Below are 223,235 nucleotides of genomic sequence, written 5' to 3'. Positions count from 1 at the left end.
GGCCAGCAAGCGCGCATCGACGAAGCGGGCCGGGCTGAGCACGGCGGCCTCGGCCGGCAGCAGGCCTTCGCGCACCGCCCAGCGCGCCTGCGCGCTCATCGTCGGCAGCAGCGTGGCGTCCAGGCGCAGCCGGTAATCGTGGTCGTTGACGAAGCGGGCCGCATCGGCCGGCTGCATGCCCAGCCGCGTCGCCAGGATCTGGGCGGCCTTGGCCGGCTCGTCGGCGACGTACTGCTGCGCGCGCAGCAGCGCCCGCATCAGCCGCTGCAGCGCCTCCTCCTTGTCGCGCAGCACACGCTGCGCCCCGGCGAGCACGAAATGCTGGGTGTAGACGCCGGCGCCCGGCAGCTCGACCGCGTCGCCGCGCAGCTCGCGCTGCGCCAGCGTGGCGATCGGCTCCCAGATCGCGATGGCATCGACGACGCCGGCATGCAGCGCGGCAGACAGCTGCTCCGGCGCCATGAACTGCAGGCGTGCGCCGGCGATGCCGTGGTGCTGCAGCCAGGACACCAGGAAGTACTGCGCCGACGTGCCACCGACCGTGCCGATGCGCTTGTCCGCCAGGTCCGCCGCCTGCGTGATGCCGGCGCTGCGCCGCGCGATCAGCTTCAGCTGGTTCGGCGAGGTGCTGATCGAGCCGACGATCGCCAGGTCGGGACGCGCCCCTGCGACACCGCCGCCGGCCAGCACGACGGCCAGCTCGGCCGCGGTGCCGAGGTCGGCCAGACCATCGCCGACCAGGCCCAGGCAGGCGCGGCCGCTGGTGCAATTGACGGTGCGCAAGTCGACGCCCTCGTCGGCGAAGTAGCGCCGCGCCTCCGCCACGTAGACCAGCATCGACACCGAGCCGCGCGAGACGGCCAGCGTCAGCGGGGGGACGTCGGCGGCTGCGGCGCGGCCGGTCAAGCCGGCCAGCAGCAGCAGCAGGACGGGCAGCGAACGAAGGAACGACGGCATCGAGGCTGGCCGGGCAGCGGCGCGGACGAAGGACGGCATCAAGCCGTCATTCTGGACCCGCCGCGGGTGTCAGAGGTCCGGCGTGTAGCGCCGGACCATCTCCGCCCGGGTCTCGGGCGCCGTCGTCATGCCGCTCTGGTCGGCGATCATCTGGCCGATGGTCGGCATGCTCTCGCGGTCGACCAGCGAAGCCGGGTCCCACAGCTTCGAGCGCATGAAGGCCTTCGCGCAATGCAGGTAGGCGGCCTCGACGCGCACCTGCACCACCAGCTTCGGCGCCCGGCGTTCGCTGGTGCAGGCGGCGACGTGCGCCGGGTCGCACGACAGCCGCGCCCGGCCGTTGACGCGCAGCGTCTCGTCGAAGCCGGGGATGAAGAACAGCAGGCCGACGCTGCCGGTGGCCAGGATGTTGTCGAACGAATCGAGCCGGTTGTTGCCCGGCGCGTCGGGGATCAGCAGCTCGCGCTCGCCGCTGACCTTCACGAAACCGGGATCGCCGCCGCGCGGCGACGCGTCGAGGCGGTGTTCGCTGTCGCTGGTGGCCAGCACCAGGAACGGCGACAGCGCGATGAAGCGGCGGCAGTGCGGATCGAGGTGGTCGATCTGCTTGCGCACCGCGCGTTCGCCGGGCGCGGCGTAGAGCGCTCGAAGCGCGGCCGGGGTGTCGATGATCATCGGCGGCCCGTCAGATCGTCGCCAGCGCCTGCGCGAGGTCCTCGCGCAGGTCCTCGACGTCCTCGATGCCGACCGACAGCCGCACCAGCGCGTCGCCGATGCCCAGCGTCGCGCGCGTTTCGGGCGGGATGGTCGCGTGGGTCATGATCGCCGGGTGCTCGATCAGGCTCTCGACGCCGCCCAGGCTCTCGGCGAGCGTGAAGATTTGCACCGTCTCGAGGAAGCGCTTCGCGCCGGCGAGATCGGTCTTCAGGTCCATCGAGATCATGCCGCCATAACCGCCACCGACAGCGGCCATCTGCGCCTTCGCCAGCGCATGCTGCGGATGCGATTCGAGCCCCGGGTAATGCACGCGCGAAACCTTCGGCTGGCGCTCGAGCCATTGCGCGAGGTCGAGCGCATTGCGGTTGTGGCGCTCGATGCGGATCGCCAGCGTCTTCAGGCCGCGCAGCGCGAGGAAGCTGTCGAAGGGCGAGGCGATCGCGCCGACGGCGTTCTGCAGGAAGCCCAGGCGCTCGCGGATCGGCGTCAGGCGATCGGCCGCGCCGACGATCGCGACGCCGCCGATGACGTCCGAATGGCCGTTGAGGTACTTGGTCGCCGAGTGCACGACGATGTCGAAACCGAGCTCCAGCGGCCGCTGGTTGAAGGGGCTCGCGAAGGTGTTGTCGGCCACCGCGATCAGGTCGTGCGCGCGGGCGATCTCGGCCAGTGCGCGCAGGTCGGCCAGCTTCAGCAGCGGATTGGTCGGCGTCTCGACCCACAGCAGCTTCGTCTGCGGCGTGATCGCCGCGGTGAGGTTCTCCGGCCGCGCGAGGTCGACGAAGCTGAAGCGGTGGCCGGCGCTGTGGCGGCGCACCTTGTCGAACAGGCGGAAGCTGCCGCCGTAGAGGTCGTCGCCGCAGACGATGTGCGAGCCGGCGGGCAGCAGCTCCAGCACCGTCGCGCTGGCCGCCAGGCCGGAGGCGAAGGCGAAGGCCGCGGCGCCGCCTTCGAGGTCGGCGACGTTGCGCTCCCAGGCCCAGCGCGTCGGGTTGTGGCTGCGGCCGTAGTCCAGGCCCTGGTGCACGCCGGGGCTGGACTGGCGGTAGGTCGAGGTGGCGTAGATCGGCGGCATCACCGCGCCGGTCGACGGGTCGGGCGACTGGCCGGCGTGGATCGCGCGGGTCGCGAAACGCTGATGCTTGTCGGTGTTCATGGCGGATCAATCCTAACGTTGAAAGTCAGCGCAACGAGCGCCGCAGGTGGTTCAGCAGGTCGAAGCGGGTGATCAGGCCGTGGAAGCCGCGCTCGTCGGCGACGATGGCCACGAGCCCGCGGTCGAGCACGGCTTCGAGATCGCGCAGCGAGGCCGAAGGCTTCAGGGTCTGCAGGTCGGTGGACATCGCGCTCTTCACCGCGTCGCGAAAATGCGCCGCGCCGTCGTGCAGGTTCATCAGCAGGTCGCTCTCGTCGAGCACGCCGGCGAGCCGGCCGCCCTCGAGCACCGGCAGCTGCGAGATGTCCGCCTGCCGCATGCGTTGGAAGGCTGTCAGCAGCGTGTCGTCGGGCCCGACGCTGACGACGCTGCCATCCTCGGCGCGTCGCGCGATGATGTCGCGCAGGTCGCCGTAGGCCTTGCGCGCGAGCAGGCCCTGGTCGACCATCCAGCCGTCGTTGTAGACCTTGCTCAGGTAGCGCGTGCCGGTGTCGACGACAAAGCTGACGACCCGCTTCGGCGTGGTCTGCTCGCGGCAGTAGCGCAGCGCCGCGGCCAGCAGCGTGCCGGTGGAGGAACCGCCGAGCAGGCCCTCGCGCTTGAGCAGCTGGCGTGCGGTGTCGAAGCTCTCGGCATCGTCGATCGAGTACGCCTGCCTGACGCCGCCGAGGTCGGCGATCGAGGGCACGAAGTCCTCGCCGATGCCTTCGACGGCCCACGAGCCGGCCTCGCCGTGGCGGCCGGTCTTGACGAGGTCGCAGAGGATCGAGCCGGCCGGGTCGGCCAGCACGAACTCCAGCTTCGGCTGCACCTGGCGGAAGAAGCGCGTCAGCCCGGTCAGCGTGCCGCCGGAGCCGACGCCGACCGCGATCGCGTCGACGTCGTGGCCCATCTGCGCCCACAGCTCGGGCGCGGTGCCGGTCTCGTGCGCCAGCGGGTTCGCGGGATTGTTGAACTGGTCGGCGAAGAAGGCCCCGGGGATCTCGCGCGTCAGGCGGGCGGCCAGGTCCTGGTAGTACTCGGGGTGGCCCTTGCCGACGTCGCTGCGCGTGGTGTGCACCTCGGCCCCCAGCGCCTTCAGGTGCAGCACCTTCTCGGCCGACATCTTGTCCGGCACCACCAGCACCACGCGGTAGCCCTTCGCGCGCGCCACCAGCGCCAGCCCCAGGCCGGTATTGCCGGCGGTCGCCTCGACGACGGTGCCGCCTTCCTGCAGGCGGCCGTCGCGCTCGGCAGCCTCGATCATCGCGACGCCGATACGGTCCTTGATCGAGCCGCCGGGGTTCTGCGATTCGAGCTTCAGGTACAGCTCGCAGCAGCCGGTGTCGTAGCGCGTGATGCGGACCAGCGGCGTATTGCCGATCAGGTCGAGCACGGCCGGTCGGTTGGTGGCCATGGCGTCCCCTTGACGTTCCTTGTCGAACGATCCGGCGCCGGCGGGATCGCCGCGGGCACCGGAGCTTGCGCACGACGGTATCACGCGGCCTGCTGACGACGCCGTGCGCGGACCGCGCCCGCCTTCGGCGGCAGGCCGCGGACCGCGGAACGCGCATGGAACGCGCGGGCCTGCACAGTCCCGCCGCTCGCGCCGCGGCCGCCGGTCCCGCGGCGAGGGCGTCTGCCCCCGTCACCGCCGGGCGCGGGCCGCGCGCCCCGCCCCTTCCCAGAAGATGCTCAAACACGATCCCCTGGTCCGTTTTCCGCCGGCACACGTGCTGCTCGTCGTCGATGAAAGTGCGCTGGTGCGCGAAGGGGTGCGGCGCATCGTCGAAGGCCTCGTCGGCCCGGTCTGCTGCCTCGAAGCCGGCGACGGCGATGCGCTGGCGCAGGCACTGCAGCGCACGCCGGCGGTCAGTCTCGTCGTGCTCGACCCGCGCGTGCCGGGCATGGCCGGCGGCGCCCGGCTGGTACAGCTGGCCGAGCAGCACCCGTCGTTGCGATTCGTCGTGATCTGCGACCTGACGCCGCACGAGGCCGGTGTCCTGATGGCGCGGGTGCCGGCCGTGATGGCCTGCCTGCCGCGCCTGGCGCCGTTGTCGCGCCTGCGGGCCGGCATCGAGGCGGCGTTTGCCGGCCGCACGCTCGACCCGGCCCATGCGCGCGGCGTGCGCCCGCGTGGCGCCGAGGTGCTGACGGCGCGGCAGGCCGAGGTGCTCGCGCTGCTGCGCGAAGGCCTCAGCAACAAGGTGATCGCCGTGCGCCTCGGCATCGGCGAAGGCACGGTGAAGAACCACGTGTCGGCGCTGCTGCGGGTGCTGAAGGTGAAGAACCGCACGCAGGCCGCGCGGCAGCGCGATGGCCGCTGAGGCCGCGGCTGCCGACGGCTCGTGCGCACCACGCACGCCGGCACCGGTGCGTTGCCGTCGTCGCGCTGTCCTCGGCGCGTTGCATCCGGAAACGGTCGTTACCGCGACGCCCCATCTGCGCGGGCTGCCCATGACCATCTGCACCCGGAGCCGTCGAGCGCGCCCCCCTAACGTGCGCGGGCCACAACCCAACGAGTGAGGGACCATGACAAGGCCGAACCAGCGACGCGCTTCGCTGTTCCTGTTCACCGTGCTCGCCGGTGCATGCCAGACCGCGCTGGGCGCCGTGGCGGCGACCGCCGCCGGCGACGAGGTGCTGCTGCGGCACGGGCTCAACGGCTACACCGCGGCCGTCGATGCCAGCGTCAGCACGCAATACCTGCAATACAACGGGGGCCAGGGCGTGGTCACCCGCACGGGTCGCCACGGCGCCTACCGCATCGACGGCAACGGCGGCTACGAGATGCGCTCGTACCTGCGCTTCGGCTCGCTCGAAGCGCTGCGCGGGCGCCACGTGCTGAAGGCCCAGCTGCTGCTGAACTTCGACTTCGGTGCCACCGGCCACCGGCTCGAGGGGCGCTACCTCGCACGGGCCTGGAACGACGCGTCGAGCCGCTTCGGCTGGAAGCAGCGCAACGATGCGCAGCTGTGGGCGTCGCCCGGCAGCGGCGGCACCGACTGGGTCGGCGGCAAGGCGTTCGTCGTCAGCGGGTTCACCGGTGCGCAGTACGACGCGCGCACGATCGACCTCGACGTGCCGGTCGTGCAGGGCTGGATCGACAACCCGGCGAGCAACCACGGGGTCGTGCTGCTGCCGACGACCAGCGGCCGCGTGTCGTGGTTCCGGGGCAGCGACGACCCAGGGCCGCAATGGCGGCCGACGCTGAAGCTGGTGCTGGAGCCGGCGGATGGAACACCGCCGCCTCCTCCTCCGCCGCCGCCGCCGCCACCGCCGCCGCCGCCGCCGCCTCCTCCTCCTCCGCCGCCGCCGCCTCCGCCTCCGCCTCCGCCTCCGCCTCCGCCTCCGCCTCCACCTCCGCCTCCGCCGCCTCCGCCGCCGCCGCCACCCGGCGCCGCGATGCCGAACCCGATCCTGTTCGTCACGCAGGTCCCGGCGCTCGGCGACTTCACCGGTCGCGCGTCGACCTTCGGCAACCACCTGACCGGCGTCGGCCAGGTGCCGCGTGGGGGCGACCTGATGATTCGCTACCCCGACGGCTCGCTGCGCAACCTGACGCGCGAGGCCGGCTTCGGCAGCGACGGCTTCCAGGGCGCGAACGCGATTGCCGTGCGCGAGCCGAGCGTGCACTGGAGCGGCACGAAGGCGCTGTTCAGCATGCTGGTGGGCAGTCCGACCGCGCAGACCTCGCAGGCCCCGTTCTTCTGGCAGCTCTATGAGGTCTCGGGCCTCGGCATCGGCCAGGCGGTGTCGATCAGCAAGGTGCCGCACCAGCCGGCGAACTACAACAACGTCTCGCCGCTGTACACCACGGACGATCACATCCTGTTCACCAGCGACCGCCCGCGCAGCGGCCTGGCGCATCTGTACCCGACGCTCGACGAGTACGAGAGCGCGCCGACCGTCACCGGCATCTGGCGCCTGAATCCGGCAACCGGGGCGCTGAACATCCTCAACCACTCGCCGAGCGGCGCGTTCTCGCCCACCATCGACAGCTTCGGCCGCGTCGTCTTCACCCGCTGGGATCACCTGCAGCGGGACCAGCAGAACGATGCCGGCGACAAGGGGGCGTTCAACTACACCGGCGAGGACACCGGCGCCGGCTCGGCCGGCAGCAATGCCGAGGTGTTTCCCGAGCCGCGCGACGTCGGCCCGAACCGCGGCATCGTGCAGACGCCGTACGGGCCGGTGGTTGGCCATCGCTACAACGTCTTCTCGCCGTGGCAGATGAACCAGGACGGCACCGAGGAGGAGACGCTGAACCACGTCGGCCGCCACGAGTTGAACTTCGGCTACCTGCAGCGCAGCTTCCTCGACGACCCGTCGCTGAACGACCTGACCGACGACAGCCAGCACGCCAACCGCAAGCAGGTCAATACCGACGGCGGGCTGTTCCACCTGCGCGAGGACCCGACGCGGCCCGGCACCTACCTGGCCATCCTGTCGCGGGAGTTCGGCTCGCTGAGCACGAACCAGATCGTGCAGCTGACCGGCGCACCGACGGTCAACGGCGACCAGATGGTCGTCACCGACGTCACCGCGCCGCTGGGCGGCACATCACCGGGCGGGCGCTACCGCAACCCGCTGCCGCTGGTCTCCGGCGCCGTGGTGGCCACGCACACGACGGCGACCTCGGCGACGCCGAGCCTGATGAAGGACTTCCGGCTGCGGCTGCTGAGCAAGAACGCGGCCACCGGGCTCTACGAGGCGGGCACCCAGTCGCTGCCGCTGACCCCCGGCATCGTCAAGTCGGTGAGCTGGTTCAACCCCGGCAACTTCAGCGACACGCCGTCGTTCAGCGGGCCGCTGTGGGAGATGGAGGCCGTCGAGGTCGTCGCGCGCGCCCGGCCGGCGCGGCCGGCGCCGCAGCTCGAGGCGCCGGAGGCCGGTGTCTTCGCCCAGCAGGGCATCGACGTCGCCGCCTTCAGGCAGTGGATGGCGCAGAACAACCTCGCGCTGATCGTGTCGCGCAACGTCACGAGCCGCGACGACGCCGACATCCAGCAGCCCTTCAACCTGCAGGTGCCCGGCGGCGTGAAGACGCTGTCGAGCCAACGGCCCGGGCCGGTCTACCCGATATCGAACCTGCAGATCTTCCAGGCCGACCAGATCCGCGCGTACAGCGCCGGCGCGCGTGGCCGGCGCCACATCGCGCAGGTGCTGCACGAAGCGGTGCCGAACCCGCCGAACCCGGGCGGGCCGGCCGGCAGCGTGAAGATCGGCGCCGACGGCTCGACCGCCGCCTTCGTGCCTACGCGCCGTGCCCTCGGCTGGCAGACCACCGATGCCGGCGGCGTGCCGATCGTGCGCGAGCGGGTGTGGGTCACGTTCCAGCCCGGCGAGGTGCGCGTCTGCGCGAGCTGCCACGGTGCCAACCACAAGGACCAGGCCGGGCGCGGCACGCCGCAGAACGAGCCCGAAGCGCTGCGGCAGCTGCTGCACCACTGGAAGACCACGGTGGGGCCGGCGGCCGCGCTGGGCCCGAAGAACGCCACCGGCAAGCGCTGACGAGCAGGCCGCTCAGGCCGCCAGCGCCGACCGCAGCGGCTGGCGCGCGCGGAAGGCCCACTTCGGCCCGAGGCGCAGCGCCTCCAGCGTCATCGCGGTCGCTTCGGCGAAGAACATGCTGTCGTCGAGGCCCAGGCGCTCGAAGGCGCGGCGCTGGCGTGCCGAACGGCGGCGCAGGTCGCCCTCGGCGCTGCGCGCATCGCCGCGCGCCTGCCCGAAGAAGGACGCGGCCTGGCGCGCGGCCTCCATCGCGGCGGCCGACAGCGCGGGGATCGCGCGCGGTGCGGCGAGCCGGCTCTGCGAGACGAACGGGTTGCGGCCGACGACCAGGCCCCAGGGGCGCAGGCCCTCGGCCGGATCGACCGACAGCGCCTCCAGCTTCGTGAGCCCGAACACACGCGCCAGCTGCAGCCGGATCGCCAGCCACGGGTCGCTGCGGCGCAGTTCTTCGATCGCCTGCTGCGCATCGTCGTCATCGTCATCGGCCACCGGCAGCACCAGCGAATCGAGCAGCTCGCGCGCCGGCGCATCGCCCTGGCCCGCGGCCTGGTGCAGCCAGTGGATCGCCTGCTCGGATTCGGCCAGCGCGGTGGCCTCGCGCAGCAGCAGCGCGCCGAGCTTGCGCTGCGCTTCGGCCAGGCCGCGCGTGGCCGCCTTCTCGAGGAAGAAGCGCGCCATCTGCGGGTTGGCCACCGACAGCCGGTGGTCCGCATGCAGGCGGTACAGGTGCAGCCACGCGTCGTCCTGTCCCGCATCGGCCGCGCGCAGCAGGAAGGCGGCGCCGCGGCGCATGTTCTGGTGCTCGGCGAAGAGCTCGGGCGCGAAGGCCGGATTGGTGATGCCGCACAGCGCCCGGCCGAGCGCGTAGGCGGCGATGCGGTCGCCCTGCATCGCGCGCTGGTCGAGGATCGTCGCCAGCGCGTCGGCCGACAGGCCCTGCAGCGGCGTCTGCTCGGTCTCGGCGCGCTGCACCGCGTCGACGACCAGAGCGGCCAGGTCGGCCGTCGCGCCGTCGCCGCTGCCGCGGTCGGCGAGCGCCAGCGCGTGGCGCAGGCAGCGCGACAGCTGCGGCAGCGGCGCGCCGGCCAGCGCCTGTTGCGCCGCGACCCGCGCGACCGCGGGCAGCTGCAGGTCCGCGTCGTCGCGCGGCAGCGCGGCGATGTCGCCGCCGTCGCGCAGCACGCGCCACGCCGCGAGCTTGCGCTGCGCGGCGGCGCTGCCGGCCTGCGCGGCGCGCTCCAGCGCGGGCAACTGGTCCAGCGCCAGCAGCTCGGCCAGCGGCAGCGCCTCGGCGACGATGCGCGCGGCCGCCGGGTCGTCGTCGCGCGCGAGGTAGTCGAGCCCGCTCGCGACGTGGTGCGGGAAGCCGTCGCTGCCCAGCAGGTAGCGGCGGCCCACTTCGCGCCGCGCGGCGGCATCGCCCTGGCGGGCCAGTGCAAGCAGTTGGATGTCCTGACGGCGCATGCTGTCGAATTCCTCGGAACGTTCGTGTGGTGGCTGCGGCACGCGGGCGGTGCGCTTCGGCGCTGTCGCGCTGGCACCGGGTCCCCGAAAGACCGCCTGGGACGAACGATAGAAACCGAGGGTTTTCACGAGCATGGCCGCCGGATGACGTGCCTGTCATGCGCCCGTCAGCCGGCCGCAAGACCACCTGCACGCGGGGCCTCGCGCACGCTCTCCTCCAAATGAAGGAATCCCGCGCGACACGACGCGCATACCCTTCGGCGGCCCGACCGAACCGGGCATCGACGATGACGCCACGGCTTTCCGACATGAGCCTTGCCCGCCGGCTGTGGCATGCGCTGCGCTTGCTGGCGCTCGCCGGCGTGGCTGCCTGCTCGGGCGAGGCGCCGCCCGGCGGCGCTGCGGCGGCGCAAGCGTCCGCCGGCCAGGTGGCACCGGCCGCGCCGGCGCCGAAGGTCAGCCGCTATGCCGCGGCCCGCTTCCTCGAGCAGGCGAGCTTCGGGCCGACCGAGCAGGACATCGATCGCGTCCGCACGCTCGGCTTCGCAGCATGGATCGACGAGCAGCTGGCGCTGCCGCCGAGCCTGCTGGATGGCCGCGATGCGCGCCACTACGACGACTTCACCAACCCGAAGCTGCGGCAGACGCATTTCTGGGACCTCGTCGACCGCTGGCACGTCGCCGCGCTGACCGGCCCCGACCAGTTGCGCCAGCGCGTGAGCTGGTCGCTGTCGCAGTTCATCGTCGTCTCGCTGGTCAACAACCAGCCCAATGGCTTGTTCGAGTACCACAACATGCTCCAGCGGCATGGCCTGGGACGCTACGAGACCCTGCTGAAGCAGGTGTCGCTGCACGCGGCGATGGGCGAGTTCCTCGACAACGTCGGCAACCGGCCGCCGAGCTTCTGCGCCGGCTGCGCCGCGAACGAGAACTACGCGCGCGAACTGATGCAGCTGTTCAGCATCGGCCTGGTTCAGCTGCGGCCCGACGGCAGCGTGGTGCGCGATGCCCATGGCCGCCCGGTCGAGAGCTACTCGCAGCAGGACGTCGCCGACATGGCGCGCGCGCTCACGGGCTGGTCCTTCGACCAGCGCAGCCCGAACGAGAAGTACGCCTATTACGGTTATCCGCTGGTCGCCGCCGATCCGCTGGCGCACGACGGCGGCTCGAAGACGGTGCTTGGCACCGTGTTCCCGGCCGGCCAGAGCGCGGCCCAGGACCTCGACCAGGCGATGCGCGTGCTGGTCGACCATGCCAATACGCCGCCGTTCGTCAGCCTGCGCCTGATCCAGCACCTCGTGGCCAGCCAGCCCACGCCGGCCTACGTCAGCCGCGTGGCGGCGGTCTTCCGCGACAACGGCCACGGGCAGCGCGGCGACCTGGCGGCGGTGGTCAAGGCCGTGCTGCTCGACCCCGAAGCTCGGCGCGGCGACGGCGGCACCGACCTGCGCGGCTCCGGCAAGCTGCGCGAGCCGTTGCTGTTCCACACCGCGCTGCTGCGCGGCGTCGGCTGCCGGACGGTGCCCCGGCTGGCGGCCACCGGCCAGCCGATGGTGCCGGGCCAGCACCCGTACGTCGCGCCGTCCGTGTTCGGCTTCTATGCGCCGACCGACACCGCGCCGGGCAGCAACCTGCTCGCGCCGGAGCAGCGGCTGCTGATCGGCGAGGAGTTCGTCGGACGCCTGGGCAACCTGCGCAACGTGCACGTGAACTGGACTGGCTCGACGACGAAGGCCGGCTGCGACTTCGCGCCGCTGCGCCAGGCGGCCGCGCAGTCGACCGCGGCGCTGGTCGAGCTGATCAGCCAGCGCTGGTTCCGCGGCGCGATGCCGGCCGCGCTGCGCCGCTCGGCCGAGTCGTACTGGGCGCTGGTGCGCTACTTTCCGCGGGACGAGGCGATCCTCGCGCTGCTGCTGTTCGCGCTGGCCAGCCCGCACTACGGAGCCATCACATGACGCTGCGCCGGCGCACGCTGCTGTCGCGGCTGGGCCTCGGCGCCGCCGCCGCTGCGGGCCTGATCGGCAGCCGGCAGGCGCAGGCCGGCGACTACCGCGCGCTGGTGGTCGTGTTCCTCAACGGCGGCAACGACGGCCACAACTGCCTGGTGCCGATGGACGCGGCCTATGGCGACTATCAGAAGGCGCGCACGAACCTGGCGCTGGCCCAGTCCAGCCTGGCGAAGCTGCGCGGCAGCAGCGCCGGCCACAGCTTCGGACTGCATCCGGCGCTGGCGCCGCTGGCGCCGCTGTACGACGCCGGGCGCCTGGCGTGGATCGCCAACGTCGGCCCGCTCGTCGTGCCGACGACCGCCGCGCAGGCGATGGACCATGCGGTGCCGCTGCCGCCGTTCCTGCTGTCGCACTACGAGCAGGTGGCGATCCAGCAGGGCTGGGGCGCGGATGCGGACGGCAGCGGCTGGGGCGGGCGCGGGCTCGAGGCGCTGCCGGCGTCGCTGCGCCATCCGATGGCCGCGGCTTCCTTCGACACGCAGCGCACGCTGGTGCAGGGTCGCCACGCGCCCGTGTCCTGGATCGGCACCGAACCGGCGGTCCAGCGCTACTGGGGCTTCGCCGACCTGGCCCGGCCCGACAGCGACAGCTCGCGGCCGCTGTCGCTGCTGGCCGCGGGCGGCTTCGCCAACGCCTACCAGCAGGTCTACGCGCGTTCGCTCGAGGCGGGCATGGCCGACGCAACGGCCGTCGTCGAGGCCATGGCCCGCGGCGTGCCGCCGACCGCGGACTTCGGCAGCGGCCGGCTGGCCGATACGCTGCGCACGCTGGCCCAGCTGCTGCCGGTCTTCCAGCAGACCGGGCGGCGGCGTCAGATCTTCCTGCTGAACTGGGGCAACTTCGACACCCACGGCGTGCAGCGCGGCACGCTGGAGCGCACGCAGGACTACCAGCTCGCGCAACTCGGCCGCGCGCTCGCCGGCTTCGACGCCGCCAACCGCGCGTCGGGCGTCGACCCCGGCGTCGTCACGCTGGTGATGAGCGACTTCGGCCGCACGCTGCGGCCGGCGTCAGGCGGCGGCTCCGACCATGCCTGGGGCAACCACTGGTGGCTGTTCGGCGGACCCGTCGCCGGCGGCCAGGTCTACGGCACGTTCCCGAGCCTGGTCCTGAAGGGCCCCGAGGACTTCGATCGCGACGGCGGCGGCCGCTTCGTGCCGACCACGGCGACCGACCAGGTCGCCGCGACGCTGCTCGCCTGGCTGGGCGTCGAGCCCGCCGCGCTGCACGAGGTGCTGCCCAAGCTCTCGAACTTCACGCGCACCGACCTCGGCTTCCTGCACCGCTGAACGATGGCCGACCCCACCTACCGCGGCAGCTCCGGTGACGACCGCATCGACCAGGACCAGCTGGGCCCGCTGACCTACACCGACTTCGACCTCGGCGCCGGCAACGACGTGCTGCGCCTGCGGCTCGGTTCGGTGCTGGGCGGCGCCGGCGACGACCGGATCGAACTGCTCGGCGGCCTGTCGTGCGCGCTGTTCTACTACTCGTCGCCCTCGGGCATCACGGTCGACCTGCAGCAGGGCTTCGCGCTCGATGGCTTCGGCACGCGCGACACCCTGGTCGGCGACTTCTTCCAGGTCAACGGCAGCGGGTACGCGGACCGGATCACCGGCAACGCGCTCGACAACCTGATCGCGCCCGACCACGGCAAGCTGGAGAACGATGTCGTCGACGGCCGCGGCGGCTACGACACCGTCGTGCTCAACCAGTCGTCGGCCCACCTGCGCATCACCGTGTCGGTCGACGGCCGCCGCGCCGTGATCACCGACCCCGACCAGCCGGACCGCCGCGTCGAGCTGGTCGACGTCGAGGCGCTGCGCTTCGACCCGTCCGATGGCACGCCCGGACACAGCGTGCAGCTGGCCGACCTGATCGACCCGTTCGACTACGGCCGCGTCGGCCTCGTCGGGCGCGACACGCAGCGCTGGAACGCCGGGGCGCCGCTCGGCACGACGATCGAGCTGACCTACAGCTTCGTGACGACCGCGCCGGCGAGCGGTCCCGGCAGCAGCGGCTTCCGCGCGTTCGACCCCGCCGAACGCGCCGTCGTCCAGGCGCTGCTGGCCCAGACCGCCGCCTTCAGCGGCATCCGTTTCCGCGAAGTGCCCGACGGCAGCGGCGTGCAGCTGCGCCTGGGCGTCAGCGAGCAGGCCGCGACCCGCGGCGTCGCGTATGCGCCCGACCAGCCCGGCGACAGCGCCGGCGACGTCTGGATGGACCGCGACACGATGCGCGACCTGTCCGCCGGCAGCGAGGGCCGCGCCGCGCTGCTGCACGAGCTCGGCCATGCGCTGGGACTGCGCCATCCGCGCAACGTCGATGCCGGCGATGCCTATGCCGAGCAGTGGCGCGGCATCGACGACGTGGTGACCTTCAGTGCGATGGCTGCGGGCGCCAACCCGTCCGGGCTGTTCCGCGCCGACTGGGGCCCGCACGACGTGATCGCGCTGCGCACCCTGTACGGCAGCGTGCCGATGCACGCCGGCGACGATGTCTATCGCCTGGATGACGCGGCCGGCCGCACGCTGAGCACGCTGGTCGACGACGGCGGCCGCGACGTGCTGGACGCCTCGGCGGTCACGATCGGCGCGAGCATCGACCTGCGCGCCGGCCGGGCCAGCTCGATCGGCCGCCATGCCGAGGGCGGCGCCGCGCTCGACAACGTCGCGCTGGTGCCGGGCAGCGAGATCGAGTCGGCCATCGGCAGCGCGTTCGACGACGCGCTGACCGGCAATGCGCTGGACAACCGGCTCGACGGCGGCGCCGGCAACGACCTGATCGACGGACAGGGCGGGCGGGACGTCGCGGTCTACGCCGGCCGGCGCGCGGACCATGCCGTGCAGCGGGTCGGCACCGAGTGGCGCGTGCAGCAGCCGGATGCGGGCGGCACCGACATGCTGCAGGGCATCGAGCGCCTGGCCTTCGACGACCAGTGGCTCGCGCTCGACATCGCCGGCGCCCCCACCGAGACGGTGCGCCTGGTCGGCGCGCTGTTCGGCCGGTCGCTGATCGGCGACGCGACGATCGTCGGCATCGGCATCCGGCTGTTCGAGTCCGGGCTGTCGATGCAGCAGGTGGCCGAGCTCGCTCTGGCGACCGATCTGTTCGTGCAGCTGGCCGGCTCGCGCGGTCATGCCGACCTCGTGCGCCAGCTCTACCGCAACGTGATCGGCGTCGCGCCGACGGCGGCCGAGCAGGCGCCCTTCGTCGCGCTGCTCGACAGCGGGGCGATGAGCCCCGCCGCGCTCGCGGCGCTGGCCGCAAGCCATGCGCTGAACGACGTGGCGATCGACCTGGTCGGGCTCGCCGACCAGGGCATCGCCTACGTGCCGTCCTGACACGCTTTCGGGGCGGCCGCGCAGCGGGCCCCGGTTCGTCCGATCAGAAGCTGTGGCGCAGCCCGAAATCGACGCCGGTCGAGTCCTTGCCGGTGTTCGGCGAGGGCAGCGCGACGCCGCCGGGGATCACGAAGCTCGCGGCGCCCTTGTTGTTGACGCGCGCGACCGTCGTGTACAGCGCGGTGCGCTTCGACAGGTTGTAGACGTAGCCGACGGCGAACTGGTTCGCATCGTTCTTCTCGACGCTGGCGCCGGCGTTGTTGCGGCCCGAGGCATCGGCGCGCACGTAGGACGCGCGCAGGATGCCCTGGCCCAGCGGCACCTGCACGCCGATGTTGGCGAGGTCCAGTTCCTGGTTCGCGAACTCGTTGCGCTGCAGGTAGCCGGTGAGCTTGACGACGCCGAAGTCGTACGAAGCGCCGAGCACCACGGACTTCAGCTTGTCCTCGCCGAGCGCCGGCGTGACGGTGGTCTGGCCGTAGGCCAGCGACACGTCGAGCGGGCCCGCGCCGTAGGCCACGCGGCCACCGATGTACTTCTTGCCGGCGACGTTCTCGCTCGGCGCGAACGACACCTGGCCGCGGAAGCCGCCGAGGTTGCCGGGCAGGAAGTAGGTCACTTCGTTGTCCGAGCGCGTCGCGGTGTCGGCATTGGTGCCGAGCATCGAGTTGAACTTGCTCGCGTCGCCGACGCCGTTGGTGCCGAAGACGTCGTAGTCGGCGAAGCCGCTGAAGGTGGGCGTGAAGTCGCGGCCAAGGCGGATCTCGCCGAAGTTGCCCGACAGGCTGACGGTCGACCGGCGGTTCCAGAAACGGGCGGCGTCGGATTGCGTGCCGCTGTCGGCGTTGAAGCCGTGCTCGAGCCAGAAGCCGGCCTTCAGGCCGCCGCCGAGGTCTTCGACGCCGCGGAAGCCCAGGCGGCTGCTGTTGAGGCCGTTGCCGGTGAGCGAGCGCAGGCTGTCGTCGCCGTTCTTGACGTGACGCGCGGCGACGTCGACCACGCCGAACAGCGTGACGTTGGACTGGGCGCTGGCCGAAGCCGCGGCGACGGCGAGCAGAGCGAATGCTGCGATGTGCTTCATGTGGTTCCTGTGTGGAGTTGATGCTGTCCATCTCCGGACAGGACGCAGCGTAGAAACCCTGAATCGCGCTGTCGCCGGGTTCGACGCAAGCGCCGAGGCGGTGCTCGCATCCCTCCCCCGGTTCAGGCACACGGCGTGTCGCCGATGCACCAGCGTCTGCGGTCAAAGACCGAGTGACTGCTCCACTTCGCGGCTGCGCGGCACCGCCTCGCCCACCGGCGAATCGGCGCCGCGCGGCCCGGGGAACCACAGCCCGAACACCGTGCGCTGGCCGGTGCCGCTGGTCACCGTCGCCCGGCCGCCGTGCAGGTCCATGATCGACTTGACGATCGCCAGGCCCAGGCCCGAGCCGGTGGCCGAGCCTTCGCGCGAGGGGTCGATGCGGTACAGGCGCTCGAAGATGCGCGCCTGCTCGTCCGCTTCGATCGCCGGCCCTTCGTTCGACACCTCGATCAGGCACGCGCCATCGTCGTAGGGCGTGGCCGCCAGCCGCACGTCGCTGCCCGGCGTCGCATGCCGCAGCGCGTTGGTCACCAGGTTGCCGATCGCGCGCACCAGCAGCGTCTTGTCGGCCCACACGCGGGTGGCCGCCTGCGGCTTGCAGTGCAGCTCGCAGGCCAGCGTGATGCCGCGCTCGTCGGCCAGCGGCTCGAAGTAGTCGCGCACGCGCTCGGCGGCCTGGCGCATCTCGATCCATTCGCATTGCAGCGACGCGCGCGCATCCTCGGCGCGGGCGATGAACAGCATCGCCTCGATCAGCCGCGAGATGCGCTCATAGTCCTCGACCGCCGACTCGAGCACCGCGCGGTATTCCTCGGCCGTGCGCGGCTTCGACAGCGTGACCTGCGCCTCGCCGAGCAGGTTGTTGATCGGCGTGCGCAGGTCGTGCGCGAGGTCCGACGAAAATTCCGACAGGCGCTTGAACGCGCTCTCCAGCCGGTCCAGCATTCGGTTGAACGCGAGCCCCGATTCCTGCAGCTCGCGCGGCGCATCGGCGAGCGCCAGGCGCTCGTGCAGCGCACGTGCGCTGATGCGGCTGGCCGCGGTGCCCAGGCGCCGCGCGGCGATCACGATGCGCCGCGCGATCAGCATGCCCAGCACGCTGGCCGCGACCACGCTGGCCACCAGCGCGCCGAAGAACACCTTCCAGCCGTGCAGCACTGCGTCGCGCGTCTGCGTGACCTCCAGCGCCAGCGCCACCGCCAGCGGCCCGCGCGCCGCGCGCGGCTGGCCCTCGGGCACCGGGATCTCGGCCACCAGCAGGCGGTACATGCGGCCGTCGGGCGTCGTCCACACCTCCGTCAGCGGACCGTACAGCTGCTGCAGCCAGCGCAGCTTGCGGTGCGTGATGCCGGGCGGGATCTCGTTGGTCGACAGCGCGCTCTTCGGCAGCACCTCCAGCGGCACGTCGAACCAGTCGGACGCGGCAAGCAGCCGGCGCTGGTCGTCCAGCAGCGCCACATGCAGGCTGCCCAGCTGCGTCTCGATGCGGTTGACCAGGCGCTGGCCGATGCGCTCGACGTCGTACTGCGCGACCGCGAGGTCCTCGTGCAGGAACGCGAGGTTCGCCAGCATCAGCACCTCACCGCCCTCGCGCAGCTGCTCGCGCGTCATGCGCATCACCGCGTAGCCGCAGCCGGCGACCAGCATCACCGAGATCAGCGTGATCGAGACGCCGATCTGCGCGGTCATCGAGCTGCGCAGCGCGGCGGCGGCGCGGCGCATCCAGGCGATCAGCATCATTGGCTTGTCAGTCGCGCTTTGTGGACGTCCTTGCCACTGCCACGGTGCCGGGTCTCGGCCCGGCGGCCGACTTCTTTCTTTGCTGGTGCAAAGAAAGAAGCAAAGAAAGCACCTAAAACCAAACGTTCATCAGGTCGTCCAGATGAGCAGTTGGGCAGGACGCTGTCACTCACTGCCCTGGCATTCTTAATACCCCGAACCGAGGTCGAATTGCCCATACGCCTGTGGCATTCGTCGCGACTCGGCGCACTCGCAGCGGTCCGGGTCGCGACGGAGGGCGCTGATGTATGGGCAAGAGAGCCCGGTTCGGGGTATTGAGGACGCCGGAGCGGTGAGTGACAGCGTCCTGCCCAACTGCTCATCTGGACGACCTGATGAACGTTAGGCCCTCTTCTTTGGTTACCTTCTTCTGGGCCAACAGAAGCTCGCGAAGCGGGGGGCCGCTCACTTCGCGAAGCGAAGTTATGCGGACACCAAAGTGACTCGCCTGCCGGGGCGAGACCCGGCCGGATGGCAGGACGGAAACCTCCCGCTAGAGCGTCGCAGCGACACGCATCGCCCAACGAAGGCACTGGGCCGCATCCGGACATGCGCGACGCGCTCACGCGCCATCCCCATCGGCGCCCGACGCCTCGAAGCGATACCCCACGCCGCGCACGGTGTGGATCAGCTTCTGCTCGAACGGATCGTCCAGCTTCGCACGCAGCCGCCGCACCGCGACGTCGACGACATTGGTATCGCTGTCGAAGTGCATGTCCCACACATGCTCGGCGATCAGCGTGCGCGAGACCACCTCGCCCGCATGCCGCACGAAGTAGTCGAGCAGCGCGTATTCCTTGGCCGTCAGCTCGATGCGCTGGCCGCCGCGGGTGACGCGCCGGCGCACGACGTCGATGCGCAGGTCGGCGACCTGCACCGTCGGGTCGACCTTGGCCGCGCCGCGGCGCAGGATGGTGCGCACGCGCGCCAGCAGCTCGGAGAACGCGAAGGGCTTGACGAGGTAGTCGTCGGCACCGAGCTCCAGGCCCTTGACGCGGTCGGCCACCTCGTCGCGCGCGCTGATGAAGAACACCGGCGTGTCCTTCTGCCGCCGCAGCGCCTGCAGCACCGTCCAGCCGTCGGCGCCGGGCAGCATCACGTCGAGCAGCACCAGGTCGTAGTGCCCGGTGGTCGCCAGGTGCAGCCCGTCGAGCCCGTTGCCGGCGACGTCGACGACGAAGGCATGCTCCATCAGCCCCTTGCGGATGTAGGCGGCGGTCTTCGGTTCGTCCTCGACGATCAGTACGCGCATCAGTGCCCGCCCGGCCGCCCGAAGGGCACTGAGCGCCCCTCGGGGGCCGCGAACGAAGTGAGCTGGGGGCTGACCATTTCCTGGAATGGTAAGTGTCCGGGAAATCCCGGATGACGAACTTGTAATCCGGCCGACAGCCTGGTGCACGCACGCGGCTTTCATCATTCGCCCCATCACACGAAAGGAGCGACAGATGAAGACGTTCACCACCCCCACCCGCACTGTGCTGGCCGTGCTGGCCCTCGCCGCCGCCGCGACCGTGCAGGCCCAGGATGCCAACGGCGAAAAGACGCGTCAGCAGGTGCTGGCCGAGCTGGCGCAGGCCCAGCGCAACGGCGAGCTGATCGCCGCCGGCGAACGCGGCCAGCCGACGAAGGACTTGCTGGGCAGCGCGGTCTCGCGCGGCCAGGTGCAGGCCGACGTCGCCCGCGCGCAGCGCAGCGGCACGCTGGTGGCCGCCGGCGAGCGCGGCCAGCTGCTCGACGAGACGGTCGCGCCGGCCGTGTCCACCGCCGTCGCCAAGACGCGCGCGCAGGTCAAGGCCGAGTTCGCCGACGCGGCGAAGTCGGGTGACCTGCTGGTCGCCGGCGAAGCGGGCGTGACGCGCCGCGAAGCCGCGCCGCTGGCCTACCGCGGCGTGGTCGAGCCGTCGACGACGCTCGCCAAGCGCGCGAACTGACCCTGGGCGCCCTGTGCGCGCTCGGCCGGCACGGTGAAGACCGTGCCGGCCGTTCGTCCATTCGGCGGGTCGGCCCTCGCGCACCGGCAGCTCCGTGATACTGCGGGGCCTGTCATCCCGGAGCACCGCACGATGTCCCGCTGGACCTTCTACACCTGCCCCGCCACCTGCGCGCTGGCCACGCACATCGCGCTGCACGAGGCCGGCGCCGACTTCACGCTGGTGAAGCTGGACTTCGCCGCGCAGCAGCAGCAAAGCGCCGAGTACCTGAAGGTCAATCCGAAAGGCCGCGTGCCCGCGCTGGTGACCAAACACGGCGTGCTGACCGAGACACCGGCGCTGCTGGCCTTCATCGCGCAGCGCTTCCCGCAGATGAATCTGGCGCCGCTGGACGACCCGTTCCGCTTCGCCCAGATGCAGGAATTCAACAGCTACCTGGCGTCGACGATGCATGTCGCCCATGCGCACAAGCGCCGCGGCGCGCGCTGGGCCGACGATCCGGCCGCGCAGGAGGCGATGAAGCGCAAGGTGCCGCAGACGATGCGGGCCTGCGCCGAGCTGATCGAGCAGCGTCTGGACGGCCCGTGGGTGATGGGCGAGCAGTACACGGTGGCCGACGGCTACCTCTACACGATCGCCGGCTGGCTCGAGGGCGACGACGTCGACACCTCGACGCTGCCGCGGCTGCTGGCGCACCGCGCGCGCATGAACCAGCGCCCGGCGGTGCAGAAGGCGGTGGCCGAAGCCGGCTAGGTGGGCATGAAGGCGGCCGGCGATCCGCACCCGGTGCGGCCAGGTCGGCCCCATCGACCGCGGTGGCCGCTGTGGCCGCTGCCGCTGCTGGCCGGGCTGCTGCCGCTTCTCGGCACGCTGGTCGCGTGGCGGCTGTCGATCGCCCAGGGCCTGGCGCCCGACTGCAATCCCTTCATCGACGGCTGCACCTCGATCAGCCGCGCCGCCCGCCACGGCCTGCCGAACATCCTGTTCCGTGCATTGCTGCTGCCGGCGGCGGTGCTGCAGGCGCTGGCATGGCTGCTGTGCCCGGCGTGGCTGCGCGGCTTGGGCGACGGGCCGGAGCGCGCGCTGCGCCTGCTGCCGACGCTGGGCGTGCTGGCCGCCGCGTTCCTCGTGCTCTACGGCAGCTTCCTCGGCACCGAAGGCGACGGCTACCGCTGGATGCGGCGCTACGGCATCGTGTTGTACTTCGGCTTCACCTGCATCGGCATGCTGGTGGTCGCCGACCAGGCGCACCGCCGCCTGCAGCAGCATCCCGAAGCCGCCGGCCGCGCGCGCCACCTGAGCGGCGCGCTGCTCGCGCTGTGCGCGGCGCTGCCGCTGCTGGGCCTGGCCCACGTGCTGCTGCCGCTGGCGCTGGGCCCCGGCGATGCGGCCAAGGACATGCTGGAGAACATCACCGAGTGGTGGGCCGGCGCCATCTTCACCACCTTCTTCCTGGTGCTCGCGTGGGCGTGGCGCGGCACCGGCTTCGGCGCGCGCTTCAGCGGGCGGCGATGATCGCCTTGCGCATGAACACGCTGTTCGGATCGTCGACGTAGTCGCCGAACGGACCGCAGCGCTCGTAGCCCGCGCGTTCGTACAGCCCCAGCGCCTCGGGCTGCAGGAAGCCGGTCTCCAGCGTGAACAGGCGGCAGCCGCGTGCGGCCGCCTGCGCCTCGAGGAACTGAAGCAGCGACTTCGCCAGGCCCTGCCCGCGCCGCGCCGGGTCGACGTACATGCGCTTGAGTTCGCCGAAGTCCGCGCCGATCACGATCGCGCCGCAGCCGACCGCACGTTGCGCGTCATCGCGCACGACGGCGAACAGCACGTTCGGCTCGCTCAGCGCGGCGAGGTCGATGCCGTGGTGCGACTCGGCCGGGTACAGCGGCTTCTGGTAGGCGTCGAGCGCGTCGATCAGCGCCAGCACGTCGGGCTGGGCGGGGGATTCGAGCTGGATGGGCATGGGGCGCGATTGTCGCCGCGACGTAAGCTCGCGGGCTTCCGAACGCCCCGGGGACCCGCCTTGCGCCGCACGACACTCGCCCTGCTCGCCACCCCGCTCGCCGCTCTGCTCGCCCCTCTGCTCGTCGCCCTGCTCGCCGCGCCGTTGGCCGCTCCCGCGCTCGCGCAGACGAGCGCAGCACCGTCCGCCGCGCTCGCCCGCAGCCCGGCCTCGCAGACGCTGCATGCCTTCTTCGCCGAAGAATGGGAGCGCAGCCTGCGCGAGAGCCCGGAGAACGCCACCTTCCAGGGCGATGCCCGCTACAACGACCGCTGGACCGACCTGCGCCCCGAGGCCATCGCCTCGCGCGAGGCCGCCGACCGCGCCGCGCTCGCGCGCCTGCGCGCGATCGACCGCAATGCATTGAGCCCCGCCGACCAGCTGCACTACGACAGCTTCGACTGGCTGCTGCGCCATGCGGTCGAGCGCCAGGCCTTCCGCGAACACCTGCAGCCGATCAGCCACCGCCGCAGCGTGCAGACCGCCGACACCCTCGCCGAGCTGATGCCCTTCAGCCAGGCCACGCACTACCGCCAGTGGCTCGCGCGCATGGCGGCGATCCCCGCGGCGGTCGATCAGACCCTCGTGCTGATGCGCGCCGGGCTGGCCGCCGGCCAGACACCGCCGCGCGTGCTGATGAACCGCGTGCCGGCGCAGATCGCCGCGCAGATCGTCGACGACCCGGCGAAGAGCCCGTTCTACCGGCCCTTCCTGCGCATGCCGGCATCGATCGATGCGGCCGAGCGCAGCGCGCTGCAGGCCGAGGCGCAGGCGGTGGTGCGAGAGAAGCTGGTGCCCGCCTACCGCCGCCTCGCGCAGGTGTTCAACGACGAATACCTGCCGCGCACGCGCACGACCGTCGCCGCCTCGGCGCTGCCCGGCGGCCGCGCCTACTACGACTTCCTGGCGCGCTACTACACCAGCACCGCGATGGGCGCCGACGACATCCACGCAATCGGCCTGCGCGAGGTCGCGCGGCTGCGCGTCGCACTGGAAGCGCTGAAGACCGAGACCGGCTTCCAGGGCACGCTGGCCGAGTTCTTCACCTTCCTGCGCACCGACCCCCGCTTCTTCCACCGCACGCCGCAGGCGCTGCTCGACGGCTACCGCGCGGTCGCCAAGCGCATCGACCCCGAGCTGCCGAAGATCTCGCGCCTGCTGCCGCGCCTGCCCTACGGCGTGCGCGCGATACCCGCGAACCTGGCGCCGGACACGACGACCGCCTACTACATGCCCGGCGCGATCGACGGCTCGCGCCCCGGCTGGTACGCGGTGAACCTGTACAAGCCGGAGACGCGGCCGACCTGGGAGATGCTGCCGCTGTCGCTGCACGAAGCGGTGCCCGGCCACCACTTCCAGTTCGCGCGCGGGCTCGAGCTGCCCGATGCGCCGGCCTTCCGCCGCACCGCGTACTTCGTCGCCTATGGCGAGGGCTGGGGGCTGTACGCCGAACAGCTCGGCCACGAGATGGGCCTGTACGACGACCCCTACGACCGCTTCGGCGCGCTGACCTACGAGATGTGGCGCGCGGTGCGGCTGGTCGTCGACACCGGCCTGCATGCGCGCGGCTGGACGCGCGAGCAGGCGCTGGCCTACTTCCGCGACAACGTCGCGAAGACCGAGCAGGACATCGTCAACGAGGTCGACCGCTACATCGACAACCCCGGCCAGGCGCTGGCCTACAAGATCGGCGAGCTGAAGATCCTGGAGCTGCGCCGGCGCGCGCAGGCGGCGCTCGGCAGCCGCTACGACCTGCGCGACTTCAACGACGCGGTGCTGGCCACCGGCTCGGTGCCGCTGCCGGCGCTGGAAGCCCACATCGAGCGCTGGATCGCGGCGCAGCAGCGACACTGAAGGCGCACGGAACCCGCGGCGGCGGCCGCGGTCCATCAGGACATCGTTGGACATGCGCACAACACCACCATGACCCTGCCCGACTACGCCGACAAGGAACCCGCCCGCGACGAGGTGAATGCGCTGCCCGGCGCGACGCTGCTCGAGTTCGGCGCGCCATGGTGCGGCATCTGCCGCGGCATGCAACCGGCGCTGGCCACCGCGCTGAAGGCCTTTCCGGGCCTGCGCCACCTGAAGGTCGAGGACGGCCCGGGCCACCCGCTCGGCCGCTCGTTCGGCATCAAGCTGTGGCCGACGCTGGTGCTGCTGAAGGATGGCCAGGAGCAGGAACGCCTGGTGCGCCCGCGCGACCTGGCGTCGATCGCGCAGGCGCTCGAGCGGCTGCAGACCGCGACCGCCTGACGGGAACGGCGCTTGCCGCCGGCGCGGGATACTCATCACCGTGAGCGGTCGAGGGAGCGGGCAATGGATGGTCCGGAACTTCAGCGCAGGTTCGATGACGCCGGCAAGCTGCTGCTGCGGGTATCGGTGGGCGCGATGGTGCTGCTGCACGGCATCGCCAAGGTCCGTTACGGCCTCGGCAGCCTGCCCGGCATGCTCGAGCAGCACGGCCTGCCCGGGGCGCTGGCCTACGGTGCCTACGTCGGCGAGGTGCTGGGGCCGCTGCTGATGATCGCCGGCGCATGGACGCGCGTCGGCGCGCTGCTGGTGGTGGTGAACATGCTGTTCGCGATCGGGCTCGTGCATGCGCACGAGGTCTTCGCGCTCGGCAAGCAGGGCGGCTGGGCGATCGAGCTGCAGGGCCTGATGCTGTTCGGCGCCGCGGCGGTGGCGCTGCTCGGCGCCGGGCGCTTCAGCGTCGGCCGTGTGCTGCGCGGCAGCGGGCCGCCCGCGGCCTGAGTCGCCGCCGGGCCGCCCCAAGGCGGCTCGCGCCCCCTCGGGGGGCAGGCGCGAAGCGACGCGGGGCCTCATGACGCTCAGGCCAGCCAGCGTGGCAGGCCCTGCACCCAGCCGATGATCACGACGCCCTGCGCGGCCGTGTAGAGCCACAGCAGCGCGACGCTGTCGCGCGTGCCGACCGGCACCGGCGACGAGGCGCCCCGCCACCACCGCGCCAGCAGGTACGCGGCGAGCAGCCCCAGCAGCACGAGGTGCAGGGCCTGCCAGCCGAGCAAGGCCGCGGCGGTCGCGCTCCAGGCATTCAGGCGCGGCTCGAGGCCGGCCGCGCGGTGCCCCAGCATGTCGACGGCGAACGCGGCCGCGGCGCTGGCCAGCGCCGCGAGCAGCCACCCGCTCGGTGCGAGCAGGCTGCGCCGGCGCGCGGCGTCGATCGGCCCTCGCCAGGCCAGCACCATCGCGGCGGCCGAGACCAGCCACAGCGCGACCGCCAGCAGCGCCCGGTCGCCGTCCGGCAGCCGCGCGCCCGGCGGTGGACAGACCTCGGCGCGCATCGCGACGTGCAGGTGCGAGAAGGCGAACGAGGCCAGGATCGTCGCATCGACGAGCAGCAGCAGGCCCAACGCCCACCAGACGTGGGAGTCGCGGCGCCGGCGCGCGCCGACCGGCAGCATCACGTCGCGCGCGACGCGCACCATCGCGCCGGCCGGCGCGCGGTCGGTCTGCCACAACCAGCGCCAGATCGCCACGACGGCGACGACGCCGCACAGCCCGGCGGGCACGCTCCATTTGACCGTCAGCAGCAGGAAGAAGCCGGCCGTGCCCGCGGCCGCGATCAGCGGCCACCAGGTGTCGCCGCCCAGCACCAGCAGGTGCCGCGGCTCGGCGCGGCGCCAGTGGGTGACGAGGGTCTCGCGCGCCCCGGTCGCGCTGCCCGGCAGCCAGTGCCAGCCCGCCGCCACCTCCTGCGCCAGCGCCGGGCGTTGCCACAGCGGCTCGCGCGCCGCCACCTGCGGGATGCTGCGCATGCCGTGGTCTTCGGTCGCCAGCCATTCCAGCGTGCCGGCGCGCCACGGATCGCCATGCGGCTGCGCCGGCCGGCGCCAGGTGCGCCAGGCCTCGAGCCCGAACAGCGCGACCCCCGCGGCGAAGACGAAGGCCCCGACCGTCGACAGCGCGTTCCACAGCGTCCAGCCCAGGCCCGCGTCGTAGGTGTAGATGCGCCGCGGCATGCCGTTCAGGCCGGCGATGTGCAGCGGGAAGAAGGCGGCATGGAAGCCGAAGAACATCAGCCCGCAGCTCCACCGCAGCACCGCCTCGCGCAGGCGGTGCCCGTTGACCAGCGGCCCCCAGTGCACCAGCGCCGCGAACACCGGGAACAGCATGCCGCCGATCAGCACGTAGTGCAGGTGCGCGACGACAAAATGGGTGTCGTGCGCCTGGCCGTCGAAGGGCAGCACCGCGAGCATCACGCCGGTCAGCCCGCCCGGCACGAAGATCAGCAGGAAGCCGGCGAGGTAGAGCATCGTGCCGTCGATGGGCGGCCGACCGCGGCGCAGCGTCGCGAGCCACGCGAAGACCTGCACGCCGGTGGGCACCGCGATGGCCAGGCTCGCTGCCGACACCCAGCGCAGCGCGTTCGCGCTGAGGCCCGCGGTGAACATGTGGTGCGCCCACAGCGCGAAGCTCAGCACGGCCACCGCGGCCAGCGCCCACACCACCGCGCGGTGGCCGACCAGCGGCACCTGCGCCTTGGCCGGGATCATCATCGACACCAGTCCCGCGGCCGGCAGGAAGATGATGTAGACCTCCGGGTGGCCGAAGAACCAGAACAGGTGCTGCCACAGCAGCGGGTCGCCGCCGCGGTCCGCCGTGAAGATCGGCCAGCCGAAGGCGCGCTCCAGCTCCAGCAGCATCGTGCCGGCGATCACCGCCGGGAAGGCCAGCAGCACCATCACCGAGACCACCGCCATCGCCCAGGCGAACACCGGGATGCGCGCCGGCGTCATGCCCGGCGCGCGTGTCAAGGCGATGCCGACGATCAGCTCGATCGCGCCGGCGATCGCCGAGATCTCGATGAAGCCGATACCCAGCAGCCAGAAGTCGGCGCCGAGGCCGGGGGACTGCTCGCCGTTGCTCAGCGGCGGGTACAGGAACCAGCCGCCGTCGGGCGCGACGCCGAAGAACAGCGTGGCGAAGAAGCCGAGCCCGCCGATCGCGTAGGCCCAGAAGGCATACGCCGACAGGCGCGGAAACGGCAGGTCGCGCGCGCCCAGCATGCCCGGCAGCAGGTAGACCGCGATCGCCTCGACCACCGGCACGGCGAACAGGAACATCATCACCGTGCCGTGCATCGTGAACAGCTGGTTGTACAGCTGCGGGCTCACCAGCCGCTGCCCCGGCCACGCGAGCTGCGTGCGCATCAGGAGCGCCAGCACGCCGGCGAGCACGAAGAACAGCAGCGCGGTGGCGATGTAGTACAGCCCGATCTGCGTGTTGTTCACAGCGGCCAGGCGGCGCCAGCCGCGCGGGCGCTGCCAGGCGCGTTCGAGCGCCGGCAGCTCGTCGGGCGGGCGCGGCAGGTCGTTCGGCAGCGAGGTCCCGGTCGTGTCGTCCTGACGCCGCGGATCCACGTCCAGGCCCGGCGGCCGCTGGGGCGCGTTCACCGCAGCTGCTCCAGGAACGCAGCCAGCGCATCGAGCTCGTCGCGCGTCAGCCGGTCCTGGTACGAGGGCATGCGCACGCCCGGCTTCCAGGCCTGCGGGTCGGCGATCCACGCGGCCAGGGCCGCGCGGTTCAGGGGTCGCGCGCCGGCGCCGATCGCCGGCCGGGAGCCGACGTGCGTCAGGTCCGGCGCCGTGATCGCTGCCGGCGCCGTGAGTCCACGCACCGCGTGGCAGGCGCTGCAGCGCTGCTGCGTGAAGAGCCGCCAGCCGCGCTGCGCCAGCGGATCCTGCGGCAGCAGCGCGGGCGCGGCCTGCGCCGCGAGCCAACGCGCATAGTCCTCGGGGGCATGGGCCACCAGCACCAACCCCATGCGCGCATGCTGCTCGCCGCAGAACTCGGCGCAGCGGCCGGCGTAGCGGCCGGGCCGGTCGGCCTGCAGCCGCAGCTGCTGCACGCGGCCGGGGATCGCGTCGAGCTTGCCGGCGAGCGCCGGGAACCACAGTGCATGGATCACGTCCGCGCTCGCCAGGCCGATGGTCACCGGCCGCCCGGCCGGCACGTGCAGCTCGTTGGCCAGCGTCGCGTGCAGCCCGCGCGCAGGGTCGCTCACCTGCACCTGCCACCACCAGGCATGCGCGGTGACGGTGATCACCGGCTCGCCGGCCGTGCGGCGCGGCGCCCAGAAGTCCTCGCGGGCGCTGGCGTAGGCAAACAGCGCCAGCATCGTCAGCGCCGGGAAGACGAAGCCGCCGCCGAGAACCCAGCGGTGCATCAGCCGGCGTTCGTCGAGCGGCGCGGCCCCGGGCCGGCGCCACAGCGCCCAGCCCAGCAGCGACGCCACGAGCACCAGCACCGCCACGGCGCCGGCGATCATCACCCAGCCGGTGTCGGCGCCGGCCGCGGCGGCCGGTCCCGCGGGCCACAGCACGGACTCGGGGTTCATCGCAGCGTCGCGAGGTAGGCCACGATGTCGCGTGCATCGCCGGCGGACACGCCGAGGTCGGGCATCGGCGTGTCCGCGGCCAGCGCCTGCGGCTCGGCGATCCACAGCGCCAGCCGCACCGGATCGTTGGGCCAGCGGCCGGCGATATAGCTGCGGCGCCCATAGGCGTCGAGCGCGGGGCCGAGGCGGCCGCCCGCCGCCGGCACGCCGGGCACCGCATGGCACTGCCCGCAGTGGTAGCGCGCGACGAGCACGCGGCCGCGCTCGGCATCGCCGCGCGCACCGTCGAGCGTGCCGCGTTCGCCGCAGGCGCCCAGCAGCAGCGCGGCGGACAGCAGCCCGAGTGGCCCGAGCGCGCGGATGAGCGCGAGTCGACGCATCGCGAGGCCCTTCACCGGTTGTCGCGCCGCAGCACCGGCAAGCGGCGGGCCGGCGGTTTGCTTCGCAGCCGGCGAACCCGCTTTCCGTCGCCCCTCGCATGCCACTCGGACGCCCTGCCGTCGTGCTGATCACCGTCGCCGCGCTGCTGGCGACCGGTGCGGTCGCCGCTGCGCTGGTGGTCTGGCTCGGGCTCTACGACATCGCGGCGAACGTGCCGCACACGCAGCCGGTGCACACACTGCTCGAAACCACGATGCACCGCAGCGTCAAGCGCCGCGCGGCCGCCATCGACGTGCCGCCGCTCGCCGGGCCGGCGCGCGTGCTGCGCGGGGCCGCGTGCTTCCGCGACCATTGCGTGCAGTGCCACGGCGCGCCGGGCCGGGCGCAGTCGGCGATCGGCCGCAGCATGCAGCCGCTGCCGGGTCCGCTGGTCGATGCGCCGCTGCGCTGGAACGCGGCCGAGCTGTACTGGATCACCCGCAACGGCATCCGCATGAGCGGCATGCCGGCCTGGCAGTACCGGCTCGATGAGGCCGAGTTGTGGGCGGTGGTGGCCTTCCTGCAGCGTTTGCCGGGCCTGTCGGCGGCCGAGTTCACGGCGCTGGCCGGCAGCGCCGACGCCAGCTGCCCGGCGCCGCGCCGCGACGGCCTGCCCCCCGGCTTCGTCGCCAGCACCGAACGCGGCCGCATCGCGCTGACGCAGTACGCCTGTTCGTCCTGCCACCGCATTCCCGGGGTCACCGGCTCGGACGTGCACGTCGGCCCGCCGCTGGCGGGGCTGGCGCGCCGGCAGACCATCGCCGGCCGGCTGCCGAACACGCCCGGGTCGATGCGGCGCTGGATCGCCGATCCCCGGCATGCCGATGCGCAGACGACCATGCCGGCGCTGGAGCCGCGCGAAACCGACCTGCACGACATGATCGCCTACCTGTCGACACTGCAGTGAGCCCGCACCGCGCGGGCACGCGACGTGCCGCGACGTTCATCGACCCCCGTCGATGATTCCGGAGTCCGCGATGAACCTGCGTCCCACCCTGCTTGCCACCGCCGCGGTGGCCACGGTCTTCGCCGCCTGTGGCGGCATCGCGAAGCTGCCCGACAGTGCCGGCGTCGGCCCGGACCCGACCCTGCCGGCGCCGGAGAAATCGCTGATCCCGACCGTCAAGATCGCCGAGGCCACCGGCTGGCCGGCCGGCGCCGCGCCCACCGCCGCCGGCGGCACGCAGGTCAAGGCCTTTGCCAGCGGCCTGTCGCATCCGCGCTGGGTGCACGTGCTGCCCAACGGCGACGTGCTGGTGGCCGAATCGGCCGCGCCGCCGAAGGGCGAAGGTGCGCCCAAGGGCGGCATCAAGGGCTGGTTCATGAAGCAGGCGATGAAGAAGGCCGGCTCGTCGGTGCCGAGCGCGAACCGCATCACGCTGCTGCGCGATGCCGACGGCGACGGCGTCGCCGAGACCCGCTCGGTGCTGATCGCCAACCTGTTCTCGCCGATCGGCATGGCCCTGGTGGGCGACCAGCTCTACGTCGCGAATGCCGACGGCATCGTGCGCTTCCCCTACACGCCGGGCGCGACGACCATCGCCGCGGCCGGCACGAAGCTCACCGAGCTGCCCGGCGGCCCGCACAACCACCACTGGACCAAGAACATCCTCGCCAGCCGCGACGGCAGCAAGCTCTATGCGACCGTCGGCTCGAACAGCAACGTCGCCGAGCACGGCATGGCGATCGAGGAAGGCCGCGCGGCGATCTGGGAGGTCGACGCGAAGACCGGCCAGAAGCGCCTGTATGCCACCGGCCTGCGCAACCCCAACGGCCTGGCCTGGGACCCGACCACCGGCGCGCTGTGGACCGTCGTCAACGAGCGCGACGAGCTCGGCAACGACCTCGTGCCCGACTACCTCACCTCGGTGAAGGACGGCGGCTTCTACGGCTGGCCGTACAGCTACTTCGGCGCGATCGTCGATCAACGTGCGAAGCCGCCGCGGCCGGACATGGTGGCCAAGGCGATCAAGCCCGACTACGCGCTCGGCTCGCACGTCGCGCCGCTCGGCCTCGTCGCCGGCACCGACGCGGCCGCTCTGCCCGCGCCATGGCGCAACGGCATGTTCGTCGGCCTGCACGGCTCGTGGAACCGCAAGCCGCCGTCGGGCTACAAGGTGATCTTCGTGCCCTTCGAGGCCGGCAAGCCGAGCGGCCCGCCGCAGGACGTGCTGACCGGCTTCCTCGGCGCGGACGGCGAGGCGCGCGGCCGGCCGGTCGGCGTGGCCATCGACAAGCGCGGTGCGCTGCTGGTGGTCGACGACGTCGGCAATACGATCTGGCGGGTCAGCGCGACGGGGTGACGGCAACGCGGGCGGCCTGGGCATGGGCCTTGCCGCCGGATCGCATCACCGATCGAATGGGGAGCATCCCATGCGTGAATCGAACCGCCCCTCCGGGCCGGCCAAGCCGACCAGCGAACGCCGCGCCGCGGCCACCGAACAGGAAGGCAAGGACCAAGCCGGCCGCCGCTACGACGCCGAGACCGCCGAAGACCCCACGGCCGACGCCATCGCCGCGGACGAAGCCGACCGGCGCCGCGCGCGCCAGGCCGAACGCGACGCGACCGAGCGCACACGGGGCCCGGGTCAGTCGCCCGGCCGCGAACCCGGCCGCGGAGGGTCGTGAGATGGGCGTGCCGCAGAAAGCCAAGCCCGACTTCCGCAGCGCCGACGACCGCGCGCGCGACCCGATCGCCGAGCCGCCCGCGCCCGGCAAGCTCTGGGTGCTGACCGCCGACGAGGCCTTCGCGCGCGTGCTGGCGCTGCCCGGCCGCGGCCAGGACCTGGTCGAGGTCGAGATGCTGACCGACGCCGCGGCGCGCGCCGACGACGCCGACCTGCGGCGCGATGCCTATGGCCGTCGCGCAGGCGGCGGCATGCTGCCCGGCGGCAACGTCACCGCGTCGGCCGGCGAGACCGAGCTGCACCAGGAGGCGCAGCTGTTCGCGCACCGCGTCGCGCAATGGCTGGCCGAACAGCACCAGAAAGGCCGCTTCACCACGCTGCGCATCGCCGCCGCGCCGCGTTTCCTCGGCCTGCTGCGCAAGGCCTTGAGCACGCCGGTGGCGCAGGCGGTGATCGACGACTGCCCGCTGGACCTGGTGAAGCTGAACCGCCGCGACCTGACGCTGAAGCTCTTCCCGCCGCAGCCGGCGGTGGAGCTGCCGGTGCGGCGCAGCGCCTGACCGAGCGCGCCGAGCGCCGGCCGCTCGACGACCCGTCGGGCGAGCGGCCGGCATCTGAGAGACTGCGCGTCGTCACCACCGGCGCGCGAGTCTCCAGCCATGCCAACAGCCGAAGTCACCGGCATCGACCACCTGTACCTGACGGTCTCGGCGCTCGCCCGCTCCGAGGCCTTCTACGACCGCGTGCTGCAGGACACGCTGGGGTTCCGCAAGAACCGCTTCGCGCTCGGCGGCGATCCGCACGTGCAGTACTTCAACCGCCACTTCGGCATCGTGCTGCGCCCCGCGCGTGAAGCCACGCCTCACCAGCCTTACGCGCCCGGCCTGCACCACCTGTGCCTGCGCGTCGACTCGATCGGCGACGTGCAGGCGGTGGCCACCGCGCTGCAGGCGGCCGGCATCGCCGCGAGCGATGCGGCGACCTATCCCGACTACGCGAGCGACTACACCGCCACCTTCTTCGAGGACCCCGACGGCATCCGGCTGGAGGTGACGAACTACCGGCAGGAGCGGCGCGAGCGGCACGACCACTGGGACAAACACTCGCACGGCTAGATCCGGCGTGTCCGGGCACTCATCCAAATCCGCCCAGCGTCCGTCGCCACTGCCGTCTTCAACCCGGCCCCGTCGCCGTGCAAGGCTTGACGTATCCGATGTCCTGCGAGACCAGTTGCGACCACTCCTCGGCACTGAGATCGGGGTCGACCTTGCTGCAGAGCAGGCCCAACCACCGCGGGAAGACGGGCCAGAGGCGCACCGTGCGATCCCGTCCGGCTGATGCAATGACGCCGTCCTTGCCGAAGGCGAGCGACAAGCTGACGTGACCCTTCAGCGGTATGCCGACGCTTTCACCGCTCCTGGAATTCCACAGCCGCACAGTGGAATCCTCGCCACCCGAAGCCAGCATCAGGCCGTCGGGGCTGAAGGCCAGCGCATTGACCCGGCCGACATGTCCGGCGAGCGGCAAGCTCGGCTGTGTCGGGCCACGCACTGTCCGGATCAGCACGTTGCCGCGCGAGTCGGCCGAGGCCAGCCGCTCTTCATGAAATGCCAGTGCCGATACCGCGGCTGAATGACCGCTGAGCGGCCGGCCGATGCGCGCCGCCGTCCTGCTGTCGTAAAGAAGCAGGTCACCATCCTGGAGCCCGACCGCGATGCGGTAGCCCGTCGCGCTGAACGCGAGACGCGTCGCTTGCGCGGGCAACTGGACCGACTGCGCCAGCAACTCGCCCGAGCGGCCATCCCATACCTTCAGCACGTTGTCGCTGCCGATCGAAGCGATGCGGTCACCGTCCGGCGAGTAGGCGACGGACCTGGCACGCGCAGCGTGGGCCGGGATTGACAATGCGGGCGCGCGCTTCTCGAAGTCCCAAACGATCAGCGATCCTCGACTGTCCGAACCGACCACGCGCTTGCCAGGCCCAAAGGCCACTGGAGTCCACGGGCCGCCGTCCATGCGCGTCGTGGGCCTGTTCATGCGCGATCCCGTGATGTCCCACGTCAGGCTGGTGAGATCGTCCTGCACCACGCTCACCGCGATGCCATCCTCATCGAAACGGACCAGCGAGACTGGTCTGAACGCACGGAACAAGGACTCCCCCGGGATCCACGTCCTTGCCAGCCAGACGCGACCCGTTCCATCGTCGCCCGTCGACAGCAGCCGTGCTCCGTCGGGGCTGAACGCGACGTGACGCACCGCGCTGTCATGGCCTCTCAGTTCGGCGACTCGCCGCTCCCCCTGCCACACCCGGACCAGCTTGTCGTCACTTGCGGAAGCGACACGGCCATCCGAGTTGAAAGCCACGCTGGTGATGGCGTCCTCGTGGGCCGTGACGGAATGCAGGCGCTTGCCGCTCGCGACATCCCAGATGCGCAGCGCCTTGTCGTCGCCGCCGGATGCGAGCCGTTGGCCGTCGAAGCTGAACGCCAACGCGCGCACCGCCCCTTCGCCGTGAACCAGCGCGCCGAGGCCGGGCGCAGCGCGCCCCGGTGCGTCATAGAACCTGATCTGACCCTCGTCGGCACCCGATGCCAGCAGCTTGCCGTCTGGACTGAAAGCCACTGAATAGATACTCGTCGCCTTCGGATCCGACCAAGTACCAGTCTCGCGACCATCTTCGGTCCGCCACCAGCGCAGAGTGCCATCTTCGTCGCCCGAGACGAGCAAAGCGCCATCCGGGCTGAATGCCAGGGCGTGCACCGTGTTCTCATGGCCCTCCATGCGAGCGATCAGCTTTCCCGACTGCGCATCCCAAAGGCCGACGACGTTGAAGTCATCGCTCACCGCGACACGACGTCCATCGCGACTGATGGCGATCACCTGCGACGTAGCGGATGACCCGTCGCCGGCCGCCGCAGCGGGTGCCGCATCGAGCGCACCGGCGTACAACCCGCGCCACGCACCCTTGGCAAGATCCAACATGCCGATCCGCCCTGCCGAATCCACGCGCACCATTCCTCTTCCGTCTGGCGTGAAGATGGCCGTGCGACTGCCGGTCTCGATCAAGCGCTCCATCCGGGCGGTGCTCTTGATGGTTTCCAACAGTTGGCCCTTCACCGCAGGCAACTCGGGTGCTATCCGATGCGCCGCGACCAGCATGAGCAAGGCCTGACGATCGCTGCCGGGCCGCACACCTGCCAACGTGGCCTGCCCCTCCGTGGCAACCCTGAGTGCAACAGCCTGCCGCATGACCGCAGCAGACTTTCTTTCCGCGGCCTCCGCGCGATCTCGCTGCTCATCGGCCGTCGCGCGCAGGCGACGCTCGTTCTCCTGCTGCTCGACGGCCTTCTGCGCCAGCGCTTGCGCAAGTGCGGTCTGCTGGTGCGCGATATTCCGTTGCACCTGCGCCTCCGCGGCAGCCGCCTGCGCCTGGGACGCGGCCCGCGTTGCTGTCGCTGCCGCGGCGTCCGCCTCTTCGGTTCTGCCTTGCAGGCGAACGCTCTGCACAACGGCGAACAGGGCAAATGCCGATGTCAGCCCGAGCGCAACGATCAGCCGGTTTCGATCTTTCTTGAGGCGAAGCGCTTCGGCCCTTCGGCGCACGCCTTCTGCGGCCGCTTCCGCCACTTCACGGTCGCGCTGCCGCTGTGCCTCTGCCGCCTCTGCCGCCGCCTCGCTCATCCGGAGGTCGCGCGCCGCGACCACCACGCCAACCAGCCGGTCGTGGATCAACTCGACACGGTCGACGCCCGATTGCGGGTCCACGCGCAGCAACCGGCGCTTGTCAGTCAGCAGCGCGAGTTCGTCTCGGTGCAGGTGTCCGTCCTGCACCGCCAGATCGACCGGGTAGCTCGCGCGGTAGCGCTTGCCCTGGACCAAGTGGCCCTCGATGAAGCGCGGCACCCTGTCCGGCATGCCCGCCAGGGCGCATCGGTAGAAGTCCTGCAGGATGTCGGCGCCAGACGACATGAGCAGATCGGCGTCGATCAGCCTGCCCGCCGCACGGCGCGTATTGAGCTGCGTGCAGCACAGGCTCAGCAGTACCGGCTCGATGGCGACCTCCGCGTCGACGGCCTGCGTGTCGTTGTCGAGGTTGCCGACGAACTCGACGATGTCATGCTCGATGCCGGGCGCCAGTACGCGCTCGCCAGGCTCTTTGACCGCCTCGGTGGCTTGGCTGCGCGACATCGGCCGCAGGGCGAGGAAGTTTCGCAGCAGACTCGGAATGCCGCGTTCCCAATTCTTCAGGATCGGAAGGTAGTCCTCGCGGAACGAGATCAGCGTCCGATAGCGCTGGGTCTGAAGGTCCAAGGCGGACAGCCGGCTGCGCTCGACCGTGACCCCCGAAAGCTCCTCGGGCAGACGCGACTCGATCAGGTCGCCGAGAGCGTTCATGACGCTCGCCGCATCGAAGAATCCGCCCTGCCGTGGAGCGAAAAGCTCTTCGAACTGGTCGAATACCAGCACCGGAGTCAACGGATAGTTGTCGACGCTCCAAAGTTCGAGGTCTCGACGATGCAAGTAGTGCCAGATCGACTCGCCCTTTGCGGGCTCGGTGAATTCGGCGCCGCTCGAGCACAGCGCGTCCTGGAGTGCCTGCATCGCCTGCGCCATCGGCGGCAGTGGCGAGTCGGCATGGAGGTTCAGCCGCACGTAGACCGGCAAGTACGTCTTCTTCTCGCGCAGCAACGGAAAGAGCCCGGCTTGCAGCAAGGAGCTCTTGCCCAAGCCTGACTTGCCATAGAGCGCGACGTGAGGAAATTGGGTCACCAACCGCAGGAGTTCGAGCTTCTCTGAACGACGCCCCTTGAAGTAGCTACTCGAGTCCTCGTCGTAAGCAGCCAGTCCCGGCCAAGGGTTGTCGCTCGTCAGTCGCACGCCACTCGGTGCCGCGGGCAGGACGGCTGCGGCGGCGACGGCGCTCATTGCCCTGTCTCGCGAAAGGCACGCACCAGCTTCTTCAGATGCGCAGCGGTATCCGTGGTCGGCACGCCGCCAGGGCAATGGCCGAAGTGAAGACCGTTGATCCACTCCGGTGGGACGTTGCGATAGCCGTTCGGAACGAAGTCCGCGTCGACGATTTGCGGCACGATGAAGGTCTTGCCCATGATCGCCTGTTCACGATCGATCGCGGCCTTCCACTCCCGCCGGAAGTAGGTTTCCGTCAGAGCATCCGATTCACGGGAGATGAGCGGGATGAAGTATTCGCAACTGGCGATGCCGGCCTGAATGCTTCGTGCGAAGCGGTCGCCAGGCTCGATGGCGTTCCTGTCATACCAGACTTCCTGCGCGGACAGCCGCAGGTCGTTGCGCAAATAGGAGACAAGGGCCTCGGCCGCCACCTTGTCCCTGGTCCGGCTGTAGCTGATGAAGAACAGGGCCTGCTGCGCCGCTGCCTCCGACTCGCTGGCTCGCGCGAGGGCACGTTGCTCTTCGCGGACGGCATGGGCGGCGGTCCAGCGCCTGTGCAGTTCGGCGACAAACGCACGTGGCGACTGATTGGTGAGTACTTCCGTGTCGTGACTGAAGCTGCGCAGAAAGAGCGTGAGCCCGCCATCCCCCTGCGGCTCGTCGACCAGCCAGTCGCGCTTGTTGTTGTCCGCCAGCAGCCGCTGTTTGTTGGTGGCCCGCAGAAAGAACCGGCCGAGCCAGTCCGGAAAGTTCGAACCCAGCAGTAGAAGGTTGCGATCGCGAAGTTCGCCGAAGAACCGCTCGCGAGAATGACTACCTCTCGCTATGACGTTGTGCGCGTACTCGAGAACGTCCTCGTCGTGAATGGCGAACTGCGGCGCTTGGCTGGCCTTGCCGAACAGGTACAGCAAGTGGACCTCGGCCTGGCGCTCCCGCCAATCGGCAGGCAGGTCCGCATCCTTCATGCTGGTGGGCAGGTACGGTGAATGAACGATCTCCCGGACCGCAATCCGGCGCCGCAACGCACGCGCAAGCAGGTCGTCGGGCGTCAGGGTGACGAGCAGATCGAAGTCGGCGATCTCGGCGATCTGCCGAACCGGTTCGGGGATGACGAGGCCGGGGTTCGAAAGGATCTCCTGAATCAGATCACAGACATCACCGTACACGTCCTGCAGTTTCGTGTGCGGATTCTTCTGCCGAATCTCGCTGACGACGGCATTGAGCTCGCGGTATCGAGGCAGGGGTTCAGCGGTGTCCAGGTCATGCAGCACGCGAAGGCGTTGCGCGAGATCGTGCTGGAGGTTCCGCTCGCTGTCATCGCTCACCATCAGCTGCGGGCCGATGACAGGAACGACGAGGCGTTCGCTGATCTGGCTCAGCAGCCTGCGCCAGCCACTTTCGCTCATCACTCGCACGTTCCCCATGGCACCACGGCGAGTAGCGTACGCGCCAAGAACGCGAGCGGCCTCCACACAATCAATGAAGACGAGCACCCGGTAAAGGACGAGACCCGATACCCCTAGCTTGAAGTGCACTCTGTCATTTGATTCACGCAATAGGACGTCGTGGCAACACGCCGCTCACATGACGTCGCTCGAATGAACCCCATTCGAACGAGGGGAGCGTGGACATGGGGCATCCGATCCGGGGCGGCAGCCTGGTGCTGCTGGCCGCCCTGCTCGCCGCCTGCGGCGGCAGCGGCAGCAGCGAAGACAGCGAAGCCACCCGCACCGCCGAGCGCATCGCCCACGGCGGCGCGCTGGCCGCGCGCGTCGCGCAGACCCATCCGGCCTGCCAGGCGATCCGCCCGTTCTACTGGGAAGTGGGCGACACCCGCGGCGTGCTGGCCGGCGGCAGCGTCGGCAGCGGCGCGCCGGGCGCGACCACCGCGATGCCGATCGCCTCGGCGTCGAAGTGGGTGTGGAGCGCCTACGTCGTGCAGCGGCGTGGCGGCGTGTTGAGCGATGCCGACGTCAAGTTCCTGACCTTCCGCAGCGGCTACCACAGCATGGGCGCGCTGTCGTGCGACGACGCGCAGACGGTCGACGCCTGCCTGGACACCGGCTCGAACGGCCGCTACACCCGCCTGCACGACGGCAAGTTCTTCTACAACGGCGGCCACATGCAGCGCCAGGCCCACGAGCTGGGCCTGGGCGCCTACGGCCCGGCGGCGCTGACGGCCGAAGTGAGCGGCAAGATCGGCCAGTTCGGCTTCATCTACACGGCGCCGCAGCCGCCCGGCGGGCTGATCGCCAGCGCGACGCAGTACGGCGCCTTCCTGCGCCGCCTGCTCGACGGCAGCCTGCTGCTCGGCCGGCGCCTGGGCGACGAAGCGGTCTGCACCAACCCGCTGACCTGCGCCGACGCCGTCGACACGCCGGTGCCGCCGTCGTTGAGCTGGCACTACGCGCTCGGGCACTGGGTCGAGGACGACCCGCAGGCCGGCGACGGTGCGTTCAGCAGCCCCGGCGCATTCGGCTTCTACCCGTGGATCGATCCGTGGACGCGCAGCTACGGCGTCATCGCGCGGCAGCGCTTGAGCGGCGAGCAGGAAGGCTTCGCGTCGGCGCAGTGCGGCTACCAGATTCGCCGGGCCTGGCGCAGCGGCGGGGCGCTGAGCTGAGGCCGGGCGCCCGGCTCACTTCGCGATCCGGGCTTCCTGCATCGCCTCCTGCATCGCCGCCTGCATCTTCGGCATCAGCGTCTGCATCAGCGTCTGGGTCATCGCCATCGACTTCTGCACCACCACCGGCATCTTGTTGATGAAGGCCTGGCCTGCGGGGCTGCGGTAGAAGGCGATCAGGCCGTCGATCTCGGCCTGGTCGAAGGTCTCGGCGTAGAGCTTCACGAAGTGCGGCTTCAGCTTCGCCCAGCTCATCTCCTCGCGCATCACCGCGGTGAACTTCGCGGGGGCGGCGTCGAGCACGCGCTGCTGCTCGGCCGTAAGCGGCTTGCCCTGCGTGATGCCGCTCATCGACGTGCGCATCAGCTGCTCGACACCGGCGTAGGACGCCTCCATCGAGGCCTCGGCCCGCGACAGCTGCAGCAGGGTCTCGACCGACTCGACGCTCGCGGGTGCGGCATGCAGGCAGGCGCTGGCCAGCAGCGCGATGGCGAAGGTGGAGAGGCGGCGCATGACGTGGATCCGGTGGTGGTGATGGAGGCGATTGTCATGCGACACCCGGCCGGCACCCTCAACCCTCGTGCACCGCGTGAAGAACCGCCCCGATCACCAGCAGCGCCAGCGCCAGCACGTCGACCCACGCCACCCGCTGCAACGCCGCGTTGGCGCCCCCGACCGACCAGGCGAGCCAGACGAACGACCCGACGCTGACGACGCCCGCCGCGAGGGCCGCGGTGCGCAGGTCCGGACGGAAGGCGGCCCACAGCAGCCCTGCGGCGAGCAGGCCGAACAGCACCGCCCGGTGGCGCATCAGGATCTCGAGGTTGGACTCGGCGACCGGGATGCCGTACAGGTCCTGCAGCTGCGAGGCGCCGAGCACGCCGGCCAGCGGCAGCAGGTGGACGAGGGCGACGAGGACCAGGATCAGCGGGATGACGTAGCGCATGGACCGCGTTTCTAGCGGCTCCACGCGCCGCGCGCGATGACCTGCGAGGTAATGACCGGCCGGGACCATCGTCTACGATTCGTCCCGTGAGCCCGCACGGCCGCCCGAAGGGCGAACACCGGAGGGCGCAGCCCGAAGGTACTTCCGATGACCGCTTCGACCCTCCGCGACCAGACCCTCGGCGAGGAGATCGCCAACGCCATCAGCCACGGCATCGGCTGCCTGCTGGCAATCGCGTCGCTGCCGATCCTGGTGCACCACGCGGCCGTGCGCGGCAGCGCCGCCAACGTGATCGCCGCCAGCCTCTTCGCCGGCACCGCCATCGTGCTGTACCTGGTGTCCACGCTGTACCACGCGTTGCCGGCCGGCGCGGCGAAGCGCTGGTTCAACCGGCTCGACCACGCGTCGATCTACCTGTTCATCGCCGGCAGCTACATGCCCTTCGTGCTCGGCGTGCTGCGGGGCGCCTGGGGCTGGACGCTGTTCGGCATCGTCTGGGCCGCGGCGGGGCTGGGCATCGCGGCCAAGCTGTTCGACCGGCTGAAGCATCCGCTGTGGTCGACCGGGCTCTACGTCGCGATGGGCTGGGTGGCGCTGATCGCCGCGCAGCCGCTGGTGGAGCGCATGGCGCCCGCGGGCATCGCCTGGCTGGTGGCCGGCGGCCTGTCGTACACCGTCGGCGCGGTGCTGTTCCTGCTGGACTCGAAGCTGCGCTACGCGCACTTCGCCTGGCACCTGTTCGTCATCGGCGGCAGCACCTGCCACTTCTTCGCGGCGCTCTGGCATGCGTGACGCGGCCCGCGCGAGGCGGCAGGCCTGATGCCGCAGTTCACCCAACAATCCGAGCTGCCGATTCCGCCCGAAGCCTTCTGGGCCGGCATGTCGATGCGCGCGGTCAATGCCGAGCTGAACCCGCTGGTGCACATGACCGCGCCGCCCGGCTGGCGCGATGGCCCGCTCGACGCATGGCAGACGGGCCGCGTGCTGTTCCGCAGCTGGATCCTGCTGTTCGGGTTGCTGCCGGTCGACCGCCATGCGCTGCAGCTGCAGTCGGTGAACCCGGCTGGAGGCTTCGTCGAGGAATCCACCTCGTGGACCAACCGCCGCTGGCGGCATGAACGCAGCACCCGCGCCAGTCCGCGCGGCTGCGTGCTGACCGACCGGGTCACCGTCGAGAGCCGGCTGCCGGGGCTGGCCTGGCTGCTGCTGCCGGTGTATCGCGCGGTGTTCGCGCACCGCCACCGGCGGCTGCGCCGCCGTTACGGATGATCCGCGGCTGCGCCGCCGTTACGGATGATCTGCGGCTGCGCCGCCGTTACGGATGATCCGCGGCTGCGCCGCCGTTACGGATGACCCGCAGCTGCGCCGCCTGATGCGGCAGGCGTTCAGCCCGGCGCCGCCTGCCAGCGCGCATCGGCGGCGGCGCGCAGCACTTCCAGCAACTGCTCGGCGCCCACCGGCTTGGTCAGGTGCGCCTGGAAGCCGGCCTCGCCGGTGTTGCGGCGATCGCCGGCCTGGCCATATCCGGTCATCGCGGCGATGTACACCGCGGCGCCGCCCCTCTCGCGCAGCCTGCGAAGCACGGCGAACCCGTCGCTGCCGGGCATGTTCAGGTCCAGCAGCACCAGCTCCGGCGCGAACGTCTCGGCCGCGGCGAGGGCCTCGTCGCCGTCGTAGGCGCCGCGCGCCGGGTGGCCCAGCAATTGAAGGAAGCGCAGCATCGTGTCGGTGGCATCGCGGTTGTCGTCCACCACCAGCACGCGGCGGGTCGCCGTGGCAGGCGCCGGTGCGGCGGTGTCCACGGCGTCCACGGCGGTCGCCGGCAGGTCGGCCGCGGGCTCGCGCAGCGGCAGCACCATCGTGAAGCTGCTGCCCCGGCCGAGGCCCTCGCTGTGCGCGCTGAGCATGCCGCCGTGCTGCTCGACCAGCGACCGCGCCAGGCTCAGTCCGATGCCCAGGCCGCTCTGCGAGGGCTGACGCTCGGCGCCAGGCTCCTGGTGAAAGAGGTCGAAGATGCGTTCCAGCGCGGGTGCGGCGATGCCGACGCCGTTGTCGGTGACCGTGGTGACGCAACTGGCGCCCTCGACGCGCACGATCACGCGGACCTCGCCGCCTTCGGGCGTGTAGCGCACCGCGTTGTGCAGCAGGTTCTGCAGCGCCTGCGCCAGCCGTGTCGGATCGCCCCGCATCGGCAGCGCCGGCGGCAGCGCGCCCAGCAGCAGCAACTGGCGGCGTTCGTCGGCCAGCGGCCGGATCACGTCGACCGACGCCAGCACGACGTCGCGGTAGTCCAGCGGCACTTGCTCGACGGCGATCTTGCCGTTGACGATGCGTCCGACGTCGAGCAGGTCGTCGACCAGCCGCGTCAGGTGACCCACCTGGCGCTCGATGATGCGGCACATCGGCAGCGCCGCGGCCGGCAGCGCCGGCTGCAGCTGCAGCACGTTGGCCGCATTGCGGATCGGCGCCAGCGGGTTGCGCAGCTCGTGCGCCAGCATCGCGATGAACTCGTTGGTGCGCTGGCTGGCGTGTTCCAGCTCCAGCAGCCGGCGCTGTGCCGTCAGGTCGCGCGTGACCTTGGCGAAGCCGCGCAGCCGGCCGTCCTCGGAGCGCACCGGCGTGATCATCACGCTGGCCCAGAACAGCGTGCCGTCGCGCCGCACCCGCCAGCCCTGGGTTTCCGCGCGGCCGTCGCGCAGCGCGGTCCGCAGCTCCTGCTGCGGCTTGCCAGCGGCGATGTCGGCGGCAGTGAAGAACATCGAGAAGTCGCGCAGCAGCACCTCGTCGGCGGCATAGCCCTTGATTGCCGCGGCGCCGGCGTTCCAGGTCAGCACATGGCCGTCGGGGTCGAGCATGAAGATCGCGTAGTCGCGCACCGACTCGACCATCAGCCGCAGCTGTTCCTCGCTCTGCTGCAGCGCCTGCTCGTGCAGGCGGCGCTCGGTCAGGTCGCGCGTGACCTTGGAGAAGCCCTGCAGCGCGCCTTGCGCATCGCGCAGCGCGGTGATCACCACGCTGGCCCAGAAACGCGTGCCGTCCTTGCGCACGCGCCAGCCTTCGTCCTCGAAGCGGCCCTCGGCGCTGGCGCGTCGCAACTCTTCCCGGGGCCAGCCGCTGGCGGCCACGTCGGGCGGGTAGAAGGTCTCGAAGCTGCGGCCGATGATCTCGTCGGCGCGCCAGCCCTTGATGCGCTCGGCGCCCAGGTTCCAGGTCGCCACGCGGCCGTCGGTGTCCAGCAGGAAGATGGCGTAGTCGACCACGCTCTCCACCAACTGCCGGTAGCGCTCGTCGGTGGCCTGCAGCGCGACGCCCGCGCGGCCGCCCGCGCCCTGGCCGTCATCGATCGACGACTGCAGCGCGAGGGGATCGGTACCGGACGTGGGCATTCAGCGCAGCATAGGGCAATTGCCGCGCCGGCCAGGTCAGTGGCGGCTCACCAGCGCAGCACGTCGCCCAGTTCCAGCCGTTGCGCGGCCAGCGTTTCCAGCCAGGCGGTGGTGCGGTTGCGCATGCTGGCGTACAGCGCCTCGGCGCCGCGCACGTGCACGGCCCCGGGCCGCGTCAGCACCGCGACGATCGAGATGCCGCCATGCCGGTCGACCACCGACGCGAAACTCGCGCGCGCCCAGCAGTGGCCGCCATCCTTGCAGGCGAGCTTGAACGGCGCGACCCAGGCCGCGCCGTGCTCCAGCGACGTCCACAGCTCGCGCATCACCCGCATCGGCATGTCGGCGTGACGCAGGCGCAGCCACGATTCGCCGACCAGTTCGTGCGGGGCGAAGCCGGTGGCCCGGGTGATCGCCGGGCTGCAGTAGCGGATGCGCTGCCGCAGGTCCAGCGTCAGGACGAGGATGGAGCCACGCTCGATGTGGTGGGCCGCGGGGGCCAGCGAGACAGGAGGGATCACGGGGCGCGGCGGGTCGGGTTGTTCGGGTCCATGACTTCTGCTTTCGGCAGCAGCCGCCCGGACTGAACCCACCGTGCGTGGGGAGTTCTCGTTTTCCCGCGTCGGGAGCGTTCAGAGGGGTCCGCGCCGGAGCGCGGCCTGCGCCGCTTGCCGCAAGACTTGCCGCCGGCCGCTAGGGCGCCGGGGCGTCACCGCTGGGCTCGGCGCGCGCCGCGGCGCCGCGCGGTCGCTCGCCCGCCGCCTTGGCGTCGATGAGCTCGCGGCAACGCGCCTCGTTCGAGCGCAGCCCGGCCTCGAGGATCACCGGCACGCCCTCGGGCCAGCGCCATCCGCCGGCGGCGTCGTGCGCGATCGCCCGCTGGTAGGCCTCGGCGGCCTGCCGGTCCTCGGCGATGCAGGCGTCGAGCAGCGCATCGATGCCGTGGTCGCCGGCGGGGAAGCCCGGGCCGGCCGGATCGGAGGCCAGGGTGTCCGTCAGGCCCGACGGTGGCGTGCCGCACAGCAGCACCACCGCATCGCTGAGGCGCTGCGCGTTGCCGCGGTGCGCGGCAGAGTGCAGCAGCAGCAGCGCGTTCATCGGCCCCGAGTCGATCCGTGCCGCGCTGGCATCGCAGCGCCGCTGCGCCGCGGTCTCGAGCGCGAACAGGTGGTCCAGCATCGCCTGCGCGGCGGGATGCGGATCGCTCATGGCGTCGCTCCTTCGGCCGATCGAAGGATGCGCCGGGCGACCGGTCGGCCGCCGCGGCGCATCGGCTGCGTCAATGACGCGTTAGCAAGGCCTCATCGGCCCGCCGCTTCACTCGCGGCCGCGCTGCCCCTGGCCGCTGCGGTCGCCTTGCTTGCCGGACTGGTTGCCCGACTGGCTGTCGGACTGGTTGCCAGCCTGGTTGCCCGACTGGTTTCCGGACTTGCGGCCGGCCTGGTCGCCCTGCTGGCTGTTGCGGCCCTGGTCCTCGTCACGCGCCATGCCGCGGTCCTCGTCGTCGCGCTGCTGCTGGCGCCCGCCCTGGTTCTGGCCGGCCTCGTTCTGGCCGCCCTGGCCCGCCTGGTTGCCCTGGCGCTGGTTCTGGTCCTGCTGTTGATCTCGCTTCTGGTCAGGCATCTCTATCTCCTGGAGTGATGTGGATAGCCGGCTCCACTGCCGACGCCAACGGCGAGGCAAGTGCGGTGCCCGCCGCCGCCGCGCCCACCGTGCCACCCTGCGCCGGGGGAAGCGGGCACCGGGCTTGCTGCGACGCGGGATGGAGTCGCTGCTGCAAAGGGCCGAATGCGAGCACTTGCGCATCGGCGACACGCCGGTCACCGCCGGCGCGCTGATCCAGGTCGGCGTGTCGGCATGCTCATCGACCCCAGGAGGTGATGCGATGAAGCCCACTTCTCCCACGACGCCCACTGCTCCCTCTTCGCCGTCTTCGTCCGAACGTCCTGCGGGCGCCCCCGCGCCATCGCCCAAGCCCCCGCCGCCGCTCACCGGGGAGGTGGTGCATGACATGCCGGATGAGCGGCCACGGGACGACTACGAGCGGGATGACCCGGACGAGCGCGCGGGGCTGCGGCGGCCGCGCGGAGGCACCCCGAACGTGCCTCGCGGCTGATTCAGGCCGCCGCCGCCGCGCGCTGCAAACGGGCGAAGTACTCGGACTTGCCGGTCTTGTGCAGCTGGGTCCAGGCCTGCAGCACCTCGTCCTCGTACAACCCGAGCTGCAGAAAGATCTCCCGCGCGAAGTCGACGGACGCCGTGCCAGCCGCGGTGATCAGACCGCGGTCGTTGACCACCGCCTCGTCGCGGTAGGCGTCGGCCCCCGCATAGCCGGTGCCGGCGAGGTACGACGCCGCATTGCTCGTGTGCGGGCGGCGGTCCAGCCAGCCGCGCCGCGCGAGGCCGGCCGTGGCACCGCAGATCGCCGCGACCGGGATGCCGCGCTCGATGAACTCGCCGGCGCGATCCAGCGCCTCGACATGGCCGTCGGCGTCTTCCCAGTTCGGGCCGCCCGGCAGGATCAGCAGCGCGCTGTCCGCGTCCTTCAGCTGCGACAGCGCGAGGTCCGGCAGCACCGACACCCCGCCCATCGATTGCACCAGGCCACCGCCGGCGGCGACGGTGCGCACCTGGTAGCGGCCGGGCTCGCGTTGCCAGTCCGGCGAATGGATGCCGGCGATCGCGTGGGCGGGTTCCCAGTCCGCATAGCCGGGAAAGACGTAGAGGTGCACGAAACGCAGCATGGCGGCCAGCCTTCGTCGAGCGGTGTAAGCGATGCGCGGCGGCGGCAAGCGACGTTCCCGCGCCGCGTGCCGCGGCCGGCCCTTCGGCGCGGCGGGCACGCCCCTTGCCAGACGCCGTGGAACATCGCCTCACCGCAGGACATCACCACCATGGACAAGCAGTCCCCTCCGACCAGTTTCGGCGTCTTCAAACCGGTTGGACATGTGCTGATCCAGTTCGCCAATCTGCGCGATCTCGAGGCCGCCGCCGAATCGATCGAGCGGCTGGGCGTGGCGCTGGCCGACATGGCGATGTACACGCCGCGACAGATGATCGAGCAGATCGACAAGGAGATGCAGGCCGCGAGCGGCGTCTCGGCGATCGGCCAGGAGATCAACCTGAGCAAGGCGCACCGCGCCGCCGCCGAGAAGGGGCGCCACTTCCTGGTGGTTGCGGCACCGACGGACGAGCAGGCGCAGCGCATCGCCGACGCCGCGCGGCCCTGGCGGGCCGAGCGCGCCCAGCACTACGGCCGCTTCATCATCGAGGAACTGATCGAGCCGGCGCAGCCGCAGCCGCAGGTGGCCGAGTCGCCCGACCGCGGGCTCGACGCGCAGAGCCCCTCCGGCACCGAGGAGGAGCGCATGGTCCGCGACGAAGCCGCGCACGCCCGGCGCTGAACCACGGTGTCCGCCTACCCGACTTCCCAGACCTCGCTGAGCGAACAGGGCGCCGGCGCCCTCGCCAAAGGCGATCCGCTGCCGCGCATCGTGCCGCAGCCTCTGCCGCCGCAGAGCTCCGACGACGACGAGCTCGAGGCCCTGCGCCAGGCGCGCCGTCGCCGCGACGGCCCCCGCCTGCCCGAGCGGCTGGCGCCGCAGCTCGCGCTGGCGAGCACGCGGCTGCCGGTCGGCGGCGACTGGCGCGCGGAAATCAAGTTCGACGGCTACCGGCTGCTCGCCCGCGTCGAGGCGAGCGGCGCGGTGCGCCTGTTCACCCGCAACGGCCAGGACTGGACGGCGCGCCTGGGGCGACTGGCGCAGGCGGTCGGCGCGATCGCCCCGCCGAACAGCTGGCTCGACGGCGAGATCGTCGTGCCCGGTGACGATGGCCGCGCCGACTTCAACCGGCTGCAGAACGCGCTCGACGGCGCGACCGGCGAGGTGCCGGGCTTGACCGGCGATCGCACAGGCGACCACGCCGCAGGCCAGCGCAGCGATGCGGTGGTCTTCTGGCTCTTCGACGCCCCCTTCCTCGACGGGCGGGACCTGCGCGAGCTGCCGCTGCGCGAGCGCCGCGCGCGCCTGCAACGGCTGTTCGGCGATCGGGCCGAGGGCGACGGCCCCGCCGCCCGCGTGCGCTTCAGCGCCGACCTGGGCGGCGACCTCGCGTCGGCCTTGCGCCGCGCCTGCGCCGACCGGCTCGAAGGCGTGGTCGCCAAGCGCCAGGACGCGCCCTACGTCAGCCGGCGCAGCGACAGCTGGCTGAAGCTGAAGTGCCAGCTGCGGCAGGAATTCGTCATCGGCGGCTTCACCGACCGCGCCGATTCCGCGCAGGCGGTCGGCAGCCTGCTGCTGGGCCACTACGACCACAACGGCCGGCTGCTCAGCGCCGGCCGTGTCGGCACCGGCTTCGACGTGACAACCGCGATCGAGCTGCGGCGCCGCCTGGCGGCCCTGCAGACCGGCCACTCGCCGTTCGAAGGCGACGAGGCCCGCCACCACTCCCGCGGCGCGGCCAGCGGCCGGCCGCACTGGGTGCGACCCCGCGTGGTGGCCGAGGTCAGCTTCAGCGAATGGACACCCGAAGGCCAGGTGCGCCACGCGGTGTTCCAGGGCCTGCGGCGCGACAAGCCGCCGCGCCAGGTGCACCGCGAGGCGACGCTCGGGGAACCTGGGCCGGCGCTCGCCGCGGCCGCCGGCGAAGGCCCCAGGGCGGTGGCGGCCGCGCACGAGACCCTGCTGCCGCCGCCGGCGTCGGCCGGCGCGCCACCCTCGGGCGGCGGCAACCGCGGCGGCGACCGCAGCGACGACGGCACGCCGGTGGTCGCCGGCATCGTCGTCAGCCATCCCGAGCGGGTGATCGATGCCCGCAGCGGCGCCCGCAAGCTCGACCTGGTGCGCTACTACGAGGCGATCGCCGAGCACCTGCTGCCGCACCTGCGCGGCCGGCCCGTCGCGCTGCTGCGCGCGCCCGGCGGCGTCGACGGCGAAACCTTCTTCCAGCGCCATGCCGGCCAGCTGCGCATCCCGGGGCTGCGTGTGCTGGACCCGGTGCTGTGGCCCGGCCACGAGCCGCTGATCGAGATCACCAGCGTCGAGGCGCTGGTCGGCGCGGCGCAGATGAACGTGGTCGAGTTCCACGGCTGGAATGCCGCGAGCCGGCGTGTCGACCTGCCCAACCGCATGGTGCTGGACCTCGATCCCGGCGAAGGCGTGGCGTGGGAAACGGTGCGCGAGTCCGCCGCGCTGGTGCGCGACGCGCTGGACGAGCTGGGCCTGCGCTCCTGGCTGAAGACCAGCGGCGGCAAGGGCCTGCACGTGGTGGTGCCGATCGCCGCGCGCTGGCCGGCCGACGTGGTGCGCGGCTTCTCGCGCCTGCTGGTGCGCCACCTGGCGCGCGGCTTCCCGGAGCGCTTCGTCGCCACCAGCGGCGCCTCGAACCGGATCGGCCGCATCTTCGTCGACTACCTGCGCAACGGGCTCGGCGCGACCACCGCGGTGGCCTTCTCGGCCCGCGCGCGGCCCGGGCTGGGCGTGTCGATGCCGGTGCCCTGGGAGCGGCTGGACATGGTGGAGTCGGGCGCGCACTGGACCATCGCCGACGCCGCGCAGCATGTGCGGCGCTGGTCCCGCGATCCGTGGACCGGCTTCTTCGCCAGCCGCCAGGGACTGACCGCGGCGATGAAGCGGCTGGGCTTCGACGCGGCGGCCTCGGCGAACGAGGAAGTGGCGTGAACCGCACCGCTGCCCCTGGTGGCCTGGGCGGCGCCGGCATACAGTCGTCGTTCCCCCATCAGGAGGTCACGCCATGCCGATTCGTACTTCCTCGCTGACCAAGCGCATCTCGCAGAACGGACAGCAACTGCACCGGGCGCGCGAGAAGCGCCTCGAGGCCCAGGGCGCGGGCGACGCCCCCTCGGCCGAGGAGGACGCGCTGCTGGCCGAACGCGCACAGCTGAAGCAGGAGCGCGCGCAACGCGAGGCCCGCGCGGCCGGGCCGCGGCCCACCGCCGTCGAGCGCCTCGCGCGCACGCACCATCCCGAAGCCAAGGGCGGGCCGAAGGCGACGAAGGCCGCCAAGGACGGCAACGGCGCCGGCAAGTCCGCCAAGCCGCATCGCACGCGCGCCGAGAAGGCCGCCGCGAAGGCGGCCGCGCTCGACGAGGCGCGCCGCCGGCCGAAGGCCGCGGCGAAGCACTGAGTCGGCGCGGTCAGGCGCGGCGCGGCGCCCGGGCGCGGCGGGCGGCCTTCGCAGCCGCCTTCTCGCCGCGCGGCTCGGCCGGCGAATGTGCCTTCTCGGCGCGCCTGGCCGAGGCCTTTGCCGGCCGCTCGCCGGCCGCTGACGACGACTTCGCCGGCGCCTTGCGCTCGCCCAGGCTGCGCTTGAGCAGGTCCGCCAGGTCGATGACCGTCGCGCTGGTCTCCGGCGCCGGCTCGCGCGCCTCGATGCGATGCGTCTTGCCCGCCTCGCTGCGTTCCTTCACCAGGGCACGGATCTGCTCGGCGAAGCGGTCGTGGTAGCGGTCGACCTGGAACGGCGAGACCATCTCGCGCACCAGCTTCGAGGCCATCTCCAGCTCCGCTGCCTTGAGCTTCGCGCTGCCGCGTCCTTCGGGCGGCAGCGACAGTTCCTCCCAGGTGCGGATCTCCTCCGACCAGCGCAGGGTGTTCAACATCAGCGCAGGCCCCGCCGGCACCAGCGCGGCGAGGTGTTCCTTCAGATGCATCACGACCCGCGCGATGCCGATCACCTGCTCCTGCTGCATCGCCTCGCGCAGCAGCGCATAGACCTTGTCGGCGCCCCGGCCCGACGGCTCCAGGTAGCACGGCTTCTCCAGGTGCACGAACGGCACCTCGCCCGCCTGCACGAAATGCTCGATGGCGATGGTCTGCATCGTCTTCGGGTAGGCCTCGGCAATCTCCTCGTCGGATAGCAGCACGTAGTCGTCGCTGCCCGCGAGCTTCACGCCGCGCACGATCTGTTCCTTGTCGATCTCGCGGCCGGTGCGCTTGTTGACGCGCTTGTAGCCCACCGGGTCGAGGTTGCGCTTGTCGAGCCAGTCGAAGTCGATGCCCGATTCGCTCGAGGCCGGATACATCGCCACCGGCACGTGCACCAGGCCGAAGCTGATCGCGCCTTTCCAGATCGCACGCGGCATGCCGTTCTCCCGTCTCGACAAGGATCGATGCCGCCGATCGGCAAGCGCCATGCCGCGTGACCGGCACGCGGTTTGCCACGGCGTGCCATGGCGCGGGTCCATGAAATCCGCGCGAGGAGACCTGAAGATGATGGGATCGCACTACCGCACGCTGCGTCGCAGCCGCCGGCCCGGCCTGGCCGGCCTGGCCCTCGCCGGGCTGCTGGCCTTCATGTGGCTGGACCTGCGCACCTGCCACCAGCGCCGGCTCCGGGAGAAGACCCGCGCGAAGCCGGAACCCCTGCAGACCTGGGAAGGCGAAGGCGGGGGCATCCCCGCGGTGCGCGGGCAGAACACGCCGCGGCCGGTCGCCAGCACGTCCTGAGGCGCCGCACGCCGCGAGCGCCCGCGCGCGCTCAGGGCCGCGCGGCCGACCCGCAGCACCTGGCGCTCACAACTTGCAAAGTACGCGGCCATTGCGGGTCGCGACGAGGCATGACGATTGCCGAGGTGCTGGCTCGAGTGCCAGCGGCCTCCCCGAACAAGGTATCGGCCGCGCACCGCCGGCAGTCCGATCCGTCACCGCAGCGACGCCGGTGTCGGATCGGCTGCCGGCGGGCGCGCGGATCGTTCGGCGCGGCGGTCGGCGGCGCCTTGGCACCCTCCGCCGCCGCCCGGCCGCGCGGGTGCTCAGGCAGGCATCTGCCAGGGGGCGGTGCCGAAGCCCACCCGCAGCAGCGCATGCAGCGGGTCGGCGTCGCCGGGGCGGATGACCAGCGACACCGGTCCCTGCTGCGCGGCACCGGGCATCGAGTGGCGCACGTTGGCGCGCAGCCCGTTGTGCCCGTCGATGCGCAGCTGCACCTGCAGCAGCATCTGGTGGCCCTCGCCATCCGGGTCGCTCTGCAGCGACATCGTGGCGCTGGTCCAGTCCGGCTCGCCGATGATGCGCGGCAGCAGGCCCGTCGGGCCGAAGTACAGCGCCGCCAACCCGCGCAGGGCGGTGACCGTCGGCGAACGCTTGCCGTCGTGCGTCAGCGGCAGCAGGCGGGTCTCGCAGTCCAGCTCGCTCGGCCCGCGGCTGTGCGCCATCAGCTGCTGCTGATCGCCCCAGAACCGCAGCTCGACCATCCGCTGTTCCTCGGGCGCGCCCGCGTACTGCACCGTGATGTCGGCCCGCACGGCCGGTGGCGGCCGCACGATCGACGGCCGCGGCGACACCCTCGCGACGGTTCGTGAGGGCGGCTTCTTCGGCGGCGCGATGATGCCGGGCACCGCCGGGTCCAGCACGCTCAGCGGGTGGGCGGTGACCGCAGGGGCGACGGTCACGGGTTGTGCAGCGGACAGGGTCATGGGCGCTCCTTTGTCGAAGCCTCGCCATGGCAATCCGCATGCCTGCGAAACGTAAACGGCGCATCCGGGCATGTCGGTTCCGTTCGTGCGGGACGGCGGCCCAGCCGGTCCCCGCGATGGCACATCGATTGCCGAAGACGCAGGCCACCGAACGAGGACACCATGACACCGTTGGTCGTGTATTCGCACCTGCGCTGGTCGTTCGTGCGCCAGCGTCCGCAGCACCTGATGACGCGCCTGGCCGCGCACTACGACATCCACTTCATCGAGCAACCCCAAGAGTGCACCGGCAGCCCGCGGCTGGCGGTGCGCCATGTCGCGCCCGGGGTCACCGTGCTGACGCCGCAGATGGCCGGAGCGGCCGGCTTCGCGGAGCCCGACGACGGCGGCAAACCGCGGCTGCCGGCGCTGCTGGCTGGTGCCGCGCGCGAGCACGGCCTGCGCGACGCGCTAGCCTGGCTGACGACGCCGCTGGCGCTGCCGCTGGCCGAGTCGCTGGCCCCGCGCTTCGTGATCTACGACTGCATGGACGAGCTCGCTGCCTTCGACGGCGCGCCCCCCGGGCTGTCCGAGCTGGAGTCGCGCCTGCTGCAGCGCGCCGACCTCGTCTTCACCGGCGGTCCGGCGCTCTTCGAAGCGCGCCGCCGCCGCCACCCGCAGGTGCACTGCCTGCCGGACGCGGTCGACGCCGCGCACTTCGCGCCGTCGAGCCTCGACGCTTCCGACCCGCCGTGGGCCCAGGCCGAGGCGCTGCAGCGCGACCTGCCGCGGCCGCGGCTGGGCTTCTTCGGCGTCATCGACGAACGCCTGGATCTCGCGCTGATCGCCGCCGTGGCCGACGCCCGGCCGCACTGGCAGATCGTGATGGCCGGCCCGGTGCTGGGCATCGAGGCGTCGCTGCTGCCGCAGCGGCCCAACATCCACTGGCTGGGGCTGCAGCCCTACGCACGGCTGCCCTACCTGATGGCCGGCTGGGACATCTGCCTCTTGCCCTACGCGCTGAACGACGCGACGCGCTTCACCAGCCCGACCAAGACGCTGGAGTACCTGGCCGGCGAGAAGCCGGTGGTCAGCACGCCGCTGCCCGACGTGGTGCTGCTCTACGGCAGCGTCGTGCGGCTGGCGCAGGGCTGCATCGACTTCGTCGCTGCCTGCGAGGCGACGCTGGCCGAATCACGGCGCGAGCGCAGCCGCCGCGTGATGGACATGCTGCAGACCGTCTCCATGCATTCGTGGGACCGGACCGCGCAGACGGTGCACGAACTGATCGCCGAGGCGTTGCAGCGCCAGGACGCCGGCGGCGGCCGGCCGGCGCTGCCGCCGCCGCACCTGCACGCTACGCCGGCTCGTTCCGGTGGTGATGCCGCAAGGACTCGTTGACCAGCTCGTCCTCGTCCTCGGGCATCGCCGGCGCCGGCCCATGCTCGAGCCGCTCGCCCGGATCGGGCACCGGCGGCGGCTGCGGACCGGGGTCCGGATCGACCGGCCCCGGGCGGTGCGGCAGCTTGCTCATCATGCTCTCCAGGGTCGCTAGCGATCGTCGCGCGACGGCGCGCTGATCCGGCCGAGCAGCAGCCCGACCGCCAGCGCCGCGCCGAGGCAGGCCAGCGGGTTCTCGCGCACCCGGGTGCGCAGCGTGTCGGCCCACTCCTGCTCCAGCGAGCTGAGCTGCTTCACGCTGTTGCGCAGCTTGTCGGCCGCCTGTTCGACCGAACCGGCCGCACGATCGACGGCCTCGTGCGTGGCCTTGACCGCGCGGTCCAGGGTGCGCTCGGCGGCCTGCGCGGCGGCATCGGTGGTCGTGGTCGTGACGTCCGCACCGATCGGCCGGCCCGTCGTGGACGAGCCCGGCAGCGTGCTGCCCGCCGAGCCGCTGGGCGACGACGTCGACGATGGCGCGCTGCCGAAGGCGCCGGTGCTGCGGCTGGCGCCGCTGCCGGCGTTGCCGACCGCGCTGCCGACCGCGCTGCCGACCGGGCTGGTGCCGGCCGCCGTGCTGGTGCCGGTGGGGGACCCGGTGGTGGTGCCCCCGGTGGTCGGGTTGGAGGTCTGGGTCGGGAATTCGTTGGCCATGGTGTCGTTCTCCCATGCGGGTGGAGGGATCACGGGACGTGGCAATCGTCGTGCCCTCGATCGTGCGCCGCCGGTCCGGCGCCGTCAACGGCGGTTCGGCGTCAACGCGCGTCGAGCCGCGGCTCGGCCGCAACCGGCAGGCGGCGCGCGGCCGGCGCCTGTTGCAGCAGCAGCAGTTCGAGCGCGGCCGCCGAGGCCTGCTCCGGCGCCACGCCGAGCAGGCACAGGTGGTGCATCAGCGGGCAGCGGCTGCGCAGGCAGTTGCGGCACGGCACGTCCTGGAACAGCACGCGCGAGGGCACCTGCCACGGCGTGCGCTGCGGATGGGTCAGCGCGTACAGCACGACCACCGGCCGCTGCAGCGCCGCGGCGATGTGCGCCGGCCCGCTGTTGTTGCAGACGACGAGCGCCGCGCCCTCGATCAGCGCCAGCAGTTCGCCCAGCGGCAGCTCGTCGCCGATCAAGGCCAGCGGCGGCGGCGCGCCGCTGCCGCGCTGCGCTGCACGCGCGGCCAGCAGCACCTCGCGCACCAGCGGCGCCTCGGAGGCCGCGCCGACGACCACCGGCACCAGCCCGCTGGCCGCGGCGATCTGCGCCGCCGAGGTGCCGAAGCGTTCGGCCGGCCATCGCCGCGACGCCGCGCCGGCGCCCGGATGCACGACGAAATAACCCGCGAAGACCTCGTTGACGATCGACAGCCCGACAGCGAAGCGCGCCCGGCGCAGCCGCCGCTGCAGCGCCTGGCGGTGCACGTCGAACACCACGACCTGCAGCTTCGGCGGCGCAGGCGCCGCCTGATCGGCCAGCCCGACCTGCGCCAGCAGCGCCAGCTGGCGCTGCACCTCGTGCCGCGCGTTCGCCGGATCGAGGTCGGGATCGGCGACCCGGTCGCTGATCAGCCGGTACGGGTTCTCGCGGCTGTAGGCCAGCACACGCGGGATCGCCGCCAGCCGGCACAACATCGCCGCGGGCAGCGCACTCTGCGTGCAGGCGGTGAAGACGATCGCGGCGTCGAACTGGCGCTTGACCAGCCGCGACGCCAGCTCCGCCATCGCGGCGGCCTCGCCGCCGATGCCGCCCGCCGGCGCGGCGGACTGCACCCACGGCGCGTCGAAGCTGATCACGTCGTCGACCATCGGCAGGTGCGGCGCCAGCGCGGCGCCGGCCGGCGAGCACAGCAGCGTCAGCTCGGCATCGGGCAGCGCGCGGCGCAGCGCGGCCAGCGCCGGCGTCGTCATCAGCAGGTCGCCCAGGTTCTCCAGCCGCACCAGCAGCAGCCGCCGCAGCTCGCCCCAGCCGGTGCCTGGACGCACATCATCTAAGTTATCAGCCATCACCGCTCCAGGCCGGCAGGATCAGGCGCGGGGGGCGAGGCCTGGGGCGAGGCCTGCGATTCCGCGGGCCGAGGCGCGCGATCGGCCTGCGCGCCGTAGTGCGCGATCCGCTTCAGCGCGTAACGCGCCGCCTCCGCGCGGATGCGCGAGCGGTCGCCCTCGAAGCGCCGGGTCTCGCTGTAGACCGCGTCCTGCCCGACCCCGCCCAAGCGGAACACCCACGCGAAGCATTGCGTGCCGGCGGGGATGCGTGGATCGACGTCGTCGGTGACGCCGGTGTTGGCGATCGCGAGGTTCACCCCGCCGATGCGCAGCGCGCCCAGGGCCATCTCGCGCGCCACCGGCTCGCTCGTCAGGTTGAAGCTGTCGATCGTGCGGCGCTGCACGCCCAGCACCGTCTGCTTGGCCTGCGGCGAATAGACGACGAAGGCACTGTCCAGGATCTCGCCGGCACCGGGCAGGTCGGCGAGCATCGCGGCCATCAGGCCGCCGGTGCAGGACTCGGCCGTCGCCAGGCGCAGCGAGCGCTCGCGCAGGAAGCGGGCGACCCCGCGGATCTCTTCGTCGTGGTCGGCATCGGCATCGTGTTCGGTGGCAGTGGCGCGCATCGCGGTTCTCCGTGGAGCCCGCGCAGTGCAGGCGGCGTGCCCGCGCCGCGGGCCCCTGCCCCGGCGCAAGCCCGGCATGGGCACGGGGCTTGCCCGGAGCGCATGTGCCGGCTTCCCGGCCTCGACCACCATCCTCCGACGGACCGCACACCGACGCCGCCCGACAGCCTAGCCCGGTCGACTCGTGGCCTCGCTGCTGTGCTTGCAATGTCCGAACGAGCGCATGGATCCCGCGTCGAGGCACCGCGAAGCCGGCACCCTTTCGTGCCGCGGCATCGCGGCCGCTCAGAGCGCGCGCGCCGCGGCATCGCCGGCGTTCGTCGTCAGCGGCGCGCTGGCGTCGCGCTCGTGCAGGTACAGCAGCACCAGGATCGCGAGGATCGGCAGATTCTTCAGCAAGGGGCCGAAGGGATGCAGCCAGAACTCCGGCAGCCGCCAGGCGATGACCAGCGTGTAGACGGCGATCAGCGCGATCTGCGCCAGCCACAGCCGCGCGCGCCAGCGGGCGCTGGCCGGGGGCAGCAGCGTCGCGACGCCGAGGCCGAGGTCCAGCGCCGCCCCGCCGTAGAGCATCAGCGGCTGCAGCGCCGGCGTGATGCCGGTGACGGCCAGCAGCGCATAACTGTCGTCGCGCGGGAACAGGCCGAAGGACAGCAGGCCGGTGACGATCCACACCAGCGCCAGCGCGAAGCGCAGCAGCGGCAGCAGCCAGCCCAGCCGCGCCTGCAGCCGCAGCGCGGCCAGGGGCTCGCCGAGCAGGAAGTCGCCGACCTCGCGCGGCGGCTGCCCGAGCAGCCAGCTGATCGCCACCGCCGGACCCACGCTGCCCTGCTGCAGCATGGTCCACGCGCCGCGGTCGAGCAGCGCCTGGCCGCGGACCTCGCCCCAGCTGGCGGCCAGCGCCACCAGCGCGGCCGGCACGCGCAGCGCGAGCGTCGGCTTCAGCCCCAGCGCGCCGCGCAGCATCATCAGGTATCGCCGCAGGCTCAGCGGCCTCGGGCCCACCAGCGGCACCGTGCGCCCGGCGCCCGGCACCGGCGGCGCATCGACCAGCGCGCACAAGGCCTCGACCACGTCGTCCACATGCACCGGCTGCACCTGGCCACCGCCGGACGGCAGCGGCAGCAGCGGCATCGCCGCCAGGATCAGGAAGCGCGCCGCGCTCCGGCCGTCGGCCCCGAAGACCAGCGAGGGCTGCACGACGATGCCGTCCAGCGGCAGCGCCAGCAGGTAGGCGTCGGCGGTGTGCTTGCTGCGCTGGTACTCGGTGCGCCGCCGCTCGACGCCGAGCGCCGACAACTGCACCACGCGCATCACGCCGGCATCGACGCAGGCGTCGAACAGCGCACGCGGCGCCTGCTCGTGCAGGCGTTCGAAAGTCTGCGTGCCGTGCTCGCGGAAGATGCCGACGGTATTGACCACGCAGTCGATGTCGTCGAGCAGCGGCAGCCAGTCCTCTTTCGTCAGCGCGTGGGCGAAGTCGATCGGAAGCCAGCCGATCGCGTGCGGCGGCGGCCGCCGGCCGGCGCACCACACCTCGTGCCCGCGCAGTTGCAACGCGGCCAGCAGCCGGCTGCCGATGAAGCCGGTGGCCCCCGTCAGCAGGATCCTCACGATGAGCGGCCGCGCAGCGCGCGCGGCGAATGTTCCGGACGTCGATTCATCACTGCCCTCCCGCAGCCGGCGGAGTTCGTGGCAATCGGCGTGCCCGCGGCACAGGTCGATCCCCGCGCGCAGCCCCGCCCGCATCCCACGCACATCCCGCGCGGCATCCGCGTGCGGCATCGGCCGAAGCACGGCGCCGGTGTCGTCCTACACCGCACGCGCGCCCCGCCGGCCAGCATCGGCGCTTCGACGCTGTCGTCGTCCATCCCCTTTGGAGAATAGTCATGCCGCAGTCCCATGCCACCCCCTCGACCACGACACGCCGCGCCCCGGCGCGCGCCCGCAGCACGTCGACGAAGACGCGTGCGAAGCCCGCCGACGCGATCGCGCTGCTGAAGGCCGACCATGCCGAAGTGAAGAAGCTGTTCGAGGCCTACGACCGCCTGCACAAGGACGAGGCGTCCGCCGGCCAGCGCCAGGAGCTCGCACAGCAGATCTGCCGCATGCTCGAAGTGCACGCGACGATCGAGGAAGAGCTGCTCTATCCGGCCGCGCGCGAGGCGCTCGGGGAGCCCGACCTGATCGACGAGGCCGAGGTCGAGCACGCCAGCGCGAAGGCGCTGATCGCCGAGCTGAAGTCGATGCAGCCGGACGAGCCGATGTACGACGCGAAGGTGAAGGTGCTCGGCGAGTACGTCACCCACCACGTCAAGGAAGAAGAGAAGGAAATGTTCCCGAAGCTGCGCAAGCAGAAGATGGACCTGAAGGCCGTCGGCCTGATGCTGGCGCAGCGCAAGGACGAGCTCGAGTCCCCGATGGAGTGATCCACCGGCGCGGTTCCCGCGTCACGCGGCGCGGCCGCCGGGCCCCACGGGGTCCGGCGGCCGCCCCGCCTTTCGGGAGGCCTCCCGAGGCCCTCTCGCAGGGGCTTCAGCGCCGCCGGCGCCGCAGTCCGCCCAGCATCAGCCCGAGTCCGAAGCTGGCGTAGACCATCACCACGCCCGGCATCGACAGCCGTTTCTGGAAGCCCGGTGACAGCCGCTTGGGCACGAGGGCCAGGTCGACCACCGCGGCGACCGCGGTGACCGCCGCGGCGTCGATCAGCGCATCGCCCGGCGTCGAGCGCCACCGGCGCGCCTGCAGCCATTCGTAGATCCCGGCCCACAGCAGCGAGGACGCTCCGTGGACCAGGCCGCCGAGCGCGGTGTGGCGCAGGCTGGCGCCGTCGCGGTGCAGCGCGGCCGGGCCGTGCACCCACTGGCTCGGCGCGTTGATCGGTGCGGCCGCGCTGCCGAGCTCGGCGCGCCCGCGCCAGGCCAGCGTCGCCGCGGACAGCACGGCCGACAGCAACCCGTCGACCAGTACCGCGTCCTGCCTCGTCATTGCCATCGTTCGCTCCTGGAAAGTGCGCGCCCCACGCGGGCAAGGTCGCTTGCCGGCCGGCGCAGGCCGACGACGGCAAGAAGCAATCCCGCGCAGGGGACTGCCTGCACTCGAACGTGAACCCAGGCCCGCCGAATGCTCCTGCATCGCTCGAGGCGCAGGACCGCCCCAGGAGCTCCCATGATGCGCGTCGACATCCGCGAGACGCTGAACGGCCTGATCGGCCTGTGCAAGGACAGCGAAGCGACGTTCGCGTACTGCGCGCGGCGCTCGCGCAGTTTCGCGTTGCACGTGATGCTGCAGCGCCGGGCACTGGACTGCCGCCGTGCCGGCATGCACCTGCAGCAGCTGATGGCCCAGCACGGCGGCATGCCGCGCGAATCCGGCACCGCGGCCGGCGACCTGCGGCTGAGCTGGGTCGCGGTGCGCGGCGCGCTGTCGGCGCAGCCCGACCTCGTGCTGATCGACGCCTGCGAGCGCACCGACACCCTCGCCGAGCTGCACTACGACCACCTGCTGCGCGCGACGCTGCCGGACAGCGTGCGCCAGCTGGTCGAGGGCCAGCGCGACACCATCCGCCACGACCGCGCCCGGCTGCAGGACCTGCGCGAGCGCCTGCGCACCACAGTCTGATACCCCCCGCAGCGACTTCGGCGATGCCCCTCGGGCTTCGCCGCTGCCCGGCCGCGCTCAGGGGTGCGTCAGGTCGCCTTCGGCGACTTGCCGCCCGGCGCGCGGCCAGTGCCACCGGGGCTGCCGGTGCCGCCGGGGCTGGCGGCGCGGGCGGCCTCGCCGCCACCGCCCGCGCCGCCGCTGCCGCTGGCGCCCATGCCGCTCATGCCGCCGGCGGTCGTGCCGCCGGCCGTGCTGGTCGTGCCGCCGGTCGGGCTGCCGCCACTCGGCCCGGTGGCGCCCTGCGTGGTGCCGGTGCCGCCGGCACCCAGGCCGCTGTTCGGGCTGCCGCGGCCGCCGCCGGCGCGGCCTTCGTGCCACGTCTGACCCTGGTCGCCGGCGTCCGGGCCTTGCGCATGGTCCTGGCCCGGGTCCTGGCCGCCCTGCCCGTGGCCGCCGTGGCGCGCCGGCTGGCCATAACCGTAGGTGCTGCCGCCCTGCTCGCCCCAGCCGCCGCCATCGTCGCCGCGATCGCCGGCATGACGTCCATGGTCCCCGGAGCCGCCTGGTGGGCGACCGTCGTTGTCCCGCTGTTGCATGGTCTGCTCCTGTGAACTCGATGCGGACATCCGCGGCGGCCGGCGGCAATCCCCATACCCGGGTCGGGCGGCGGACGGGCACGCGGACTGCCCATCGCCGGCGTGCCGGCACCCTGCGCCGGCGCACCTCCCGCACTGCCGCGAAAGGCGAAAGGAACACCATGGACAACGACGACGTGGTCGACGTTCTGAACGACCTGATCGAGACCAGCAAGGACGGCGAATACGGCTTCCGGACCTCGGCCGAACACGCCCGCACCGATGCGCTGCGCACGCTGCTGCTGCGCCGCGCCGATGAATGCAAGCAGGCGATCGACGAACTGCAGGCGCAGGTCGCGCGCTACGGCGGCAAGCCGCAGCAGTCCGGCAGCGTCGGCGGCGCACTGCACCGCGGCTGGGTGGCGATGCGCACCAAGCTGACCGACTACGACAACGTGGCCATCCTCGAGGAATGCGAGCGCGGCGAAGACCTGGCCGTCAACCGCTACCGCAAGGCGCTGCAGGAAGACCTGCCGGAAGACCTGCGTGCGCTGGTCACGCGCCAGGCCGAGGGCGTGCAGCGCAACCACGAGCAGATCAAGCGGCTGCGCGAGGAAGCGCGCGCGGCGCACTGAGCGTCAGCGGGCATCGCGCGCGACGGCGGCATCGCGCGCCGCGGCCATGCGCACAGCCGCACAGCATTTCCGGGCACGCGGTTTGCCAGCGAGACCAGCTGAAAATTCCCGAGCCCCCATGCAAGCCGATGACGCCCCCTCCGCCATGCGGCCGCGCATCCTGGTGGTCGACGACCAGCTCGACGCCGCCGACTCGCTGGCCGGCCTGCTGGAGCTTTGCGGCGCCAAGGCCGCGGTCGCCTACGGCGCCGAGACCGGGCTGCGGCTGATGCAGCTGTTCCGGCCGGCTGCCGCGGTGATCGACCTGCGCATGCCCGGCAAGGACGGCTGCGAGGCGCTGATCGAGGCCCGCCGCGCCGAGATGGTCCATCCGGCGACGCTGCTGGTGTGCTGCACCGGTTCGCACGACCCCGACGACGAGGCGCGCTGCCGCGCAGCGGGCTTCGACCTCTTCCTGCACAAGCCGATCGAGCCCGCGGAGCTGGCCACCGTGGTGGCGTGGGCCACCGAGCGCATGCACGCGATCGACTTCATGGAGACCCCGCCCGAGACCGGCTTCGAGGTGCATCAGCGGACCCTGTGACGGTGACGGAGGTCGCCCGCCGCAGCGACACCATGCGCGTGAATTCCGCGCCCAGCAGGAAGATCTGCGCCGAGTAGTACACCCACAGCAGCAGCACGACCAGCGAGCCGGCCGCGCCGAAGCCCGAGGCGATGCCGCTGCGGCCGATGTACAGCCCGATCAGCGCCTTGCCGATCACGAACAGCGCCGCAGTGAACGCCGCGCCCACCCAGACGTCGCGCCAGCGCACACGCACCCGCGGCATGATCTTGTAGATCATCGCGAACATCAGCGTCACCATGCCGTAGCCGATGCCGAAGTTCAGCGCCTCGGCCACCACCAGCCAGCCGCCGAGGTGCGCGCCCCAGAAGCGGCCGAGCGCCGCGACCACGGCCGACAGCACCAGCGAGACGGTGAGCAGGAAGCCGAAGCCCATCACCATGCCGAAGGACAGCAGGCGCGAGCGCAGCAGGCTCAGCAGGCCCTCGCCGCGGCGCACCGGCGCGCGCCAGATGCGGTCGAGCGCACTCTGCAGCTCGACGAACACCGTCGTCGCGCCCACCAGCAGCAGCAGCGCGGCGAGCACCGTCGCGGCCAGGCCCTCGGCCGGCTTCGCCGCGCTCTTGACCAGCGCCTCGATCGCCTGCGCGCCTTCGGTGCCGAGCAGTCCGCTCAGCTGCGCGACGATCTCGCCACGCGCCGCATCGACGCCGAAGACGATGCCGGCGACGCCGATGACGATCAGCAGCATCGGCGCGACCGAGAACACGGTGTAGTAGGCCAGCGCCGCGCCCATGCTCGGCACATGGTCCTCGATCCACGCATGCACCGCGTCGCGCAGCAGGTCGGTGAACTCCGCGACACGCATCGGGCAGAAGCGCCGCGTCGGGCCGGCGCCTGCGGGCGTCAGCGCGCGTAGCGCGGGTAGCGCACCGGGATCAGCGGCGCGGGGTCCGGCTCGCGCTCGAAGCGCCGCGGCAGCGACAGCGCCTCGAGGAAGGCGCTGATCTGGCGCCGCAGCGCGATGGTCGCGGCGGCCTCGGCGGCGTCGCCGCGAGGCCGCGTCACCAGCGCCGGATCGACGCGGCCATCCGGCAGCGCCCGCGAGATGCCCAGCCGCGCCAGCAGGTTGTTGTCCGGCCCGAGCTGCAGGATCGGCTTGCCGTGCCGGTACTGCGCGAGGATGAATCGCCGCGCCTCGTCGGAATGCGCGAGCGCGGATTGCGCCCGCGCGCCCTCGGGCAGCACGACGGCATCCCACAGCGCCGAGGGCGCGAGCTCGATGCTGAGCTCGACCGCGGTGAAGTCGCCGGCGGCGGACCACAGCGCGCCGGCGCGCGTGCCGACGCAGTGCACCTGGGCACCGGCCGCGCTGAGGGCACGCTGCACCGCGCGCAGGCTGCGGCTCTCGAAGCCGTCGGCCAGCAGCAGCGCGATGCGGCGCATGCGCACGCTGCGTTCGCCCGGCCGCGCCAGCAACGACAGGCTCGACGACGGCTCGACGCTGGCCGGATGGCCCGCGGCGCCGGGCTCGCCGCGCAGCTGCGCGCCGGAACGCCGCGTCGCGCCGGCGCTGATCGTCGCCGCCAGCGCCGGGTCGACGTCGGCCAGCCGCGCCAGCAGCCGGGCGCGCGGCGGTGCCGGCGGCAGCGGCCCGATCGACGCGCGGCAGGCGGCGATCAGGTGGTTCTGCTCGACGCGGCTCTGGCTGCGCCAGAACATGCGCGCCTGCTGCAGGTCCTGGCGCGCCCGCTCGGCCGGGCTGGCGGCGCGGCCGTGGCACGGCACGATGCCGTTGGCCGCCGACAGATCCTCCGGCGCGGCCGCGTCGCGGCCCTCGTGCGCCGCCGCGAGCCCGGCGTCCTCATCAAGCTCGGCATCCGCCTCATGGCGATCGGCCATCCGGTTCAGCACCAGCCAGCCGATCGAGCGCAGCGGCACACGATCCTCGGGCAGCAGCCGGTGCGGATCGAAGGGGTCGAAGTCGAAGCTGCTGGCCTGGCGGTCGCCGAACACCTGCAGCGCGAGCTGCCAGCGCGGAAAGGCGCCGGCGCCGATCGCCTCGGCGAGGTCATGGCGCAGGAACAGCGGATCGACGCGGGCGAGCTGCTCGGCCTCGTCGGCCGCCAGCGCATGCGTGCCGGCGGCCGGCAGCCAGTGGAAGCGCGCGTAGACCGCCTCGCCGCTGGCGTGCATGAGCCCGCCGGGCCGCCCCAAGGGCGAATCCCGGAGGGCGAAGCCCGGAGGCCTCTCGAGCAGGCGGAAGGTCTGCGTGCCGAAGCCCTGCATCATGCGGTAGCTGCGCGGCAGCGCGCGGTCGCTCATCAGCCACAGCCAGGGCGCGAGCGGCGCGTCGTCGACCGGCGGTGTCAGCGACACTGCGCTGTCCGGCGGCACCGGCAGGCTGCAGCCGGCCAGCGGCCAGCCCGGCATGCCCGCGGCATCGGCGCCGAAGCGCACGACGAAGCGCCGCGCACCGCGCGCGGTGTCGGCCGCCGCGGGTTCGCCGCAGCGGGCGAATCGCACCTGCACCGGCGTGCGCTGCCCGGCATGGCGAAACGGTGCCGCCAGCGTCAGCGCCTGCAGCGAGGCACGGCATTCGAAATGACCGTAGGCGGTCACGCCCTCGGGCACCTGCATCCCGAACCAGGACGGCGACGCGGGCCCGTCGGCCAGCGGGCCCGGACCGCTGTCGAGCGCGTCCCACGCGCTGTCCGGCGCCAGCGGCGCACCGTCGGCGCCCATCCTAAGCGCCGGCGGCGCCGGCAACGTCAGGCCCGTGGGCAGGCGCGGCAGGCCCGCGCGGGGCAGCGGAGGGTAGGACATGAGGGCTCGCCTCCCGGGAATTCGTTGATCCGCACTCCACGGCAAGCGAGGTGCCCGGCGATCACGACCGTTGCGAAACCATTCCTGGGTTTACAAACTGCAAAGTACGCGGCCGGCCGGGCCGCGGCGCAGGCTTTGCAGCAGGCTTTGCAAACCCCGTTGCGCGAACCGGGCACATGGCCTGCCGCGACCGCCGACCGCCCCACCAGGAGCCGCCATGGGCACCGCGTTCGTCGCTCGCCGGCGTTGCATCACGCTGGCGCTGTTGTGGCTCGCCGCCTGCGAGCGCCCCGCCGGCCTGCCGCCGGCCCCGTCGCCAGCCCCGGAGAACGCGCCGCTGGGCATCCGGCCGCCGGCGCTGCCGAGCTCGGCGGCGTCGCGACCGGTTTGACGACGCGGCGAACGCGCCGGGATCAGTTGGCGCGCGGCGGGCCCTGGCGCAGTTCCCACAGCCGCGCGCACACCCGCTGCGCATGGCAGCCGACCTCGTCGACCACCCGGCGCAGCTCCTGCTCGTCGCTGTCGAGCACCCGAAGCCAGTACGCCAGCCGCGCCGGAGGCTCGAACTGCACCTGGGGACGGTAGGGATTGGCCGACGACGGGCCGTGCTGCGGAGTGCTCATCGGGGTCCTTCCGGGACGGGTGGTTGGCGAATCGCCCGACGCTGCGGGCACTTGGCGGCGGGCACTTGGCGGCGGCATGGGCAAGCGGCGTACCCGGCCGCGGGCATGCGCCTTGCCTCATCGCTGCCTAAAGCACATTCCCGATTCGAAGGAGGACATCCGTGGATCCCCGAGTACTGCAAGCGGCCGAGCGCGTGCTGGCCTTTGCCCGCGCCCAGGTCATCGCCGCCGTCAACGCGCGCCTGGTCGAGGACAGCGCGCTGCCATCGATCGAAGGCGACGACGACCTGGCCGGCGACGACAACGACGCGTCCAGCACGGACGCGTCTTTCGAACACTAGGGAATCAGCCGCGCAGGCGCTCCCGCGCGAGACGCTTGGCATTGGCCACCGCACGCCGATGCACCGGCTTCAGGCCGTGCTCGGCGATCCGCGCGGGCCACCACCACCAGCCCATCAGCGACATCCCGAACTGCATCGGCGCGCGCCAGGCCTGCAGCCACATTGCGGTCCAGGACTCGTGGAAGGCCGCGACCTTCTCGCTGCCCATGCGATGAAATTCGCGCCGGTCCCGGGCGCCGGGCCACGGACCCGCGGTGGCCAGGCGCGTCAGCCGATGGGCGACCACCTGGGGGACGGCGATCGCGAGCTCGGTGGCCCGCACACCAGGCAGCGGGCGGCGACGGATGGACGGCATGGCGAGGCTCGGGCAGTGGCTGAGCTTGACGTCTGGCAAGACGCGTGCCGCCCAGGCCGGCCCTGCCCCGATAGCCGACGCAACAATTGTTGCAGCGACAGGGGCATCGCCGCCGACGGCGTGGCAAGCGCGTAGGCTCGGCACCTTCCGATCGCCTCGCTTCCGATCGCCTCTTCGCCTCTTCGCCTCTTCGCCTTTTGCGCTTCTGCGCTTCTGCGCTTCATCGCCCTTCGAAACCGCCCGATCGCCTTGACCTCCACTACCTCCTCCCGATCGCCTGCCAAGGCGGCACCGCCGGCCGCCGCGACCCGCCACGCGCTGATCGTCGACGACGATGCCGACGCCGCCGCGATGCTGGCCGCGCTGGTCGCCGGCCGCAACTTCAGCGTCGCGACGGCGCGCAGCCTGAACGAGGCGCGGCGCCAGATCCTGATGCATCCGCCGGACATCGTGCTGCTCGACCTGAAGCTGCCCGACGGCAGCGGCATGGAGCTGCTGTCGGATACGCAGCTCACCGCACGCTCGGAGATCGTGCTGGTCACCGGCCACGCCAGCCTCGAGACGTCGATCCAGGCGCTGCGCATGGGCGCGGCCGACTACCTGGTCAAGCCCGTGCACCTGAAGCAGCTCGAAGGCGTGCTGTCGCGGGTGACGCCGCCGTCGGCGCTGCTGGCCGAGGTCGAGGGCCTGAACGCCGAGGTCGGCCAGCGCGGCCATTTCGGCGCGCTGTGGGGGCGTTCGGCGCCGATGCGCCGCGTCTACCAGCAGATCTCGCGCGTGGCCGGTACCGGGGTGACGGTGTTCATCACCGGGGAAAGCGGCACCGGCAAGGAAGTGGTCGCGCAGACCGTGCACGAGCTCAGCCGCCGCCGCAAGCGCCCGTTCCTGGCGGTCAACTGCGGCGCGATCTCGCCGAATCTCATCGAGAGCGAGATCTTCGGCCACGAGAAGGGCAGCTTCACCGGCGCGGAGCGCCAGCACCAGGGCTTCTTCGAGCGTGCGCACGGCGGCACGCTGTTCCTCGACGAGATCACCGAGATGCCGCTGGAGCTGCAGGTCAAGCTGCTGCGCGTGCTGGAAACCGGCACCTACCTGCGCGTGGGCTCCACGGTGACGCAGGAGGCGGACGTGCGCATCATCGCCGCGAGCAACCGGCCGCCGCAGCAGGCGGTGGCCTCGGGCAAGCTGCGCGAGGACCTGTTCTACCGGCTCAACGTGTTCCCGATCGAGCTGCCGCCGCTGATGCAGCGGTCCGAGGACGTGCCGCTGCTGGCCGAGCATTTCCTGCAGCAGGTGATCGAGCGCGAGGGCGAGGCCAAGCGCTTCACGCCGGCGGCGCTGACCAAGCTGCAGGCCTACCGCTGGCCGGGCAACGTGCGCGAGCTGCGCAACGTGGTGCAGCGCGCCTACGTGATGGCCGAGGGCGGCGCCATCGACGACGACTGGCTGCCGACGAATCCGCCCGGCGTCGAGCCGGTGCGGGTCGTGCCCGCGGCGCCCGACGATGCCGCGCTGCCGGCGGCCGAGCCGGACCCGGCAGCGCCGGGGGCCGCCGCCGCGGCCTTCGCCGACGACGCCACGCCGTCGCCGGCGGTCGCGCGGGTGACGGCCGATGCATCGGCGGTCATCGTGCCGATCGGCACCTCGCTGGCCGAGACCGAGCGGCTGCTGATCACCGCGACGCTGCAGCACTTCCGCCAGCACAAGGAGCGCACGGCCGCGGCGCTGGGCATCAGCCTGAAGACGCTCTACAACCGGTTGAAGGAATACGCCGCGCTCGACGGCGAGGACACCCAACGGCCCTGAGGCGTGCGCGGCGGCCCGCCGCGCCACGCGCTTGCCCGCGCCTAACGCCCTTCGGGCATGTCCATTGCCGGCTCTACGGGACCGGCACGCGGCCCTTGCCACGTGCGGGATTGTCCGTTACCTCACTCACCGGAGTTCACACATGAGCAAGCGTTTCACCTGGATCAGCGTCGCTGCCGCCGCCGCCTGCCTGACCGGCGCCGCCGCCGTCTACTCGCAGTCCTCGACCTCGTCGTCGTCCACCTCGACGACCGGCCAGGGCACCACCGCCACCGCGCCCGGCAGTTCGTCGAGCACGACGACGGCGCCGGGCAATGCGTCGACGACGACGCCGAGCGGCTCGACCTCGGGCAGCACGATGGGCAGCACCGGCTCGACCACGAGCACGGACTCGTCGGCGACCGGTTCGTCGACCACGACCGCGCCGGGCTCGTCGTCCACGACCAGCACGACCGGCTCGCCCAGCACCAGCTCGGACATGAGCACCGGTTCGAGTTCGTCGTCGACGATGGAGCCGCGCGCCGACCGGAACTGACGTCCGCGATGACGCGTTGTTGCGGGGCGCCCCTCGGTCACGGGGCGCCCCGCAGCATTTGGGCGTCAGGATCGCCGGGCGAGCTGCAGCCGCGCCGCGCTGCGTGCATCGATCGCGGCAGCGCCACTCCCGGCCCGCGGCGTCTCGAAGAGCGCGGCGAACTGCGCCTGCAGCGGCCGCGTCTCCGGCAGCACATAGACCACGCCGCCCGGCTGCCCACCGCGGGTGAACAGCGGCCTCAGCACGTGGTCGAAAAAGGCCGGCGGCAGGTTGATGCAGCCGAACGAGATCCGGTTGTCGGCCGGCGATGGCGTGGCCAGGCGCTGCGGTCGGTGTTCGGTCGGGTCGATCGCGCGCATGCGGTGCATCGACACCGCCGCGTCGTAGTCGACCCAGACCACATCCTCGCCGTTGGCATTGCGGCCCGGCTTGGCGTCGAAGCGTCCCGCCGGCGTCGTGCGTTCGAACGGCCGCACCTTCGCGATCGGGCGCTCGCCGATGCCGGGCACCGAGTCGTCGCCGCGCGCCAGGCCCAGCAGCACCGGCGCGGCACCCTGCAGCCGGCCGTTCGGGTCATAGACGTACAGCCGCGCCTGCGCCTTGTCGAGGATGGCGAAGGGGCGGCCGCCGTTGTCGCTGCGCTCGCGCACGCGCGCATCCAGCGCGCGCACCGCGGGCGACGCCTTGGCGAGCACGCGTTGCGCCTCGCTGTCGTGCGGCGGCAGCGGCGCCGCGAGTGCGGCGAGCGGCACCCCCAGGCCGACGGCCAGGGCCAGGGCCACGACGGAACGACTGCGGCGAAGCTTCATCTGACGGCTGAAGTGAACGGGCGATGCACGCAGGCGGCAAGCGCCATGCCCAGGTGACGGCAGCGGTTACAAGCCGGCGCCGGCGGCCCCCACGGGGCGGGCACCCGCCGTGCCACGATGACGCACCGATGAAATCCCCCACGCTGCGCGCCCAGTTCTCGCGCGTCTCGATGCTGACGACGACCGTCGCGCTGCTGCTCAGCGCGGCGGTGCTGCTGCTGTACGAGATGACGACCTACCGCCGCGCCTTCATCGAGGACCTGCAGACCCAGGCCGACCTCGTGGCCAACGCCACGGCCACCGCGCTGGAGTTCGACGATGCGCGCGTGGCGCAGCAGAACCTCGAGCGGCTGAAGCAGCAGCCGCGCATCCGCGCCGCCGCCGTCTTCACCGCCGACGGCCGCCCCTTCGCGACCTGGACCGTGGCGCCCGGCGAGCCGCCGCCGCTGCCGCCCGGGCAGGCGCCGCGGATGACCGAGCTGCGCCGCCTGCTCGGTCCGACGATCGAGGTGGTCCATCCGATCGAGCACGAGCGCGAGCGGGTGGGCAGCGTCTACCTGCGCGCGACCCACGATGTCTGGACCAAGGCGCTGAACCTGGGCGCGCTGCTGGCCGGCGTGATGGCCGTCAGCCTGCTGGTCGCCCAGGGGGTCTTCCGCCGGCTGCAGCGCGGCGTCACCGAGCCGCTCAAGCGCGTGGCCGAAGTCGCGCAGCAGGTGATCGAGCGCCGCGACTGGACGCTGCGTGCCCCCGATGCGCCGGTGCGCGATGTCGCGCAGCTGGTGCAGGCCTTCAACGCGATGCTCGACGAAGTGGCCGCGCGCACCGGCGAGCTCGAGCGCGAGATGGGCGAGCGCCAGGCCGCCGAGGCCGGGCTGCGGCTGGCCGACCGCCGCAAGGACGAGTTCCTCGCGACGCTGGCGCACGAGCTGCGCAACCCGCTGGCGCCGATCGCCAATGCCGCGACGCTGCTGCGCAGCCCGGCCGCCGACCCCGCCACGCGCGAGCTCGCCCATTCGATCCTCGAACGCCAGCTGCGCCAGATGGTGCGCCTGATCGACGACCTGCTCGACGTCTCGCGCGTGACCACCGGCAAGCTCTCGCTGCATGCCGAGCGCATCGACCTCGTCGCCGTGCTGCGCCATGCGATCGAGCTGGCCGAGCCGGTCGCGCGGCAGCAGCGGCTCACGCTGACGGCCACGCTGCCGCCGCATCCCTGCACGATGCAGGGCGACGCCGCCCGGCTGCTGCAGGTGTTCTCGAACCTGCTGAACAACGCCTGCCGCTACACCCCGGCCGGCGGCGCGATCGAGGTCGCGCTGCACGAACGCGGCGACGAGGTGGCGGTGACGGTGCGCGACAACGGCATCGGCATCGAGCCGGCGATGCAGCAGCGCATCTTCGATCTGTTCGAGCAGGCCGACAAGCGGCTCGAGCGCGGCAATGCGGGCCTGGGCATCGGGCTGACGCTGGCGCGGCAGTTGGCGCAGCTGCATGGCGGCGACATCACGGTCGAGAGCGCAGGCCTGGGCGCGGGGGCCACCTTCCGCGTGCGCCTGCCGCTGCAGCGCGCCAATGCCGCGGCGCGGTCCGTGCCGCCGCCCGCGTCGCCGCCCGAGGTCCGCACGGGCCGGCCGCTGCGGCTGCTGCTGGCCGACGACAACGTCGACTTCGCCGACAGCCTGCAGCACTGGCTGCAGGGCCTCGGACACCAGGTGAAGGTGGTGCACGACGGCAAAGCCGCGCTCGACACCGCGCTGGCCACGCGGCCCGACGTCGCGATCCTCGACATCGGCATGCCGGGCCTCAACGGCTACGAGCTCGCGCGCCGGCTGCGCGCCGATGCCGCGACCGCCGGCATGCTGCTGGTCGCGGCCACCGGCTGGGGCCAGCGCGCCGACAAGGAGACCGCGCTGCAGGCCGGCTTCGACCACCACCTCGTCAAGCCGATCGACACCGACGCGCTGCAGCGCATCCTGGCGCGGCGGTCTCAGGCCGCGTCGACCAGCGTGTAGTGAAAGACCTTGGCGACGATCTGCCAGCGGCCGTCCAGCTTCACCAGCGTCAGGAAATCCGTGAAGGCCTTCGGCGCGATCGTGCACTCGGCCTCGACGAAGGCGGTGACCGGGCCGGCGAACTTGATGGCCCGGATGCGGTCGCGGCGCGCCTCGCCGCGGCTGGCGGGCGACGGGCGGGCCTGGACCACCGGAAAGTAAGCGGCCATGTCCAGGTGCAGCAGCGTGCCGTCGGTGGCGCAGAAGTAATGCGCCTGCGGGTGGAAGACGCGTCGCAGGCGTTCGCTGTCGCTGTGGTGCAGGCCGTCGAAGTAGTCCTGCAGCAGCGCCGATACCGCTGCGAAGTCGGCGGCGTCGCTCACGCCAGGGCCTCGGCCGGCTGGGGCGCCAGGCCGCGCACCACCTCGGCGATGCGCTCGCCGAAGCGGCGCGCCGTCGCCAGGTCGCCGGCCACCATCTCGTCCACCGAGGCATCGGCGGGCGTCGCGGTCATCAGGCCCGAGAACGCGGCCAGGTAGTTCAGGTCGTCGCGCTGCGCGGCCTTCGCATTGCTCGGCAACATCCCGGTGCCGACCCAGAGCATGCCCTGCTGCTGCGACAGCGTGAACAGGGTGTAGAGCGTCGACAGCTTGTCGCCGTTGAGGCCGGCGCTGTTGGTGAAGCCGGCGGCGAGCTTGTCCTTCCAGCCCTGCTTCATCCATACCGCCGACGTCGCGTCGATGAACTTCTTGAACTGCCAGCTGACGTTGCCCATGTAGGTCGGCGAGCCAAAGACGATGGCCCGGGACGCCGCCAGCCGCTGCCAGCCGCCGTCGGGCAGGCTGCCGTCGTCGGCGACCGCCAGCAGCGCGCCGCCGCTGCCGGCGGCGATGGCCTCGGCCACCTTGCGGGTGTGGCCGTGGCCGCTGTGGAAGACGATGGTGATGTCGGTGCTCATCGCGGGGTTCCTGCGCTGTTGATCGATGGTCGGCAGCTTATTTGTGACGGACGCATCGATAAACTCCCACGATCGATCGACAGTCATTACACGACATCAACCATGACCCGCCAGTTCAGCGACGTGATGCTCGGCAGCATCGAGCTCTTCTGCCTCGCGGCCGAGGCGCAGAGCTTCACCGTCGCGGCCCAGCGCGCGGGGCTGACACCGGCCGCGGTGAGCCGCGCGATGGCCCGTCTGGAAGAGCGGCTGCAGGCCCGGCTCTTCGTGCGCAGCACGCGCCAGGTGCGGCTGACCGACGGCGGCGCGGCCTACTTCGCGCACTGCCGCCAGGCGCTGGCGCAGCTGCAGGAGGCCGAGCGCGAGCTGAGCGGCAACCAGGTCGAACCCGCCGGCCGCCTGCGCATCAGCCTGCCGACGAGCTTCGGCCACCACTGCGTGCTGCCGCTGCTGCCGGCCTTCCGCCAGCGCCACCCGAAGGTCGAGATCGAGGTGCAGCTGAGCAACCGCAACGTCGACTTCACCGCCGAAGGCCTGGACCTCGCGATCCGCGCGCGGCCGCAGCCGGACTCGGGCCTGGTCGCCCGCAAGCTGGTCGACGCCGAGCTGGTGGTCGCCGCGAGCCCCGGCTACCTGCGCCGGCACGGCCGGCCCAAGGCGCCCGAAGACCTGCTGCAGCACGAGTGCCTGCAGTTCCTGCTGCCGAGTTCCGGGCAGCCGGTGCCCTGGGTCTTCCACCGCGACGGCGCCGAGCTCGAGCTGGCGACCCGCGGCGGGATCACCTGCACCGATGACATCCTCGGCCCGGCCACGCTCGCGCGTGCCGGCGCCGGCATCGTGCAGACCTACCGCTACATGGTCGACGACGACCTGAAGCAGGGCCGCCTGATCGAGCTGCTGACCCGCTTCGGCGGCCGCAGCCGGCCGTTCTCGATCATCCTGCCGGGCGCGCGCCACATGCCGCTGCGGCTGCGGGTGTTCGTCGACTTCCTCGTCGACCGTCTCGGTCGCGCACCGGCCATCGCGCGGGGGTGATGGACGCCGTCGGCGGCGGCGGCAGGCAGGCCACCGCGGCAAGCGCCATGCCGCGGCGCCGCGCCGGGCCCGGTGCTTGCCTGCGAAGCGCCGGTGGACCTGCTCGACACCATCGGCGCGACGCTCGCGGCCGAGTTCTCCGACCTGCCCGATGCCGCGCTGGCGACGCAGCTGCTGGTGCGGCTGCTGCTGGCCGCGCTGCTGGGCGGCGCGCTCGGCTACGAGCGCGAGCGCCAGGGCAAGGCGGCCGGCGTGCGCACGCACATGCTGGTGGCCGTCGGTTCGGCGCTGCTGGTGCTGGTGCCCGTGCAGGCCGGCATGCCCGTGGCCGACATGAGCCGGGTGATCCAGGGCATCGTCACCGGCATCGGCTTCATCGGTGCCGGCGCGATCATCAAGCACGAGCGACCGTCCCTGCCCGCACCCCCGCCCGCGCGAGCCGATGATGCCGATGCGGAACAGGAGCCCGTGCATGGCCTGACCACCGCGGCCGGCGTGTGGATGACCGGCGCCATCGGCATCGCCTGCGGCCTCGGCCGCGACCTCACCGCGATCGTCGCGACGCTGATCGCGCTCGCGGTGCTCGCCTTGATCCCGCGCCTCGTCGATCCGCGCAGCAAGCGCTGAGCAGCACCCCCGGACTGCGCTACGCTGGCCGCCTCGATGTCGAGGACGAGGAGAACCGGCCATGGCTGCAGCAGACCCTTCGGCAACGCGCCGCGACACGGTGCTGGTGACCGGCGCCTCCGCCGGCATCGGCGAAGCGCTGGCCCATTGCGCGGCGGCCGACGGCTGCGCGCTGGTGCTGGTGGCGCGCAGCGCCGACAAGCTCGAGGCGCTGGCCGCGGCGCTGAAGGCCCGGCACGGCGTGCCGGTGCGGGTGCTGCCGGCCGACCTCGGCCGGCCCGGCGCCGCCGCCGCGCTGGCCGCCGAGCTCAAGCGCCGTCGCATCACGGTCGACGTGCTGGTCAACAACGCCGGCATCCTGGAGAACGCGGCCTTCGTCGACACCGCGCCGGCGCGACACCAGGCGCTGATCGACCTCAACATCGGCGCGCTGACCGGGCTGCTGGCCGAGTTGCTGCCGGGCATGGTCAGGCGCGGCCACGGCCGCGTGCTGAACGTCGCGTCGATCGCCGCGTTCCAGCCGGTGCCGACGCTCGCCACCTACGCGGCGACCAAGGCCTTCGTGCTGTCGCTCACCGAGTCGCTGGCCGAGGAGCTGTCGGGATCGGGCGTCACCGTCACGGCCCTGTGCCCGGGCATCACGGCGACCGGCATGCTCAGCGGTGCAGTGGCGTCCAACCCGGCGCTGGCGCGACTGCCGTCGTTCGTCGTCGGCGACGTGGAACAGGTCGCCCGCGACGGCTGGCGGGCTTGCCAGCGCGGGCAGGTGATCAAGGTGCCGGGCGCGGCGAACCTGGTGGCGACCATCGGCGGGCGGGTGACGCCGAAGTGGCTGCTGCGGCGGGTCGCCGGTGCCGTGACGCGGCGCGCCGGCTGACGCGTCCTTCGTGCGTCAGCCTTCCTGCGGCGAACGTGCCAGCCGCTGGAAGTAGCCGATCGTGCGCATGAGCCCTTCGCGCAAGGCGATCTGCGGCCGCCATCCCAGCTCGGCGCCGGCCCGCGTGATGTCCGGACAGCGCTGGTGCGGGTCGTCCACCGCGGCTTCTCGACGCTCGATCGTGGAACGGGAACCGGTCAGCTCGATGACCAGCTCGGCCAGGTCGATCACCCGCAGCTCGTTCGGGCTGCCGATGTTCACCGGCCCGGGCGGGTCGCGCTCGAGGAACATCAGCCGCAGCAAGGCCTCGACGGTGTCGTCGACGTAGCACAGCGAGCGCGTCTGCAGGCCGTCGCCGAACACGGTCAGCGGCCGGTTCTCGAGGGCCTGCACGATGAAGGTCGAGACCACGCGGCCGTCGTCCGGGTGCATGCGCGGACCGTAGGTGTTGAAGATACGCGCGATGCGGGCATCGACGCCGTGCTGGCGCCGGTAGTCGGCGAACAGCGACTCGGCGCAGCGCTGGCCCTCGTCGTAGCAGGCGCGCGGGCCGATCGGGTTGACGTGGCCCCAGTAGCCCTCCGGCTGCGGATGCTGCGCCGGATCGCCGTAGACCTCGCTGGTCGAGGCCTGCACGATGCGGGCCTGCAGCCTGTGCGCGAGCTCCAGCAGGTGCAGCGCGCCCAGCACGCTGGCGCGGGTGGTGCGCACCGGGTCGGCCTGGTAGTGCACCGGCGAGGCCGGACAGGCCAGGTTGAAGACCATGTCGCACTCGACCTGCAGCGGTTGCGTCACGTCGTGGCGCAGCAGCTCGAAGCGCGGGTGCCGCTGCAGATGGGCGATATTGCGCCGCGACCCGGTGTGGAAGTTGTCGAGGCACAGCACCTCGTAGCCGCGGTGAAGCAGCTGCGTGCACAGGTGCGAGCCGATGAAGCCGGCACCGCCGGTCACGAGCACCCGATGATCGTAGAGCTTGGCCATGATTCGCCGCAGGTCGAAGGCCACAGCGGGCGGCAAGCCCCGTGCCGCTCGGGCGGCAAAGCATTGCCAGATGAAGCGGGCCGGCGGGTCGTGCAGCCGACGCTGCGCGGCCCGCCGGCCCGTGCCGGGCTCGCCCCGGCCTTCAACGCGGGTGCGCGCTCTCCCGCACCGCGCGCCGCAGCGGGCCTTGCGGATGGCGCTCGCCCGGTCCCTTGTCGGGGTGGCGCTTGGGCGGATCGGGCCGGTGGCCCGGGTCGGTCGGCGGCTGCGGGTGCGGGTCGTGACCCGGCTCGACGTGATGCGGGTGGCGGACGATGGTGTTGACTTCAAGCATGCTTGCGGCGCCGCTCCACGGCATCGATGCGCAGGAGCTGGCGGTATTTGGTGACGGTTCGGCGCGCGACCTTCAGGCCCTGGCGGGCGAGCTGGCGCGCGATCTCGGCATCGGACAGCGGGTCGAGCGGCGACTCGTCGGCGATCATGTCCTTGATCAAGCCGCGGATCGCGGTGCCCGAGCAGGCGTGGCCGCTCGGACAGACCAGCGCCCGCGAGAAGAAGTACTTCAGCTCGAACACGCCCATCGGCGTGGTCATGAACTTGTTGTTGGTGACGCGCGAGACGGTGGATTCGTGCAGGCCCACCTCGTCGGCGATCTCGCGCAGGCCCAGCGGCTTCATCGCCATCGCGCCGAACTCGAGGAAGTGCTGCTGCCGGCGCACGATGGCCTGCGCGACGAGCACGATGGTGGCGAAGCGCTGCTCGACGTTGCGCAGCGTCCAGCGCGCTTCCTGCAGATGCGCGGCGAGCTCGCCGTGGTCCGAGCAGCGGTGGCGCTGGAACAGCTCGGCATAAGCCTCGTTCAGGCGCACCTTCGGCACGATGGCCGGGTTCAGCTGCACGGTCCATTCGCCGCGCACCTTCTTGACGATGACGTCGGGCACCACGTACTGCACCTGCGACGCGCCGCAGCGCCAGCCGGGCCGCGGGTCGAGGCGGCGGATGCGCTCGCACACCGCCTCCACCTCGGCCACCGGCCGGTTCAGCGCACGTGCCAGGCCGTTGACATCGCGCGAAGCGAGCTGGTTCAGATGCTCGGTGACGATGGCCTCGGCGAGCTGCCGCGTGTCCTCGCACTCGATCAGCGGCAGTTGCAGCCTCAGGCACTCGCCGACATCGCGCGCGGCGACACCCGCCGGCTCCAGCGCCTGCACGTGGCGCAGCGCGATCTGCATCTCGGCGACGGTGGCCGGCGGATCGAGCTCGACGAGCCGGGCCAGCTCGTCCAGCGGCGTGCGCAGGTAGCCGTCGTCGTCGAGCGACTCGATCAGCGTCTTGACCAGGGTCCTGTCGCGCGAAGTGAGCGGCAGCAGGTCGACCTGCCCATGCAGCGCCTCCTGAAGCGACGGTTCGGACGCCAGCATCTCCATCGCACTCATCTCGCCGTCGTCGGCGCGGCGCAGGCGGCTGGTGCCGTCGCCCTGCCAGGATTCGCGCTCATCTTCGCCGGCGGCGCCCACGGGCATCTCGAGCGCGGCGTCGGCGGCGCTCACCGGCATCGGCTCGTCGTTCGCGGCCACCCCGTCGGCGACCCCGTCGGCCGGCGTACCGGCCGGAGCGAGCTCGTCGGAGCCGAGGGCTTCGTCTTCGAGGAAGGGGTTGCGGCCGAGCACTTCATGCACGACCTGCGCGAAATCGAGCGACGACATCTGCAACAGCCGCACCGCATGCTGCAGGCGCGGCGACAGCGTCTGCTGCTGCCGGTGTTCGACGCGAAAGTCCAGGGCGGCCATGGGTTCTCCGATCTGCGGTCCGGCAGCGCCCGAGGGACCGCCGGTCGACTTGATGAAGCGCCGAATGCAATGCCCGTGCCGCGCACGGGAAGCGATTCAGCGCGTAACCTTTGCAATCGCTCGCGGCGTTCGACGCAACCTGCGGACACATCGGCCCGTCGATTGCTCCTCGCCGGAGGTCGAATCTCAGCGAAAGCGCGACCGTCCCGCAGGGAGACCGTCGCGCCGGTGGTGCGATGCCCGGCCCGGGACGGCAGTTCTTGCCGCAAGCCGTGCCAGGGCAGCGCGGCAGCCGTCAGCGACGGTAATCGCGCGGAATGCTGGGGTCTTCCTCGCGGGCGTGCGAGCGGCCCTCGCGTTCGGCATCGGCCATCGAGCGTTCTTCGTCGGTATTGCGCGGCGCGGCCTGGCGCGCGGCGTCCTCGACGCGGCCCTCGGCCACGAACTCGCGCTGGTCCTCGTTGTAGTTCCGGGCGGCGGTGATGTTGCCCTCGCCCTGGTTGCGGTCCGGCTTCGCATCCGGCTTGGAGCCCGACTTCGCGTCCGGCTTCGTGTCCGGCTTCGAGCCCGGCTTCACGTCCGACTTCGCATCGGGCTTCGCGCGTTCGCCGGCGGCGCGCTTCGAGGCCTGGTTGGACGACGCGCCCGGGCGCTTGTGCGGGTTGGTGCGGTGACTCATTCGGAGCCCTCCTTGCATGTGCTGTGGTCTCTGGACGTGAACCTTAGGGCGCTGCCCGCGCCGCCCGCGCCGGAGCCGTCGCCTTTCGCGTGTCAGCGCTGTCCGACATCCCCGTAGGGAGGGGGTCGCGCCGGGCATACCGCTTGCCGGCGCCGGGTTCCCACCGGCCGATCCGGCCCCGCATCCGAGGACGCAAGTCATGCCGCAGAACTCGTGGAGCGCCAAGCGCGAGCGCCAGTACGAACACATCAAGTCGGGCCTGAAGAAGGAAGGTCGCAGCGAGAAGCTGGCCGAGGAAATCGCCGCCCGCACCGTCAACAAGGAACGCGCCCGCCACGGCGAGGCCAAGGAAGTCAGCCGCTCGTCGATCGACGACATCTCGTCGTCGCGCCGCGGCGGCCTGCACTCGCACAGCGGCCCCGCCGGCCGCACGCGCGACCAGCTCTACAACGAAGCGAAGGACAAGGGCATCAAGGGCCGCTCGAAGATGAGCAAGGCCGAGCTCGAAAAGGCCGTCGGGCGCTGACGCTGGACTTCACGATGCCCGTCCCGTCCACGCCGAATCCCGAGCTCCCGCCGCCGCCGCCGGCACCGCCGCCGATCGTCGATCCGCTGCATGCGCCGGTCGACGATCCGTCGGAGGTCCAACCGCCGTCGCCGGTGAAGGAGCCGCCCTTCACGCCGCCGATGCTGCAGATCATCTACATCGCCTGATCAGTTGCACCGCATCGGGTTTCGATGGGGCGCCAACGAGGTTGTCCGGACTGCGGGTGCTCCCGCAACGACTGCTTTCAAGTCACGTATGACTTTGGCCAACCTCTTCGCTTCATGGGCACCGGTAGAACGGTACTGGAGTCGCTGTTGGCCTGCGATGTCAAAGGGCACGTCCGACGTATCCATCGACTTGTGACGATTCAGCAGGATGACCGGCTTCTCCCAGGCATGCGCGATGCCGAGTTCATACAGCACGTTCGGCTTCATCAGATCCACCACCGCTACAGCGTAATCGCAGTGCCGCAAACCACTGCGGATCTGGTCTAACACGTCGCCAGCCCTGGCCAGGAGATCGGTTCGCACCGGCACGTCGCCACACGCCTTCACGGCGACCTCGATCACGCCTTTGTAGAGACTGTCGAAGTCCTCGTCGAAGGGCATGATCACGAAGCACTGCTTCGGCAAGCTCGCCATGAAGGTCTCGACCATCTCGCCCGCGAGCTCGCGCGCATCTTCAGCCTTGGTGCACAGTCTTTCCCATTCGCGCGCTCTCGTATCGGTCAGGCGGAGTTGAGGCAGTAGGTCCTTGCGATAGGCGTTCCAGTGCTCAGCCGACGCGTCGCCGAATGAAGGCACGGGCAGGATCGGTATGCCAAGTTCGCTGGCCAGCGACAGTTCCTCGCTGGTACCACGTCGTCCGGCGATGGCGATCAACGCGTCGAGGGCACGAACGAACGAGAACCGGCGCGCTTGGCCCGTGCGACCGCGGGATTCGCACGAACGCCCCCACGGGAACGAAGCATCCCTTTCGGCACCGGGGCTGTGGAACGTCAGTATGCGAGCTTCGTGCTCTTCACTCGGAATGACGGCCTGCGCTGCATTGACGATGTGCCACTCTGCGGTATGCGCGCTGCCGCTCAACATGGGCAACACGCTGCGGCGCTTGGTAGCACCGCTGGCGATGACAACGTTGGGCTGGACCGCCAACGACCGTCCCAGGGACACGCAGAATGCAACGGCTGGCGCACTCAATCCCATCGAACTGCCGCAAACACCCACTCGACGCGGTTGGAGCAGGGAGGAATGGTCGGGCATGGGTAGTCTCCGCAGAGGATGTGCCGCCTCGCGATCTTCCGTTGATGCCGGGAACTGTCAATCGACCCATCAACCGAACCCCGGCCCCTCCACCAGCAGGCGCCGAAGCCGCTCGGCATCCAGCGGCTTCACCAGGTGCGCGTCGAAGCCCGCCTTCAGCGCGCGCTTGATGTCGCTGCCGGCACCGTAGCCGGTCAGCGCGACCAGCAGTCCCGCATAACCCGCGCCGCGGCTTTCGCGCGCCAAGTCGAAGCCGTTGAGGCCCGGCAGGCCGATGTCGACCACCGCGGCATCGGGCCGCTGGGCGAGCAGCGCCTGCAGGCCGCCAGGCCCGTCGGCGGCCACCTCGACTTGGTGGCCGTCCAGCTCCAGCAGCGCCCGCAGCGAGCTCGCGGCGTCGGCGTTGTCCTCGATGATCAGCACGCGGCGGCGCTGCGGCGCTGGCAGCGCCCCACCGGCCGCGGGCTGCTCGGCATGCGCCGGCACGGCGTCGAGCCAGACGCTGAAGGTGCTGCCCTGCGGCGACGATTCGGCCGTCACGCGGCCACCGTGCTGCTCGACGAGGCGGCGCACCAGCGTCAGCCCGATCCCCAGGCCGCCGGCACGGCGGTCGAGCGTGCGCTCGCCCTGCACGAAGAGGTCGAAGATGTGCGGCAGCAGTTCCGGCGCGATGCCGTCGCCCTCGTCGCGCACCTGCAGCAGCGCCTGCCCCGGGCCGCCGTCCGCGCCCGGCAGCGCCTTCACGCGGACCTCGATGCCGCGTCCGGGCGGCGTGTACTTCAGCGCGTTGGTCAGCAGGTTGCTCGCGACCTGCGCGATGCGCGTCGAGTCGGCCTTGACCCACACCGGTTCCAGCGTGGTCGTCAGCGCATGGCCCGCCGCCTCGCCGGTGACCTTCAGCCCGTCCACCAGGCGCTGCACCAGCGCCGACAGCTCGAAGGGCTTGCGCGTCAGCAGCACCTTGCCGGAAACGACGCGGCCGACGTCGAGCAGGTCGTCCATCAGGTGCGTCAGGTGGCGCGTCTGCCGCGCGATCACCTCGCGCGCGCTGGCTGCCAGCGGCGAGCCGGCCGGCGCCTGGTTCAGCACCTCGATCGCCGACGCGATGCCGGACAGCGGGTTGCGCAGCTCGTGGCCGAACATCGCGAGGAACTCGTCCTTCGCGCGGCTGGCGGCCTCGGCCGCCTGGCGGGCGCGCTGCTCGCGTTCGTTGATCGCGGCGGCCGCCTGCTCGGCGGCCTTCTGTTCGCTGATGTCGACCGAGACGCCGACGATCTGCAGCGGCCGGCCCTCGGCGTCGTAGGTGGCCTGCAGGCGCGCCGACAGCCAGCGCGGCGGCCCGGCGTCGAAGGCGACGCGGAACTCGATCGTCTGCTGCGCCTGCGCCTCGTCGAGCATGCGGCGCAGCGTGTGCTCGAGCGCGACGCGGTCGTCCGGGTGCACACGCGCGAGCCAGTCGTCCAGCGTCGTATCGGGCGCGCCGCCGGTGGCGCCGTCGAGCGCGAACAGGCGCGCATGCCCCGGCGTCCAGGAGGCCTGCCCGGAGTCGAAGCGGTAGACGAAGAAGCCCACGTTGCCGGCCTCCTGCGCCAGTTCCATCAGCCGCAGGCTCTCGCGCAGGCGGCGGTCGGCATCGGCGATCAGCGCCTCGCTGGCCTTGCGCTCGGTGATGTCGGTGAAGGCGGCGATGGCACCGCGCGGCTGGCCGGCGGCATCGAACAGCGGCACCGCCTGCGCCAGCACGTGGCGCGACGGCGCGCCGTCCTCGGCCAGCAGTTCCAGCTCCATCGGCGCCACCGGCTCGCCGCCGGCCGCCGCGCGCTGCAGCGGCCCGTCGGCGCGCGACAGCCGCGTGCCCTGGTGCAGCACGCGCACGGCGCCGATGCTGCTGTCGTGCGGCGGACCGATCAGCCGCGTCATTTCGGCGTTATGCAGCACCGCGTCGCAGCGCGGGTCCTGCGCCAGCGCCAGGCCGATCGGGCTGCTGGCGAAAAGCGTCTGGAACTCGTCGGCCTGCCGCTGCAGCCGTTCGCGCGACTGGCGCTGCGCTGCTTCAGCGCGCTGCATCGCCTCGGTCAGCAGCGCGATCTCGCGCACCGGCATGCGCTGCGGCGTGCCGTCGATCGCGTCCTGCGCCTCGTCCGGCGGCAGCGCGCCGCGGTGCGCCAGGCGCTCCAGCGGCCGCGTGATGTGCCGCGCGACGCCCAACGCCAGCGCGACGCCCAGCAGCAGGCAGCCGGCGGCCGTGGCCAGCGACGCGAGGATCGCGTTGCGCTGGGCGGCTTCGGCCGCCGCGGTGCCCTGGCCCACCGCGATGCCCCAGTCGGCCAGCGGCAGGCGCTGCCAGGCCGCCAGCGCCGGGCCGTCGGGCTGCTCGTTGCGCTGCACGCCCGACGCCTGCTCCGCCCAGCCGACCAGCGGCGCGCGGGCCGCCTCGGCCTTTCCGCTGCCGGCGATCAGCTGCTGGCGGCCGTCGTAGAGCGCGCTGTAGCCGTCCGGCGGCGCGCCGGCGCGCTGCAGCAGCTGTTGCCACTGCCGCACGTCGATCCACGCGATCAGCACCTGGCGCACCTCGCCGTCGACCAGCACCGGCACCAGCACCTGTGTCGACGGCCGGCCGGAACGCGGCTCGGTGAGCAGCGACGAGACCCGCGGCGTGCGCAGCGTACGCACCTCGGCGAAGCCCGTCGGGTCGGCCGGCAGGCTGCCGTTCGGGCCGGCACTGTCGTAGATCGTGTGGCCGTCGGGCGTGCGCACGACCAGCCGGCTCCACGACGAACGCACCCGCGCCCAGCCGGCGCCATCGGCCGGCAGCGGCTGCGCTTCGGCGTGGCGCAGCGCCTCGGCCTGGGCCAATGCCTGCAGCGCCTCGATCGACGATTCGAGCTCGCGTTCGATGGCCAGCGCCAGGGCGCCGGCATGGCGTTCCAGGTCCTGCTGCAGGCGGCGCTCGGCGGCGCGCACGTCGTCGAGGATCAGCATCGACATCAGCGTGGCGATCGGCACCGTCGCCAGCAGCATCAGCCCGACGAGGTAGCTGCGCAGCGAGACCGAGGGCCCATGCCAGCTGCGCGCGGGATCGCGGGAGGAGAAGAGGCGGGCGAGCAGTCCTTGCACGGGCGCAAGGCTGGCGGGGGCTCCGCGGCGTGTCAAGCCGGGGCGGCGTTCAGGCATCGGGTGGTGGGTCGGTGGGTGCGGCCGCCGGCGGCGGCACGGGGTGGACCATCGGCTGCTGGTCGTCGGCGGCGCCGGGGTCCTCTTCGCCGGCGACCGAGGCGTCGTCCTCGTCCGGCGCCATCGGCGCCGGCGGCGGCACACGGCTTGCCGCCGCCGCGCCATGGACATGCTGATCGACCTGTTTCGCATCGAGATCAACCCGCTGGAGCTGATCGTGCGCGGCACGGCGATCTACTGGTTCCTGTTCCTGCTGTTCCGCATCGTGCTGCGCCGCGACGTCGGCTCGATCGCCATCGCCGACGTGCTGCTGCTGGTGCTGATCGCCGACGCGGCGCAGAACGCGATGGCCGGCAGCTACCAGACGATCAGCGAGGGCATCGTGCTCGTCGCGACGATCGCCGCGTGGAACTACGCGCTCGACTGGGCCAGCTACCACTCGGCCTTCCTGCGCCGGCTGGTCGAGCCGCGGCCGGTGCCGCTGGTGCGCGACGGCAAGCTGCTGCGCCACAACCTGCGCCGCGAGCTGATCACCCGCGACGAGCTCGACGCGAAGCTGCGCGCGCACGACATCGAGCGGCTCGAGGACGTCAAGCTCGCGCAGCTGGAGAGCGATGGCGAGATCACGGTGCTCCCGCGCGATGCCGCCGACGCCGCGCACGCATCGGGCAAGCAGCGGCGCCAGCCGCAGGGCGGTGGTGGCTGAGCGGGCCGGGCGGGCCATCAGATCGCGCCCACGCTGCCGGTGATCGGCAGCACGATGCCGGTGATGTAGGCGGCGCAGCTCGGCGCGGCGAGGAACACGTAGGCCGGCGAGATCTCGTCGGGCTGCGCGGCGCGCTTGAAGTCGGTGTTGCTGCCGAACTGGTCGATCTTGTCGGCCGGCTTGTCCGCCGGGTTCAGCGGTGTCCACACCGGGCCCGGCGCCACCGCGTTGACGCGGATGCCCTGCTCGATCAGGTTGCTCGCCAGGCTCTTGGTCAGCGCATGGATCGCGCCCTTGGTGGCCGCGTAGTCGAGCAGGTGCTTGCTGCCCTGCAGCCCGACCACCGAACCGGTGTTGATGATGGCCGCGCCGCGCTTCAGGTGCGGCAGCGCCGCCTGCGCCATGTGGAAGTAGCCGTAGACGTTGGTGCGCATCGTCTCGTCGAGCCGGTCGTCGTCGAGCTGGTCGATCGACTCGGCGTGCTCCTGGAAGGCGGCGTTGTTGACGAGGATGTCGAGCCGGCCGAAGGCCTTCACCGTCTGCGCCACCGCCTGCTCGCAGAAGCGCCGGTCCTTCACGTCGCCCGGCAGCAGCAGGCAGCGCCGGCCCTCGGCCTCGACGCAGCGCTTGGTCTCCTCGGCATCCACGTGCTCCTCGAGGTAGACGATGGCCACGTCCGCGCCCTCGCGCGCATAGAGCACGGCCACCGCGCGGCCGATGCCGGAATCGCCGCCGGTGATCAGCGCGACGCGGTCCTGCAGCTTGCGGCTGCCTTCGTAGCCGGGCGCATCGAAGCGCGGCTTGCGCGCCATGTCGGCCTCCAGGCCCGGCTTGTCGAGCGCGGCCTCCTGGCCGTCGGCGCGCTCCTGGCGCTGCTGGATCGCGCGCTGGCGGTCGGCGGTGCGTTCGGCGGTGCGGTCGGCGGTGCGGTCGGCGTCGGCGGCGGCGCCGGGCGTGCCGGCGGTTCGGGTGGTCATGACGGGCGATCCTGGCGTGGCTGCCCGCCATGAAGGCAAGCGCTATGCCCGCGCGGAAGGATCGTCGACGTCGGCCGCCGCGTACTCCTTGAGCCGGTTGTACAGGGTCTTCAGGCTGACCCCCAGCGCGGCCGCGGTGCGCTCCTTGTGGTTGTGGTGGCGCTGAAGGGTGGCCAGGATCAGCCGGCGCTCGGCCTCGGCCAGCGTCGTGCCGATCGGCAGCACCAGCGCATCCGCCGGCAGCGCGGGCTCGGCCGGCGCGAGGGGGGGCGGCTCTTCGGCAGCGAGGGCCGCCGGCACCGGCAGCGGCTCGACGCCGGGCGGATTCGTCGGCAGCCAGTCGTCGTCGATGGCGCCCCCCTCGGCCATCACGTAGGCGCGCTGCACCACGTTGCGCAGCTCGCGCACGTTGCCCGGCCAGCGGTAGGCCTGCAGCTTGGCCAGCGCCGCCGGCGTGAAGCGCTTGGCCTCGCCCTCGCGCTCGATCACCTGCTGCAGGAAATGCTCGGCCAGCAGCGGCACGTCCTCGGCCCGCTGCATCAGCGGCGGCAGCTCGATCGGGAACACGTTGAGCCGGTAGAACAGGTCCTCGCGCAGCTTGCCCGAGGCCACCGCCTGCTGCGGCGGCCGGTTGCTCGCGGCGATGATGCGCACGTCCGCCTCCTGCGTCACCGTGGAGCCCACGCGCAGGTAGGTGCCCGTCTCCAGCACGCGCAGCAGCTTGACCTGCAGCTCCAGCGGCATCTCGGTGATCTCGTCGAGGAACAGCGTGCCCCCGTGCGCCCGCTCGAAGAAGCCCTGGTGCTGGCGCTCCGCGCCGGTGAAGCTGCCCTTCTCGTGGCCGAAGATCTCGCTCTCGATCAGGTTGGGCGAGATGGCCCCGCAGTTGACGGCCAGGAACGGCCGCTTGCGGCGGCGGCTGAGCTCGTGCACCGTCTGCGCCACCACTTCCTTGCCGGTGCCGCTCTCGCCCGTGATGAACACCGTCACCCCGGTGCCGGCCACGCGCGAGATCTGCTGGTAGACGCGGCGCATCGGCGCCGAGCGCCCCCACAGCCCGCCGAAATGGCCGCTTTCGGCGAGCCCGGCGGTGAGGTCGTCGACCTCCGCGCGCAGCTTCTGCGGCGAGGTCACCCGCGACAGCACGCCGCGCAGGTGCTTCAGCGTGATCGGCTTGATCAGGTAGTCGGCCGCGCCGAGCCGCAGCGCCTGGATCGACGACTCCAGGCTCGCGTGGCCGGTGATCAGCACGATTTCCGAGCGCGCGATGAGCTGCGCGTCGTCGAACAGCGCCATGCCGCTGCCGTCGGGCAGCTGCAGGTCGAGCAGCACGATGTCCGGCGGGTGCAGCAGCACCTGCTTGCGCGCTTCGGCCAGCGAGTGGGCGATGGCCACCGTGAAGCGTTCGCCCTCCACCAGTGCCGCGAGCATGTCCGCGGCGTCCACATCGTCATCGACGATCAGCGCGTGCTGGGCCATGGTCCCTGTGGCGAGTGCCGGAATTGCAGACTCTGCAACAGCCGCTGACAAATGACCACTCCGTGGCGATCCGGATGGCGTCGGGTCGCGCAGGCGTTCTCGTCGGGCACGGACCTTGCCGACCAGTGAGGCCATGGCGAACGATCTGCCCGGCGGCCTGGTGTGGGTGACCGATCAGATGCCGGGCATCCGACGCCGGCGCCGCGGCCAGGGTTTCGTCTACATCGATCCGCAGGGTTCGCCGGTGCGCGACAGCGCCACGCTGCAGCGCATCCGGCGGCTTGCGGTGCCGCCGGCCTATGCCGCCGTGTGGATCTGCCCGCTGCCCGAGGGCCACCTGCAGGCCACCGGCCGCGATGCACGCGGCCGCAAGCAGTACCGCTATCACCCGCTGTGGCAGGCCGAGCGGGGCGCGACGAAGTTCGACCAGCTGCGCCGCTTCGGGCCGGCGCTGTCGCGCATCCGGCGGCGCGTGCAGCAGGACCTGCGCGCGCCGGCGCCGTTGTCGCCCGGAGGAGGACCCCACCGACCAGGAGACCCGCCGCGGCTGGCCACGCCGACGCGTGACGTCGTGATGGCCACGCTGGTGCGCCTGCTCGACACCACCTGGATGCGCATCGGCAACGAGGCATACGCGCGCCACAACCGCTCGTACGGTCTGACGACGCTGCGCTGCAACCACGCCGGCATCGACGGCAGCGCGCTGATCCTTCGCTTCCGCGGCAAGGGCGGCGTGCTGCACGAGCTGCAGCTCGACGACGCCCGCGTCGCGCGCGTCGTGCGCCGCTGCCGCGAGCTGCCCGGGCAGGAGCTGTTCCAGTACGTCGACGAGCACGGCCAGCTGCACCGCGCCGGCTCGGCCGAGGTCAACGCCTGGCTCGCCGAAGCCGCCGGCGAGCGCGTGACCGCCAAGGACTTCCGCACCTGGCATGCCAGCGTGCTGGCGCTGCAGCTGCTGCTGGAGGCCTGCGCGGCCGAACCGGGAACGCCGGGCGTGCCCCGGAGCGCGGTGGACATCGTCGCCGCGGTGGCGCGGCGGCTGGGCAACACCCCCGCGGTGTGCCGCAAGGCCTACATCCACCCGCGGGTGCTGGAGCTCGCCGCCGCGGTGCTCGGCGGCGCGCCCGAGCGGCGGGCAGCGCTGCTCGCCGAACCCTGGGTCCGCGCGCCGGGCCGTGCGCCGCCGCGCCTGCGGCGGGCCGAGGCCCAGCTGCTCGCGCTGCTGCGCCGCCGGGCGGGCATGCCGCTTGCCGCATCGCAGCATCGAGCGGCCGCACGAACGCAGCTGACAGGACACCCGGCGGCCTGAAGGACTTGCCATGGACAAGGAAGAGCTGGTCGACGTGCTGAACACGTTGATCGAGACGAGCAAGGACGGCGAGCTGGGTTTTCGGACGTGCGCCGAACAATCGCATTCGCCGGCATTGCGGCTGCTGCTGCAGCGACGGGCCACCGAATGCCAGCAGGCCGCCACCGAGCTGCAGATGCTGGTGCGGCAGCATGGCGGCGAGCCGGAGACGCAGGGCACGATCAGCGGTGCGGTGCACCGCGGCTGGGTGGCCGCGCGCGCGCGCATGGCCGCCGTTGAGGACGAGGCGATCCTGGAGGAGGCCGAGCGCGGCGAGGACCTCGCGCTGCGCCGCTACGCCGACGCCATCGCCGAGCCGTTGCCGCCGGACGTGCACGGGGCGGTGCGCCGCCACCTCGAAGGGGTCACGCGCAACCATGACCAGATCCGCCGCCTGCGCGAACAGCTGATCGCCGGGGCCTGAACGCGCGGGCGGCGAGCCCGGACGGACCTCGCCCGTCAGCGGCTCCGGCCGCGTCCTACAGCGCCGCGCGCCGGATGCCGATGGCGGGCGACGGCGCTCGGACGTGCAATCGACGGCGAACGTCCTCCACCGCACGATGTCCGCCCTGCCCCCTCCGCTGACCCCGGTGCCGACGGCCACCCCGCTGCCGCGCGTCGTCACGACCGCCCTGACGCTGCTGGCGCTGGCGCTGGTGATCGCCGGCCTCTACTTCGGCGCGACGATCCTGGTGCCGCTGGCACTGGCGGTGCTGCTGGGCTTCCTGCTCGACCCGCTGGTCACGCGGCTGCGCCGCTGGCGCTGGCCGCGCGTGCTGGCGGTCACGGCGGTGATGTTGTGCACGGTGGGCGTGCTCGGCGCCGCCTCGGTCTTCGTCGGCTCGCAGCTGCTGCAGATCGGCAAGGACCTGCCGACCTACCAGACGACCATCCAGTCCAAGCTGCGCACGCTGCGCCAGAAGGTCACCGGGCGCGACCTGCTCGACGTGTCGCGGGTGATCGCCGTGGTCGAGAACGAGCTCGACGCGACGCGACGCGCGCTGGAACAACCGGCCGCGCGCGGCCGCGAGAAGCCGATGCGGGTGCAGGTGGAGCCGGCGCCGCCGTCGCCGGTGCGCACGATCGGCACGCTGATCGGGCCGGTGCTGGAGCCGGCGGCCAATGCCGGCATCGTGCTGGTGCTGACGATCTTCATCCTGCTCGGGCGGCACGACCTGCGCGACCGCGTGCTGCGCCTGGTCGGCGGCGAGCTGCCGCGCATGACCGACGCGATGGGCGAGGCCGCCGAGCGCGTCAGCCGCTACCTGGCGATGCAGCTGCTGGTCAACGTCGGTTATGGCATCCCGCTGGCGGTCGGGCTGGCGCTGATCGGAGTGCCGGGCGCGGCGCTGTGGGGCCTGCTGGCCGCGGCGCTGCGCTTCGTGCCCTACATCGGCCCGGTGATCGCGGCCGTGTTCCCGCTGACGATGGCCTTCGCCGTCGATCCCGGCTGGAGCATGCTGCTGATGACGCTGGGCCTGGTAATAACGCTCGAACTGATCGTCAACAACCTGGCCGAGCCCTGGCTCTACGGCGCCAGCACCGGGCTGGCGCCGGTGGCGGTGCTGGTCTCGGCGGTGTTCTGGACCGTGCTGTGGGGCCCGATCGGCCTGCTGCTGGCGACGCCCCTGACGGTGTGCCTGGTGGTGATGGGCCGCCACCTGCCGCACCTGCAGTTCCTGGACGTGCTGTTCGGCGCGCAGCCGGTGTTCGACCCGCCGACGCGGCTCTACCAGCGCCTGCTCGCCGGCGAGCACGACGAGGCGATCGAGCTGGCGCTGCGCGCGCTGAAGCGCTGCACGCTGGCCGAGTTCTACGAGCAGACCGCGTTGCCGGCGCTGCGCCTGGCCGCGACCGACCGGTCGCTGGTCAGCGTGGAGCACCGCCAGCGCGTGACCACCGGCATGACCGCGGTGCTCGAAGCGCTGCGCGATGCCGTGCCGCCGCCGGTGGCCCGCGGCGGCCCGACCATCTGGTGCGTCGGCGCCCGCTGGCAGACCGACCTGCTGGCCGCCGAGATGATGGCCCACCTGCTCGCCTGCGAGGGCACCGCCGCGCGGGCGCTGCCGGCGTCGATGCTGACGCCGGAGCGGCTGTCGCCGCAGGCCCTCGCCGGGCTGCAGGTCGTCTGCCTGTCGAGCTTCAGCGCGCGGCCGCTGGCGCCGGCGCGGGCGCTGTGCCGGCGCCTGCAGATGCTGGCGCCCGACGCGCGCATCGTGCTGGCCTGGTGGAACGCCCCGGGCGACCTGCTGAAGCCGGGCATCGCCGAGCCGCTCGGGGCCGACGCGGTGGCGCATTCGCTGCCGGAGGCGCTGCTGCTGCTGGGCGAAGCGCAGGCCGCGACGGAGGGGCCGGCCGACCGCGCGGGCCAGCCCGCCTGACAGCCGCCGAAAAAGGAACGCCGCGGCCCGAAGGCCGCGGCGTCACGGTGGGGTGACGGATCGAAGGATGGCCGCTTCAGCGCACCGTCGTCGTTGCCGGCTGCGGCTCGACCGTGCGCGTGACCAGTTGCTTGATCACGCCGCCGCCTTCCACGCTGCCGTCCTGCGTGCCTTCGCCGAGCGCGAGGCGTTCGCAGGCCTCACGCTCGGAAGCCGGCTGGCGCTCGCAGCGCGCGGTGGTATTGCGGCGCAGCGTCGCCTCGTCGACCGGATTGGACAGCCTGCCGGCGCGCGCCTCGGCCAGCGCGGCGTGCGCCTCGCGCAGGCAGGTCGCGCGGTCCTGGTGCGAGCGACCGGACAGGCACTTGTCGCGTTCGGCGCGGAAGGTCTGTTCGATCTGCGAGCCGGCGGCTCTCTTCATCGGGCCGGCGGCCATCGTCGGCGCGGCGGCGAGGGCGCCGAGCAGCGCCAGCATCAGCGGGGTGGTGGGGATCTTCATCAGGACTCCTTTGCGGGGTTGGATGCGGGCCTCGAGCTCGGTGTGGATGGGCCCGGACGGGCCCGCTCCCGGGCCAAGCCCGGGCGTGAGCGCGGCTGTGCTCCACCTTAGGCCGCCGTCGTGCGAACGGCCTGTGGCCCTCCGCCGCGATGGCCCGTCGGCTGCCGTGCCGCGGCGGTGTCGGCGCGCTCCGACAGCGTGCCCGTGCGCGCGCCGCGCCGCAGCGGACTCGGATTGGTCCTACACCGGGAAGTGCGTCAGGCCGATGCAGCGCGCGCGCGTCGCCTTCTAGAGTGGCCGCGAAGGCGCGTGGAGCCGCGCCCATCGGCGCCGCACGCGCCACGGCACGCGCCAGGAAAGGACCCACGATGCTGACGAAGACCCAACCCTCGAATGACGCGGCCGCCGCGGTGCGGCTGGCGCTCGACGAAGCGGCCATCGACCGCGCCCGCGGACAGCTCGACGACTAGGCGCGGCGACTCCATGGATGGACGCTTCGTCCGCTTCAAGCGTCGGCCGCGGCCGCCGCACATCGTGCATGCGCACCCGCCCTATGCGGGCATCGCCGCGGGCGCCCTGGCCGCCAGCCTCGGCGCCTGCGCCATCGCGCCGCCGCTGCCGCGGGCCGACGTGCCGGTGCTGCTCGATGACCGGCCGCAGGGCATCCACGCGATTTCCCACGACGTCTCGGTGATCGGCCATCGCGGCCGGCTGGCGCCGCAGGAGCGCGAGCAGCTGCTGCGCCGCGTCACCGAACAGGGCAGCGGCTCGCTGGTCAAGCGCCATCTGGCCGCGATGTCGACCTTCGGCGAGGTCGACCTCTTCGCCGGCAACGACGTCAAGCTGCTGATCGACGGCCCCGAGACCTTCGAGGCGATGTTCGCGGCGATCGAGGCGGCGAAGCAGACCATCCTGCTCGAGAGCTACATCATCGAGGACGCGGCCATCGCGCAGCGCCTGGCCGCGCTGCTCGGGCGCAAGGCCGCCGAGGGCGTCAAGGTGGCGCTGATCTACGACGCGGTCGGCTCGATCCGCACCGACGCGCGCTACTTCGACAACCTGCGCCAGGCCGGCGTCGCGGTGTGCGAGTTCAACCCGGTGAACCCGGCGAAGCGCCGCATGGGCTACTGGGACATCACGCACCGCGACCACCGCAAGATCCTGGTGGTCGACCGCGAGGTGGCCTTCACCGGCGGCATCAACATCAGCGCCGTCTATTCGTCGGGCTCCTTCGGCCGCCAGCGCACACGCGACAAGGTGCACGAGGACGGCTGGCGCGACACCACGGTGCAGGTGCGCGGTCCGGCGGCGCTGGCCTTCGACGACCTGGTGCGCGAGACCTGGGCGCACCAGCGCTGCCGGGACACGCTGCCAAGCTCGATGAATGAGGCGCTGCAGCCGCTGCCGCCGAAGGCGAAGCCGCCGCAGCAGGCGGCCGGCGGCCAGGTCATCCGCGTGGTGCCCGCGAGCCCCACCGACGAGTTCAACCGCATCTACGCGCTGCTGTTGACGGCGATCGACGCGTCGCAGAAGAGCGTGTACCTGACGATGGCGTACTTCGCGCCCGGCCGCGACATGATCGACGCGCTGTGCGAGGCGGCCGAACGCGGCGTCGACGTGCAGCTGGTGCTGCCATCGGTCAGCGACTTCACGCCGGTGCTGCATGCCGGCCGCAGCTACTACGACCGCCTGCTGCGCTCGGGCGTCAAGCTCTACGAACTGCAGGACGCGGTGCTGCACGCGAAGACCGCGGTGATCGACGGCGTCGTGTCGACGGTCGGCTCCAGCAACATGGACTGGCGCAGCTTCGTCGGCAACAGCGAGGTCAACGCGGTCATCATCGGCGAGGACTTCGGCGACGCGATGACCCGCATGTTCCGGCGCGACCTCGAGGCCTCGCAGAGGATCACCAAGGAGCAGTGGGCGCAGCGATCGCCGCTGCAGCGCGCCAAGGAGAGCCTGGCGCGGCTGTTCGAGAACTGGTGGTAAATGTCTGCCCCTCGTCCGATGAGTACATCGACCGATCCCCCAAGGCCCCCAAAGGGATCGCGTGCCGGCTTGGGGCGGCCCGGCGCTCGGCCCGCGGCGGTCTTGCGATGCGCTGCAGTCCTACAAGAAGCCGCTCGCTTCTCCGATGCCCCCGGGATGACCCTGCTTCCTAGACTGATTCCATCGGCAGCGAGCGCCGAAGTGAATGAAAGCGCCCGCCGCCGAGCTATCAACCCAAAGGAGCCGACCATGTTTGCACGTACCCTGCTTGTCGCCGCCGCGACCTCGCTCGCCGCCGTTCTCGTCCTGCCGGGTTGCGCGGTGACGCGCGGCCAGGAAACCGTTGGTGAATACATCGACGACGCCTCGATCACCACGCAGGTGAAGGCCAAGTTCGTCGAAGCGAAGACCGTCGACGCGGCGTCGATCAAGGTCGAGACGCTCAACGGCGAGGTGATGCTGTCCGGCTTCGCGAAGAACGCCACCGAGAAGGCCGATGCCGAGCGCATTGCACGCGATGTACGCGGCGTCAAGCGCGTGAAGAACGAGATCGCGGTGCGTCCGTGATGCGCTGACCGCTGACGCGCCAAGAGAGCCGACGCCATGAACCGGGCGCGCATCGAGGGCCACTGGAAGCAGCTCAAGGGCCGCCTGCGCGAGCGCTGGGGCCGGTGGACCGACGACGAGCTCGCGATGATCGAAGGCCGGCGCGAACAGCTGAGCGGACGCATCCAGGAGCGTTACGGCATCGCGCGCGACGAGGCCGAACGCCAGTTGGCGCGTTGGCGCCACGGCGCGCAACCCGGCACGCACGACCTGCACGGCTGAACGCCCGCCGCGTCCGCCCGCACCCGACCCGCCGTGCGGTCCCGCCGTGGACCGCACGGCGGTGTCGCTGCGGCCCGCAGCAATGCGCTGGGGCCTGCCGCTCGAACGACGCGGCGCACGAACGATGACGCACTGCAGCGTAGGAACCGGCCCACAGTCGCCAACGTCCCCCGCCGATGGTCCGGCGTCGCGATCGACGGCAGCATGACCCCATGCACCGCCTGCACCTCCAACACCCGCTGCGCTGGCTGCTGATCGGCTTGCCGATCCTGCTGCTCGCGGTGCTGGCCGTGTGCGAATGGCTGGGCTGGCCGTTCCTGCAGAAGCCGGCGGAACGCTGGCTGTCGCGGCGACTGGATCGCCCGGTGAGCTTCGCCGCGGGCACCGACGGCGCCGCCACGACGCAGACCGATCCCTTCCGCCTGCACCTGCTGGGCGGCGTGCGCTTCGATGCGAAGCGCCTGCAGATCGACAACCCGCCCTGGAGCCGCCGCCAGCCGATGATGGTGGCCCACGACACGAGGTTGCGCCTGCGCTGGCGCGACCTGCTGGACAGGCGCGACGGCGCGCCGCTGCAGGTGTCCTCGTTGACCGCTGAGCGCCTGCGACTGCAACTGGAACGGCGCGCCGACGGGGCCGCGAGCTGGCAGTTCGGTGACGCGGCCCGGCGCGCGCAGGGTGGCGCGGCCAAGTTCGAAGGCGTGCAATTCGGGCGCCTGACCGTTCGCCAGGGCGACCTGCACGTCGAGGACGCGCCGCTGCAATTGCTGCTGGACGGCCAGGCCTCGCTCGACGAAGGCACCCAGGCGTCCGAGCCGGCCTTCGTCGGCCGGGCCGAGGGTCGCTACCACGGGCACCCGCTGAAGGCCAGCCTGCGCGCCGGCTCGGCCCTGGCCGGCTTGTCCGGCGCGCCCGACGCGCCGCCCGTGCCGGTGCAGCTGAAGCTGCAGGCCGGGCCGAGCCGCCTGAATTTCGACGGCCATACCAGCCATCTGCTCGGCGACCTGCGGCTGTCGGGCAGCTACGAGGTGGCCGGCCCCTCGCTGGCCGAAGTGGGCCGGCCGCTGGGCTTGACCCTGCCGACCACCGGGGCCTTCTCGATGCAGGGCGACGTGCGGCACCAGGGCACCCAGTGGCACACCGTGGTTCACCGCGCGCAGATCGGGCGCAGCCTGCTCGCCGGCGAGTTCGATTTCGAGCGAGCGCCGAACGCGGTTCCCCGGCTCGTCGGCCGCCTGCGGGGCCCGCTGCTGTGGCTGAGCGACCTGGGGCCCGCCGTCGGCGTCCAGCCCGGCGGCAAGGCCGCGGTCAAGGCCAAGGGTCGCGTGCTGCCCGATCGCAGTTTCGACCTGCCCTCGCTGAAGGCGATGAATGCGGACGTGCGCATCGACCTGGAGCGGCTGGAGACCGGCACCGACAAGCTGGCCGCGTTGCGTCCGCTGCGCGGCCATTTGCGGCTGAATGACGGCGTGCTGCGCATCGAGGACCTCGACGCCCAATGGGCCGCCGGCCGCGTGCGCGGGCTGCTGCAGGTCGACGGCCGCCAGCCCCGCGCCGACTGGCAGGCCCGGCTGACCGGCAGCGGCCTGGTGATGGAACGCTGGCTGCGGCTGGCGCGCAAGCCGGGCCAGCCACCCTACGTCACCGGCTTGCTCGGCGGTCAGGTCGAGCTGCGCGGCCAGGGGCGGTCGACGGCCGAGTTCCTGGCCACCGCCGACGGCAGCGCACGGCTGCACTGGACCCGCGGCACGATCTCGCACCTGGTGGTCGAAGCCGCCGGCATCGACATCGCGCAGGCGCTGGGGCTGCTGATCCGCGGCGACAAGCCGCTGCCGGTGCAATGCGGCGCGGCGGACCTGAAGATCGCCGACGGCATCGTGCGGCCGCAGGTGCTGCTGGTCGACACCTCCGACTCGACGATCTATGCCGAAGGCGCGATGTCGCTGGCCACCGAGCGCCTGGCGCTGGTGGCCAAGGTCGAACCGAAGGACTTCAGCCCGCTGGCGCTGCGCACGCCGCTGCACATCGACGGCACGTTCTCCGACCCGGACGTGAACCTCGAGAAGGGGCCGCTGGCGCGGCGCCTCGTGCCGTCGGCGCTGCTGGCGATGCTCAATCCGCTGGCCGCGCTGCTGCCGCTGATCGACGCCGGCGACGACGACGCGCAGAAGGCGCTGGCCGGTTGCCATGCGCTGAACGAGCGCCTTGCGGCGCAGCCACGTCCGGCACCGCGCAGCAGCGGTGCCGGCCCGAACGCCAGGAGGGGCTGACCATGCACGACATGCACCAACCGATGGGCTCGACAATGAGCGGCCTGCAGCATCCCGTCGAGCCGCCTGGCACGCCTGGCACGCCGGGCACGGCGCGCGCGGGGCCCGCATCCGACAGCGACGCGCCGCTGCGCTGCTTCCTCGTCGAGGACAACCCGGTGATTCGCCAGAACCTCATCGCCACGCTCGAGGAGATGCTGGCGGTCGAAGTGATCGGCACCGCCGAGGACGAACCGGCCGCGGTGCAGTGGATGCGCACGCCCGGCGAGACCGCCGACCTGATGATCGTCGACATCTTCCTCAAGTCCGGCACCGGCCTGGGCGTGCTGGCCCGTGCCCGCGAGCTCTGCCCCGATACCCGGCTGGTCGTGCTGAGCAACTACGCCACTCCCGACATGCGCCGCCGCTGCCTGGCCATGGGCGCCGAGCGGGTGTTCGACAAGTCGGAAGAGCTGGAAGAGATGCTGGATTACTGCGCGGAGCTGGCGGAGCACTGAAGCGCGCGGCGCCGGGGATCAACGCGGCGCTTCACCTTCCCAGTACCAGACGACGGCGCCGTAGCCGGTCCGTTCGAGCGTGGGCAGGCGCTCACCCACTGCGAGAGTCACCCGTCCGGCTTCCCCCGCGATGGCGGGTGTCCACCACACACCTTCTCGTGAGACGGCTTCGCCCGGCAGGGCCTTCAGTCGTTCATCCGGGGCAGATTCGTCGCCACTTCCGCCCGCCGGCGGCCGGCGCTGCGCGTCCGGCCAATCGCTGTCGTCATCAAAGCGCCGCATCCAGCGCAGCGAACTGTCGTGATCGAAGCGGGGGTTGGGGTCGTCGTCCCAAGGATCGAGCGTCAGCAACTGCAGGTGGTCGCAGCGGATCGGGCGAATCAGGCGGTTGGCCTTGACCAGCAGCTCGGGCAGGCCCTTGTCCACCGGATGCAGGTCCAGCTCGCCCAGCCGGATCCAGAGGCCGTTGCCGCCTTGCGGATAGATCGCATTGGGCTCGTAGGGGATCGACGTGATCTCGATGCGGGGATCGTCCAGCTCGGCACGAATCTGCGCTTCGGTCTTGCCCAGCCTGGCCTGCCAGTAGGGGGACAGCATGAAGCACCAGGTCGGTGTGCGAATGCCGGCGCCCAGTGCGACGTGGTTCACATAGTCGCTGGTGCGATTGAAATTGTGGAACCGCATCCTTGCCGGATGATCGATATCCATGCCGTAGAAGTGATCGGCACAAATTCGTTCAAGCACATCGCATTCGTAGGCGCCGAGAATGTTGAAGCCGCCATTGCCGACCTCGAAACCACTGTAGCAATGGTCGGGTTGCAGGCGTTGTAGGCATCGAATGACGAATGCGTGCCACGTCGACGGATTGCGGCGGTACCAACGCTCCCTGAACGTGATCTTGAGGCGGGTGTAGTCGGCCCCTATTCCGTCATTGACGATCCCGGCAAAAGACCATCGCGCCGTCGCGGCATCGCTGTCTCTGTCCGTCGCCATGATCCAGAAGTCCTGTGCGTTGCGTTGCGCCGCGAGAATCGATGGACGGAGGTCAGTCGGCAACCGGCGATCGCCAGCAGGAAGCCAATCCTGAGTGTCGTCGCGCCAGATGAGCCGAAAGGGTTCGTCGATGATCCGATCTTCCAACTCTCGAAATAGCGCAACCACTTGATCGGCAATCGACAGAAACTGGCCAGACGTGTTGTAGATGTAGAAGGATATGAACGGACATATGCCGATCTCCCGGCCTTCGTCACCCACGCGATACAACATGTCGTCAGCGAGGGTTTCCTTGACGAAGTCTTTGATCTCGTCAGGTTCCAGGAACAGCTCTGCAGTGCTCATTCGTACTCCGGTCAATCCTTGCCGCCCGGCTTCTTGGAAGTCTTCTTCTGCCCGTGCTTGCCAGCCGGTTCGGCCGCCTTGTCCTCCGGATACCGGAACAAGGACAGGCGTCCACCATAGGCCACCGGCTTGTTGTCGAACCGAATCCGCGCCATCGCGGTCTTCACTTCTGCTGCCCGCTCCAGCAGTCGGTGATAGCTATCGAACTGCTTTGTCTCGATCCGATCCCCCGCGAACTTCACCTCCACGATCGCGAAGATGTTGCCCTTGTCGCAGCGCTTCTTGCGGTAGTCCGGTATCACCAGGTCCGCCGCGATGCTGCCGGTCTTTCGATGCGGCGCCGGATAGAACGGATTGATGTCGCCCAGGCGCACGAGCTTCGTTCCACCCTCGACCGGATGATCGGCAAAGTCAGGCCGCGGCCCGAAGCTCACCTCGCACTTCAGCGGCGACTTCCAGTCGATGCAGTGATCGATGAACTCGAACATCAGGTTCGCCGCCAGTTGTTTCAGACGGACGACGATGAGCCCTTGCAGGTCCGCGTCGGTCATCGCCTCGATGCCCCTCTCCAGGATCTTCTCGAGCACGATGCGCTTCGTCTTCGGCAGGTCCTTGATCGTCACGCCCTTCTTGCGCCGAAGGTTCAGAACCGGCAGCGCATCGGCCTTCTCGCAGACGAGCGACACCACCTGTCGGAACGGGATGTTCTGCTTGATCGCCGCGTCGATGGCAGCCACGCCGCTCCCACGTCCTTCGGCCTTGCGCGTCACCGGGTTCTGGGGGTCGGCACCCGTGGCCGCCAGCAGCACGGCCATCTCCTCCTTCTCGTCGATCTTGCGGTCGATCTCGTCCTTGAGCTTGTCGATGGCTTCCTTGAGCTCTTCCTTGGCCTTGTCGATGGCCTTCTTGTACTGGTCCAGCCCTTCGTAGACGTCCTTCATCACGTCGACGGCTTCGTAGACAGCGATGGCCGCGACGACGAACTCGAATATCGCCCAGGCAACGGCTGGCAATGGCATGGGTGACGGACCTCCCGGCGTTCAGCTCTGGCCTGTCGCGCGCGCGGCGGCGGCATCCAGCTTCGACTGCCAGTCCTCGGTGATGCGTTCGGACTCGCGCATGATCGACTTGTAGGCCCGCACGGCTGTCGGACGCTCGGTCTGCACCCACTCGCAGAAGCCCGCTTCGTCGGTCAGGCCCTGGGCCAGCACGCGCCGGCCGAGATCTCGGACTTCGTACGCATAACCCTCGAAGGGGCGGTTGTCGAGCTTGAAGAGCTCGTGACGTCCGACATACGGTCCTGCCGGCGGCAACACCACCTTCGGCAGCCTCGGCAACGTGTACGCCACCCGGCTCGCCCCGAGGAAGCTCTTGTGTCCCGCCAGCACCGTGATCGTGCCCGGGCACTGCACGACGATGTTGCCGCCTTCGATCGTGATGTTCGCGCCGCCGGCCACCGACAGGCTGATCTTCTTCGCCGCGGCGACATCGACGTGCGCGCGCTCGGACTCGACCAGCACGTCCTTCTGCGCCGCGAGCTGCATGCGGTCGCTCTGCGCCTGGACCTCGAGATCCTTCTTCGCGGCGATCAGCGTCAGTCCCTTGCCCGCCGCTTCGTCCCCGGGGCCGACCGCGCCGGCCAACACGCCGATCGCCTGGCCGGTGTGCAGGCGCGCGTCGCCGCCGACGGCGAACTGCGTGTCCTGCCCGCTCATCGTCGTGATCGTCTCGCCGGCGCTCCACTGCAGGTCCTGGCCGGCGGTGACCGCGAGGCCGGCCTTCGCCGCGAGCGCGATCACCGGGTCGGTGAGCTGCGGCACCTTCGTTGCGCCGGCGGCGTTGCACTTGGCCGCGGCGTCGGCAGCGGCGCGCTCGGGGGCCGTCTCGTCGACCATGCCGGACACCACGGTGCGCAGCGCCTTCAGCGGCGCGGCCTGCGCATCGATCAGGCTCTGGTTCGCCTGATGACTGCCGATGTGAGCGGCCAGCGGCACGGTCTGGTGCAGCGTCGCGGCGCGGCTCATCGCCTGGCCGCACTGTTCCAGCTGCTTCGCCAGCGCGATCGCCGCGGCCAGGTCACCGGCGGCCTGCGGCAGCGCCTCGCCGTAGCTGCTCAGCACCAGGCCGGCGCCGGCGCGCAAGGAGCCGTAGGCGTCGCTGCGCAGCTCGAAGCCCAGGCCCCGGAAGCTGCCGCGGTGGTTGTCGGCCTGGTGGATCAGGTGGCCGAGGTTCAGCTGCGTGCCGTGCTGGGTGCTCATCAGCTGCAGCCGCAGCTGGTTGTTGCTGTCGTCGAAGACCAGCTGGTTGTAGCCCGGACCCGAGAACTCCTGTGTCTTCCAGCCGCTCAACGCGGCGGCGTTGCGCTGGCCACCGCCGGGCGTGGCATCGCCGGCGCTCGCGCCGTGCCAGGCCGGGCTGTGACCGCCGCCGGCCAGGTTGCCTTGCGCGCTCGGCCGATGGTCGCTGGATTGCGCGAAGACGCTGGTGTCGGATTCGCCGGGCTGGCCGCCCGGCGTCGTCGCGATGCCACCCTCTCCCCGCCCGTCGTACAGCGCGCCGACCACCAGCGGCCGGTCGATGTCGCCGTCGACGAAGTCGACCAGCACCTGCTGGCCGATGCGCGGGATGAACTGCAGGCCCATGCCCGCGCCGGCGTGGCGCTGCAGCACGCGCACCCAGGTGCTCGAATCGCTGGTGTCGGGGCCGGCACCCGGCTGCGTCTGGAAGTCGTGGCGGATGCGGATGCGGCCCAGCGCATCCATGTGGATCTCCTGGCCGGCGGGGCCGACGACGGTGGCCACCTGCGGCCCGTCGACCGTCGGCTTGGGGTTCAGGCGCCGGCCGTGCTCGTCGACCAGTACCGGGCGCCACGGCACGCTGGCGCGGATGGCTTCGAAGGCATTGCCGTAGCCGGAGGCCGCGGCCTGGCGCTTCACCTCGTCGGGCACCCAGGCGGGCAGCAGGTCGGCACCGCCCTCGCCGAGCGCCCGCACGATGGTCTGGTTGTCATGCTTCGGCAGGTTGTTGATGCCGGCGTGGACCACGCTGGTCAGCAGGAAGCGCCGCTCACCCCCGCCGGAGGCGCCCTGCAGCGCCGCGCCCAGCGCCGCCAGCACGTCCAGCGTCGACTCCGTCAGCGTGAACTGCGTGCCGGCGCTGAACGAACGCACGGTGCCGCGGCCCAGCCAGGTCTTGTGGCGCGCTTCGTGGGCCTGCTGGGCCAGCACCAGCGCACGCTCGGCCTGCGCCGGCGACGGGAAGGCATAGGCGCCGGCCGCGTCGTACGCCTCGAGCCGCGGAGTGTTGTCGCCGCCCACGCTGCCAAGCGTCGCCACGTCGGCCGCGATGGCCCGCTTGCCCTTGTAGTCCCAGGCCAGTGCGCTCGCGCGGGCGATCGGCAAGTGGCGCAGCGCGCCGAGCGCCAGCACCACGTCCTGCTCCTCGACCTGCGCATCGCGGTGGAAGCGGATGCCGGCGCCGCCCGGCGCACTGCTGCTGCAGCGGTCTTCGGGACACGAGGCCGGGTCGACCGTGTCGGCCAGGATCACCAGCGTCTGGCCGTCCGGCGCGCCGTCGTCGGGCTCGAAGCGCAGTACCAGGCCTTCCTCGGCCAGCAGGCGCTGCACGAAGCGCAGGTCGGTCTCGCGGTACTGCACCGTGTAGCTGCGCTGGCCGCCGCTGCCGCTGAAGGCGCTTTGCAGCAGGTGCTCGTCGACACCCTCGGCCCAGCGCCAGGACGCCCGCGCGGCGTAACGCGCGAAGACGCTGTCGACGATCTCGACCAGCGTCTTCTCCTGCCACACCTGGCTGCGCCGCGTATGCGCCAGCAGCGCGAGCCAGGGTTCGACCACCAGCCGGTAGCGCGCGAAGCCGCCGTCGGATTCTTCCGCCGCCGCCTCGGTGACGAGGCCCGAACGCAGCCAGTCGCTGCCGTCGGACAGGATCGTGCGCAGGTCGAGCCGCCGTCCCAGCAGGGCGTCGAGGTCCAGATCGGGCCGCAGCGACAGGGCGCTGAGTTCCAGCCGCCACGGTTCGTTCAGCGCCTCGCGCTGGCACCAGGTCTCGACGAGCAACCCGCCGCGCGCGGCGTCGCCGCCGAGGTGGTAGAGCCGAGCGGCCGACGTGAGACCACCGGACAGCAGGTCCATCACGGCTGCGGTGGCCTGGCTCATGCGAACGGACGCTCCCTCGTGGTGTGATGCGCCGGACTTCGACCGGCCCGTGGCGCGCGGAAGGCGGATTCTAGAAACACGCGAAGCACGCGGCCGGCCACGACGGGCTTACAGCTTGGGGGTTGCGCCGCGCCGTCTGCGCGCTCGCGGGAGCGGCACTCGTGACAACTTGTTCGGCCCCGGTCGAGACGCACCGCAGCAAACGTCGAGAACTCCGCACGCGCCGCATCGACGGCGCCGCCGGACCCGCTGTGCGGCGTCCTCGATGGGCCGGTGCATTTTCAGCGCCGAAGCAACGCGACCTGCAACCTGCGGTATCCGCGTCGACGAATGGTTAGCGCGTCCTCAGCCCGCCGGCCTAGCTGCCGAAATCAGCGTCACACGCCGAACTGGCGTTGATCTTCAACAGGGAGGTGCGACATGCACCGCAGGCAATTCGGGCTCGCCACGCTGGCCGGCCTCTCGACCGGCCTCACCGGTCTCACCGCCCTCGGCATCGCCGGCGTCGCCGCCGCGGCGCCGGACGCCAGGACCCTGAAGTTCGGCCAGTCGGCGTCGCTGTCCGGCGGCCAGGCCAGCTACGGCAAGGACGTGCGCGACGGCATCGCCGCCGCCTTCGCCGCCGCGAACGCCCAGGCCGCCAGCAGCGGCGTGCGCTTCGAGCTGCAGACGCTGGACGACGGCGGCGTGCGCAGCCGCTGCCTTCAGAACGTGCTGAACCTCACCGAGTCGGGCGTCGCCGCGATCGTCGGCCTGACCAGTGGCGCCGGCGCCGAGGCCTGCCTGCCGGTGATCGAGGACGCGCAGATCGCGCTGCTGGGCACCGCCAGCGGCAACATGGGCATCCGCTCGGCGGCCGCCGGCGGCGCGTACCACGTGCGCGCCGGCTACGACGCCGAGTACCTGCGCATGGTCGGCTACGCGAAGGACTTCGGGCTGACGAAGGTGGCGGTGGTCACGCTGGCCGACACGTCGCCCGCCAACCTGCAGGCGATGACCCGGGCGCTGGGCACGCTGAACGTCGAGCCGAAGCTGTCGCTGACGATCGATCGCAATGCCACGTCGTTCGAGGCACCGGCCAACGAACTGCTCGCCGCACGTCCCGACTGCGTGCTGTTCACCGCCAATGCCGCGCCGATCGCGAAGATCATCGACCATCTGCATCGCGCGAAATTCCCGGGCCTGTTCTATGCCACGTCTTTTGCGGGTCAGGACCTCGTCGACACGCTGACCGCGCGGCGCCAGAGCTGCGTGATGAGCATGGTCGTGCCGCGGCCGACGGCGATGGGCGTCAGCGTCGTCTCGCAATGCCAGCGCGACCTCTCGCTGGTGCCGGGCGCGCGCATGGGCATGACCACGCTCGAGGGCTACATCGCCGGCCGCACCGCGGTGCAGGCGGCGCTGGCGGCGCAGAAGAGCGGCAGCACCAGCCGCGCCCGCATCCGCGAAGCGCTGGCCGGCCTGCGGGCCGACCTGGGCGGCTACCGCGTCGAGTTCGCCGGCACGCCGCACGGCTCGCGCTACGTCGACCTGATCGCGGTCGACCGCTACGGCCGGCTGGTGGGCTGAAGGGGATCACGATGACGCTCCATCGACGCACGCTGCTCGGCGGCCTGGCCACCCTCGGCGCCGCCGGCCCGCTGTTCGCCGCACCAGCGCCTGCACCCGCGGCCGGCGCCAACCTCGTGCGCTTCGGCCAGACCGCCTCGCTCAGCGGCGGCCAGCAGCGCTACGGCAACGACGTGCGCGCCGGCATCGTCGCCGCGCTGCAGGCAGCCAACCGCATCGAGCTGCAGCGCGACGGCGCACGGGCGCTGCAGTTCGAGCTGCAGACGCTGGACGACGGCGGCGTGAAGGACCGCGGCCTCGGCAACGTCAGGCAGCTGATCGAGGGCGGCGCCACCGCGCTCGTCGGCCTGACCAGCGGCGCGATCGCCGAAGCCTCGCTGCCGCTGGTGGCCAGCGCGCAGATCGCGCTGCTCGGCACCGCCAGCGGCAACATGGGCATCCGCGGCGGCGGTACCGCCGGCGCGGCGGGCATCGCGGGCATCGCGCATGTGCGCGCCGGCTACGACGCCGAATACCGCCGCATGGTCGGCTACGTGCGCGACTTCGGCATGAAGCGCCTGGGGTACGTGCACCTGCAGGACACCTCGGCCGCCAACCTCGAGGCCATGCAGCTGGCGCTGCAGGCCGCGCGCGTGCAGCCGGCGGCCACGATCGCGGTCGACCGCAACGCGAAGAGCTTCGCGCCGCAGGTGAAGCAGCTGCTCGCCGCGAAGCTCGACGGCGTGATGTTCACCACCAACGCCGGCCCGATCCTGCGCATGGTCGAGGAAATGGCCACCGGCGGCTACAGCGGCATGGTCTTCGCGTCGTCCTTCGCCGGCCAGGAACTGGTCGACGGCATCGCGCTGGCCGGCCGCAGCGTCGTGATGAGCCTGGTGGTGCCGCGGCCGACGGCGCTGGGCCTGGCCGTCGTCAACCAGTGCCGGCAGGACCTCGCGGCCTTCGGCGACGGCGCGAAGCTCGGCCTGACGACGCTGGAGGGCTACATCGCCGGCCGCGTCGCGGTGGAGGCCGCGCGCGCGGCCGCGCAGCGCGGCACCAAGCCCAGCCGGGCCTCGATGCGCGAGGCGCTGGCGCGGCTGCAGACCGATCTCGGCGGCTACCGCGTCAACTTCGGCGCCGAACACGGCATGCACGGTTCGCAGTACGTCGACATGGTGGTGATCAACCGCCACGGTCACATCGTCGGTTAGACCCACAGCGCCCGAACCACGGGAGGGAGGACCATTTCATGAACGCATGTCACCTGCGTGGCGCGGCCACGCTGCCCGCGAAGCTTCGCACCACCGCCGCGCTGGCGCTGGCCGCCGCCGCCTTCAGCCCGGCGCCCGCACCGGCCAGCCCGCCTGTCGCAACGGCCACGACCGCCACCGCCGCGACGCCCGCGCCCCCCGAGGCCGCGACGACGCAGCGCGTGCAGGCCATCGCGCAGCGCCTGGCCGACGAGTTCGCCGCGCGCTGCCCGCTGGCCGAGCCCGGCGACGAAGCGGCGCTGAACCAGTGCCGGCAGGCGCTGTACGCCGACGATTCGGCGCTGCGCGCGCAGCTCACCGGCGCCAGCCCCGAGGCCCGGGTGCTGTGGGGCCGCCAGCGCGACCCGCAGGCGCGGCTGAAGGAGACCTCGCTGACGCAGTTCGCGCCCGACGTGCTGACCAACATGTACCTGCCGCTGTTCATGTTCAACGGCGAGCACCGCGTCGAGTGGGTGGCCGACGAGAAGATGTACCGCATCCGCCTGCGCACCGCGTTCCGCAACCGGCTGCAACCCGGCCTGTTCCCCTACCCGTTCTGGCACGACGCCGAGAAGTGGGCCATGTACCAGGGCGCGAACGAGGTGCTGCTGTGGTGGCAGCCGGAGAAGTCGCGCATCACCGCCGCGCAGTTCACCGTGCACGGCACGATGCCGGCCCTGGCGAAGAACCCGGTGCTGCCGGCGCCGACGAACTTCGACGGCCGCTGGATGTGGGCCGACGCGCAGGGCCGCACGCAGCCGAAGATGACCTTGTTCGACGGCCTCTTCGCCGCCGACAACCCGCACCTGGCCAAGCTCGACGGCGCCTATCGCCAGTTCGCGCTGCGGCTGCGCGAAGGCCAGTGCGACAGCTGCCACGTGCCGGACAACCCGCACAAGAGCAAGCGCCTCGTGCTGCTGCAGACGCCGGCGCATGCCGCGGCGGAGATCGAGCGCGTGATCAAGTCGCTGCGCATCGACCGCATGCCGCTGGACGAGACCGGCATCGAGGCGCCGCTGGACAAGCACTTGAAGCAGGCGCTGCTCGACGATGGCGCGGCCTTCGCGAAGCTGGTGGAGGCGGCGAAGGCCTGGGAGGCGCGCAGCCGCAGCGCCGCGGCGAAGCCGGCGGCCGGCGGGCAGCGACCGGGCGGAATCCGCTGACGCGTCTTTCGGACGCTACTGGATCAGCCCGTTCTTCAGCGCGTAGTAGGTCAGGTCGCTGTTCGAGGAGAGCTTGAGCTTTTCCATCACCCGCGTGCGGTAGGTGCTCACGGTCTTGATCGACAGCGACATGCTGTCGGCCATGTGGCCGATGGTCTCGCCCTTCGCGAGGCGCAGGAAGACCTGCAGCTCGCGCTCGGACAGCAGCTCGTGCGGCAGCTTGTCCTTGTCACCGGCCAGGCTGTCCGCCAGCAGCTCGGCGACCGCCGGCGTGATGTAGCGCCGGCCGCGGTACACGGTGCGGATCGCGGTGACGATCTCCTCCGGATCGCACTCCTTGTTCAGGTAGCCGCTCGCGCCCTGCTTCAGCAGCGTCGTCGCGTAGTGCGCCTCGGGGAAGCCCGACAGGATCAGCACCGGCAGATCGGGCTCGCGCGCCTTGATCGCCGCCAGCGCATCGACGCCGCCGTGGTCCGGCATCGAGAGGTCCATCACGATCACGTCGACCTCGCCCTGGCGCACCAGGTCCAGCGCTTCGCGGCCGTTCGAAGCTTCGCCGGTGACGCGAAGGTCGACCTGCTCGGACAGGTACTGGCGCAGGCCGGCGCGAACGATCGCGTGGTCGTCGACGATGGCGATCCGGATCATCGATGGTTCTCCTCGGTTCGAAGCTGGCGAAAAGTCTAGGCCAGCGCCCGCGCGCCGAGCGTAGGCTGCTTCCTACAACGGCCCCCTTTTTGCGCTGCTGGCGCGCTTGTAGGCGATTTCCTACAGCGCCGCGCCGATGCCGCCGACATCATCAAGCGGTGCCTGCCGGCCGGGTGATCAACGGCGGGCTGCCTACAGTCGGTTCCATCGCGGCAGCCCCCGCTGCCCGCAACCCAGGAGACCGTGATGCTGCACTACGCCATCGTCTTTTTCGTCATCGCGCTGATCGCGGCGCTGTTCGGCTTCGGTGGCATCGCCGCCGGCGCCGCCGGCATCGCCAAGATCCTGTTCTTCGTCTTCGTGATCATGGCCGTCGCGGCATTCGTGATGGGCCTGGTGCGCAAGACCTGACGTGGCTGGTTGAAGGCGGCGGTCCTGCCAGGCCGGGGGACCCGCCGGCCGATACCGGCCTTCCCGACCTCCACCCTTCAAGGACACAACCGTCATGAGCAAGACCCTCGCCACCACCGGCACGATGGACGACCTGGGCTCGAGCGCCGAGCAGGCGATCGGCAGCACCCGCCGCGTCGCCAATGAGGCGCTCGACACGCTGCAGTCCAGTGTCGACCGCATGCGCGAAGCGGTGCCCTCGGCCTTCCACCGCGCCGCCTCGCAGGTCGAGGAGCTGACCCGCCGCGGCATGGAACGCGCGAAGGAAGCGACCACCGACGTGCGCGACCAGGTCCACAAGGCCAGCGACCGCACCGTCGGCTACATCAAGGACGAGCCGGTCAAGTCGGTGCTGATCGCCGCCGCCACCGGCGCCGCCGTCGCGCTGCTGGTCGGCTGGGCGATGCGCCACCGCAGCCAGCGCTGAGCGTCTGTCGGTCCCGCGGTCGTGCACCGTCGCGGGACCCTGGTTTGCCCAGGTGCACTTGCACGAACGCGCGGCCGGCCACGGTCGCGCGTTCTGCACGTCCAACTTCCCGACAAGGGGACAGCATGGTCCACCCGATGTTGAAGTTGCTGGCGACGCAGCCGGAGCTGCTGGCCGAGCATGTGGCTGCTTATGCCGCGCTGGCATCGGCCGAGGCGGCGCAGGCGAGCGAGGCGCTGAAGCGCCGGGCGCTGCTCGGCGCCGCCGCCGCGCTGCTGGGGCTGCTGGGGCTGGTCTTCACCGGCACCGCGCTGCTGCTGCTGGCGGTGGTGCCGCTGGCCAGCATGCCGCTTCCCTGGCTGCTGCTGGTGGTGCCGCTCGTGCCGCTCGCCGCGGCCGCCGCCTGCGCCTGGTCGCTGCGCAGCGGGCCGTCCACGAAGTCGTTCGTGCACCTGCGCGAGCAGGTCGCCGCCGACACGGCGCTGCTGCGCGAAGCGCTTCAATCGTGACGCGCACGCCTGCCTGGACTGCCTAGGGGCCACCATGGACGAGCTCAACGATCCCCAGACCCAGGCCTCGTCGGCACTGCTGCGGCTGAGCGCCTCGCGCGCACGGCTGCGCCAGGCCCTGCTGCCGCCCGAGGACGACAGCCCTGGCGTGTTCGACCACGAGGCCTGGCTGCCGCGACGGCTGCGCGCGCTGTGGCGCGCGCTGCGTCGCAAGCTGCACGGCGCACCGCTGGCCGGCATGACGATGAGCGCCGTCGAATCGTGGTGGCAGAGGCAACCCTGGCGCGAGCCGACGGTGCTGGTGGCCGACGAGCTGCGCCATGCCGCGCTGCCGCTGGTGCGCCGCCATCCGATCACCAGCGTGCTGGTGGCCGCCGGCATCGGCGCCGCGCTGGCCGCCTTCCCGCCGTGGCGCTGGCACTTCCTGCGCCGCCGCGTCAGGGCGCTGCCGGGCTGGGCCGGCCGCTCGCTGCTGGCGCAGCTGATGCAGCCGTCGGTGCAGGCGATGATCGCCGGCCTGGTAATGGCCGGGCTCGGCCGCGCGAGCGCCCGCGCCGGGCAGGAGGAGGCCGCCGCACCGGCGCCTCGCGCGGCACCTGCCGACGAGCGGGGTGGCGCCGCGGCTTCCACGCCGGAGGCGACGTCTGCAGCGCCGCAGGCGACCCCCGCACCGCCACAGCCGACCCCCGCACCGCCGCCGCGCGAGGCGGCGCAGCCCGAGGCCGTCGACCCGGCGCTGTCGGCCTCGTCCGACACCCGAACCCGTCCGGCACCGATACGGGCCGCCGATCACGCCACCTAGGCTGTGCTTGGGTGCGGTGCGCGCGTCGCGCCGCCTCCCCCTTCCCGTGCCAAGAGGCGCACCACACGACTTCAAGAGAGCACTGACGATGACACACCTTCTCCCCATCCACGCCAAACTGCTGGCGGTTGCGGCCGCCTCCCTCGCCCTGATGGCCTGCGGCCGTCAGGAAGACCGCACGGTCGGCCAGCAGATCGACACCACCATCGCCAAGGCCGAGCAGAAGGCCGACCAGGCCAAGGCCGAGGTGAAGCAGGAAAGCGCCGAAGCCAAGGCCAACATCGAAGCCGCCGCCGACAAGGCCGCGCAGAAGGTCGAGAACGCCGGCGCGGCGATTTCCGACAAGGTGGCCGACGCCAGCATCACCGCGAGCGTCAACGCCGCGCTGGCGCGCGACCCCTCGCTGAGCGCGCTGCGCATCGACGTCGACACCGCCAACGGCGCCGTCTCGCTCAAGGGCACCGCGCCGACCGCCGAGGCCCGTGAACGCGCGACGCAGCTGGCCTCGGCCGTCAAGGGCGTGACCAGCGTCGACAACCGCCTCGAAGTGCGCGGCTGATCGGGGCCACCGCCTTGCCGCCAGCGCCGGCCGGACTGCTGTACCGGACTGGCGTCTGGTTCTCGTCGCATTTCGCCGGCGCACTGCAGAGCACGCAGTTCGTCGGCGAACTGGTGCAGGCCGCCGGCCGATGGTTTGCCGGCAGCGCGCCGCGCCACCTGCGCTGGCGCGACCTCGTCTGGCAGCTCGACCAGTCCGGCCCGCGCAGCGTGCCCATCGTCTCGCTGGTCAGCGGGCTGATCGGCGTGATCCTCGCGTACATGGGCGCGGTGCAGCTGCAGCGCTTCGGCGCCCAGGCCTTCATCGCCGACCTCGTCACGATCGGCGCCGTGCGCGAAGTCGCCGCGCTGATGACCGGCGTGATCCTGTCCGGACGCATCGGCGCGGCATTTGCTGCGCAGCTGGGCAGCATGCAGGCCAATGAAGAGATCGATGCGTTGCGCGCCCTCGGCGTCGACCCGATGCAGCACTTGGTGCTGCCGCGGGTGCTGGCGCTGGCGCTGGTCGCGCCCCTGCTGACGGCGTATGCCGCGGTGGTGGCGATGGTGGCCGGCTGGGCGGTGGCCGTCGGCATCTTCGATGTCTCGCCGGCCGACTACCTGCATCGCAGCCTGCGTGCGCTGGAGCTGCGGCATGTCGCGGTGGGCCTGGGCAAGGGCACGGTCTACGCGGTGCTGGTCGCGCTGGCCGGCTGCCGCCAGGGGCTCCACGCCGGGCGCAGCGCGCAGGCGGTCGGCCAGGCGGTGACCGCCTCGGTGGTGCAGGCCATCGTGTGGATCGTGGTCGCGGCCTCGCTGCTGACGGTCGCCCTGCAGCGGGTGGGCTGGTGATGCACGCCGCGGACCATCCGTCGCCGGTGCCGCCGCTGGTCCGCGTCGAGGGCCTGGCGATGGCCTACGGCGACAAGCTGGTGCAGCGCGACCTGACGTTCGACGTGCGGCGCGGCGAGGTGCTGGCCATCGTCGGCGGCAGCGGCTGCGGCAAGAGCACGCTGCTGCGCCACCTGATCGGCCTGCTGGAGCCGGCCGCTGGTGTCGTGCGTTATGTCGATGCCGACGGCAGCGCCCACGAGCTGGTCGACGCGTCGCCGTCGATGGAGGCGTTGCTGCGGCGGCGCTTCGGCGTGATGTTCCAGGCCGGCGCGCTGTGGAGCTCGATGACGGTCGGCGAGAACGTGATGCTGCCGCTGGAGCTGTTCGGCCCGAAGCGCTCGACCGCCGCGCAGCGCGCCGAACGCGCCCGCGCGTGCCTGGCGATGGTCGGGCTGGAGCCGCAGTTCGACGCCGAGCCGTCGTCGCTGTCGGGCGGCCAGCGCAAGCGCGCATCGATCGCGCGTGCGCTGGCGCTCGATCCGCCGCTGCTGTACCTGGACGAGCCGTCCGCCGGCCTCGACCCGATCACCTCGGCCCAGCTCGACGAGTTGATCATCACGCTGCGCGACGCGAACCAGCGCAGCGTCGTGCTCGTCAGCCACGAGCTCGAGAGCATCTTCGCGGTCGCCGACCGCGTGCTGTTCCTCGACGCCGAGCGCAAGACGATGACCGCGCTCGATGCGCCGCTGGTGCTGCTCGAATCCGGGCCGCCGGAGGTGCGTCGTTTCCTGAAGCGCACGCTGCCGGCCGCGCATCGCGACGAGGTGCCGGCATGAAGCGCGGCAGCCCGGTCCTGATCGGCGCCTTCGTGATCGGCGGCCTGCTGCTGGTCATCGCGGCGATCATCGCCGTCGGTGGCGGCGGCTTCTTCACGCGCAAGGAACGCGCGGTGATGCACTTCAGCGGCTCGATCTACGGGCTGCAGGTCGGCGCGCCGGTGGTCTTCCGCGGCGTGCGGCTGGGCCAGGTGACGGCGATCGGCCTCGACTACGACGCGCAGGCCGACAACTTCTGGATCCCTGTGGTCGCCGAGATCGAGCCGGCGCTGATCCGCGGCCTCGGCGACGGCAGCACGCCGGCCGCCGCCAGCGTCCCGGCGCCGGCGCCCCTGCCGCGCGGCGGCCAGACCGTCGGCGTGCTGGTCGCGCGCGGCTTGAAGGCGCAGCTGGCGATGCAGAGCCTCCTGACCGGCCAGCTCTACGTCGACCTCGACCTCAAGCCGCAACGGGTCGGCAGCCTGCGCGGCGGCCTGCGCCACGTCGTCGAGATCCCGACCGTGCCCACCGCGATCCAGGCGCTGAAGGGCCAGATCGAAGGGCTGGACCTGCGCCAGCTGCTCGACGACGTGTCGGCGATCGCCGCCTCGGCGCGCTCGGTGGTCGCCGGGCCGCAGCTGAAGGAAGCGCTGGACAACGTCGTCGACATCACGGCCAGCGTCAAGCGCATCGCCGGCCGGCTCGACAAGCGCATCGGGCCGATGGCCGAATCGGCCGAAGCCGCGCTCGCCGACGCGCGGCGCGCGATCGGCCAGGTCGGCAGCGCAGCGGACCGTGTCGGCACCACCGCCGACCGCATCCGCGGCACCTCGGACCGCGTCGGCGCGCTGGTCGCGCCCGAGGCCCCGCTGGTGCGCGACCTGCAGCGCGCCGCCGCCGAACTGGCGCGCACTGCCGCCGCGCTGCGCCAGCATGCCGGCGAAGACGGCACGCTGGTGCAGGACGCGGGCCGCGCGCTGCACGACCTGTCGCGGGCGATGCGTGCGGTGCGCGAACTGGCCGAGATGCTCGAACGCAATCCGCAATCGATATTGCGCGGCCGTCGCAGCGAGACCGGCCAGGCGGCCGGCCGGGCCGCAGCGGCCATCGACGACGTCCGGCAGCGTCGAAGCGAACGCCCCGAAGCAGCAGGCATCGCGGAGGGCAGTCCAGCGCAAGCGCCCGGCACATCGCCGCCGGCGCGGGAAGAGGTGTCCAGCCGATGAAGAACGTCCGCCCGCTCCTGCTGTCTGCCGCGGCCGCGGCCACCGTCGCCGCCCTGCTCGGCTGCGCCAGCCCGCCGGCCCCGCCGAGCATGATGTACCGGCTGCCGATCTCGCCGCCGGTGAACACCGGACCGGTGCACGTGCCGTCGGGCTGGACCTGGCAGCTGCAGGGCCCGGTGCGCCTGCCCGACTACCTCGACCGCGACGCGCTGCTGCTGCCGCAGGGCAACGCCGGCCTGCGCCCGCTGCCCGGCCACCGCTGGGCCGAACCGCTGCACGAGGCGGTGCCGCGCATCCTGCGCCAGGACCTGTCGACGCTGCTCGGTGCCGACCGCGTCTGGATGCAGCCGATCCCGGCCGGCGTCACGATCACGCGCCAGGTGCGGGTCGAGCTGCTGGCGCTGGAGGCTGCGCCGGACCGGCGCAGCGTGCGGCTGCGCGCGCGCTGGACCATCGTCGATCCGCGCGGCCAGGCGGCGCCGGCCGTCGAGCAGGCCGACATCGCGGTGGCCAGCGCCGGACCCGAACCGGAACAGCTGGTCGAGGCGCACCGCCTCGCGCTGTGGCGCCTGGCCGAGCGGGTGGCCGGCGTGCCGGCCAGCTGAAGACACCCCTTGCAAACCTGCAGCACCCTTGCGGGCGCGCCGTTTGCCGCAGGGTGTAGGAAAGCGCTGACCGGGCCTCGCGCCAGCGTCCGAACGACGTGCCCGGCCCCGCTCCGTAGAGTGGTTGCAGACCACCACAGCGCACCGGAACACGACCATGAAACGACTGCCTCTCGTGCTGTACGCAGTGATCGCCACAGCCTCGATGGCCTTCGCCGGCCTGCAGCCGCCGCAGCATGCGGCCGCCCTGGAGACCAGCAGCGTCGCGCTGGCCGCCGATGCGGCCGGGGCGCTGGATGCCGTGACCCGCTGACCGCGTCCTGCGCTTTCCTCGCCGGCGGCGCACCTTCGGGCGCGCCGCCCCTGCCTGTCCTGCCGTCCCCATCCGCCCCACACCGTGAACAACAATCTTTTTTCCCGCCCGCTCGCCTCGCCGAACCGCATGCTGCGCGAGCAGGCCACCGACTTGCGCCGGCACCTTCAGCATTGCCACGCGGCGCAGGGCCGCTGGTTTCCCGCCGCGGTGATGGCCGAGCGCCTGCACAGCCTGGTCGCCCCGCGCTTCGTGACCACCGTGGCTGCTGCCGTGCTCCTGCTGTACGCGGCCTGCGGCTGGATCTGATGCCGGCAAAGTGAGCGGCTCCCCAGCGCCGCCGGCCCTGCCCGCGGGTTTCGACGATCTCGGCCTGCTGTCGCCCCAGGCCGGACGGCTCGAAGCGCCGATCCGCTCGGTGCTGTTCGGCCCGGCGCGCTTCGAACAGCACGGCCGCAGCCTCGCCCGCACGCACGAGGTCGTGCAGGGCGCCGCCGCCGGCTTCTTCCCGCGGCTGCAGGACAACGTCGCGATGCTGCGGCGCGCGCGCGCGCTGCTCGAGCGCCACGCGCGCGAAGGCCACCACCTCGGGCCGGCCGCGCTCTGGCTGCTGGACAACGCCGCGCTGATCGACGAGCAGCTGCACCAGGTGCGGCGCGGCCTGCCGCGCAACTTCTTCCGCCTGCTGCCGCGGCTGCGCGACCAGCCGCTGGCGGGCCTGCCGCGCATCTACGGCGTCGCCTGGGCCTGGGTCGCGCACACCGACGCCGGTTTCGATCCGGTGCTGCTCGAGGCCTACCTGCGCGCCTACCAGGCCGAACGCGCGCTGACGCTGGCCGAGCTGTGGGCGCTGCCCACCACGCTGCGCGTCGTGCTGATCGAGAACCTGCGCCGGCTGGCCGAGCGCAGCGCGACGGTGCAGGCCGCGCGGGATGCCGCGCACCAGTGGTTCGACCAACCCGAGGCCCAGCGCAACAACACCCAGCTGGAGCGGCTGGAGCGCCAGGCGTCGGCCCGCGGCGTCCCCCACGCCTTCCTGCTGGTGATCGAGCAGCGGCGCGACGAGCTGCCCGCGGCGCGCTGCCGCGAGCTGGGGGCATGGCTCGCGCTGCGGCTGCAGGACCCGGCGGGCGCACTGTCGCGCCAGCAGAACGAGGCCACCGAGGACCAGCAGAGCATCCGCAACGCGATCACCACCTTGCGCCAGATCGATCGGCTCGACTGGCGCGGGCTGTTCGGCCGCACCAGCACGGTGATGCAGCTGCTCGCGCAATCGCCGGTGCATGCGGCCGAGCGCGAGGACACGCAGGACGAGACGCTGCATGCGATCGAACGCCTGGCGCGCGAGTCGGCGCGGCCGGAAATCGAGGTCGCGCAGGCGCTGCTCGCGCTGACCCAGCGGGCGACCCACGCCGACGAGCGCGGCGCCGCGCCGATGCACTGGTGGGGCGGCGACGGCGAGACGGCGCTGCGCGAGTCGCTCGGCTTGGCCGCGCGACGCTGGCCGCGCCGCGGCAGCCGGGCCTTCGGCCGCGCCGCGACCGCCGTCTACCTGCCGGGCCTGGCGCTGCTGGCGATCGCCACGACCATCGGCCTGCTGGTGCAGCTGGCACCGGCCGGCACCCCGGCGCTGCTGCTGGTGCTGACCGGGCTGCTGCTGCTGGGCCCGGTCGGCGAGGCCGTGGTCGCGCTGACGAACCGGCTGATCAGCGAATCGGTGCGCCCGCGGCCGCTGCCGCGCCTGGCCTTCGCCGGCGGCATTCCGCCGGAAGAGCGGGTGCTGGTGGTGATGCCGGCGATGCTGACGAGCGAAGCCGCGGCGCGTGCGCTGGCGGCGCAGCTGGAGCAGCATTTCCTCGCCAACCAGGAGCGCGAGGCGCAGTTCGCGCTGCTGACGGACTGGGCCGATGCCGATGCAGCGTCGCTGCCGACCGACGCGGCGCAGCTGGAAGCCGCGCGCCAGGCCGTGGCCGCGCTGAATGAACGTTATCCGTCCGCCGACGGCGCGCCGACCCGCTTCCTGCTGCTGCACCGCGAGCGCCGCTGGAGCGATTGCGAGCAGCGCTACATCGGCTGGGAACGCAAGCGCGGCAAGCTCGAGCAGCTGGTGGGAGTGCTCGCCGGGGCGGGCGACGAGGCGACCGCGCCTTTCATGGATCTCGGCCCGCTGTCGGCGATCGCGCCGCACGTGCAGCACGTGCTGACGCTGGACAGCGACACCGTGCTGCCGCCGGGCCGGCTGCGTGCGCTGGTCGGCGTCGCCGCCCATCCGCTGAACCGCCCACGCATCGACGGCGCGACCGGGCGCATCAGCGCCGGCTACGGCATCCTGCAGCCGCGCATCGTCACGCCGCTGCCGGCGCCGGGCAGCGTGACCCCGTACCACACGATCTTCGCGGGGCAGTGCGGCATCGATCCCTACAGCGCGGCGAGCTCCGAGGTCTACCAGGACGCCTTCGGCGAAGGCAGCTTCACCGGCAAGGGGCTGCTCAACGTGCAGGCGCTGCGCCGCACGCTGCTGGGCCGGCTGCCCGAGGGCCAGGTGCTGAGCCACGACCTGCTCGAAGGCAACGTCGCGCGCTGCGCGTCCCTCAGCGACGTCACCGTCGTCGAGGACGCGCCGGGGCATGCCGACGTCGCCGCCGCGCGCCTGCACCGCTGGACCCGCGGCGACTGGCAGCTGCTGCCCTTCCTGAAGGCCTTCGGCGAGCTGCCGATGCCGCTGATCAACCGGTGGAAGATGCTCGACAACCTGCGCCGCTCGCTGGTCGCGCCGCAGTCGCTGGCGCTGGTGCTGCTGGTGCTGGCCACCGGCGTGCTGCCGCTGGGCTGGACGCTGGGCATCGTCGGCGCGGCCTTCGGCGCCGGGCCGCTGCTGGGTGCGCTGGCCGGGCTGGCGCCGAGCCGCGACGACATCGCGCTGAAGCTGTTCTACCGGCGCGCCGGCGGCGAGCTCGCGCGCGTGGCCGGCACCATCGCCTGGCACCTCGGGCAACTGCTGCAACTGGCGCTGCTGTACGGCGACGCGATCGCGCGCGCACTGTGGCGGCAGTTGATCAGCCGGCGCCACCTGCTGCAGTGGACGACCGCCGCCGACGCACAGGCCAGCGCCCGCACCCGCCTGGCCGCGCTGCTGCAGGCGCATGCGCGCGAACCGCTGGCCGCGGCGCTGCTGCTGCTGGGCTTCGGCCTGCTGGCACTGGCCGGTGCGCCGGTGCAGTGGCCCGCCGCCTGCACGCTGCTGGCGCTGTGGGCCGCTTCGCCGCTGTGGACCTGGCTCGCCAGCCGGCCGAAGCCGCGGCACGAGGCGCTGGCTTCCGCCGACCGCCACTGGCTGCACGCGCTGGCCCGCGACACCTGGCGCTTCTACGAGCGCCATGTCGGTCCGCAGGACCACCACCTGCCGCCCGACAACGTGCAGATGGTGCCGGCCGAGATGGTCGCCCACCGCACCTCGCCGACCAACATCGGCCTGTACCTGCTGAGCACCGCCTGCGCGCGCGCGCTCGGCTTCATCGGAACCGTCGAGATGGCCGAGCGCCTCGACGCGACCCTGGGCACGCTCGAAGGGCTGCCGCGCCACCGCGGCCATTTCTTCAACTGGATCGATACCCGCAGTCTCGTGGTGCTGCCGCCGGCCTACGTGTCGGCGGTCGACAGCGGCAACTGCTCGGCGCACCTGCTGGCGGTGGCGCGGGCCTGCGAGGAAGCGGCCGCCGAGCCCGACAGCAGCACGGCGCTGCGGCAGGCGCTGCGGCAATCGGCACATCGCTGCAGCGCGCTGCAGCCGGTGCTGTCGGGCACGCCGATGCTGCGCGCCGTCGCCGCGCTGGGCGGCGATGCCCGCGACTGGCCGACCGACGCCGCCGGCGCCGCCGCGCTCCATGCGCAGGTGCGCCAGGCGCGCACCGAGCTCGACGCGCTGCGGCTGGGCCAGCCCGACGGCGAGGCCAACGATTCGGTGTGGCGCCTGCACGACCACGTCGTGACGCTGGAGTCCGCGCTGCGCGACCTGCTGCTGACCGCGCACGACGCTCTGCACGACAAGCTGCTGGAGCTCGCCGCGCGGGCGCGCCGGCTCGCGTTGGCGCCGGACTTCGCGATGCTCTTCGATGCGCAGCGCCGCATGCTGCACATCGGCTACCGCGCGGACGCCGGGCAGCTCGACGACAACCACTACGACCTGCTGGCCAGCGAGGCACGCCTGACCAGCCTGGTGGCGATCGCCAAGGGCGACCTGCCGGCCGACCACTGGGCCGCGCTCGGCCGGCCGTTCTTCGCGCATGGCACCGAAGTCGGGCTGAAGTCGTGGTCGGGCTCGATGTTCGAGTACCTGATGCCCTCGCTGGTGCTCGACGAACCGGTGGGCAGCGTGCTGCACCAGGTCACGCGCAGCGCGGTCGCCGAGCAGCAGGCCGAGGCGCGGCAGCGCGGCACCCCCTGGGGCATCTCCGAATCGGCCTACGCCGGGCAGGACCACACGCTGGCCTACCAGTACGGCCCGCAGGGCGTGCCGCGGCTCGCGCTGCGCCGCACGCCGCACGACGAGCGCGTGATCGCGCCCTACGCGGCCGCGCTTGCCCTGCTGGTCGCGCCGCAGGCGGCCATCGCCAACCTGCAGGCGCTGCAGCAGCTGGGCGCGCGACGCACCTTCGGCTTCATCGAGGCGCTGGACTACACGTCGCAGCGGCAGTCGGCGGGCAGTGCCTTCGTCGAGGTCGATACCTTCATGGCCCACCACCAGGCGATGAGCCTGATCGCCATCGCCGACGTGCTGACGCGCGGCATCGCGCGCCGCTGGGCGATGAGCGAGCCGCACCTGCGTGCGGTGGCGCCGCTGCTGCACGAGCGCGCGCCGCGCGAGGTGGCGGTGCTGGCCGATCCGCCGCCGGTGCCGCCGCCGCGGCGCCCGCGCAGCGCGCACCTGGTGCAGGACAGCCAGCCGCTGGACGATGCGCTGCCGGCGACGCAGCTGCTGACCAACGGCCGCCACGCGGTGGTGCTGCGCAGCCATGGCGGCGGCTGGAGCAGCTGGCGCGGCATCGGCCTGACGCGCTGGCGCGACGACCTGCTGCGGCCCTCGCACGGCAGCTTCTTCTACCTGCAGCGCCGCGGCGGGCCGCTGCACTCGCTCACCGCCCACCCGGCCCCCGATCGCGACGCGCGTTATCACTGCCGCATGCAGCCCGACCGCGTGGTCTTCGACGCGCTGTGGCCGGACCTCGCCTCACGCTGCACCGCGTGGGTCAGCCCCGAGGACGACTGCGAGATGCGGCAGGTGGAGCTCACCAACACCGGCGAGCAGCCGATCACGCTGACGCTGGCATGGGCCTCGGAGCCGACGCTCGCGCCGTTGCGCGCCGACGAGGCGCACCCGGCGTTCTCCAACCTGTTCCTGCAGGCGCGCTGGGACGCGAGCGAACACGCGCTGTACCTGCGCCGGCGACCCCGCCTGCCGGACGAGCCGGTGGTGCAGGCGGTGTTCTTCCTCGCCGCCGTCGAAGGCCGGGTGACGGCCGTCGAGGCGGCGGCCGACCGCGCCGGCTGGCTCGGCCGCTACGGGCAGGTCGCCGCGCCGAAAGCGGCCGCGCCGGGGCGCGTGCTCGACGAACCGCCGGCGCCCGCGGCGCCAGCCGCATCCGGCGACCAGGCGCCAGCCGCATCCGGCGACCAGGCGCCCGCCGCGTCCGGCGACGAGACCGCCGCCGATCCCGCGCCGCCGCTGCCCGGCGTGCCGCTGGACACCGGGCTCGATCCGCTGGCGCTGATCTCGGTGCGGCTGACCCTGCAGCCCGGCATGGCCACACGCCTGACCTTCTGCGCCGCCGCGTCGCACGACCTCGATCAGCTCGGCGCGCTGGTCGACAAGTACCGCCAGGCCAGCCACCTGCAGCGCGCATCGAGCATGTCGCACACGATGGCCGGCATCCGGCTGCGCGAGCTGCAGTTCGATGCCGACACGTGGATCGCCGTGCTGCGGCTGAACACGCTGCTGACGGCCCAGGCCACCCGCGACCTGCCGGCGGCCCACCGCGTCGCCACCTCCGCCGCCCCGCGCTGCGATCGCCGCGTACTTTGGCGCCTGGGCATCTCGGGCGACCGGCCGATCCTGCTGGTGACGATCATCGGCGAAGCGGGCGTGGGCCTGGTGCAGCGCCTGAAGAAGGCGACGCGCGTGTGGACCGCGGCCGGCCTCGGCGTCGACCTCGTCGTCATCAACGCCGAGCCGCCGTCCTACCTGTCCCCGGTGCAGCAGCAGCTGCAGCAGCTGCGCGAGCGCCATCTCGCACTGCAGGACGAAGCGATCCCCGCGGAGCGCCGCGCGACGATGCACGTGCTGAAGGACCAGGAGCTCAGCGCCGACGAGCGCCACACGCTGGTGACGCTGGCACGGCTGCGGCTGCAGGCCGACGGCCGAACGCTGGCGCAGCAGCTCGAGCGGGTGCAGGACGAGCACCGGCGCGACCGCCAGCAGCGCGCGACGATCCCGCGCTGGCCGGTGCAGCCGCTGCTGCCGGCGCCGCGCACGGACAGCGCGCCGGCCGCTGCGGCCGGTCCGACCGCACCCGAAGGCCGCTTCGACGCCGAGCATGGCGACTTCGCCTTCACCGTCGACACCGCGCGCCACCCGGCGCGGCCCTGGGTGAACGTGCTGGCGAATCCGCAGTTCGGCTGCCAGGTCACCGAAGCCGGCGGCGGCTATACCTGGGCCGGCAACAGCCGCATGCACCAGGTGACCGCCTGGAGCAACGATCCGCTGTGCGACCCGGCCGGCGAATGGCTGCTGCTGCACGACCTGGAACGCGGCCAGGTCTGGCCGCTGGGCCGCACGCTGGCGGCCGGCAGTGCGCGCCAGGTCACGCACGGCATCGGCTTCACGCGCATGCAGCAGACCATCGACGGCCTGGAGATCACGCTGACCTGGTGCGTCGACGTCGAGCAGCCGCTGAAGCAGCTGCAGGTGCAGGTGCGCGCCAGCGCCGGCAAGCCGCGCCGCCTGCGGCTGGTGGCGATGACCGAATGGCAGCTCGGCGGCGCGCGCGCCGAGCGCCTGTCGGTGGTCACGCGCAGCGATGCGATGCCGCTGGGCCCGCAGGGCGCCGGCCTGCCCGAACCCGAGCCGATGACCACGCTGCAGGCGACGCAGCTCGATCACCTGGGCGGCTTCGGCAATGCCACCGCGTTCCTCGCCTGGCGCCCGACCCAGCCCGAGGATGCAGACCATGCGCGCAGCGCCGGCGGCCCGCCGGTGCGCGCGCTGCCCGAGGACTGGACCTGCGACCGGCGCGAGTTCTTCGACGCCGCCGGCCGCCTGCAGCTGCCCGCGCGCCTGGGCCGCCGCGCCGGCACCGGGCTCGACCCCTGTGCGGCGCTCGGCGTGCTGCTGACGCCGCCCGGCGGCGGCGAGGCGCGCCTGACGCTGCTGACGGGCCATGCCGCGCATCCGATGGCCGCGCGCACGCTGCTCGAGGAAGCCATCGCGGTCGATCCGGCCGAGCGCCTCGCGCGCCAGCGCGCGTCGTGGCCGCAGCTGCTGGGCGGCATCCGCGTGCGCACGCCGGACCATCGCTTCGATGCGCTGGTCAACCACTGGCTCGGCTACCAGACGCTGGCCTGCCGCCTCTGGGCACGCGCCGGTTACTACCAGGCCAGCGGCGCCTTCGGCTTCCGCGACCAGTTGCAGGACGCGATGGCGCTGGTCACGCGCGCGCCGTCGCTGCTGGCGCAGCAGATCCGCGCCGGCGCGGCGCGGCAGTTTGCCGCCGGCGACGTGCAGCACTGGTGGCACGAACCCGGCGGCGCCGGCGTGCGCACGCACTTTTCGGACGACAGGCTGTGGTTGCCGTGGGCGCTGGCGCTGTACCTCGAGCGCACCGGCGACGCCTCGCTGCTGGAGGCGCGCGCGCCCTTCCTGGTCGGCGGCCAAGTGCCCGAAGGCGCCGAGGACCTCTACGAGACGCCGCAGGTCAGCGCGGAGACCGCGACGCTGTACGAGCACGCCGCCCGCGCGATCGACCGCAGCCTGCAGAGCGGCGCCCACGGCCTGCCGCTGTTCGGCACCGGCGACTGGAACGACGGCATGAACCGCGTCGGCCACCACGGCCGCGGCGAGTCGGTGTGGATGGGCTGGTTCCTGTGCGTGGTGATCGAGGCCTTCATGCCGCTGGCCGCCGCCCGCGGCGACGAAACGCGCGTGCAGGCGTGGCGCAGCGCGCGCGAGGGCTGGCAGCGTGCACTCGACGACGCCGGCTGGGACGGCCGCTGGTACCGCCGCGGCTTCTTCGACGACGGCAGCCCGCTCGGCTCGGCCGCCAACGAGGAATGCCGCATCGACCTGATCGCGCAGGCCTGGGCCGTGCTGAGCGAAGCCGGCGATCCGGCCCGCGCGCGGCAGGCGATGGCCTCCGCGCAGGCGCTGCTGTTCGACGAACACGCCGGCCTCGCGCGGCTGCTCGACCCGCCGCTGCAGCATGCGGTGCCGGTGGCCGGCTACATCCAGTCCTACCCGCCGGGCGTGCGCGAGAACGGCGGCCAGTACAACCACGGCGCGGTCTGGTACCTGATGGCGCTGGCCAAGCTGGGGCAGGCCGATGCGGCCTGGCAGGCCTTCCAGGGCCTGAGCCCCGCGCACCGCAGCGCCGACCCCGGCCGCGCCGCGGCCTATGCGATCGAGCCCTACGTGATGGCCGGCGACATCTACAGCCAGCCGCCCTATCGCGGCCGCGGCGGCTGGAGCTGGTACACCGGTTCGGCCGGCTGGCTGCTGCGCGCGGCGGTGGAATCGATCTGCGGCGTCATCGTCGCCAACGGCCGCGTGCGTCTGGCGCCATGCCTTCCGCCGCACTGGCCTGAGGCCGCGGTCGCGGTGCGCGACGAGGCCGGGCGCTGGCACCAGTTCATCGTCTGCAACGGCGACGCGGCACTGGCGGCCGCGCTGGCGCGCGAGCCGCAGGCACGCCGCATCGCCGTCGGCGACACGGTCGAGCTGGCCGCGCTGCCCGCAGCCAGCGTGCACGTGCTGCTGGCGCCGCCCGCCGTAGGTGCGGGCCTACAGCCGGAAGCGGCCGCTGCCGCTTCTGCGCGCTGACGAACGGGCCGAACACTGGAGCCGTTGTTCTCGCAAAGGAGTGGCGCGATGAACCGATGGCATTCCCTGTCCGGCCTCGCCGCGTCCGCGCTGATCGGCCTCGCCGCTGCCGCGGTGAGCAGCCCCGCCGTCGCCGCCCAAGCGACCAATTTCTCCCGCGGCGCCTACGATGGCGCGAAGGCCGACATCCGCGCCGGCTACAAGGCCGAGCGCGAGAAGTGCGACGCGCAATCGGGCAATGCGCGCGACATCTGCCGCGAGCAGGCCAAGGGCCGCGAGCAGATCGCGCTGGCCCAGCTGGACTACAACTACACCGGCAGCGCCCGCGACGAGGCCAAGCTGCTCGAGGCGCAGTACAAGGCGCGCTACGCGCTGGCGAAGGAACGCTGCGACGACCTGTCCGGCGACTCGAAGGCCCTGTGCCTGCGCGAAGCCAAGACCGCGCGCGACAAGGCGCAGGCCGACGTCAAGCTGGCCCGGCGCGTGACCATCGCGACCGAGGACGCCGAGATCGCGCGCGCCAAGGCCGACTACAAGCTCGAGATGGAAAAGTGCAGCCAGATGTCGGGCGACGCGAAAGACGGTTGCGTCGCGTCGGCCAAGGCGCGCTACGGCGAGAAGTGGTGATCGGGGCGTCGCCCGACCTCGTGATGACGCACCCGGTGAGCGGCCACGGCACGGCGTGCGCAGACAATGCGCGGCTGAGCATTCCCTGATTCTCCCCATGCAAGACACCCCGCCGCCCGCCGCCGGGCGGCCGGACCGCCTCGACGAGGTCGACGCGCTGCGCGGCTTCGCGCTGGCCGGCATCCTCGCCGTCAACGTCTGGGCCTTCGCCGACCCCTACCTCGGCACGCTGACGCCGAACCCGTCGTACGGTGCGCTCGACCACGCGCTGCGCTTCGTCATCGCGCTGTTCTTCGAGGGCAAGTTCTACCTGCTGTTCTCCTTCCTCTTCGGCCTCAGCGTGCAGCTGCAGGCCGAAGCCGCCGAACGCGCCGGCGCCGACGACCGCCAGCGCATGAAGCGGCGCCATCGTGCGCTGCTGGCCCTGGGGCTGCTGCATGCGCTGCTGCTCTTCGAGGGCGACATCCTGATGCTCTATGCGTTGCTCGGCGGCGCGCTGATGCGGCGGCATCACTGGACCGTGCGCCGCAGCGTGCGCGTCGCGGTGGGGCTGGTCGTGGTCAGCGGCCTGGCGTGGCTGCTGGCCGGGCTGCTGGTGCCGGCCACGCCCGCCAACGCCGCGGCGGCGACCAGCCCCGAGGCGCTGCGGCTGCGCGCGGCCTACGGCGGCTCGGCGCTCGAGACGCTGCGGATGCGCTGCTCGCAGCTGCCGATGGTGCTGACCGGCGAGCTGCTGTTGCAGGGTCCCAGCGCGTTCGCGATGTTCCTGCTCGGCCGCAGCGCGGGCCGGCGCGGGCTCTTCGCCGACCTCGCGTTGCTGCGCACGCGCCTGCGCCGCGCCCTGCCGTTCGCGCTGCCGCTGGGTCTCGGCGGCGCCGTCTTCTACGCCGTCACCACGGCGCCCGGCCATGGCTTCGGCGTCGAGCTGGTGTCGCTGGGCACGATGATCCTCGCCGGTCCCCTGCTGAGCGCGTGTTACCTCGCCGGCATGCTCGCGCTGTTTGCGCGGCCGGGCGGCGAGCGCCTCGTCGCGGCGCTGGCGCCGCTGGGCCGCATGGCGTTGACGAACTATCTCTCGCAGTCGCTGCTGCTGGGGCTGATCTTCACCGGCTACGGCCTGGCGCTGATCGACCGGCTGCCGGTGGCGGGCGTGATCGCGCTGCTGCCGCCCATCATCGGCGGCCAGATGGTCTTCAGCCGCTGGTGGCTCGCGCGGCATCCGTACGGGCCGGTGGAATGGATGCTGCGCGCCGCGACGATCGGCCGCCGCCCGCCCTGGCGGCACGCGCCTCAGAACCGCAGGTCGGCCTTGACGTAGGCCTCGCGCTCGATCACCGAGCGCGTGGCCGCGGCGCCGTACTCGACGTGGCCGCCGGAGGCGAGTTCGCGCACGCCGACCGACAGCTCGACTGCCGGCGTCAGCTGCCAGCCCACGCGCACGCCGAGCGCGTGGTAGGCCGGCACCGGGCCGGTGCGCATCGCGCCGACGGCACGCCAGCCGATGTCCAGCTCGAGCCGCTCCGACAGGTCGTGCGACGAACGCAGCATCCACGCATGGCGCGGGTTGCCGCCGACGAGGCTGTCGACACCGCGCGGATCGTTGAAGCCTGCGATCAGCGCGGCACGCTGGCGCAGCAGCATGCCGCCGGCATGCAGGCGCCAGCCCGGCCGCACCTGCAGGCTGCCCCAGGCCTCGAGGCCGTGGCTGCGCGCGTCGATGCCGTTGCCGATCACGCCGGCGGTGCGGCTGGCGTCGAGCAGCAGCGCGCGCAGGCCGCGGTACTCGGTGCGGAAGGCGGTGGCCGACGCGGATGCCCGCTCGCCGAACTGGCCGCGCCAGCCGATCGACAGCTCGTTCGCGATCTCGGACTGGAAGCCCGGGCCACCGCGCAGCTGGTACGGGGGCAGGCCGGGAATGTAGAAGTCGCGGTCCAGCCGAGCGGGGGCCCGTGCGGCGCGCGACGCGGCGGCCCACAGCAGGTGCTGCGGCGCCGGCTTCCAGGCCAGCCGCAGCGTCGGCAGCGTGTCGGTACCGCTGTAGTCGTTGCGCTCGACGCGCAGGCCGGCGGTGAGCTGCAGGTCCGGCGCCAGCGCGACCTCGTCCTGCAGGTGCAGCGCGGTCCAGGTCTGCGCCAGCAGAGGCGGCAGGAACGCCAGCGTCGGGCCGTTGGCGCTGTGGTCGCGGCCGCGCCGGACCTCGGCGCCCCAGCTCAGCACATGGTCGCCGAGCGCGAGGCCGCTGTGCTGCAGCTGCAGGTCGACGAGGTCCTGCGTGTCGTCGTAGACCGGCACCGAGGTGCGCCGCGTGTGCTCGGCATAGGCCTGCAGCAGCAGCGTGCCGCCGATCGCCAGCGGTCGCTGCCAGCGTGCCAGCAGGTCGGCACCGGACTTCTCGGTGCCCTGCACGCCGATCAGCCCGGGCGGCTGGTCGAAGCGGCCGCGCGAGAGGTTGCCGATCAGCGTGAAGCTGCCGGCGGCCAGCGGCAGATCGATGCGCAGCCCGGCCTGGCTGTGGCGGGTCTCGTCGCGCGCCGGCGCGCCGGTGGCGAGCCGGTTGCCGCGGCGCTCGACCTGCAGGCCGTACACGGTGTAGTGGCCGTCGTTGCCGACCGCGCCGCCGGTGCGCGCCGATGCGCGCCGCAGGTCCTCGCCGAGGCTCACCACGCCCAGCGCGCCGGCGCGCTGCTCGGCGCTGCGGGTGACGATGTTGATGACGCCGTTGACCGCGTTGACCCCCCACAGGGTGCCGCCCGCGCCGCTGACGACCTCGATGCGCTCGATGTCCTCCAGCATCACCGCCTGCGCGTCCCAGAACACGCCCGAGTACAACGGCGTGTAGATCGAGCGCCCGTCGATCAGCACCAGCAGCTTGTTCGACAGCGCGCTGTCGAGGCCGCGCGCGCTGATCGAGTAGCCGGCATTGCCCGAACGCGCGACCTGCAGGTTCGGTGCCAGGCGCAGCGCCTCGGCCAGCGTGCCGGCGCCGCTGCGGCGGATGTCTTCGGCCGTGATGACGAAGACCGATGCAGGCGCCTCCGACAGCAGCTGCCCGCGCGGTGACGCCGAGGTGACGCGGATGCTGCCCAGCTGCTCCAGCGACAGCTCGCCGAGCGAAGCGCTGGCGACCAGGTGGGAGGTGGCGCCCGCGTTCCCGGGCAGCACGGCCCCTGCGGCGAGCGCGGCCAGCGCCATGGTGACTGCATACGAGCGCCTTGCGCCGAAGGTCAATGCTCCCCCTGCCGCGTGCCGCGACGGCGCACGCACCGATTCGATGTTAAGCCCGGGCCGGCGGCAGCGTCCAGCCGCGCGCGCCCTGTGGGGACTACCAGCGGCTGGTCAGCGTGAAGCCGACGCGGCCCTGGCGCGGCTTCAGCGACACGGTGGTGTCGCGGCTCAGCTCGAACTTCATCAGCGCGCCGCGCCGCAGGTCCGCATAGGGATCGCGCTTGCGGAACTCGAGGCCGAAGCGCATCTCGCGCTCGGGCGCGCGGTCGAGGCCGGTCCAGGCCAGGCCCTCCGGTTGGCGCGAGGACCCCAGCGGCGCGGCCCAGGTGAGCTGCGACGACTCGCCGGTGGCCCAGGACACGCCGACCAGCAGCCCGGCCTCCCGCGCGGCGGGCGTGGCCGCACCGGCGCCGGTCGTGGCCACCGGCACGCCGCGCTGCTCGACGCCGAGGCCGAGCCCCAGGCGCTCACGGCGCGCCCACAGCATGGTCTGCATCACGGTGGCCGACGGCTGCCAGCTCGGTGCGGCTGCTGCGCTGGTGGGGGGCCGCCAGGCCGGCGCCAGCGCCAGGGTCTGCGAGCGTTCGACGGTCCAGCCCGCGGGGGCGGCGCCGTCGCTCGCCAGCTCGGGCAAGCTCATCACGTCGCGACCGAGCAGGTCGACCTGCAGCTGCGCCGACGCGGCCGCCGGCAGCAGCATCGCCGCCAGGGTCAGCAGACTCGCGGCCCGGCGGCCGGGGGCCACGACGGAAGACGCAAGCGCTGGCATGAGGGACCTCGTGATGCTGCGGTGTTGGACGTTGCAGCCATCGTAGGCAGATGCGTTGTGGCCGTGTGTCGGTGCGCGGCGGGCTTGTGTGTCGGAATTCACCCACGCGCCGGGCGCGTCGCAACCGCTGGTGACAAGCGGGCCGCGATCTGGCAGGGGCGCGCGGGAAAAGCGCGTGAGGGAGTGCGGATCAGGAGGGGCGTCAGCTTGCGCGTGACGTGCGTGCGCCGCGGCGTCGGCGCCGCCGGTGGCACGCCGCCTGCCCCGCGCCGCCGATGATCCGCTTCGCCTGCGGCCGCTGCGGCCAGACCGTCTTCTTCGACAACACGCACTGCGGCGCCTGCGGTGCGCTGCTGGGCTACCTGCCGGCCGAGCGCCGCATGGGCGCCTTCGAGCCGGCGGACGCGGCGGCGCCCCGCTGGACGCGGCTGGGCCGCAAGCGCCTGCGCGGCCACCGCCCCTGCCCGAACCGCGCGCAGGGCGTCTGCAACTGGATGCTCGATCCCGGGGACAGCGCGACGCTGTGCCGCAGCTGCCGGCTGACGACGGTGATTCCGGATCTGACGGTCGACGGCAACCTCACGCGCTGGGCCGCGATCGAGGCGGCCAAGCGCCGGCTGCTGTTCACGCTGATGGACCTGCGGCTGGCGCCCGAGCCGAAGGCCGACGCCGACGATGCGCAGGGGCTGGTGGTCCACCTGCTGGCCGCCACGCCGGACGGTCCGCCGGTGATGACCGGCCACCGCAACGGGGTGGTGACCATCGACATCGCCGAGGCCGACGACGTGCACCGCGAGGCCACCCGCGTGGCCTTCGGCGAACCGGTGCGCACGCTGCTGGGGCACCTGCGCCACGAAGCCGCCCACTACCTGCAGTACCGCTGGATCGCCGGCCGCCCCGACGCCGAGGCCCGCTGCCGCGAGGTCTTCGGCGACGAGCGCATCGACTACGCCGAGGCGCTCGCGCGTTACCACGCCGAGGGCCCGCCGGCCGACTGGAGCAGCCGCTTCGTCAGCGCCTACGCCAGCGCGCACCCGTGGGAGGACTGGGCCGAGACCTGCGCGCACGTGCTGCTGGTGATCGATGCGGTGGAGACCGCGACGGCCTGGGGACTGCGGCTGCCGTCCGTCGGCGCGGACGGACTGCGGAGGGCCGCTGCGGACGGACTGCAGCTGGCCGGTGCCGCGGCGAAAGCGCGGGCGCCGACGCCGATGCGTGCGCCGATCGATCGCCTCGTGCTGGAGCACTGGCTGCCGGTGGCGCAGCTGGTCAATGCGATGAACCGCAGCCTGGGGCTGGCGGATGCCTATCCGTTCCTGATGCCCGATGCCGTGCTGCGCAAGATGGCGGCGGTGCAGGCGCTGCTGGCGGATGCCGCGGCCGGCGCCCCGGCCGGGGCTCTTGCAGCCGGGGCCGCGCCCGTCGGGGCGCCGGCCCCGCCCGACGACATTCAGTGCAGCGGCGTGGTCTCGACCGTCGGCGACGCGTAGGCGCGGCCGACGGCGATGCGGGCGAAGAAGTAGTCGTTGCGCGCGCGGTCGCTGAGGCGATCGAAGGCGATGTGGCCTTCGGCATCGCACGGGAAGCGAAGGCCGCGTCCTTCGCTCGATAGCGATCGGAAGCAGAGCTGGTAGCGTTCGGGTTCCGGGGTTCTGGGCGTGGACATGGTCGGCTCCGTTGTGCTTGTGGAGGGTTCCTGTCTGCCGTGGTCAACGGCTCCTCCGATGGCTTCACTGTGCGCCGAGCCGCGTGTGCGCCCTGTCGGTTGCGGCTGCGAGCCCGTGTCGGCAGCGGCATCCGGCCCCTGTAGGACAAGCGCCTTGGCAAGTCGCGTTGCCCGCCGACAGGGCCGGCGCCCGCCGCCGCCCAGAATGGCGCCACCCCGAGCCGCCGGCCCCTCCCCACCCCCACCACCCGGATGACGACGCTGTACGTCCTGATGCTGATCGGCGGCTGCCTGGTGGCGCTGGGCGTGATCGCGGGGCTCTATTCGACGCGGCTGGGCTTCTCGCACCTGCTGGTGTTCCTCTGCGTCGGCATGTTCGCCGGCGTCGACGGCCCGCTGGGTCTGCCCTTCGACGACTACCGCATCGCCTTCGGCGTCGGCAACGTCGCGCTGGCGATGATCCTGCTCGACGGTGGGCTGCGCACCTCGGGCGCGACGCTGCGCGCGGGGCTGCTGCCGGCCTCGCTGCTGGCGACGGTGGGCGTCGCGGTGACCAGCGCGTTCGCCGGCGCCGCGGCGATGTGGGCACTGGACCTCGACTGGCGCCACGGCCTGCTGCTCGGCGCGGTGATCTCGTCGACCGACGCGGCCGCGGTGTTCTCGCAGCTCGGCCGCGCGAGAGACGCGCTGCCGCAGCGGCTGGCGGCGACCATCGAGGTCGAGTCCGGCCTCAACGACCCGATGGCGGTCTTCCTGGTGCTGTCGCTGATCGCGCTGATCAAGGCGCCGGCCGGCGACGACGCCGGACTGCTCGCGCTGTTCGCCCACCACGCCGGCTGGGGCACCGCGATCGGTCTGGGCAGCGGGCTGATCGCCGCCGAGGCGCTGAAGCGGCTGCCGCTGGACGAGCGCAAGCAGGGGCTGACGGCGCTGCTGCTGACCGCGGCCGGGCTGGTGGTGTTCGCGCTGGCCGGGCTGGCCGACGGCTCGGCCTTCGTCGCCGTGTACCTGTTCGGCCTGGTGCTGGCCCAGCGAGCCCGCCGCACCGTGCGCAGCGCGCTCGCGGCGCTGGACGGCTACACCTGGCTCGCGCAGGCCGGCCTCTTCCTGCTGCTGGGGCTGCTGGTGACGCCGCACGACCTGCTGCTCGCCGCCGGCCCGGCGCTGGCAGTGGCGGCGGCGCTGATGCTCATCGCCCGGCCGCTGGCGGTGGTGCTGTGCCTGGCGCCGCTGCGCTTCGGCTGGCGCGAACAGGCGCTGGTCGCCGCCGTCGGCCTGCGTGGCGCCGTGCCGATCGTGCTGGCCGTCTACCCGGTCATGGCGGGCATCGAAGGCGCCTACCGGTTCTTCGACGTCGCCTTCGTCGTCGTGCTCAGCTCGCTGCTGCTGCAGGGGCCGGCGCTCGGCTGGCTGGCGCGGCGGCTGGGGCTGGTGCAGGCCACGCCGGCAGCGGCTGAAGCCGCAGCAGCGCGTGCAGCGACGGGACCTGCGTGAGCCCCGGCGCGTCGACGCCGTCGACCGCCCTGCCGACCAGCCAGGTCTCGTCGAATCCCGCGGCGCGCGCGGCGCCCGCCAGCTGCGGCAGCGGCAACCCCGCCGGCAGCACGGCATCGGCAAAGGCGCGGCGCCGCAGCACTTCGGCGGCGGCCGGCGCCGCGTCGCTGCACAGCGCCAGCATGAAACCCGCCCGCCGCCAGCGGTGCAGCATGGCCAGCGCGCCGCTGCGCAGCTCGACCGTGCGCACCGTGGCTTCCAGCGGCTCGCGGTGCAGGAAGCGGAACAGCCCCCCGGCCGCCCCGCCCGGCAGCAGCTCGTCGGCATCGACCACCAGCAGGCGCCGCCGCCCGCGCCGCCGCGCGGCCAGCGGGTCGAGCCACGCGGTGGCCGTCGGCGGTCGCTGCGCCGCCGGCAGCCATCCCGCGGCCAGCCGGCCGGCGCCAGCGGCGCGGGCATGGATCACGCGCGCCACCTCGTCGGCCATGCCGGCCAGTTCGGCCAGCGGCTGGCTGTCGTGTTCCAGCGTGCCGATGTCGACCTCGGCGATGCGCGCGCCGGCGCGCTGCGCGTCGATCAGCAGGCCGATGTCGACGCCGTAGCCGTCCTCGAAATCCAGCCCCTGCAGCAGGCTGCGCCGCGCGGCGACCAGGCCGCCCAGCGGCTGCGCCAGGTGCGCGAGCTCGGGGAAGTACAGCTTCAGCAGCGGCCGCGCGGTCAGCTCGGTGACGCGGCCGCCGCTGCGGCCGAAGCGGGCCTTCACGAAGTCGGCCTCGTCGTGCAGCAGCGGCCGCACGAGGTCGCCGACCAGGCGCGGGCGCAGGCCGCTCAGGTCGCCGTCCAGGAACACCAGCCACTCGTCCTGCGCGGCCCGCACGCCGTCGCGCAGCGCCGCGCCCTTGCCGAGCATACCGGCGGGCACCACCCGCGCGCCGGCCCGCCGGGCGCGGCCGGCGGTGTCGTCGATCGAACCGTCGTCGACTACGATCACCTCGGCGGTCGCGGGATCGGCCAGGGCGTGGCGAACCACGCCGGCAATGCGCGCTTCTTCGTCCAGTGCCGGGATCACGACGCTCGCGCAGGCCAGGGGATGTCGGATCAGGGGGGTCGGGGCAGCCATGCGGCCGATTCTTCGGGCGAACCGCGCGCTTGCCAGCCGGGCCGGCGCGTAAGGCTGTTCCCGCCGTGGCGGGCCGCTAGGGTCGGCCCGTACGGCCGCACGCCGTTGGCAAGCCGCGGGCCCGGCCCTATGCTGGCCGCGTCCCTGCGCGGCGCTTCCTCGCCGCCTGCATCCATCCCCAGCATGAGCCCGCCGGGCCGCCCCCAGGGCGGACCGGAGGGCATAGCCCGAAGGTATCCCAGTGAGCCGACTGCCCCTCACCCTCGCGGCCCTCGCCGCTTGCGCTCTCTTTGCCGCCTGCAGCAGCACGCCGGTGGCGCCGGTGGCCGAGGCCGGCAAGCCCACCACGCCCGCGGCCACGCCGTCGGCACCGGCCCGTCCCGGCGCCGGCCAGCCCGTGCCGGAGTCCAGGGTCGCCGCGGTGGCGCTGCCGGCGCACCGGGACCCCGCGAACGCGCTGTCGAAGGACCGCAGCGTCTTCTTCGAGTTCGACGAGATCGCGCTGCGCTCCGAATTCCTGCCGCTGGTCGAGCGCCACGGCCAGTACCTGCGCCAGCATCCGGAGTTCACGATCCGCGTCGAAGGGCATGCCGACGAGCGCGGCAGCGCCGAGTACAACCTCGCGCTCGGCCAGCGCCGCGCCGAGTCGGTGCTGCGGGTGCTGCGCCTGCAGGGCGCGCGCGACGCCCAGATGGAGGCGGTGAGCTACGGCGAGGAGAAGCCGCGTGCCACCGGCCACGATGACGGTGCCTGGGCGCAGAACCGGCGCGCCGACATCGCCTACCGCTGATCCCCCGCTCTGATCCTGCGGCGTGCGGCCGGCAACGGTTGCACTCCGCCGACTGCCCATGACGAGACCGCTGGCCGCAGCGCTGCGACGTCTGGTCCAGACGCGCATTCCGTCGGTCCCCTTCCTCGAGGCGCTGCTGCTGCTGCAGCAGCGTTCCCCGCAGCGGCTGGCCGCGGCCGATGTCGCGCGCCAGCTCTACCTCGACGACCACGAGGCGGTGACGCTGCTCGACCAGATCAGCGCGGCCGGGCTGTGCCGTGCCGACGGCGACGGCCTCGCGCGCAACTGGCGCTTCGACCGCGACGATCCCGAGCTCGGTCCGCTGGTCGACGAGCTCGCGCGCTGCTACGCGACGCAACTGGTCGAGCTGACGAAACTCATCCACGCGGGCAAGGTCCCACCGGCGCCATGATCGCGCCGCGCCGCTCCCGCAGGCCACGCCCGGGGACCTTCCCGTGACGAGCGATCGCCTTCGTGCCCCTCTGCTGCCCGGCGTGCCCGCCGCGATGGCCATCGGCTACATCGTGCTGTACGTGCTGCTCGACTGGGTGAGCTACGTGCATCCGATGCGCGGCACCAACATCACGCCGTGGAATCCGCAGGCGGCGCTGGCGGTCGCGCTGCTGACCTGGAGCCCGCGCGCCTGGTGGCTGGTCGGCGGCACGATGGCCGGGGCGGCGCTGGTGCGCGCCGCACCGGGGCTGGGCATCGCGGAAGCCGCCGCGGCGGTGATGCTGTCCGTGGGCTACCTCGCGGTCGCGCTCGCGCTGCGTCGCTGGCTCGGGCCGCTGCCCCGGGTCACGACCCGCCTCACGTGCCTCATCTTCCTGCTGATCGTGGGCATCGGCGCGGCCCTCAACGTGTGCCTCTACGTCGGCACGCTGGGCCTCTTCGACGCGCCCCCGTCGGACCGCTTCCTGATCGCCTTCCCGCGCGCCTGGATCGGCGACGTCGTCAGCCTGGTCGTGATGCTGCCGGTGGTGCATGCGCTGGCCGATCCGCCGCGCCGGCCGGAGACGCTGGCGATGCTGCGCACCGCCGAATGGTGGCTGGTGGCCGCCGCGGCGATGCTGGCCGCGTGGATGGTCTTCGCGCTGCCGACCGAGGACCAGTTCAAGTTCTTCTACCTGCTGTTCCTGCCGGTGGCCTGGGGCGCGGCGCGCTTCGGCGGCGTCGGCGCCACCTGGTCGGCCGCGCTGGTGCAACTGCTGCTGATCCTCGCGGTGCAGTCGTCGGCCTATGTGCCGCTGACGGTGTTCCAGCTGCACATGCTGATGGCCGCGCTCGGCGCCACCGGGCTGCTGCTGGGCACGACGGTGGAGGAGCGCGAGCAGGCCGAGCAGGCGCTGCGCGCCTCGCTGCACGTGGCCGCCGCCGGCGACATGGCCGCCGCGCTGGCGCACGAGCTGAACCAGCCGCTGACGGCGCTGCGCACCTATGCGCGTGCCTCGCAGCTGCTGGCCGGCCGGCTCGAAGGCGCGGTGCGCGAGCAGGCCGACGAGCTGGTCGACGTGACGAACAAGCTGGCGATCGAGGCCAACCGGGCCGGCGACGTGGTGCGGCGGCTGCGCGACTTCTTCCGCCGCCGCGGCACCGAGCTGCAGCGCACCGACATCGGCCCGCTGATCGACGCGGTGCTCGGCGCGCAGGCGCTGCGCGCCGCGGCCAGCCATGTCGCGCTGCAGTGCGCGCGCGACCCGGCGCTGCCGCCGGTGTGGCTGGACGCGGTGCAGATCGAGGTGGTGCTGCGCAACCTGGTCTCGAACGCGCTCGACGCCGCCGCTGAAGCCACGGGGCACGGCGCCGCGCAGGTGACCATCGGCGCGAACGCGCGCGGCGGCCAGCTGGTGGTCGAGGTGATCGACAGCGGTCACGGCATCGCCGCCGAGGAGCTGCCGCACCTGTTCGACACCCGCCGCCCGAGCAGAAAGCCCGGCGGCATGGGCCTGGGCCTGGCGATCAGCCGCGCGATCGTCGAGGCCCATGAAGGCCGGCTGTGGGCCGAGCCCGGACCGGGCGGACGCTTCTTCTTCAGCCTGCCGCTGGCGACGGCCGAAAGCCACGACTGATCCACCGGAGGACCATGCACCGCCGCACCGTATTCATCGTCGACGACGACGCGTCGGTGCGCGACGCGCTGTCGCTGCTGCTGAGCCTGCGCGGCTACCCCACCGCGGTGTTCGGCCGCGCCGAGGACTTCCTGCGCGTGCTGGAGTCGCACTGGCGCGGCGTGGTGGTCGCCGACATCCGCATGCCTGGCCTGAGCGGCCTGGACCTGCAGCGCGCGTTGGCCGAGCATCCGTCGCGCCTGCCGGTGATCATCATCACCGGCCATGGCGACATCGATGCCGCGCGGCAGGCCTTCAAGCTGTCGGCGGTCGACTTCCTCGAGAAACCCTTCGACGACGAGCTGCTGGTCGCCGCGATCGAACGTGCGCTCGCGCACCTGGACGACGAGCCGCGACCGCCCGCCGCCGGCACGCTGTCGCAGCGCGAGCGCGAGGTGATGGCGCTGGTGGTCGACGGCCTGGACAACCGCAGCGTCGGCGAACGCCTGGGCATCAGCCCGCGGACCGTCGAGGTGCACAAGTCGCGGCTGATGGCCAAGCTCGGCGCGCGCAGCTTCGTCGACCTGGTGCGGCTGGTGCAGAAACGGCGCTGACGCGGCGCCGGGCGCTCGCCGGGCCTAACTGCCCAAAAGCGCGGCCAGGTTGTCGTACGCCACCAGCGCGCGCGCCGGCGGCGCAATCTGCGCCAGCAGCCGCTGCACGCTGCGCGCCTTCATCTCCTCGCCGGCCCACGAGCGGTGGCTGGCGTCGGTGCCGACCACGAAGCGCTGCGGCTGGCGCTCGATCAGCGCCTTCCACGGCGGCCACAGCGTCTGGGCGTCGCGGAAGATCGTGTAGTCGGGCGAGCGCGGATGCATCGGCCAGCTGCGCGCGCTGAGCTCGTAGGTGAGCTGCGGATGGCGCGCCAGCATCCGTTCGGCGAGGAACAGCGGCGTGTAGCCGCCGTGCGCCCAGAGCACGCGCACGCCGGGATACGCGTCCATCAGCGCCGACAGCTCGCGCAGCCGGGTGATCTCCACGTGCAGCAGCACCGGCAGCGCGTGGCGCCTGGCGATCTCGAAGATCCCGCGCATCGTCGAGCCGAGCGGGTCGTAGTCGGTCTCCGCGAAGCCGGCGGCCGGAAAGTGCACCGCGGAGATCTCGCCGATGCCGCGCACCCCCTTGCCGCCCTCGCGCAGGGCGTCTTCCAGCAGCTGCAGGACGGCCGGATCCTCGCGATCCCACAGCGGCCGGTAGGCGCTGCGTTCCGGCGACACCGACGCGAAGGCCACGAAGCGCGCCGGGTGCGCGCGGGCGGCCGCCAGCACCGACGCGTTGTCGCTCTGGCGGCCCCAGAAGATCACGGCGCGCCGTGCGCCGAAGCGGTCCATCAGCTTCAGCTGCATCTCGACGTCGTTGAGGTGCACGTGCGCGTCGAAGAACGGGATCGGCGGCGGGGCGTCGCCGTCCGAGTCCGCATCGCGCGGTTGCGCCCGCAGCAGGCCGGCCAGGCCGGCGGCCAACCCCGCCGCGGTGCGCAGGCAGCCGCGCCGGCCCGCCTGCCAGCCGCTCACCGCAGCGGCGCCTTGCGCAGCAGCGCCATCACGTCCGACGGCGGCGTGGCTTTCGGGTCGAAGGGATGCGAGCGCTGGCCGCCCAGCGACGCCAGGATGCGCCGCACATAGTGCCGCGTCTCGGCATACGGCGGCACGCCGCGATAGCGCTCGACCGCGCCTTCGCCGGCGTTGTAGGCCGCCAGCGTCAGCGCGAGGTCGCCCTCGAAGTAGGCCAGCAGCCAGCGCAGGTAGGCCATGCCGCCGCGGATGTTCTGCGTCGGGTCGGTCAGCTTGCGCACCTGGAAGCGCGATGCGGTGCCCGGCATCAGCTGCATCAGGCCCTGCGCGTTCTTCGGCGACACCGCCAGCGGATCGAAGCCCGATTCGGTGGCCATCACCGCCAGCACCAGTTGCGGCGTCAGGTGGTACTCGGGCGCCACCAGCGTCACGAAGCGCACGATGGGCTCCGGCGCGTTCGGCGGCGGCGGCAGGTAGGCGATCGGGCTCAGCACCGGGCCGCCCGGCAGGGGCCGGCCGGTCTTCGCACGTGCCGCCGCGGCCGCCGCCGCCGCGACCGGGGTGCCGGCCTGCGGCAGCGGATCGCTTTCCGGCGGCCGCAGGCAGGCCGGCGGCTCGCCCAGCGGCGTGCCCATCGACGCCAGCATGTTCTTCGCCTGCTCGATGCCCTGCTCCGCCGCCGCGGCGAACAGGTGCGCGGCCTGCGCATCGTCGCGCTCGATGCCGCGTGCATTGGTGAGCATCCAGCCCAGGCTGTATTGCGCCTCGGCATCGCCGTAGCGCGCGGCGCGGCAGTACAGCTGCGCGGCGCGCACCGGATCGCGCGGCAGGCCGTTGTCGCCGTGCTCCAGCGCCTTGGCCTCCTCGCGCCAGCGCAGCACCTGCGAGGGCACGACCGGCCCGCGCTCGGCCGGCGGCACCGCCGGGCGCGGCAGCGATTCGAGCGTCAGCGACGGCAGGCCCGGCACCGAAGACTGGGCCTGGGCACCGGCTGCGGCCAGCGCAGCGATCAGCAGGAGGGGAACGACGAGCAGATGCATGACGGCGGGCATCATGAACCGGTCGGGCCGCACTTGCACGCGAAGGGCCGTGAAACAGTTCCGCGGTGCGCTGCGCGCGCCGGCCCTCCCCCCTGGGCGGGGGCTACCACCACAGCCGCATCACGCCGCCGAACTCGGCTGCCCCCGGCCGCTTCGTCACACCCGCCTCGTGGCCGGCGAAAAGCCGGGCCAGGATCTCGCGGGGCCGCAGGTCCTCAACGCGCCCGAAGCCCAGCGCGCGCAGCTCGCGGGCCAGGGCCCGTTCGTCGGCGAGAAAGCGCCACGGCTCACCCAGGCGCGCGAAACGCCGCCGCAGCAGCGCCAGCGCGGCGCGGCGCAGCCATTGCCCGGTGGCGGGCGCGCTGACGTAGTCGAAGACCAGCACGCTGCCCGGTGCGCCGGCCGCGTGCACCGTGCGCAGCGTCTGCATCACCGCGTCTTTCGGAAGGTAGACCGTGACACCGAGCCAGGTGAAGGCCGTCGGCCGCGTGGTATCGAAGCCGGCAGCGCGCAGGCCGGCGATCAGGTGGTCGGTCTCGAAGTCCACCGGCACGAACCGCAGCTCCTCGGGCACCGGGATGCCGGCGTCGGCCAGCAGCGTGCGCTTCCAGGCCTGCGTGGCCGGGTGGTCGACCTCGAAGACGCGCAGCGTACCGGCCGCGTAAGGATGGCGATAGGCGAAGGTGTCCAGCCCAGCGCCCAGCACCACCAGCTGCGACGCGCCGCGCGCGACCGCCTCGTGCACGGTGTCCTCGGCGATGCGGCTGCGCGCCGCCAGCGGCGCGCGGAAGGCCCGTGCGATGCGGCTCTCGCGCTCGGCGAGCGCGCGCTCGGCGGTCTCGCGGCCGAGGATGCGCAACGCCAGCGGATCGGGAAAGACTCGCCCCTGGTCGAGCACCTGATGGCGTGCGCGCGCGATGCCTGCGCGCAAGGCGGTGATGCTGGGGGCACCGGTCTTCATCGGGGTCTCCTCGTCTGCCGCGGATGCGTTACGGCATGCACGGTAGAGCGCGAGACGCGCCGATGAAATGCGTAGGACTACGACAACGCGCGCGACGGCACTGCCGTCTCTGCCAGCGGCGCGCGCACGCGCTGCGCCGGCAGCAGGATGCGAAAGGTCGAGCCCTTGCCGGGCACGCTGTCGACCTGCAGCGTGCCGCCGTGGCGCTGCACGACGTGCTTGACGATCGCCAGCCCGAGTCCGGTGCCGCCGGTCTCGCGCGAGCGGCTGGAGTCGATGCGGTAGAAACGTTCGGTCAGCCGCGGGATGTGCTCCTTCGCGATGCCGACGCCCGAATCGGCGACGCTGAACTCCGCGCTGCCGTCCTCGCGCCGCACGAAGGCCACGCGCACCTGGCCGCCTTGCGGCGTGTAGCGCAGCGCGTTGCTCACCAGGTTCCACACCGCGCTGAAGAGCTCGGTCTCGTCGCCGTTGACCGCGCCGCCGCCGCCGAAGTCGACCTCCAGCGCGTGGCGGCCGCCGTCGCTGGCCATCGCATCGCTCTCGACGTGCTTCAGAAGCGCCGCCACGTCGACCCAGGCGTCGGCCGGCGGGCGCGGCGCGGCTTCCAGCCGCGCCAGCGCGAGCAGGTCGGTCACCAGGTTCTGCATGCGCTGGGTCTGCTGCTGCATCAGCACCAGCACGCGGCTGCGTTCGGCCTCGGTCAGCGGCAGCGTGGCCAGCGTCTCGACGAAGCCGGCCAGCACCGTCAGCGGGCTGCGGATCTCGTGCGAAACGTTGGCGACGAAGTCGCGCCGCATCGTGTCGCTGCGCTCGCGTTCGGTGATGTCCTGCGACAGCACCAGCTTGGAGTCCTCGCCGTAGCGCCGCACCAGCACGTGCAGCAGCGCGTCGCCCTGCGGGCTGGGGAAGGTGATGCTGTCGTCGAAGCGGCCGGACTGCAGGTGGGCGACGAAGTCGGGCGAGCGCACGAGGTTGGTGATGCGCTGCTCGCGGTCGCGCAGACCGTCGAGCCCGAAGTGCTGCGCGGCCACGCCGTTGAGCCACTGGATGTGGTCCTGCGCGTCGAGCAGCAGCACGCCGTTCGGCGACGCCTCGATCGCCGACAGGAACTGCGCCAGCCGGCGCTGCTCGGCCAGCGTGCGGCCCGCCAGCGCGCGCATCGCCCGCTCGATGCGGTAGCCGAGCTCGCCGACCGGGCCCGAGCCGCGTGGCGCCTCGCGGTCGTCGCCGGCGGCGACCCAGCGCGCCAGCTTGCGCAGCGACCACCAGTCGAGCAGCAGCCAGGCCAGCAGCGTCAGCGCGGCGCTGACGCTCAAGGTGAGCAGCCAGGCGAGCGCGCCGCTGGCGAAGACCGGGCCGACGGTCACGCCGATCAGCAGCGCGGCGCACGCGCCGAGCGTGCGCAACGGAAGACGGTCCATCGGCACCTAGGCGGCAGAGGCCGCGGGAGCCTGCGGCCGGCTCAGCCGGTAGCCTGCGCCGCGCACGGTCTCGATCAGCTCCGCGCATCCCACCGGCGCCAGCGCGCCGCGCAGGCGCTTGATGTGCACGTCGACCGTGCGCTCCTCGATGAACACATGGTCGCCCCAGACGCGGTCGAGCAGCTGAGAACGGCTGTGCACGCGCTCGGGGTAGGTCATCAGGAAGCGCAGCAGGCGGAACTCGGTCGGCCCCAGCGTGACCTCGTCGCGGCGGTAGTGCACGCGGCGCGTCGCGGGGTCGAGCGACAGCTCGCCCACCGTCACCGGCGCGTCGAGCGCCTCCGGCAGCTTGCGCCGCAGCACCGCGCGGATGCGGGCCATCAGCTCGCTGGGCTTGAAGGGTTTGGTCAGGTAGTCGTCGGCGCCGGCATCGAGGCCCTGCACCAGGTCGCGTTCCTCGGAGCGCGCCGTCAGCATGATGATCGGCAGCTCCTTGGTGCGCGCCTCGCCGCGCCAGCGCCGCGCCAGCGCGACGCCGGATTCGCCCGGCAGCATCCAGTCCAGGATCACCAAGTCCGGCAGCGCCTCGCGCACGCGTTCGATGGCTTCGTCGGCATCGGCGGCCAGGCGGGCCTCGTGCCCTTCATGGCGCAGGTGCAGCGCGATCAGCTCGGCGATCGCCGGCTCGTCTTCGACGATCAGGATGCGTCCCATCGTGTTCTCTTCGTCCTTCAGCGCACCACGGAGTCGAGCCCGTCCAGCGGCGTGTGCCGCACGTCGGCGCCCTTGACGACGTAGATCACCTGCTCGGCCAGGTTCTTCGCGTGGTCGCCGACCCGCTCGATCGCCTTGGCGACGAAGACCATGTCGATGCTGGCGGAGATCGTGCGCGGGTCTTCCATCATGTAGGTCACCAGCTTGCGCAGCAGGCCGTCGAACTCCTGGTCGATCTCGTTGTCGCTCTTGATCACCGCCAACGCGGCCGTGGCGTCCAGGCGCGCGAAGGCGTCGAGCGCGCGGCGCAGCGAGTTGGTGGCGAGGTTGGCCTCGACCGACACCTCGTTGACCGGCAGCCGCGTCGAGACGCCGTTGGCGACCAGCCGCTGCACGGTGCGCGCGATGCGCGCGGCCTCGTCGCCGACACGCTCGAGGTTGCCGATGGTCTTGCTGACGGCGATCAGGAGGCGCAGGTCGCGCGCGGTCGGCTGGCGCCGCGCGATGATCGACGACAGGTCGCGATCGATGTCGACCTCCATCTGGTTCACGCGCTGTTCGCGCTCGATCACCTGGGCCGCCGTCTCGTTGCTGAAGTTGGTCAGCGCGTAGACCGACTGCGCGACCTGCGACTCGACGAGGCCGCCCATCTCGAGCACGCGCGTGGAGATCGCGCTGAGCTCGGCGTCGAACTGCGTGGAAAGGTGCTTGTCCATCCTGCGGTCTCCTGCCGGGTCAGCCGAAGCGGCCGGTGATGTAGTCCTCGGTTTCCTTGCGCTTGGGCTTCATGAAGATCTCGCGCGTCTCGCCGAACTCGATCAGCTCGCCCAGGTACATGTAGGCGGTGTAGTCCGAGACGCGCGCGGCCTGCTGCATGTTGTGGGTGACGATCAGCACCGTGACCTTCTGCTTGATCTCGCCGATCAACTCCTCGATCGAGCCGGTGGCGATGGGGTCCAGCGCCGACGTGGGCTCGTCGAACAGGATGATTTCAGGATCGGTCGCCAAGGCCCGCGCGATGCACAGCCGCTGCTGCTGGCCGCCGGACATCGCCACCGCCAGGTCGTCGAGCCGGTCCTTCGCCTCGTTCCACAGCGCGGCGCCCTTCAGAGCCGCCTCGACCTTGTCGTCGATGTAGCTGCGCGACCGCTCGCCGCGCACGCGCAGCCCGTAGGCCACGTTCTCGTAGATCGACTTCGGGAACGGATTCGGCTTCTGGAAGACCATCGAGATGCGCATGCGCACCTCGATCGGGTCGACATGCCGGTCGAGCACGTCGACCTGGTCCGGATGCAGGTGGATCTGGCCGTCGTACCTGTGGCCCGGGTAGAGGTCGTGCATGCGGTTGAAGCAGCGCAGGTAGGTCGACTTGCCGCAGCCCGAGGGCCCGATCAGCGCGGTGACCTTGTGTTCGAACACCGGCATCGAGATGCCCTTGAGCGCCTTGAACTCGCCGTAGTAGAAGTCCAGGTTCTTCGATTCGGCCTTCAGCGCGGGCGGCTTGCTCGGCAGGGTGATGGTGGAAGGCATCGGTCAGTCCAATAGACGGGTTTGGCCAAGCGGACGCCGCGGATCCGGCTCTGCCGGTCCGCTGGGGTCGCCCCCTCGAGGGGGAAGCGCCGAAGGCGCTCCGGGGGTGGGCTGGGTCACCACTTGATGTTCTTGCGGAGGCGGTAGCGCAGCCAGATGGCAAGCGCGTTCATCCCGAGCGTCATGAAGACGAGCACGAAGCTCGCCGCGGCGGCGTTCTGGTGGAAGGCCGGATCGGGCCGCGAGGTCCAGTTGAAGATCTGGATCGGCATCACGGTGAACGGCGAGAACAGCCAGTCGAAGAGGCCCGCCGGCGGTTCGCCCTGGAAGGGCACCGGCGGCAGGAAGGCGATGAAGGTCAGCGCGCCGATGGTGATGATGGGCGCGGTCTCGCCGATGGCGCGCGACAGGCCGATGATCACGCCGGTCAGGATGCCCGGCGTGCCGTAGGGCAGCAGGTGGTGGCTGATGACCTGCCACTGCGACGCGCCGCAGGCATAGGCCGCCTCGCGCACATGCTGCGGGATCGAGCGCAGCGCTTCGCGCGTCGTCGTGATGACGATCGGCAGGATCAGCAGCGCCAGGGTCAGCCCCGCGGTCAGGATGCTCTGGCCGAGGCCGAAGGTGTAGACGAAGAGACCGAGCGCCAGCAGCCCGTAGATGATCGAGGGCACGCCGGCGAGGTTCGTGATGTTGATCTCGATGACGTCGGTGAACCAGTTCTTGCGCGCGTATTCCTCGAGGTACACCGCGCCGGCGATGCCCAGCGGCACCGCGACCAGCGCGGTCACCGCCATCACCAGCGCCGAACCCACCCAGGCCGACAGGATGCCGGCCTGCGACGCGCGCCGCGACGGGAACTCGGTGAAGAAGTCGGCCGTCAGGCGCGGGATGCCGGCGACCGCCATGTCGACGAACAGCGCCGCCAGCGTCAGGATGCCGACCGACAGCGCGAGCAGCCCGACCAGCCCGAACAGGATGTCCCAGCGCTTGTGGCGGCGGATCAGCGCGCGCAGCTCGATCGTCTGCTGTTCACGCGTCTTTGAAGTGTTATCAGCCATGGCCGGTCCTCAATACGCTTCGCGGAAGCGGCGCCGCAGCCAATGGCCGCCGAGGTTGAAGCACAGCGTCAGCAGCATCAGCGACAGGCCGGCGGCGAAGATCGTCTGGTAGCCGATGCTGCCGTGCGGCAGGTCGCCCAGCGCCACCTGGACGATGTACGAGGTGATCGTCGCCGCGGGCTCGAGCGGGTTGAAGCTCAGGTTCGGCTGCATGCCGGCCGCGACCGCCAGGATCATCGTCTCGCCGACGGCGCGCGAGATGCCGAGGATGTAGGCCGACGCGATGCCCGACATCGCCGCCGGCACCACCACCTTCACAGCCGTCTGATAGCGCGTCGCGCCCATCGCGTAGGAGCCTTCCCGCAGGCTCATCGGCACCGCGCGCATCGCGTCCTCGGACAGCGACGAGACGTACGGGATGATCATGATGCCCATGACAATGCCCGCCGACAGCACGTTGAATCCAGGTAGATCGGGGTAGATCTTCTGGATCAGCGGCGTGACGAACAGCAGCGCGAAGTAGCCGTAGATGATGGTCGGCACGCCCGACAGCATCTCGAGGAGGGGCTTGAGCGTCTCCCGCGTCCTGTGGCCGGCGAACTCCGACAGGTAGATCGCGATCGCGGTGCCGAGCGGAATGGCGATCGACAGCGCGACGGCCGAGCTGGTCAGCGTGCCCGACATCAGCACGACGATGCCGAAGTGCGCGTCGGAGAACAGCGGCGTCCACTGCCGGTCGGTCAGGAAGGTCCACAGCGGCACGTGGCTGAAGAAGACCAGCGATTCCTTGACCAGGATGTAGACGATGCCCAGCGTCGTGAACACCGAGACGCAGGCCGCCGCCAGCAGCACCGCTTCGATCAGCCGCTCGCGGCGGTGGCGGCGCGCCTTCGCCCGCGCGTATTCGGCGAGCTTGGCGGCGCCGGTGGCACCGGTCGAGGCGGTGGCCGGCGGCAGCATGGCGCCGGCCTCGCCGGAGGTGGAGCTCAGGGCCATGCGCTGCCGTCCTTTGCCTCTCAGAAGGTCATGTGATCAGAGCTTGGCTTCGCGCGCGAGCAGCGCGTCGATCGTCACGCCGACTTCGGCTTCGCCGCCGAAGACCGTGCCCTTCTTGCCCTTGGCCAGGTGCTCGAGGTTGATCGTATAGGCCTTGGCCGGCAGCGGCACGTACTTCACTTCCTTCGCGATGCGCGGCGTTTCCTTCAGGTAGTACTCGACGAACTCGCGCACCTCGGGCTTGGCCAGCGCCTTCGCGCTGACGTAGATGAAGATCGGGCGCGACAGCGGCTGGTAGCTGCCGTCGAGCACGGTCTTCTCGCTCGGCAGCACGGCGGCCTTGCCGCCCTTGTCGGCCACGGCCACGGCCTTCAGGCGGGCCTGGTTCTCGGCGTAGTAGGCGTAGCCGAAGTAGCCGATGGCGTTGACGTCCTGCGAGACGCCCTGCACCAGCACGTTGTCGTCCTCGCTGGCGGTGTAGTCGCCGCGGCTGGCCTTGCTCTTGCCGTTGATGGCCTCGGTGAAGTAGTCGAAGGTGCCCGAGTCGGAACCGGCGCCGAACAGCTTGATCGGCGCATCCGGCCAGGCCGGGTTGACCTGGTTCCAGCGCGTGATCTTGCCCTGCGCGGCCGGCTCCCACACCTTCTTCAGCTCCTCGACGGTCATCTGCTTGAGGAAGCTGTTCTTCGGGTTGGTGACGACGGTCAGCGCGTCGAAGGCGACCGGCAGCTCGAAGTACTCGATGCCGGCGGCCTTGCAGTCGTCCATCTCCTTCTTCAGGATCGGGCGCGAGGCGTTCGAGATGTCGGTCTCGCCGCGGCAGAACTTCTTGAAGCCGCCGCCCGTGCCGGAGATGCCGACCGTGACCTTGATGGCGTTCTTCTTCGCCTTCTGGAAGTCCTCGGCGATGCCTTCGGTGATCGGGAAGACGGTGGACGAGCCGTCGATCTTGACGACCTGCGCGTTGGCGGCGGCTTGCGGCAGCGCCCAGGCCAGCGCGGTCAGCGAGAGGACGGCGGCGGCGGACTTGATTCGGGTGTTCATCGGCTCAGCTCCTTGCGAGGACATTGCCGCGCACTGTAGGCAGCGCTGATGAAGCTTTCGTGACAGTTCGAACGGGCGACCATGACAGCCGGGCCGTGAAACGGGTCATGCCGGCATTGTCACGGCGCTGTCATGACGTCGTCATCGAATCGCCAAGCTTCCGGACCACCCGCACGGGCCGCTCGGCCGTGCTGCCATCGAGCGTGCGTGCCCGCAGCTGGCCGCAGCCGCCATCGACGTCCTGCCCGGCCGATTGCCGCAACTTGGTCAGCACGCCGCGGCGGTGCAGGCGGCGGGCGATCTCGGCGGCGCGCTCCCACGAGGGGCGGCGGAAGTCCAGCCCGTCGACCTGGTTGTACGGAATCATGTTCAGCACGCCGTACTTGCCGGCGAGCAGGCGCACGATGCCGTCGAGCTCGTCGTCGCCGTCGTTGACGCCGTCGATCAGCGTCCACTGGTATTGGATCGGATAACCGGTGGTGCGGGCATACCGTTCGCCGGCCTCGACCAGCTCGGCCGGGTCGAAACGCGGCGCGCGCGGCAGCAACTGCGCCCGCAGGTCGGCTTTCGTCGTGTGCAGCGACAGCGCCAGCGCCGGCTTGACCGTGCCCTGCGGCAGCTGCTCGAAGACGCGCGGATCGCCGACGGTCGAGAACACCAGCTGCTTGTGGCCGATGCCGCCCTCGTGGCCGAGCAGCTCGATCGCTTCCAGCACGTTGTCGAGGTTGTGCGCCGGCTCGCCCATGCCCATGAAGACGACCTTGTGCACGCGGCGGCGGCGCCGTGCGAGCACCACCTGCGCGACGATCTCGGCCGAACCGAGCTGGCGGATCAGGCCGCTGCGGCCGGTCATGCAGAACAGGCAGCCGACCGCGCAGCCCAGCTGCGTCGATACGCACAGCCCGTCGCGCGGCAGCAGCACGCTTTCCACCGTCTGCCCGTCGGCCAGCGTGACCAGCAGCCGCGCCGAGCCGTCCTCGGCCGGGTGCTCGCTCTGCACGCGGGCCAGCGCGTCGAGCTCGGCCTGCAGCGCCGGCAGGCCTTCGCGCAGCGCCTGCGGCAGGAAGTCCTCGGGGCGGCGCTTGCCGCTGTCCTGCGGCAGCGCGTTGCTCCACAGGCGCAGCACGCGGCGCTCATGGGCGGGTTTCGCGCCGAGGGCGCGCAATGATTGGCGGAGCTCGTCGATGCGCACGGGGCCACTCGGAACACGGTCTTGCAGAGCCGCAAGTGTAGGCAAGCCGCTACCATCGGCTGCTCCATCCCTTTCGCGCGCACCGTGTTCGAAATCCTGCTCGCCGCCCTGGTGCTGATCGCCTGCCTGGTGCTGCTGGTGCGGCTGATGCTGCCGCCGGCGCGCCGTGCGCAGCTCGACGCCTTCGGCCGGCGGCGCTGGGCGGGCCTGCGCGCGGGCAGCCTCTCGGCCTGGCAGGGCTTGAGCTCGCTGCGGCACCGCAGCTCGCCGAAGGCGCGCCAGGATGCCGCGCGCACCGCCGAGGAAGTGATCCGCCGCGCCCGCGAGGGCCGGCGCCCGCCCGGCAAGGGCAATGGCGCCGCCAAGCCCGACGGCGAATGGGACGGCAACGTCTACCGCCCGAAGTCCTTCAAGCCGCCGCGCAAGCCGCACTGAACTGAGTGGACCCCCACGTCGCTTCGCTCCTGCCCCCCGAGGGGGCGTCAGCCGCCTTGGGGCGGCCCGGCGGCGGCTGAACCCTCGGGCGCGGCGCGCATGGAGTTGGGAACCTTGGCTCTGATCGTTGCCGGCGCCGCGGTGGCCGGCTTCGTGCAGGGGCTGTCCGGCTTCGGCTTCGCGATGGTCGCGATGAGCTTCTGGGCCTGGGGCCTGGCGCCGAAGACGGCCGCGGTGCTGGCGGTGTTCGGCGGGCTGTCGGGCCAGGTCTTCGCGGCACTCACCGTGCGCCGCGGCTTCGACTGGAAACTGCTGTTGCCCTTTCTCGTCGGCGGGTTGCTCGGCATCCCGCTCGGGCTGTGGCTGCTGCCGCGCTTCGAGCCGGCGGTGTTCCGCGCCTTCGTCGGCGCGCTGCTGGTGATCTGGTGCCCGGCGATGCTGCTGGCGGGCCGGCTGCCGCGCATCCGCTTTCGCCATCCGGCGCTGCAGCGCGGGGCCGACGGGCTGGCCGGTGTCGCCGGCGGCATGATGGGACCGCTGGGCGGCTTCACCGGCGCACTGCCGACGCTGTGGTGCACGCTGCGCAGCCTGCCCAAGGAACAGCAGCGCGCGGTGATCCAGAACTTCAACCTCGCGACGCTGGCCGTCACGTTCGCCAGCTACCTCGCCGCCGGGGCGGTCGACCGCGCGATGTGGCCGCAGCTGGCCGCCGTGCTGCCGGCCCTGCTGCTGCCGGCGTGGCTCGGCACGCGGGTCTACGTCGGCATCAGCGATGCCACGTTCCGCACCATCGTGCTGGGGCTGCTGACGGCGTCGGGCCTCGCGTTGCTCGCCGCGGCGCTGCCGCGGCTGCTGGGAACATGAACCAGACCGCGCAGGCCTGGAAGGGACTCGCCATGACGCTGACGTTGAAGCCTCGCATCCAGGACCTCGCCGGCGGCCTGCAGGTGCGCCGGCTGCTGCCCGCGGCGGCGCAGCGTTCGGTCGGCCCCTTCGTATTCTTCGACCACTTCGGCCCGGTCGAGCTGCCGGCCGAGGTGGACAGCGACGTCGGCCCGCATCCGCACATCGGCCTGGCGACGGTGACCTACCTGTTCGAGGGCCGCATGCTGCACCGGGACAGCCTGGGCACGGTGCAGGAGATCGCGCCCGGCGCCGTGAACTGGATGACCGCCGGCCGCGGCATCGTGCATTCGGAACGCACGCCGGCGGACCAGCGCGGCCAGGCGCGGCGACTGCACGGGCTGCAGCTGTGGGTGGCGCTGCCCGAGGCCGACGAGCAGTGCGCGCCGTCGTTCCAGCACGTTGCCGCGCGCGACATCCCCGAGACCACGCCGCAGCCGGGCGTGCGGGTGCGCGTGCTGGTCGGCGAGGCCTTCCGCCTGCGCTCGCCCGTTCGCGCCGCGTCGCCGACGCTGTACCTCGACCTCGCGCTGGACGCCGGCACCCACGTGTTGCTGCCGCCGCTGGCCGAGCAGCGCGCGCTCTACCTGCCGACGGCCGGCGCGCGTCTGGACGGGCAGCCGCTGGCGGCCGAGCAGATGCATGTGCTCGAAGCCGGCCACGAGGCCCGGCTGGAAACCGACGTGCCGCTGCGTGGCGTGCTGATCGGCGGCGCCGCGCTGCCCAGGCCGCCGGCGATGTGGTGGAACTTCGTCGCCAGCGAGCGCGCGCTGATCGAGGCGGCCGCCGAACGCTGGGCGGCCGGCGGCTTCGACGACGTGCCGGGCGAGCACGATCGCATCGCGATGCCACCCTTTCGTCGCTGAACGCCGCGGAAATCGGCAATAAACACTCCGAAACCGCCGTCACGCGAACTGGCGGGTGAAGCCGCCGCTGCTGTCGGGTTTGTCCTGAGTCAAGCCGCTCTAGAGTTCCCCTCACGGCTATCCGGCAGTTCCTTCCGGCAGTTCCACCCTCCCGCAGTACCCGCGTCGTTCACGGCGCGCCCTCTTGTAGATTCACTCATGAAGACTTTCTCGAACCTGCGCATCGGCGCACGGCTCGCGCTCGTGCTCGGCGGCGTGCTGCTGATGACCATCGCGGTCGCCTTGTCCGGCCTCTGGGGCCTGAACACCTTGTACGGCACCAGCGAGCGCGTGCTGACGAGCGACGTCGCGCTGGCGCAGCATGCCTCGGAGATCCAGAACCTCGTGCTGCAGTCGCGGCGCTTCGAGAAGGACGCGCTGATCAACCTGACCGAGATGGACAAGCTCGAGGGTTACCTGAAGAAGTGGGCCGACGTGCGGCGCAAGCTCGACGCCACGATCACCAAGGCGCGCACGCTGGCGGTGGCGGCCGACGACACCAAGGCCCTCGACGAGATGGCCCAGGGCCTGAAGTCGTACGCCGCCGGCTTCGAGGCCACGGCCGCGCAGATGAAGGCCGGCCAGCTGACGACGCCGCAGATGGCCAATGCCGAGCTCGGCAAGGTCAAGCCGTTCACCCACGCGATGGAAACCGCCAGCGACGCGATGGCCACCCGCGCGATGGACCGCGCCAGCCATGCGATGGAGGCGATCGGCGCCGTGCGCATGCAGGCCAACGCGCTGCAGATCGGCCTGGCCGCGGCCGGCCTGCTGTTCGCCACGCTGTGCTGCTGGGCCGTGACGCGCTCGATCACCCGCCCGATCCAGGCGGCCGTGTCGATCTCCGAGCGCGTTGCCTCCGGCGACCTGCGCGCGCAGATCGAGGTCGACCGCCACGACGAGACCGGCCAGCTGCTCGCCGCGCTCAAGCGCATGAACGACAGCCTGCAGCAGATCGTCGGCCAGGTGCGCCAGTCGTCCGACTCGATCGCCACCGGCGCGTCGCAGATCGCCACGGGCAATGCCGACCTGAGCCAGCGCACCGAGGAGCAGGCCTCCAGCCTGCAGCAGACCGCGGCGGCGATGGAGCAGATCACCGCGACCGTGCGCACCAACGTCGACACCGCCCGCGAGGCCAGTCTGCTGGCCGGCCAGGCCTGCAACGCGGCCGCCGAGGGCGGCAGCGTCGTCGGCAGCGTGATCGCGACGATGGCCGAGATCAGCGACAGCTCGAAGAAGATCGCCGACATCATCGGCGTGATCGACGGCATCGCCTTCCAGACCAACATCCTCGCGCTGAACGCCGCGGTCGAAGCGGCACGCGCCGGCGAGCACGGCCGCGGCTTCGCGGTGGTAGCCGCCGAAGTGCGCGGCCTCGCGCAACGCAGCGCCCAGGCCGCGCGCGAGATCAAGGGCCTGATCGGCGCCAGCGTCGACAAGGTCGAGGCCGGCACGCGCCTGGTCGGAGACGCCGGCCGCTCGATGGAAGGCATCGTCGAGCAGGTGCAGCGCGTCAGCGCGCTGATCACGGAGATCAGCGGCGCCAGCGTCGAGCAGAGCGGCGGCATCGGCCAGGTCGGCACCGCCGTCCAGCAGCTCGACCAGATGACGCAGCAGAACGCCGCGCTCGTCGAGGAGAGCGCGGCCGCGGCCGAGAGCCTGAACCAGCAGGCCCGCAAGCTGACGCACGCGGTGGCGGTGTTCCAGGTCTGACGCCACGCGCGGCGCGCGAGCGCCGCGACCCCACGAAAAAAGCGGCCCGCGGGCCGCTTTTGTCATGCAGGGAACCAGTCGATCAGCCGGTCAGCATGCCGTCGAGGTGCATGGAGGCCAGCAGGCCTGCCCCCAGCGCGACCACCCAGGCCTGGATCGGCGCCGGCTCGGTGCGGCGGTGCTGCGCATGCCAGTGCACCAGGAACAAGGTGACCGACATCGTCGCGGCGATCAAGAAGACCAGCGAGACGACCAGGCCGGCCGTCGAGCCATGGTGGCGGGCGGCCAGGCCCATCACGACGCGGCCGAACACGAGGCCGGCGGCCACCGAGGCCAGCAGGCTGCCGGTGGGGGAGAAGGCGAGGGCCTTGGCGCGGGGCTTGGTCATGGGCGTGGGTCGAGCGTCGTAGGCGGATTCGGGGAGGACTGAACTCATTGTCGGCCGCGGGTCAGCGGACCGAAGCGATAAAAATGGGTCGTCCGTCACCGTATTTGCGCGCGTGCAGGCCGATCGCGGCCTCCCGTCGCCTTCAGCCGCCGCAACCGCCGCCGCCGCAATGACGGATCGCGGCCTCCGGCAGCGGCTGCCGGCAGGTGCCCGTCTCGGGATCGAAGCCGAGCGCGACCATCTGCTGCGCCAGGCCCGCATCCATCATGCTGGCGTGCTGCGGGAACCAGGTGCCCAGTTCGTCGACCAGGATCGCCATCGCCTCGCCGCGGCCCTCGTCGCGCGCCAGCCGCAACGCCTCGTGCATCACCTGCAGCACCAGCGCGTGCTGGCGGCTGTGGCAGTTCTCGGGCGCGAAGCCGGTGGCCTGCATCCAGCGGTCCTCCTGCGCGAAGTGCTCGACGGTGTGCGCGAGCAGGCGCTCGAAGGCGGCCACCGCCGCCGTGGCCACCGCCGCCGTGGCATCCGCCGGCAGGGTGTCCGCCGGCGCGTCCGCCACCGGCGGCGGCCCCAGGCGGGTCCGCACGTCCGCCAGCAGCGCGACGAACTCCTCGTGCGTGCGGTCCATCTGCGGTTGCTGCAGGCGCAGCGTCTCGGTCCAGGTCAGGGCAGGCATGGGTGCAGGCTGATCGATCGGAACCCGGCAGGCTAGCGGGGAGCCCGCCGACGCGTCTTGCGCCGGGTCAAGGCCGCGTCAGGCCGCGGCCGCCGTAGCATCGCGCTCTGCCACCGACGCCCGGTCCGTCCGCGATGCACATCCACGCCCTTGCCCGCAACCGCGCGCTGCACGTGATCGACTACCGCTGCACGCACGGCCCGCTGGACCGGCCGTACGCCGAAGCGCACGAGACGGCCTCGGTTTCGTACGTGCGCGCCGGCAGCTTCGGCTGCCGTACGCGCGGGCGCACGCACGAACTGGTCGCGGGGTCGGTGCTGGTCGGCCATCCGGGCGACGAGTTCACCTGCACGCACGAACACCATGCCGGCGGCGACGAGTGCCTGGCCTTCCACCTCGCGCCGGAGTTCGTCAAGCAGCTCGGCGGCCGCGGCGAGGCCTGGCGCAGCGGCGCGCTGCCGCCGCTGCCCGAGCTGGTCGTGCTGGGCGAACTGGCGCAGGCCGCGGCCAGCGGGCGCAGCGACCTGGGTGTCGACGAGGTCGGGCTGATGTTCGCCGCCCGCTTCGCGCAGCTGGCAGGCGGCCGCGACCTCGTGGCCGATGCCGATGCGCCTAGCGCGCGCGACCGCCGCCGCGCTGTCGATGCGGCGCTGTGGATCGAGGCCCATGCCGCTGAGGACCTGGACCTCGACCGCATCGCCGCGCAGCAGGCGACCAGCCCCTTCCACTTCCTGCGCCTGTTCACGCGGGTGATCGGCGTCACGCCGCACCAGGCGCTGCTGCGGGCCCGCATTCGCCATGCGGCGCGGCGGCTGGCGGAGGCGCCGGAGCAGCCGGTGACGGACGTGGCCTATGCCGTCGGCTTCGCCGACCTGTCGAACTTCACGCGCAGCTTCAAGCGTGCGGCCGGGCTGTCACCCGGGGCCTTCCGCGACAGGGTGCGGAAGAAGGGCGCGGAGGGCCCGAAGCGCAAGATTTTCCAAGCCGGCCCCTGACGCGGCCGGCAGCATGGGCCGGCTTCAACCACTTTGGATGCCACACCATGTCCATGTTCGACCACGTCGGATTGCGTGTCCACGACCTCGCGGCGAGCTGCCGCTTCTACGAAGCGGTGCTCGCGCCGCTGGGCTTCGTCGCCGGGCCGCGCGGCGACGACTACGCCGGCTTCGGGCCACCGGGTGCGCCGTCGCTGTGGCTGCACCTGCATGACTTTCCGCGGCTGACCGGCTGCCACGTCGCGTTCAGCGCGAAGACGCCCGAGGCGGTGCAGGCCTTCCATGCCGCCGGGCTGCGCGAGGGTGGCCGCGACAACGGCGCGCCCGGGCCGCGCCCCGCGTACTCCGAAAGTTATTACGCGGCCTTCCTGATCGACCCCGACGGCAACAACGTCGAGGCCGTGCGGGCCTGAGGCGACGGCGCCGCGCTACTTCGCACCGAGGCCGAGGCGCTCGATGAGCGCCTTGTCCTTCGCGTAGACCTCGCGCGCCCAGGCCGCGTAGTCCTCGCCGCTGCGGTACCAGACCTCCTGGTTCAGCTGGCCCAGCACCTCCATGTGCTTCGGGTCGTCGAGCGCCTTCTTGAAGGCGTCGTGCAGCGCCTTCGTCACCGCCGGGTCCATGCCCTTCGGGCCGACGAGGCCGTAGGGCGACGAGGAGACCACGCCGTAGCCGAGCTCCTTGGCCGTCGGCACCTCCGGCCAGCGCTTGGTGCGCTGCTCACCGAAGGTGACCAGCAGCCGCATCTGGCCGCCGTCGACGAACTTGTCCCAGCCCGTGGCATCGCTCTGCGCCTGCACGTGGCCGCCGAGCAGCGCTTGCTGCAGGTCGGCATTGCCCCTGAACGGCACGTGCGTCAGCTGCACCTTGGCGTTCGCCGCGATCTCCTCCATCAGCAGGTGCGGCGAGGTGCCGACGCCGGTGGAGCCGTAGTCGACCTTGTTCGGCGCCTTGCGCGCGGCCTCGATGTAGTCGTTGAAGGTCTTGTACGGCGAATCGGCCTTCACCGTGAAGCCGAAGGTGTAGCCCGACACGCCGATGATGAAGCTGAAGTCGTTCAGCGGGTGCCAGGGCACCTTCTGCATGTGCGGGATGCGCAGCATGCCCATCGGGAACTGCGCGATCGTGTAGCCGTCGGGCTTGGCGGTGAGCGCCATCGTCGACGGGCCCAGCGTGCCGCCGGCGCCGGGCTTGTTCTCGATGACGATCTGCTGGCCGATGTGCTTCGACGCGATCTCGGCCAGCGTGCGCAGGTGGCGGTCGGTCGAGCCGCCGGGCGGCCAGGGCACGATCATCGTGATCGGCTTCGCCGTCGGCCAGGCCTGGGCCAGCGCGCTGCCCGCCGGCGCCAGTGCCGCCACCAAGGCGGCCGCGGCCACCAGCATGCGTCTGCTCGTCATCGCTTGTCTCCTGAGGGTCACCGGAATCACCGCGCCGGGCCCGCGCCGAAGCACGCTCGGGACGGCAGCACCACGCGTGCGGGCGATGCTAGGCGCACGGGACCATCGTCCCGCGTCGCGCCCGGGACAGGAACCGGGTTAGTCCGGAGCCTTGCCGCCGGGCCATGGGTCGCCCTTCAGCTCGATGCCGTTGCCCTCGGGGTCTCGCAGGTACATCGACGGCCCCTCGCCCTCGGCGCCGTTGCGCGAGCCGACCTCGCCCACCGCGACGCCGCAGCGGCCGAGCCAGTCGCGCAGCCGGGCCTCGTCGTAGACATCGATGCGCAGGCAGAAGTGGTCGAGGTTGCGGCCTTCGCGGCCCGGCGCGGCGCCGCCGGCGCGGCCGAGCTGGCCGGTCACCGGCACCAGGTCGATCAAGGCGCTGCCGGCACGCAGCTGCACGAGGCCGATCTTCTCCTGGCGCTTCTCGACCGTGCAGCCGAGCACGTCGCAGTAGAAACGCTCCATGGCGTCGAGGTCCACCACGCGCAGCACGAGGTGGTCGAGATGCTGCAACTGGAACGGGGGCTGTGTCATGCCGACGATCTTAGGTGCGCGTGCAGGGCGGCCGCCTAAAATCGCCCCTCGTCTCCCCGGGATGCCCCCATGACCCGCAAGCTCTTCGTCACCACGGCCCTGCCCTACGCCAACGCAGCCTTCCACATCGGCCACATGATGGAGTACATCCAGGCCGACACCTGGGTGCGGGCGCAGCGCATGCGCGGTGCCGAGGTCAACTTCGTCTGCGCCGACGACGCGCACGGCGCGCCGATCATGATCGCCGCCGAGAAGGCGGGCAAGACGCCGCAGCAGTTCGTCGCCGACATCGCTGCCGGCCGGCCGCAGTACCTGCAGGGCTTCCACATCGCCTTCGACAACTGGCACTCGACCGACGGGCCGGAGAACCACCGCCTGGCGCGCGAGATCTACCTCGGCCTGCGCAAGAACGAGCTGATCGACGTGCGCCCGATCGAGCAGTTCTTCGACCCGGTCAAGGGCATGTTCCTGCCCGACCGCTACATCAAGGGCGAGTGCCCGAAGTGCGGCGCGAAGGACCAGTACGGCGATTCCTGCGAGAACTGCGGCGCCGTGTATGCGCCCACCGACCTGAAGAACCCGTTCTCGGCGCTGTCCGGCGCGACGCCGGTACGCAAGTCGAGCGAGCACTACTTCTTCCGCCTGTCCGACCCGCGCTGCATCGCCTTCCTCGAGCAGTGGACGCAGGACGGCAAGCTGCAGCCCGAGGTCGGCAACAAGATCCGCGAATGGTTCACGAAGACCGAGGACGCCAACGGCGTCGTCTCGGGCGGCCTGGGCGACTGGGACATCAGCCGCGATGCGCCCTACTTCGGCATCGAGATCCCCGACGCGCCGGGCAAGTACTTCTACGTCTGGCTCGATGCGCCGGTGGGCTACCTGGCCTCGCTGGCCAACCTGTTCAACAAGCGCGGGCAGGACATGGAGGCCTACCTCGCCGATCCGGCCGTCGAGCAGGTGCACTTCATCGGCAAGGACATCGTCTACTTCCACACCCTCTTCTGGCCGGCGATGCTGCACTTCAGCGGCCGCAAGGTGCCGAACTGGGTCTTCGTGCACGGCTTCATCACCGTCAGCGGCGAGAAGATGAGCAAGAGCCGCGGCACCGGCATCAGCCCGCTGCGCTACCTCGAGCTCGGGCTCGACGCCGAATGGCTGCGCTACTACATCGCCGCCAAGCTCAATGCGCGCGTCGAGGACATCGACTTCAACCCCGACGACTTCGTCGCCCGCGTCAATTCGGACCTGATCGGCAAGTACATCAACATCGCCAGCCGCGCCGCCGGCTTCCTGACCAAGCGCTTCGGCGGCCGGCTGTCGGCCGACCTGGGCGTCGAGGGCCGCGCGCTGCTCGACGGCCTGCGCGCGCACCGCGCGACGGTGGAGCAGCTCTACGAGGAACGCGAATTCGGCAAGGCGGTGCGCGAGATCATGATGCTGGCCGACCGCGTCAACGAGTACGTCGACCAGCACAAGCCGTGGGAGCTGGCCAAGCAGCCCGAGCAGGCCGCTGCGCTGCACGACGTCTGCTCGGTGTGCATCGAGGCCTTCCGCGTGCTGACGATCTACCTGAAGCCGATCCTGCCGGCGCTGGCAGCGAAGGTCGAGGGGTTCCTGAAGGTTCCGGCGATGCAGTTCAGCGACGCGTCGCGTTCGCTCGGCAGCCATGTGATCGGCGAGTACAAGCACCTGATGCAGCGGGTCGACGCGGCCCGGCTCGAGGCGCTGTTCGAGCCGCCCGCCGGCACGCCGGACGCGGCCGCACCGGCCGCCGAGGCGGCCCAGCTGCCCGGTGGCGAAGCGCTGGCGCCGGAGATCGGCATCGAGGACTTCGCGAAGGTCGACCTGCGGATCGCGAAGATCGTCGACGCCAGCGCCGTCGAGGGCAGCTCGAAGCTGCTGAAGCTGACGCTGGACGTCGGCGAACCCGAGCTGCGCCAGGTGTTCTCGGGCATCAAGAGCGCCTATTCGCCGCAGGACCTCGTCGGCAAGTACACGGTGGTGGTGGCGAACCTCGCGCCGCGCAAGATGAAGTTCGGGCTCAGCCAGGGCATGGTGCTCGCCGCCAGCCACGCCGACGAGAAGGCGCAGCCCGGCATCTTCATCCTCGAGCCCCACGCCGGCGCGACACCCGGCATGCGGGTGCGTTGAGCGCGGGGCCACCCCGGGGCCTCCTCGCGGGCCCGCATGCGGGCCGTTTGGTGCGGCCCTTCGTGCGCGCCCTCATGCGCCCTCTCGCCGCCGGCCTGCTGCTCGCCGCAGCCACGGGCGCCGCCGCGGCGCCCTTCTTCTTCGTCGCGCTCGGCGACATGCCTTACGGCGCCGAGGCGATGACCGGCCCGGCCTACCGGCGCCTGATCGAGCAGATCAATGCCGAGCAGCCGCCGTTCGCCGTCCATGTCGGCGACTTCAAGGAGGGCTACACGCCCTGCACCGACGAGGTGTACCAGCGCCAGTTCGATCACTTCCAGCGCTTCGACGGTGCGCTGGTCTTCACCCCGGGCGACAACGACTGGAGCGACTGCGGGCGCACCGGCGCCGACCCGATCGAGCGCCTGTTCGCGCTGCGCGACCGCTTCTTCGCGCAAGCCTGGTCGCTGGGGCGACGCCCGATCGCCGTCGAGCGCCAGGCGGACGTGATGCCGGCGTTCGAGCGCATGCGCGAGAACCTGCGCTGGTGGCACGAGGGCGTGCTGTTCGCGACCTTCCACACCGTCGGCCCGGACAACAACGCGGCGCATGCGATGCCGGCCCTGCGCAGCGACGCCGGCGAGCGCGATGCGGCCAACGCCGCCTGGCTGCGCGCGACCTTCGCGCTGGCGCAGCAGCGCGGTGCGCAGGCGATCGTGCTGGCCACGCAGGCCGACGTGCTGCACGGCGCCGATGCACGCCGCCCGGCGCGCGTGCGCCGCGGCTTCGAGGCCACCATCACCCGCACGCTGCTGCCGCTGGCCGAAGACGCCGGCCGCCCGGTGCTGCTGGTGCATGGCGACAGCCACCGCTACCTGACCGACCAGCCCTTCGTGAACCGCCGCGGCGCGCCGATCGCGAACCTGTGGCGGCTGCAGGTCTTCGGCGAATCGCGCATGCACGCGGTGAAGGTGCAGGTGAATGCGCAGGCCGACCCGCCGTTCGCCTTCACGCCGATCTGGAATCCGATGTCGCCCGACCCGCGCCGCTGAAGCGAGAACGACGCCTCTCGTTCGTCCTGCCGTCCGGAACCCGCATGCCCCTTCCGTCGTTGCAGCAGTTCCATCGCTTCCGCCCGCGCCTGATCGACGCGCTGGCCGGTTATTCGCGCGCCACCTTCCTCGCCGACCTCGGCGCGGGCGTGACGGTCGGCATCGTCGCCCTGCCGCTCGCCATGGCCTTCGCCATCGCCTCGGGCGTGAAGCCCGAGCAGGGCCTGTTCACCGCGGTCATCGCCGGCTTCCTGATCTCCGCGCTGGGCGGCTCGCAGGTGCAGATCGGCGGGCCGGCAGGTGCGTTCATCGTGATCGTCTACGGCATCGTGCAGCGCTACGGGCTCGCGAACCTGCTGATCGCCACCTCCATCGCCGGCGTGCTGCTGCTGCTGCTGGGCTGGCTGAAGCTGGGCGTGCTGGTGCGCTACATCCCGGTGTCCATCGTCATCGGCTTCACCAACGGCATCGCGGTGCTGATCGGGCTGTCGCAGCTGAAGGACCTGCTCGGGCTGCAGGTTGACCGCATGCCGGCGGACTTCTTCTCGCAGCTGGCGACCATCGGCCGCCACCTCGATTCCATCAACCCGGTCGCGCTGGGCATCGGCCTGGCCTGCCTGGCGGTCGTCGTGCTGTGGCCCAAGGCCTGGGCGCTGCCGCCGGTCATGCCCCCGGGCTGGATCGGCCGGCTCCGGGTCACCGCCGCCCGGCTGCCCGGCACCGTCGTCGCGCTCGGTGGTGCGACGCTCGCCACCTGGGCGCTGCAGTTGCCCGTGGAGACCATCGGCTCGCGCTTCGGCGGCATTCCGCAGTCGCTGCCGGCCTTCGAGCTGCCGGAGTTCAGCTGGGAGACCGCGCGCCTGCTGGTGATCCCCAGCGTGACGATCGCGCTGCTCGGCGCCATCGAGTCGCTGCTGTGCGCGCGTGTGGCCGACAACATCGCGCCCGAACACGCGCGCCACGACCCCAACCAGGAGCTGATGGCCCAGGGGGTCGCCAACATCGTGGCGCCCTTCTTCGGCGGCATCCCGGCCACCGGCACGATCGCCCGCACGGTGACCAACGTGCGCGCCGGCGCGGCGACGCCGGTGGCGGGCATCGTGCACGCGTTGACGCTGCTGGCGATCATGCTGGTGGCGGCGCCGCTGGCCCTGAACGTGCCGCTGGCGGCGCTGTCCGGCATCCTGCTGTTCGTCGCCTGGAACATGGGCGAATGGCGCGAGTTCGCGCGCCTGAAGCACTTCCTGCTGCCCTACCGCGTGGTGCTGGTCGGCACCTTCGTGCTGACGGTGGTCTTCGACCTGACCGTGGCGGTCGAGGTCGGCCTGCTGCTGGCCTGCGGCTTCTTCATCTGGCGCATGAGCCAGCTGTTCCGCGTGCAGCACCACCCGGAGCACAGCCGCTTCGGTGACCTGCCGCCGGGTGTCGCCGTCTTCGAGCTGTTCGGCTCGTTGTTCTTCGGCGCGGTCGGCAAGATCGAGTCGCTGCCGCAGCAGGTGCCCGAAGGCACGCGCGCGGTGGTGCTGGAGATGCACCGGCTGATCTCGATCGACACCTCCGGCATCGACGCGCTGCAGCAGCTCTTCCGTACGCTCAAGCGCCGCGACATCGCGCTGGTGCTGGCCAACGTCAACGAGCAGCCGCTGGGGCTGATCCAGCGCTCGGGCTTCGCCGACGAGATCGGCCAGGCGCAGATCGTGCCGACGGTGGCGGACCTGTGGCGCGAGCCCGAGGAGGCGGCGCAGGCGCTCAGGTCAGCTTCGCCAGCTCCGTCAGCAGCTTCTGCCGCGCCACCGGATCGCTGACCGCATCGGCCAGCAGCGAGAAGAAGGGTTCGCGATAACGCGTCTTCTCGGCGGCCTTGCGCACCACCACCTTGGCGATCGGGCCGACGTGTGCGGCCAGCAGCTTCTGCGCCTGTTCGATCGCCGGATCGGACAGCCGCACCGCCTCGGCGGCGACCGTGGCCAGGCTGCCCGAACCCATCGAGGTGCCGAACGTGCGGCCGCCCGCGCCGCCGGTGCTGGCGAAGCCGGTGCGGCCGACGGTGGTGGGCGCACCGCTGCCGGTGCTGCGCACGGCGCCGAGGCTGATGAACGCGCTGCGCGCCTGCGGATTCGTGACCTGCTCGGCGAGCTTCGCGTACAGCGAGGGCAGGTCGTGGCATTCCTTCGCCGCGCGCCGCACCAGCACGCTGGCCAGCGGGCCGACGTGGCGCGCCAGCGAGTGTTCCGCCTGCGCCAGCACCGATTTTTCCCAGTGCGTCACCGAACCGGAGGAGCCGGCGGTCGACGGGGCGGCCACCGCCACGCCGGCCGGCCGCATCGGCAGCTTGACGATGGTCTCGTCCGACACCGTCGGCGACAGCGGTGCGTTGGCCGCGGCGATCACCGCGGCGCGGAAGGCCTCGGCGGTCGCGAAGCGCCGCTCCGGCTGCTTGGACATCGCCGTCGCGACGATCGCGTCGAAACGGTCGCTGCGGTTGGCGTCCTCGATCAGCGACGGCGGCGGCGCGACCTCGTGCACCACCTTGTACATCAGCGCGTCGGGCGAGCCGAGGAAGGGCGCCCGGCCGGCGATCAGCTGGTACATCACGACGCCGGCGGCGTAGATGTCGACGCGGTGGTCGATCGCCGCGCCGATGAACTGCTCGGGCGCCATGTACATCGGCGTGCCGATCACGCTGTTGGCCTGCGTCAGCCCGGCTGCATCGACGCGGGCGATGCCGAAGTCGGCCACCTTCAGCTTGCCGGCGCGCGTCATGATCAGGTTCGCCGGCTTGATGTCCCTGTGCCAGACGCCGCGCTCGTGCGCATGCGTCAGCGCTTCCAGCAACTGCCCGACGAGGCTCAGGATGTCCTCGTCGGTGAAGCGGATGCGGCTGGTCAGGTAGTGCGCGAGGGTGTTGCCCTCGACGTACTCCATCGCGATGTAGGCGACGCCCTGGTCCTCGCCGAAGTCGTAGACCCCGACGATGCCCGGGTGCAGCAGCCGCCCGGCGGCCTGCGCCTCGTTGCGGAAGCGCGCGGCGATCGTCTGGCCCGATTCGCTGCCGTCGTCGAACTGGCGGCGGATCGTCTTCAGCGCCACCACGCGCCGGATGTCCGGGTCGAAGCCCTTGTAGACCACGCCCATCGCGCCCTGGCCGAGCACGTCGGTGATCTGGTACTTGCCGAGACGTTCCGGGTGGTTCACGGGCGGACTTACGGGGGTGGGATGCTGACGGACGTCAAGACCCGCTTCAGGTGTCGAGCATCTTCATCGCTTGCACGACGCTGGCGCGCATGCGGGCGAAGGAATCGGCGAGAACGCCGATTTCGTCACGGCTCTTTCTCGCGAAATCGGGCGCTTCGAGATCACCCTGGCTGACGCGGTCGGCCAGCGCCGACAGCTGCGTGACCGGCCGCACGACGACGAACCAGATCATCAGGTTCAGCACGACGCCGACCGCGACGAACACGCCGACCAGCGAGCCGATGAACACCTTGAAGGTCTGCTCGGCGCGGCGCAGCGGCAGCTCCATCGGCACCGACATGATCTGCGCCGACACCACCTCGTTGAGGTTCCAGCCGAAGCCGTTGGCCGGCCCGTACTTGTCGACCATGGTCTTGGGCGCCGCCTCGACGCTGGAGTGGCAGGTCAGGCAGGCGGGGTTGGTGATGCGCACCGGCCGCGCGACGTACAAAGAACGGCCGGCCGGCGTGTCGCGCTGGCCGACGAATTCCTTCAGCTCGGCGTTGTTGCGGAACTGGTTGACGATGTCCACTTCCCAGCTGTCGGCGCGGTCGCGCGGATTGGTCGGGTTCAGCGTCGCTTCCTTGTAGGCGTACTCGGGGTACTTGGTGCGCAAGGTCGCCAGCACCTCGGTGGCCGAGTAGCTCGGCACCGACTGCGGCAGGAACTCGTACTTCATCTGCGTCTCGAGCAGCTTGGTGATCTGCGACGCGGTGTAGTTGCGCACCGCGAGCGCGTTCTCCATCAGCTGGCGCGCGCTGTTGAGCACCTCTTCCTGCGCATGGCGCTGCAGCAGGTCGCGGCTGATGTAGCCGCTGACGCCGACACCGAGCGCCATCACCAGCACGAAGATCAGGTTGAACTTGAGCAGCAGTTTCATGGCGGCAACTTAGGAACGGGGGGACAGGACGGACGCCGGCGACGACGCCGGCTTCGGTGGAAACAGCACCGGCTCCCACTCGGGATGGGCGGCGAGGTTCTTGACCAGCGCCTCGCGGAAGGCGGGCTCGCGCGCAGGCTGCGCGAAGCGGCGCGGGAACTCGCGCCGGATCACCGGCTCGGCGGTGAGCCAGGCCTTCAGGCCGGCATAACCGGGCGCCGGCGCCGCCTGCGGTTCGGGCGGGCGGCCCTTGAGCTGCGCGGCGCGCGGCGGGATGGTGTCGCGGAACGCACGCGGCACGGACTTCAGGAAGTCGGGCACCGGGCGCGGGCTGATGCGGCCCTTGTCGGCGCCGTCGCGCTCGTAGAACTCGCCGCCCTTGAGGTTGAGCGTGGACGCCGGCTTGAGGCGGCGCTCCTGCAGCTGCAGCCCACCACTCTCGACGAACAGCTGCAGCGCATCCCCGCTGACCCTGCTGACGGTCACCCCCGAGGGCTGCAGCACCTCGGCCGCGAACGCGAGCTGGCCGCCGGCCTTCGCGCCGCCGGACACCGTGTGCTTGGCCCAGCCCTGCAGCAGGTAGAAGGCCGGTGCCCGCGGCCCGCTGCCGGCCAGGCCGGGCGGCAGCAGCATCGCGCGGGTCTCGGGGCCGAGGTCGAGCAGGCTGCCGTCGGCGAATTCGACCCGCAGCAGCGCGGTGGCGGGGGTGGTGTCGATGATGGTCGCGGCGTTGAGCTTCAGCCCGGGCGCCGCGGTCAGGCTGCGCGCGCCTTCGACCAGCAGCGGCGCGGCGCCTTCGACGAGCGTGATCAGCGCCGGCGCGTCGGCCGCCTGCAGCGGCAGCACGGCGCCGGCCAGCAGCGCAGCCACGACGGCGCGCGCCCGGCGCCAACCCGCCGGCCACCACTGTCTTGCATCGAAGCCGTGCAAACGCTTCTCCCGTGCATCCCAACGAGCCCTGGCCGCGGCAGCGGCGGGCGGCCGCATGGTAGCGCGGGACGGGCTGCCGGCATCAGTGACCAAATGCCTGTTGGGCGACGTCAACCGCCGCGGCAGGGCCGCTCGGTAGAATTCCGGGTTCCTTCGCGCCCGCCGACGCCACCATGCCGTTCTTCTGGAAGCCCTACACGTCCGACGTCACGCAGTTCATCGAACAGCTGAAGTCCGCCAAGCCGTCGCTGGAGGCCGAGCAGCGTGCCGGCCGCGGCCTGCTGTGGGACAAGCAGATCGACCGTGGCGCCGAGACCGAGTACCGCGCCGCGAGCGTGCCGCAGCAGCCCTACGTCTACTTCGGGCGCAGCAAGCCGCGCTGAATGAACCCCCACGTCGCTTCGCTCCTGCCCCCCGAGGGGGCCTCAGCCGCCTTGGGGCGGCCCTGCGGCGGCTGAGGCCGGAACCGCCGTGTCGGAACTCGACGCCGCGCTGGCGCCGCCGGACGATGCCACGACGCCCGCCGGCGCCGCGGACGGCCTGCCGGTGGACGGCGTCGCCGTCGCCCGCCTCTACGGCGAGCCGCTGTTCCGCATGCCGCAGGACCTGTACATCCCGCCGGATGCGCTGGAGGTCTTCCTCGAGGCCTTCGAAGGCCCGCTGGACCTGCTGCTGTACCTGATCCGCAAGCAGAACTTCAACATCCTCGACATCCCGCTGGCCGACGTCACGCGCCAGTACCTGCAGTACGTCGACCAGATCCGCACGCGCAACCTCGAGCTGGCCAGCGAATACCTGCTGATGGCCGCGATGCTCATCGAGATCAAGTCGCGCATGCTGCTGCCGCCGAAGAAGAGCGACGACAGCGGCGAGGTCGAGGACCCGCGCGCCGAGCTGGTGCGCCGCCTGCTCGAGTACGAGCGCATCAAGCTCGCCGCCGCCAAGCTCGACCAGCTGCCGCTGCTGGGCCGCGATTTCCTGCGCGCGCAGGTGACGATCGAGCAGAGCCTGCTGCCGCGCTTCCCCGAGGTCGAGCTCGACGACCTGCGCGAGGCCTGGGGCCAGATCCTCAAGCGCGCGAAGCTGACGCAGCACCACAAGATCAGCCGCGAGCAGCTGTCGGTGCGCGAGCACATGAGCATCGTGCTGCGCACGCTGCAGGGCCGCCGCTTCGTCGAGTTCCACGAGCTCTTCGATCCCGTGCGCGGCCCCGCGGTGATGGTGGTGACCTTCATCGCGATGCTCGAGCTGGCCCGCGAGCGCCTGCTGGAGCTGACGCAGGCCGAGGCCTTCGCGCCGATCTACGTGCGGCTGGCGTACGCGCCGGCCTGAGCGGCGAACGCCGCCCCGACGCACGCAGCGGCGGCGAACGGCGGGACGGGCGCGATCCCCGGTGCGCGCCCAGGTGCGAAGCTTGTAGCTCAGCTCGTACGTCGCGCTGCCCTCGGCGCTGCGCTGCGAGAAGCGGTAGCTGCGCGCGCCTCCCGGCAGCTGGGCCTGCACCTCGGCCAGCAGCAGCGTCATGCGCCCGAGGTGGTCGGAACCTGCGACTCTCGGCCAACCTTGGCGCAACGCATTGCGCGAACGCAATCGGCGGGCTGGCCGGCCCGCGAGGATGGGCGGCACAGGAGGTGCCATCGTGTCCGTTCCTCGCTTCGTCGACCGGCTGGTTGTGGTCACGTGCCATCTGTGCGCATTGCTGTTCGGCATCGCGATGGCGCCGGCATTCGCCGCGGAGTGCGCGCAGATCACGACCTGGAGCAACCAGGACGCGTCGTACTTCCCGGTCGAGCGCAGCACGCGCATCGAGCACAGCAACACGCCGGGGCCGAACTACTTCGACCTCGACAGCGTGCAGGAGAGAACGCTGCTCACCACCTTCTTCCTGATGGTGGCATCGCCGGCGAAGACGGCGGACCAGCGCTTCGCCAACAACGTGTCCGTGACCGTGATGTCGTTCCGCAGCCAGGCAGACGCAACCGCGATGTTCCAGCGCGAAGTGGCGACCTTCAACAACATCAACCCCTATCGCTGGGGCTACAAGGTACTGGCCGCTGCCGAGGGGCAGCAGATGATCTTCTACGACGACACCCCGGGCGAGCAGGACATCCACTTCCTCGCGCCGCGGCACAACACGATCATCCAGATCACGATCAAGAGCGCCTCGCCGAGCGAGGACATGCTGACGCTGGGCGTCGCCCGCCTCACCGATCGCATCGTGCAGGCCCGCGCGCTGGTGGACCGCAAGTGCAACTTCAACAACCCACCGTCGATCCGGCTGCGCGATGCGCAGGCGGATTTGCCGGCCAGCGTATTCCAGTCGGAAATGGCCAACGGCGAGATCGTCTTCACCGCCATGGACCGCGACGGCTCGAGCGACATCGACTGGAACACGTTCAGGGTGTTCGTGGCCGGAATCGACAAGACAGCGCACGTGCTGACGGTGGTGAATCGGCTGGCACAGGCCGGTCGGGTGGAGTACACGGAGTTCGCGCCCAACGAGGTGGTCTACCGCCTGCGGCTCGACCGCTACCGGCTGATGGGCGACCACAACGTCTTCAACATCGCCTGGAACGGCGAGTGGCCGGTGGACCTGCGGATCTGCGACCGCAAGGGCAGTTGCACCACCAGCAGCTACAAGCTCAATTTCGGTCCCTACATCCATGTCTCCAGCTTCGAGGACCTGCGCTGCAGCAGCAACGGGGCCGACCAGCGCATGCGGCTGAAGGTCAGCTTCGGGAACAACGGCTGGTCGGCCACGGCCAACATCTATGCCGTCATCGGGCCGGCCACGCCCTGGCAGGCGTGGAGCAGGAACTACTGGTCGCTGTCGCTGGTGGAGCCGATCTCGCAGAACGTGCTGCAGTGGTTCAGCGATTCCTACGGCATGGTGCCGGTGTTCGTGGGGGCACCAATCGACCTGCCCACCGCGCTGACGGTGCCCGATAACGACGAGCTCGAGCTGCTTGTCAGCACCGCGGCCAACGTGCGCGGCGGCCAGACCGTATCGATCCCCGCGGGGACGTACACACTGGCCACCGGCGCGGTCGACCTGAACCAGAACTCGCTCGCGGTTCAGTCGCGGGGGGTCACGCTCTGCGCATCCCGTTGACGCCGTGCCGCGGGGGCCCTTCGGGGCTCAGGGGGCCGTTCGGGCCGTGCCGCTCCCGGCATTCGCCCTGGCGGCGGCCGGCGGGCTCAGGCCCAGGAGCCTTCGCGGCCGAGCAGGTGGTCCAGCGCGCGCTGGACCTGACGCCGCACGGCCGGCAGCGCGAGGTAGTGCGCGTGCAGGGCCGGTGATGCGTCGATCACCACCACGCCGTCGTCCGGCGGCGCATCGCCGGAGCGCGGCGGCGTGCGACCCGCCAGCGCGGAGCGCAACGCGAAGCGGCCATCGTCGGCGGCCGGCGGGGCGCTGGGGTCGTCGATGACGCGGCCCGGCCCGCCGTCACCGCCGAGGCCCCACACCGAGCCCATCAGCCACAGGCCCGGCGGCAAACGCGCGGCGTCGCCGCCCGCGCGGGCCTGGATCGCCGCGGGCAGCAGGTCGGCCAGGCCGCGCGGCAAGGCCGACGGCGGCCAGGCCTCGGCGCCGAAGGCCGCGAGGTCGGCGCCCAGCTGCGGGCTGCCGATGGCCAGCGCCTCGACGCGCCAGCCGCGCGACGCGACGCTGCGGCGCAGGCCGTCGAGCGCAAAACGCGCGAGGCAGCCGCCGCTGCCGTGGCCGAGCAGCACCAGCCGATGGCCGCGGGCGAGCGGGCCGGCCGGGGCGACGATCTGCTTCTCGACCGCCGCCGCCAGGCGCTCCAGCTGGTGGTCCAGCGGCCGCCAGGCATCGAGCTCGAAGCGCCACGCGGCCACGCCGTCGAGCACCGGCAGGCCCGGCCACATCGGGGCCTCGTGCGCGGTGTCGGCGGAGGGGGCCGCCGGTGCCAGGGCGTCGCCGAAGCCGTCGCGCACGCTGCCACCGGCATCGGGCAGCAGCACCACATGCTCGCGTTCGATCGCCGCATCGCCGTGGCGCAGCGCACGGCGGCTGGCCGGACGCAGCCAGGCCCCGCGGCGCAGCGCGGCGGCCTGCGCCGCCGGCTCGGTCACCGCGTCGGGCAGCCGCCCGGCCCAGAAGGCCTCGGCCGCCGAGAGGCGCCGCGCGAAGGCCGGATCGGTCGCGTGCTCGCCGCCGGCCACACGCTGCAACCAGGCCCGCCCCTGCGCATGCAGGCGGACCGCGGCCGGCGGCGCCGGCCGTTCGAGCCGCAGCACCGGCTGCAGCAACATCAGCCCGACGCCCCCGCGCAGCCGGCGCTCGAGCGGTGACGCTGCGTCGGCGATCGCACCGGCACACCGGCCATGGTCGACGGTCCAGCGCCAGGGGGTCGGCTGCACGCCGTCGGCACGCACCGCGCACGGCCGCCAGCTCACGCCACCGGGGCCCGGTGCCGGCTCCGCCAGCGCGCCCCAGACCATGCGGGTCTGCAGCACGAGGCGCAGCTCGACGCCGCGGCTGCGCCGCCAGGCCGGCGGCAGCGCGTGCTGCGCGGCCTCCAGCAGCGCGGCCTGACCGGCGGGCTGCAGGCCGCCGATGCGCAGGCTGCGCTCGCGGCGTCGGATCACCGGCAGCAGCCAGCGCCACGGCAGCCGCACGGTGGCATGGCGGCCGTCGGGCCACTGCCGCAGCGCGGGGGCCACCGGCTCGTGTGCATCCAGCGCCAGCAGCCGGCCGATGGTGGCGGCGTGCGGCGCCAGCGCCGGTCCGTACCAAGCCGCCCACTCGTCGTCGAAGCGCCGCGCCAGTGCCGCCGGGTCGGGCGCACCGTCGACGAACCAGACGGTGGCGCGCTCGTCGCCCGCCTCGCCCGCATCGTCGATGGCACCGCGTTCGAGCTCGAAGGCCAGCGCCTGCAGCGGAAAGGACGCGGCCGAGATCAGTCCTCCCGCGGCCGCCAGCCCGCGCCCTGCGGACCCAGCGTCAGCTGCCCGACCGCCAGCACGGCCTGCGTGCGCGAGGTGACGCCCAGCGCCCGCAGCACCGCGGCGACGTGGTCCTTCACCGTGTCGACCGACAGCCCGAGCTCACGCGCGATCAGCTTGTTCGGCAGGCCCTTCAGCAGCAGCGTCAGCACGTCGGCCTGGCGCGGCGTCAGGCCGAAGCCGTCGAGGCTGGGACGGCGCGGCAGCTCGCCCGGCTGCGTGGCCGGCGCCGGCTGGGGCTCCCGCAGGTCGAGCGGCAGGCCGGGCTCGGTCGGTGCGGCGCTGGCATCGTCGCCACCGCTCGGGCGCATCACCGAGGGCACGGTGTCGCCCCCCTCCAGTCCCGGCGGCGGGCGCACCAGCCCCAGCATCACCGGCGGCATGTAGACGCCGCCGGACATCACCATCGCCAGCGCCGCATGCAGCTCGTCGCCGGTGGAACGCTTGCCGACGAAGCCCATCGCGCCCATGTCGATCGCGCGGATCACGTCGGCCATGCGGTCGCTGTCGGACAGCACGACCACCGGCAGCTCGGGATGGCGCCGGCGCAGCTCGGCCAGCGGCTCGAAGCCGTCGGGCTGGTCCAGCGCCAGGCCGATCATCGCCATGTCGAACGCGGCCTCGCCGCGCAGCACCGAGCGCGCATCGGCCAGGTGATCGACGCCGACCAGCGTGACGTCGTCGCCGAGGCGGCGGATCACACGCTGCAGCGCCGCCAGGATCAGCGCCTGGTCGTCGATCAACAGCACCTTCATCACGGCCGGCTCCGCGCTCAGGTGTAGCGGCGCGACACCGTCTCGGCGATGCAGGCCGGCTTGTCGCTGCCCTCGCGCTCGACGCTGACTTCCATCGTCAGCTGCGCGCCGCCGTCGATCGGCTGGTAGTCCTTCAGCATGAAGTGCGCGCGCACGCGGCTGCCCGAGGGCACCGGCGCGGTGAAGCGCACGCGATTCAGGCCGTAGTTGACGCCCATCTGCACGTCGTCGATCTGCATCGCCTTGTCGGCCAGCTCCGGGATCAGCGACAGCGTCAGGAAGCCGTGCGCGATCGTCGTGCCGAAGGGGCCGGCGGCGGCACGCTCGCGGTCGACGTGGATCCACTGGTAGTCGCCGGTGGCCTCGGCGAAGCGGTCGATGCGCGCCTGGTCGACCAGCACCCAGTCGCTGGTGGCCAGGCGCTCGCCGAGGCGGCCCTGCAGCGAGGCCAGTGTCGGGATGCGCACGGGGTCGGTCATCGTTCGATCCATTCGATCAGGGGTTGCCATTGCGCCAGGTCGCGCTCGACGCGCCCGGGCGCGATGTCCCACAGCGACAGCCCGCGCGCGGCCAGGTGAACGTAGTTCTGGGTGTCGCGCAGGTCGCCGATGAGCGGAAACGGCAAGGTGGCGACGAATTCATGCAGGTGCAGGTTGGCATGCGTGTGCTCCTTGATGCGCATGCCGACGAGGCCGACCGCCACCGCGTCGGCGCGCGCATGGGCGGCGAGCTCGCGCAGGAAGGCATGCGTGGCCTGGATGTCGAAGAGGCTCGGCTGCAGCGGCACCAGCACCTTGTCGGCGAGCTTCATCACCGCGTCGAGCCGCTTGCCGCGCAGGCCGGCCGGGGTGTCGAGCACCACATGCGTCGTGCCCTTCGGCGGCTTCGCCAGGTGGTCGGCGTCGATGTCCCAGCCCGCAATGCGCGGCACCTGGGCGGGGCGCTGCTGCAGCCACTGGCGGGCCGACTGCTGGCGATCGGCGTCGCCCAGCATCACCGCATGCCCGCGGCGCGCCAGCCAGCCGGCCACGTTGGTGGCCAGGGTGCTCTTGCCCACGCCACCCTTCGGGTTGGCGACCACGATCACCGGCATGCAGGCTCCTCCGCAGGCATCGTTCGAATCCCTGCTATGTTACCGAGGCCCCGGCGCGGCCCGGGCCCCCGTCCCGAATCCCGTCCCCCCGCCCGATCCCATGGCCCGCATCCTGGTGCACGTCGCCCATCCGCAGCTCGAACACTCCCGCGTCTCGCGCCGCCTGGCCGAGGCCGCCCGCGGCCTCGCGGCCCGCGGCGCATCGATCGAGGTGCGCGACCTGTACGCGCTGTATCCGGACTACCTGATCGATGTCGCGGCCGAGCAGCGCGCGCTGGAGGGATGGCCCTCCGGCCGCTCCGCGGCCACCTCCCCGAGGGAGGGCGCGCCGCCTACGGACGGCCGAGCAGCGGCGCCTCAGCTCGTGGTCTGGCTGCACCCGATCCACTGGTACGGCATGCCGCCGCTGATGAAGCTGTGGCTCGACGAGGTCTTCGCCTTCGGCTGGGCCTACGGGCACGGCGGCACGGCGCTGGTCGGGCGCGACCTGTGGCTGGCAACGTCCACCGGCGGACCCGACACCTCCTACCGCTCCGACGGCTACAACCGCTACTTCTTCGATTCCTTCATGCCGCCCTACGACCAGACCGCCGCCCTCGCCGGCATGCGCTTCCTGCCGCCCTTCGTGCTGCACGGCGCGCATCGCGTATCGGATGCGGTGATCGACGAGCATGCGGCCACCTTTGCCGCTCGTCTCGAGAGTTATCCGGAATGGCCGGAGCTGGATCAGATCGAGATGTGCGAACTGCGCGAGGTGCCGGCGGACGCGCGGCCTTCGGGGGACTGAAGCGGCATGGAACACGCCAACAGCTGGCTCTCGACCAGCCTCGTCTACCTCGCTGCCGCGGTGCTCGCGGTGCCGCTGGCGCGGCTGCTCGGCCTCGGCTCGATCATCGGCTACCTCGGCGCCGGCATCGTCATCGGCCCGTGGGGCCTGAAGCTGGTGACCGATGCCCAGGCGATGCTGCATTTCGCGGAGTTCGGCGTCGTGCTGATGCTGTTCCTCGTCGGCCTGGAACTGGAGCCGCGCCGGCTGTGGGCACTGCGGCGGCCGATCTTTGGGTGGGGCAGCGCGCAGTTGCTCGGCAGCGCGGCCTTGATCGGGCTGATCGGCTGGGCCTTCGGCGCCGACGGGCGGCTGGCCATCGTCGCCGGGCTGGGGCTGGCGATGTCGTCCACCGCGATCGGCCTCGGCGTGCTCGCCGAGCGCAACCTGATGGCCACCGCGGGCGGCCAGGGCGTGCTGTCGACCGCGCTGCTGCAGGACATCGCGGCGATCCCGATCCTGGCGATCGTGCCGCTGCTGGCGGTCGGGCCGGGCGACGGCGACGGCATCGACTGGCGCGGCCTCGGAAAGGCCTTCGGCGTGATCGCGCTGATCATCCTCGGCGGGCGGCTCGCGCTGCGGCCGGCGCTGCGCTGGATCGCGCGCAGCCGCACGCCGGAGATCTTCACCGCGGCATCGCTGCTGCTGGTCGTGGCCACCGCGACGCTGATGCAGTCGGTGGGGCTGTCGATGGCGCTGGGCGCCTTCCTCGCCGGCGTGCTGCTGGCCGAGAGCGAATACCGGCGCGAGCTGGAAACCGACCTCGAGCCGTTCAAGGGCCTGCTGCTGGGCCTGTTCTTCATCGCGGTGGGCATGAGCATCGACTTCGCGGTCGTGCTGCGGCAGCCGCTGCTGATCGCCGCGGTGGTGCTCGGCTTCCTGGCGGTCAAGGCGGTGGTGCTGGCGCTGATCGCGCGCGCGATGCCGCTGCCGCTGGGCGAGCGGCCGGTGTTCGGCATCCTGCTGGCGCAGGGCGGCGAGTTCGGCTTCGTCGTCTTCCAGACCGCGCAGCAATCGAAGGTCATCGGCGCCGAGGCGTCGTCCTTCCTGGTGGCGGCGGTCGCGCTGTCGATGCTGCTGACGCCGCTGCTGCTGGTGGCCACCGACCGCTGGATCGCACCGCGGCTGGCCGCCCGCCGCGAGGGGCCGAAGCCGGCGGAGATCGACGAGCCGCAGCATGCGCCGGTGATCATCGCCGGCTTCGGCCGCTATGGGCAGACCGTCGGCCGGCTGCTGAACGCGGCCGGCCTGCAGGCCACGGTGCTCGAGCACGACGCCGACCAGGTCGAGGCGGTGCGCCGCTTCGGCTGGCGCGTGTTCTACGGCGACGCGGCGCGGCTGGACCTGTTGCGCGTCGCCGGGGCCGCGCAGGCCCGCGTGTTCGTGCTGGCGATCGACGACGTCGAGCAGAGCGTCGCGGTCGCCAAGCTGGTGCGCACGCAGTTCCCGCAGCTGACGATCGTGGCGCGGGCGCGCAACGTCACCCACTTCTACCGGCTGCGCCAGCTGGGCGTCACGCTGATCGAGCGCGAGACGCTCGATTCGGCGCTGATGAGCGGCCGCAGCGTGCTGGAGTCGCTGGGCTGGCAGCCGCACACCGCGCGCACGCAGGCGATGCGCTTTCGCCAGCACAACGTCGAGCTGGTGGAGCAGATGGCGCCGCACCTGGGCGACCAGCAGAAGCTGATCGCACTGGCGAAGGCCGGACGCCAGCAGCTGGAGCAGCTGTGGGCGCAGGAGCGCGCGGACGCGGCGGCGCAGCGCAACCGGCATGGCTGGCACGACGGGTCGGCGCCGAAGGATGCGGCGCCAGCGAACGACGGACGGTGACCTTCAGCGCAAGCCGTCCCACAGCAGCTTGCTGCCGGTCAGCAGCATGCCGAGGCTGAAGAGCCGGTAGAACAGCGCCTGCGGGATCACGCGCACCAGCCGCACGCCCAGCCACACGCCCACCGGCGCCAGCGGCGCCAGCACCAGCGAGGTGCCCATGTTCTTCAGGTCGATCAGGCCGAGCGCCGCATACGGAATCCACTTGCTGAGGTTGATCGCCGCGAAGAACACCGCCAGCGTCGCGGTGAAGCGGATCGGCGGCAGCTTCAGCGGCAGCAGGTAGAAGCCGATCGGCGGCCCGCCGGCATGGGCGACGAAGCTGGTGAATCCCGAGGTGGTGGCGGCGATCACACCCAGCGCCCTGGACGGCGGCGGCGCATCGGCTTTCGGCGGAAAGAAGACCCGGATCGCGAGGAAGACCAGCGTGATGCCGCCGACGATGCCGGCCACGGTCCTGGGCGCCAGCAGGCCGAACGACAGCGTGCCGATCACCGTGCCGAGCAGCCCGGCCGGCAGCAGCAGCTTCAGCAGCGCACGGTCGGTCTCGCGCCACAGCGCCTTCAGCCCGAAGCCGTCCATGATCGCCAGCAGCGGCAGCATCACCGCGGCGGCCTGCGGCACCGGCACGGCCAGCGCCATCAGCGGCACGGCCAGCGCACCGAAGCCGGCACCGAAGCCGCTCTTGCTGATGCCCATCAGCAGCACGGCGGGAATGGCCACGGCGTAGAAGGCCGGGTCGGTGATCACGGGCAGCATGGAAGCGGACAATTGTCGCCATGTTCCAACCCTCCCAACACGACGTGCGCCGCTTCTTCTGCGAGGCGTGGCGCAAGGACCGCGCAAAGCAGCCGCTGACGCCGATCGAGACGCTGGCCGCCGGCTGGATCGCCGAGCATCCGGAGTACCACGCCGAGCTGGCCGACGTCGAGGCGGCGCTGGCACGCGACTACCGCGTCGAGGACGGCCGCGCCAACCCCTTCCTGCACCTGTCGATGCACCTGTCGATCAGCGAGCAGTGCAGCATCGACCAGCCCGCCGGCATCCGCCAGGCGGTGGAACTGCTGGCCGCGAAGCGCGGCTCGCTGCACGACGCGCAGCACGAGGCAATGGAAGCGCTGGGCGAGATGATCTGGGCTTCGCAGCGCAGCGGCCAGCCGCCGGACGGCCATGCCTACCTCGACGCGGTGCGGCGCCGGGCGACGCGCTGAGCGCGCGAAAGCGGCTTGAGAAAGCGGCCTGAATAAAGCGGCATGAAAAAAGGGCGACCCGGGGTCGCCCTTCTTCATGGGAGTGCGAGATCAGGGGTTCGACTTGTTGATCGTGACCCAGTGCACCTCGAACCAGTTGTCGGCGCGGTGCACCACGTTGACGTTGCTGCGCGCCGCCCAGGGGATCATCTGGCGGTGCAGCGGCAAGGTGTGCACGTTGTCCTTGTATTCCTTCAACGCGGCCTTGACCAGCTGCTCGCGCTTCTTCGCGTCGGTCTCGACGCTGGTCGCGGCGGCCATCGCGTCGAACTTGTCGTTCTTCGAGCGGCCGTAGTTGTAGAAGCCGATGCCCGAGCCGTCGCCGAGGTTGTTGCGCAGCACCGGCGTCAGCGTGGTTTCGGCGTCGGTCACCGCGCCGCCCCAGCCGAGCATGTACATGCTGGTGTCGAACTTCTCGAGCTTCGGGAAGTACACCGCGCGCGGCATCGCGTTGACCCGCACCTTGACCTTCAGCTGCGCCCACATCGACGCCAGCGCGACGCAGATCTCCTCGTCGTTGATGTAGCGGTTGTTCGGGCAGTCCAGCGTGACTTCGAAACCGTCCGGATAACCGGCGTCGATCATCAGCTGCTTGGCCTTGGCCATGTCGTACGGGAAGCGGCCTTCGATCGCCGGGTCATTGAAGGCGCCCAGCGGCGACGGCGTCAGGCCGCCGGTCGGCACGCTCTGGTTGTTCATCAGCTTGACCTTCATCGTCTCGATGTCGATCGCGTGATAGAGCGCCTGGCGCACGCGCAGGTCCTTGAACGGGTTCTTGTTCTTCACGCTGCCGTGCAGCAGCTCGTCGCGGTGCTGGTCCATGCCGATGAAGACGATGCGGTTCTCCGGACCGTCGATCACCTTGACACCGGCGGTGTTGCGCAGCCGGGCGACGTCGCGCGGCGCCGGGTCGAGCACGAAGTCGATCTCGCCGGAGACCAGCGCCGCCAGCCGCGTGGAGTCGTTGGAGATCTGGGTGTAGACGATCTCCTGCACGTTGCCTTCGTGCTTGTTCCACCAGTTCGGGTTGCGCTTGTAGGTCGTCTTGATGCCGGGCTGGCGGCTCACCAGCATGTACGGCCCGGTGCCGTTGGCGTTCATCGACGCGTAGGTCTCTTCCTTGTTCTTGAAGTCCAGCGGCCGGGTGACCTTGTGCTTCTCGGACCACGGCTTGCTGAGGATCCACAGCGGCGCGGCCATGTGCTCGAGGAAGATCGGGTTCGGCTTGCTGAGGTGGAATTCCACCGTCAGGTCGTCGATCTTCTTCGGCGTGCCGACGGATTTCGCGTAGTTGTTGATCTGCGAGGTCGCCGACTGGCCGCGCTCGATCGAATACACCACGTCGTCGGCGTTGAACGGGGTGCCGTCGTGGAACTTGACGCCGGGCCGCAGCTTGAAGCGCCACACCAGCGGCGCGGTCTGCTGCCACTCGGTGGCCAGCGACGGCACGATGTTGAGCTTCTTGTCGCGCGCGACCAGGCCCTCGTAGACCTGGCCATTCATCATGTTGGTCATGGACTCGTTCTGCGAGTGCGGGTCCATGGTCTGCGGATCGCCCTGGCTGGCCCAGCGCAGGGTCTGGGCCTGCGCGAGGCCCGAGGCGAGCAGGACGGCCGAGGCGAGCAGGCCGTGACGGAGCGAGCGATGCATGGTCTTCCCCTGGAGGGCGAATGAACGTGCGGGCAGTGTAGGCACGAGCCGTGCCAGCCCCCGACCGGGGAAACCCCGTCGGCGTTTCAACGCACGCGACGCGCGCGGTCACCCGCCCACAGCCAGTCCAGCTGCGGGAAGTTCCAGCGCTCCGGCGGCTCGCGCTCGACGATGCGGTCGACGCCGCTGGAACGCGACAGGTCGATCAGCTGCGGCGTGATCGGCATCTGCGACTTCACGGAATAGAAGGCCTTGACCACCGGCGCCACCAGCGTCTGCGGGTTCTGGTCGATCACCACCGCCAGGCGCAGCGACTCCAGCCGCACCAGCGAGCCCACCGGGTAGATGCCGAGGCTGCGGATGAAGGCGGTCAGCAGGCGGTCGTCGAACTGGCCCTTCCACGAGGCCATGCGGGCGATCGACTCCGCCGGGTCCCAGCCGCTCTTGTAGGGCCGGTTCGAGGTGATCGCGTCGTAGACGTCGCAGACCGCGCCCATGCGCGCGAGCTCGGAGATCGCGTCGCCGACCAGCCCGTGCGGGTAGCCGCGGCCGTCGGGGCGCTCGTGGTGGTGCAGGCAGACGTCCATCGCCGGCTCGGGCGCGCCGCGCCCCTCGCGCAGCATCTCGTAGCCACGCTCCGGATGCTTGCGGATCACCGCGTATTCGACGTCGGTCAGCTTGTCGGGCTTGAGCAGGATGTCCGAGGGCATCAGCGCCTTGCCCAGGTCGTGCAGCAGCCCGGCGATGCCGGCGACGCGGCACTGCTCGTCGTCGTGGCCGAGCTGGCGTGCCAGCGCGACCATCAGCGCGCACACGGCCACCGAGTGCATGTAGGTGTAGTCGTCGCGGGTCTTCAACCGCGCCAGGCTGACCAGCGCGCCAGGATTGCGGAAGACCGAGCGCGTGATGTCGTCGACCAGCGGCAGGCAGTGCTCGGTGTCCACCGCGCGGCCCAGCCGGGCCTCGTTGAACAGCGCGCTGACCGCCGCGCGCGAGCGCTGGCAGATCTCGGCGGCCTGCTGGAGCTCGGCGGCCAGCGCCTGCGGCGGCTCGGCCGGCGCCTTCGCGGCGGGCGGTGCCTCGGGCGCCTGCGGCGTGGGTCGCGGCGGCACCGGCAGGCGGATGGTTCGTTCGCGCGGCGGCAGCGCGGCCGAGATCGCCGGCGCGACAACCGATGTCGGGGTGATCGCCGGCGGCGGCGTGAACACGGGCGGCGGCGTGAACGGCGCGGACGGCGTGAACGCCGCGGACGGCGTGAACATCGCGGGCGGTGCCGTGGCCGGCGGCGCATCGGCCGGCGGCGGCGCGACGTCGAGCCCGCGTTCGATGTCGATCCAGCAATCACGGATGCGGCTGGCCTGCAGGGCCTTGATCGTCGCCGGGTCATCGATGACAAAGCGGCTGCGCCAGAACGGATGGTCCAGCCACGCGCCGTCGAGCGCGTGCAGGTGCATGCCGACCCGCAGCTGCGCGACGGGAATCTTCTTCAGCGACGGTGACGAGCTGCTGCTGGCCATGCCCCAATGGCGTCCTTCCGGGGCATATCGGCTTCCCGACGGCACCACTTGAGATCGCCCGGCGGCCAGAAACGACAAGAGCCGCACGGCGGCGGCTCTTGCGGCAGGCGTGAAGCGGCGGATCAGCGCAGGCGCGGCTGCTCGACCGTCTTCAGGTCGCCGGGCAGCGACGCGATCCACTTCGACACTTCCTTCATCTCGGCGTGGGTGAAGGTCAGCTTCTTCTTGCCGTCGGCCTCGGCGACCAGCTGGCCGCGCATCACCGCGTTGGCGCGGCCGATGTGCGGATTGCCGTCGGTCGCGTAGGCCTTCAGCGCGGCGTACAGGTAGTCGGCATGTTGGCCCGCCAGGCGCGGATAGGTCGGGTCGATCGGCTTGCTGAAGTTGTCGCCATGGCAGGCGACGCAGGCGGCGAGCTTGTCCTTCAGCGCGGCGGGCGCAGCGGGAGCCTTCGCTTCCAGGGCCTCCAGCTTGGCGGAGGTGGCGTCGCCCTTGCCCTGCTGCTCGTAATAGGCCGACAGGTCGGCGATGTCCTGGTCGCTCAGTGTCGCCGCGATCGCCTTCATCGACGGGTGCTTGCGATCACCCTTCTGGTACGCCTGCAGCGCCGAGGCGATGTACTTGCCGCCCTGGCCCGAGATCTTCGGCACCTTGTAGACCTCGGGGAACGAGGCCTGGTAGCCGGTGATGCCGTGGCAGCCGATGCACATCGCGGCCTTCTGCGCACCGCGGGCCGCATCGCCGGCCTTCGCATCTTGCGCGCGGGCGAGGGTGCACACGCCGGCCAGCGCCAACATCAACGGAAGCAGGGTCAGGGCTTTTTTCATCGTGTCGCCAGGAGTCGGGATGAGGTTCGTGCGGGGACTGCGCGAGACTCGCCTTGGACTCGCCATGAGCTTGCTCGCAGCGGGTGCGGCCCCCTCGGTGCAGCCGGCGATTATAGGGCCCGCACTTATACTGGCCCGCACCCTCTTTGCCTCACGCGCGACGCCCGCGCGCTGCCCCATGAAGTTCCAAGGAACCGATTCCTACGTCGCGACACAGGACCTGATGCTGGCGGTCAACGCGGCGATCACCTTGAAGCGGCCGTTGCTCGTCAAGGGCGAACCCGGCACCGGCAAGACGATGCTGGCCGAGGAAGTGGCCTCGGCACTCGGCATGCCGCTGCTGCAGTGGCACGTCAAGAGCACCACGAAGGCGCAGCAGGGCCTGTACGAGTACGACGCGGTGAGCCGCCTGCGCGACTCGCAGCTCGGCGACGAGAAGGTCAAGGACATCCACCACTACATCGTCAAGGGCGTGTTGTGGCAGGCCTTCACCGCCGAGCAGCCGGTGGCGCTGCTGATCGACGAGATCGACAAGGCCGACATCGAGTTCCCGAACGACCTGCTGCGCGAGCTCGACCGCATGGAGTTCTACGTCTACGAGACGCGCGAGCTGGTCCAGGCCCGGCACCGGCCGGTGGTCTTCATCACGTCGAACAACGAGAAGGAGCTGCCCGACGCCTTCCTGCGCCGCTGCTTCTTCCACTACATCAAGTTCCCCGACGCCGACACGATGAAGACCATCGTCGACGTGCACTTCCCGGGGCTGAAGAAGGAGCTGCTCGCCGCGGCGATGAAGACCTTCTACGACGTGCGCAACCTGCCCGGGCTGAAGAAGAAGCCCAGCACCTCCGAGCTGCTCGACTGGCTGAAGCTGCTGGTGGCCGAGGACATCCCGCTCGAGGCGCTGCAGAGCAAGGACGAGAAGGTCGCCGTGCCGCCGCTGGTGGGCGCGCTGCTGAAGAACGAGCAGGACGTGACCTTGTTCGAGAAGCTGGTGTTCATGCAGCGGCACAACCGCTGACGCCCCTTCCCCAACGCCCCGTGCCCGCACCGACGCCGCGCGAAGCGCTGACCGAAGGCCTGGCCGACGCGGTGGGCTTCGTGCTGGGCGCGCTCGCCGGCTGGCAGGTGGGACGCCTGCTCGGCTTCGACGCGCTGGCGCCGGGCGCCTTCGATGTGCGTTCGGGCATCGGCGTCGCCTTCGTGATGCTCGGCTGCGGCGCCGGCAAGTGGGCCGCCAACCGCTGGCGCGCCGGTCGCGCGAACCGCCGCTGACCCCCGGAAAGGACCCCGATCCCATGGCCTTCCCCGCCCGTTTCGAACCCGTCGTGCTGTGGCGCGATCCGGTGCGGCTCGAACCGCTGGGCCTCGAGCACGAGGCCGGCCTCGGCGCCGCGGCGGCCGACGGCGAGCTGTGGAAGCTGCGCGTCACCTCGGTGCCGGCGCCGCACGAAACCCGCGCCTACATCGAGACCGCGCTCGCCGCGCGCGAAGCCGGCCACCGCTTCGCCTTCGCCGTGCTCGACGCGATCACCAACCAGGTGATCGGCAGCACCAGCTTCCACGACATCGTGCCCGCGCTCGACCGCCTCGAGATCGGCTACACCTGGTACGCGCTCTCCCGCCAGCGCAGCGCCGTCAATACCACCGCCAAGTGGCTGATGATGAGCCACGCCTTCGACACGCTGGGCGCCAAGCTCGTCGGCTGGCGCACCGACAACTACAACTTCGCCAGCCAGCGCGCGATCGAGCGCCTGGGCGCGCGCAAGGACGGCGTGCTGCGCCACCACGCGCCACGCCGCGACGGCACCGTGCGCGACACGGTGATGTACAGCCTCGCCGCCGGCGAGTGGCCCGAGGTCAAGGCGCACCTGGAGTACCTGCTGCACAAGCCGCGATAACGCACAAGAAGACTGGAGACCCCATGGCCCGCAAGAAGAAGCCGATCGACGTCGAAGACCTGTGGAAGATGGAGCGGCTGGGCCAGCCCAGCCTGTCGCCGGACGGCGCGCAGGCGGTGGTCGCCGTCAGCCGCTACTCGATGGAGGACAACAAGGCCGCGAGCTCGCTGTGGCTGCTGTCGACGCTGGGCGGCATGCCGCGCGCGCTGACGCACTGCGGCGACAAGGACGGCCAGCCGCGCTTCTCGCCGCATGGCGACCGCATCGGCTTCGTCGCCCGCCGCGAGCAGGAAGGCAAGAAGGACGACGAGGCCCAGTTCTACGTCATCGCGCCCGACGGCGGCGAGGCGCGCCGCGTCGGCCAGGTGGCCACCGGCGTCGAGACCTTCAAGTGGTGCCCGGACGGCGAGCGCATCGTCTTCATCTCGTGGGTGTTCCCGCAGCTGAAGGGCTCGAAGGCGCAGGCCCAGGCGCTGAAGGACTTCAAGGAGCGCAAGGAGACCGCCTACGTCACCAGCGAGGCCTACTACCGCTACTGGGACCACTTCGTGCCGATGGGTCGCGTCGCGCACCTGCACGTGATGGACGTGGCCAGCGGCAAGATCCGCGACCTCTTCGAGGGCACGCCCTACGAACTGGTGCGCGGCGAGCCCGACGCGCAGAGCTTCGACATCTCGCCCGACGGGCGGCGCGTCGTCTTCGCCTACGACCCCGCACCCGAGAAACGCACCGATGGCCGCTTCGCGCTGGCCGAGGTCGATTTGCGCTCGGGCCGCATCCAGACCATCGTGCACGACCGCGAATGGGACGTCGCCGCGCCGAAGTACAGCCCGGACGGCACGCGCATCGCGTTCATCGCCAGCCACCAGGGCCGCAAGCACACGATGCCGGGCCAGCTGGCGGTGTGGGACCGCGGCGAGGGCCACGAGGTGATCAGCGCCGAGTGGGACCACGAGGTGCACGGCCCGCTGCTGTGGGAGGAGGACGGCCTCGCGCTGCTGTTCTGCACCGAGCAGAAGGCGCGCCGCCACCTGTGGCGCTTCGAGCTCGCCGACAAGCGCGCCGAGATCGTCGTCGAAGGCGGCTGGGTCACGGCCTTCGACAAGGCCGCCGGCACGCTGGTCAGCGTGGCCGACGCGGCGGACCATCCGTCGCGCCTGCATGCGCACCTGCCGGGCGAAGCGCCGCGGCGCCTCGAGCGCTTCAACGACGCGCTGCTCGCCGGCCTGGATCTCGGCACGCACGAGGAGACCTGGATCGACGGCGCGCTCGGCGACAAGGTGCAGGTCTGGCTGTTCTACCCGCCCGGCTTCGATCCGAAGAAGAAGTACCCGCTGCTGCACGTGATCCATGGCGGCCCGCACACCGCGATGGGCGACAACTGGCACTACCGCTGGAACAACCCGGCCTTCGCCGCGCAGGGCTACGTCGTCGCGGTGGTGAACTACCACGGCTCGTCGAGCTTCGGCTACGCCTTCCTCGACAGCATCACGCACCGCTGGGGCGAGCTGGAGCTGCAGGACATCGAGGCCGCGACCGACATGCTGCTGAAGAAGCGCTACATCGACCGCAAGCGGGTCTTCGCCACCGGCGGCAGCTACGGCGGCTACATGGTCGCGTGGATGAACGGGCACGTGAAGCCCGGCCGCTACCAGGCCTACGTCTGCCACGCCGGCTGCTTCGACTGGACCGCGATGTTCGCCGACGATGCCTGGTCCTGGCATGCCAAGGAGCTCGGCGCCTGGTACTGGGACGACATCGCGAAGGTGCACTCGCAGAGCCCGCATGCCTTCGCCGGCGCGATGACGACGCCGACGCTGGTGATCCACGGCGCGCTCGACTACCGCGTGCCCGACCAGCAGGGCCTGGCCTACTACAACACGCTGAAGGCCCGCGGCGTCGACGCGCGCCTGGTGTGGTTCCCGGACGAGAACCACTGGGTTCTGAAGCCGCGCAACAGCCGGCTCTGGTACCGCGAGTTCTTCGACTGGCTGAAGCAGCACGATCCCGGCGCACGCTGAACGCCGCGCGGCGCTCGGCCGAGCGGCGGACGGCAGCCGGCTAACTTGCCAGGCGAGCGACCACCGTGCGATTGCGCCCGGTGTTCTTGGCCTGGTACAGCGCATGGTCGGCGCGCTCGAGCACATGCTGCGGCGACTCGTCGGCATCGGTGCACAGCGCGGCGCCGATCGACACCGTCAGCTTGATCTGCTTGCCGCGCCAGGTCGTCTCGGCATCGCACAGCAGCTGGCGCAGCCGCTCGGCCGCGCGGCGCACCGCCATCTGCTCGGTGCGCGGCAGCAGCACGCCGAACTCCTCGCCGCCGAGGCGGCCGACGACGTCGACATCGCGCGCCGAGGCCATCAGCACCTGCGCGGCGGTCAGCAGCACCGCATCGCCGGCGGCATGGCCCAGCGTGTCGTTGATCTTCTTGAAGTGGTCGATGTCGATCATCAGCACGCCGAAGGGCTCGCCGAAGCGGCCGAGCCAGCGGTGCTGGGCCTCGAGCTGACGGTTCCACTCGGCGCGGTTGTAGAGCCCGGTCAGCGCATCGCGCTGCGACAGGTGCCGCAGCTTGCGCACCAGGCGCAGCAGCACCATCACCGCGAGGTGCCCGTGCAGCAGCAGCGCCAGCACCAGGATCAGCAGCGAGGACGCGACGTTCAGCGGCGTGTCCGCCGGCAGCGCCTGCAAGGGCGGCGTGCCGGGCAGCAGGCCGATGAAGCCGCGCAGCGTGAACAGCGCGACGCCGGCCACCTGCGGCGCGACCAGCAGGAAGGCCTGGCGGTCACCGAACTCGCGCTTGAGCGCCGGATAACTCTGCGTCGCGCAGCGCATCAGCACCCAGGCCATCGCGGTGCAGGCGACGAAGACGCGCAGCGGCCCGGCCAGCGCCGGCGGCAGCAGGCTGCAGCCCAGCTGCGCGACGATCGTCGCGGCCAGTACTGCCAGCGCCTCCTTGTCGCGCAGCGGCTGGCGCAGGAAGTGCAGCACGCCGCGCCGCATCAGCAGCAACGCGCCGGCCGCCAGGGTGTTGGCGGCCAGCAGCGCCAGCCAGTCCGGCGCCGAACCGCGCATCAGCATCAGCGCCAGCGCGGCGGCGCCGACCGCGCACGACAGGCTCCAGTGGCGTGCCGAGCGGCGCGACAGGTCGAGCGCCCGCGCCGCGACCAGCCAGCCGACCGCCACCCCGCCGAGCAGCAAGAGCAGCGTGAGCATCGTGAGGGCGACGTTTCCCAGCATCGTCGCCTTCTTCGACAGTGGCCGCTCACAACTTGAGACAAGTCGAGGCCGGGAGGCACGGAACATGCCATCCCGCTCCGCCCTGTCGTGAACTGTTGCACGCCACTGCCGCTATGCTCGGGACTTCCATCCGTCGCCGCCGAAGGCCCAGGCACCGCCATGCTGATCAACTTCTTCTACACGCTGCGCGCGGCAAAGCTGCCGGTGTCGGTCAAGGAGTACCTGACGCTGCTGGAAGCGATCAAGGCCGAGGTGATCGGCCCGTCGGTGGACGAGTTCTACTACCTGTCGCGCACCACGCTGATCAAGGACGAGGCGAACTTCGACAAGTTCGACCGCGCCTTCGGCGCCTACTTCAAGGGCGTCGAGATGATCGCGGACTTCACGAAGGAGGTGCCGCTGGAGTGGCTGCGCAAGAACCTGGAGCTCACCCTCAGCCCCGAGGAGATCGCGAAGATCGAGAAGATGGGCTGGGACGAGCTGATGGAGACGCTGAAGAAGCGCTTCGAGGAGCAGAAGGAACGCCACGAGGGCGGCAACAGGTGGATCGGCACCGGCGGCACCAGCCCCTTCGGCGCCTACGGCCAGAACCCGCAGGGCATCCGCATCGGCCAGGACAAGGGCCGCAACAAGAGCGCGGTGAAGGTCTGGGACCAGCGCGCCTACAAGGACTACGACGACACGCTGGAGCTCGGCACGCGCAACATCAAGGTCGCGCTGCGCCGGCTGCGCCGGTTCGCGCGCGAAGGCGCGGCCGAGGAACTGGACCTCGACGACACCATCCACTGCACCGCCGCCAACGCCGGGCTGCTGGACATCAAGCTGGTGCCCGAGCGCCACAACAAGGTCAAGGTGCTGCTGCTGATGGACGTCGGCGGCACGATGGACGAGCACATCCACCGCGTCGAGGAACTCTTCTCGGCCGCGAAGAGCGAGTTCAAGCACCTCGAGTTCTATTACTTCCACAACTGCGTCTACGACTTCATGTGGAAGAACAACCGCCGCCGCTTCAGCGAGAAGACGCCCACCTGGGACGTCATCCGCAAGTACAACAAGGATTACAAGCTGCTCTTCATCGGCGACGCGACGATGAGCCCGTACGAGATCCTGCAACCGGGCGGCAGCGTCGAATACAACAACGAGGAACCCGGCGCCGAATGGCTGCAGCGCCTGACCAATGCCTTCCCGAAGTTCGCGTGGATCAACCCCGAGCCCCAGGGCGTGTGGCAGTACCGCCAGAGCATCTCGGTGATCCAGCAGCTGATGAACCAGCGCATGTTCCCGCTGACGCTCGCCGGCCTCGAATCGGCGATGCGCTTGCTGAGCAAGTGACCGCCGGATTGGCAGCGTGGCGCCTGCTGGCCACGCTGATGCTCGCGCTGCTGCTCGGCGGCGGGCTCGCCGGCTGCGCGCTGCTCGACCCGAAGCCGACCACCGATGCCGCGGACGCCCCGCGCCCCCCGCCGCTGCACCTCGAGGTGCAGGCCGCGGCGCCGCTGAAGGCCCTGCTCGAGCAGCACCTCGACCTGGCGCGGCTGGCGCAGGTGGGCGACGACGAATCGCTCGACGACGCCGAATGGGCGCGACTCGTCGCCGCCGCACCGGCGCAGGCGCGGGAGCTGCTGCAGACCGAGGGCTACTTCGAGCCGCAGGTGCGCGTGGAGCGCTCAGCCGGCCGCCCGGTGCGGGTGCGCGTGACGGTCGAGCCGGGACCGCGCGTGCGGGTCGGATCGCTGCGGCTGCAGACCGAAGGTCCGTTCGACAAGCGCCTGGCCGCCGAGGACAAGGACGCCGTCGCGCTGCGCCACGCGCTGGAAGACGCCGGCCCGCTGGCCGCCGGCGCACCGTTCCGCAATGCCGATTGGCGCGACACCAAGCTGCGCGTGCTGACGCGGCTGCGCGGCGCGGGCTACGCCGCCGCCACGCTGGCCGACAGCAGCGCCGCCATCGACACCAATGCCCGCAGCGCGGCGCTGTCCATTGCCGTCGATTCCGGCCCGCTGTTCCTCGCCGGGCCGCTGCGCATCGACGGCCTGCAGGCCCATGACGAGGAGACCGTGCGCCACCTCGCCGGCTTCGGCCCTGGCGCGCCGCTGACCGAGACGCGGCTGCTCGACTACCAGGACCGGCTGCAGAAGAGCGGCCTGTTCGAGGCCGTGTCCGTGACCTTCGATCCGGAGGTCGAGAGCGCCACCGCCACGACGGTGGCGGTGCGCCTGCGCGAGCTGCCGCTGCAGCAGGCCACCGCCGGCATCGGCTACAGCGCGAACACCGGCCCGCGCACCTCGCTGGAGCACACGCACCGGCGTCTCTTCGGCCGTGCCGTGACCGCGCATAACAAGCTGGAATGGGGCCGCGACGCGCAGAGCTGGAACGGCGACTTCACCACCCATCCCGGCGAAGGCTTCTACCGCAACCTGCTCGGCGTGCAGGTCGAGCGCATCAAGGGCGACACCGACACCGTGCTGTCCCAGCGCCTGCGCCTGGGCCGCACCACCGACACGCCGCGGCTCGAGCGCCTGTACTTCGGCGAGTTGCTGCGTTCGCGGCAGAGCCTCGAGGACGGCACGATCATCGACGCACGCGCCTACAGCGGCAACGCGCACTTCGTGCTGCGCCGGCTCGACAGCGTGCTGCTGCCGACCCGGGGCTACAGCCTGTCGCTGCAGCTGGGCGCCGGCCATGCGCAGAGCGACGCCGGCGCCAGCGGCCCGTTCGGCCGCGTCTACGGCCGCCTGACGGCCTACCGGCCGATCGGCGCGAACTGGTACGGCACCGCCCGCGTCGAGGTCGGCGAGGTCATCAAGCGCGCGTCGGTGCGCGTGCCGGACCAGCTGGGCTTCCGCGCCGGCGGCGACGAGTCGGTGCGCGGCTACGGCTGGCGCGAGCTGGCGCCGCGCCGCGACGGCCGCATCTTCAGCGGCAACGTGCTGCTGACCGGCAGCGTCGAGCTGGCGCGCCCGATCTCCGAGAAGCTGCCCGCGGTGTGGGGCGCGGTCTTCGTCGACGCCGGCCGCGCGGCCGACGAATGGAAAGGCTTCAAGCCGGCGCTGGGCTATGGCGTGGGCGTGCGCTGGCGCAGCCCGATCGGGCCGCTGAAGATCGACCTCGCATGGGGCGAGGAAGTGCGCAAGGCGCGGCTGCACCTGACGGTGGGCGTGACCTTCTGAAGCCTCCGATGGAGACCGCCGCCCCCCCGCCCGCTCCGCTGCCGACGCGCCGCCGCTGGCCGCGCCGCGTCGGCTGGACGCTGGCGGCGGCCTTCGTGGTGCTGCTGGCGGCCATCGCCGGGCTGCTGAGCTTCGCGTGGTACGCCGAACCGGCGCTGCCGTGGCTGCTCGGCCGGGTGCCGGGGCTGAAGATCGAGGGCGTGCGCGGCACGATGTCCGGCGGCGACTTCGCCATCGAGCGCCTCGACTGGGCGCTGCCGGGCGCGGGTGGACGCCTGCAGATCGACGGGCTGCGCCTCGAAGGCATCGGCTGGCCGTCGCGCTACGCGTTGAGCGTGCAGCGTGCATCGGCCAAGCGCGTGCAGTTCGACAGCGCACCGTCGACAGGCGCACCGCCGGCACTGCCGCTGTCGCTGTCGCTGCCGCTCGCTTTGCAGGTCGGCGAACTGCGCGTGGACAGCGTGCGCATCGACCAGCTGCCGCCGCTGTCGGCGCTGCACGCCGCGCTCGACCTCGCCGGCCGCCGTGGCGGCACGCACCGCATCGAGCGCCTGTCGGTCGACTGGGAGGCCGCGCGGCTGCAGGGCCGGCTGGCGATCGGCACCGCGGCGCCCTTGCCCGTCGAGGCGGCGCTGAGCGCACGCTCGATCGACGGCGCGGCCAGCGGGGCGGCCGGTGGCGCCTTCGGCGGCCGACCCTGGCGCGGCATGGCGACCGCGCAGGGCCCGCTGGAGCGGCTGGCCGTGAAGCTCTCGCTCGAAGGCGAGGCGGCGCCCGGCGCGAAGCCGGTGACCTTGAAGGCCGACGCGCAGGTGCTGCCCTTCGCACCCTGGCCGCTCGCGGCGCTGACCTTGTCGACGCAGGCGCTGGACCTCGCGGCGCTGTCGCCGCGCCTGCCGGCCACCGCGATCGACGGCAGCGCGGTCATCGACAGCCGCGGCCTCGATCAGCCGATCCGCGCCGAGGTCAAGCTGGCCAACGGCAAGCCCGGACGTCTCGACGAGGGCGGGCTGCCGCTGCGCAGCCTGGTGATCACGCTCGGCGGCGATGCGCGCCGGCGCGACCGGCTCGACTTGCAGGCCTTCGTGCTGCAGCTCGGCGATGCGAAGGCATCGGCCGGCGAGCTGCGCGGCAGCGGCCGCTGGGCCGACGGCAAGCTGGCGCTGGACCTGCAGCTCGACGGCGTGCAGCCAGCGAGCCTCGACGGACGCGCGGCACCCGTGCGCCTGTCCGGCCCGCTCGCGCTGCAGGTCGACGGCCTGCCCGCACCCGGCAGCGGGGGCACCGCGGCGCCGGTGCTGGCGCTGAAGGCCACGCTGACCGGCCAGGCGCTGGACGGCAGCGGCCAGCCGGTGCGCATCGCCTTCGCCGGCGGCGGCGACGGCCGGCGCTGGACGCTCGACGAAGCCGAGGCGCGGTCCGGCGCTGCCCGCGCACGCCTCACGGGCCAGGCCCTGCAGGAGACTGCCGGCTGGCGCTTCGAGACGGCACTGCAGCTCGAGCAGTTCGACCCGCTGCCGTGGTGGCGCGGCCCCGCCGGATCGCCGTGGCGGCGCGGACCGCACCAGCTGAACGGCGCGCTGAAGGCCCGGGGCCTGTGGCGCGGCCTGGCGCCTGTCGCGCCGCGAACCGATGCGCTGCAGCGCTGGCAGCGGGCGCTCGACGCCGATGTGGACGTCACGCTGGCGCCGAGCCGGCTCGCCGGCGTCGCGCTGTCCGGCCGGGTGAAGGCGGTCAACGGCGGCGACGGCTCGCGGCTCGATGCCGCGCTCGAGCTCGCCGGCAACCAGCTGCAGGCGGACCTGCGCCTCGGCCGCGACCCCACCGCGGACCGCTGGCAGTTGCGCGCCGACGCGCCGGCGCTGGCCGCGCTGGCGCCGCTGTCGACGCTGCTGGGCCCCGCGGTCGCCGAATGGTGGCCGACGGCCGGCACGCTGAACGCCGACGTGCGTGGCGAAGGCCGCTGGCCCGCGCTGGCCAGCAGCGGCCAGCTGCGCGCGCGCAACCTGAAGAGCCGCGCCGCGGCGCTGGCCGAGGCCGACGCCAGCTGGCGCCACGGCCGCGATGCGAACGCCCCGCTGCAGCTGCAGCTGAAGGCGCTGGGGCTGCAGCACGGCGCGCAGCAGGTCGAGCGGCTGGAGGCGCAGGTCGACGGCACGCTGGCCGCGCACACGCTGCGCCTGTCGGCCGCCAGCCCGGTGAAGCCGCCGTCGTGGAGCGAACCGCTGCTCGGCGCGGCCGGCAGCGGCACGCGGCTCGACGTCAGCGGTCGGGGCGCCTGGAGCGCCGACGGCCCCGGCCACCGCTGGCAGCTCCAGGCCCTGGGCTTGCGTGGCGGCGCGCGCGACAACAGCGCCGCGCCCTGGATCGCGGGCGCCGACCTCGGCGCGGACCTGCGCTTCGATGCCGCCGGCGCGCTGCGCAGCGCGGCGCTGACGCCCGGTCGCGTGCAGCTGCTGAACACCGCGCTGCGCTGGCGCCAGGCCGACTGGCGCGCCGCCGGATCGGCCGCCGCCAGCGCGCGGCTCAACATCTCCGGCGAGCTCGAGACGGTCGACGTCGCGGCGCTGCTCAAGCGCCTGCAGCCGCAATTCGGCTGGAGCGGCAACCTCACCGTCGGCGGCCGCATCGAGGTGCGCAGCAGCGAACGCTTCGACGCCGACATCGTGCTCGAGCGCGGCGGCGGCGACCTCGGCGTCACCGACGAGCTGGGCCAGACCCAGGTGCTCGGCCTGACCGACCTGCGGCTTGCGTTCAGCGCACACGACGGCGTCTGGCAGTTCGCGCAGGGCCTGGCCGGCCGGCAGATCGGCGAGATGGCCGGCGCGCAGGTGCTGCGCACGTCGGCCGACCGCTCGTGGCCGCAGGCCGATGCGCCGCTGCAGGGCGTGCTGCAGATGCGGGTCGCGAACCTCGGCATCTGGAGCCCGTGGGTGCCGGCGGGCTGGCGCCTCGGCGGCTCGCTGCTGACCAGTGCGTCGATCGGCGGCCGCTTCAACGCGCCGGAGCTGCGCGGCGAGATGCGCGGCAGCCAGCTCGCGGTGCGCAACCTGCTCGAAGGCGTCAACCTCAGCGACGGCGAGCTGGCGATCACGCTCGAGGGCGAACGGGCCGAGATCCGCCGCTTCGAGTTCAAGGGCGGCGACGGCCGGCTGACGCTGACTGGCGGCGCGACGCTCGGCGCCGAACCGTCGGCGCAGATCGCGCTGGCGGCCGAGCGTTTCCGCGTGCTCGGGCGCATCGACCGTCGCATCGTCGCCACCGGCCAGGCCGACCTGCGGCTGGACCCCAAGACACTGCGGCTGACCGGCCGCTTCGGCATCGACGAAGGGCTGATCGACGTCAGCCGCGCCGATGCACCGACGCTCGACAAGGACGTGCAGGTGGTGCGCAACGGCGCCACCGTGCCCACCGGTGCGGCGGCGCGCGCGGCCGAACGCGACCGCGCCGCGCAGGCCGCGCCGACGCCGGTGCGCAACGCCGACGTGGCGGTGGCGATCGAGCTCGGCGAGCGCCTGCAGCTGCGCGGCCGCGGCCTCGACACCGCCCTGCGGGGCAGCCTGCGGATCACCACGCCGGGCGGCCGGCTGGCGGTGAATGGCAACGTACGCACCGTCGGCGGCACCTACGCGGCCTACGGCCAGAAGATGGAGATCGCGCGCGGCGAGCTGTTCTTCAGCGGCGCGGTCGACAACCCCCGGCTCGACGTGCTGGCCGTGCGGCCCAACCTGGACGTCGTGGTCGGCGTTGCGGTGACCGGCACCGCGCTGAGTCCGCGCATCCGCCTGACCAGCGAGCCCGAGATGACGGAGTACGACAAGCTGTCCTGGCTGGTGCTCGGCCGCGGACCGGAAGGCCTGGGCCGCACCGACACCGCGCTGCTGCAGCGCGCGGCGGTCGCGCTGCTCGCGGGCGAAGGCAATTCGCCCACCGACGACCTGATCGGGCGCCTGGGCCTGACCGATTTCTCGGTCCGCCAGACCGAAGGCGACGTGCGCGAAACGATCGTCAGCCTGGGCAAGCAGCTGTCACGGCGGTGGTACGTCGGCTACGAGCGCAGCGTCAACACCACCGCCGGCAGCTGGCAGCTGATCTACCGCATCGCGCAGCGCTTCACGCTGCGTGCGCAGTCCGGCAGCGAGAGCTCGGTCGACCTGATCTGGTCCTGGCGCTGGAATTGAACAGGCGAGCCCTCATAATTCGGCCGCGCCGCCGCCGTAGTTCAATGGATAGAACGGGGACCTCCTAAGTCTCAGATACAGGTTCGATTCCTGTCGGGGGCGCCACGCCGTCTGGTTTCACCGCCTGGGCAAATGCATGGGCGTTCTTGCCCTGCCGCTTCACCTCGTACATCGCGCCGTCCGCGGCCCGCCGCAGGGCGATGCTGTCCTGGGCATGGTCCGGAAAGACGGCGATGCCGATGCTGGCGCCGACGGCCAGCGACGCCGTGCCGAAGGCAATCGGGGCCGACACCGCCTGGATGATCTTGTCCGCGACCTCGCCGGCCGCCGCGGCGTCGTGCAGATCCGGCAGCACGACGATGAATTCGTCCCCGCCGATGCGCGCGGCCGTGTCGCTGGCGCGTACGCAGGTCTTCAGGCGGGCGGCCACTTCCGCGAGCACCCGATCGCCGGCCTCGTGGCCGTGCTTGTCGTTGACGGCCTTGAAACCGTCGAGATCGACGAACAGCAGCGCCACCTTGTCACCGTTGCGGGCCGCGTGGGACAGCGCCATGTCGATGCGGTCTGCCGCAAGGCGCAGGGCCGGCAGGCCGGTCAGCTTGTCGTGCGTGGCCAGGTGCTCGATCTCGTCGCGCTGCCGGGCCACTTCGGCCAGCAGCCCCTCGACCGCGCGGTGAAAGGCGCCGACGGCCAGCGCCATCATCACCGAGATGCCCGAGACCACGACGATCAGGTTGATCCAGCTCGAGGCCATCACCGAGAACTGGTTCAGGTCGAGCACCGGCGTCAGCCAGCCGGTCACGTACGCGGCGCCCACCAGCGCCAACGTCAGCAGGCCGAGCAGGATCACCGGCACGGCGCGACTCAAGGGCAGGATCATCACCGCGACGAAGCAATTCGTGGTCAACAGTGTCAGGCTGGTACCCGCGATGCCGAAGGAGGACAGTCCCGCCAAGCTGGCGAACCACAGGACCAGCAGCAGCAACGACCGCTTGACGGCCAATGGCAGGCGGCGGCGCAACGCATGGATGGCGAAGATGCCGGCCACCGACGCCAGCAGGACATTGAAGGCCGGCGTCCAGCCGAACTCCCAGGTCCGCCACGTGCTGATCGGCAACGCGACCCATGCCAGCCAGAACAGACCGCGCCAGGCGGTATCGACGAAGTCTTCACGGATCCGGTCCAGACGCGGAACGTTGACGCTGCTGGTCAAGACAAGGCCCCCCTCCATGGCCATCGTAGATGCGTCTACGGGTATTTGCGCATGCGTTCGCACCACTGTCCCGCGGGCTCCGCCAGTCGTATCCCATTTCACGAATTTCACCCGCACCGGCGATGCAACTTTCAGCAGAAACTGCACTCAGTGCGATGGGGGCGGCCTATACTGGCCGCAGTCGCTGGCGGAAGGCCTCGCAATCTTTGCGAGGCCTTGACATGATGGGCCCGCAAGCAGCGGGCTGAAGGCAGGTTCTATGGGTGGCAAATTGAAGGTCGCGGGTCTCCTCACGCTCGGGGCCGTTGCGGGTGCGCTGACAACCATTCAACTCCAGGCCTACGCCCGAAACTCGCTCGCGCCTTTGCCGCTCGAAGAGCTGCAGCAACTCGCGGCCGTGTTCGGCATGGTCAAGAGTGATTACGTCGAACCGGTCGACGAGAAGAAGCTCATCTCCGACGCGATCGGCGGCATGGTGGCCGGCCTCGATCCGCACTCGCAATACTTCGACAAGAAGACCTTCAAGGAATTCCGCGAGGGCACGACCGGCAAGTTCGTCGGCGTCGGCATCGAGATCGGCATGGAAGAAGGCCTGGTCAAGGTCATCTCGCCGATCGAAGGCTCGCCCGCCTACCGCGCCGGCCTGAAGAGCGGCGACCTGATCACCAAGATCGACGACAGCGCCGTCAAGGGCCTGACGATGGACCAGGCCGTCAAGCGCATGCGCGGCGAGCCGAACACCAAGGTGCAGCTGACGGTCTTCCGCAAGGTCGAGAACCGCAGCTTCCCGATCACCATCGTGCGCGAGGAAATCCGCGTGCAGAGCGTGCGCTCGAAGGTGCTCGAACCCGGCTATGCGTGGGTGCGCGTCAGCCAGTTCCAGGACCGCACGGTCGAGGACTTCGGCCGCAAGCTCGAGGACATCTACAAGGCCGAGCCGAACCTGAAGGGCCTGGTGCTCGACCTGCGCAACGACCCGGGCGGCCTGCTCGAAGGCGCGGTCGCGATTGCCGCGGCCTTCCTGCCGAAGGACGTCACCGTGGTGTCGACCAACGGCCAGGTGCCGGAGTCGAAGGCCACGCTGAAGGCGTCGGCCGAGCACTACCTGCGCCGCGGCGGCATGGATCCGCTGAAAAAGCTGCCGGCCGCGCTGAAGAATGTGCCGCTGGTGGTGCTGGTGAACGAAGGCTCGGCCTCGGCCAGCGAGATCGTCGCCGGCGCGCTGCAGGACCACAAGCGCGCGATCGTGATGGGCGCGCAGACCTTCGGCAAGGGCTCGGTGCAGACGGTGCGCCCGCTGTCGGCCGAGACGGCGCTGAAGATCACCACGGCGCGCTACTACACGCCGTCGGGCCGCTCGATCCAGGCCAAGGGCATCGTGCCGGATGTCTGGCTCGATGAAACCGCCGAAGGCAATGTCTTCGCGGCGCTGCGCATGCGCGAGGCCGACCTCGAGAAGCACCTCGGCAACGGCGGCGGCGACGAGAAGAAGGACGAAGCCCGCGAGAAGGCGCGGGAGGAAGCGCGCAAGAAGCTCGAGGAGCAGACCGCGAAGTCCAAGGAACCGCCGAAGCCGCTGCCCGAGTTCGGCAGCCTGGAGGACTTCCCGCTGCAGCAGGCGCTGAACCAGCTGAAGGGCAAGCCCGTCGCCGTCAGCAAGACGATGAGCGAGCGCAAGGCCGAGGTTGATCTCGACAAGAAGTAAGCCGCTCGGCTTGCTGCGGCCCGCGATGCGGGCTGACCCGCCCCCCAGAGGCCCGCACTGCGGGCCTCTTTGCATTGTTCGGCACGCAGGCGGACGCGCCGGGCGCGCAGAGGCCTCGCACCTACAATCCCGGCTCCCCTCGAAGCCCCTGTCGCGCCGGCGGGCCGATCGTGCTGCCGGCGTCGCGACATTTCTTTCGCTGCCGCCATGACCGCACTCGCCAAGTCCTTCGAACCCGCCGCCATCGAAGCCCGCTGGGGCCCGCTGTGGGAGCAGTCGGGGGTGTACGCGCCGACGCTGGACCCGGCAAAGCCGTCGTTCTCGATCCAGCTGCCGCCGCCGAACGTCACCGGCACGCTGCACATGGGCCATGCGTTCAACCAGACGATCATGGACTCGCTGACGCGCTACCACCGGATGCGCGGGTTCAACACGCTGTGGGTGCCAGGCACCGACCATGCCGGCATCGCGACGCAGATCGTCGTCGAGCGCCAGTTGCAGGAGGCGGGGCTGTCGCGCCATGACCTCGGCCGCGAGGCGTTCCTGAAGCAAGTCTGGGACTGGAAGTCGACCTCGGGCGCGACGATCACGCGGCAGATGCGCCGCATGGGCACCAGCGTCAGCTGGGCGCACGAGTACTTCACGATGGACGAGAAGCTCTCGACCATCGTCACCGAGACCTTCGTGCGCCTGTACGACGAGGGCCTGATCTACCGCGGCAAGCGGCTGGTCAGCTGGGACCCGGTGCTGAAGTCGGCGGTGTCGGACCTGGAGGTCGAGAGCGAAGAGGAAGACGGCTTCCTCTGGCACATCCGCTACCCGCTGGCCGATGGCTCCGGCGAGCTGGTCGTCGCGACGACGCGGCCCGAGACCATGCTCGGCGACACCGCCGTGATGGTGCACCCCGAGGACGAGCGCTACGTTCACCTGATCGGCAAGCAGGTGCGCCTTCCGATCGCCGACCGGCTGATCCCGGTGATCGCCGATGCCTACGTCGACAAGGCCTTCGGCACCGGCGTCGTGAAGGTCACGCCGGCGCACGACACCAACGACTACGCGGTCGGCATGCGCCACGGGCTGCCGATGCTGACGATCTTCACGCTCGACGCGAAGCTCAACCACGAGGCGCCCGCGGCCTACCGCGGCCTCGACCGCTTCGTCGCGCGCAAGAAGGTGGTCGAGCAGCTCGAGGCCGAGGGCCTGCTGGTCGAGACCAAGAAGCACAAGCTGATGGTGCCGCGCTGCGCGCGCACCGGCCAGGTCATCGAGCCGATGCTGACCGACCAGTGGTTCGTCGCGATGAGCAAGCCCGGCGCCGACGGCAGGAGCATCGCGCAGAAGGCGATCGAGGTCGTCGAATCGGGCGAGGTGCGCTTCGTGCCCGAGCAGTGGGTCAACACCTACAACCAGTGGATGAAGAACATCCAGGACTGGTGCATCAGCCGCCAGCTCTGGTGGGGCCACCGCATTCCGGCCTGGTACGGGACGAGCGGCGAGCTGTTCGTCGCGCGCAGTGAAGAGGAGGCCCGTGCCAAGGCCCAGGCCGCGGGCTACACCGGCGCGCTGACCCGCGACGAGGACGTGCTGGACACCTGGTACTCGTCGGCGCTGGTGCCCTTCTCGACGCTCGGCTGGCCCGAGAAGACGATCGAGCAGGACCTCTTCCTGCCATCGTCGGTGCTGGTCACCGGCTACGACATCATCTTCTTCTGGGTCGCCCGGATGATCATGATGACCAAGCACTTCACGGGCACGGTACCGTTTCGCGACGTCTACATCCACGGGCTGGTGCTCGACGCGCACGGCCACAAGATGAGCAAGAGCGAAGGCAACGTGCTCGATCCGGTGGACCTGATCGACGGCATCGCGCTGGGACCGCTGCTGGACAAGCGCACCACCGGCCTGCGCAAGCCGGAGACTGCGCCGAAGGTGCGCAAGGCGACCGAGAAGGAGTTCCCCGAGGGCATTCCGGGTTATGGCGCCGATGCGCTGCGCTTCACCTTCGCGGCGATGGCCACGCTCGGCCGCAGCGTCAACTTCGACTCGAAGCGCTGCGAGGGTTACCGCAATTTCTGCAACAAGCTCTGGAACGCGACGCGCTTCGTGCTGATGAACTGCGAGGGCTTCGACTGCGGCCTGAAGGAGCACACCAAGGCCGATTGCGAGCCTGGCGGCGCGTTCCACGGCTACATGAAGTTCTCGCAGGCCGACCGCTGGATCAGCGGCGAGCTGCAGCGCGTCGAGGCCGCGGTGGCGCAGGGCTTCGCCGACTACCGGCTCGACAACGTCGCCGGCGCGATCTACCAGTTCGTCTGGGACGAGTACTGTGACTGGTACCTCGAGATCGCCAAGGTGCAGCTGGCCGAAGCCACCAAGGCCGGCGACGAGGCCGCGCAGCGCGCGACGCGCCGCACGCTGATCCGGGTGCTCGAAGTGGTGCTGCGCCTGCTGCACCCGGTGGCGCCGTTCATCACTGCCGAGCTGTGGGAAGCCGTGGCGCCGGTGGCCGGCCGCAAGGCGAGCGAGACGATCGCCAGCGCGCCCTACCCGGTCGCGCAGCTGGAAAAGATCGATGCCGCGGCCGACGCCTGGGTCGGCCAGCTCAAGTCACTGGTCGCGGCGGTGCGCAGCCTGCGCAGCGAGATGAACCTGTCGCCCGGCGACCGCAAGCCGCTCTACACGATCGGCAACGCCGATTTCATCGCGCAGGCGGCGCCGGTGCTGAAGGCGCTGGCCAAGGTGTCGGAGCTGACGGTCTTCACCGACGAGGCCACGTTCGCGCAGGCCAGCGGGCTGTCGCCGGTGGCGGTGCAGGGTGATACGCGGCTCGCGCTGCATGTGGAGATCGACGTCGACGCCGAGAAGGCCCGCCTGAGCAAGGAGGTGGGCGCGCGCGAAGCGGAGAAGGCGAAGATCGAGGCGCAGCTGGGCAATGCCGGCTTCGTCGCGCGGGCACCGGCGGCGGTGGTGGAGCAGAGCCGGCAGCGCCTGGCCGAGCTCAGCCAGACGCTCCGCCGGCTGCAAGATCAATTGGCTCGTCTGTCGAGTCGGTCGACCTGAATTCGCGGCGCGTGGCGGGCGCGGTCAGCAGCTCGTCGATGCGCCGCGCGACGCCCCAGGCGCTGCGCACACGCGACTCGCGCGTCGTGCTGGACACGCGCGGCGTGATCTGCAGCGTGTCGATCTCGTGCAGCGGACGGCCCGGCTCCAGCATCCCGGGCTCCATGCTGTCGAACCAGGCCGCGGCCATGCGGCCGGTGCCCAGCACCTCCGCCAGCGAGGCCTCGTCGAACACGCTCGACGGCGCGATGCACACCATCACCTGGTTGGGCCGGCAGAACGGCAGGAAGCGCTCGCCAAGCAGCCCGTGATAACGCGTGAAGTACGTGAGCATCACGCTGACCGCTTCGCACTCTTCCATCAGCTCGCGCAGGCCCACCGGCTCCACGCGCCAGCGGTGCCAAAGCGGATCGCTGGAGTGCACCGCCGGGTCGTAGCCGATGACACGGGCGCCGAAGGCACCGAGCAGCTGCGCCAGCGGCCGGGCGGTGGGCGTCATGCCGACCAGGCCGACGGTGGAGCCGCCGAGCTCGCGCCCGACCAGCAGGCCCTCGGCATTGACCACCGGCACGCGCCGCAGCATCTGCAGCAGCGCGCCGATGATGAACTCGGCCTCGGCGGCCGCGGTGGCATTGCTCGGCCGCACCACCTCGACGCCGGCGCGCGCGCAGGCATCGACATCGATGTTCTCGGCGCCGGCGCTCAGCCGGCCCACCGCGCGCAGCATCGGCGCGTGGTGCAGCGCATCGGCATCCAGCGCGACCGACGGCGGGATGATCAGCGAGCGCACGTTGTACAGCGCCTGCCGGAATGCCCGCGGATCGCGCGCGAGGTCGGGCGCGTAACGCACCGCGTGGCGCGCCACGAGCCAGTGCATCACTTCAGGGTCCAGCGGTTCGACGATCAGGACATCCATCTCGGGCGCGTCAACGCTGTGAAGGGCCTCACGCCCCGGGACGGCGGCCGGCCGGGCCGGGCACGCTGTCTGCCGTGGTTCGCTTCCATGGGCCCGATTCTAGTAACGAGATGTTGATCAAGAAGGCGATCTTCCCTGTGGCGGGTCTGGGCACCCGCTTCCTGCCGGCGACCAAGGCGCAGCCGAAGGAAATGTTGCCGGTGGTCGACAAGCCACTGATCCAGTATGCCGTCGAGGAAGCATACGCCGCCGGCGTGCGGGAGATGATCTTCGTGACCGGGCGTCACAAGCGACCGATCGAGGATCACTTTGACATGACCTTCGAGCTCGAGGTAGCCCTCGAACAAGCGGGCAAGGCCGAACTGCTCGAGGTGGTGCGCAGCGTGAAACCCAGCGACATGGAGTGCATCTACGTGCGCCAGCCGCACGCGCTGGGCCTGGGGCATGCGGTGCTGTGCGGGCAGCGCCTGGTGGGCAACGAGCCCTTCGCGGTGCTGCTGGCGGACGACCTGATGATCGGCGCCAAGCCGGTGCTCCAGCAGATGGTCGAGCAGTTCGCCGAGTGGCGCGCATCGATCATCGCGGTGCAGGAAGTGCCGCTGGAGCATACGAAACGTTACGGCATCGTCGCCGGCACGCCGGTGAACGAGCGCTTGATCGACGTGCAGCGCATCGTCGAGAAACCCGACCCGTCGGAGGCGCCGTCGCGGCTGGGCGTGGCCGGCCGGTACGTGCTGACGCCCGGGGTCTTCCACGAGATCGCGACCCAGCCGCTCGGCGTGGGTGGCGAGATGCAGCTGACCGACGGCATCGCGTCGGTGCTGCGGCGCGAGAAGGTCTTCGCGTACCGTTACGAAGGCAAACGCTATGACTGCGGCAGCAAGGAAGGTTTCCTGCAGGCCAACGTCGAGATGGCGCTCGCCCACCCGCAGCTGGGCGCCGGCTTTCGCGAGTACCTGCGTTCGCTGGAGCTCTGACGTGCCGGGGCATGCGGGCCCGCCGGCGCTCGGGCCCCCACGTCGCTTCGCTCCTGCCCCCCAAGGGGGCGCGAACCGCCTTCTGGCGGCCCTGCGGCGTCTCAGCGCCGGCGCAGGAAGTGCACGAACTCGTCGCCGGCGCGCGTCTGCTCGAGCAGCTCGTTGCCGGTCTGCTTGGCGAAGGCCTGGAAGTCGCGCACCGAGCCGGGGTCGGTCGCCAGCACCTTCAGCACCTCGCCACTGCCCATCTCCGCCAGCGCCTTCTTGGCCTTCAGGATCGGCAGGGGGCAGTTCAGGCCGCGCGTGTCGAGTTCCTTCTGGGCATCCATCGTCGTCTCGTCTCCTGGGGACAGTCGGGAATCAGGGGCGGCGCGAGGGCCACTCCATGAAGCGCGGCTCGTGGCCGCGCGAACGCAGCCAGTCGGCCAATGCATAGCCGGTGCCGGCGGGCCAGCACATCACGTCGGCCGGCGCGTAGAGCTTGTGCTCGGCGAGCTCGGGCGACAGGCGGATCTCGCCGCGTGCCAGCACGTGGTACGCGATGATCACCTGGTTCATGCGCTGGAAGTCGTAGACGCCGATCAGCGAGGTCGACAACGCCTCCAGCGACGTCTCCTCGGCCACCTCGCGGGCAATGCCGTCCTGCGGCGTCTCGCCGGCTTCCATGAAGCCGGTGATCAGGCCGAACATGCGCGCGGTCCACGCGGCATTGCGCGCCAGCAGCAGACGGCCCTCGCGGTCCGCGCATTCGATCACCGCGGCCAGCACCGGCGTCGGGTTGTTCCAGTGCGTCCACTGGCAGGCGGGGCAGCGCAGGCGCGACTTCGGGCCGCCGTCCTCCAGTTGCTCGATGGTCTGCAGCGCGGTCGCGCACTGCGGGCAGAAGCGGTAGTCGTAACCCATGGCGCCTCGGCTCCGCTTCAGGCCGGGAACACGCCGGTCGACAGGTAGCGCTCGCCGCGATCGCAGACGACGAAGACGATGGTCGCGTTCTCGACCTTCTCGGCGATCTGCAGCGCCACCCAGGCCGCGCCGGCCGCGGAGATGCCGGCGAACAAGCCCTCCTCGCGCGCCAGGCGCCGCGCCATCTCCTCGGCATCGGCCTGCGACACCAGCACCAGTTCGTCGACCTGCGCCGGGTCGTAGATGCGCGGCAGGTAGGCCTCGGGCCACTTGCGGATGCCCGGGATGCGCGAGCCTTCGGCCGGCTGCGCACCGACGATGCGCACGCCGCCGCCCGGGCGCTTCTCCTTCAGGTACCTGCCGACACCGGTGATCGTGCCGGTGGTGCCCATCGCGCTGACGAAATGGGTGATCCGGCCCTGCGTCTCGTCCCAGATCTCGGGGCCGGTGGTCTCGTAGTGCACGCGCGGGTTGTCGGCATTGGCGAACTGGTCGAGCACGCGGCCCTTGCCCTCGCGCTGCATCTGCTCGGCGAGGTCGCGCGCGTACTCCATGCCGCCCGAGCGTGGCGTCAGGATCAGCTCGGCGCCATAGGCCTTCATCGTCTGCGCGCGTTCGACCGACAGGTCCTCCGGCATGATCAGCAGCATGCGGTAGCCGCGGATCGCCGCGGCCATCGCCAGCGCGATGCCGGTATTGCCCGACGTGGCCTCGATCAGCGTGTCGCCGGGGCGGATGTCGCCGCGCTCCTCGGCGCGCCGGATCATGCTCATCGCCGGACGGTCCTTGACCGACCCTGCGGGGTTGTTGCCCTCCAGCTTGCCGAGGATCACATTGCCGCGCGCGGCATTGCCTGCGCCGGGCAGGCGCTGCAGCCGCACCAGCGGCGTGCGGCCGATCACATCCTCGATCGTCGGATAACGGGGCTCTCTGGGCTCGGACATCGGTACCTCCGGCGGCGATTGTGATCGCAGCCCGAACGGCCGGCGGTGCACGGGGTTTCGCGCCATAATCCGCGCCCTTGCCGCACCCGCGTGCGGCCACTGCCCTCGTGACGAAATCGGTAGACGTAGCGGATTCAAAATCCGCCGCCGCAAGGCGTGCCAGTTCGAGTCTGGCCGAGGGCACCACCACCTCCTCCCGCGAATAGCCGATGCCGCCCCTGCCACCGGTCACCCAGGCGTTGATGCTGATCTGCACCGCCGTGTTCTGCGTGCAGCTGCTGCTGCCCAGCGTCTCCGGCATCGCGATCGAACAGTGGTTCGCGCTGTGGGGCGTGACCAGCGGCCGCTTCCTGCCGTGGCAGCCGGTGACCTACGCCTTCCTGCACGGCGACTTCACCCACCTGTTCTTCAACATGTTCGGCCTGTGGATGTTCGGCGGCGAGCTGGAGAACCTGTGGGGCCGCAAGCGCTACCTGCAGCTGCTGCTGGCCAGCGTGCTCGCCGCCGCGGTCGTGCAGACGCTGTTCCTGCTGCTCGGCGGCGGCCGCGGCTACACGGTCGGCGCTTCGGGCGCGCTGTTCGGCCTGCTGCTGTCCTTCGGCATGCTGTTCCCGAACCGCATCATCATGCCGCTGATCCCGCCGATCCCGATGAAGGCGCGCACCTTCGTGATCGTGTTCGGCGCGATCGAGCTGCTGTTCGGCCTCTTCAGCCGCAGCGGCGTCGCGCACTTCGCGCACCTGGGCGGCATGCTCGGCGCGTGGCTGATGATCAGCTACTGGCGCGGCCGGCTGCCCTTAGGGCGCGGGCCGAAATCGCGACGCTGATCCGCCGAGACGCGAGGCCCCGCGAACAGGCGGGGTAAAAATTTCTCGCGCGCCCCCGGTTGCAGGGAACGGTCGGGACCCCGGCGGTGTCCATCCGGACAGGGCTCGGGAGTGTCGCGATGAAGCTGCCACGACTGCATGTACCTGCCGCCGCATGGACCATCCTGCTGGCGATGCTGGCCGTCTGGACCCTGATCTGGCCGCCCGCCGCGGCAGCCGCGCCCGACCCCACCGACGGCGAGATGAGCGAAGCCTCGCGCGCGCTGCAGCGGGCGCAGGCCGCGGTGGTCGGCGTGCAGGTGATCGCCGTCGAGGGTGCACGCTCTGCCAGTTCACTGGGCAAGGTGCGCGAAGGCTCGGGCGTCGTCATCAGCCGCGAAGGCCTGGTGCTGACGATCGGCTACCTGGTGCTCGAGGCCGAGCAGGTGCAGATCGTCACCGACGACGGCCGCGTGATCCCGGCCCGCACGATGGGCTACGACGTGGCGACCGGCTTCGGCCTGGTGCAGGCGCTGGCGCCGCTGCGCATCGATGCGGTGCCGCTGGGTCGCTCGGAATCGCTGAAGCAGCGCGAGGGACTGATGATCGCCAGCGGCGGCGAGGATGGCGCCGTCAGCGCCGCATGGCTGGTGTCCAAGCGCTCGTTCGCCGGCTACTGGGAGTACCACATCCCCGGCGCGCTGTTCACCACGCCGCCGCGCCGCGACCACAGCGGTGCGGGCCTGTTCAACATCCGCGGCGAGCTGGTCGGCATCGGCTCGCTGATCGTCGCCGATGCCGCCGGCGGCGACGAGCGCCTGCCGGGCAACATGTTCGTGCCGATCGACCTGCTGTCGCCGATTTTCGACGAGTTGCTGCGCGCCGGCACCAGCGCCTCGAGCCGCCGCGCGTGGATCGGCGTCAACTGCGTCGAGCATGAAGGCGCGGTGCGCATCGTGCGCGTCAACGACGACAGCCCGGCCGACGTCGCGGGGCTGCAGGCCGGCGACCACATCCTGCGCATCGACGGCAACGACGTGCACGCGCTGGAAGAGTTGTGGACCAGGCTGTGGGCCGGCGGCGCGCCGGAGCGCGAGGTGGTGCTCGACATCCGCCGCAACGGCGAGGCGCAGACGGTGCGCGTGTTCAGCGTCGACCGCATGAAGACGCTGAAGCGGGCGCAGGGCATCTGAGGCCGGGCCGGCCTGTCTCGCGGTGGCCGATCCGCTCGAGGTCGGCCAGCGCCGCACTCAGCCCTTCAGCGCCGCCAGGCCCTCGGCCACGGTCGGATAACGCAGCACGAGCCTGAGCTCGCGCTTGAGCCGCCGGTTCGACAGGCGGCGCGATTCGGACAGGAAGCTCATCTGCACCGGCGTCAGCCGCTGCGCGGCTTCGTCGCGGCCGAAACGCGGCGGCCGCGGGACGCCGGCGAAGTCGGCCGCCAGGTCGAAGTAGTCGCCCATCTTCAGCTGCGTGTCGTCGCTGGCATGCACGATGCGCTGCGGCCGGCCGCGGTGCAGCGCGGCGACGCAGGCCCGCGCGAGATCGTCGGCATGGATGTGGTTGGTATGGACGTCGTCCTCGGCGCGCAGCACCGGCGTGCCGCGCGCGAGGCGCTCGCGCGGATCGCCGCCGACGCGGCCGGGCGCGTAGATGCCGGGGATTCGCAGCACGCTGACCGCGACGCCGGTGAAGCGGCCGAAGTGGCGCATGCGCGCCTCGGCATCGACACGCCGTGCGCCGCGCGCGGTCGCCGGGCGAGGCGCCCGCGTCTCGTCGATGAACGCCCCGCCGGCATCGCCGTAGACGCCGCTGGTGCTGGCGTAGACCAGCCGCCGCAGCCGCGTGCTGCGCGCCAGCGCGGCCAGCAGGTCGCGGCTGCGGCGGTCGATCGCGCCGTCGCCCGCGGGCGGCGCGAGGTGCAGCACCGCGTCGGCGAGGCCGGCCAGGCGCGCCAGCGTCGCCGGCTGGTCGAGGTTGCCGACCAGCGGCACCGCGCCCGCCGTGCGCAGCTCGTCGCAGCGCGCCGGCGACGAGGTCAGCGCCAGCAGCCGCCAGCGCGGCGCCAGCAGCTTCAGCACGCGCAGGCCCACATCGCCGCAGCCGACGATCAGCAGCGTCGGCCGGCGCATCGCAGCAAGGGGTAGGCTCATCGGGACGGCATCCAGGGCGGGCAGGCAGCGGCGGGCACAATGGCGGCCGCTGTAACTCGGCCGCCTCAACTCGGCCGCACGCGCGACCCGATCATGACGTTCAGTGTCACCATTCTCCCCGCCGGCCGCCAGTTCGACGTGGCCCGCGACGAACCGATCCTGGCAGCGGCCATCCGCCAGGGCATCGGCCTGCCCTACGGCTGCCGCGACGGCGCGTGCGGCTCGTGCAAGAGCCGATTGCTCGAAGGGCGCGTGCTGCACGGCGCGCACCAGGCGAAGGCGCTGTCGCACGCCGAGGAAGAGGCCGGCCTGGTGCTGACCTGCTGCTCGACGCCGCAGACCGATTGCGTGATCGAAGCGCGCAGCGTGCCGGGCGCCGGCGAGTTCCCGATCCTGAAGATGCCGGGCCGCGTGCTGACGATCGAGCGCCGCGCGCCGGACGTCGCCGTGCTGAAGGTGCAACTGCCGGCGAACCAGAACTTCCAGTACCACGCCGGTCAGTACATCGAGTTCATCCTGCGCGATGGTTCGCGCCGCAGCTACTCGATGGCCAATGCGCCGAGCCGCCTCGGCAGCCCGCCGGCGATCGAGCTGCACCTGCGCCACATGCCCGGCGGCAAGTTCACCGACCATGTGTTCAACGTGATGAAGGAGCGCGACATCCTGCGCATGGAGGGCCCCTTCGGCAGCTTCTTCCTGCGCGAGGCGTCGGACAAGCCGATCGTGCTGCTGGCGTCGGGCACCGGCTTCGCGCCGATCAAGGCGATCATCGAACGGCTGATCGAGATCGGCAGCACGCGCCCCGCGGTGCTGTACTGGGGTTGCCGCCAGCGTGGCGACCTGTACCTTCACGACTGGGCCGAGGCCGCGACGCAGGAGCTGCCGAGCCTGCGCTACGTGCCGGTGCTGTCGGAGGCGAAGCCCGAGGATGGCTGGGGCGGCCGGGCCGGCTTCGTGCACGAAGCGGTCATGCACGACCTGCCCGATCTGTCCGGCCACCAGGTCTATGCCTGCGGCGCGCCGATCATGGTCGAGTCCGCGCAGCGCGACTTCGTCGCCCGCTGCGGCCTGCCGGCGGAGGAGTTCTACGCCGACGCTTTCACCTCCGAAGCCGACAAGCACGGCGAGCTCGCATGACGATCGATCGACGCACCCACCTCCGCCAACTCGCCGCGCTGCTCGCCGCCGGCACCGCCCCCGCCTTCGCGCAGGCGCCGCGCCCGATCCGCCTGGTGGTGCCCTACCCGCCCGGCGGGCCGCTGGACATCGTTGCGCGCGCGCTCGCGAACGCGGTGAAGGACTCGCTGGGCACCGTGATCGTCGAGAACCGGCCTGGCGCCGGCGGCAACCTCGGCGCCGATCAGATCGCCAAGGCCGCACCGGACGGCCATTCCATCGTGATGGGCGCGGTCGCGACGCACGCGATCAACCCCTGGCTGTACGCCAGGCTGCCCTACGACCCGATCAAGGACTTCACGCCGATCACCCGTGTCGCGCTGGTGCCCAACGTGCTGGTGATGAACGCCGAGACCGCGGCGAGGCTGAACATCGCGAGCGTCGCCGACCTCGTCAGCTACGCGAAGCGCCATCCCGCGAAGCTGAACTACGGCTCGGGCGGCAACGGCAGCGCGGGGCACCTGGCCGGCGAGATGTTCAAGGCGCAGGCCGGCGTGTTCATGGTCCACATCCCCTACGCCGGCGGCAACCCGGCGCAGCTGGCGCTGCTGTCCGGCCAGGTGGATCTCAACTTCGACAACCTGGCGTCGGCCTCGGCCAACATCAAGTCCGGCAAGCTGCGCGCGCTGGCGCTGACGACGAAGACCCGTTCTAGCGCGCTTCCCGAGTTGCCGACGATCGCCGACACCGGCGCCACGCTGGGCCTGAAGGACTTCGACGTCGGCACCTGGTTCGGCCTCTTCGGCCCGGCGAAGCTGCCGGCCGACGTACTGGCGCGGCTGCACAAGGCCTTCTCCGACGCGCTGGCCAGCGCCGAGCTGAAGAGCCGCCTCGCGACGCTGATGGCCGAGCCTGCGCCGACCACGCCCGAACAGTTCGCGGCCTTCGTCGCCGCCGAGCTCCGGCGCTACGAGCCGGTGGTGAAGGCCTCCGGCGCCAAGGTCGACTGACTGCCGCTTGACGCACTGCAGCAGCGTCGATTAGTCTTCGCGCGCCATGAGGACCCTTTCGACCCCACAACTTTCGCTGCGACGCCGCGCTCGACGACACCGTTGAGCGGGACGTAGCGACTGCGTAGGGCCCACCGAAGGGCACCACCGAAGGCCACGACACCCGTCGTGGCCTTCATCGCTTTCAGGGTCGCCTTCCCGGGGCTCCCTCTTCCAGGCCGCGGCGGGTTTCCTTCCTCTCCACCCCAGGAAACCCGATGACCCCGACGACGCTTGCTTTCGAGCAGTTCCCCACCGACGCGCTGATGCACGTCACCCAGCGCCCGCCCGCCGTGTTCGTGCGCGGCCTCGGCAGCTGGCTGTGGGACTCGACCGGCCACCGCTACCTCGACTTCGTGCAGGGCTGGGCGGTCAACGCGCTGGGCCATGCGCCCGCCGTCATCACCGACGCGCTGGTGCAGCAGTCGGGCCGGCTGCTGCACACCGGTCCCGGCTTCCACAACGACCAGGCGATCGGGCTGGCGGCCGAGCTGACGCGCCTGGCGAGCCTGGACCGCGTGTTCTTCACCAACTCGGGCGCCGAGGCCAACGAAGGCGCGATCAAGCTCGCGCGCAAATGGGGGCAACTGCACCGGCGCGGCGCCAGCACGATCCTCAGCTTCGGCAACAGCTTCCACGGCCGCACGCTGGCGACGATGGCAGCGAGCGGCAAGCCCGGCTTCGACCGCCTGTTCCCGCCGGTGCTGCCGGGCTTCGTCAAGCTGCCGTACAACGACCTGGATGCGGTCGAGGCCGCCATCGACGGCCACACGGTCGCGGTGATGCTGGAGCTGGTGCAGGGCGAGGCCGGCGTGATCGAGGCCGATGCCGGCTTCGTCGCCGGCCTGCGGCGCCTGTGCGACCGGCACGGCTTGCTGCTGATCGTCGACGAAGTGCAGACCGGCGTCGGCCGCTGCGGCCCGCTCTTCCTGCACCAGGGCCTGGGGCTGCGGCCGGACATCGTCACGCTCGGCAAAGGCCTGGGCGGCGGCGTGCCGATCGGCGCGCTGCTGGCCAGCGAAGCGGTCTGCTGCTTCGCGCCCGGCGACCAGGGCGGCACCTACAACGGCAACTCGCTGGTCTGCGCGGTCGCGCGCGCGGTGCTGCAGCAGGTTGCGCGGCCCTCGTTCCTGGCAGCGGTGTGCGCGCGCGGCGAGCAGCTGGCGCAGGGGCTGGCGGAGCTGTCGAAGCGGCACGGGCTCGGCGCAGTGCGCGGTCAGGGCCTGCTGCGCGCGCTCGACGTGCCGGACGACGGCGCCGCGACGATCGTCGACGCGCTGCGTCGGCGCGCCGACGACAAGCGGCCGGGGCTGCTGGTCAACGCCGCCAGGCCCGGCACCTTGCGCTTCATGCCGGCACTGAACGTCGGCAGCGGCGAGGTCGAGCTGGCGCTGGCGATGCTCGACGAGGTGCTCGCCGAGCTCACTCTTTCCGTCGGATGAAGCCGGCGCGCTTCTCATCCTCGGCGTACTGGTAGCGGATCTCGCCGCCGCGCCAGGTGCCGAGCCAGATCATGTTCATCGTGAACGCGTCGTGGTCGGCCTTCGAGAACGGCCGTTCGTAGGTGGTGATCACGCCGACGTAGGGCTTCTCGAGGTTCTCGAGCGCGTTCTTCAGGCTCGCGGCGCCGCCGGCGCCGCGGGTCTGGAACAGCGCGCGCAGCATCAGGTGCACCGAGTCGTAGGTTTGCGCCGCGGCCATCAGCGAGGCGATGCTCTGGCTGCCCGCATGGCGCTTCAGCCGTGCGATGAACGAGCTGCGGCGCTCGTTCGCCAGGTTCGGGATGATCGACTGCACCATCACCGCGCCTTCGGCGCCGCCGCCGGAGTGTTCCCAGACGGTGCGGAAGGACATCGGCCAGGGCCCGTACAGCAGGCCGTCGAACTTCGCCTCGCGGCGCGCGGCGGCCAGCACCGCGAGCTCGGGGCCGACCGAGTAGCCGATCAGCGCCTGCGCGCCGGCGGCTTTCGCCGCCTGCACCTCGGCGACGAGGCTCTTGACGCCGAGATCGAAGCGGCCGCTGTACACCGGCTGCAGCCCGCGCTCGCCGAGGAAGCCGACCACGTCCTTGTAACCGCCTTCGCCGTAGCCGGTGCGGTCGGCGAAGACCGCGATCTTCGTCAGCTTGCGCCGCTCGACCAGGTCGGCCACCAGCGCCGCGGCCTGCAGGCGGTCGCGCGGAGACAGGCGGAAGATGAAGCTCTCGGCGGCCGGGTACTTGGCGGTCACCGCCGAGCCGGTGGACACCGGAACCAGCAGCAGGTGCTTGTTGTCCTGGAACACGTCGAGCGACTTCAGCGCCACGCCGGTATTGCAGAAGCCGATCGTGAAGTCGACCTTCTCCTTCAGCACCAGGTCCTCGGCCATCGCGCGGCCTTTGTCCGGATTGGCCTGGTCGTCGCGCGCGACGAGCTGCACCGTGCGGCCGAGGAAGCCGCCGGCTTCGTTGATTTCCTGCACCGCGAGCTCGGCACCGAGCCGCGCGCTGGTGCCGAAATCGGCCGAGCCGCCGCTGGCCGGGCAGATGAAGCCGATGCGCAGCGGGCCGGCGCCTTGCGCCTGCACCAGTGCTGGTGCGAACACGACGGCCATCGTCGCCAGCGCCCGCCCACAGAGATCCCGGTACCGCATGAGAAGTCTCCTCTCGCCACCGAGGGCCGGCGGCGCAGGGTGCGCACGGTAGCGGTGCCAGGCTTAAAGCTGGCTTGAAGCGCGGGGCCGGCGAGGGAAAGTACGGGGGCCCCGGCCGCACTCAACGCAGCGGGTCGTACCAGAGTTCACGCCTGGCCAGCGGCGTCTGCGGCGACAGCAGCGGGTTGTCGATGCGGAAGAGGCGCCGCGACTTCAGCTTCGCGCGCTCGATCAACGCGCCCTTGTGCTGCAGGAAGTGCGCGTCGAAGCGGCCGTCGCGGATCAGCTGCTCGAGGCCGGCCTCGACGCGTGCGGCCAGGCGCTGGCCATCGCCATGGCGGGCGACGAAGAAGTAGCGCGTATGCGGGAAATACAGCAGCAGGCCGTTCTCGACCGCCAGGTCCGGCAGCTCGGCCCGGCGCTCGTCGCATTCGCGCAGCGCCTCGTCGACGCTGCGCGAGAAGAGCTCGAAGCGCTTGGCGACTAGCATGCGGAAGAGCCCGTCGTAGTTGTCGCCGGTGATCACCTCGAAGCCGCCGCGGCGCAGCACCTGCGTATCGGTCCAGGTGACGAAGGAGCCGACGCTGAAGCGCAGCAGGTCGTCGAGCGTGCGCACGTCGTCCAGGCGCGACTGGCTGTCGGCGCGGATCAGGAACAGCCGGTAGCTGACCAGGCCCTTGTCGACCGGGATGCGGATCGGCAGCAGGCGCTGCTCATGCTCGATCGAGGTCGAGCGCGCGAAGATGGTGACCCGCCCGCTGCCGCGCGCGAGTTCGTCCGCTGTGCGGGCCTGGTTCATCGCCTCGTCGGAGGGCCGCAGCTCGTAGGCGCCGTGGCTGTCGCGGGTGGCCTCCAGCGCCAGGCGCAGCAGCTCGTAGTCGTAGCGGTACCGGCTGTCGGTGGTCGACAGGCTGCGCGGATAGATGGCGACGGTCTGCGCCGCCGCGGCGAACGCGCCGCAGGTGAGCAGGACAGCGAGGATCCGGTACAGGCATCGCATCGGTCGGCTCCAACCCCGGGGAGGGGCCGCGCCATGGTGCGTGCCTTGCCTGACGCCCGCCTTGCGGCAGCGCGTGCCGCCAGGCGGGGATCACTCGCCCAGGTAGGCCGCGCGCACCTTGGGGTCGTTCAGCAGCGCCTTCGCGTCGCCGCTCATCGTGACCTCGCCGGACTCCATCACGTAGCCGCGGTTGGCCAGCTGCAGCGCGCGGCTGGCGTTCTGCTCGACCAGCAGCACCGTGGTGCCACGGCTGTGGATGTCGTTCACGACCTCGAAGATCTTGTCGACCATGATCGGCGACAGGCCCATCGACGGCTCGTCGAGCAGCAGCACCTTCGGGCGCGCCATCAGCGCGCGGCCCATCGCCAGCATCTGCTGCTCGCCGCCGGACATCGTGCCGGCGAGCTGGGCCGCGCGCTCCTTCAGGCGCGGGAAGATCGAGAACACCTTGTCGATGTCGGCTTCGACCTCGTTGTCGTTGCGCACGTAGGCGCCCATCAGCAGGTTCTCGACGATGGTCATGCGGGTGAAGGTGCCGCGACCTTCCGGCACCATCACCAGGCCCTGCTTGACGAGGTCCCACGCACCCTGGCCGGCGATGTTGCGGCCCATGAACTCGATCGTGCCGGCGGCCATCGGCTGCGTGCCGGTGACGGCCTTCAGCGTCGTCGTCTTGCCCGCGCCATTGGCGCCGATCAGGCTGACCAGCTCACCCTGGCGCACCTCGAAGCTCGCGCCCTTGACCGCCTGGATGCCGCCATAGGCCACCTTCAGGCCGGTGACCTTCAGCAGAACGTTGTCGTTGTTCGCCATGTGATTCGTTCCGTGTCGGTCAATGTGCTTTATGGCCGGCGCCCAGGTAGGCCTCGATCACCTTCTCGTCGCGCTGCACGTCGTACGGCGTGCCTTCGGCGATCTGCTTGCCGTAGTCGAGCACCGTGACGCGGTCGCACAGGCCCATCACCAGCTTCACGTCGTGCTCGATCAAGAGGATCGTGCGGCCGTCCTTGCGGATGCGGTCGATCAGCTCGCGCAGCACCACCTTCTCGGTGGCGTTCATGCCGGCGGCCGGTTCGTCCAGCGCGATCAGCTTCGGGTCGGTGGCCAGCGCACGGGCGATCTCCAGGCGGCGCTGGTCGCCGTAGCTCAGCGTGCGCGCCTTGTACTCGGCATAACGCCCGATGCCCACGTAGTCGAGCAGTTCCTGCGCGCGCGCGGCGATCGCCGCTTCCTCGGCGTTGAACTTGGGCGTGCGGAAGATCGCGCCCAGCAGGCCCGAGCCGGAGCGCACGTGACGGCCGACCATCACGTTCTCCAGCGCCGTCATCTCGGCGAAGAGGCGGATGTTCTGGAAGGTGCGCGCGATGCCGGCCTTGGCCACCTCGTGCACCGCGGTCGGCACGTACGGCGCGCCGCCGAGCTCGAAGCTGCCGGAGTCCGGCGTGTAGAGGCCGGTGATGACGTTGAAGAAGGTCGTCTTGCCGGCGCCGTTGGGGCCGATCAGGCCGTAGACCTGCCCCGGCTGGATCGTGATGCCGACGTCGGACAGCGCCTGCAAGCCGCCGAAGCGCTTGGAGACGTTGGCCACCTTGAGGACTGCTTGGCTCATCGTTGTAGGTCCTTCTCGAGCATCAGCGCGTCGACGACGTCGGCTGCGGCGCGGCCTTGCCGTGCTCCGGCGACGGCCACAGGCCGCGCGGGCGCATCAGCATGATCACGATCATCGCCAGCGCGATCAGCAGCTGGCGCAGGATCGCGGCGTCGAGGCGGCCGTCGGTCAGCCGCTGCAGGTCGAGCTCGCCGGCGACCCAGCGCAGCGCCTCGGGCAGCGCGGCCAGCAGCACCGCGCCGAGCACGACGCCGGGGATGTGGCCGATGCCGCCGAGCACGACCATCGCGACGATCATCACCGACTCCTGCAGCGCGAACGACTCGGGCGAGACGAAGCCCTGGAAGGTGGCGAACATCACGCCGGACACGCCGCCGAAGGTGGCGCCCATGCCGAAGGCCAGCAGCTTCAGGTTGCGGGTGTTCAGGCCCATCGCCTTGGCAGCGATCTCGTCCTCGCGGATCGCCATCCAGGCCCGGCCGATGCGCGAACGCTCGAGCCGATAACAGATGATGACGCTGGCGATCACCAGCGCGAGGAACAGGTAGTAGTACTTCGTGACGCCGGAGATCTCGTAGCCGAACAGCTCACCGGTGCGGCCGAGGTCGATGCCGAAGATCTTGGTGCTGTCGATCTGCTGCAGGCCCTTCGGACCGTTGGTGATGTTCACCGGCCGGTCGAGGTTGTTCATGAAGACGCGGATGATCTCGCCGAAGCCGAGCGTGACGATCGCCAGGTAGTCGCCGCGCAGCTTCAGCGTCGGCGCGCCCAGCACCATGCCGGCGATGCCGGCCAGCGCCGCGCCGAGCGGAATCACCAGCCAGATCGGCGAGTGCAGTCCGTTCGGGAACATCTGCTTGAAGCCCTCGAAGGTCTCGGCCAGGTGCGGCGAGGCCATCAGGCCGAACATGTAGGCCCCGATCGCGTAGAACGCGACATAGCCCAGGTCCAGCAGGCCGGCGTAGCCGACGACGATGTTCAGGCCCAGCGCCAGCAGCACGTACAGCAGCGCGAAGTCGATCATCCGCACCCAGAAGTTGCCGGCGGCCTGCGCGATCAGCGGCAGCACCAGCAGTCCGATCGCGGCGATCAGGAAGACGACGAGTTTGTTTTTCATGGTCCGATGACTCCGGGGCGCGTCAGGCGCGGTCCGCGACGCGTTCGCCGAGCAGGCCCTGCGGACGCACGGTGAGCACGAGGATCAGCACGATGAACGCGAAGATGTCCTGGTACTGGCTGCCGAGCACACCGCCGGTCAGCACGCCGATGTAGCCGGCACCCAGTGCCTCGATCAGCCCCAGCAGCACACCGCCGACCACGGCGCCGGCCAGGTTGCCGATGCCGCCGAACACGGCCGCGGTGAAGGCCTTCAGGCCCGGCATGAAGCCCATCGTGTGCTGCACCGAACCGTAGTTGGCCGCGTACATCACGCCGGCCAGTGCGGCGAGCGCGGCGCCGATGATGAAGGTGGCCGAGATCACCATGTCGGGCCGCACGCCCATCAGCGCGGCGACACGCGGGTTCTCCGCGGTGGCCCGCATCGCGCGGCCGAGCTTGGTGCGGTTGACGAGGTACATCAGGCCCGCGAGCGTCGAGACCGTCACGCCGAGGATCAGGATCTGCGTCACGTTGATCACCGCGCCGCCGATGAAGAAGGGCTCGGAGGGCAGCAGGATCGGATACGGCTTGGTGCTCGGCTGCCAGACCATCATCGCCAGCGTCTGCAGCAAGAGGCTCATGCCCATCGCGGTGATCAGCGGCGCGAGGCGCGGCGCATTGCGCAGCGGCCGGTAGGCGATCTTCTCGATGACGAAGTTCAGTGCCGCGCAGATGATGATCGCGGCGATCAGCGACAGCAGCAGCACCAGCCAGCCCGGCAGGCCCGCACCCTGCAATGCCATCACGACCGTCCAGCTGGTATAGGCCCCGACCATCAACACCTCGCCGTGCGCGAAGTTGATCAGGTTGATGATCCCGTAGACCATCGTGTAGCCCAGTGCCACGAGCGCATACATGCTGCCCAGCACCAGACCGTTGATGATCTGCTGCAACAGTATTTCCATCGGCGGGTCTCCTCGCGCCGCCAACCTTGGCGGGCATCTTCTGGCGTGTTTGCAAGAAGCCGGCCATCGGTGGCGGCTGCAGGCTGCGCGGGATTGTAGGAGGGGGTCCTCCTGAGAAACGGGGGGAGATTCCCGCTGGTCCGCCGAACTATCCGCGGTTGTGCAAGCGCACTACCGAGGGTTCTTCGCTTCCTGGTTCCGGCGGCGGAATTCCGCCAATCTTTCGCCCAGGCGCTGCTCGAGACCGCGCTCGGTCGGCTCGTAGAAGACCTGCGGCGGCAGGCCCTCGGGCAGGTAGTGCTCGCCGGCCGCGAAGCCGTCGGCCTCGTCGTGCGCGTAGCGGTAGTCGCGGCCGTAGCCCAGGCCCTTCATCAGCTTCGTCGGCGCATTGCGCAGGTGCAGCGGCACCGGCCGCGTGCCGTCGGCCTGCACGAAGGCGCGCACCGCGTTCCATGCCTTGTAGACGGCGTTCGACTTTGGCGCGATCGCGAGGTAGACCACGGCCTGGGCGAGCGCCAGCTCGCCTTCGGGCGAGCCCAGGCGTTCGTAGATGGCGGCCGCCTGCAGCGCCAGCTCCTGCCCGCGCGGATCGGCCAGGCCGATGTCCTCGCTGGCCATGCGGATCACGCGGCGCGCGACGTAGCGCGGGTCGACACCGCCGTCGAGCATGCGCGCGAGCCAGTACAGCGCCGCATCGGGATCGGAGCCGCGCACCGACTTGTGCAGCGCCGAGATCGCGTCGTAGAACTGCTCGCCGCCCTTGTCGTAGCGACGCAGCATCTCGCCGAGCGCCTGCTCCAGCATCGCCTCGTCCAGCGGCTCGGCGCGGCCGGGACCGGCCAGGTGCACCAATGTCTCGACGGCATTGAGCAGCCGGCGCGCATCGCCATCGGCATAACCGATCAGGCGATCGCGCGCCGCGTCGGTCAGCGATGGCGCGTTCAGCGCGCTGCGTGCACGCTCGATCAGCTGCGTCAGTTCGGCCGGCTCCAGCGGCTTGAGCACATGCACCGTCGCGCGCGACAGCAGCGCCGAGTTGACCTCGAACGACGGGTTCTCGGTCGTCGCGCCGATGAAGGTGAAGAGACCCGACTCGACATGCGGCAGGAAGGCGTCCTGCTGCGCCTTGTTGAAGCGATGCACCTCGTCGACGAAGACCACCGTGCCCTGCCCGCGCTGCCGCCGCGCCTTGGCCTGCTCGACCGCATCGCGGATGTCCTTGACGCCCGACAGCACCGCCGACAGCACGATGAAGTGCGCATTCGACGCGCCGGCCATCAGCCGCGCCAGCGTGGTCTTGCCGACACCCGGCGGCCCCCACAGGATGAAGGACGGCAGGCGGTGCGTCTCGAAGGCCACGCGCAGCGGCTTGCCGGGGCCCAGCAGGTGCTGCTGGCCGATCACCTCGTCGAGCGTGCGCGGGCGCAGGCGCTCGGCCAGCGGCGCGTCGGCAGCGGGTTCCGTGGCCGCCGCGGGCGGTGCTGCGGTCGGCTCGTCCTCACCGCCGAACAGGGACTCCTGGGAAGGCATGGCGCCATTCTGGCAGCGGTGGAAAAGCGGTTAGTCGGCGCGCTTTTTCCGCCGATCCGCCAGGAACCGCGCGCCGCACACTGCCCGGCACGCTGTTCACCACCCGAGGAGTCCCCCATGAGCGCCAGCATCGCGATCGAAACCCCGTCCGCCGCCGTGTCGCCGTCGCTGGCCGGTGGTGCCGCGGCTGCCGTGCATGGCACGCCGCGCGAAGTGCTGTCCTTCAAGCTCGGCGCCGAGGAGTACGGCATCGACATCCTGAAGGTGCAGGAGATCCGCGGCTACGAACAGCCCACCCGCATCGCCAACACGCCCGGCTTCATGAAGGGCGTCGTGAACCTGCGCGGCGTGATCGTGCCCATCGTCGACATGCGCGTGCGCTTCGCGCTGGACGAGGTCAAGTACGACGCCTTCACCGTCGTGATCATCCTGAACATCGCGGGCCGCACGATCGGCATCGTCGTCGACTCGGTCAGCGACGTGCTGGAACTGCGCAGCGACCAGATCAAGGCGGCGCCCGAGTTCAACGGCCAGATCGACTCGGCCTACATCACCGGCCTCGGCACGGTGAAGACCGGCGACGTCGAGCGCATGCTGATCCTGATGGACATCGAGCAGATGATGAGCAGCGCCGAGATGGGGCTGATGGACGTCGTCACGCACTGACCTCGCATCACGGCCGCCATCCAGCGGCACTGAAGCAGCAACGGGCGCCCGAGGCGCCCGTCGTCATTTCAGCGCCGAGGCAAGTTCACTGCTCGATCACGTCGGCGCCCTTCGGGACGAGGAAGCGGAAGCGCTCTTCGGCGAGCTTCGGGTTCAGCGCGACGTCGCGAAACTGCAGCAGCGACCGCTGGCCGAAGGCGTCGACGATTTCCAGCGCCGCCAGTGCCTTGCCCTGGAAGCCGATCTTCAGCGCCTGGATCTGGCCCTCCTTGAGCTTCGGCGTCGCCTGCACCCACTCGAGGCCGTCCTTGGCAGGCAGTGCCGCGAGGTCGAAGTCCTTCTCGATCGCGCCGCCGGCCAGCAACGCCACCGGCGTCGCACCGAGCGCACGCGACACCGGCCGCACCGCGACCTGGTTCAGCTCCGGGTCGTGCAGCCAGACCTTCTTGCCGTCCGAGACGATCAACTGCTCGAAGGGCTTGGCATACGCGAAGCGGAAACGGTCGGGCCGCGAGAACTCGAAGCTGCCGCTCGAGGTCTTCTTCTTCGCGCCGTCGGGCGAGGTCACCGTCTGCGTGAACTCGGCGCGGCCGCTGGCCGCCTCGCGCGTGAAGCTGCGCAGCGTGTCCAGCGCATCGGCCCGCGCGGTGCCGAGCGAAAGCGCCAGCGCGGCGCCAAGGAGCAGTGTCTTCATTCGTTGTCGCGGCGCGGGACCAGCAGGTCCCGGTTGCCGTTGGTGGCCATGGCCGATACGAGACCCGACTTCTCCATTTGTTCCAGCAGCCGCGCGGCGCGGTTGTAACCGATGCGCAGGTGCCGTTGCACCAGCGAGATCGACGCCTTCTTGTGCTGCAGCACGATGGCCACGGCCTGGTCGTACATCGCATCGGACTCGCCGTCGCCGCCGCCGCCTGCGCCGCCCCCGGCGCCGCCATCTAGCTCGAGGTCCAGCGTGCCGCCTTCGAGGATGCCCTCGATGTAGTTCGGCTCGCCCTGCGACTTCAGGTACTCGACGACGCGGTGCACCTCGTCGTCGGACACGAACGCACCGTGCACGCGCACCGGAATGCCGCCGCCGGGCGTCAGGTACAGCATGTCGCCCTGACCCAGCAGCGCCTCGGCGCCCATCTGGTCGAGGATGGTGCGCGAGTCGATCTTGCTCGACACCTGGAACGACAGCCGGGTCGGGATGTTGGCCTTGATCAGGCCGGTGATCACGTCGACGCTCGGCCGCTGCGTCGCGAGCACGAGGTGGATGCCGGCGGCGCGCGCCTTCTGCGCCAGCCGCGCGATCAGCTCCTCGATCTTCTTGCCGACCACCATCATCAGGTCGGCCAGCTCGTCGATCACCACGACGACGAAGGGCAGGCGGTCGAGCGGCTCGGGCTCCTCGGGCGTCAGGCTGAACGGGTTCGGCAGTTTCTCGCCGCGCTCGGTGGCCTCGGCGATCTTCTTGTTGTAGCCGGCGAGGTTGCGCACGCCGAGCTTGCTCATCAGCTTGTAGCGCCGCTCCATCTCGCCGACGCACCAGTTGAGCGCGTTGGCCGCCTGCTTCATGTCGGTGACGACCGGGCACAGCAGGTGCGGGATGCCCTCGTAGACGCTCATCTCGAGCATCTTCGGATCGATGAGGATCAGGCGCACGTCGCGCGCCTCGGCCTTGTACAGCAGGCTCAGGATCATCGCGTTGATGCCCACCGACTTGCCCGAGCCGGTGGTGCCGGCGACCAGGCAGTGCGGCATCTTCGCGAGGTCGGCCACCACCGGCGCGCCGACGATGTCCTTGCCCAGGCCCATCGTCAGCTGCGACGCCGCATCGGCATAGACCTGCGAGCCGAGGATCTCGGCCAGGCGGATGGTCTGCCGCTTGGCGTTCGGCAGCTCCAGCGCCATCGTCGTCTTGCCGGGAATCGTCTCGACGACGCGGATCGACACCAGCGACAGCGAACGCGCGAGGTCCTTCGCGAGGTTCACCACCTGCGCGCCCTTCACGCCGGTGGCCGGCTCGATCTCGTAGCGGGTGATCACCGGGCCGGGCGACGCGGCCACCACGCGCACCTCAACGCCGAAGTCGCGCAGCTTCTTCTCGATCAGCCGCGAGGTCATCTCCAGCGACTCCGGCGGCACGGATTCCATCCGGCCTGGCGCCGCATCGAGCAGGTCGACCTGCGGCAGCTTCGTGTCCGACAGCTCGACGAAGAGCGGCTTCTGGCGTTCCTTGGCGACGCGCGTCGACTTCGGCACCTCGACGACGGTCGGCTCGATGACGATCGGCGCATGGTCCTCGACCACCGCGCGCTCGACCTCGACGACCTTCTCGCGCTCCTTGACCGCGCGTTCGCCGATGCGCTTGTCCTCCTGCTGCTCGCGCGCGGCACTGCGGCGCTGGCCGATGCTTTCGATCCACGCGCCGAGGCTGTCGGCCACGCGCGTCCACGAGAAGCGCAAGGCGAGCGACAGGCCGAGCACCAGCACGGCGATCCACAGCACGCCGGAACCGGCGAAGCCCAGCCACTTCATCGAGGTACCGCCAGCGACGATGCCCAGCACGCCGCCGGCTTGACCGCCAGGCAGCGCGGCGTCGAAACGGTACAGGCGCGTCCACTCGAGTGCGCAGCTGGCCAGCATCAGCAGCCCGAGGCCGCACCAGAAGACCCAGCGCGGCGGCAGCGTCGGATCGGGCGCGCTGCCACGCAGCCAGCGCGCCAGGCCCGCGAGCCAGGCCCGCAGGCTGACCAGCATCAGCCACCAGGACGAGTAACCGAAGAGGAAGAGCGCGAGGTCGGACGCCCACGCGCCCAGCAGTCCGGCGCGGTTGCGAATGGCGTCGCCGGCACCGGAGGTCGAGAAGCCGGGGTCGGTGGCATCGTGCGTCGCCAGCGCCAGCAGGGCCAGCAGCCACACGACGGCCGCGATGATCAGCGCGAACTGGCGCGGCCAGCGCATCGCGCCGGCGCCGTTCGGCGATCGGGCATCACGCGGGGTGCCGACGCCGGCCGGGCCATCGGCGCGCAGGGAACCGAGCGGAAAGGTCATGCGCCGCATTGTGGCGCAGTGACCATCGCGACTACTCGGGCTGCTGCACGCGTTCCTTGATGATCACCGAGCCGTTCTCCTGGGTCTCGATGACACCGCGCTCCTCGAGGTCCTTCATCACCCGGCTGACCATCTCGCGCGAGGCCCCGACCACCTTGGCCATGTCCTGGCGCGACACCTTGCCGCGGATCATCTTGACGCCGTTGATGTCCTCGGCCATCTCGAGCAGCGTGCGCGCGACGCGGCCGTAGACGTCCAGCAGCGCCAGCGACTCGATCTGCCGGTCGGCGTGGCGCAGGCGGCGCACGAGGCCGCGCAGGATGGCATAGGACAGCGTGGAGTTCTCGGGCAGGCAGCGCGCGAACTCGGCGCGGCCGAGGATCAGCATGTCGGTCTGGATCTCGCAACGCACGGTCGCGGAGTGCGCCTCGTTGTCGATCAGGCTCATCTCGCCGACGTAGTCGCCGGACTCCAGCACCGCCAGGATCACCTCGCGGCCGCGCGCATCGGAGGTCAGCACGCGGGCCCGGCCGTTGAGCAGGATGAACAGCGCATTGCTCTTGCGGCCTTGTTCGACCACCAGCTCGCCGCGGCGGAAGCGGCGCTTGACGACGCTGTCGGCGATGCTCTGGGCTTGTTCGTTGGTCAGCATCGAGAACAGCGGTACACGGCGAATCAGGTCCAGATTCGTCAGCATCGACATCGCGGTGATCCCCTTCTTGGCGCTTCGCAGTTCGTTGGCAGCCGAGCCTGTCCCGACAGCGCGGCCGTGCGGCAAACCGCCGCTTTCGTGTTCAATTTCACTATTGTGCCGATTGACAGCGCTCACGGCATAGCGATCGACCCCCATGTGACAATCTCTGCCGGTCGTGTGCCGCTTCCGATGCGGCACGCCAACAAACATTGAATCGCAGATCCCGATGAGCTCATCCCCCAAGCATGCCCAGGTGCTGATCCTCGGTTCCGGCCCCGCCGGCTACACCGCCGCGATCTACGCGGCCCGCGCCAACCTGAAGCCGGTGCTCGTGACCGGCATCGCGCAGGGCGGCCAGCTGATGACCACGACCGATGTCGACAACTGGCCGGCCGACGTGATGGGCGTGCAGGGCCCGGAGCTGATGCAGCGCTTCCAGGAACACGCCGAGCGCTTCGCGACCGAGATGGTGTTCGACCACATCAACCAGGTCGACCTGTCGCAACGTCCGTTCAAGCTCAAGGGCGACGGTGGCGAGTACAGCTGCGACGCACTGGTCATCGCCACCGGCGCGAGCGCGAAGTACCTCGGCCTGCCGTCGGAGCAGGCCTTCATGGGCCGCGGCGTCAGCGGCTGCGCCACCTGCGACGGCTTCTTCTACAAGGGCGAAACGGTGGCGGTGGTCGGCGGCGGCAACACCGCGGTCGAGGAAGCGCTGTACCTGTCGAACATCGCCGCGAAGGTGCACCTCGTGCACCGCCGCGACAAGTTCCGCGCCGAGGCGATCCTGGTCGACAAGCTGCACGAGAAGGTCGCCGCCGGCAAGATCGTTCTCGAGCTCCACGAGACGCTCGACGAAGTGCTGGGCGACCAGAGCGGCGTCACCGGCATCCGGCTCAAGAGCACGCAAACCGGCGCCACGCGCGAGCTGACGCTCAAGGGCTGCTTCATCGCCATCGGCCACCAGCCCAACACCGAGATCTTCCAGGGCCAGCTCGAGATGAAGGACGGCTACATCCTGACGAAGTCCGGCCTGTCGGGCTTCGCGACGATGACCAGCGTGCCGGGCGTCTTCGCCGCCGGCGACGTGCAGGACCACGTCTACCGCCAGGCGATCACCTCGGCCGGCACCGGCTGCATGGCCGCGCTGGACGCACAGCGCTTCCTCGAGCAGCAGTCCTGACGCGGCCGGCCGGAGAAATCTGGCTATAATCGCGGTCTTTGCCGAAAGCGGCACCTTCTGCATTTGATCGATCCGGACGGATCGGCCAGCGACGGAAGAGGCCGGAAATCGAAGGGCAGCCACCAGGCGGTCGATGTCGGTAGTCAGCATCCCTGACGCCGATCGCGGTCCCCCTGCTCTGGTTGCCGTGCCTGCAACAGTCAAGAGTCTGGAGAAGCGTCATGGCACGCGTCTGTCAAGTCACGGGCAAGGGCCCGATGGTGGGAAACAATGTCTCCCACGCCAACAACAAGACCAAGCGTCGCTGGTTGCCGAACCTGCAGTACCGCCGCTTCTGGGTCGAGAGCGAGAACCGCTGGGTGCGCCTTCGCGTGTCGAGCGCCGCGCTGCGCCTGATCGACAAGGTCGGCATCGACAGCGTGCTGGCCGACCTGCGCGCCAAGGGCGCGCTGTAATCCCCTAGCAACTGCAAACAGGAGCACACCATGGCAGCCAAAGGCGGACGCGAAAAGATCAAGCTGGAATCCACTGCGGGGACCGGCCACTTCTACACCACCAGCAAGAACAAGAAGACCACGCCCGAGAAGCTCGAATTCATGAAGTTCGATCCGAAGGCACGCAAGCACGTGGCCTACAAGGAAGTGAAGCTGAAGTAATTCGGCCCCGCTTCAAACGAAGAACCCGCCCTGAAGGCGGGTTTTTTGTTGCCTGCGTCTTCCGGTGTGGGCTCTCGGGGGCGGAACAGCGCTGACGACGTGACCGCCTGACACCGCCTGTATGGCACCCACCACCGTGCAGCACCAACGACAACGGGCCCCGCAGGGCCCGTTCGTCATGCCGGCGCCAGGAGCACCGGTCGATCGATCAGGCGTGCGCCGCGCGCAGCTTCATCGAGAACTGCTCGAGCGCCACGATGCCACTGGCTTCGGCCTTCTTGCACCAGGCCTGCAGGTCGACGACCAGCTGCTCGGCCGACACGTTGGTGCGCGTCCAGAGCTGGCGCAGTTCCTCGCGCATCGCCACCAGCTTCGCGAGCTTCGGGCTGTCGCTGACAGCACTGGCCAGCTGCGGGCGCACGGCTTCGGGGATCTTTTCGTCGTCGCGGTGCAGCCAGCGCTTGGCGAGCTTCAGGTCGGACAGGCGCGCGCTGTTCCTGGCGCCCTGCTCCTTCAGATGCTGCAGTTCCCCGGCACAGGCAGCGCGAAGTTCCTTCGCGTACTTGGCCATCACCTCGTAGCGGTTGGCGATGATCGCCTCGAGCGTCTTCGCATCCGCCTGCGGCTTGATCTGGCCGAGCTTGAGCTGCGGCGCTGTCTTGCGCACCTTGGCCCAGCCGAGCATCTCCAGCGCGCGGATGTAGCCCCAGGCGATGTCGAATTCGAAGGGCTTGACCGAGAACTTCGCCGACGTCGGGTAGGTGTGGTGGTTGTTGTGCAGCTCTTCGCCGCCGATCAGGATGCCCCACGGCGAGACGTTGGTCGACGCATCGGCCACCTCGAAGTTGCGGTAGCCCCAGTAGTGGCCGATGCCGTTGATGACGCCGGTGGCCCACACCGGGATCCACGCCATCTGGATCGCCCAGACCGTCAGGCCGATCGCGCCGAACAGCGCGACGTCGAGGATCAGCATCAGGCCGACGCCCTGCCAGGTGAAGCGCGAATAGACGTTGCGCTCCAGCCAGTCGTCCGGCGTGCCGTGGCCGAACTTGACCATCGTTTCAGCGTTCTTCGACTCGGCGCGGTAGAGCTCGACGCCGGTCAGCAGCAAGGCCTTCAGGCCGCGCGTCTGCGGGCTGTGCGGATCCTCGATGGTTTCGCACTTCGCATGGTGCTTGCGGTGGATGGCGACGAACTCCTTCGTCACCATGCCGGTGCCGATCCACAGCCAGAAGCGGAAGAAGTGCGACGGGATCGGGCCCAGTTCGAGCGCACGGTGCGACTGCGCCCGGTGCAGGAAGATCGTCACCGCCGAGATGGTGATGTGCGTCGTGACCAGCGTGAACAGCAGGATCTGCCACCAGGCAGCATCCGTCAGCCCGTTCGCCAGCCAGGCGATCAGTGCATCCCAGAGTGTCGTCATCACCGTCATAGTCAACCTTGCCACCCAGAGAACAGGCGGATCATCGATTGTAGGCGAGGGGGTGTGGCTCGCAGGTGTGGAAACTGCCTAGCAATCCCGGGCCATTCCTGGAGCTCCCCGGCGCCCCGGCGCCCGCCATCCCGTGGCCCGTGGCCGGGTCAGCGCCGCTCCCAGGCCGCCGCGAAGAAGCCGTCGGTGGCATGGCGGTGCGGCCACAGCCGCAGGTAGCCATCCTGGTCCAGTGCTTCGGGGTCGCCCACATGCGCCTGCTCCAGCAAACGGTGCGCCTTCAAGGGCACGAAGTCGGTGTGCGCTTCGGCGAAGGCACCGGCGACCTGCTCGTTCTCCTCGACCAGCAGGCTGCAGGTGGCGTAGACGAGGCGCCCGCCTGGTTTGACCAGCCGTGCCGCGCTGTCGAGGATCGCGCGCTGCTTGGCCTGCAGCTCGGCGACGGCCTTCGGCGACTGGCGCCACTTCAGGTCCGGGTTGCGGCGCAGCGTGCCGAGGCCCGAGCACGGCGCGTCGACCAGCACGCGGTCGATCTTGCCGGCCAGGCGCTTGACGCGGTCGTCGCGCTCGTGCGCGATCTGCGCCGGATGCACGTTCGACAGCCCGCTGCGCTTCAGGCGCGGTTTCAGCGCCTCCAGCCGATGGCCGGACACATCGAAGGCATAAAGCCGGCCGGTGCTGCGCATCGCGGCACCGATCGCCAGCGTCTTGCCGCCAGCGCCGGCGCAGAAGTCGACCACCATCTCGCCGCGCTTCGGGTCGAGCAGCGACACCAGCAGCTGGCTGCCCTCGTCCTGCACCTCGACGCCGCCGCCGATGAAGATCGGCAGCTTGTTCAGCCCCGGCTTGCCGTGCACGCGCAGGCCCCAGGGTGAATAGGGCGTCGGCTGCGACTCGATGCCGGCGTCGGCCAGCGTCTGTTGCGCCTGTTCGCGCCGCAGCTTCATCGTATTGACACGCAGGTCCAGCGGCGCCGGCGCGTCGAGCGCGGTGACCAGCGCCCAGAAGGCTTCGTCGCCCAGCTGCGTGCGCAGCGCACCGGCCAGCCAGTCGGGCAGGTTGTGGCGCAGCTTCTCGGAGAAGCCGCTGCGGTCCAGCGCCTGCACCTGCGCGCGCCACTGCTGCTCGGTCGGTCCGAGCGCGCCGCGCAGCAGCGCGTCCGGGCCCTGCCAGGCGAGGATGGCCAGCCGGCGTTCGAGCGCGCCGTGGCCGCTTTGCGCGAGGTGCTGGTACAGCGGCCTGCGCCGCAGCACCGCGTAGGCGGTCTCGGCCAGCGCATGGCGTTCGCGCAGGCCGAGGTTCTTGTGCTTGCGGAAGAAGGCCGAGACGATGCCGTCGGCCGGCGCGTCGAGCTTGCTCAAGCCGCGCAGCAGCTCGGTCGCCAGGTCCAGCAGGGCGTTAGGATGCATGCCCGGATTATCCCCGCAGCCCCCGATGGACGACCTGCCGCCCCTGCCTGCCGCGCCTTTGGGGCGTTATCGACACTACAAGGGCAACCACTACGAACTCGTCGGCGTCGCACGCCACAGCGAGACGCTGGAGCCGATGGTGGTGTATCGGCCGCTGTACGGCGAAGGTGCGCTGTGGGTGCGCCCCTATGCGATGTTCTTCGAGACCGTGGTGATCGACGGCATCGAGCAACGACGCTTTCAGCCCCTCGATGGCTGAAGGCCGCCGTTGGAAACGATTGGCGGCTGAAAGCCCCGTTAGGTCGATGAAAGCCGCCGTTGGATCGATTGGCGGCTGACCGGCCGCCGATCAACCGATCAGCAGCTGCGACGCCCCGTCGCGATGCCGCACGCGGCCGCCCTCGTCGATCGACAGCTTGTCCTCGACGAACCAGCGCACCGACAGCGGATAGATCACGTGCTCGGTCGCCAGCACGCGCGCGGACAGCGCCGCGTCGTCGTCGTCCGGCTTCACCGGCACGACGGACTGCATCACGATGGGCCCGTGGTCGAGCTGCGTGGTGACGAAGTGAACCGTCGCCCCGGCGAGCTTGCAGCCGGCATCGATCGCCGAGCGGTGCGTGTGCAGCCCCGGGAAGGCCGGCAGCAGCGACGGGTGGATGTTCATCAGCCGCCCGGCGTAACGCTGCACGAAGGGCTCGCCGAGGATGCGCATGAAGCCGGCCAGCACGACGAGGTCGGGCGCGAAGCCGTCGATGCAGGCGGCAAGCGCGGCATCGAAGTCGGCCCGAACCCCGTGCGCGCGGTGGTCGACCACCGCGGTGGCGATGCCCTGCGCTGCGGCGAACTGCAGGCCCTTCGCATCGGGCTTGTTGGCGATCACCGCCACCACCCGCGCGGGCCAGCCCTCGGCCGCGCAGCGCTGCACGATGGCCTCCATGTTCGAGCCCCGGCCGGAGATCAGGATGACGATGCGCTTCATGAGGGCCGGCAGTGTACGGTCTGAGAGAATCGCCGGCTCGTTCCTCTCAGACGCCTCCCGCCATGCGACCCCGCGTACTCTCCGGCATGCGCCCGACCGGCGCCCTGCATCTCGGCCACTACCACGGTGCGCTGAAGAACTGGGTCAAGCTGCAGCAGGACTACGACTGCTTCTACTTCGTCGCCGACTGGCACGCGCTGACCACGCACTACGAGGACCGCGAGGTCATCGAGCGCAACGTCTACGACATGGTGATCGACTGGATCGCCGCCGGCCTCGATCCCGAGAAGGCGACCCTCTTCATCCAGAGCCGCCTGCCCGAGCATGCCGAGCTGTTCACGCTGCTGGCCATGGGCACGCCGCTGGGCTGGCTGGAGCGCGTGCCGACCTACAAGGATCAGATGGAAAAGCTGAAGGACCGCGACCTCGCGACCTACGGCTTCCTCGGCTACCCGCTGCTGCAGGCGGCCGACATCCTGATCTACAAGGCCAGCTATGTGCCGGTGGGCGAGGACCAGGCTTCGCATGTCGAGCTGACGCGCGAGGTGGCGCGCCGCTTCAACCACCTCTATGGCCGCGGCCCCACGTTCGACGCCCAGGTGGCCGCCGCGCAGGCCAAGCTCGGCAAGGACGATTCGCGCTACTACGACAAGCAGCGCAAGGCCTTCGGCGAGACCGGCTCGCCCGAGGCGCTGGGCAAGGGCGAGGCCGTGGTGCGCAAGGCCACCACCGTGCTGTCCGAGGAAGAGACCGAGCTGCTGCTGGGCCACCTGAAGGGCAGCGGCCGCACCGTGCTGACAGAGCCGCGCGCGCTGCACACCGAGGTCACCAAGCTGCCCGGCCTCGATGGCGCGAAGATGAGCAAGAGCTACGGCAATACCATCGCGATGCGCGAGGAACCGGCCCAGGTCGAGCACAAGATCAAGCGCATGCCGACCGACCCGCAGCGCGTGCGGCGCACGGACGCCGGGAACCCCGAGCGCTGCCCGGTGTGGGAGTTCCACAAGGTCTACTCCGACGAATCGACGCGCGACTGGGTGGTCAAGGGCTGCACCAGCGCCGGCATCGGCTGCCTGGAGTGCAAGCAACCCGTGATCGAGGCGGTGCTGAAGGAACAGCAGCCGTGGCGCGAGCGCGCGGAGAGCTACCTCGCGAATCCGAAGCAGGTGCACTGGATCGTCGAGATGGGCACCGAGCGCGCGCGCACGGTCGCCCGCCAGACGATGAAGGACGTGCGCGACGCAATGGGGCTGAACTACTGAACCTTGGCGCCCGCGGCCGCCTTGTCCAGCACGAAGAAGCCCGATTCGCTGCTGCCCGAATAAGTCTCGACGCGGTTGCGGCCGGCATGCTTGGCCTCGTACAGCGCGCGGTCGGCGCGGCCGTAGAGCCGGTCGCCGGAGATCCCTGAAGCGGGATCGGCCACCGCCAGCCCGGCCGACACGGTGATGCGCACCGGATGGCCGAGCGCATCGCGCACCGGCATCGCCTCGACCGCGGCACGGATCTGTTCGAGCAGGCGCCGCGCACCCGTGGCGTCGGTGCCCGGCAGCACCAGCCCGAACTCCTCGCCGCCGGTGCGGCCGAAGATGTCCGATGCGCGAAGCCGCTCGCGCACCGTGCGCGCGAATGCACGCAGCGCCGCGTCGCCGGTGCGGTGGCCATGCTGGTCGTTGACCAGCTTGAAGTGGTCCAGGTCGAGCAGCACGAAGCTCACCGGCGCCCCCTCGCGACGGCCGCGGTCGAGCGCGTGCGCCAGCATCGCGTCGATGGTGCTGCGGTTCAGGCAGCCGGTCAGGCCGTCGTGCGTGGCCAGCTTTTCCATCTGCAGCGCCACCCGCTCG

General features: G+C 71.4%; 207 protein-coding genes, 2 tRNA genes and 1 pseudogene (2 of these 210 running past the window's edge). 107 read left to right on the top strand and 103 right to left on the bottom strand.

Features of this window, described 5'->3' with window-relative positions; translation table 11 throughout:
* From P1K89_RS12345 to P1K89_RS12330, 4 genes are all read right to left on the bottom strand, one after another.
* Positions 1-957, bottom strand: partial view of an ABC transporter substrate-binding protein gene (locus P1K89_RS12345; protein ID WP_284616749.1) — the 5' portion only. Its footprint begins 30 nt before the window's first position; the window shows 957 of its 987 coding nt (coding positions 1-957); the start codon lies at positions 955-957; the stop codon falls past the left edge of the window.
* A 69-nt stretch (positions 958-1,026) separates the two neighbouring features.
* Complete coding sequence (locus P1K89_RS12340; protein ID WP_439897989.1) at positions 1,027-1,629, bottom strand: pyridoxamine 5'-phosphate oxidase family protein; 603 nt, start codon at positions 1,627-1,629, stop codon at positions 1,027-1,029.
* A 13-nt stretch (positions 1,630-1,642) separates the two neighbouring features.
* Positions 1,643-2,830 carry a trans-sulfuration enzyme family protein gene (locus P1K89_RS12335; RefSeq protein WP_284616747.1) on the bottom strand — a complete coding sequence of 396 codons (1,188 nt, stop codon included), beginning with the start codon at positions 2,828-2,830 and terminating at the stop codon, positions 1,643-1,645.
* 25 nt (positions 2,831-2,855) lie between these two features.
* Positions 2,856-4,226 (bottom strand): pyridoxal-phosphate dependent enzyme, encoded by a 1,371-nt coding sequence (locus tag P1K89_RS12330; RefSeq protein WP_284616746.1) that lies wholly within the window; start codon positions 4,224-4,226, stop codon positions 2,856-2,858.
* A 274-nt stretch (positions 4,227-4,500) separates the two neighbouring features.
* Between P1K89_RS12330 and P1K89_RS12325 the strand changes: the two genes are divergently transcribed.
* Entirely contained in the window at positions 4,501-5,136 is a 636-nt protein-coding gene (locus P1K89_RS12325) for a LuxR C-terminal-related transcriptional regulator (protein ID WP_284616745.1), read from the top strand.
* A gap of 205 nt (positions 5,137-5,341) precedes the next feature.
* Positions 5,342-8,323 (top strand): HzsA-related protein, encoded by a 2,982-nt coding sequence (locus P1K89_RS12320; RefSeq protein WP_284616744.1) that lies wholly within the window; start codon positions 5,342-5,344, stop codon positions 8,321-8,323.
* 12 nt (positions 8,324-8,335) lie between these two features.
* Here the strand turns inward: P1K89_RS12320 and P1K89_RS12315 are convergent, their stop codons facing one another.
* Positions 8,336-9,787, bottom strand: a complete 1,452-nt coding sequence (locus P1K89_RS12315; protein ID WP_284616743.1) for an SEL1-like repeat protein — start codon at positions 9,785-9,787, stop codon at positions 8,336-8,338.
* Positions 9,788-10,095: 308 nt separating this feature from the next.
* On the opposite strand from P1K89_RS12315, the gene P1K89_RS12310 reads away from it, so the two are divergent.
* The 3 genes from P1K89_RS12310 to P1K89_RS12300 are packed head-to-tail and all read left to right on the top strand — an operon-like array spanning position 10,096 to position 15,140.
* A complete protein-coding gene (locus P1K89_RS12310; protein ID WP_284616742.1) occupies positions 10,096-11,742 on the top strand; it encodes a DUF1800 domain-containing protein in 1,647 nt (548 codons plus the stop codon).
* Positions 11,739-13,085, top strand: coding sequence for a DUF1501 domain-containing protein (locus P1K89_RS12305; RefSeq protein WP_284616741.1), 1,347 nt, complete (start codon positions 11,739-11,741; stop codon positions 13,083-13,085). Before P1K89_RS12310 ends, P1K89_RS12305 begins: the two co-directional genes overlap by 4 nt.
* Before the next feature lie 3 nt (positions 13,086-13,088).
* Complete coding sequence (locus P1K89_RS12300) at positions 13,089-15,140, top strand: M10 family metallopeptidase C-terminal domain-containing protein (RefSeq protein ID WP_284616740.1); 2,052 nt, start codon at positions 13,089-13,091, stop codon at positions 15,138-15,140.
* A 43-nt stretch (positions 15,141-15,183) separates the two neighbouring features.
* On the opposite strand, the gene P1K89_RS12295 is transcribed toward P1K89_RS12300, so the two are convergent.
* The 3 genes from P1K89_RS12295 to P1K89_RS12285 form a co-directional block, all read right to left on the bottom strand.
* Entirely contained in the window at positions 15,184-16,221 is a 1,038-nt protein-coding gene (locus tag P1K89_RS12295; protein ID WP_284616739.1) for a porin, read from the bottom strand.
* Between the two features lie 162 nt (positions 16,222-16,383).
* Positions 16,384-17,961 carry a heavy metal sensor histidine kinase gene (locus P1K89_RS12290; RefSeq protein ID WP_284616738.1) on the bottom strand — a complete coding sequence of 526 codons (1,578 nt, stop codon included), beginning with the start codon at positions 17,959-17,961 and terminating at the stop codon, positions 16,384-16,386.
* 604 nt (positions 17,962-18,565) lie between these two features.
* Complete coding sequence (locus P1K89_RS12285) at positions 18,566-19,255, bottom strand: heavy metal response regulator transcription factor (RefSeq protein ID WP_284616737.1); 690 nt, start codon at positions 19,253-19,255, stop codon at positions 18,566-18,568.
* 193 nt (positions 19,256-19,448) lie between these two features.
* On the opposite strand from P1K89_RS12285, the gene P1K89_RS12280 reads away from it, so the two are divergent.
* The 3 genes from P1K89_RS12280 to P1K89_RS12270 all read left to right on the top strand — a co-directional run bounded on the left by P1K89_RS12280 (position 19,449) and on the right by P1K89_RS12270 (position 21,449).
* Positions 19,449-19,934 (top strand): DUF4148 domain-containing protein, encoded by a 486-nt coding sequence (locus P1K89_RS12280; RefSeq protein ID WP_284616736.1) that lies wholly within the window; start codon positions 19,449-19,451, stop codon positions 19,932-19,934.
* A 132-nt stretch (positions 19,935-20,066) separates the two neighbouring features.
* Complete coding sequence (locus P1K89_RS12275) at positions 20,067-20,687, top strand: glutathione S-transferase family protein (protein ID WP_284616735.1); 621 nt, start codon at positions 20,067-20,069, stop codon at positions 20,685-20,687.
* Positions 20,688-21,449, top strand: coding sequence for a hypothetical protein (locus P1K89_RS12270; protein WP_284616734.1), 762 nt, complete (start codon positions 20,688-20,690; stop codon positions 21,447-21,449). It abuts the gene before it with no gap.
* Here the strand turns inward: P1K89_RS12270 and P1K89_RS12265 are convergent.
* Positions 21,433-21,894 (bottom strand): GNAT family N-acetyltransferase, encoded by a 462-nt coding sequence (locus tag P1K89_RS12265; protein WP_284616733.1) that lies wholly within the window; start codon positions 21,892-21,894, stop codon positions 21,433-21,435. The genes P1K89_RS12270 and P1K89_RS12265 overlap by 17 nt on opposite strands.
* A gap of 60 nt (positions 21,895-21,954) precedes the next feature.
* Here P1K89_RS12265 and P1K89_RS12260 point away from each other — a divergent pair, with 60 nt between their 5' ends.
* The 3 genes from P1K89_RS12260 to P1K89_RS12250 all read left to right on the top strand — a co-directional run bounded on the left by P1K89_RS12260 (position 21,955) and on the right by P1K89_RS12250 (position 24,687).
* Positions 21,955-23,787 (top strand): DUF885 domain-containing protein, encoded by a 1,833-nt coding sequence (locus P1K89_RS12260; RefSeq protein ID WP_284616732.1) that lies wholly within the window; start codon positions 21,955-21,957, stop codon positions 23,785-23,787.
* 69 nt (positions 23,788-23,856) lie between these two features.
* Positions 23,857-24,189 carry a thioredoxin family protein gene (locus tag P1K89_RS12255; RefSeq protein WP_284616731.1) on the top strand — a complete coding sequence of 111 codons (333 nt, stop codon included), beginning with the start codon at positions 23,857-23,859 and terminating at the stop codon, positions 24,187-24,189.
* Positions 24,190-24,252: 63 nt separating this feature from the next.
* On the top strand, positions 24,253-24,687 hold the full coding sequence (locus tag P1K89_RS12250) for a DoxX family protein (RefSeq protein ID WP_284616730.1): 435 nt from the start codon (positions 24,253-24,255) through the stop codon (positions 24,685-24,687).
* Positions 24,688-24,764: 77 nt separating this feature from the next.
* On the opposite strand, the gene P1K89_RS12245 is transcribed toward P1K89_RS12250, so the two are convergent.
* Genes P1K89_RS12245 through P1K89_RS12235 form a run of 3 tightly spaced genes read right to left on the bottom strand, consistent with a single transcriptional unit; the run spans position 24,765 to position 28,674 of the window.
* Positions 24,765-27,317 carry a cbb3-type cytochrome c oxidase subunit I gene (locus P1K89_RS12245; RefSeq protein ID WP_284617490.1) on the bottom strand — a complete coding sequence of 851 codons (2,553 nt, stop codon included), beginning with the start codon at positions 27,315-27,317 and terminating at the stop codon, positions 24,765-24,767.
* Between the two features lie 29 nt (positions 27,318-27,346).
* Positions 27,347-28,294, bottom strand: coding sequence for a cytochrome c oxidase subunit II (locus tag P1K89_RS12240; RefSeq protein WP_284616729.1), 948 nt, complete (start codon positions 28,292-28,294; stop codon positions 27,347-27,349).
* Complete coding sequence (locus P1K89_RS12235) at positions 28,291-28,674, bottom strand: c-type cytochrome (protein WP_284616728.1); 384 nt, start codon at positions 28,672-28,674, stop codon at positions 28,291-28,293. The genes P1K89_RS12240 and P1K89_RS12235 overlap by 4 nt, the downstream gene beginning before the upstream one ends.
* Positions 28,675-28,772: 98 nt before the next feature.
* On the opposite strand from P1K89_RS12235, the gene P1K89_RS12230 reads away from it, so the two are divergent.
* The 5 genes from P1K89_RS12230 to P1K89_RS12210 all read left to right on the top strand — a co-directional run bounded on the left by P1K89_RS12230 (position 28,773) and on the right by P1K89_RS12210 (position 32,456).
* Positions 28,773-29,621 (top strand): c-type cytochrome, encoded by an 849-nt coding sequence (locus P1K89_RS12230; RefSeq protein ID WP_284616727.1) that lies wholly within the window; start codon positions 28,773-28,775, stop codon positions 29,619-29,621.
* Positions 29,622-29,691: 70 nt separating this feature from the next.
* The gene (locus P1K89_RS12225; RefSeq protein WP_284616726.1) at positions 29,692-31,017 is read left to right on the top strand and encodes a PQQ-dependent sugar dehydrogenase; all 1,326 of its coding nucleotides are present in this window, start codon (positions 29,692-29,694) and stop codon (positions 31,015-31,017) included.
* Positions 31,018-31,087: 70 nt separating this feature from the next.
* Complete coding sequence (locus tag P1K89_RS12220) at positions 31,088-31,342, top strand: hypothetical protein (RefSeq protein ID WP_284616725.1); 255 nt, start codon at positions 31,088-31,090, stop codon at positions 31,340-31,342.
* A 1-nt stretch (position 31,343) separates the two neighbouring features.
* The gene (locus P1K89_RS12215) at positions 31,344-31,901 is read left to right on the top strand and encodes a host attachment protein (RefSeq protein WP_284616724.1); all 558 of its coding nucleotides are present in this window, start codon (positions 31,344-31,346) and stop codon (positions 31,899-31,901) included.
* Positions 31,902-32,000: 99 nt separating this feature from the next.
* Entirely contained in the window at positions 32,001-32,456 is a 456-nt protein-coding gene (locus P1K89_RS12210) for a VOC family protein (RefSeq protein WP_284616723.1), read from the top strand.
* A 58-nt stretch (positions 32,457-32,514) separates the two neighbouring features.
* Here P1K89_RS12210 and P1K89_RS12205 read toward each other — a convergent pair whose 3' ends face one another.
* Both P1K89_RS12205 and P1K89_RS12200 read right to left on the bottom strand, forming a co-directional pair.
* Positions 32,515-36,267: a WD40 repeat domain-containing protein gene (locus tag P1K89_RS12205; protein ID WP_284616722.1), complete on the bottom strand. Its 3,753-nt coding sequence runs from the start codon at positions 36,265-36,267 to the stop codon at positions 32,515-32,517.
* Positions 36,264-37,658: a toll/interleukin-1 receptor domain-containing protein gene (locus tag P1K89_RS12200; protein ID WP_284616721.1), complete on the bottom strand. Its 1,395-nt coding sequence runs from the start codon at positions 37,656-37,658 to the stop codon at positions 36,264-36,266. The genes P1K89_RS12205 and P1K89_RS12200 overlap by 4 nt, the downstream gene beginning before the upstream one ends.
* Before the next feature lie 224 nt (positions 37,659-37,882).
* Between P1K89_RS12200 and P1K89_RS12195 the strand changes: the two genes are divergently transcribed.
* Positions 37,883-38,875 (top strand): serine hydrolase family protein, encoded by a 993-nt coding sequence (locus P1K89_RS12195; RefSeq protein ID WP_284616720.1) that lies wholly within the window; start codon positions 37,883-37,885, stop codon positions 38,873-38,875.
* Between the two features lie 15 nt (positions 38,876-38,890).
* Here P1K89_RS12195 and P1K89_RS12190 read toward each other — a convergent pair whose 3' ends face one another.
* Positions 38,891-39,388 carry a DUF2059 domain-containing protein gene (locus P1K89_RS12190; RefSeq protein ID WP_284616719.1) on the bottom strand — a complete coding sequence of 166 codons (498 nt, stop codon included), beginning with the start codon at positions 39,386-39,388 and terminating at the stop codon, positions 38,891-38,893.
* Positions 39,389-39,446: 58 nt separating this feature from the next.
* Positions 39,447-39,821: a phosphopantetheine adenylyltransferase gene (locus tag P1K89_RS12185; RefSeq protein ID WP_284616717.1), complete on the bottom strand. Its 375-nt coding sequence runs from the start codon at positions 39,819-39,821 to the stop codon at positions 39,447-39,449.
* 147 nt (positions 39,822-39,968) lie between these two features.
* Between P1K89_RS12185 and trhA the strand changes: the two genes are divergently transcribed.
* A complete protein-coding gene (gene trhA / locus P1K89_RS12180; protein ID WP_284616716.1) occupies positions 39,969-40,613 on the top strand; it encodes a PAQR family membrane homeostasis protein TrhA in 645 nt (214 codons plus the stop codon).
* 27 nt (positions 40,614-40,640) lie between these two features.
* Positions 40,641-41,090, top strand: coding sequence for an Rv1443c family protein (locus P1K89_RS12175; protein WP_284616715.1), 450 nt, complete (start codon positions 40,641-40,643; stop codon positions 41,088-41,090).
* A gap of 116 nt (positions 41,091-41,206) precedes the next feature.
* On the opposite strand, the gene P1K89_RS12170 is transcribed toward P1K89_RS12175, so the two are convergent.
* The 5 genes from P1K89_RS12170 to P1K89_RS12150 form a co-directional block, all read right to left on the bottom strand.
* Entirely contained in the window at positions 41,207-43,207 is a 2,001-nt protein-coding gene (locus tag P1K89_RS12170; RefSeq protein ID WP_284616714.1) for a PAS domain-containing hybrid sensor histidine kinase/response regulator, read from the bottom strand.
* Between the two features lie 47 nt (positions 43,208-43,254).
* Positions 43,255-43,728 carry a PAS domain-containing protein gene (locus P1K89_RS12165; RefSeq protein WP_284616713.1) on the bottom strand — a complete coding sequence of 158 codons (474 nt, stop codon included), beginning with the start codon at positions 43,726-43,728 and terminating at the stop codon, positions 43,255-43,257.
* A 172-nt stretch (positions 43,729-43,900) separates the two neighbouring features.
* Complete coding sequence (locus P1K89_RS12160; protein WP_284616712.1) at positions 43,901-44,416, bottom strand: hypothetical protein; 516 nt, start codon at positions 44,414-44,416, stop codon at positions 43,901-43,903.
* Between the two features lie 108 nt (positions 44,417-44,524).
* Positions 44,525-44,830 (bottom strand): hypothetical protein, encoded by a 306-nt coding sequence (locus P1K89_RS12155; protein ID WP_284616711.1) that lies wholly within the window; start codon positions 44,828-44,830, stop codon positions 44,525-44,527.
* A gap of 494 nt (positions 44,831-45,324) precedes the next feature.
* Positions 45,325-45,951, bottom strand: a complete 627-nt coding sequence (locus P1K89_RS12150) for a DJ-1/PfpI family protein (RefSeq protein WP_284616710.1) — start codon at positions 45,949-45,951, stop codon at positions 45,325-45,327.
* 150 nt (positions 45,952-46,101) lie between these two features.
* On the opposite strand from P1K89_RS12150, the gene P1K89_RS12145 reads away from it, so the two are divergent.
* From P1K89_RS12145 to P1K89_RS12135, 3 genes are all read left to right on the top strand, one after another.
* Entirely contained in the window at positions 46,102-46,611 is a 510-nt protein-coding gene (locus P1K89_RS12145; RefSeq protein ID WP_284616709.1) for a hypothetical protein, read from the top strand.
* Between the two features lie 6 nt (positions 46,612-46,617).
* On the top strand, positions 46,618-48,888 hold the full coding sequence (gene ligD, locus P1K89_RS12140) for a DNA ligase D (protein WP_284616708.1): 2,271 nt from the start codon (positions 46,618-46,620) through the stop codon (positions 48,886-48,888).
* Positions 48,889-48,961: 73 nt separating this feature from the next.
* Positions 48,962-49,354 carry a hypothetical protein gene (locus tag P1K89_RS12135; RefSeq protein ID WP_284616707.1) on the top strand — a complete coding sequence of 131 codons (393 nt, stop codon included), beginning with the start codon at positions 48,962-48,964 and terminating at the stop codon, positions 49,352-49,354.
* Between the two features lie 10 nt (positions 49,355-49,364).
* Here the strand turns inward: P1K89_RS12135 and ku are convergent, their stop codons facing one another.
* Positions 49,365-50,312: a non-homologous end joining protein Ku gene (gene ku, locus P1K89_RS12130; RefSeq protein WP_284616706.1), complete on the bottom strand. Its 948-nt coding sequence runs from the start codon at positions 50,310-50,312 to the stop codon at positions 49,365-49,367.
* A 127-nt stretch (positions 50,313-50,439) separates the two neighbouring features.
* Here ku and P1K89_RS12125 point away from each other — a divergent pair, with 127 nt between their 5' ends.
* Positions 50,440-50,676: a hypothetical protein gene (locus tag P1K89_RS12125; protein WP_284616705.1), complete on the top strand. Its 237-nt coding sequence runs from the start codon at positions 50,440-50,442 to the stop codon at positions 50,674-50,676.
* A gap of 305 nt (positions 50,677-50,981) precedes the next feature.
* On the opposite strand, the gene P1K89_RS12120 is transcribed toward P1K89_RS12125, so the two are convergent.
* Positions 50,982-51,644, bottom strand: coding sequence for a hypothetical protein (locus tag P1K89_RS12120; RefSeq protein WP_284616704.1), 663 nt, complete (start codon positions 51,642-51,644; stop codon positions 50,982-50,984).
* Between the two features lie 162 nt (positions 51,645-51,806).
* Here P1K89_RS12120 and P1K89_RS12115 point away from each other — a divergent pair, with 162 nt between their 5' ends.
* Entirely contained in the window at positions 51,807-53,024 is a 1,218-nt protein-coding gene (locus P1K89_RS12115; RefSeq protein ID WP_284616703.1) for a glycosyltransferase family protein, read from the top strand.
* Here the strand turns inward: P1K89_RS12115 and P1K89_RS12110 are convergent.
* The 5 genes from P1K89_RS12110 to P1K89_RS12090 form a co-directional block, all read right to left on the bottom strand.
* On the bottom strand, positions 52,981-53,157 hold the full coding sequence (locus tag P1K89_RS12110; protein WP_284616702.1) for a hypothetical protein: 177 nt from the start codon (positions 53,155-53,157) through the stop codon (positions 52,981-52,983). The genes P1K89_RS12115 and P1K89_RS12110 overlap by 44 nt on opposite strands.
* A 17-nt stretch (positions 53,158-53,174) precedes the next feature.
* Positions 53,175-53,717 carry a hypothetical protein gene (locus P1K89_RS12105; RefSeq protein ID WP_284616701.1) on the bottom strand — a complete coding sequence of 181 codons (543 nt, stop codon included), beginning with the start codon at positions 53,715-53,717 and terminating at the stop codon, positions 53,175-53,177.
* Between the two features lie 101 nt (positions 53,718-53,818).
* Complete coding sequence (locus P1K89_RS12100) at positions 53,819-55,051, bottom strand: glycosyltransferase family 9 protein (protein ID WP_284616700.1); 1,233 nt, start codon at positions 55,049-55,051, stop codon at positions 53,819-53,821.
* Positions 55,051-55,659, bottom strand: a complete 609-nt coding sequence (locus tag P1K89_RS12095) for a CinA family protein (RefSeq protein ID WP_284616699.1) — start codon at positions 55,657-55,659, stop codon at positions 55,051-55,053. Before P1K89_RS12095 ends, P1K89_RS12100 begins: the two co-directional genes overlap by 1 nt.
* Positions 55,660-55,944: 285 nt before the next feature.
* The gene (locus P1K89_RS12090) at positions 55,945-57,273 is read right to left on the bottom strand and encodes an SDR family oxidoreductase (RefSeq protein WP_284616698.1); all 1,329 of its coding nucleotides are present in this window, start codon (positions 57,271-57,273) and stop codon (positions 55,945-55,947) included.
* 275 nt (positions 57,274-57,548) lie between these two features.
* Here P1K89_RS12090 and P1K89_RS12085 point away from each other — a divergent pair, with 275 nt between their 5' ends.
* A complete protein-coding gene (locus P1K89_RS12085; protein WP_284616697.1) occupies positions 57,549-58,088 on the top strand; it encodes a hemerythrin domain-containing protein in 540 nt (179 codons plus the stop codon).
* A gap of 106 nt (positions 58,089-58,194) precedes the next feature.
* Here the strand turns inward: P1K89_RS12085 and P1K89_RS12080 are convergent, their stop codons facing one another.
* Positions 58,195-58,653 (bottom strand): hypothetical protein, encoded by a 459-nt coding sequence (locus P1K89_RS12080; protein ID WP_284616696.1) that lies wholly within the window; start codon positions 58,651-58,653, stop codon positions 58,195-58,197.
* Positions 58,654-58,827: 174 nt separating this feature from the next.
* On the opposite strand from P1K89_RS12080, the gene P1K89_RS12075 reads away from it, so the two are divergent.
* Complete coding sequence (locus P1K89_RS12075; protein WP_284616695.1) at positions 58,828-59,280, top strand: PA2169 family four-helix-bundle protein; 453 nt, start codon at positions 58,828-58,830, stop codon at positions 59,278-59,280.
* A 68-nt stretch (positions 59,281-59,348) separates the two neighbouring features.
* Here P1K89_RS12075 and P1K89_RS12070 read toward each other — a convergent pair whose 3' ends face one another.
* Positions 59,349-59,858 (bottom strand): hypothetical protein, encoded by a 510-nt coding sequence (locus P1K89_RS12070; RefSeq protein ID WP_284616694.1) that lies wholly within the window; start codon positions 59,856-59,858, stop codon positions 59,349-59,351.
* A 161-nt stretch (positions 59,859-60,019) separates the two neighbouring features.
* On the opposite strand from P1K89_RS12070, the gene P1K89_RS12065 reads away from it, so the two are divergent.
* A complete protein-coding gene (locus tag P1K89_RS12065; RefSeq protein WP_284616693.1) occupies positions 60,020-60,472 on the top strand; it encodes a ferritin-like domain-containing protein in 453 nt (150 codons plus the stop codon).
* A gap of 145 nt (positions 60,473-60,617) precedes the next feature.
* A complete protein-coding gene (locus tag P1K89_RS12060) occupies positions 60,618-61,055 on the top strand; it encodes a response regulator (protein WP_284616692.1) in 438 nt (145 codons plus the stop codon).
* Here the strand turns inward: P1K89_RS12060 and P1K89_RS12055 are convergent.
* Positions 61,003-61,902 carry a YihY/virulence factor BrkB family protein gene (locus tag P1K89_RS12055; RefSeq protein ID WP_284616691.1) on the bottom strand — a complete coding sequence of 300 codons (900 nt, stop codon included), beginning with the start codon at positions 61,900-61,902 and terminating at the stop codon, positions 61,003-61,005. The genes P1K89_RS12060 and P1K89_RS12055 overlap by 53 nt on opposite strands.
* Before the next feature lie 38 nt (positions 61,903-61,940).
* Positions 61,941-63,860: a catalase gene (locus P1K89_RS12050; protein WP_284616690.1), complete on the bottom strand. Its 1,920-nt coding sequence runs from the start codon at positions 63,858-63,860 to the stop codon at positions 61,941-61,943.
* 217 nt (positions 63,861-64,077) lie between these two features.
* Here P1K89_RS12050 and P1K89_RS12045 point away from each other — a divergent pair, with 217 nt between their 5' ends.
* Positions 64,078-64,251, top strand: coding sequence for a hypothetical protein (locus P1K89_RS12045; protein WP_284616689.1), 174 nt, complete (start codon positions 64,078-64,080; stop codon positions 64,249-64,251).
* A 22-nt stretch (positions 64,252-64,273) separates the two neighbouring features.
* On the opposite strand, the gene P1K89_RS12040 is transcribed toward P1K89_RS12045, so the two are convergent.
* Entirely contained in the window at positions 64,274-64,483 is a 210-nt protein-coding gene (locus P1K89_RS12040) for a hypothetical protein (protein ID WP_284616688.1), read from the bottom strand.
* A gap of 161 nt (positions 64,484-64,644) precedes the next feature.
* Here P1K89_RS12040 and P1K89_RS12035 point away from each other — a divergent pair, with 161 nt between their 5' ends.
* Positions 64,645-64,824 carry a hypothetical protein gene (locus P1K89_RS12035; RefSeq protein ID WP_284616687.1) on the top strand — a complete coding sequence of 60 codons (180 nt, stop codon included), beginning with the start codon at positions 64,645-64,647 and terminating at the stop codon, positions 64,822-64,824.
* A 4-nt stretch (positions 64,825-64,828) separates the two neighbouring features.
* Here P1K89_RS12035 and P1K89_RS12030 read toward each other — a convergent pair whose 3' ends face one another.
* On the bottom strand, positions 64,829-65,179 hold the full coding sequence (locus P1K89_RS12030) for a polyhydroxyalkanoate granule-associated phasin (protein WP_284616686.1): 351 nt from the start codon (positions 65,177-65,179) through the stop codon (positions 64,829-64,831).
* Positions 65,180-65,497: 318 nt separating this feature from the next.
* Here P1K89_RS12030 and P1K89_RS12025 point away from each other — a divergent pair, with 318 nt between their 5' ends.
* Positions 65,498-66,985, top strand: coding sequence for a sigma-54-dependent transcriptional regulator (locus P1K89_RS12025; RefSeq protein ID WP_284617489.1), 1,488 nt, complete (start codon positions 65,498-65,500; stop codon positions 66,983-66,985).
* A 210-nt stretch (positions 66,986-67,195) separates the two neighbouring features.
* Here P1K89_RS12025 and P1K89_RS12020 read toward each other — a convergent pair whose 3' ends face one another.
* Both P1K89_RS12020 and P1K89_RS12015 read right to left on the bottom strand, forming a co-directional pair.
* On the bottom strand, positions 67,196-67,471 hold the full coding sequence (locus P1K89_RS12020; protein WP_284616685.1) for a hypothetical protein: 276 nt from the start codon (positions 67,469-67,471) through the stop codon (positions 67,196-67,198).
* Positions 67,472-67,585: 114 nt separating this feature from the next.
* On the bottom strand, positions 67,586-68,302 hold the full coding sequence (locus P1K89_RS12015; protein WP_284616684.1) for a L,D-transpeptidase: 717 nt from the start codon (positions 68,300-68,302) through the stop codon (positions 67,586-67,588).
* Between the two features lie 155 nt (positions 68,303-68,457).
* Between P1K89_RS12015 and P1K89_RS12010 the strand changes: the two genes are divergently transcribed.
* Complete coding sequence (locus P1K89_RS12010) at positions 68,458-70,344, top strand: sensor histidine kinase, YfiR-like protein-associated (protein ID WP_284616683.1); 1,887 nt, start codon at positions 68,458-68,460, stop codon at positions 70,342-70,344.
* Here the strand turns inward: P1K89_RS12010 and P1K89_RS12005 are convergent.
* Both P1K89_RS12005 and P1K89_RS12000 read right to left on the bottom strand, forming a co-directional pair.
* On the bottom strand, positions 70,320-70,706 hold the full coding sequence (locus P1K89_RS12005) for a nuclear transport factor 2 family protein (protein ID WP_284616682.1): 387 nt from the start codon (positions 70,704-70,706) through the stop codon (positions 70,320-70,322). The genes P1K89_RS12010 and P1K89_RS12005 overlap by 25 nt on opposite strands.
* A complete protein-coding gene (locus P1K89_RS12000) occupies positions 70,703-71,281 on the bottom strand; it encodes a flavodoxin family protein (RefSeq protein WP_284616681.1) in 579 nt (192 codons plus the stop codon). Before P1K89_RS12000 ends, P1K89_RS12005 begins: the two co-directional genes overlap by 4 nt.
* A 102-nt stretch (positions 71,282-71,383) precedes the next feature.
* On the opposite strand from P1K89_RS12000, the gene P1K89_RS11995 reads away from it, so the two are divergent.
* The 3 genes from P1K89_RS11995 (at position 71,384) to P1K89_RS11985 (ending at position 73,820) form a co-directional block, all read left to right on the top strand.
* On the top strand, positions 71,384-72,316 hold the full coding sequence (locus P1K89_RS11995) for a LysR family transcriptional regulator (RefSeq protein WP_284616680.1): 933 nt from the start codon (positions 71,384-71,386) through the stop codon (positions 72,314-72,316).
* 99 nt (positions 72,317-72,415) lie between these two features.
* Complete coding sequence (locus P1K89_RS11990; RefSeq protein WP_284617488.1) at positions 72,416-72,943, top strand: MgtC/SapB family protein; 528 nt, start codon at positions 72,416-72,418, stop codon at positions 72,941-72,943.
* A 61-nt stretch (positions 72,944-73,004) separates the two neighbouring features.
* Positions 73,005-73,820 carry an SDR family NAD(P)-dependent oxidoreductase gene (locus P1K89_RS11985; protein ID WP_284616679.1) on the top strand — a complete coding sequence of 272 codons (816 nt, stop codon included), beginning with the start codon at positions 73,005-73,007 and terminating at the stop codon, positions 73,818-73,820.
* Between the two features lie 15 nt (positions 73,821-73,835).
* Here the strand turns inward: P1K89_RS11985 and P1K89_RS11980 are convergent, their stop codons facing one another.
* From P1K89_RS11980 to P1K89_RS11965, 4 genes are all read right to left on the bottom strand, one after another.
* Positions 73,836-74,801, bottom strand: coding sequence for a UDP-glucuronic acid decarboxylase family protein (locus P1K89_RS11980; protein ID WP_284616678.1), 966 nt, complete (start codon positions 74,799-74,801; stop codon positions 73,836-73,838).
* A 142-nt stretch (positions 74,802-74,943) separates the two neighbouring features.
* Positions 74,944-75,135, bottom strand: coding sequence for a hypothetical protein (locus tag P1K89_RS11975; protein ID WP_284616677.1), 192 nt, complete (start codon positions 75,133-75,135; stop codon positions 74,944-74,946).
* Positions 75,128-76,591: an RNA polymerase factor sigma-54 gene (gene rpoN, locus P1K89_RS11970; RefSeq protein ID WP_284616676.1), complete on the bottom strand. Its 1,464-nt coding sequence runs from the start codon at positions 76,589-76,591 to the stop codon at positions 75,128-75,130. Before rpoN ends, P1K89_RS11975 begins: the two co-directional genes overlap by 8 nt.
* A gap of 295 nt (positions 76,592-76,886) precedes the next feature.
* A complete protein-coding gene (locus P1K89_RS11965; RefSeq protein ID WP_284616675.1) occupies positions 76,887-77,270 on the bottom strand; it encodes a hypothetical protein in 384 nt (127 codons plus the stop codon).
* 199 nt (positions 77,271-77,469) lie between these two features.
* On the opposite strand from P1K89_RS11965, the gene P1K89_RS11960 reads away from it, so the two are divergent.
* Both P1K89_RS11960 and P1K89_RS11955 read left to right on the top strand, forming a co-directional pair.
* A complete protein-coding gene (locus P1K89_RS11960; protein WP_284616674.1) occupies positions 77,470-77,796 on the top strand; it encodes a plasmid stabilization protein in 327 nt (108 codons plus the stop codon).
* A gap of 14 nt (positions 77,797-77,810) precedes the next feature.
* Complete coding sequence (locus tag P1K89_RS11955; RefSeq protein ID WP_284616673.1) at positions 77,811-77,984, top strand: hypothetical protein; 174 nt, start codon at positions 77,811-77,813, stop codon at positions 77,982-77,984.
* On the opposite strand, the gene P1K89_RS11950 is transcribed toward P1K89_RS11955, so the two are convergent.
* The 3 genes from P1K89_RS11950 to P1K89_RS11940 form a co-directional block, all read right to left on the bottom strand.
* Positions 77,985-79,079 carry a hypothetical protein gene (locus P1K89_RS11950; RefSeq protein WP_284616672.1) on the bottom strand — a complete coding sequence of 365 codons (1,095 nt, stop codon included), beginning with the start codon at positions 79,077-79,079 and terminating at the stop codon, positions 77,985-77,987.
* Between the two features lie 69 nt (positions 79,080-79,148).
* Positions 79,149-82,196, bottom strand: a complete 3,048-nt coding sequence (locus P1K89_RS11945) for a hybrid sensor histidine kinase/response regulator (protein ID WP_284616671.1) — start codon at positions 82,194-82,196, stop codon at positions 79,149-79,151.
* Between the two features lie 49 nt (positions 82,197-82,245).
* Complete coding sequence (locus P1K89_RS11940; protein ID WP_284616670.1) at positions 82,246-82,377, bottom strand: hypothetical protein; 132 nt, start codon at positions 82,375-82,377, stop codon at positions 82,246-82,248.
* A 39-nt stretch (positions 82,378-82,416) separates the two neighbouring features.
* Between P1K89_RS11940 and P1K89_RS11935 the strand changes: the two genes are divergently transcribed.
* Positions 82,417-82,959 carry a DUF421 domain-containing protein gene (locus P1K89_RS11935; RefSeq protein WP_350081078.1) on the top strand — a complete coding sequence of 181 codons (543 nt, stop codon included), beginning with the start codon at positions 82,417-82,419 and terminating at the stop codon, positions 82,957-82,959.
* Between the two features lie 17 nt (positions 82,960-82,976).
* Here the strand turns inward: P1K89_RS11935 and P1K89_RS11930 are convergent, their stop codons facing one another.
* Together P1K89_RS11930 and P1K89_RS11925 are read right to left on the bottom strand one after the other, a co-directional pair.
* Positions 82,977-83,936, bottom strand: coding sequence for an SDR family oxidoreductase (locus P1K89_RS11930; RefSeq protein ID WP_284616669.1), 960 nt, complete (start codon positions 83,934-83,936; stop codon positions 82,977-82,979).
* Between the two features lie 42 nt (positions 83,937-83,978).
* Positions 83,979-85,415, bottom strand: a complete 1,437-nt coding sequence (locus tag P1K89_RS11925; RefSeq protein ID WP_284616668.1) for a sigma-54-dependent transcriptional regulator — start codon at positions 85,413-85,415, stop codon at positions 83,979-83,981.
* Positions 85,416-85,548: 133 nt separating this feature from the next.
* Here P1K89_RS11925 and P1K89_RS11920 point away from each other — a divergent pair, with 133 nt between their 5' ends.
* From P1K89_RS11920 to P1K89_RS11910, 3 genes are all read left to right on the top strand, one after another.
* Positions 85,549-86,724 carry a DNA topoisomerase IB gene (locus P1K89_RS11920; RefSeq protein WP_284616667.1) on the top strand — a complete coding sequence of 392 codons (1,176 nt, stop codon included), beginning with the start codon at positions 85,549-85,551 and terminating at the stop codon, positions 86,722-86,724.
* Between the two features lie 10 nt (positions 86,725-86,734).
* Positions 86,735-87,187, top strand: coding sequence for a PA2169 family four-helix-bundle protein (locus P1K89_RS11915; RefSeq protein WP_284616666.1), 453 nt, complete (start codon positions 86,735-86,737; stop codon positions 87,185-87,187).
* Positions 87,188-87,323: 136 nt separating this feature from the next.
* Complete coding sequence (locus tag P1K89_RS11910) at positions 87,324-89,144, top strand: AI-2E family transporter (protein WP_284616665.1); 1,821 nt, start codon at positions 87,324-87,326, stop codon at positions 89,142-89,144.
* Positions 89,145-89,220: 76 nt separating this feature from the next.
* Here the strand turns inward: P1K89_RS11910 and P1K89_RS11905 are convergent, their stop codons facing one another.
* Positions 89,221-89,643 carry a hypothetical protein gene (locus P1K89_RS11905; RefSeq protein ID WP_284616664.1) on the bottom strand — a complete coding sequence of 141 codons (423 nt, stop codon included), beginning with the start codon at positions 89,641-89,643 and terminating at the stop codon, positions 89,221-89,223.
* Between the two features lie 483 nt (positions 89,644-90,126).
* Here P1K89_RS11905 and P1K89_RS11900 point away from each other — a divergent pair, with 483 nt between their 5' ends.
* From P1K89_RS11900 to P1K89_RS11880, 5 genes are all read left to right on the top strand, one after another.
* The gene (locus tag P1K89_RS11900) at positions 90,127-91,632 is read left to right on the top strand and encodes a phospholipase D-like domain-containing protein (protein ID WP_284616663.1); all 1,506 of its coding nucleotides are present in this window, start codon (positions 90,127-90,129) and stop codon (positions 91,630-91,632) included.
* A 249-nt stretch (positions 91,633-91,881) separates the two neighbouring features.
* Complete coding sequence (locus tag P1K89_RS11895) at positions 91,882-92,199, top strand: BON domain-containing protein (RefSeq protein WP_284617486.1); 318 nt, start codon at positions 91,882-91,884, stop codon at positions 92,197-92,199.
* A 36-nt stretch (positions 92,200-92,235) separates the two neighbouring features.
* Entirely contained in the window at positions 92,236-92,460 is a 225-nt protein-coding gene (locus P1K89_RS11890) for a CsbD family protein (protein ID WP_284616662.1), read from the top strand.
* 212 nt (positions 92,461-92,672) lie between these two features.
* Positions 92,673-94,730, top strand: a complete 2,058-nt coding sequence (locus P1K89_RS11885) for an AsmA family protein (protein WP_284616661.1) — start codon at positions 92,673-92,675, stop codon at positions 94,728-94,730.
* A 2-nt stretch (positions 94,731-94,732) separates the two neighbouring features.
* The gene (locus P1K89_RS11880) at positions 94,733-95,227 is read left to right on the top strand and encodes a response regulator transcription factor (protein WP_350081070.1); all 495 of its coding nucleotides are present in this window, start codon (positions 94,733-94,735) and stop codon (positions 95,225-95,227) included.
* An 18-nt stretch (positions 95,228-95,245) separates the two neighbouring features.
* Here P1K89_RS11880 and P1K89_RS11875 read toward each other — a convergent pair whose 3' ends face one another.
* Genes P1K89_RS11875 through P1K89_RS11865 form a run of 3 tightly spaced genes read right to left on the bottom strand, consistent with a single transcriptional unit; the run spans position 95,246 to position 100,737 of the window.
* Complete coding sequence (locus tag P1K89_RS11875; RefSeq protein ID WP_284616660.1) at positions 95,246-96,565, bottom strand: type VI immunity family protein; 1,320 nt, start codon at positions 96,563-96,565, stop codon at positions 95,246-95,248.
* 11 nt (positions 96,566-96,576) lie between these two features.
* The gene (locus P1K89_RS11870) at positions 96,577-97,584 is read right to left on the bottom strand and encodes a hypothetical protein (RefSeq protein WP_284616659.1); all 1,008 of its coding nucleotides are present in this window, start codon (positions 97,582-97,584) and stop codon (positions 96,577-96,579) included.
* Between the two features lie 21 nt (positions 97,585-97,605).
* Positions 97,606-100,737: a type VI secretion system Vgr family protein gene (locus tag P1K89_RS11865; protein ID WP_284616658.1), complete on the bottom strand. Its 3,132-nt coding sequence runs from the start codon at positions 100,735-100,737 to the stop codon at positions 97,606-97,608.
* A 420-nt stretch (positions 100,738-101,157) separates the two neighbouring features.
* Between P1K89_RS11865 and P1K89_RS11860 the strand changes: the two genes are divergently transcribed.
* From P1K89_RS11860 to P1K89_RS11850, 3 genes are read left to right on the top strand one after another with little or no spacing between them, the layout of a single operon-like run.
* A complete protein-coding gene (locus P1K89_RS11860; protein ID WP_284616657.1) occupies positions 101,158-102,306 on the top strand; it encodes an ABC transporter substrate-binding protein in 1,149 nt (382 codons plus the stop codon).
* A gap of 11 nt (positions 102,307-102,317) precedes the next feature.
* On the top strand, positions 102,318-103,499 hold the full coding sequence (locus P1K89_RS11855; protein WP_284616656.1) for an ABC transporter substrate-binding protein: 1,182 nt from the start codon (positions 102,318-102,320) through the stop codon (positions 103,497-103,499).
* Between the two features lie 38 nt (positions 103,500-103,537).
* Complete coding sequence (locus P1K89_RS11850) at positions 103,538-104,701, top strand: hypothetical protein (protein WP_284616655.1); 1,164 nt, start codon at positions 103,538-103,540, stop codon at positions 104,699-104,701.
* Positions 104,702-104,716: 15 nt separating this feature from the next.
* On the opposite strand, the gene P1K89_RS11845 is transcribed toward P1K89_RS11850, so the two are convergent.
* Complete coding sequence (locus P1K89_RS11845) at positions 104,717-105,349, bottom strand: response regulator (protein ID WP_284616654.1); 633 nt, start codon at positions 105,347-105,349, stop codon at positions 104,717-104,719.
* A 246-nt stretch (positions 105,350-105,595) separates the two neighbouring features.
* On the opposite strand from P1K89_RS11845, the gene P1K89_RS11840 reads away from it, so the two are divergent.
* The 14 genes from P1K89_RS11840 to P1K89_RS11775 all read left to right on the top strand — a co-directional run bounded on the left by P1K89_RS11840 (position 105,596) and on the right by P1K89_RS11775 (position 122,900).
* A complete protein-coding gene (locus P1K89_RS11840; protein WP_173123533.1) occupies positions 105,596-105,760 on the top strand; it encodes a DUF1328 domain-containing protein in 165 nt (54 codons plus the stop codon).
* A 94-nt stretch (positions 105,761-105,854) separates the two neighbouring features.
* Positions 105,855-106,226, top strand: a complete 372-nt coding sequence (locus P1K89_RS11835) for a hypothetical protein (protein ID WP_284616653.1) — start codon at positions 105,855-105,857, stop codon at positions 106,224-106,226.
* Between the two features lie 125 nt (positions 106,227-106,351).
* Positions 106,352-106,735, top strand: coding sequence for a hypothetical protein (locus tag P1K89_RS11830; protein WP_284616652.1), 384 nt, complete (start codon positions 106,352-106,354; stop codon positions 106,733-106,735).
* A gap of 34 nt (positions 106,736-106,769) precedes the next feature.
* Positions 106,770-107,537 (top strand): hypothetical protein, encoded by a 768-nt coding sequence (locus P1K89_RS11825; RefSeq protein ID WP_284616651.1) that lies wholly within the window; start codon positions 106,770-106,772, stop codon positions 107,535-107,537.
* A gap of 88 nt (positions 107,538-107,625) precedes the next feature.
* On the top strand, positions 107,626-108,096 hold the full coding sequence (locus P1K89_RS11820) for a BON domain-containing protein (RefSeq protein ID WP_284616650.1): 471 nt from the start codon (positions 107,626-107,628) through the stop codon (positions 108,094-108,096).
* Between the two features lie 14 nt (positions 108,097-108,110).
* Complete coding sequence (locus P1K89_RS11815) at positions 108,111-108,926, top strand: MlaE family ABC transporter permease (protein ID WP_284616649.1); 816 nt, start codon at positions 108,111-108,113, stop codon at positions 108,924-108,926.
* The gene (locus tag P1K89_RS11810; RefSeq protein WP_284616648.1) at positions 108,926-109,744 is read left to right on the top strand and encodes an ABC transporter ATP-binding protein; all 819 of its coding nucleotides are present in this window, start codon (positions 108,926-108,928) and stop codon (positions 109,742-109,744) included. Before P1K89_RS11815 ends, P1K89_RS11810 begins: the two co-directional genes overlap by 1 nt.
* Positions 109,741-110,949: an MlaD family protein gene (locus P1K89_RS11805; RefSeq protein WP_284616647.1), complete on the top strand. Its 1,209-nt coding sequence runs from the start codon at positions 109,741-109,743 to the stop codon at positions 110,947-110,949. The genes P1K89_RS11810 and P1K89_RS11805 overlap by 4 nt, the downstream gene beginning before the upstream one ends.
* The gene (locus tag P1K89_RS11800; protein WP_284616646.1) at positions 110,946-111,554 is read left to right on the top strand and encodes a PqiC family protein; all 609 of its coding nucleotides are present in this window, start codon (positions 110,946-110,948) and stop codon (positions 111,552-111,554) included. The genes P1K89_RS11805 and P1K89_RS11800 overlap by 4 nt, the downstream gene beginning before the upstream one ends.
* A gap of 157 nt (positions 111,555-111,711) precedes the next feature.
* Positions 111,712-111,867: a hypothetical protein gene (locus P1K89_RS11795; protein WP_284616645.1), complete on the top strand. Its 156-nt coding sequence runs from the start codon at positions 111,712-111,714 to the stop codon at positions 111,865-111,867.
* Positions 111,868-111,951: 84 nt separating this feature from the next.
* The gene (locus P1K89_RS11790) at positions 111,952-112,176 is read left to right on the top strand and encodes a hypothetical protein (RefSeq protein WP_284616644.1); all 225 of its coding nucleotides are present in this window, start codon (positions 111,952-111,954) and stop codon (positions 112,174-112,176) included.
* A 10-nt stretch (positions 112,177-112,186) separates the two neighbouring features.
* Positions 112,187-120,955: a GH36-type glycosyl hydrolase domain-containing protein gene (locus tag P1K89_RS11785; RefSeq protein ID WP_284616643.1), complete on the top strand. Its 8,769-nt coding sequence runs from the start codon at positions 112,187-112,189 to the stop codon at positions 120,953-120,955.
* A gap of 48 nt (positions 120,956-121,003) precedes the next feature.
* The gene (locus tag P1K89_RS11780; protein ID WP_284616642.1) at positions 121,004-121,582 is read left to right on the top strand and encodes a hypothetical protein; all 579 of its coding nucleotides are present in this window, start codon (positions 121,004-121,006) and stop codon (positions 121,580-121,582) included.
* Between the two features lie 97 nt (positions 121,583-121,679).
* Positions 121,680-122,900 carry a DUF418 domain-containing protein gene (locus P1K89_RS11775; protein ID WP_284616641.1) on the top strand — a complete coding sequence of 407 codons (1,221 nt, stop codon included), beginning with the start codon at positions 121,680-121,682 and terminating at the stop codon, positions 122,898-122,900.
* Here P1K89_RS11775 and P1K89_RS11770 read toward each other — a convergent pair.
* Entirely contained in the window at positions 122,873-124,774 is a 1,902-nt protein-coding gene (locus P1K89_RS11770) for a TOL_0244 family TonB-dependent receptor (protein ID WP_284616640.1), read from the bottom strand. The two genes, P1K89_RS11775 and P1K89_RS11770, sit on opposite strands and share 28 nt — an antisense overlap.
* A gap of 130 nt (positions 124,775-124,904) precedes the next feature.
* Positions 124,905-125,552 (bottom strand): hypothetical protein, encoded by a 648-nt coding sequence (locus tag P1K89_RS11765; RefSeq protein ID WP_284616639.1) that lies wholly within the window; start codon positions 125,550-125,552, stop codon positions 124,905-124,907.
* Positions 125,553-125,851: 299 nt separating this feature from the next.
* Here P1K89_RS11765 and P1K89_RS11760 point away from each other — a divergent pair, with 299 nt between their 5' ends.
* Positions 125,852-127,066, top strand: coding sequence for a zinc-binding metallopeptidase family protein (locus tag P1K89_RS11760; protein ID WP_284616638.1), 1,215 nt, complete (start codon positions 125,852-125,854; stop codon positions 127,064-127,066).
* On the opposite strand, the gene P1K89_RS11755 is transcribed toward P1K89_RS11760, so the two are convergent.
* Entirely contained in the window at positions 127,027-127,242 is a 216-nt protein-coding gene (locus tag P1K89_RS11755; protein WP_284616637.1) for a hypothetical protein, read from the bottom strand. The two genes, P1K89_RS11760 and P1K89_RS11755, sit on opposite strands and share 40 nt — an antisense overlap.
* 252 nt (positions 127,243-127,494) lie before the next feature.
* Here P1K89_RS11755 and P1K89_RS11750 point away from each other — a divergent pair, with 252 nt between their 5' ends.
* Positions 127,495-128,736 (top strand): potassium/proton antiporter, encoded by a 1,242-nt coding sequence (locus tag P1K89_RS11750; RefSeq protein ID WP_284616636.1) that lies wholly within the window; start codon positions 127,495-127,497, stop codon positions 128,734-128,736.
* A 718-nt stretch (positions 128,737-129,454) separates the two neighbouring features.
* Here P1K89_RS11750 and P1K89_RS11745 read toward each other — a convergent pair.
* Positions 129,455-129,856 (bottom strand): annotated as a pseudogene (locus P1K89_RS11745) (glycosyltransferase family 2 protein); the annotation flags it as partial.
* Between the two features lie 241 nt (positions 129,857-130,097).
* On the opposite strand from P1K89_RS11745, the gene pal reads away from it, so the two are divergent.
* Genes pal through P1K89_RS11725 form a run of 4 tightly spaced genes read left to right on the top strand, consistent with a single transcriptional unit; the run spans position 130,098 to position 133,308 of the window.
* Positions 130,098-130,646 (top strand): peptidoglycan-associated lipoprotein Pal, encoded by a 549-nt coding sequence (pal, locus tag P1K89_RS11740; protein ID WP_284616635.1) that lies wholly within the window; start codon positions 130,098-130,100, stop codon positions 130,644-130,646.
* A gap of 58 nt (positions 130,647-130,704) precedes the next feature.
* Positions 130,705-131,058: a hypothetical protein gene (locus P1K89_RS11735; RefSeq protein ID WP_284616634.1), complete on the top strand. Its 354-nt coding sequence runs from the start codon at positions 130,705-130,707 to the stop codon at positions 131,056-131,058.
* A gap of 43 nt (positions 131,059-131,101) precedes the next feature.
* Positions 131,102-132,715 carry an ATP-binding protein gene (locus tag P1K89_RS11730; protein ID WP_284616633.1) on the top strand — a complete coding sequence of 538 codons (1,614 nt, stop codon included), beginning with the start codon at positions 131,102-131,104 and terminating at the stop codon, positions 132,713-132,715.
* Positions 132,716-132,729: 14 nt separating this feature from the next.
* Entirely contained in the window at positions 132,730-133,308 is a 579-nt protein-coding gene (locus P1K89_RS11725) for a response regulator transcription factor (RefSeq protein ID WP_284616631.1), read from the top strand.
* A gap of 24 nt (positions 133,309-133,332) precedes the next feature.
* Here P1K89_RS11725 and P1K89_RS11720 read toward each other — a convergent pair whose 3' ends face one another.
* From P1K89_RS11720 to P1K89_RS11670, 11 genes are all read right to left on the bottom strand, one after another.
* Entirely contained in the window at positions 133,333-134,268 is a 936-nt protein-coding gene (locus P1K89_RS11720; RefSeq protein ID WP_284616630.1) for an amidohydrolase family protein, read from the bottom strand.
* Positions 134,265-135,308, bottom strand: coding sequence for a transglycosylase SLT domain-containing protein (locus P1K89_RS11715; protein ID WP_284616629.1), 1,044 nt, complete (start codon positions 135,306-135,308; stop codon positions 134,265-134,267). Before P1K89_RS11715 ends, P1K89_RS11720 begins: the two co-directional genes overlap by 4 nt.
* A 103-nt stretch (positions 135,309-135,411) precedes the next feature.
* Positions 135,412-136,269 (bottom strand): class I SAM-dependent methyltransferase, encoded by an 858-nt coding sequence (locus P1K89_RS11710; protein WP_284616628.1) that lies wholly within the window; start codon positions 136,267-136,269, stop codon positions 135,412-135,414.
* Positions 136,270-136,346: 77 nt separating this feature from the next.
* Positions 136,347-137,693 carry a phosphate regulon sensor histidine kinase PhoR gene (phoR, locus tag P1K89_RS11705; protein WP_284616627.1) on the bottom strand — a complete coding sequence of 449 codons (1,347 nt, stop codon included), beginning with the start codon at positions 137,691-137,693 and terminating at the stop codon, positions 136,347-136,349.
* Positions 137,694-137,699: 6 nt separating this feature from the next.
* Positions 137,700-138,407, bottom strand: coding sequence for a phosphate regulon transcriptional regulator PhoB (phoB, locus tag P1K89_RS11700; protein WP_284616626.1), 708 nt, complete (start codon positions 138,405-138,407; stop codon positions 137,700-137,702).
* A 17-nt stretch (positions 138,408-138,424) separates the two neighbouring features.
* The gene (gene phoU / locus P1K89_RS11695) at positions 138,425-139,123 is read right to left on the bottom strand and encodes a phosphate signaling complex protein PhoU (RefSeq protein WP_284616625.1); all 699 of its coding nucleotides are present in this window, start codon (positions 139,121-139,123) and stop codon (positions 138,425-138,427) included.
* A 19-nt stretch (positions 139,124-139,142) separates the two neighbouring features.
* Complete coding sequence (pstB, locus tag P1K89_RS11690; protein ID WP_284616624.1) at positions 139,143-139,937, bottom strand: phosphate ABC transporter ATP-binding protein PstB; 795 nt, start codon at positions 139,935-139,937, stop codon at positions 139,143-139,145.
* A gap of 116 nt (positions 139,938-140,053) precedes the next feature.
* The gene (gene pstA / locus P1K89_RS11685) at positions 140,054-140,998 is read right to left on the bottom strand and encodes a phosphate ABC transporter permease PstA (RefSeq protein ID WP_284616623.1); all 945 of its coding nucleotides are present in this window, start codon (positions 140,996-140,998) and stop codon (positions 140,054-140,056) included.
* A gap of 9 nt (positions 140,999-141,007) precedes the next feature.
* Positions 141,008-141,994 (bottom strand): phosphate ABC transporter permease subunit PstC, encoded by a 987-nt coding sequence (gene pstC, locus P1K89_RS11680; protein ID WP_284616622.1) that lies wholly within the window; start codon positions 141,992-141,994, stop codon positions 141,008-141,010.
* 36 nt (positions 141,995-142,030) lie between these two features.
* Positions 142,031-143,038 carry a PstS family phosphate ABC transporter substrate-binding protein gene (locus P1K89_RS11675; protein ID WP_284616621.1) on the bottom strand — a complete coding sequence of 336 codons (1,008 nt, stop codon included), beginning with the start codon at positions 143,036-143,038 and terminating at the stop codon, positions 142,031-142,033.
* Positions 143,039-143,168: 130 nt separating this feature from the next.
* Positions 143,169-144,230 (bottom strand): RNA methyltransferase, encoded by a 1,062-nt coding sequence (locus P1K89_RS11670; RefSeq protein ID WP_284616620.1) that lies wholly within the window; start codon positions 144,228-144,230, stop codon positions 143,169-143,171.
* A gap of 84 nt (positions 144,231-144,314) precedes the next feature.
* On the opposite strand from P1K89_RS11670, the gene P1K89_RS11665 reads away from it, so the two are divergent.
* From P1K89_RS11665 to P1K89_RS11650, 4 genes are all read left to right on the top strand, one after another.
* Positions 144,315-144,665: a hypothetical protein gene (locus P1K89_RS11665; RefSeq protein ID WP_284616619.1), complete on the top strand. Its 351-nt coding sequence runs from the start codon at positions 144,315-144,317 to the stop codon at positions 144,663-144,665.
* A gap of 99 nt (positions 144,666-144,764) precedes the next feature.
* Positions 144,765-145,529, top strand: a complete 765-nt coding sequence (locus P1K89_RS11660) for a sulfite exporter TauE/SafE family protein (protein WP_439897975.1) — start codon at positions 144,765-144,767, stop codon at positions 145,527-145,529.
* 32 nt (positions 145,530-145,561) lie between these two features.
* Positions 145,562-146,434, top strand: a complete 873-nt coding sequence (locus P1K89_RS11655; protein ID WP_284616617.1) for a pirin family protein — start codon at positions 145,562-145,564, stop codon at positions 146,432-146,434.
* A gap of 198 nt (positions 146,435-146,632) precedes the next feature.
* Entirely contained in the window at positions 146,633-148,186 is a 1,554-nt protein-coding gene (locus P1K89_RS11650) for a methyl-accepting chemotaxis protein (RefSeq protein ID WP_284616616.1), read from the top strand.
* 82 nt (positions 148,187-148,268) lie between these two features.
* On the opposite strand, the gene P1K89_RS11645 is transcribed toward P1K89_RS11650, so the two are convergent.
* Both P1K89_RS11645 and P1K89_RS11640 read right to left on the bottom strand, forming a co-directional pair.
* Entirely contained in the window at positions 148,269-148,574 is a 306-nt protein-coding gene (locus P1K89_RS11645) for a hypothetical protein (RefSeq protein WP_284616615.1), read from the bottom strand.
* A gap of 142 nt (positions 148,575-148,716) precedes the next feature.
* Positions 148,717-149,250: a hemerythrin domain-containing protein gene (locus P1K89_RS11640; RefSeq protein WP_284616614.1), complete on the bottom strand. Its 534-nt coding sequence runs from the start codon at positions 149,248-149,250 to the stop codon at positions 148,717-148,719.
* Positions 149,251-149,384: 134 nt separating this feature from the next.
* Between P1K89_RS11640 and P1K89_RS11635 the strand changes: the two genes are divergently transcribed.
* Both P1K89_RS11635 and P1K89_RS11630 read left to right on the top strand, forming a co-directional pair.
* The gene (locus P1K89_RS11635) at positions 149,385-150,245 is read left to right on the top strand and encodes a helix-turn-helix domain-containing protein (RefSeq protein WP_284616613.1); all 861 of its coding nucleotides are present in this window, start codon (positions 149,385-149,387) and stop codon (positions 150,243-150,245) included.
* 47 nt (positions 150,246-150,292) lie between these two features.
* Complete coding sequence (locus P1K89_RS11630; RefSeq protein ID WP_350081037.1) at positions 150,293-150,658, top strand: VOC family protein; 366 nt, start codon at positions 150,293-150,295, stop codon at positions 150,656-150,658.
* Positions 150,659-150,673: 15 nt separating this feature from the next.
* On the opposite strand, the gene P1K89_RS11625 is transcribed toward P1K89_RS11630, so the two are convergent.
* Positions 150,674-151,645 (bottom strand): tripartite tricarboxylate transporter substrate binding protein, encoded by a 972-nt coding sequence (locus tag P1K89_RS11625; protein ID WP_439897974.1) that lies wholly within the window; start codon positions 151,643-151,645, stop codon positions 150,674-150,676.
* A gap of 138 nt (positions 151,646-151,783) precedes the next feature.
* Positions 151,784-152,221 (bottom strand): VOC family protein, encoded by a 438-nt coding sequence (locus P1K89_RS11620; protein ID WP_284616612.1) that lies wholly within the window; start codon positions 152,219-152,221, stop codon positions 151,784-151,786.
* A gap of 69 nt (positions 152,222-152,290) precedes the next feature.
* Between P1K89_RS11620 and metG the strand changes: the two genes are divergently transcribed.
* The 3 genes from metG to P1K89_RS11605 all read left to right on the top strand — a co-directional run bounded on the left by metG (position 152,291) and on the right by P1K89_RS11605 (position 157,208).
* Entirely contained in the window at positions 152,291-154,372 is a 2,082-nt protein-coding gene (gene metG, locus P1K89_RS11615) for a methionine--tRNA ligase (RefSeq protein ID WP_284616611.1), read from the top strand.
* 74 nt (positions 154,373-154,446) lie between these two features.
* Entirely contained in the window at positions 154,447-155,403 is a 957-nt protein-coding gene (locus tag P1K89_RS11610) for a hypothetical protein (RefSeq protein WP_284616610.1), read from the top strand.
* A 44-nt stretch (positions 155,404-155,447) separates the two neighbouring features.
* Positions 155,448-157,208, top strand: coding sequence for a SulP family inorganic anion transporter (locus P1K89_RS11605; RefSeq protein ID WP_284616609.1), 1,761 nt, complete (start codon positions 155,448-155,450; stop codon positions 157,206-157,208).
* On the opposite strand, the gene P1K89_RS11600 is transcribed toward P1K89_RS11605, so the two are convergent.
* Genes P1K89_RS11600 through P1K89_RS11590 form a run of 3 tightly spaced genes read right to left on the bottom strand, consistent with a single transcriptional unit; the run spans position 157,153 to position 160,387 of the window.
* The gene (locus P1K89_RS11600) at positions 157,153-158,598 is read right to left on the bottom strand and encodes a serine/threonine-protein kinase (protein WP_284616608.1); all 1,446 of its coding nucleotides are present in this window, start codon (positions 158,596-158,598) and stop codon (positions 157,153-157,155) included. The genes P1K89_RS11605 and P1K89_RS11600 overlap by 56 nt on opposite strands.
* A 46-nt stretch (positions 158,599-158,644) precedes the next feature.
* Positions 158,645-159,517, bottom strand: coding sequence for a Tll0287-like and HAMP domain-containing protein (locus tag P1K89_RS11595; RefSeq protein WP_284616607.1), 873 nt, complete (start codon positions 159,515-159,517; stop codon positions 158,645-158,647).
* Positions 159,518-159,526: 9 nt separating this feature from the next.
* Complete coding sequence (locus P1K89_RS11590; RefSeq protein ID WP_284616606.1) at positions 159,527-160,387, bottom strand: FecR family protein; 861 nt, start codon at positions 160,385-160,387, stop codon at positions 159,527-159,529.
* 233 nt (positions 160,388-160,620) lie between these two features.
* Between P1K89_RS11590 and P1K89_RS11585 the strand changes: the two genes are divergently transcribed.
* The 3 genes from P1K89_RS11585 to P1K89_RS11575 all read left to right on the top strand — a co-directional run bounded on the left by P1K89_RS11585 (position 160,621) and on the right by P1K89_RS11575 (position 163,559).
* Positions 160,621-160,830, top strand: coding sequence for a DUF3460 family protein (locus P1K89_RS11585; protein WP_284616605.1), 210 nt, complete (start codon positions 160,621-160,623; stop codon positions 160,828-160,830).
* A gap of 88 nt (positions 160,831-160,918) precedes the next feature.
* On the top strand, positions 160,919-161,779 hold the full coding sequence (locus P1K89_RS11580) for a segregation and condensation protein A (protein WP_439897973.1): 861 nt from the start codon (positions 160,919-160,921) through the stop codon (positions 161,777-161,779).
* A gap of 307 nt (positions 161,780-162,086) precedes the next feature.
* Complete coding sequence (locus P1K89_RS11575) at positions 162,087-163,559, top strand: hypothetical protein (RefSeq protein ID WP_284616604.1); 1,473 nt, start codon at positions 162,087-162,089, stop codon at positions 163,557-163,559.
* A gap of 86 nt (positions 163,560-163,645) precedes the next feature.
* Here P1K89_RS11575 and P1K89_RS11570 read toward each other — a convergent pair whose 3' ends face one another.
* From P1K89_RS11570 to P1K89_RS11555, 4 genes are all read right to left on the bottom strand, one after another.
* Positions 163,646-165,136: a hypothetical protein gene (locus tag P1K89_RS11570; RefSeq protein WP_284616603.1), complete on the bottom strand. Its 1,491-nt coding sequence runs from the start codon at positions 165,134-165,136 to the stop codon at positions 163,646-163,648.
* Between the two features lie 236 nt (positions 165,137-165,372).
* Positions 165,373-166,173, bottom strand: a complete 801-nt coding sequence (locus tag P1K89_RS11565; protein WP_284616602.1) for a response regulator — start codon at positions 166,171-166,173, stop codon at positions 165,373-165,375.
* Between the two features lie 17 nt (positions 166,174-166,190).
* Positions 166,191-166,652 (bottom strand): MaoC family dehydratase, encoded by a 462-nt coding sequence (locus P1K89_RS11560; RefSeq protein ID WP_284616601.1) that lies wholly within the window; start codon positions 166,650-166,652, stop codon positions 166,191-166,193.
* Positions 166,649-167,266: a ParA family protein gene (locus P1K89_RS11555; protein ID WP_284616600.1), complete on the bottom strand. Its 618-nt coding sequence runs from the start codon at positions 167,264-167,266 to the stop codon at positions 166,649-166,651. The genes P1K89_RS11560 and P1K89_RS11555 overlap by 4 nt, the downstream gene beginning before the upstream one ends.
* A 100-nt stretch (positions 167,267-167,366) precedes the next feature.
* On the opposite strand from P1K89_RS11555, the gene P1K89_RS11550 reads away from it, so the two are divergent.
* Both P1K89_RS11550 and kefC read left to right on the top strand, forming a co-directional pair.
* Positions 167,367-168,053: an NAD(P)H-dependent oxidoreductase gene (locus P1K89_RS11550; protein WP_284616599.1), complete on the top strand. Its 687-nt coding sequence runs from the start codon at positions 167,367-167,369 to the stop codon at positions 168,051-168,053.
* A gap of 6 nt (positions 168,054-168,059) precedes the next feature.
* Positions 168,060-169,922: a glutathione-regulated potassium-efflux system protein KefC gene (gene kefC, locus P1K89_RS11545; RefSeq protein ID WP_284616598.1), complete on the top strand. Its 1,863-nt coding sequence runs from the start codon at positions 168,060-168,062 to the stop codon at positions 169,920-169,922.
* 3 nt (positions 169,923-169,925) lie between these two features.
* Here the strand turns inward: kefC and P1K89_RS11540 are convergent, their stop codons facing one another.
* On the bottom strand, positions 169,926-170,678 hold the full coding sequence (locus tag P1K89_RS11540) for a sulfite exporter TauE/SafE family protein (protein ID WP_284616597.1): 753 nt from the start codon (positions 170,676-170,678) through the stop codon (positions 169,926-169,928).
* A 20-nt stretch (positions 170,679-170,698) separates the two neighbouring features.
* Between P1K89_RS11540 and P1K89_RS11535 the strand changes: the two genes are divergently transcribed.
* Positions 170,699-171,130, top strand: a complete 432-nt coding sequence (locus P1K89_RS11535) for a DUF1841 family protein (protein WP_284616596.1) — start codon at positions 170,699-170,701, stop codon at positions 171,128-171,130.
* Between the two features lie 90 nt (positions 171,131-171,220).
* Here P1K89_RS11535 and P1K89_RS11530 read toward each other — a convergent pair whose 3' ends face one another.
* The 3 genes from P1K89_RS11530 to P1K89_RS11520 all read right to left on the bottom strand — a co-directional run bounded on the left by P1K89_RS11530 (position 171,221) and on the right by P1K89_RS11520 (position 175,163).
* Complete coding sequence (locus P1K89_RS11530; protein WP_284616595.1) at positions 171,221-172,819, bottom strand: ABC transporter substrate-binding protein; 1,599 nt, start codon at positions 172,817-172,819, stop codon at positions 171,221-171,223.
* Between the two features lie 86 nt (positions 172,820-172,905).
* Positions 172,906-174,336, bottom strand: coding sequence for a cyclic di-GMP phosphodiesterase (locus tag P1K89_RS11525; RefSeq protein WP_284616594.1), 1,431 nt, complete (start codon positions 174,334-174,336; stop codon positions 172,906-172,908).
* Between the two features lie 122 nt (positions 174,337-174,458).
* A complete protein-coding gene (locus tag P1K89_RS11520; RefSeq protein ID WP_284616593.1) occupies positions 174,459-175,163 on the bottom strand; it encodes a c-type cytochrome in 705 nt (234 codons plus the stop codon).
* A gap of 178 nt (positions 175,164-175,341) precedes the next feature.
* On the opposite strand from P1K89_RS11520, the gene P1K89_RS11515 reads away from it, so the two are divergent.
* Genes P1K89_RS11515 through P1K89_RS11500 form a run of 4 tightly spaced genes read left to right on the top strand, consistent with a single transcriptional unit; the run spans position 175,342 to position 179,085 of the window.
* Entirely contained in the window at positions 175,342-176,184 is an 843-nt protein-coding gene (locus P1K89_RS11515) for an AAA family ATPase (RefSeq protein WP_284616592.1), read from the top strand.
* A 20-nt stretch (positions 176,185-176,204) separates the two neighbouring features.
* Positions 176,205-176,438, top strand: a complete 234-nt coding sequence (locus P1K89_RS11510) for a hypothetical protein (RefSeq protein WP_284616591.1) — start codon at positions 176,205-176,207, stop codon at positions 176,436-176,438.
* A gap of 23 nt (positions 176,439-176,461) precedes the next feature.
* Positions 176,462-177,064: a GNAT family N-acetyltransferase gene (locus P1K89_RS11505; protein WP_284616590.1), complete on the top strand. Its 603-nt coding sequence runs from the start codon at positions 176,462-176,464 to the stop codon at positions 177,062-177,064.
* Positions 177,065-177,087: 23 nt separating this feature from the next.
* Complete coding sequence (locus P1K89_RS11500; RefSeq protein ID WP_284616589.1) at positions 177,088-179,085, top strand: S9 family peptidase; 1,998 nt, start codon at positions 177,088-177,090, stop codon at positions 179,083-179,085.
* A 40-nt stretch (positions 179,086-179,125) separates the two neighbouring features.
* Here the strand turns inward: P1K89_RS11500 and P1K89_RS11495 are convergent, their stop codons facing one another.
* Entirely contained in the window at positions 179,126-180,307 is a 1,182-nt protein-coding gene (locus P1K89_RS11495) for a sensor domain-containing diguanylate cyclase (protein WP_284616588.1), read from the bottom strand.
* A 159-nt stretch (positions 180,308-180,466) separates the two neighbouring features.
* Here P1K89_RS11495 and P1K89_RS11490 point away from each other — a divergent pair, with 159 nt between their 5' ends.
* The 4 genes from P1K89_RS11490 (at position 180,467) to P1K89_RS11475 (ending at position 187,763) form a co-directional block, all read left to right on the top strand.
* Positions 180,467-181,639 (top strand): vWA domain-containing protein, encoded by a 1,173-nt coding sequence (locus P1K89_RS11490; RefSeq protein ID WP_284616587.1) that lies wholly within the window; start codon positions 180,467-180,469, stop codon positions 181,637-181,639.
* Complete coding sequence (locus P1K89_RS11485) at positions 181,636-183,477, top strand: autotransporter assembly complex protein TamA (RefSeq protein WP_284616586.1); 1,842 nt, start codon at positions 181,636-181,638, stop codon at positions 183,475-183,477. Before P1K89_RS11490 ends, P1K89_RS11485 begins: the two co-directional genes overlap by 4 nt.
* Before the next feature lie 8 nt (positions 183,478-183,485).
* A complete protein-coding gene (locus P1K89_RS11480; RefSeq protein WP_284616585.1) occupies positions 183,486-187,658 on the top strand; it encodes a translocation/assembly module TamB domain-containing protein in 4,173 nt (1,390 codons plus the stop codon).
* Between the two features lie 30 nt (positions 187,659-187,688).
* Positions 187,689-187,763 (top strand) — tRNA-Arg (locus tag P1K89_RS11475).
* On the opposite strand, the gene P1K89_RS33300 is transcribed toward P1K89_RS11475, so the two are convergent.
* Entirely contained in the window at positions 187,723-188,358 is a 636-nt protein-coding gene (locus P1K89_RS33300; protein WP_350081440.1) for a diguanylate cyclase domain-containing protein, read from the bottom strand. The two genes, P1K89_RS11475 and P1K89_RS33300, sit on opposite strands and share 41 nt — an antisense overlap.
* Before the next feature lie 772 nt (positions 188,359-189,130).
* Between P1K89_RS33300 and P1K89_RS11465 the strand changes: the two genes are divergently transcribed.
* The gene (locus tag P1K89_RS11465) at positions 189,131-190,576 is read left to right on the top strand and encodes a S41 family peptidase (protein WP_284616583.1); all 1,446 of its coding nucleotides are present in this window, start codon (positions 189,131-189,133) and stop codon (positions 190,574-190,576) included.
* Between the two features lie 207 nt (positions 190,577-190,783).
* Positions 190,784-193,636 carry a valine--tRNA ligase gene (locus tag P1K89_RS11460; RefSeq protein ID WP_284616582.1) on the top strand — a complete coding sequence of 951 codons (2,853 nt, stop codon included), beginning with the start codon at positions 190,784-190,786 and terminating at the stop codon, positions 193,634-193,636.
* Here P1K89_RS11460 and P1K89_RS11455 read toward each other — a convergent pair.
* Complete coding sequence (locus P1K89_RS11455) at positions 193,575-194,552, bottom strand: NAD(P)-dependent oxidoreductase (protein WP_284616581.1); 978 nt, start codon at positions 194,550-194,552, stop codon at positions 193,575-193,577. The two genes, P1K89_RS11460 and P1K89_RS11455, sit on opposite strands and share 62 nt — an antisense overlap.
* Before the next feature lie 110 nt (positions 194,553-194,662).
* Here P1K89_RS11455 and galU point away from each other — a divergent pair, with 110 nt between their 5' ends.
* On the top strand, positions 194,663-195,529 hold the full coding sequence (gene galU, locus P1K89_RS11450; protein ID WP_284616580.1) for a UTP--glucose-1-phosphate uridylyltransferase GalU: 867 nt from the start codon (positions 194,663-194,665) through the stop codon (positions 195,527-195,529).
* A gap of 101 nt (positions 195,530-195,630) precedes the next feature.
* On the opposite strand, the gene P1K89_RS11445 is transcribed toward galU, so the two are convergent.
* From P1K89_RS11445 to cysM, 3 genes are read right to left on the bottom strand one after another with little or no spacing between them, the layout of a single operon-like run.
* On the bottom strand, positions 195,631-195,858 hold the full coding sequence (locus P1K89_RS11445) for a sulfurtransferase TusA family protein (protein ID WP_284616579.1): 228 nt from the start codon (positions 195,856-195,858) through the stop codon (positions 195,631-195,633).
* Between the two features lie 31 nt (positions 195,859-195,889).
* Complete coding sequence (locus P1K89_RS11440; RefSeq protein WP_284616578.1) at positions 195,890-196,432, bottom strand: NUDIX hydrolase; 543 nt, start codon at positions 196,430-196,432, stop codon at positions 195,890-195,892.
* A gap of 17 nt (positions 196,433-196,449) precedes the next feature.
* Positions 196,450-197,376 (bottom strand): cysteine synthase CysM, encoded by a 927-nt coding sequence (gene cysM, locus P1K89_RS11435; RefSeq protein ID WP_284616577.1) that lies wholly within the window; start codon positions 197,374-197,376, stop codon positions 196,450-196,452.
* Positions 197,377-197,477: 101 nt separating this feature from the next.
* Between cysM and P1K89_RS11430 the strand changes: the two genes are divergently transcribed.
* The 3 genes from P1K89_RS11430 (at position 197,478) to P1K89_RS11420 (ending at position 199,375) form a co-directional block, all read left to right on the top strand.
* A tRNA-Leu gene (locus P1K89_RS11430) sits at positions 197,478-197,562 on the top strand.
* A 23-nt stretch (positions 197,563-197,585) separates the two neighbouring features.
* On the top strand, positions 197,586-198,203 hold the full coding sequence (locus P1K89_RS11425) for a rhomboid family intramembrane serine protease (RefSeq protein WP_284616576.1): 618 nt from the start codon (positions 197,586-197,588) through the stop codon (positions 198,201-198,203).
* Positions 198,204-198,322: 119 nt separating this feature from the next.
* Positions 198,323-199,375: a S1C family serine protease gene (locus P1K89_RS11420; protein WP_284616575.1), complete on the top strand. Its 1,053-nt coding sequence runs from the start codon at positions 198,323-198,325 to the stop codon at positions 199,373-199,375.
* A gap of 57 nt (positions 199,376-199,432) precedes the next feature.
* On the opposite strand, the gene P1K89_RS11415 is transcribed toward P1K89_RS11420, so the two are convergent.
* Positions 199,433-200,335 (bottom strand): SDR family oxidoreductase, encoded by a 903-nt coding sequence (locus P1K89_RS11415; protein WP_284616574.1) that lies wholly within the window; start codon positions 200,333-200,335, stop codon positions 199,433-199,435.
* Between the two features lie 93 nt (positions 200,336-200,428).
* Between P1K89_RS11415 and P1K89_RS11410 the strand changes: the two genes are divergently transcribed.
* The 3 genes from P1K89_RS11410 to P1K89_RS11400 all read left to right on the top strand — a co-directional run bounded on the left by P1K89_RS11410 (position 200,429) and on the right by P1K89_RS11400 (position 203,942).
* Complete coding sequence (locus tag P1K89_RS11410; protein WP_284616573.1) at positions 200,429-201,472, top strand: CDP-6-deoxy-delta-3,4-glucoseen reductase; 1,044 nt, start codon at positions 200,429-200,431, stop codon at positions 201,470-201,472.
* The gene (locus tag P1K89_RS11405; protein WP_284616572.1) at positions 201,469-202,461 is read left to right on the top strand and encodes a Bug family tripartite tricarboxylate transporter substrate binding protein; all 993 of its coding nucleotides are present in this window, start codon (positions 201,469-201,471) and stop codon (positions 202,459-202,461) included. Before P1K89_RS11410 ends, P1K89_RS11405 begins: the two co-directional genes overlap by 4 nt.
* Positions 202,462-202,718: 257 nt before the next feature.
* Complete coding sequence (locus P1K89_RS11400; RefSeq protein ID WP_284616571.1) at positions 202,719-203,942, top strand: aminotransferase class III-fold pyridoxal phosphate-dependent enzyme; 1,224 nt, start codon at positions 202,719-202,721, stop codon at positions 203,940-203,942.
* Here P1K89_RS11400 and P1K89_RS11395 read toward each other — a convergent pair.
* The 7 genes from P1K89_RS11395 to P1K89_RS11365 all read right to left on the bottom strand — a co-directional run bounded on the left by P1K89_RS11395 (position 203,923) and on the right by P1K89_RS11365 (position 211,333).
* A complete protein-coding gene (locus P1K89_RS11395; protein ID WP_284616570.1) occupies positions 203,923-205,131 on the bottom strand; it encodes an ABC transporter substrate-binding protein in 1,209 nt (402 codons plus the stop codon). The genes P1K89_RS11400 and P1K89_RS11395 overlap by 20 nt on opposite strands.
* 121 nt (positions 205,132-205,252) lie before the next feature.
* Entirely contained in the window at positions 205,253-206,131 is an 879-nt protein-coding gene (locus P1K89_RS11390) for a transporter substrate-binding domain-containing protein (protein WP_284616569.1), read from the bottom strand.
* A 90-nt stretch (positions 206,132-206,221) separates the two neighbouring features.
* Positions 206,222-206,944: an ABC transporter ATP-binding protein gene (locus tag P1K89_RS11385; RefSeq protein WP_284616568.1), complete on the bottom strand. Its 723-nt coding sequence runs from the start codon at positions 206,942-206,944 to the stop codon at positions 206,222-206,224.
* A 19-nt stretch (positions 206,945-206,963) separates the two neighbouring features.
* Positions 206,964-207,740, bottom strand: a complete 777-nt coding sequence (locus P1K89_RS11380) for an ABC transporter ATP-binding protein (RefSeq protein ID WP_284616567.1) — start codon at positions 207,738-207,740, stop codon at positions 206,964-206,966.
* 22 nt (positions 207,741-207,762) lie between these two features.
* A complete protein-coding gene (locus P1K89_RS11375) occupies positions 207,763-208,857 on the bottom strand; it encodes a branched-chain amino acid ABC transporter permease (RefSeq protein WP_284616566.1) in 1,095 nt (364 codons plus the stop codon).
* A gap of 22 nt (positions 208,858-208,879) precedes the next feature.
* Positions 208,880-209,803, bottom strand: a complete 924-nt coding sequence (locus tag P1K89_RS11370; protein WP_284616565.1) for a branched-chain amino acid ABC transporter permease — start codon at positions 209,801-209,803, stop codon at positions 208,880-208,882.
* Positions 209,804-209,974: 171 nt separating this feature from the next.
* Positions 209,975-211,333 carry a replication-associated recombination protein A gene (locus P1K89_RS11365; RefSeq protein ID WP_284616564.1) on the bottom strand — a complete coding sequence of 453 codons (1,359 nt, stop codon included), beginning with the start codon at positions 211,331-211,333 and terminating at the stop codon, positions 209,975-209,977.
* A gap of 117 nt (positions 211,334-211,450) precedes the next feature.
* Here P1K89_RS11365 and P1K89_RS11360 point away from each other — a divergent pair, with 117 nt between their 5' ends.
* A complete protein-coding gene (locus P1K89_RS11360; RefSeq protein WP_284616563.1) occupies positions 211,451-211,999 on the top strand; it encodes a chemotaxis protein CheW in 549 nt (182 codons plus the stop codon).
* An 85-nt stretch (positions 212,000-212,084) separates the two neighbouring features.
* Here P1K89_RS11360 and lolA read toward each other — a convergent pair whose 3' ends face one another.
* The 3 genes from lolA to P1K89_RS11345 are packed head-to-tail and all read right to left on the bottom strand — an operon-like array spanning position 212,085 to position 215,738.
* A complete protein-coding gene (gene lolA, locus P1K89_RS11355) occupies positions 212,085-212,693 on the bottom strand; it encodes an outer membrane lipoprotein periplasmic chaperone LolA (RefSeq protein WP_284616562.1) in 609 nt (202 codons plus the stop codon).
* Positions 212,690-215,035, bottom strand: coding sequence for a DNA translocase FtsK (locus P1K89_RS11350; protein ID WP_439897972.1), 2,346 nt, complete (start codon positions 215,033-215,035; stop codon positions 212,690-212,692). The genes lolA and P1K89_RS11350 overlap by 4 nt, the downstream gene beginning before the upstream one ends.
* 31 nt (positions 215,036-215,066) lie before the next feature.
* A complete protein-coding gene (locus tag P1K89_RS11345; protein ID WP_284616561.1) occupies positions 215,067-215,738 on the bottom strand; it encodes a Crp/Fnr family transcriptional regulator in 672 nt (223 codons plus the stop codon).
* Positions 215,739-215,955: 217 nt separating this feature from the next.
* Between P1K89_RS11345 and trxB the strand changes: the two genes are divergently transcribed.
* From trxB to rpmG, 3 genes are all read left to right on the top strand, one after another.
* A complete protein-coding gene (gene trxB / locus P1K89_RS11340; RefSeq protein WP_284616560.1) occupies positions 215,956-216,912 on the top strand; it encodes a thioredoxin-disulfide reductase in 957 nt (318 codons plus the stop codon).
* A gap of 221 nt (positions 216,913-217,133) precedes the next feature.
* Complete coding sequence (rpmB, locus tag P1K89_RS11335; RefSeq protein ID WP_284616559.1) at positions 217,134-217,367, top strand: 50S ribosomal protein L28; 234 nt, start codon at positions 217,134-217,136, stop codon at positions 217,365-217,367.
* 30 nt (positions 217,368-217,397) lie between these two features.
* Positions 217,398-217,568, top strand: coding sequence for a 50S ribosomal protein L33 (gene rpmG, locus P1K89_RS11330; RefSeq protein WP_058087945.1), 171 nt, complete (start codon positions 217,398-217,400; stop codon positions 217,566-217,568).
* Positions 217,569-217,776: 208 nt separating this feature from the next.
* Here rpmG and P1K89_RS11325 read toward each other — a convergent pair whose 3' ends face one another.
* Entirely contained in the window at positions 217,777-219,000 is a 1,224-nt protein-coding gene (locus P1K89_RS11325; RefSeq protein WP_284617480.1) for a DesA family fatty acid desaturase, read from the bottom strand.
* A 149-nt stretch (positions 219,001-219,149) separates the two neighbouring features.
* Positions 219,150-220,409 carry an RsmB/NOP family class I SAM-dependent RNA methyltransferase gene (locus P1K89_RS11320; protein ID WP_284616558.1) on the bottom strand — a complete coding sequence of 420 codons (1,260 nt, stop codon included), beginning with the start codon at positions 220,407-220,409 and terminating at the stop codon, positions 219,150-219,152.
* Positions 220,410-220,434: 25 nt separating this feature from the next.
* On the opposite strand from P1K89_RS11320, the gene P1K89_RS11315 reads away from it, so the two are divergent.
* Positions 220,435-220,668 (top strand): DUF1653 domain-containing protein, encoded by a 234-nt coding sequence (locus P1K89_RS11315; RefSeq protein WP_284616557.1) that lies wholly within the window; start codon positions 220,435-220,437, stop codon positions 220,666-220,668.
* A 90-nt stretch (positions 220,669-220,758) separates the two neighbouring features.
* Here the strand turns inward: P1K89_RS11315 and purN are convergent, their stop codons facing one another.
* A complete protein-coding gene (purN, locus tag P1K89_RS11310; protein ID WP_284616556.1) occupies positions 220,759-221,391 on the bottom strand; it encodes a phosphoribosylglycinamide formyltransferase in 633 nt (210 codons plus the stop codon).
* A gap of 62 nt (positions 221,392-221,453) precedes the next feature.
* Here purN and P1K89_RS11305 point away from each other — a divergent pair, with 62 nt between their 5' ends.
* Positions 221,454-222,653: a tryptophan--tRNA ligase gene (locus P1K89_RS11305; protein WP_284616555.1), complete on the top strand. Its 1,200-nt coding sequence runs from the start codon at positions 221,454-221,456 to the stop codon at positions 222,651-222,653.
* Here P1K89_RS11305 and P1K89_RS11300 read toward each other — a convergent pair.
* A protein-coding gene (locus P1K89_RS11300) for a GGDEF domain-containing protein (protein WP_284616554.1) crosses the window boundary here: on the bottom strand, positions 222,647-223,235 show its 3' end. It continues 626 nt past the right edge of the window; only the last 589 of its 1,215 coding nucleotides appear in the window; the start codon falls outside the window, past its right edge; the stop codon is at positions 222,647-222,649. The genes P1K89_RS11305 and P1K89_RS11300 overlap by 7 nt on opposite strands.

This window comes from Aquabacterium humicola (genome assembly GCF_030167915.1).
Taxonomy (GTDB): Bacteria; Pseudomonadota; Gammaproteobacteria; order Burkholderiales; family Burkholderiaceae_C; genus Pseudaquabacterium; species Pseudaquabacterium humicola.
Note: the sequence above shows the minus strand (reverse complement) of the source record. Positions and strands in the feature narration are given on the sequence as shown.

Excerpts from the sequence above, each read along its gene's own strand:
- P1K89_RS12335 (WP_284616747.1), bottom strand. The coding sequence starts at position 2,830 with ATGAACACCGACAAGCATCAGCGTTTCGCGACCCGCGCGATCCACGCC.
- P1K89_RS12330 (WP_284616746.1), bottom strand. The coding sequence starts at position 4,226 with ATGGCCACCAACCGACCGGCCGTGCTCGACCTGATCGGCAATACGCCG.
- P1K89_RS12325 (WP_284616745.1), top strand. The coding sequence starts at position 4,501 with ATGCTCAAACACGATCCCCTGGTCCGTTTTCCGCCGGCACACGTGCTG.
- P1K89_RS12320 (WP_284616744.1), top strand. The coding sequence starts at position 5,342 with ATGACAAGGCCGAACCAGCGACGCGCTTCGCTGTTCCTGTTCACCGTG.
- P1K89_RS12315 (WP_284616743.1), bottom strand. The coding sequence starts at position 9,787 with ATGCGCCGTCAGGACATCCAACTGCTTGCACTGGCCCGCCAGGGCGAT.
- P1K89_RS12310 (WP_284616742.1), top strand. The coding sequence starts at position 10,096 with ATGAGCCTTGCCCGCCGGCTGTGGCATGCGCTGCGCTTGCTGGCGCTC.
- P1K89_RS12305 (WP_284616741.1), top strand. The coding sequence starts at position 11,739 with ATGACGCTGCGCCGGCGCACGCTGCTGTCGCGGCTGGGCCTCGGCGCC.
- P1K89_RS12300 (WP_284616740.1), top strand. The coding sequence starts at position 13,089 with ATGGCCGACCCCACCTACCGCGGCAGCTCCGGTGACGACCGCATCGAC.
- P1K89_RS12295 (WP_284616739.1), bottom strand. The coding sequence starts at position 16,221 with ATGAAGCACATCGCAGCATTCGCTCTGCTCGCCGTCGCCGCGGCTTCG.
- P1K89_RS12290 (WP_284616738.1), bottom strand. The coding sequence starts at position 17,961 with ATGCTGATCGCCTGGATGCGCCGCGCCGCCGCCGCGCTGCGCAGCTCG.
- P1K89_RS12285 (WP_284616737.1), bottom strand. The coding sequence starts at position 19,255 with ATGCGCGTACTGATCGTCGAGGACGAACCGAAGACCGCCGCCTACATC.
- P1K89_RS12280 (WP_284616736.1), top strand. The coding sequence starts at position 19,449 with ATGAAGACGTTCACCACCCCCACCCGCACTGTGCTGGCCGTGCTGGCC.
- P1K89_RS12275 (WP_284616735.1), top strand. The coding sequence starts at position 20,067 with ATGTCCCGCTGGACCTTCTACACCTGCCCCGCCACCTGCGCGCTGGCC.
- P1K89_RS12265 (WP_284616733.1), bottom strand. The coding sequence starts at position 21,894 with ATGCCCATCCAGCTCGAATCCCCCGCCCAGCCCGACGTGCTGGCGCTG.
- P1K89_RS12255 (WP_284616731.1), top strand. The coding sequence starts at position 23,857 with ATGACCCTGCCCGACTACGCCGACAAGGAACCCGCCCGCGACGAGGTG.
- P1K89_RS12250 (WP_284616730.1), top strand. The coding sequence starts at position 24,253 with ATGGATGGTCCGGAACTTCAGCGCAGGTTCGATGACGCCGGCAAGCTG.
- P1K89_RS12240 (WP_284616729.1), bottom strand. The coding sequence starts at position 28,294 with ATGAACCCCGAGTCCGTGCTGTGGCCCGCGGGACCGGCCGCCGCGGCC.
- P1K89_RS12235 (WP_284616728.1), bottom strand. The coding sequence starts at position 28,674 with ATGCGTCGACTCGCGCTCATCCGCGCGCTCGGGCCACTCGGGCTGCTG.
- P1K89_RS12230 (WP_284616727.1), top strand. The coding sequence starts at position 28,773 with ATGCCACTCGGACGCCCTGCCGTCGTGCTGATCACCGTCGCCGCGCTG.
- P1K89_RS12225 (WP_284616726.1), top strand. The coding sequence starts at position 29,692 with ATGAACCTGCGTCCCACCCTGCTTGCCACCGCCGCGGTGGCCACGGTC.
- P1K89_RS12220 (WP_284616725.1), top strand. The coding sequence starts at position 31,088 with ATGCGTGAATCGAACCGCCCCTCCGGGCCGGCCAAGCCGACCAGCGAA.
- P1K89_RS12215 (WP_284616724.1), top strand. The coding sequence starts at position 31,344 with ATGGGCGTGCCGCAGAAAGCCAAGCCCGACTTCCGCAGCGCCGACGAC.
- P1K89_RS12210 (WP_284616723.1), top strand. The coding sequence starts at position 32,001 with ATGCCAACAGCCGAAGTCACCGGCATCGACCACCTGTACCTGACGGTC.
- P1K89_RS12205 (WP_284616722.1), bottom strand. The coding sequence starts at position 36,267 with ATGAGCGCCGTCGCCGCCGCAGCCGTCCTGCCCGCGGCACCGAGTGGC.
- P1K89_RS12200 (WP_284616721.1), bottom strand. The coding sequence starts at position 37,658 with ATGAGCGAAAGTGGCTGGCGCAGGCTGCTGAGCCAGATCAGCGAACGC.
- P1K89_RS12195 (WP_284616720.1), top strand. The coding sequence starts at position 37,883 with ATGGGGCATCCGATCCGGGGCGGCAGCCTGGTGCTGCTGGCCGCCCTG.
- P1K89_RS12190 (WP_284616719.1), bottom strand. The coding sequence starts at position 39,388 with ATGCGCCGCCTCTCCACCTTCGCCATCGCGCTGCTGGCCAGCGCCTGC.
- P1K89_RS12185 (WP_284616717.1), bottom strand. The coding sequence starts at position 39,821 with ATGCGCTACGTCATCCCGCTGATCCTGGTCCTCGTCGCCCTCGTCCAC.
- trhA (WP_284616716.1), top strand. The coding sequence starts at position 39,969 with ATGACCGCTTCGACCCTCCGCGACCAGACCCTCGGCGAGGAGATCGCC.
- P1K89_RS12175 (WP_284616715.1), top strand. The coding sequence starts at position 40,641 with ATGCCGCAGTTCACCCAACAATCCGAGCTGCCGATTCCGCCCGAAGCC.
- P1K89_RS12170 (WP_284616714.1), bottom strand. The coding sequence starts at position 43,207 with ATGCCCACGTCCGGTACCGATCCCCTCGCGCTGCAGTCGTCGATCGAT.
- P1K89_RS12160 (WP_284616712.1), bottom strand. The coding sequence starts at position 44,416 with ATGAGCGATCCGCATCCCGCCGCGCAGGCGATGCTGGACCACCTGTTC.
- P1K89_RS12155 (WP_284616711.1), bottom strand. The coding sequence starts at position 44,830 with ATGCCTGACCAGAAGCGAGATCAACAGCAGGACCAGAACCAGCGCCAG.
- P1K89_RS12150 (WP_284616710.1), bottom strand. The coding sequence starts at position 45,951 with ATGCTGCGTTTCGTGCACCTCTACGTCTTTCCCGGCTATGCGGACTGG.
- P1K89_RS12145 (WP_284616709.1), top strand. The coding sequence starts at position 46,102 with ATGGACAAGCAGTCCCCTCCGACCAGTTTCGGCGTCTTCAAACCGGTT.
- P1K89_RS12135 (WP_284616707.1), top strand. The coding sequence starts at position 48,962 with ATGCCGATTCGTACTTCCTCGCTGACCAAGCGCATCTCGCAGAACGGA.
- ku (WP_284616706.1), bottom strand. The coding sequence starts at position 50,312 with ATGCCGCGTGCGATCTGGAAAGGCGCGATCAGCTTCGGCCTGGTGCAC.
- P1K89_RS12125 (WP_284616705.1), top strand. The coding sequence starts at position 50,440 with ATGATGGGATCGCACTACCGCACGCTGCGTCGCAGCCGCCGGCCCGGC.
- P1K89_RS12120 (WP_284616704.1), bottom strand. The coding sequence starts at position 51,644 with ATGACCCTGTCCGCTGCACAACCCGTGACCGTCGCCCCTGCGGTCACC.
- P1K89_RS12115 (WP_284616703.1), top strand. The coding sequence starts at position 51,807 with ATGACACCGTTGGTCGTGTATTCGCACCTGCGCTGGTCGTTCGTGCGC.
- P1K89_RS12110 (WP_284616702.1), bottom strand. The coding sequence starts at position 53,157 with ATGAGCAAGCTGCCGCACCGCCCGGGGCCGGTCGATCCGGACCCCGGT.
- P1K89_RS12105 (WP_284616701.1), bottom strand. The coding sequence starts at position 53,717 with ATGGCCAACGAATTCCCGACCCAGACCTCCAACCCGACCACCGGGGGC.
- P1K89_RS12100 (WP_284616700.1), bottom strand. The coding sequence starts at position 55,051 with ATGGCTGATAACTTAGATGATGTGCGTCCAGGCACCGGCTGGGGCGAG.
- P1K89_RS12095 (WP_284616699.1), bottom strand. The coding sequence starts at position 55,659 with ATGCGCGCCACTGCCACCGAACACGATGCCGATGCCGACCACGACGAA.
- P1K89_RS12085 (WP_284616697.1), top strand. The coding sequence starts at position 57,549 with ATGCCGCAGTCCCATGCCACCCCCTCGACCACGACACGCCGCGCCCCG.
- P1K89_RS12080 (WP_284616696.1), bottom strand. The coding sequence starts at position 58,653 with ATGGCAATGACGAGGCAGGACGCGGTACTGGTCGACGGGTTGCTGTCG.
- P1K89_RS12075 (WP_284616695.1), top strand. The coding sequence starts at position 58,828 with ATGATGCGCGTCGACATCCGCGAGACGCTGAACGGCCTGATCGGCCTG.
- P1K89_RS12070 (WP_284616694.1), bottom strand. The coding sequence starts at position 59,858 with ATGCAACAGCGGGACAACGACGGTCGCCCACCAGGCGGCTCCGGGGAC.
- P1K89_RS12065 (WP_284616693.1), top strand. The coding sequence starts at position 60,020 with ATGGACAACGACGACGTGGTCGACGTTCTGAACGACCTGATCGAGACC.
- P1K89_RS12060 (WP_284616692.1), top strand. The coding sequence starts at position 60,618 with ATGCGGCCGCGCATCCTGGTGGTCGACGACCAGCTCGACGCCGCCGAC.
- P1K89_RS12055 (WP_284616691.1), bottom strand. The coding sequence starts at position 61,902 with ATGCGTGTCGCGGAGTTCACCGACCTGCTGCGCGACGCGGTGCATGCG.
- P1K89_RS12050 (WP_284616690.1), bottom strand. The coding sequence starts at position 63,860 with ATGTCCTACCCTCCGCTGCCCCGCGCGGGCCTGCCGCGCCTGCCCACG.
- P1K89_RS12045 (WP_284616689.1), top strand. The coding sequence starts at position 64,078 with ATGGGCACCGCGTTCGTCGCTCGCCGGCGTTGCATCACGCTGGCGCTG.
- P1K89_RS12040 (WP_284616688.1), bottom strand. The coding sequence starts at position 64,483 with ATGAGCACTCCGCAGCACGGCCCGTCGTCGGCCAATCCCTACCGTCCC.
- P1K89_RS12030 (WP_284616686.1), bottom strand. The coding sequence starts at position 65,179 with ATGCCGTCCATCCGTCGCCGCCCGCTGCCTGGTGTGCGGGCCACCGAG.
- P1K89_RS12010 (WP_284616683.1), top strand. The coding sequence starts at position 68,458 with ATGAAATCCCCCACGCTGCGCGCCCAGTTCTCGCGCGTCTCGATGCTG.
- P1K89_RS12000 (WP_284616681.1), bottom strand. The coding sequence starts at position 71,281 with ATGAGCACCGACATCACCATCGTCTTCCACAGCGGCCACGGCCACACC.
- P1K89_RS11995 (WP_284616680.1), top strand. The coding sequence starts at position 71,384 with ATGACCCGCCAGTTCAGCGACGTGATGCTCGGCAGCATCGAGCTCTTC.
- P1K89_RS11985 (WP_284616679.1), top strand. The coding sequence starts at position 73,005 with ATGGCTGCAGCAGACCCTTCGGCAACGCGCCGCGACACGGTGCTGGTG.
- P1K89_RS11980 (WP_284616678.1), bottom strand. The coding sequence starts at position 74,801 with ATGGCCAAGCTCTACGATCATCGGGTGCTCGTGACCGGCGGTGCCGGC.
- P1K89_RS11975 (WP_284616677.1), bottom strand. The coding sequence starts at position 75,135 with ATGCTTGAAGTCAACACCATCGTCCGCCACCCGCATCACGTCGAGCCG.
- rpoN (WP_284616676.1), bottom strand. The coding sequence starts at position 76,591 with ATGGCCGCCCTGGACTTTCGCGTCGAACACCGGCAGCAGCAGACGCTG.
- P1K89_RS11965 (WP_284616675.1), bottom strand. The coding sequence starts at position 77,270 with ATGAGTCACCGCACCAACCCGCACAAGCGCCCGGGCGCGTCGTCCAAC.
- P1K89_RS11960 (WP_284616674.1), top strand. The coding sequence starts at position 77,470 with ATGCCGCAGAACTCGTGGAGCGCCAAGCGCGAGCGCCAGTACGAACAC.
- P1K89_RS11955 (WP_284616673.1), top strand. The coding sequence starts at position 77,811 with ATGCCCGTCCCGTCCACGCCGAATCCCGAGCTCCCGCCGCCGCCGCCG.
- P1K89_RS11950 (WP_284616672.1), bottom strand. The coding sequence starts at position 79,079 with ATGCCCGACCATTCCTCCCTGCTCCAACCGCGTCGAGTGGGTGTTTGC.
- P1K89_RS11940 (WP_284616670.1), bottom strand. The coding sequence starts at position 82,377 with ATGGCGCCGGACGAGGACGACGCCTCGGTCGCCGGCGAAGAGGACCCC.
- P1K89_RS11935 (WP_350081078.1), top strand. The coding sequence starts at position 82,417 with ATGGACATGCTGATCGACCTGTTTCGCATCGAGATCAACCCGCTGGAG.
- P1K89_RS11930 (WP_284616669.1), bottom strand. The coding sequence starts at position 83,936 with ATGACCACCCGAACCGCCGGCACGCCCGGCGCCGCCGCCGACGCCGAC.
- P1K89_RS11925 (WP_284616668.1), bottom strand. The coding sequence starts at position 85,415 with ATGGCCCAGCACGCGCTGATCGTCGATGACGATGTGGACGCCGCGGAC.
- P1K89_RS11920 (WP_284616667.1), top strand. The coding sequence starts at position 85,549 with ATGGCGAACGATCTGCCCGGCGGCCTGGTGTGGGTGACCGATCAGATG.
- P1K89_RS11915 (WP_284616666.1), top strand. The coding sequence starts at position 86,735 with ATGGACAAGGAAGAGCTGGTCGACGTGCTGAACACGTTGATCGAGACG.
- P1K89_RS11910 (WP_284616665.1), top strand. The coding sequence starts at position 87,324 with ATGTCCGCCCTGCCCCCTCCGCTGACCCCGGTGCCGACGGCCACCCCG.
- P1K89_RS11905 (WP_284616664.1), bottom strand. The coding sequence starts at position 89,643 with ATGAAGATCCCCACCACCCCGCTGATGCTGGCGCTGCTCGGCGCCCTC.
- P1K89_RS11900 (WP_284616663.1), top strand. The coding sequence starts at position 90,127 with ATGGATGGACGCTTCGTCCGCTTCAAGCGTCGGCCGCGGCCGCCGCAC.
- P1K89_RS11895 (WP_284617486.1), top strand. The coding sequence starts at position 91,882 with ATGTTTGCACGTACCCTGCTTGTCGCCGCCGCGACCTCGCTCGCCGCC.
- P1K89_RS11890 (WP_284616662.1), top strand. The coding sequence starts at position 92,236 with ATGAACCGGGCGCGCATCGAGGGCCACTGGAAGCAGCTCAAGGGCCGC.
- P1K89_RS11885 (WP_284616661.1), top strand. The coding sequence starts at position 92,673 with ATGCACCGCCTGCACCTCCAACACCCGCTGCGCTGGCTGCTGATCGGC.
- P1K89_RS11880 (WP_350081070.1), top strand. The coding sequence starts at position 94,733 with ATGCACGACATGCACCAACCGATGGGCTCGACAATGAGCGGCCTGCAG.
- P1K89_RS11875 (WP_284616660.1), bottom strand. The coding sequence starts at position 96,565 with ATGAGCACTGCAGAGCTGTTCCTGGAACCTGACGAGATCAAAGACTTC.
- P1K89_RS11870 (WP_284616659.1), bottom strand. The coding sequence starts at position 97,584 with ATGCCATTGCCAGCCGTTGCCTGGGCGATATTCGAGTTCGTCGTCGCG.
- P1K89_RS11865 (WP_284616658.1), bottom strand. The coding sequence starts at position 100,737 with ATGAGCCAGGCCACCGCAGCCGTGATGGACCTGCTGTCCGGTGGTCTC.
- P1K89_RS11860 (WP_284616657.1), top strand. The coding sequence starts at position 101,158 with ATGCACCGCAGGCAATTCGGGCTCGCCACGCTGGCCGGCCTCTCGACC.
- P1K89_RS11855 (WP_284616656.1), top strand. The coding sequence starts at position 102,318 with ATGACGCTCCATCGACGCACGCTGCTCGGCGGCCTGGCCACCCTCGGC.
- P1K89_RS11850 (WP_284616655.1), top strand. The coding sequence starts at position 103,538 with ATGAACGCATGTCACCTGCGTGGCGCGGCCACGCTGCCCGCGAAGCTT.
- P1K89_RS11845 (WP_284616654.1), bottom strand. The coding sequence starts at position 105,349 with ATGATCCGGATCGCCATCGTCGACGACCACGCGATCGTTCGCGCCGGC.
- P1K89_RS11840 (WP_173123533.1), top strand. The coding sequence starts at position 105,596 with ATGCTGCACTACGCCATCGTCTTTTTCGTCATCGCGCTGATCGCGGCG.
- P1K89_RS11835 (WP_284616653.1), top strand. The coding sequence starts at position 105,855 with ATGAGCAAGACCCTCGCCACCACCGGCACGATGGACGACCTGGGCTCG.
- P1K89_RS11830 (WP_284616652.1), top strand. The coding sequence starts at position 106,352 with ATGGTCCACCCGATGTTGAAGTTGCTGGCGACGCAGCCGGAGCTGCTG.
- P1K89_RS11825 (WP_284616651.1), top strand. The coding sequence starts at position 106,770 with ATGGACGAGCTCAACGATCCCCAGACCCAGGCCTCGTCGGCACTGCTG.
- P1K89_RS11820 (WP_284616650.1), top strand. The coding sequence starts at position 107,626 with ATGACACACCTTCTCCCCATCCACGCCAAACTGCTGGCGGTTGCGGCC.
- P1K89_RS11810 (WP_284616648.1), top strand. The coding sequence starts at position 108,926 with ATGCACGCCGCGGACCATCCGTCGCCGGTGCCGCCGCTGGTCCGCGTC.
- P1K89_RS11805 (WP_284616647.1), top strand. The coding sequence starts at position 109,741 with ATGAAGCGCGGCAGCCCGGTCCTGATCGGCGCCTTCGTGATCGGCGGC.
- P1K89_RS11800 (WP_284616646.1), top strand. The coding sequence starts at position 110,946 with ATGAAGAACGTCCGCCCGCTCCTGCTGTCTGCCGCGGCCGCGGCCACC.
- P1K89_RS11795 (WP_284616645.1), top strand. The coding sequence starts at position 111,712 with ATGAAACGACTGCCTCTCGTGCTGTACGCAGTGATCGCCACAGCCTCG.
- P1K89_RS11780 (WP_284616642.1), top strand. The coding sequence starts at position 121,004 with ATGAACCGATGGCATTCCCTGTCCGGCCTCGCCGCGTCCGCGCTGATC.
- P1K89_RS11775 (WP_284616641.1), top strand. The coding sequence starts at position 121,680 with ATGCAAGACACCCCGCCGCCCGCCGCCGGGCGGCCGGACCGCCTCGAC.
- P1K89_RS11770 (WP_284616640.1), bottom strand. The coding sequence starts at position 124,774 with ATGGCGCTGGCCGCGCTCGCCGCAGGGGCCGTGCTGCCCGGGAACGCG.
- P1K89_RS11760 (WP_284616638.1), top strand. The coding sequence starts at position 125,852 with ATGATCCGCTTCGCCTGCGGCCGCTGCGGCCAGACCGTCTTCTTCGAC.
- P1K89_RS11755 (WP_284616637.1), bottom strand. The coding sequence starts at position 127,242 with ATGTCCACGCCCAGAACCCCGGAACCCGAACGCTACCAGCTCTGCTTC.
- P1K89_RS11750 (WP_284616636.1), top strand. The coding sequence starts at position 127,495 with ATGACGACGCTGTACGTCCTGATGCTGATCGGCGGCTGCCTGGTGGCG.
- P1K89_RS11735 (WP_284616634.1), top strand. The coding sequence starts at position 130,705 with ATGACGAGACCGCTGGCCGCAGCGCTGCGACGTCTGGTCCAGACGCGC.
- P1K89_RS11725 (WP_284616631.1), top strand. The coding sequence starts at position 132,730 with ATGCACCGCCGCACCGTATTCATCGTCGACGACGACGCGTCGGTGCGC.
- P1K89_RS11715 (WP_284616629.1), bottom strand. The coding sequence starts at position 135,308 with ATGCATCTGCTCGTCGTTCCCCTCCTGCTGATCGCTGCGCTGGCCGCA.
- P1K89_RS11710 (WP_284616628.1), bottom strand. The coding sequence starts at position 136,269 with ATGAAGACCGGTGCCCCCAGCATCACCGCCTTGCGCGCAGGCATCGCG.
- phoR (WP_284616627.1), bottom strand. The coding sequence starts at position 137,693 with ATGGACCGTCTTCCGTTGCGCACGCTCGGCGCGTGCGCCGCGCTGCTG.
- phoB (WP_284616626.1), bottom strand. The coding sequence starts at position 138,407 with ATGGGACGCATCCTGATCGTCGAAGACGAGCCGGCGATCGCCGAGCTG.
- phoU (WP_284616625.1), bottom strand. The coding sequence starts at position 139,123 with ATGGACAAGCACCTTTCCACGCAGTTCGACGCCGAGCTCAGCGCGATC.
- pstB (WP_284616624.1), bottom strand. The coding sequence starts at position 139,937 with ATGCCTTCCACCATCACCCTGCCGAGCAAGCCGCCCGCGCTGAAGGCC.
- pstA (WP_284616623.1), bottom strand. The coding sequence starts at position 140,998 with ATGGCTGATAACACTTCAAAGACGCGTGAACAGCAGACGATCGAGCTG.
- pstC (WP_284616622.1), bottom strand. The coding sequence starts at position 141,994 with ATGGCCCTGAGCTCCACCTCCGGCGAGGCCGGCGCCATGCTGCCGCCG.
- P1K89_RS11675 (WP_284616621.1), bottom strand. The coding sequence starts at position 143,038 with ATGAACACCCGAATCAAGTCCGCCGCCGCCGTCCTCTCGCTGACCGCG.
- P1K89_RS11660 (WP_439897975.1), top strand. The coding sequence starts at position 144,765 with ATGGAGTTGGGAACCTTGGCTCTGATCGTTGCCGGCGCCGCGGTGGCC.
- P1K89_RS11655 (WP_284616617.1), top strand. The coding sequence starts at position 145,562 with ATGACGCTGACGTTGAAGCCTCGCATCCAGGACCTCGCCGGCGGCCTG.
- P1K89_RS11650 (WP_284616616.1), top strand. The coding sequence starts at position 146,633 with ATGAAGACTTTCTCGAACCTGCGCATCGGCGCACGGCTCGCGCTCGTG.
- P1K89_RS11645 (WP_284616615.1), bottom strand. The coding sequence starts at position 148,574 with ATGACCAAGCCCCGCGCCAAGGCCCTCGCCTTCTCCCCCACCGGCAGC.
- P1K89_RS11640 (WP_284616614.1), bottom strand. The coding sequence starts at position 149,250 with ATGCCTGCCCTGACCTGGACCGAGACGCTGCGCCTGCAGCAACCGCAG.
- P1K89_RS11635 (WP_284616613.1), top strand. The coding sequence starts at position 149,385 with ATGCACATCCACGCCCTTGCCCGCAACCGCGCGCTGCACGTGATCGAC.
- P1K89_RS11630 (WP_350081037.1), top strand. The coding sequence starts at position 150,293 with ATGTCCATGTTCGACCACGTCGGATTGCGTGTCCACGACCTCGCGGCG.
- P1K89_RS11625 (WP_439897974.1), bottom strand. The coding sequence starts at position 151,645 with ATGACGAGCAGACGCATGCTGGTGGCCGCGGCCGCCTTGGTGGCGGCA.
- P1K89_RS11620 (WP_284616612.1), bottom strand. The coding sequence starts at position 152,221 with ATGACACAGCCCCCGTTCCAGTTGCAGCATCTCGACCACCTCGTGCTG.
- metG (WP_284616611.1), top strand. The coding sequence starts at position 152,291 with ATGACCCGCAAGCTCTTCGTCACCACGGCCCTGCCCTACGCCAACGCA.
- P1K89_RS11610 (WP_284616610.1), top strand. The coding sequence starts at position 154,447 with ATGCGCCCTCTCGCCGCCGGCCTGCTGCTCGCCGCAGCCACGGGCGCC.
- P1K89_RS11605 (WP_284616609.1), top strand. The coding sequence starts at position 155,448 with ATGCCCCTTCCGTCGTTGCAGCAGTTCCATCGCTTCCGCCCGCGCCTG.
- P1K89_RS11595 (WP_284616607.1), bottom strand. The coding sequence starts at position 159,517 with ATGAAACTGCTGCTCAAGTTCAACCTGATCTTCGTGCTGGTGATGGCG.
- P1K89_RS11585 (WP_284616605.1), top strand. The coding sequence starts at position 160,621 with ATGCCGTTCTTCTGGAAGCCCTACACGTCCGACGTCACGCAGTTCATC.
- P1K89_RS11565 (WP_284616602.1), bottom strand. The coding sequence starts at position 166,173 with ATGAAGGTGCTGTTGATCGACGACCAGGCGCTGATCCTGGCGGCGCTG.
- P1K89_RS11560 (WP_284616601.1), bottom strand. The coding sequence starts at position 166,652 with ATGACCGACCCCGTGCGCATCCCGACACTGGCCTCGCTGCAGGGCCGC.
- P1K89_RS11555 (WP_284616600.1), bottom strand. The coding sequence starts at position 167,266 with ATGCCGGTGATCGTGGTCGCCAACCCGAAGGGTGGCGTGGGCAAGAGC.
- P1K89_RS11550 (WP_284616599.1), top strand. The coding sequence starts at position 167,367 with ATGGCCCGCATCCTGGTGCACGTCGCCCATCCGCAGCTCGAACACTCC.
- kefC (WP_284616598.1), top strand. The coding sequence starts at position 168,060 with ATGGAACACGCCAACAGCTGGCTCTCGACCAGCCTCGTCTACCTCGCT.
- P1K89_RS11540 (WP_284616597.1), bottom strand. The coding sequence starts at position 170,678 with ATGCTGCCCGTGATCACCGACCCGGCCTTCTACGCCGTGGCCATTCCC.
- P1K89_RS11535 (WP_284616596.1), top strand. The coding sequence starts at position 170,699 with ATGTTCCAACCCTCCCAACACGACGTGCGCCGCTTCTTCTGCGAGGCG.
- P1K89_RS11530 (WP_284616595.1), bottom strand. The coding sequence starts at position 172,819 with ATGCATCGCTCGCTCCGTCACGGCCTGCTCGCCTCGGCCGTCCTGCTC.
- P1K89_RS11525 (WP_284616594.1), bottom strand. The coding sequence starts at position 174,336 with ATGGCCAGCAGCAGCTCGTCACCGTCGCTGAAGAAGATTCCCGTCGCG.
- P1K89_RS11520 (WP_284616593.1), bottom strand. The coding sequence starts at position 175,163 with ATGAAAAAAGCCCTGACCCTGCTTCCGTTGATGTTGGCGCTGGCCGGC.
- P1K89_RS11515 (WP_284616592.1), top strand. The coding sequence starts at position 175,342 with ATGAAGTTCCAAGGAACCGATTCCTACGTCGCGACACAGGACCTGATG.
- P1K89_RS11505 (WP_284616590.1), top strand. The coding sequence starts at position 176,462 with ATGGCCTTCCCCGCCCGTTTCGAACCCGTCGTGCTGTGGCGCGATCCG.
- P1K89_RS11500 (WP_284616589.1), top strand. The coding sequence starts at position 177,088 with ATGGCCCGCAAGAAGAAGCCGATCGACGTCGAAGACCTGTGGAAGATG.
- P1K89_RS11495 (WP_284616588.1), bottom strand. The coding sequence starts at position 180,307 with ATGCTGGGAAACGTCGCCCTCACGATGCTCACGCTGCTCTTGCTGCTC.
- P1K89_RS11490 (WP_284616587.1), top strand. The coding sequence starts at position 180,467 with ATGCTGATCAACTTCTTCTACACGCTGCGCGCGGCAAAGCTGCCGGTG.
- P1K89_RS11480 (WP_284616585.1), top strand. The coding sequence starts at position 183,486 with ATGGAGACCGCCGCCCCCCCGCCCGCTCCGCTGCCGACGCGCCGCCGC.
- P1K89_RS33300 (WP_350081440.1), bottom strand. The coding sequence starts at position 188,358 with ATGGCGCTGGCCGTCGGCGCCTTTCACCGCGCGGTCGAGGGGCTGCTG.
- P1K89_RS11465 (WP_284616583.1), top strand. The coding sequence starts at position 189,131 with ATGGGTGGCAAATTGAAGGTCGCGGGTCTCCTCACGCTCGGGGCCGTT.
- P1K89_RS11460 (WP_284616582.1), top strand. The coding sequence starts at position 190,784 with ATGACCGCACTCGCCAAGTCCTTCGAACCCGCCGCCATCGAAGCCCGC.
- P1K89_RS11455 (WP_284616581.1), bottom strand. The coding sequence starts at position 194,552 with ATGGATGTCCTGATCGTCGAACCGCTGGACCCTGAAGTGATGCACTGG.
- galU (WP_284616580.1), top strand. The coding sequence starts at position 194,663 with ATGTTGATCAAGAAGGCGATCTTCCCTGTGGCGGGTCTGGGCACCCGC.
- P1K89_RS11445 (WP_284616579.1), bottom strand. The coding sequence starts at position 195,858 with ATGGATGCCCAGAAGGAACTCGACACGCGCGGCCTGAACTGCCCCCTG.
- P1K89_RS11440 (WP_284616578.1), bottom strand. The coding sequence starts at position 196,432 with ATGGGTTACGACTACCGCTTCTGCCCGCAGTGCGCGACCGCGCTGCAG.
- cysM (WP_284616577.1), bottom strand. The coding sequence starts at position 197,376 with ATGTCCGAGCCCAGAGAGCCCCGTTATCCGACGATCGAGGATGTGATC.
- P1K89_RS11425 (WP_284616576.1), top strand. The coding sequence starts at position 197,586 with ATGCCGCCCCTGCCACCGGTCACCCAGGCGTTGATGCTGATCTGCACC.
- P1K89_RS11420 (WP_284616575.1), top strand. The coding sequence starts at position 198,323 with ATGAAGCTGCCACGACTGCATGTACCTGCCGCCGCATGGACCATCCTG.
- P1K89_RS11415 (WP_284616574.1), bottom strand. The coding sequence starts at position 200,335 with ATGAGCCTACCCCTTGCTGCGATGCGCCGGCCGACGCTGCTGATCGTC.
- P1K89_RS11410 (WP_284616573.1), top strand. The coding sequence starts at position 200,429 with ATGACGTTCAGTGTCACCATTCTCCCCGCCGGCCGCCAGTTCGACGTG.
- P1K89_RS11405 (WP_284616572.1), top strand. The coding sequence starts at position 201,469 with ATGACGATCGATCGACGCACCCACCTCCGCCAACTCGCCGCGCTGCTC.
- P1K89_RS11400 (WP_284616571.1), top strand. The coding sequence starts at position 202,719 with ATGACCCCGACGACGCTTGCTTTCGAGCAGTTCCCCACCGACGCGCTG.
- P1K89_RS11395 (WP_284616570.1), bottom strand. The coding sequence starts at position 205,131 with ATGCGGTACCGGGATCTCTGTGGGCGGGCGCTGGCGACGATGGCCGTC.
- P1K89_RS11390 (WP_284616569.1), bottom strand. The coding sequence starts at position 206,131 with ATGCGATGCCTGTACCGGATCCTCGCTGTCCTGCTCACCTGCGGCGCG.
- P1K89_RS11385 (WP_284616568.1), bottom strand. The coding sequence starts at position 206,944 with ATGGCGAACAACGACAACGTTCTGCTGAAGGTCACCGGCCTGAAGGTG.
- P1K89_RS11380 (WP_284616567.1), bottom strand. The coding sequence starts at position 207,740 with ATGAGCCAAGCAGTCCTCAAGGTGGCCAACGTCTCCAAGCGCTTCGGC.
- P1K89_RS11375 (WP_284616566.1), bottom strand. The coding sequence starts at position 208,857 with ATGAAAAACAAACTCGTCGTCTTCCTGATCGCCGCGATCGGACTGCTG.
- P1K89_RS11370 (WP_284616565.1), bottom strand. The coding sequence starts at position 209,803 with ATGGAAATACTGTTGCAGCAGATCATCAACGGTCTGGTGCTGGGCAGC.
- P1K89_RS11365 (WP_284616564.1), bottom strand. The coding sequence starts at position 211,333 with ATGCCTTCCCAGGAGTCCCTGTTCGGCGGTGAGGACGAGCCGACCGCA.
- P1K89_RS11360 (WP_284616563.1), top strand. The coding sequence starts at position 211,451 with ATGAGCGCCAGCATCGCGATCGAAACCCCGTCCGCCGCCGTGTCGCCG.
- lolA (WP_284616562.1), bottom strand. The coding sequence starts at position 212,693 with ATGAAGACACTGCTCCTTGGCGCCGCGCTGGCGCTTTCGCTCGGCACC.
- P1K89_RS11350 (WP_439897972.1), bottom strand. The coding sequence starts at position 215,035 with ATGACCTTTCCGCTCGGTTCCCTGCGCGCCGATGGCCCGGCCGGCGTC.
- P1K89_RS11345 (WP_284616561.1), bottom strand. The coding sequence starts at position 215,738 with ATGTCGATGCTGACGAATCTGGACCTGATTCGCCGTGTACCGCTGTTC.
- trxB (WP_284616560.1), top strand. The coding sequence starts at position 215,956 with ATGAGCTCATCCCCCAAGCATGCCCAGGTGCTGATCCTCGGTTCCGGC.
- rpmB (WP_284616559.1), top strand. The coding sequence starts at position 217,134 with ATGGCACGCGTCTGTCAAGTCACGGGCAAGGGCCCGATGGTGGGAAAC.
- rpmG (WP_058087945.1), top strand. The coding sequence starts at position 217,398 with ATGGCAGCCAAAGGCGGACGCGAAAAGATCAAGCTGGAATCCACTGCG.
- P1K89_RS11325 (WP_284617480.1), bottom strand. The coding sequence starts at position 219,000 with ATGACGGTGATGACGACACTCTGGGATGCACTGATCGCCTGGCTGGCG.
- P1K89_RS11320 (WP_284616558.1), bottom strand. The coding sequence starts at position 220,409 with ATGCATCCTAACGCCCTGCTGGACCTGGCGACCGAGCTGCTGCGCGGC.
- P1K89_RS11315 (WP_284616557.1), top strand. The coding sequence starts at position 220,435 with ATGGACGACCTGCCGCCCCTGCCTGCCGCGCCTTTGGGGCGTTATCGA.
- purN (WP_284616556.1), bottom strand. The coding sequence starts at position 221,391 with ATGAAGCGCATCGTCATCCTGATCTCCGGCCGGGGCTCGAACATGGAG.
- P1K89_RS11305 (WP_284616555.1), top strand. The coding sequence starts at position 221,454 with ATGCGACCCCGCGTACTCTCCGGCATGCGCCCGACCGGCGCCCTGCAT.